Source organism: Sedimentitalea sp., from assembly GCF_039973035.1.
GTDB lineage: Bacteria > Pseudomonadota > Alphaproteobacteria > Rhodobacterales > Rhodobacteraceae > Sedimentitalea.
In genome coordinates this window covers 170,486-395,531 of sequence record NZ_JBDWLR010000020.1, presented here as the reverse complement: position 1 = coordinate 395,531, position 225,046 = coordinate 170,486, and the positions used below count along the sequence as shown (strand labels likewise).

Genomic DNA, 225,046 nt, shown 5'->3' with positions numbered 1-225,046 from the left:
CCGATATCGGGCTGTCCGGCGGCAAGGAAAAGCTGCTGATTGCGATTGATGGCGACCTGTATGAAGGTGAAGCCCAGCAAAAGAGCAAGCACCTCGCTGATGGCTATACTGGCGGTTATGTCGTATCAAACGACCCCGACTTTATCACCGACGTGATGAAGAAGTACGAGATGGTGGTGATGCCAGAGCATGAGGGCGCCTTTGTGATCAGCCTTGAAGGGACGCTCAAAGCCATCGAGGAAAGCCGCAAGTGCAACGAAGAAGTCGGCGCCTGATCTAGGCCCGCCAAACCGTTTGTCGGATTGAACAGCACCCACCGCGGCATCGCGGTGGGTGCACTTTTTTACAGACAGTCGAGCAACAGCGCCTTGGTGTTCTCGGGTGTCATCGTCACCGGATTGCCTCCCGTGCTGGGATCGTTAAGCGCCGATGCGACGAGCGCGTCGATGTCAGGATCACTAACCCCAAGTTCGGTCAGCGTTTCGGGGATGCCCAGACGCTCTGTCAGGCTCCCGACAAAGTCGTAGAACCCGTCAAATCCACCCTTGATGTCCAGATAGGCGGCCGCCATCGCCAACCGATCCTCGATCGCGGGGCGATTAAAGCGCAGCACCGGCTGCATGACCACGGCGTTGGTGGTGCCGTGGTGGGTGTTGAACACGGCGCCGATGGGATGCGACAGGGCGTGGATCGCGCCAAGTCCCTTCTGGAATGCGGTTGCACCCATCATGGCCGCACTCATCATCTCGGCTCGCGCCTCAAGATCGGTACCATCGGCGTAGGCGGCAGGCAGGTTTTCCTTGACCAGCCGCATCCCTTCCAGGGCGATGCCCTGGCTCATCGGATGGTAATGCGGCGAACAGAAGGCTTCGAGACAATGGGCAAAGGCGTCCATCCCGGTGCCTGCCGTGATCGCACGGGGCATGTCGACGGTCAGCTTCGGGTCGGCAATCACCACCGCAGGCAGGATCTTTGGGTGAAAGATGATCTTTTTCTCGTGCGTCACCGAATTGGTCAGTACCGATGCGCGCCCAACCTCAGACCCGGTGCCTGCTGTGGTTGGAACCGCGATGATCGGCGCGATGGCGTCTGCGTCGGCACGGCTCCACCAGTCGCCGACGTCTTCGAAATCCCACACAGGACGGTTCTGGCCAGCCATAAAGGCGACCAACTTGCCCAGATCAAGACCCGAGCCACCGCCAAACGCGACGACGCCGTCATGGCCACCGTCGCGATAGGCGGCGACACCCGCAGCTAGGTTGATTTCGTTCGGGTTGGGATCGACATCGTGAAACATCGCCCGACCCAGCCCCGCTGAGTCCAGAACATCCATCGCCTGCTGGGTGATGGGCAGGTTCGACAACCCTCTGTCGGTGACCAGCAGCGGGCGCTTGATCCCGTTTGCCTCGCAGGCCTCTGCCAGCTCACAAATTCGGCCGGCGCCAAATCGGATCGCGGTGGGGTATGACCAGTTCACATTGGCAGTCATTGCAGTTTCCTCAGATGATAGGATTTCGGGCGTGTCAGGTTATGATAGCCGATCACCGAAAGCCCGCCGCCACGTCCGGTGTCTTTGCAACCGGTCCAGCAGAGTGCGGGATCAAGATAATCAGCGCGGTTCATGAAAACGGTGCCAGTTTCAAGCTGTGCACCAATAGCCTCGGCGCGAGCTGTGTCGGCGGTCCAGACCGATGCGGTCAGCCCAAAATCGCTGTCATTCATCAGCGCGATGGCCTCGGCGTCGTCGGCAACGGGCATGATCCCGACTACGGGGCCAAAGCTCTCTTCGCGCATGACGCGCATGGAGTGGTCCACGTCGATCAGGATCTGTGGCATCAAATAGGCACCGGTATCGGCCGGGAACAACGCTGGATCGACCAGCGCCTTTGCCCCGGCATCAACGGCTTCTTGGGTCTGGGCGCGTACGAGATCGGCAAAGCGGGCCTGTGCCATCGGTCCGAGCGTGGTTTCCGGCTCCAGCGGATTGCCAAGACGATAGTCGCTGACAATCGCGACGGCCTTTTCCACAAACGCGTCAAACAGCGACTGATGCACATAAATGCGCTCGATCCCACAACAACATTGGCCGGAATTGAACATCGCGCCGTCAATTAGCGTGTCCACGGCGGTGTCCAGATCGGCATCTTCGGCGACATAGCCGGGGTCTTTGCCGCCCAGTTCCAGACCCAGCCCGGTGAAGGTGCCTGCCGCTGCCATTTCGATGGCGCGACCGCCGCCGACAGAGCCGGTGAAGTTCACAAAGTCAAAGGCGCGATCTGCGATCAGGGCAGAGGTTGTGTCGTGGTCCAGAAACACGTTCTGAAACACGTCCTCGGGGATACCGGCCGCGTGGAATGCCGCAGCCAGTCGCTCGCCCACCAGCGGCGTCTGACTGGCGTGTTTCAAAACCACGGCGTTGCCCGCGATCAACGCCGGCGCAACCGTGTTGATCGCCGTCATGTAGGGATAGTTCCACGGGGCGATGACCAAGACGACCCCATGGGCCTCGCGTACGATATAGCGCTTGAAGGCATCGCTGTCTTCGATCTCGATTGGCGCCAGCGCCTCTTCGGCGATCCGTGCCATATGGGTCGCGCGTTCCTCGAAGCCGCCGAATTCTCCGCCATAGCGTATCGGCCGGCCCATTTGATGTGCCAGTTCGGGCACAATCTCGTCATTCATTGCGCCGATATTTGCGACACCTTTCATGACCAAATCGATCCGTTCGGACAAGGGTCGCGCGGCCCATGTGTTTTGCGCGGCACGGGCGCGCGCGACCGCCGCCGTGGCCTCGGTCGCGGTCAGACAGGGACGAGATGCATAAACCGTGCCGTCGATGGGAGAGATGCATTGCACCGATGCGTTCATATTGGGGTCTCCAGAAAATTCAGGGAATCAGGCGGTGTCAGGCCCGTTCAAAGCCTCGGGCGATTTCGTAATCAGTTACCGCCTTGTCAAACTCTTCGGTCTCCCACTCAGCCGCGCGGGTGTAGTGGTCTATCACATCTTCGCCCATGGCAGAGCGTAACATCGCAGAACCGCTCAGCGTTGCCAGCGCATCGCGCAGCGTGCGGGGGATTTCACTGACGCGTTGCGCTTCGTAGACATCGCCGGTGGTGGGCGGTTGCAGGTCCAGTTTCTCTTCGATCCCGGCCAGCCCGGCGGCCAGTTGTGCCGCTTGCGCGAGATAGGGGTTCATGTCCGACCCCGGTATCCGGCATTCGACCCTGACACCCTTGGTATCAGCACCACACAGGCGGAATCCAGCGGTGCGGTTATCCACTGACCAGACCGTCTTGGTCGGGGCAAAGGTGCCTTTGGAAAAGCGTTTGTAGCTGTTGATATAGGGGGCCATGAACACGGTCATGTCGGGCGCGTATTTGATCAAACCCGCCATATAGTGCCGCATCAGGTCAGACATCCCGTGGTCGCCCGCCGGATCATGAAAGGCGTTGCTCCCATCTTTCCAGAGCGACTGATGGACATGTGCAGAACTGCCGACACGGTCCGGATGCCATTTGGGCAGGAAACTGGCGGCATGGCCCTGCTGGTCGGCGATCTCTTTGGTCGCGTGTTTGGCGATCGTGTGGAAATCTGCGGTGTCCAGCGCGGGACCGTATTTGATGTTCAGCTCTTCCTGGCCGGCCTCGGCCTCGCCCTTGGAGTTCTCGATGGGGATGCCAGCGGCGTAGAGGTGATTGCGCAGAGGGCGCATGACGTGTTCTTCGCGGCTGGTTTGCAGGATGCTGTAGTCTTCGTTGTAGCCGCTGATCGGCGTCAGATTGCGGTATCCGCCTTTGGCGATTTCGGCAAAGGACTGCTCGAATAGAAAGAACTCCAACTCGGTGGCCATGACTGGGGTCAGCCCCATCGCCTCGCAGCGCGCAATCTGGCGTTTCAGCACCGCGCGAGGAGAATGGCTGATCGGTTCGTGGTTGTGATGGTCCAACACATCGCAGAGCACCATGACGGTGCCGTCGAGCCACGGCATCGGGCGGATGGTGGTCAGATCCGGCTTCATGACATAGTCGCCATAGCCAGATTGCCAGCTTGTGCTGGCATAGCCATCGGGTGTTGCCATTTCCAGATCGGTGGCCAGAAGGTAGTTGCAGCAATGGGTTTCTTCCCAGGCACTGCTGACGAAATGTTGCGCGTGAAAGCGTTTGCCCATCAGGCGACCCTGCATGTCGACGATGCAGGCCAGTACGGTATCGATCGTACCGTCTTCCACTGCCGCCTTCAGCGCATCGAATTTCATCAGTCCCGGCATGATCTGCCCCTTGTTTTTATTGGTGGTCTTGGCGCGACTGCCCCGGACTTGGACCGGGGCAGTCGCCGTTCATGATGGCCGCGGACCCTAGCCGTAGCGATAGGGGCGCCCGGCCTTTTGCATGTCGGCGTTATACCGTTTGAAGATCTCGACAACCTTGGCCTTGGTTTCGGATTCGGCTGCGATTTCATCCCAGAAGGTCAGCGCCGCAGCTTCGACCGTGGCCCATTCCTCATCCGGAATCGACGTCAGTTCCATTTCCGTACCATTCACACGCAGGTCAGCCTCGCCTCCCCAGTACCACCACTGACGATAGTAATGCGATTGATCGCAGCAGACTTGGAACAGGGTTTGCAGATCTTCGGGCAACTCGTTCCAGCGTTCCATATTGGCAAAGAAATGCCCGATCCATGCGCCGGAAATGTTGTTTGTGAGGAAGTAGTTGGTCACTTTTGACCAGCCGACCGTATAATCCTCGGTGATACCGGACCATGCAACCCCGTCCAGTTCGCCGGTCTGCATCGCGACTTCGATATCCTCCCACGGCAGGGTCACCGGCACGACACCAAACTGCGCCAGGAACCGGCCTGCTGTTGGGAAGGTAAAGACGCGTTTGCCCTTCAAATCCTCAAGGCTGCGGATCGGGTCCTTAGTGGCGAAATGGCACGGATCCCATGATCCCGCGCTGATATGCTTGACGCCGACCTTGGAATATTCCTCGTCCCAGATTTCCTTGAGGCCGTATTGGTTGAACAGCACCGGCACATCCAAAGAGTAGCGCGAGCCAAATGGGAAATAGCCCCCAAAGACAGTCACTTCGGTGGGTGACGCCATCGAGTCGTCATCGGATTGGACCGCGTCGATGGTGCCACGCTGCAATGCCTGAAACAACTCACCTGTCGGCACCAGCTGGTCCGCCAGGTAAAGTTCGATCTGCATCCGGTCACCGGCGATCTTGTTGAACATGTCCACCGCCGGTTTGACAACATGGTCAGACAGGGGCGTGCCGGCATAGGTCTGCAATCGCCAGGTGATGGTGGACTGCGCCAACGCCGGCGTTGCCAGTGGTGCGGCGGCCGCGCCAAGCGCTGTGGCTTTCAGGAACTTGCGTCTGGTGGTCATTGGTCTCTCTCCTTGTTGGGTGTTGTTATTGTCGTCCCTCTCTTGGCCGGAGGGTTAACTTCCGTAAATCCAGTTCGGCAACCACAGGGCAATCTGCGGGAAGCATATAATCAGCGTCAGGGCGGCGATCATCACCAGCACAAATGGCAGGATCGATCCATATATATCCCGCAACGTGATCTCGGGTGGTGCCATCGCGCGCATCAGGAACAGGTTATAGCCAAAGGGCGGTGTCATATAGGCAATCTGTGTGGTGATTGTGTAAAGCACGCCGTACCAGATCAGATCAAAGCCAAGCGCCCCGACCAGCGGCACGTAAAGCGGCGCAACGATTACCAGCATCGCGGTGTCATCCAGAAACGTGCCCATCAGGATAAAGCTGAGCTGCATCAGGATGAGGATGACCCAGGGATTAAGGCCCAGTTTTTCAGTGAACAGGCTTTCTATCGCCTTGACCGCGCCCAGCCCGTCAAACACCGCGCCAAAGGCGAGGGCGGCGAGAATGATCCACATGAACATACAGGATATGCCGAGCGTGTTGCGGACTGAGTTCTCAAAGACTCCGCATGTCATGCGACCTTTGAGAACAGCCGCGCCAAAGGCCGTCATCGCGCCAATGGCCGAGCTTTCGACCAAGCTGGTCCAGCCGTTCACGAATGGGATCATCATCGCGAAAAAGATGCCAAACGGCAGCAGGCCGGCCTGCAACAGGCGCAGTTTTTCGCGCATCGGCATATCGCGCTCTTCCGGCGGCAGGGCCGGACCGAGTGATGGCGTGATCTTGCATCGGATCACGATGTACAGAATGAACATCGCCGCCATCATCAAACCCGGCACCACGCCAGCGAGCCAAAGCTGGCCCACCGGCTGGCGCGCGATCATCGCATAGAGAACCAGCACAACCGATGGAGGGACGAGGATACCCAGAGACGATCCGGCCTGAATAACCCCTGTAACCATGCGCTTGTCATAGTTGCGCCGCAATAGTTCCGGCAGCGCGATGGTCGCGCCGATCGCCATACCGGCAACCGACAGCCCGTTCATCGCCGAGATCAGAACCATCAAACCGATGGTGCCAACAGCCAGCCCGCCCGACAAGCCACCCATCCACACATGAAACATCTTGTAAAGATCGTCGGCGATGCGCGATTCACTGAGGACGTAGCCCATGAAGATGAACATCGGCAACGTCAGCAACGGATACCATTTCATCAGTTTCATGGCCGCCGAAAACCCGAGATCATAACCACCCCGGTCGCCCCAGAGCAGCAGGGCCGCCACCACAGCAACAAACCCGATGGCACCGAACACCCGCTGCCCGGTCAACAGCATCAACATCATCGTCGAAAACATCAGCGCGGCGATCAATTCATAGGACATCAGGTCTTTTCTCCCATGTCCTGCCCCGAGAGCCGCAGGATGTCCTTGAACAATTCGCTGATTGCCTGAAGCAGCATCAGCGCAATACCTGTGATCATGATCACCTTGATCGGCCACAGATACGGCCGCCAGGCCGTCGGGCTGCGTTCGCCACCGTATTTGAATGAATAGATCGTGCTGTCGATGCCACCCCACAGCAGGATGGCCAGATAAAAGATCAGGAATAGAACGGTGATCGCATCGGTCCCCGCCTTGCGCCGGTCGCTCCATTCTCCATAGAGCAAATCCATGCGCACGTTTGAGCCAAGCTGAAGCGAATAGGGCCCGCCGAGGATGTAATAGGCGACCATCGCGAACTGTGCCATTTCCAGCGTCCAGAGCGACGGGACGCTGAATGTCTTGGAGATCGAGGACCAGAGCAGGATCGCCACCATCACAAAGATGCCGTACATCACGATCCGGCCGAGCCGGTAGTTAATCGCATCAACGACGCGAACATAGCCCTTGAGCGCACCGATCATGTGGCCACCTTGAACGGCAGGTCCACATTCAAATCAGCACAGGCGGCGGCGATCCATCGGGTCAGCATTGCCGCCATCGCCGTTTGCGCGGCAGCATCGCGGATCAGGTCGTTGCGAATCTCCAGCATGACGTTGACCGCTCCGACAGGCAGCGCATGGGTGCGCAACGTATGAGTCACGCCGTCCTGTGGCCCGTAGGGATCATTCAGCCGCACGATTCGGTCTGTGTGATCGGCGGCGTTTGACATCATAGCGCGGGCCAGTCGGTCGTCGGTGTCGTGGAGTAGCCCGATTTCAACATCCCGCCGTTGGCCCCGATAGATTGGGGTAAAACTGTGTACCGTGATCATGACGGGCGGATTGGCAAACCGCGTGACCACGCCCTGCAATGCCTCGCGGAACGGGTCGTGTATGACGTGGGTCCGGTGGGCAAGCTCACCGTCGCTGAGGTTCTGATTGCCGGGTATCTCGTGGATTTCGCTGCGCTCCGGGACAGCGTCCGGCGCTTCGGGTGGGCGATTGCAATCAAACAGCAGGCGCGACAGTTCACCCGCGACCAGCGGCGCGTCCATTGCCTCGCACAATTCATGGGCAACAGCCAGCGCACCGGGATCCCATGCGATGTGGCTGTCCAAAAGGTCCGGGGGCAATCCCAGCGTGCCATACTGCGCAGGGATGGTTTTGGATGCGTGCTCGCAAACCACCACAACAGGCCCGCGACCGTCGCGATTGTGCACGGCGACTGCCGCGTTCTTCTGATCCGCGTCTGAATTTGGCATGTTCAAAACTGGTTCACTCACCCCTGTTGTGAAAAGTTTTCTTCACAGAATGCCGTTCTGTCAATCAAACTCTGAAATTATTTCTTCACGAGACGCAAGGCTGTTGGTATTGTAAGCAAAACGGAGGGCGAACCGCGTGTCGGACGCATCGGAAACTATCGCGGAACGGCTGCAGGCGGCGTTTGATTCGCTCACACGGGCGGAAAAGCAGTTGGCTGATTCTCTGTTACAAGGTTATCCGGTGTCTGGACTGTCTTCGATCACCCAAGTTGCGCAAAATGCCGAGGTATCGACGCCAACCGTGGTGCGGATGGTGCAGAAACTCGGCTTTTCCGGGTTCCCCGCGTTTCAGGCGGCGCTGCGGGACGAATTGGAAGCCAAGATCTCCGACCCCATCAGCAAGCGCAACATCTGGGCGGAAAAGGCCCCGGAGGCCCATATCCTGAACCGGTTCACCGACGCTGTGATCGGTAACATCCGCCAGACGCTGACACAGATCGACCCCGAAATGTTCGAGCGTTGCTGTCGGATGCTTGCCGATTCCGAACGGTCGGTTTACGTCGTCGGTGGAAGAATCACGCGGTCATTGGCAGAACACTTCTTCCTGCACATGCAGGTTTTGCGTGCGAACGTGACCCATATTCAGTCGATCTCGAACGCGTGGCCCCACTACCTGCTGGACGTCAAGGCGGGCGATGTCGTGGTGATCTTTGATGTGCGCCGCTATGAAAACTCGACCCTCAAACTCGCTGAAATGGCGCGCGAGCGGGGTGCGGTGATTGTGCTCTTTACCGATCAATGGCGCTCGCCGGTTCATGATCTGGCCGATTGTTCGTTCTGCGGGCGGATCGTGGTGCCCTCGGCCTGGGATTCGTCGGTGACGTTGCTCTTGATGCTGGAAACGGTGATCGCGGATGTGCAGGAACGCACGTGGACTACGACACGCGACCGGATGGAAGCGTTGGAAGAGATGTTTGACCGTACCCGCTTTTTTCGGAAGTTCACATAATGCGGCGAGTGCAGGTGCATATTGACAGGACCCGCGATTTACGTCCTTCTTTGACCAAAGGATCAAAAACGAAAACAGAGGCGGCGGGTTTGTCGCAAATCTGTTTCGCGGCACTGGCAGGAGTCGGGCCGTGGTTCACATAATCAAAACAGGGGAATGACATGAAACACAAATTGATGAGCGGCGCCGCGATTGCGGTCGCAGTGAGCGGCCTCGCTGGCGGCGCATTTGCAGACAACCTGCGTCTGCTGACCTGGGGTGGCTATGCACCCGATAACGTGATCGAGATGTTCGAGGCGGAAACCGGCCACACGGTCGAGGTGACCCTGTCAAACAACGAAGAAATGATCGCCAAGCTGCGTGCCACTGCCGGCGGCGGGTTCGATCTCGCGCAGCCGAGTCAGGACCGGATCGCCGGTCCGCAGGCCGAGTTTGGCATCTATAAACCAATGGACCTTAGCCGCATTGACGCGTCACAGTTCATCAGTTCGATGTTGGCAGCGACCAAGGCCAATACAACGGTCGATGACGCAGTCTATGCCGTGCCTCATGTTTGGGGCACCAGCGGTCTGGTGCTCGACACTGCCAAGGCCGGGATGGTCAAGGACTATACTGACCTGTGCAGCGATGATGTTGCAGGCAAGGTGTCATACCGCCTGAAACGCCCGACCCTGATCGGGTTTGCCTATGCTTTGGGAATGGACCCGTTTGCTGCATATGGTGATCCGGTGGCCTATGAGAACATCATGAACCAGGTCGAGACCGCATTGATCGAATGCAAGCCCAACGTCAAAACCTATTGGGGTGGTAGCGATGAACTGATTGGGCTTGTCCGTTCCGGCGAAGTCGTGGCGGCAATGGCATGGGATACCGGCGGATGGAAGCTGAACGCTGACAATCCTGATGTGACGTTTGTCGCCCCTGCGTCCGGCGCCTTGGGTTGGATCGACACATTCGTTCTGCCAGCCAAGGGCAAGGCCGATGATGCGGCCTATGACTGGATCAACTTCGTCATGCGACCGGAGGTTTCGGCGCTGATCACCGAGGATGTCGGCCAATTCACGGCCTCTCAGGGGGCGGATCAATTTGCGTCGGACACCTTGAAGGCACAGTTCCAGAACAGTTTCCCTCCCGAGGCGATCGACAACATCAAGTGGTATCCGCCGGTGCCTGCCGGCCTGGAAGTCATCGAAGGTGGCATTCTGGACAGAGTCAAGGCGGCCAACTAAAACACTGAAACATCTTGGCGGCATCCGCAGCATTGCGGGTGCCGCCGTTTATTTGAGACGAGTAAAAACAACATGACACCCGATCTGGAATGCCAGAGCCTGACCAAGAGCTTTGCCGAAACGACTGCCGTAAAGGGCGTATCGTTTTCTGTCGCCCCAGGGTCCTTCTTTTCCATCCTTGGCCCGTCGGGCTGTGGCAAGACGACGATCATGCGCATGATCGCAGGGTTCCTTGAACCCTCAGGTGGCGACATCCAGATCAAGGGTAAATCAGTGCTGAACGTGCCGCCAAACAAGCGGCCGGTGAACATGGTGTTTCAGCATCTGGCACTTTTCCCGATGATGAACATTGCTGAGAATATCGGATATGGGTTGCGCCGCGCCGGTCTGCCCAAGCCCGAGATTACCCGCAAAGTCGGCGAGGTTCTGGATCGGATCGGACTGCCGGGGATCGAGAATCGCAAGATCGACGAATTGTCAGGTGGCCAGAAACAGCGCGTGGCCATCGCGCGTTGTATGGTTCTGGAGCCCGATGTCTTGCTGCTGGACGAACCGCTTGGCGCGCTGGATCTCAAGTTGCGCGAGCGGATGAAGATTGAACTGAAATCGTTGCAGGCCGCATTTGACACCACATTTGTTTACATCACCCATGACCAGTCCGAAGCATTGGTCATGTCCGACCAGATCGCGGTGATGAACGAAGGGCAGTTTGAACAGGTCGGCACCGCGCGTGACTTGTACTATCGGCCCGAAACCGCATTTGTTGCGGGGTTTGTAGGCGACAGCAATCGCTGGACCGGTACGGTCGAACAAGCCGAAGGCAACCGTATCGCGCTGCGTACCAAGGATGGAATGCTGATCACCAGCGCCACGCAAGGAGCTCCGCTGGCGACTGGCAGTGCTGCCGAGATTTTTCTGCGCCCCGAAGCGGTGCGCGTTGCCCATGATGCCGCTGATCTCGCCCGTTTTGACAACCGCCTGAGCGGCGAGGTCAGCAGCCTGTTGTTTAACGGCGCGGCCAGTCGGATTCTGGTGCGCGGTGATACCGGACAAGAGATCGAAGTGACATTGCCCCAATCTGGGGAATTCGCCAATCTGACCAAGGGTGCACCGGTGCATATCGGCTGGACCGGCGAACAGACCGCCTGTTTCAGCGCAAAGTCCTGATCAATGGCACAAGGCACCAAACTGGGCTTTTACCTGCTCCTGACGCCGCTCTTGCTGTGGCTGAGTCTGCTCATCATCATCCCACATATCGACATGGCATTGCTGTCGCTGCGCGAGCGGGTCGGAGTCGGCGAATATGCCACGAGCATCGCCAACTACGGCACGTTCTTTGGCGAGCCCTTGTATCTGTGGACCTTCCTGCGCACTGCGATGATGTCGATTCTGGCGACGGTTGCGACGTTGATCATCTCCTTTCCGGTCTCCTATTTCATCGCCAAGATCGCCAAGGGTCGCGTGCAGTCGGTGTTGTTTCTCTTGTGCCTCGTGCCGTTCTGGGTCTCTGAATTGGTCCGTACATTCGGCTGGATGATCCTGCTGCGGGAAACCGGTTTGTTTTCATCTCTGTTGCAATGGATTGGGCTGGCGGATGGTCCGGTCGAGATGCTTTACAACGACGTCGCCATGATGGTCGGGCTGGTCTATACCTCAATGTTGTTCATGGTCGTTCCGCTGGTCACCACGCTCCAAAGTCTTGATGATGCGGTGATTGAGGCGGGTTATGACCTTGGCGGTTCCGGGGTCAGCGTCTTGCGCGAAATTGTCATTCCCCATGCCACCCCCGGTATCGTATCCGGCAGTATCGTGGTGTTCATGTTGTCGCTGGGCAACTATCTGACCCCGACGATGCTGGGTGGCAAGGACAGCCTTTGGTTTACCGAACTGATCTATTCCCAGTTCATCGTGCGCTTTAACTGGGAGCTTGGCGCGGCCTTTGGGTTTATGCTGCTGATCCTGTCGTCACTGATCGTCTGGGGCACGTTGCGCCTGACCGGTCAGACCCTCGAAAAGACGATGGGATAAGCTGATGATACCCTCAATTCCGCAATCCCGCGCCGTACGGCTGATCTACAACGCCTATATCGCGCTGTTCTTTATCTATCTCGCACTGCCGTTGGTGGTGGTGGCGGCTTTCGCCTTCAACGATAGCCAGTTCCCGTCACTTCCGTGGCAGGGATTTACCTGGAACTGGTTCTTTGGCGACGAACGCCCGATGATCGGCGTGTTTCACGACCGCAGCATTCTGCGATCCATCGGCACATCGACCATTGTCGGCGTCTGCGTGGCAGCGCTGTCGGTTGCTGTCGGTACTGCCAATGCGTTCCTGTTCAACCGGTATCAGTTCCGGGGCAGGGGCGTGCTCTATGTTTTGATGTTGCTGCCGCTGGTCATTCCGGGGATCGTTCTCGGGATTTCAATTCTGGTGTTTTCCTCGACAGTGGCAAACAGCCTGTGGGATCAGGTGGGATACGACGCTGAAATCCTGCGGCCCGGCCTAGTCCTGGTGGTGTTGGGGCAGTTTTCCTTTGTCACCACGATTTCCACTCTGGTGATTTCCGCGCGGTTGCAGAAGTTCGATCAAACGCTCGAAGAGGCGGCGCTGAACCTTGGCGCGGATCGGCTGACCGCGGTGCGCACAATCACGATCCCCTATCTGATGCCTGCGCTTATCGGCGCCGGGGTGGTCGCGTTCCTGATGAGCTTTGAGAACTTCAACACGACGCTGATGCTGGTCGGGTCCGACGCGCCGCTGACCATCACCATGTTTGACCGGCTCAAGGAAGGGTCGACACCGCTGCTGAATGCGGTGTCGCTATTGTTGATGTTCGGCTCATCCCTGTTGGCGCTGGTGATGATCGCGTTCCAAAGGCGTTAACCAAGCACTTCGGCCACGGCTTCGACGGTCGTGGCCACGATGGTATCCGCCTCTTCGCGCGTCAGGCAAAAGGGTGGGGCAAAACCGATGATGTCGCCTTGCGGCATCGCGCGGGCAATCACGTTGCGGCTGGCCATCGCAGCAGACACCGAAGGGCCGACCTTGCGTGCCGGATCAAAGAACGTGCGGCTGTCGCGGTCTTCGACCAGTTCGACGGCGCAAAGCATACCCTCGCCTCGAATCTCGCCCACATTCGGATGATCAGCCAGCGCGTCGCGCATCTGCTGGTTCAGATAAGCACCGGTATCACCGGCATTGGCGATCAGGTTGAGATCATCCAGCAGCTTGAGGTTGGCCACCCCGGCAGCCGCCCCGATGGGGTGTGCCGAATAGGTCCAGCCGTGGCCGATAGGACCGTTTTCATCGGTCCCCTGTTCCAGAACTTTCCACATCTTGTCGCCGACGATGGACCCGGACAGCGGTGCATAAGCAGACGTCAGGCCCTTTGCGATGGTGATCAGGTCGGGCTGAATGTCGTAATGGTCTGAGCCGAACATGCTGCCCAGTCGACCAAAGCCAGTCACAACCTCGTCCGCGACCAGCAGTATGTCGTGCTTGTCCAGAACCTTGCGCACCGCTGGCCAATAGCCTGCGGGCGGGGGGACGATGCCGCCCGTGCCCAGAACCGGTTCGCCGATAAAGGCGGCGATGGTGTCGGCCCCTTCCTCTTCGATCAATGCCTCAAGCTCGGCAACCAGATGTGCGGTGAATGCTGCCTCATCCATCGCGGCATCGGGGCGACGATAGTAATAGGGCGCATCGGTGTGGATCACCTGCGCCAGCGGCAGGTCGAATTTCTTGTGAAACAGCTCCAGCCCGGTCAGCGATCCGGTCATCAGGCCCGAGCCGTGATAGCCGCGCCAGCGGCTGATGATCTTCTTTTTCTCAGGCCGTCCGAGGATGTTGTTGTAATACCAGATCAGCTTAACGTTGGTTTCATTTGCATCTGATCCGGACAGGCCGAAATAGACTTTGCTCATCCCCTTGGGCGCGCGATCAAGGATCATCTTTGCCAACGTGATTGATGCTTCGGTGCCATGCCCAACGTAGGCATGGTAATATGCCAGTTCGCGCGCCTGCTCGGCAATGGCTTCGGCAATCTCGGGCCGCCCATAGCCGACGTTGACGCAGTAAAGCCCGGCAAAGGCATCAAGCAGGCGGTTACCCTCGCGGTCGGTGATGTGACACCCCTCGCCTCCGGTTACGACCCGCGTCGGTGTTTCGCCGCGTGCATGTTGGGCAAGATGGGTCGAGGGATGAAAGAAAGTCTCGCGGTCCCATTGTTCCAGCAGGTCGTTCTTGAGCATGATTTGTCCTTTTCGGGTATTGCGTCGGTCCGGATGGTATGTGGCAAGTGTTAGGGGCTGAAGCCTGCCGGTGCAATCCGGTCGGCAGAGCGAAGCGAAACAAGGTTCGCAATTCCACCGGATGTGTCGGTCGCAGGCTTGACGGGATGAATAATCACGCCGACGGTCATCGGCAGCCCACTGACGAGATTTAGGAAACCGCGCATGACGACGTTTGAGTCAAACTTTACCACTGGGGAATACCTGCGCCGCATCGACAAGACCCGCGCCAAGATGACAGTGCTTGGGCTTGACGCCATCGTGGTCAGCGATCCGTCCAACATGTCGTGGCTGTCGGGCTATGATGGTTGGTCGTTTTATGTCTATCAGTGCGTGATCCTGACACAAGAAGGCGAGCCGGTCTGGTGGGGTCGGGGCATGGACGCACTGGGCGCGCGCCGTACCGTGTTCATGGAGGATGATTGTATCCGTGGGTACGACGATACCTACGTGCAGAACCCGGAAAAGCATCCAATGGAAGATCTGTCGCGGTTGCTCAGCGAACTTGGGCTGGCCAAGGCGCGGATTGGTGTCGAGATGGACAACTACTATTATTCGGCTGCCGCGCATCGCACGCTTGAACGTTGCCTGCCCGAGGTCTCGTTTCAGGATGCCACTGGTCTGGTCAACTGGCAGCGGGCGGTGAAATCCGAGCGCGAGGTCGAATACATGCAGCGGGCGGCCCGGATCGTCGAGGCGATGCACGAGCACATCCTCGAAGTCGCCGAGCCGGGCATGCGCAAGAACGATCTCGTGGCCGAAATTTACGCGGCGGGTATTCGTGGGGCCGATGGATATTGGGGCGATTACCCGGCAATTGTACCGATGGCGCCCTCGGGCATGGATGCCACCGCTCCACATCTGACATGGGATGATCGTCCGATGGTGACGGGCGAGGCCACGTTTTTTGAGATCGCAGGCGCGCATCGCCGGTATCAATGCCCGCAATCGCGCACTCTGTTCTTTGGTGAGGTTCCTCAAAAATACCGTGATGCTGAGGCGGCGGTCCTTGATGCGATCGAGGCCGGGTTGGAGCAGGCCCGCCCCGGCAACCGTGCCGAGGATATTGCCAATGCCTTTAACGCGACGCTGAACAAGGCCGGGTTTACCAAGGACAGTCGCTGTGGCTATGCCATTGGCATCAGCTATCCGCCGGACTGGGGGGAACGCACGATTTCGTTCCGACGCGGCGACATGACCGTGCTTGAGCCGGGCATGACGTTCCATTTCATGCCGGCCTTGTGGCTTGAGGATGGTGGTCTTGAAATCACCGAACCCATTCTGATCACCGAGGATGGGTATGACTGTTTCTGCACCACCCGACGGGCCTTGTTCGTGAAATAACCACTTACCGCGCAGGCGGCTTGGGCGACGAAAGGCCCAGTGCGGTTTCCAACGCGCCGAGTGCGTCGCCAAGGGCTTCGCGGTCCTCGGGGCTGAGCCGGTCGAGAATGCGCGCCTCTCTGTCTCGCATTGGGCCGACAAGATCACAATAGGCACGATGACCGGCGGCCGTCAGTGTCAACATTTCAGAGCGTCGGTCGTTGGGATCAGGCTCGCGGGTCAGCCAGCGACGTTTCTCAAGCGCATGGACCGCCCGGCTGATCCGCGTCTTGTGCTGGGCGCTATGCGTGCCGACATCCTTGGCGGTGGCGGTGCCAAGATCGGCAAGCGCAACCAGCACTCGCCACTCCGGGCGATTGAGACCAAAATGGTCGCGATAGATCGGTCTGATTTCCTGACTGATCGCCTCGGACAGGCAGTTCAGCCGGTACGGCAGGAATTCGCTGAGTGTCAGCCCCATCGGGTGCCTTTCTTGTTGCGATTGAAACTGTTGCGAACATAACCATGCGGGTGCCAACTGCAAGTGCGGGCTGGTATCGTCGCAATCAGCGGCTCCACGCCGCGGCAAAGGCGGATTCTGGCTGTTTTGCAGGTATAACGCGCCTAATACCGGTTCACCCTGATGAAAGCAGGCGCTAGAAGGCGACATGTCCAGATCGTCGGAGCGAAATCATGTCTGCCCCTAAACCCGTTGTGTTATGTATCCTTGATGGTTGGGGGCTTTCGGATCAGACGGACGCCAACGCGCCGCATCTTGCGAATACGCCAACATTTGATGCAATCATGCAGGACGGACCGCATGCGACGCTGACGACACACGGGCCGGATGTGGGCCTGCCCAGCGGGCAGATGGGCAACTCTGAAGTTGGCCATACCAATATCGGGGCCGGTCGGGTGGTTGCGATGGATCTTGGGCAGATTGATCTGGCGATCGAAGACGGAAGTTTCTTCCGGAACGATGCGCTGCTGTCATTTATCGCGGCGTTGAAGGACAGTGGCGGCACCGCTCATCTGTTGGGGGTGGTGTCGGATGGTGGGGTGCACGGCCACATGAACCATATCATCGCAGCGGCCAAGGCGATTTCCGAGGCTGGCGTACCTGTCGCGCTGCACGCGATCACCGATGGGCGCGATGTGGCCCCCAAATCCACCGAAGGCTATCTGCGAACACTTACAGAAAAATTGCCCGGCGCGGTGCGGATTGTCACCGTTTCGGGGCGCTATTTCGCCATGGATCGCGACAATCGCTGGGAACGGGTCAGCCAATCCTATAACGCCATGGTTCGTGGGCAGGGTACTGCCGCTCGGACCGCAGAGGCAGCGGTTGCCGACGCCTACGGGCGCGGCGAAACCGATGAATTTGTCACCCCCACCGTGATTGATGGATATACCGGAATTCAGGATGGGGACGGTGTTTTCTGTCTCAATTTCCGCGCCGACCGCGCCCGCGAGATTCTGGCGGCAATCGGACAGCCTGATTTCGATGATTTCGATACTGGCGCGCGACCAAAACTGGCCGCTTTTCTGGGCATGGTCGGCTATTCCGACAGGCATTCCACCTATATGACAACCGCCTATCCGAAGGCAGAGATCGTGAACACGCTGGGGGCCTGGGTTGCGGCACAGGGCAAGCGGCAGTTTCGACTCGCAGAGACTGAAAAATATCCTCATGTCACCTTCTTTCTGAACGGTGGCAAAGAACAACCTGAAGAAGGCGAGGATCGGTTCATGCCTAAATCGCCAAAGGTCGCGACCTATGATCTGCAACCTGAAATGTCGGCAAGCGAAGTGACCGACAAGTTCGTCGAGGCGATCCACGCGGGATATGACCTGATTGTCACCAACTACGCCAATCCGGACATGGTCGGGCATACCGGTGATCTTGGCGCGGCGATCAAAGCCTGCGAAGCGGTTGATCAGGGGTTGTGCCGTGTGGTCGATGCCTTGCGCGAGGTAGGCGGAGCAATGATTGTGACGGCAGATCATGGCAATTGCGAAGTGATGGTTGATCCGGTCAGCGGTGGGCCGCATACGGCACATACGCTCAACCCGGTGCCGGTTGCGTTGGTCAACGGGCCTGACGGAGCTGTCTTGCGCGAAGGTGGGCGATTGTCCGATCTTGCGCCAACGCTTCTTGATCTGATGGCGTTGCCGCAGCCGCCGGAGATGACCGGCAAGAGCCTGCTCAGATGATCCTGCGCCTTGCTATCTGCGTGGGTCTGATCTGCGGCACTGCTGCGGCGGTGCAGACTGATCCGGCCACGGCAGCAATCGAACAACTGCAAGCAGCGAATGCGTCCCTGATCGCGGCAGAGACAGCGCAGGATCCGATAAACGCACTGACCAGAACAATCCATGCCTACGAGGCGGGGTTGGATGCCATCGGTGACGGGCTGCGGTCTGCGGCCACGCGTGAGGCGCAGTTGAACCAGACGCTGGTTCTGCGAGAGGCAGAAATCGCGCGGTTCCTGATGGCGCTGCAGGCGGCCCAAAACGCTCCGCCAGTAATTGCAGTGATGCATCCGGCAGGGCCGGTTGGCGCCGCGCGGGCGCAAATCATGATGGCCGAAATGAAACCCGCCTTGCAGGAGCAGGCGGCAGAATTGCGCACCGCCCTGGATGAATTGCAAAACCTGCAAGCCGCTCGGTCGCAGGCGACGGGCGTGTTACAGGACGCGTTGGCGGGTGCAGAGCAGGCGCGGTTGGCGTTGGGCGCTGCGGTTGAAACACGTACAGATCTGTCACAGCGGTTTCAGGAAGACCCGGTCAGAACGGCGATTCTGATTTCGTCTGTCGAAACATTGGACGGATTCACCAGTGAACTGTCCCAGATATCGGCACAGCCAATGCGACCGTCCACAGGTGATGTGAGCGGACGAAAAGGAGCGTTGGATTTGCCGGTGCAAGGCACTGTGCAGGATCAAACTGATGCTGGCATCACCGTGGCAACCCGCCCGAGAGCCTTGGTGACCTCCCCCAGTTCCGCAACGATCCGGTATCACGGTCCCTTGCTGGACATGGGAAACGTGGTGATACTGGAGCCTCAGCAAGACCTCTTGCTGGTTCTTGCAGGGATGGAAGACGTGTTCGGCCGCACCGGAGACGTGATCCCGGCGGGTACACCTGTGGGGTTTATGGGGGGAAATGCCCCGGAAATCGGCACAATTCTGTCACTAAGCGGTGATGGTACTGGTGCGCCGCAGTCAGAAACGCTCTATATGGAAATCAGAGAGAGCGGGCGGCCGGTGGATCCGGAGACGTGGTTCCGAACCGATAAGGATGGATAATCGAACATGAAGAAATTCGTGATGGCTGCCTTGGGCGGCACGCTTGCGGGGGTCGTGGCAACAACACAGATCGCTGGCCCGCTGGTGGCACAGGAAAGCGAACGAACTGCCAACGTGTATGAGCAGCTCGATCTGTTTGGGGATATCTTTGAGCGTATCCGCGCACAATATGTCGAAGACGTCGATGAGGCCGAACTGATCGAGGCCGCAATTGATGGCATGCTGACCTCGCTGGACCCGCATTCCAGTTATTTGTCGCCAGACGATGCGACACAGATGCGGGTGCAGACCCGTGGCGAATTTGGCGGGCTGGGCATTGAGGTTACGCAGGAAGAAGGCTTTGTCAAAGTCGTGTCGCCAATCGATGACACCCCTGCGGCTGAGGCCGGTATGGAAGCGGGCGATTTTATCACACACGTGGATGGTGAAAGCCTGCTGGGCCTGACGCTGGACAAGGCGGTCGATATGATGCGCGGGCCGGTTGGCTCGGAAATCGTGATCACCGTGGTACGTGAGGGCGAAACCGAACCGTTCGACGTGTCGATCATCCGGGATACCATCAAATTGACCGCCGTGCGCACTCGGAGCGAGGGCGAGAGCATCGTTCTGCGTGTCACGACATTCAACGATCAAACCACGCCAAACCTCGAAGCTGGTCTGAAAGAACAGATCGAGGCCGCTGGCGGTCTGGATAATATCAATGGTCTGGTTCTGGATCTGCGCAACAATCCGGGCGGGCTGCTGACTCAGGCAATCTCGGTATCCGATGCGTTTCTGGACGAAGGCGAGATTGTCAGCACCCGTGGCCGCAATGTCGCCGATGGCGAACGGTTCAATGCGACGGCAGGTGATCTGATCGAGGGCAAGCCGATGGTGGTCCTGATCAACAGCGGGTCTGCATCTGCCTCTGAGATTGTGGCCGGAGCTTTGCAGGATCATCGCCGGGCCATCGTTGTCGGTACCAAGAGCTTTGGCAAGGGATCGGTTCAGACCGTGATGCCGCTGCGCGGGGATGGGGCAATGCGCCTGACCACGGCGCGGTATTACACGCCATCGGGCCGGTCAATTCAGGCGCTTGGTGTATCACCGGATATCGTTGTGGCACAGCCGCGCCGCAAACCTGAAACCGAAGAAGACGAGGAGTCCAATGCTACGGCGCTCATCCGTTCCGAGGCCGATCTGCGTGGACGCTTGAACAATGACAGCCTGTCTGAAGATGAGATTCGTCAGATCGAGGAGGACCGCGAAAAGGCCGAGAAATCCGCTGAATTGCGCGAAGAGGATTACCAGTTGGCCTACGCTATCGACATCCTCAAGGGCCTGTCGGCACTGGGGCCGAACGACTAAAGCACCTCGGCTTGAACCTGAAACATCTAACGCGGCCTGAATTCACAGAGTTCAACGCGTTAGATGGTGGGCAATGTGCCAAGTCAACGGCGAAACCCAACAGGCCCTCGGGCGTTAGAAAAGACAAGGCCGCGCTGGAATTGCGCGGCCTTTCTTATTGAGACAGGTGTTGCCTTTAGGACCTGTCCAACACCAGATGTGGTTGGCCATCCGATGTCTTTTCCGCAGTAACCCCCCTGCGATCGACAATCGCAGTGATCTGCGAGCGCAGGTTGGTCATGCTTTCAAAGCGGATCACATCGACAGGCGCATCAAAGCGCAACGTCACGTGATAGCGCGCGCCGTCAGCCATTTCCCGCAAACCGATGATTTCGCCGGTAAAGCGCTGGCCCAGATAGGTCCCCCTGATCTTTTGACCCAATTGATAGGGGCTGGGCTGTGTATTGCCGACCGTTGCGTGCAGCGTGTTCCAGTCGCGATGACCCATCTGCCGGGCCAAAAGCTCCAACGATTGACTGTGGGAAACCGTGTGTCCGGTAGCAGTCAGTGCCTGACGCAGGGACCGCGCCTGTGATTTCAGATCATCCAGCGACATAATGGGCATGGACATATCTCACCTCGTTCCTTTCCTGATGCGGAAAACCGGTTGGGTGCTCGCATTGCCAACGTACCGCAAAAAGAAGAGCGGAGTGTCGATCGTCAGATGAGCTTCACCGTGGCATAGCCTGCGAGCGGCAGGGGCTCATCACCCTGAGCGGCAGATAGGGATGCGATCCTGCGACGTCAACCCCCGTGCGGTGCGCTGGTGTCTCGGCAGTGTCGGCGGAACGCGCGTTTCAGCATATCGAGTTCTGCGCGCAACAGATCGACCTCGGCCCGTAGGTTATCCGCCGCGGCATCACCGGCGATCAGCGTGAACTCTCCGAGTTTGGTGTCATTGCGCCCATCCAGAACCACAAAGGTCTGGATACCATCACTCAAAGCCCAGATCGGGACGGTGATTACAATATCCCATTGTCCTGGATTTGACCCTTCGGTCAGTTCAACCTCGTCTACAAGCTGATCGAGATGCCGGACCTGGATGTCCGGCTTGGCACTGCTCACAGGCCCGGACACGCGGCCTTCCCATCGGCCATGTGCCAGTCTGATCTTGGTCAGGGTCAGTTCACTCATCTCGGAACTTTCTCGTTATAGGGCGGCGCGGCGGTGGCGGGCAAAGGTCAGATCGCGCAGGATCACCTGATTCATGTCGGGCGCATCAAAGATCAGATCAAGCCAGATTTTCTCGATCCTCTTTTCATTGATACGAGTATCGGAAATATCAAAATCGACGCGAATGGTCTGATCCTGTTCGGGTAACTTGCGGATGATCTGCTCGGTGTTCGGTCCGTTCTGGATGTTCAGTCGGGCATAGATTTCCAGCTGTGTTTCGACCTCAAGGATGGTTTCGGCGCGAAGGATATGGTCGCGGCCCAAGCCCACGGCAGCATCGGATGGCAGATTGATCGCCAATGACAGGAACGAGCCATCAAATTTGAACACGTCCAACCGCAATCCAAACGGCGCAAGATCCTGCACACGCTTGTTGCGCAACTGGCGCAGGGTCACTTCGGATGCATTGCAGTCGTGAAACACCTGCACCTCTTCCCCCAGGGTGGACTCACTGGGAGCCGAACTCAGGCCGGGGCGGGGCAGCGGACCACACCACAGTTGCGGACGCCAGGCCCAATCGGTGCCATGTGGACGCGGAAAGGAAGATGACCCCAGCTTGGGCAGGGCAAGCCGCCCATCTGCCACGTGGATCAGGCGATCAAGTTCGGTAGACAGTTTGCGCGCCTCGTTGCGCTGCTGTCTCAATGCCGTCAGGTCGGTTTGCTCAGCTGCATCTGCGACACGGCGCCAACGGCGGCGAACCCGTGCGTGGAACAGGCGCCCCACCAGTTTGTTCATTCTTCTATCTGCCGCCAAGTTCCTCTCCTTGGCCACTATTTAACGAAATCGTTGCAATGGGATAAACCGGCAATCGTGCCGTGACAACAACTCAGGAGGTTTGCCCGGGCAGTGGTCCTGCCCGGGCAAGCTGTCAAAGGTCCATATAGATGTGTTTTTCGGCGTCGCCACCGGGATGCGTGACCGCCCCCTTGTAGGTCGCGCCGACAAGCTGGGCGTATTTCCAGAGCGCGCCGGAGGCATAGATCGTTTCGCGCGGGCCTTTCCACTCGGCCTTGCGTTCTTCGAACTGCTCATCGGTCAGATCGACACTGATCTCGCCGTTTGGCGCATCAATGGTGATGATGTCACCGGTCTTGATCAACGCGATGGGGCCGCCTTGGGCTGCCTCGGGGCCGACATGGCCGACACAGAACCCACGAGTCGCGCCTGAGAAACGACCATCGGTGATCAGCGCCACTTTCTTGCCCATGCCCTGACCGGACAGGGCGGCAGTGGTGGACAGCATTTCGCGCATGCCGGGGCCGCCGGCGGGGCCTTCGTTGCGGATCACGATGACTTCGCCTTCCTCATAGCCGCGTGCCTTGACCGCTTCAAACGCGTCTTCTTCGCATTCGAAAACACGGGCAGGGCCGACGAACCGCTGGTGGTTTGATGGGATGCCAGCAACTTTGACGATCGCGCCCTCGGGGGCGAGGTTGCCCTTGAGGCCGACAACGCCGCCGGTCTTGGTCAACGGGTTGTCGATAGGATAGATCACCTTGCCATCTGCTTCGCGACCAATCTGGTCCAGTTCTTCGCCGATCGAACGGCCTGTCGCGGTCATGCAGTCCTCGTGGATCAGCCCCGCTTTGCGGAGTTCCTTCATCACGACCGGGATACCGCCCGCGTCATAAAGATCCTTGGCGACATAGGTGCCGCCAGGCTTCAGATCGACGAAATAAGGTGTGTCACGGAAAATGTCGCAGACATCCTGCAGGAAGAAATCGATACCGGCCTCATGCGCGATGGCGGGCAGGTGCAGCCCGGCATTGGTCGACCCACCGGTGCAGGCCACGACGCGGGCGGCATTTTCCAGCGATTGCCGGGTCACCACATCACGCGCGCGGATGTTCTTTTCCAACAGGTTCATAACAGCCTGACCGGACGCTTCGGCAAATTGATCGCGGCTTTCGTACGGCGCGGGCATGCCCGAACTGTTCATCAGCGCCAGACCGATCGCTTCGGATACGCAGGCCATAGTATTCGCGGTAAACTGCCCGCCACAGGCACCTGCCGAGGGGCAGGCCACCCGTTCCAGCATATCAAGGGCGGCATCGGACATGCTGCCATTCTGGTGGCGGCCAACCGCCTCGAACATGTCCTGCACAGTAAGATCGCGGGTGCGGAAATCCTCGGGAATTTCGCTGACCTGTGGGGCTTTGCCCGGAAGGATCGAGCCGCCATAGATGAACACCGATGGCGTGTTCAGACGAACCATCGCCATCATCATGCCCGGCAAGGATTTGTCACATCCAGCGAGCCCAACCAGCGCGTCATAGCAATGCCCGCGCATGGTCAGTTCGACGGTATCGGCGATCGCCTCTCGGCTGGCCAACGAACTACGCATGCCTTCGTGGCCCATGGCGATGCCGTCAGTCACGGTGATGGTGGTGAATTCGCGCGGCGTGCCAGCAGCGGCCTTGACGCCCAGCTTGACCGCCTGAGCCTGACGGTTCAGCGAAATGTTACAGGGCGCGGCTTCGTTCCAGCAGGTTGCGACGCCAACCAGCGGCTGATGAATATCTTCTTCGCTGATGCCCATCGCATAGAGATAGGACCGGTGCGGCGCGCGCTCCGGGCCTTCGGTCACGTGACGGCTGGGCAGGTTGGTCTTGTCGAACTTACGCTTGAGCATGGCGGGCCTCCGGAAAACTAGCTGAGATCGGGAATAGCGGCGCTCTTGGCGAGGTACAAGAGTGAAGCTAGGCCGCAGCCTGTGCTATCGGGCGTTCGCGGATGGGCAGGTGCACAATCGCACTGAACGCGCCGACGGCGATGCCGATCCACCAGACCATCGTATAGTCGCCATAGATGTCGTACATGCGCCCGCCCAGCCAGACGCCGAGAAAGCTGCCGAGTTGGTGACTGAAGAAGATGATGCCGTAGAGGGTGCCCATATAGCGCAGCCCATAAATCTGCGCGACCAGCCCCGAAGTCAGCGGCACGGTGGCAAGCCAGAGCGAACCCATCCCGACCGAGAACAGGATGACCGACAGCGGCGTGATCGGCAGCAGGATGAAGAGCGCGGAAATTACTGTACGCCCCGTATAGATCGCCGCCAGAAGGTATTTCTTGGAATATCGGCTCCCGGCCCAGCCCGCGATGAGAGTGCCCGCAACATTTGCGGCCCCGATCAGCGAAATCGCGATGGCCCCAAGCGCCGAGGTGCTGCTGATGCCGATGCCGTGCAGCACGCCACCGGGTTGGATCGGGCCGCAAAGCTCCGTCACAAAGGCGGGGAAGTGGGCAGTGATAAAACCCAGCTGATAGCCACAGCTGAAAAATCCCATGAAGATCATGAGATACGTTGGATCACGAAACGCTTGGCCAAGGGCCTGCCCCATGCGCTGATCGGAGTCCATCCCGCCTGACCGGGCCGGTGCGCGCATGAAGGGCAGCGTAAGGATCATTGCAAGGATGGCGGCCGCAAAGACTACAAAAATCTGCTGCCACGCCATGAAACCAAGCATCCATTCAACAAGCGGCGGGCCAACGATCTGCCCTCCGCTGCCTGCGGCGGTCACGATGGCGAGCGACATGGAGCGGTTTTCATCGCTCGCCGCGCGTGCCACCACCGCGAGGATCACGCCAAATCCAGTTCCCGCAATGCCAAACCCGACGAGCCACGAATAAGCCTGGTGTTCGAGCGGTGTGACCGATTGCGCCGAGAGTAACAGCCCTACAGCATAGACCAACGCCCCGATGATAATGGATTTTCTGTCGCCGATCTTTTCCGCCAACGCGCCGAAAACCGGCTGACCGATCCCCCAGGCGAGGTTCTGAATCGCGATAGCCAGCGAAAATTCGGCCCGGAGCCAGCCGAATTCCTCGGCAATCGGAATCTGGAACACGCCGTATGATCCCCGGATCGCGAAACTGACCAGAATGATCGCACACCCCACGAGGAGGACGGAGGTAAACAAGGGCATTTTCTGACTCATGCGGTGCTCCTGCGGCGCAATGCGGAAACCTAACGAAAATCGTTGTAACTGCAATTCAGGATTTTTGAGGCGTCACATCACATTCACTGATGTGCTGTCGGGGGTCATCCTGCTTTTCAACGCCGCATCGGCGCGATATGCGTGGCGCATGACCCGTGTCTCCGACATCTACGCCGCGCGCATTGCGGATTGCAGCCTTCGGCCGGACCCGGTGCAAGAAGCCGTGATGCCTGAATTTGAACGCATCGCGACAGCACTCTCCAAACCGGTGAAACGCGGCCTGTTTCGCAAGGCGCCCGAGCCTATCAAGGGCTTGTACCTCTGGGGGGGTGTCGGGCGGGGCAAATCGATGCTGATGGACCTGTTCGTCGAGTCATTGGAAGACGTTCCGGCCCGCCGGGTTCATTTCCATGCGTTCATGCAAGAGATTCACGCGGCGATGCACAAGGCGCGCAAGTCAGGCGCGCGCGATGCGTTGGAACCTGCCGCGGCTGAGGTGATCAACTCGGTTCGGGTGCTGGCCTTTGATGAGATGCAGATCACCGACATCACGGATGCAATGATTGTTGGGCGCCTGTTTGAAAAGCTGTTCGAGGCTGGAATCGTGATTGTGACCACCTCCAACCGGGTGCCCGACGAACTTTACAAAGACGGATTGAACAGGCAACTGTTCCTGCCCTTCATTGAACTGATCAAGGCGCGGCTGGTGGTGCACGAGCTATCCAGCCCGACGGACTACCGGCAAGACCGTCTGGAAGGCACCCAGGTGTATTTCACGCCCATCGGCCCCGAGGCACGGGCAGATATCCAATCGGTCTGGGAAGATCTGGCGGGTGGACCGGCGGACCCGTTGACTTTGGTCGTCAACAAGCGCGAAGTCTTGATCCCGGCCTTTCGAAACGGGATCGCCCGGGCGAGCTTTTACGATCTCTGCGGCGCGGCTCTAGGCCCTGCGGACTATCTTGCATTGGCCGAGGCCACGCGGGTTCTGATTCTGGAAGACATCCCGCGCCTCTCAAGGCAGAACTTCAACGAAGCGAAACGGTTCGTCACTCTGATCGATGCGCTTTACGAGGCGCGGGTCAGGCTGATCGCCTCGGCGGCGGATCAGCCTGAAATGCTCTATGTCGAAGGTGAAGGCACGTTTGAGTTCGAGCGGACCGCCAGCCGCCTGCGCGAGATGCAGGCCGCGGATTGGGGCAGTTGAGCCCGCAGATTGGGGCGCTGCCCCCGCCGCCCGTAGGGCGTCTCCCCCGGAGTATTTAGACAAAGATGAAATGAGCAGAATTGGATTTCATCTTTGTCCAAGTATTCAAAAGCTCGGTTGGCCAAGCGCGGAGTGATCAGCCGTTTTCGCGTAAAACGGCTCCGGCCAAGTATAGCGACCCGCAAATCAGGATCCGTGCGCGCGGCGTATGTGCCGTGATGGCTTGCAACGCGTCGCGCACCGTGCCTGCCGTCGTGGTTGTCAGCCCGATGGAGTTTGCGGCGCGCGCCGTCTCATCGGCACTGAGTGTGTTCGCCTCTCCGGGAATGGACACTGCCGTCAAGGTTTCAGCGTGTTCTGCAAGAGGGCGCAGGTACCCGGTGACATCCTTGGTGTTCAGCATGCCGCAAATCAGATGTGTTGGCCGTTGCGGGAGGCGTGCGAGGACTTTTGCCAGTGCATGACCGGCAGCCGCGTTATGGCCACCGTCAAGATATAACTCAGCATCGGGAGCCGCGTCAAAAAGTGGCCCGGAGGTTAGCCGCTGCATCCGCGCCGGCCATTCGGCGCCCGTGACTGCGGCCTCGCAGGCACCTTCGCCGGGATCGAGATAGCGCAGCGCGGCAAGCGCCGTGCCTGCATTCACGATCTGGTGCTGTCCGATCAGATTGGGCATTGGCAGATCGCGCAGACCGGTTTCATCCTGGTAGACCAGCCGCCCGCGTTCTTCGGAGATGTGCCAATGTTGACCATGGGCGAGGAGCGGCGCGCCAAGCCGGGCGGCGACGTCTTCGATGATCGCCATTGCGGCGTCTTCTTGCGGGGCGACGACGCAGGGTACGCCAGGTTTTATGATCCCAGCCTTTTCAAAGGCGATTTCTTCCAACGTTTCGCCGAGGTACTGTTGATGGTCGATGGAAATCGGGGTGATCACCGTAACCTTTGGGGAGGCGCTCACATTGGTGGCATCCAATCGGCCGCCAAGCCCGACTTCGAGCAAAGTATAGTCTGCTTTTGCCCGAGAGAAGGCGAGCAGGGCGGCGCAGGTGGTGATTTCGAAATAGGTGATCTCGTCCGCGCCATTGGCCGCGTAGCATTCGTCCAGAACGGCGGTTAGATCCGTTTCGCTGATCAGGTTTCCTGTAACGCGGATGCGTTCGTGAAACCGCGCCAGATGTGGGCTGGTATAGGCATGGGCCGTGCGCCCGGCCCCTTCGATCCCGGCCCGGATCATGGCGAGTGTCGAGCCCTTGCCGTTGGTTCCGGCGATATGAACCACCGCGGGCAAGTTGCGCTCGGGATGATCCAGCGCCGCGAGCAACCGCCACATCCGATCCAATGTCAGGTCGATGATCTTTGGATGCAGAGCCATCATCCGTTCCAGGATGATGTCCGATGAGGCTGCGGTCATTTCTCGTCTGGCGTTTCGGCTGGGGCTTCGAACTTGGCTGTGTCCTGTTCTGGTTCCGAACTGACGGGTTCAGGCTCGGGTGCGGGCAGATCCCCGCGTACGGCGGGCGGTAAGCCCAGCAACATACGTACGAGGATAATCAACTCGTTACGCATGTCCGTGCGCGCGATGACCCTGTCGAGCATACCGTGATCCAGCAGGTATTCGGCGCGTTGAAAGCCGTCGGGCAGGCGTTCGCCGAGCGTCTGTTCGATCACGCGCGGGCCGGCAAAGCAGATCAACGCGTTGGGTTCGGCGATCTGGATATCACCCAGCATGGCATAGGATGCTGTCACGCCACCCGTGGTCGGATGGGCCAGCACCACGATATAGGGCAAGCCTGCCTCTTTCAGCATCTGTACGGCGACTGTCGTCCGGGGCATCTGCATGAGGCTAAGAATACCCTCCTGCATCCGGGCACCGCCTGCGGATGAAAACAGGATCAATGGCCGCTTGAGTTTTACTGCTTCTTGCGCAGCAGCGATGATTGCGTTGCCGACATACATGCCCATGGACCCACCCATAAAGCTGAAATCCTGCGCAACCGCCACGATGGGCGTGCGGCCGATTTCGCCGGTGGCCGCCAGCATTGCCTCGGCTTCGCCGGTGTCCCGTTGTGCGGCCTTCAGCCGATCAGGGTATTTCTTCTGGTCACGAAATTGCAGCGGATCGGCAATGGGTGTTTTAACCGCGATTTCCGCAAACACACCGCCGTCAAACAGCGCCTTGAACCGTTCACGGGGGCTGATCATCATGTGGTGGCCACAGCTTGTGCAGACGTTCAGATGTTCACGCAATTCGCGGTGAAACAGCATGGTTCCGCATTCATCGCATTTCTGCCACAGGTTCTCGGGCGTTTCGCGGCGCGAAAAGATCGAGTTGATCCTGGGACGGACGTAATTGGTAATCCAGTTCATTGCGATGCCTCTGTTGGCCAGTGTGGCGCTGAGATAAGCGCCCTTCCAGTGAAATGCAATTGGTCAGGGATCACAACCCACCGCGTTCAGCCCGGCGGAAAGGGATCGTTCAGCGGCTCGCCTCCCAGCGGTCAAGGATATATCGGCTGGTCATCAGGTCGAGATGTGCGCCCCCGCCATTCTTGAACAGCGTGATATCGTCGTCGGATTGTCGCGCAAAGGCCGAAAGATCATAATAATCGGCGATCAGGTCGTCGCGGGTGATCACGCCTTCGTCCAGTGGGATTTGGATTTCACCGATATGGCCGATTGTGGTGTCAAAACTATCCACGAATAGGCGCGCGCGCCGGAGTGCGGTATCGTCTGCCTCGCGCATGTCAGGGCGATAGGCCCCGATCATGTTCAGGTGTTGGCCTGGCTGCAGCCAGTCACCTTTGATGACGGGCGTCGAGGACATGGTTGCGGTGATGATGATGTCCGCAGTACGCACCGCCTGTTCCAAATCATCAGCGACCGTGACGCCGGGCTGTTCAAGTGCCAGTGCATCGGCCTTGGCGCGGGTACGGTTCCAGAGTGTGATCTGCGCATCCGGAAAGCCAGCTCTGAAGGCATCACAAAGCCCGCCGCCGACCGTGCCTGTTCCGACGATCAGGATGGATTTGCTGTCCGCGCGTGCGAGCCGTTTCGCCGCAAGCAGGCTGTCGCCCACGGTTTTCCACTTGGTCACAAGGTGAAAGTCGATCAGAGCCGAGATCGTCCCGTCCTTGTCAGAGTAGACGCTGACAGATCCGTTGACCATCGGCGTGCCGCGCTCTAGATTCTGCGGAAATATCGTTGCCGTTTTGACCAAGAGCCCCATGCCGTCGATCCAGGCGGAACGAGACAACAGTGTGTCGGGATCACGATACAGGAAAGTGTCGCCAATCTCGGCCTTGGGCAGATCGTGACCCTGCGCAAGCGCCTCGGTCAGGTCCAGCCAGTCAAGCTGTGCTTCGCCCTCGGCAAAGGGGATGAATGGAATGGTCATGCGGCCTCCGTTGGTGTGAGCAATCCGGCCGCGACCAGACGATCGGACCAGCCTTGCGGGCCTTCAAACAGGTGGGTTTGCCAGCCTCGGCTGTTTGCCATGTCTATGTTGTCGGCACGGTCATCAGTAAAGAGCAGCGCGCCCGGCGCGACCCCACTGTCTGTTTCAACGATCTCATAGATTTGCGGGTCCGGTTTGATCACCTTCAGGTGGCCCGAGATGTAACGCCGGTCAAATTCATGCAGAAACGGATAGTGCGTTGCCGCAAAATCAAAGCTCTCGATGCCAAAATTGGTCAGGGCAAAGACAGGCACGCCCTTGCTGCGCAGGGCGCGTAGCAGGCGGATGGAATGGGGGATTTCCGGCCGGGCCAGTTCGATCCAGCGGTCGTGCCACATGCGGATTTCGTGACCCCATTCCGGATACTCTTCGGCGGTGGCATAGATTGTCTCGGTAAAATGCTCACCCATGTCGACCCGGTCGTTCATGGCGTGCAGATCGACGGAACTGAACATCGCGCGACGGCGGTCGGTGCCGATTTCGCCGTCGTAGAACCGTTCGGGCTGCCATTCGATCAGCACATTGCCGATGTCGAAAACCACGGCTTCTGGTTGCATGTTCATGATCCCTGTTGTGATCGGGCAGCGGCTCTGATCTCGCGTTCCAGCGCGTCCAGAAAACGGGAGCGGTCGGCCTTTGTAAAGCCCTTGCCGCTGCCACCCGCGCCAAGCGGATTGGCGGCACGCAGATCGGCCATCAGGTCACGCATCGCCAGCTGCTGTCCGATATTGGCCTCGGTGAACGCCTCGCCGTTGTGGCGGATCACCCGCGCACCGGTTGCCACGCATTTGGCAGCCAGCGGAATATCACCTGTGACGACAACATCGCCCGTTTTGCACCGGTCCGCGATCCACATATCGGCGGCATCCGGACCCTCGGGCACGATCACCGTTTCCACCAGCGGGTTGGCCGAAGGGCGCAACCCGCCGTTTGACACGACGAACAGACGCAGGCCGTGGCGGGTGGCAACGCGCTCTGCCTCGGCCTTGACCGGGCAGGCATCGGCGTCGATGAAAACCGCGCTCAACGTTCTCAGGCCCAGAGTGCCTGCGCGTGAAAGGTGACGTGGTCTTCGATAAATGACGACACAAAGAAATAGCTGTGGTCATAACCGGGTTGCAGCCGGAAGGTCGCAGGCTGGTGGCGGGTGGCGATGGCATCGGCCAGGGTTTCGGGGCGCAACAGGTCGATGAACTGATCGCTGCTGCCAGTATCGATCAGAACAGGACCGTCAAATCCGGATTTGCGCATCATGATGCTGGCATCGTGGCGTTCCCAAAGGGCTTCGTCGTCGCCGAGGTAGGCGGCGAGTTGCTTGCGCCCCCAGTCCGCACCCGTCGGGTTGCAGATCGGCGAAAAGGCCGAGACCGAGCGGAACCGCCCCGGCAGATTCATCGCCAGCGTCAGCGCCCCGTGGCCACCCATGGAATGCCCGGTGATCGCCTGACGGTTGCCGTCGATGGCGAAATTCTCGGTCAGCAAGGCCGGGAGTTCGTCGGCGATATAGTCCCACATCCGGAAATACGGCGCCCAGGGTTCTTGCGTGGCATTGACATAGAAACCGGCGCCTTGGCCCAGATCATAATCCTCGTGGTCGGCGACCCCGTCGCCGCGTGGTGAGGTGTCGGGAAAGACAAGCGCAATGCCATGATCTGCGGCCCAGGCCTGTGCGCCCGCCTTGGTCATGGCGTTTTCATGGGTGCAGGTCAGCCCCGAGAGATACCAGAGCACTGGCACCGGACCGTCCTTGGCCTCTTCGGGCAAAAACAGACCAAAGGTCATATCGCAGCTACAGGCGGTGGATTTATGGCTGTAAACACCTTGCGTGCCGCCAAAACAGGCGTTTTCCGATACGGTTTGCATAGTGGCTCCCATTACATGTGTTGCGCATCAGCTAGCGGGCATGCCCTGCGCCGTCCAGTGCTCGCAGTAGGGCGCGTACGAATTTGTCAGGCGATTTCCGGTTAGCCGCCGGACATCCACGACATGATGGTGGGCAGGGTCAGGATGCTGATGGCGGTGGAAAACAGGATGGCGGCGGACACACGGTGCGGGGCAATGCCGTAATGCTGTGCGAGCATATAGACGTTTCCGGCAACGGGCATGGCAGCGGCGGAGACGACGATAATTGCCGAGTAGGTATCGAGCGGAAAGAGGATCAGTACGGCGATCCCGACAAAGATCGGATGCAAGATCAGTTTGCAGAATGTCAGCCACAGGGCAACCTCGACCCGTTCGGCGGATTTGCTGGCCAGCGACGCGCCGATGGCAAACAGCGCACCCGGCGTTGCCGCACCGCCCAGAATCGACAGAAAATCATTCATCGGCTCTGGGATGGGCAGTTCCAGGCCCGACCATGTCAGCCCCAGAACGATGGATACGATCATCGGGTTACGCACGAGGCCAAGCGCAATTGTCCGCAGGATCGACAGCGACAGGCGGCCATCGCGCCCACCGTTGATCAGGATGACGATCAGGCTGGAAAACACAATCAGATCGGTCGCGAGAATCAGCATCATCGGGCCGATGGAGGCCTCGCCGAACAGCATCACGAACATTGGTAGCCCGAGGAACCCGACATTGCCGATCACCGCGCATTGCGCCTCGATCGCGGCGGTGGGAACGTCCAGCTTGCGGGTCAGTCCGACGATCGTGGCGATGCAATAGACCACAGCAGTGCCACAGAGATAGCCAAGCACGAGCCGCGCGTTGAATATCTCGGCAAGTTGGAGGTTTGCCGCAAAGCGAAAGATCATCGCGGACAGCGCGAAATAGAATACGAACTTGGTCAGATAGGCGGTGGCTTCTTCGCTGAAAAACCGAATGCGACCAGCCCAGTAACCCAGACCGATGATCGCAAAAAAGGGCAGGGTTCTCAGAAAGATCTCGACCATGTGTCAGGCGTACCGCCAAGCATGGAGCACCGCAAGGGCCACTAGCCCGAGCCGATCAAAATCCCCGCGCCAAGCACCAGCGCACCGCCCAGAACGACCTGAAACGCGGCACGAAAGAATGGCGTCTGCATGTATTTGTTCTGTATCCAGGCAATGGCCCATAGTTCGACAAAGACTATGGCAAAGGCGATGATCGTCGCGGTCCAGAAGTCGGTGATCAGGTAGGGAAGGGCATGGCCCAACCCACCTATGGTGGTCATGACGCCGGATGCCAGTCCGCGTTTTATGGGCGAGCCGCGCCCGGAGATTTCACCGTCATCCGATGCTGCCTCGGTAAAGCCCATCGAGATGCCCGCACCGACCGAGGCGGCAACGCCGACGAGAAAGGTGGTCCAGGTATCCTGTGTTGCGAAGGCGGTCGCAAAGATTGGCGCAAGAGTGGAAACAGATCCGTCCATCAGCCCGGCCAGTCCCGGCTGCACCCAGGTCAGCACGAATTGCCGATGTGCGGTGGCATCCTCGCTCTGGCGGGTGTCGTCGTCGAGGTTCTCGTCGGCCAAATGTAATGCGGTTGCCTGATGTCCGGCCTCTGCAACGGCAAGATCGCCCAGCAGTTCGCGGGTGTCGGCATCCGTGGACCGCGCGGCGGCGGCGAGATAAAAGCGCTCGGCATCCCGCTCCATCATCTCGGCTTCTTCGCGAATGCGATCCAGACCAAGGTTTTCCATCAGCCAGACAGGTCGGCGTGCGTAGTACCCGGCGACATGTTCCCGGCGGATCAGGGGAATGGTATCGCCGAATCTGTGCCGGTGCAGGTCGATCAGACGGGCGCGATGCTGGTCTTCTTCTACTGCCATCCCCTCAAACATCCGTGCGCTCGCCGGGTAATCTGCGCGCAGGGTTTCGGCGTATCCGCGATAGATGCGGGCGTCATCCTCTTCCGATGAGATGGCAAGCGACAGAACCTCTTGTTCAGAGAGATCGCGAAAGCGTTTGCGGTGGGTGAAGAACGGCATTTGGCGCTCACTGATTAGAATCATTCTAAACATAGAAGTGACACCGAGAATGGCAACCGCCCTTGGGAAGGTGGTTGTCGAAACTGAACCGTTTGGTTTAAGTTAGAGAAACTGAATGTACCAAGCGGAGCCTTCATGACTCAGCCAGCAGCCATCGTGCGCACCGGTCGCAAATTCGAACAGGTGGTCAAGGGCGCACGCGACGTATTCCTGGCTGACGGCTTTGAAGGGGCGAGCGTCGATGATATCGCGCGGGCCGCGGGTGTCTCAAAGGCGACGCTGTACAGCTATTTCCCCGACAAGCGTCTGCTGTTCATGGAAGTCGCGACAAACGAATGCAATCTCATGGCGGGCAGGGCGCTGAATTTGATCAACGAAACCGCGCCGCCGCGCGAGGTCTTGACGATTGCCGCTGAACAATTGGTTCCGTTCTTTGTGTCCCCGTTCGCGCAACAGTGTTTTCGCATCTGCGTGGCCGAACGTGAGCGTTTTCCGGAACTGGGGCGCGCATTTTATGCAAATGGCCCGGAAATGGGACGTCAGCAGTTCAGCGCCTATTTCGTCAAGGCGGTCGCGCGGGGTGAACTGATCATTCCAGACGTCGACATGGCCGCCGAGCAGTTTTGCGAGCTGTGTCGGGTCAAACTGTGGGTGCGCGCGGTGTTCGGCATTCAGACCGAATTCAGCCAGTCGGAAATCGATGATGTGGTCAAGAGCGCGGTCGACACATTCCTGGCGCGATACGAGGCGTGACCGCAAGGACGTTGGCGGCCAGCCCTCCGGCATTGAGCGGAAAAGGTCTGACAATCGCATAATCCAAAAGGTTACAACCCTTGGAAGAGTACGTAAATTCAATAATTGACAAAAATAATAAGGTTAAGATAGGTGCGGTGCGAGTGATGCGAGCGAGCGGTCCGCCAGTCAGCATGAATGTGTGATTCCTACTGACTGATCGGAGCGGACCCTTGCCCACAATTCTCAATTTTGATGCATCCACCCTGCGAGGTGGATTTGACATGGAAACCTATCTTGCAGAGTTCTTTGAGCCCCTGACCGGGGACTCGATGGATTTCTATGGCGGGACACCGGACTCGGTTTATGGCTCAACCTACTATCTGAACGGCTCTCAGGTATTGGGGCGCTATACGGATGACACTGATACCAGCGGTGCACAGTCGGCCTCTGCCGTGATCCTTGAAGGGACCGGTATTGCCTATGACTACCTGCACCATGGGTCCTCCTTTGGGCACGGGATCACCGGCGAGGTTGATGCCTTGGTCTTTGGCGAATGGGCTGAGGGGATCACCAGTGGCGAACAAGGCACCGGCGAAGACGGCCGCGTTGCCGATTTCGATGCGGGCCTTCTCGTAGAAGGCTTCTCGCTTGATGTGGCGCCGGGTGGCGGGACGGATGTTGCCACGAACCCGGTCTACGCTCTCTACAAGGCGGTTCAAGAGGCGGACGCCGACGCGCTCTTTGACATCTGGTCGGGATATGCGGTCAACGTCACGGGCGGCTCTGGCGACGACAATTTGGTCGGGTTTGATCTCGCAGATGAGCTGTCTGGCGGTCGTGGCGACGACACTCTGACCGGCGGCGACGGCGATGATACCTTGGTTGGCGGGCATGGCGACGACATCATCTCGGGTGGTCTCGGCACGGATTTCCTGATTGGCGGTGCCGGTAACGACAAACTGACCGGTGGCGCTCAGCGGGATCTGCTGCGCGGCGGTGCAGGGGACGATGTGCTTCAGGGGGGAGAAGGGGCCGACCGCCTGTTTGGCGGTGCCGGGGCCGATGTATTCGAGATTGTCGCCAACAACACCCGCGACGTGATCAGGGATCTCGATGTCGCTGAAGATACGATAGATGTTACCTCGCTTGGTTTGTCGACCCTCGGCGACTTTGCGGCGGTCGAGACCAGCAACTGGACCGAACTTTCTGCGGGTGATGCAAAAATCCGCATGTTCGGTGTGGAGTTGTCCGACCTGTCCGACGACATCTTCTTGTTCTAAGCGCCAAAGAGGCATGGCGGGCGTGCGCTGGTTAACGGTGCAGGGCCCGTCATGCGATAGCAATGCGGTTTCCCATGACAATCACCCGAAATCTGCTCTGGCTGGGCGCTGTGCTGGCGATCCCCGCCAGTGCTCAGGAGGTCGAGCCCTATCTTCTGGACACGATCGACGTGACCGCGGACGTTCCCGAGGCCTTGGCCTGGGACGAAACCGAGATTACCGAAGACCAGCTTGAAACGCAGTTCCAGGGCAGCAACCTGCAAACCATTTTACGCAGTGCGCCGGGCGTCACGGTCCTTGGCGGAGCTGCCGGAGGCGCAGAAACAGCCGTCAATATTCGCGGGCTTCAGGATTATGGCCGGGTCGCGGTCACAGTCGACGGGATGCGCCAGAATTTTGCCCGCTCTGGTCACGACGCCAACGGCACTTTCGCTGTGGATACAGAGATGCTCCGCGAGATTGCCGTTTCCCGTGGACCGGGCGCCAAGGCAGGCGCGATAGGTGGCGCGCTTGAGATGCGAACGGTCGAGGCCGCAGACCTGCTGCCCGTTGATGGCGGGCGTGTCGGCGGCGAGTTTCGACTGCGCTATGGGACACTGTCAGAACAGCCGACCGTGCACGGCGCAATTGCCGGACAGATCAGCGATGCCGCCGATCTGACCCTTGCCGCGACGAGCGCCGAGGTGGGGGATTATACCTCGCCAGACGGGACTTATGTTTATGCCTGGCAGAAAACCCAAAGCGGTCTCGCAACATTGGGGTTCACCGATGAAAACGGCGGGCGGCTGACCTTCAGCGCAAGTCGGTTGGAGATGGATTATTATACCGGCCGCACCTCCGGGCTTCCGCGAGACAACGATCTTCGCACCGACAGCTATTCCCTGGGCTATCAGGCGGACGATGTGTTTGGCGGCTGGGCGATCAACGGCAAGCTCTATGGTATTACGACACAGGTGTCTCAACGGTTGTTGACCGAACAACTGGAACCGACCGGAGTGGACCGATCCTATGATACCGGCACAACCGGTATCCTGATCGAAGGTGCGCGTCTCTTTGCCATCGGGACGACGGATCACGACATCGGGATCACCTTCGAAGGATTTCGCGATACAGTCAAAACCGATGATCCGGCGAACGAGACCCTGACGCCATCGGGCAATCGCGAGATCTGGTCTCTGGCCGTCGAGGATCGCATTTCGATTGGTCGCGCGACTTTGACCTTGGGGTTGAGCGCAGACAGCTACAAACTCGATAGTCCGGACGCCAGAGTGACCGGCGAGGCGCTGTCGCCACGGATAGCGCTGGAACTGCCGGTCAGCCCGGATGTGACATTGCACGCCGGGATGTCGCTGGCGTCCCGCTTTCCATCGCTGAATGAAACGCTGGTCAACGGTGTTCACCCGGAACCTGCCGATTTTCCGATCAGACCAAACCCTGACTTGCTTCCCGAACGCATGCGGTCTTTTGAAGTTGGCATCGGGTACGCCCGACAGGACCTGTTCACTTCCGGTGACAGCCTGCAGGTTCGGGCCACCGGTTATTACAACAAGACTCAGGACTACATCGGTCTGGACCGCGTCGGAGGCTTGTTCAACGGCTATTACCAATACCGGAACATCGATCATGTACGCATTCGCGGTCTCGAACTTGAAGCGTCATACCAGGCGGGTGTGTTCTTTGGTGATCTTGCCGGGCAAATGCTGGATGGGATCGACCTCGCCGATGGGCTTGAGCTTACCCAGGTGCCACCGGATCGGTTGGTCCTGACCACGGGCTATCGCAGTCCGGACGGGCGTCGTGAACTGGGTGCGCGTCTGACGACTGTCGGGACCAAGGAGGGGGGCTCGCTTCCCACGTCCGCCTGGCAGACCGTTGATCTGTTCTATCAGCAGGCGCTTTCCGAGCGGACAACATTTGGTGTTACGCTCAACAACATCTTCAACGAAAACTACACCCCTCATCTCGAGACCCAGCCGTCGCCAGGGTTCAACGCACAGGCGTCTCTGATCGTCCGGTTCTGAGTTCAGGCGCCGCAGAAAGGATATTCCATGGCACTTTCCATCCAGCTGACCGCCAATGCAATCACGGGCGCCGGCGTCGACTTCAACGCCGATCTTGTCGACCATTTTGCAGGGTTCGAACCGTTTCAGACCCCAATTTTCCTGCCGGAAACCGGCGAAACAACCCAGATTCTGCACCTTGATACACCGTCATCCGGCAGTGAAGCGGGCACGCGGGTTGTCCTGCTTGAAGGGGATGATTTCTTGTACACCTTCTCCAACCATACCGTCAGCGGCACTATCGAAACCATCCGCATCGGTACATTGGGCGAGGCCTGGAACCCGGCGACACAAGACCTCGCGCTGGAAAACGGGCTGGTCACGGACATGGGGGACATGATCACCATATCCGGGCTGAACATCGGCAACCCCGTCGGAGTGGCAGGAGAGGTGCATGACATCGTGGCTGGCATGATGGGCGGTGGCCTGAATGGCACCGCCGCCGACCCCACGCCGATCTATGATCACATTTGGGCCGAGGGGCATGATGTCACCGGATCAAACGCAAAAGATCGCTACAAGGGTACTGAATTCGTCGACACAATTCAGGGTGGCGGAGGCAAGGACGTGCTGAACGGTAAGGGTGGTGCAGACACCATTTTCGGCGAAGACGGCGCAGACTGGCTGTATGGCGGAGGAGGCGGCGATACACTGGACGGTGGCAGGGGCGCGGACCGGATAGTCGGCGGTGCCGGAAAAGACACGCAAACGGGTGGCAACGGAGCGGACACATTTGTGTTCTCAAAGCTGTCACATGTGAAGAATGACAGGATTACCGATTTCAAGTCCGGGCAGGGCGACCAGATTGAACTGGAAGGCATTGACGCGCGCACGGATGCCGGGGGCAATCAGACGTTCACCTTTATCGGAAACGCCGCGTTTTCCGCGCAATCGGGCGAGCTTAGAGTGTGGACCAATGGCCAATCGACGTTCGTTGGCGGTGATACGGACGGGGACGGAGATCGCGATTTCCGTATAGAATTATACGGCGTCCACAATCTGACGGTTGATGACTTCATTCTCTAAAGCGAAACAAGTGAGTGCCGCGCGGATTGCATTGTCGCCCGCGCGGTCGCCCCTGTTTGGCGCGACCATCTAGGGGTAGGGCTGCTACTTGTGCTGTGATCCCTGCTTAGCCTGCAACAAAATGGATCCAGGCCCAGACCATCCCGATATATGTCAACTGGTGTAAAGCTTGGTCGATTCCTGCGGCGCGCCAAAAACCTGCGTCACTCGGGCCACATCCGCTGGCCTCGCCATGACGGGCCTTGCCCCAGTCGATATGAAAATGAACAACCCATTCGGCAGCACAGATCGCGACAATAAACACAATCGGCGCGCCGATCAGGAAAAATGCGATAGCCGAGCCGACAGCGTGAACGGCCGCGTGCTGCGCGCGACCAACATGCACATAGACTGCACGATCCGCCAGCATACGCGGGGTCTGCAGGAAGTAGTCGGCAAACATATGCTTTATCTGCAGCAAGCAGAAAAGCAATAAAATCGTACTGGTCACGTCGGACAAATCAGCCTCCTGTCCGTGCTCTCCAACTTCAGCTTAGGACTTTCGCGGTGGCGCTGCAATCATGCTGCGGCCAAAAACCGATGGCTAAATAATTTGCGCCGCAAGGGGTGTGGTTGCTAGGCTTTGAACACTACATCGGGTTGTCGCGGGCAGTTGATATTGGTCGCGTGTACGGAAACACATTTGGATTGCTCAAATAGAACCTACAATTTTTGGTTTCATCTGGAAGTATTCGAAACGCGATCAGCTTGTTCTGTTGGTGGTGACAAGCCTGTTGTTTCCGCTGCTTTACCTGACGCTGGAATTGCCCAAGCGGATCATCAATGACGCCATCGGTGCACAGAGTTCGGTGGTCGATGTATTTGGAATGCAGATTTCACAGGTAATGTTCCTGTGGCTGCTGTGCGGGGCATTTTTGCTGGCGGTCCTTTGCCACGGCCTGCTGAAGATGCGCATAAACACGATGAAGGGTATACTGTCTGAACGGATGCTGCGCCGGTTCCGGTTTCAGATGATCTCGCGCATCATGCGGTTCCCTCAACCCTATTTTGAACGCGTCAGTCAGGGCGAACTGGTTTCCATGGTAACGGCCGAGTCCGAGCCGATGGGCGGTCTTATGGGCGATGCGATCAGCCAGCCGGTTCTGCAAGCCGGACAGATGCTGACAATCCTTGGGTTTCTGTTCCTGCAAAGCTTTTGGTTCGGGCTTGCGGCGGTGGCGCTGATCCCGCTGCAGGCGTGGCTTATTCCGAAACTTCAGCGTGAAATCAATATGTTGAACAAGGATCGGATCAAGGAGGTTCGGGCTCTTGCAAGCATGATTGGCGAAAGCGCCGCCGGGGCTTCGACCCTGCGCAGCAATGGCGGCTGGCGTTATCGGATGGCCGAGATCACCGGGCAATTGGGCCGTCTGTTCGACATCCGGTTTTTGATCTACCAGAAGAAATTCTTCATGAAGTTTCTCAACAACTTCATCACCCAGCTCACGCCGTTCTTTTTCTTTTCGGTGGGTGGCTATCTCGTGCTGCAAGGGTCGGTGTCTTTGGGCGCATTGGTTGCCGCGCTTGCAGCATACAAGGATTTGTCGAGCCCGTGGAAAGAGTTGCTGGCCTACTATAACCAGACTCAGGACATGGCAGTCCGATGGGATGTCATCCTCGAGCGTTTCGCTCCGGACGGCATGGTGAGCGAGACATTGTTTGTCGACCCGCCCGAGAAAATCCCCCACCTGCGCGGCGACTTCGTGTTTGATCGCGTCACAGTGCATGATGTCGACGGCAACACCGTTCTCGAAGACATTTCCGCCACGTTTCCGGCCGGGTCTGTGGTGGGAATCACCGCATCAAGCGCCGAAGATCGCAGGGTCATGGCCGAGTTGATGATCCGCGAATTTGTTCCATCCTCCGGAAAAATCACCATTGGCGATAAAGATCTTTCGACGTTGCATCAGGCGGTGATTGCAACGCGGATTGGGTATGCGAACTCGCAGCCGGTTCTGTTTCGAGGCACGTTCGGGGAAAATGTGATGATGCCGGTCATGGCCGAACCGCATGGGCAAGACACAGACGAGGCACGGTTGCGCGAAGCGATCCGGGCTGGCAACAGTTCTGATCCGTTTGGTGTGGACTGGATGACCCCCTCGATTGCAGAGCTTGAAGACCTGCAGGGGCTGCGCGATTGGTGGCTGAAACTGATCGAAGGAACAGGATCTGAATCAGACCTGTTCCGGCGCGGTGTCGAACAACGTTTTGATGCGAAAGATCACCCCGAGCTGGCGAAACGCTTGATCGAACTGCGTCCAACCGTGCAGGCAGCAGTCCACGATGCCGATCTGGACAAATACGTGTTCCTGTTTGATCCCAAGCGCTATAACCCCGGATTGCCTGTGGGCGAAAACCTGTTGTACGCCACGCCGCGGGTACAGATCACACAGGAATTACTGGCAAAAGAGACCGATTTTCTGGCGCAGCTTAAGGCTCTGCGGCTCGATCAGGATCTGCTGACGCTCAGCCGGGATGTCCTTGACCTGCTACGGCGGACGTTCGGGCTTGATGGCACGGATCACCCGCTGTTTCGGAAACTGGGGCTGAACGTCAAGACTTATGAAACGGCAGTAGAACTGGTCGAACGTACGCGAAAAGGGGGGGCTGACAAACTGACCCCGGCGGAGCTTTCCATCCTTTTGACAGTGCCGTTTCAGATCACAGCGGAGCAGCTGGGGCCGGCATTTCCGGACGAGATCAAGGCCCGCATCCTTGAGCTGCGTCAAAGCCAGTCGCAGAACATGCTAAAGGTGCTTGGTGATCTATTCGCGCCTTTGGACAGCGAACAGTTCGTGCCGGGTCGTACGGTGATCGAGAACGCGCTGTTCGGCAAAATCTCGGAAACGGCCGGCGGCAAGGCGGACGAAGTTCACGATCTCATCACCAAGGTTCTGGCCGAAAACGGGGCCGAGCAATTGGTGGTCGAACTGATCTACGATCTGGATATCGGCCTGGGTGGCGTGAACCTGCCTGCCCTGCTTGCGGAGCCGCTCGCCTTCAGCCGGGCAGCGATCAAGCGTCCGGATATCCTGATCCTGAACAAGGCACTTGCCAGCTATGATATTGCGACCCAGGTCGGCGTGCACAAAAAGCTTCGTGATTTGTTGCCCGAGTCCACGCTGATCTATCTGAACGACAGTTTCGAACGCGAAGATGTGTTCGATCATCATTTCGAGCTGAAACAAGGCCGGATGGTGAGCGATGACATGGAGCTCGACAGCGAGGTCGAAAGCGCCGGGGGGGCCGATCTCGCCCGCAAGCTGCGGGCGCTGGAAGAAACGGATATGTTCGCAGGTCTCAATCGCAAACAACTCAGGCTTTTGGCATTTGGCGCGCGTTGGTACACCGCGACGAAGGGAGAGGTCGTGTTCAACAAAGGTGACGCGCCCAAGGATGGTGCCTATGTGTTGATCAACGGGACTGCAGACCTCTTTCAGCCCCGCTCGGATGATAAAGACGAGCTGATCGCAACCGTTGGACCGGGCGCGCTGGTTGGAGAGCTTGGGTTGATCCGCGACGAGCCACGCGCGCTGAGCATGGTGGCGACATCAGACCTCAAATGTCTGCGGGTCGGTGCCGAAGAGTTCCTTGCCGTCGTCGAAAACGATGCGGCCACGGCATTCAAACTGCTGCAGGTCGTTGCAGGCTATGTAAACAGTTGATCCTACGGATCAATCGTCAGAGCAGAACAGCGAATAGAGCAGCCCGATCACCTGCTCTGTGTTGTCGTCAGACAGCGAGTAATAGATCGTCTTGCCTTCCCGTCGCGTCACAACCAGCCCTTCGTCACGCAACCGTGCGAGCATCTGGCTGACCGCAGCCTGCCGGATGTTCAGCAGAGCTTCCAATTCACCGACCGACCGTTCGCCTTCGCCGAGATGGCACAAGATCATCAGCCGTCCTTCATGCGCGAGTGTCTTGAGATAAGTCGCCGCATCACGGGCGCGGGCTGCCATGTCCTGGGGGAAGCCCTTGGGAAATGAGTTTGCAGTTTGAAGTGTCACGTTAAACATATCCGAAAAATACAGGTTATGCGCAGCATACTGCCTCAAACTGCGGCCCGATGTCACCCCTCTGTGGCAGGTGCGCCGCCCTGGAATGCGTTGCCGTTGACGTAATCGCAGGGGTCTTCCTGCATCTGCAAATGCAAGTCGTCGCCCCGGTAGGGATGCGCGCGCGCCAAGTCCTCGTCAACGTCGATGCCCAGCCCGGGTGCCGTCGGTGGTGTCACAAAGCCGTCCTGCACCGTGATTGCATCCTTGATCAGGGCAGCATGAAATGGGGTCTCTATGGTTTCGGCCATCAGGATATTGGGGATCGATGCCGCCAGTTGGATGTTTGCGGCCCACTCGACGGGACCCGCATAGAGATGCGGTGCTATTTGGGCATTGTAGGCCTCGGCCATCGCCGCGACCTTTTTCATCTCCCATATCCCGCCTGCACGGCCAAGCGCGGGTTGCAGGATCGACGCCGCACCGGATTGCAGCACCGCACCGAACTCTGCCTTGGTGGTCAGCCGCTCGCCGGTGGCGACCGGGATGCGAACGCTGGACGCCACGCGGGCCATTTCAGAGACGTTGTCAGGCGGCACCGGTTCCTCGAACCAGAGCGGCGCGTATGGTTCCAGCGCCTGACCCAGCCGGATTGCGCCCGCCGTGGTGAATTGCCCGTGGGTACCAAAGAGCAGATCGGCCTTGTCGCCGACTGCCTCGCGGATGGCACGGCAAAAGGCGACCGACTGCGAAATGTCGTTCATCGCGGGCATGTGCCCACCGCGCATCGTATAGGGGCCAGCGGGGTCGAATTTCACCGCGGTATAGCCCTGCCTTACCATTTCAGCGGCGGTTTCGGCGGCCTGATCCGGTGAGGTCCAGAAGTCGTTCAGATTATGCTGCGGCAGCGGGTAGAGATAAGTATAGGCGCGGATGCGGTCATTCATCCGCCCGCCGATCAGGGCGTGAACCGGGCGGCCACGGTCCTTGCCCAGAATATCCCAGCAGGCGATCTCAAGACCGGAAAACGCACCCATCACCGTCAGGTCCGGACGTTGCGTAAAGCCAGACGAATAGGCGCGACGGAACATCAATTCGATGTTCTCGGGGTTTTCGTCGCGCATGTGCCGGTCAAAAACGTCGTTGATCACCGCGCGCATCGCCGTTGGTCCGACGGACGAGGCGTAACATTCGCCCCAGCCTGTGATGCCGGTATCGGTGGTCAGTTTGATCAGAATCCAGTATCGCCCGCCCCAACCCGGCGCGGGTGGCGCGGTCACGATGATATCAAGATCACGCAGTTTCATGTGCTGCTCCGTACTATCGGGATCAGTGGCTGGATCAGAACAGGATGACGTTGCGCTTGGCACTGCCGGTCTTGGTATCGGCAATTGCCTCGTTGATCTGATCAAGCGACCAACGGCCTGAAATCAGCTCGTCCAGCTTCAACCGGCCTTGTTGATAAAGATCCACCATCCAGGGAATATCGCGCTGGATGACCGTATCCCCCATCTTGGAACCGATCAGGCCCTGACCCTGATACGACATGCCCATCGGGCTGTATTCGGAATGCGAATCTGCATGAGGCATGCCGATCATGATCGCCTTGCCGCCCCAGCCCAGATATTTCGGCGCGTCGTTATAGGCACCGGCAGCACCAACCGTCACCATGACCGCATCCGCACCGCGCCCGCCCAACGCCTTGTAGGATTTGCGCCAGGGTTTCGGATCACTCGCCAACACACCATGTGTGGCGCCAAACTCCTTGGCGATGTCGAGCTTTTCTTCGGTCATATCCACGGCCACGATGCGCCGCGCCCCGGCAATCCGTGCGCCTTGAATCGCGTTGAGCCCAACGCCGCCTGCGCCGATCACGACGACGTCCTGCCCGGCGCGCAGGTTCGCTGCATTCACAGCGGCACCTACGCCGGTGATGACGCCACATGACAGCAGGCAAGCCGCCTCGCGCGACATGTCGGAAGGGATCTTCACGATCTGGCTGCGGTGAATCACAACCTTTTCGGCAAAGGCGCCACAGGCCATCGCCTGCAGCAAGGGTTCGCTGTCTGCTGTGGTGATCGGCCCTTGCACCCCGTCTGTCGGGTTCTCGCAGATTGTCGGCTTGCCACCCGCGCAGTTTGGGCAGGTGCCGCAGGCGCGGATCAGCGTCACAACCACGGTATCGCCGGTCTGGAACTCTGACACACCATCGCCGAGGGCGGTTATGACGCCGGCCGCCTCGTGCCCGTAGACCGCGGGCAGATGTCCGCCCCACGCGCCCTCAGCATAAGAAATGTCGGAATGGCAGATCGCGACCGCATCAAGCGTCACTTCGACCTCGCCGAAACCCGGATCGGCGAGCCGGATATCTTCGATCACCAATGGCGCGCCAAATTCACGGCACACTGCAGCCTTGATTGTCTGCATGAATATTCTCCCCGTTTCTTGAAAATCACCGTGGACCGGGCCTTTGGTCTCTGCAAGCGGGAATTCCCTATGACGGACCCGAAGTGGTCCGGCTGCGCAGAAAGATTACGAGAGCCAGCACCATGAGGACGAGTGACACGAGAAACGGTGCTCCGGCAAAGTGAATGGGGGCCTCTTCACGGGTAAAGGCCGCAAAGACCGAGGTCATCATCAAGGGCGATACTATCATCGACAATGCGGCGGCACTGGTCAGCACACCCTGCAATTCGCCCTGTGCATCATCCGGCACAGCCTGGGACATGATGCCCTGCAATGCGGGGGTAATTACTGCGCCGAGTGCGGCAATCGGGGTCAACAGGAGTGCGACGGTGCCGTGCGTGACCGCCGCGATCAACCCAAGGGCAAATGTGTCAAACACCAGCCCGTAGACAACGGTGCGCCATTCCCCGAGCCAGCGCAGGATGTAGCGGATCAGCCAACCCTGAACGATGGCCATCGTAATCCCGAACAGCGCCAGCGAAACCCCGATTGTCTGCGGTGTCCAACCAAACCGGGCCTGGGTAAAAAACGACCACACGGCAGGATAGACATAAAAAGCGACGGAATAGATGAAATAGACCGCCAGCAAGCGCCCGATACCGGGTAGCCGTGCGACGCTGACAAAGGCACCAAGCGGATTGGCGCGGGTCCAGTGAAACGGACGGCGGTTTGCCTCGGTCAGGGTCTCGCGCAGGATCAGCCAGCCGAACCCTGCGTTCAAGGCCGCGAGCAGGGCGGCGGCATAGAACGGGGCACGGGTGCCGTATTCGCCCAGCAGCCCGCCGACAAGCGGGCCGAGCACAAAGCCGACACCAAAGCCAGCTCCAATCAGGCCAAAGTTTGCGGCCTTTTCACCGGGTTTGGAAATGTCGGCCATATAGGCGCTTGCGGTGCCGTGGGTCGCGGCGGTGATCCCTCCGATAATGCGCCCGACAACCAACAACCACATCGTGCTGGCCACGGCCATCAGGATGTAGTCGAGCACCATGACGACCAGTGACAACAGCAGTACCGGCCTGCGGCCATAGCGATCAGAGAGGCTGCCCAACAATGGGCTGAAAAGGAACTGCATCACGGCAAATACCGTCGACAGCACCCCGCCCCACAGCGCGGCAGACGCGAGGGAGCCACCCTGCACCTCAAGGATGAGGGCGGGCATCACCGGCATGATCAACCCAATACCAATGGCATCGAGCATGACAGTGATGACAATGAACAAGACGGGCAGTCGCAACGGCTGGGTTCCTGAGCGGCGGATCAGACTGCCCTAAGACCTGCGTGTTGAAAAGTCACGTTTGGATGGCGACACTGCCGTCACGTCAGATGCGATGGCACAAGGCAATGTGACGTTCGCGGCTCCGAACGCTCAGAGGTCTCTTGAAATTTGATCCAGCAAAGCGGCCAGCGCGGCAGGGTCAGCGAAGAACGGAGAATGCGAGGTTGGCAACGCATGCACCCGGTCACGTGGCCAGTCGCGGGTCATTTCGACCTGATACTCCGGAGGGATCGTCTGATCGTTGGTGCAGCGGATATAGGCTTTTGGAACGCGTTCAAAGTTGCTGGTGATCGCCAGCGGAGTCGTCTGGGGCAGGATCGTCTGTGGGCCAAGATGCTTTAGCGCAAAAGCCACGGTTTCATCTGTGCAGTCATTGTAGAACAGGGCAGGGGCCTGTTCTGGGTCTATGGTGAGGGTCAGGCCGTCTGGCGCATGCACCACAGCGGATTGGGTCAGTTGTCGCGGCGCGCGCTTGCGTACATCGGCCATCGACAGCCCCGAGACTGGAACAATGGCGCAGAGAAAGACCAGCCCGCGCATCGCGTCCGGGTTAGCCTCGGCAGCGGCGCTGATCGGATAGCCACCCCAAGAATGCCCGACAACGATGGTGTCCGGATGACTGGCGGCAAGAACCGCATCGCGGCACGCGTCAAGCGTTTGCTCATTGACCGGCGTGGTGTCCTGCCCATGGCCGGGGAGGTCGATCGCTTTGGCAGAATGGCCAAGCGCGGCCAGTTCCGGGATCAGGTCCCGCCAGCACCACGCGCCATGACAAGACCCGTGGACGAGCAGAAAATTGACCTCGCGATCAGACATGGCCAATATCTGCAAGGAATTGTGTCAGCACCCCTGCGTATTCCACAGGGTTCTCGACACAGGGCAAATGCCCCGCGCCTTTCATCAGATGGAATTGCGAACCGGGGATCAGATTGACCGTTTCGCGCACCAAATCGGGAGGTGTTGCGCCGTCCTGATCCCCGGCGATCCCAAGCGTCGGCAGGCGTAAACCGCTGGTCGGCGTAAAGAAATCGGTGCCTGCAATAGCGGCGGAACATCCGGCATAGCCATCGCGTGGTTGGCGGACCAGCATGTTGCGCCAAAGGGCAAGCTCTGGTGTGGCGCGAAATGCCTTGCTGAACCATCGCTCCATGACCGCATCAGCGAGAGACTCAATGCCACCCGCCTTGACCGCATTGATCCGGTCGTTCCACATATCCGCCGTTCCGATCTTGGCGGCGGTGTTGGACAGCACCATGGCGCGCACGAGATCAAGACGCTTTACCGCAAGACCCTGCGCAATCATGCCGCCGATCGAAAGGCCGACAAAGGCACAGTCCCGTATTTCGAGCAGATCAAGCAGCTGTTCGGCGTCCCGCACGAGTGCTCCCATCGAATAGGGCGCGCCGGGGCCGGAAGACAGGCCATGACCTCGTTTGTCATAGCGAATAAACTTCAGGCCCTTGGGCAACAGCGGCAGGATCGGGTCCCACAGCCGCAGATCGGTGCCCAGTGAATTTGAAAAGACGACCGGGGCCCCGTCTGGGTCACCGTCGACACGATAGTGAAGCTGAACATCGCCCAGATCGGCAATCTGCATGAAACCGTTTCTCCCGAAAATTGTCGTGAACCTAACCTAGCTGCCAAATCTTGCCAACGCATCGCGGAACACGCCCGCGTCGACATTGCCGCCGGTTGCAACGGCGATCACCGCGTCGCCTTCGATCTGATCGCCATGAAACAAGGCGGCGGCCAGGGCCACGGCACCGCCGGGTTCAACCACGATCTTGAGCCGCGAAAAGGCAAGTGCCGAGGCGTGCAATGCCTTGTCATCCGTCACGACAAGGCCGGGTCCGCAAAGCCGTTTTAGGATCGGAAAGGTGATCTGCCCCGGCTCGGGCGTCAGGATGGCATCGCAGAGTGATCCTGACATGCTGTTGTTGCGCTCGATCCCGCCACTGGCCAGTGACCGTGTGACGTCGTCAAACCCTTCGGGCTCAACCGGGCGGGGCCGCAGGTCGGGGGCTCTGGCTTCCAGCGCCAGCGCGATACCCGAGGTCAACCCGCCGCCGCCGCAACACACCAGTACATCAGCCTGCGTTACGCCTTGTTCGGCGGCCTGTTCCGCGATCTCAAGGCCGGTGGTTCCCTGACCCGCGATCACCTGCGGTTCGTCAAATGGCTTAATCAGCGTCAGATTACGCTCGTTGGAGAGCCGGTCGCCGATGGCGTCGCGGTCTTCGCTTGCGCGGTCATACAGAACGACCTCGGCCCCCAGGGCGCGCGTATTGTCGATCTTAACCCGGGGCGCATCTGCGGGCATGATGATTACGGCAGGTACGCCATGAATTTTTGCGGCGAGGGCCACGCCCTGTGCATGGTTGCCACTAGAGAATGCAATAACACCGCGCGCACGGGTTTCCGGTGGTAGTGCTGATACAGCAGACCAACCGCCGCGAAATTTGAAACTGCCGGTGTGTTGCAGGCATTCCGGTTTCACCAGCACCCGTCGGCCCGCGATCTCGTCCAGAAACGGCGATGATAGCAGCGGTGTGCGCCGTGCGTGGCCGTGCAGCCGCTCGGCTGCGGCTTCGATCATTTCTAGATTGCTCATTGGGCGTCTTTCAGGATGCGATTGATCAGGTCTAGGCTTTCCGGTTCATTCAAGAGCGGCACATGGCCCCGGTTCGGAACCGTTGTCGCAATCAAGCCGGGATGCCGGGCCTGCATTTCAGCGAGCGTCTCAGGCGAAAGGATATCGGAATTGGCCCCCCGCAATACACCGACGGGCAGGGGCCGCAACGCATCGAACAAGGGCCAGAGGTCGGGCGGTGGGCCAGCTTCTGCCTGAGCCAGCAGCGCGTCCCGCAGGTGCAGATCATAGCGCAGGGTCAGCCCGGTCGGCGTCTCCTCGTACTGCGCCGCCGCGAGGGCGAGCCAGATGTCGGTTGTCAGATCAGGAAACTGCGGGCCCAATGCCGCCGCCATCGCCTCGGCCGCTTCCTTTAGCGACCGATGGGAGGGGGCGCGGCCAACATACTGCATGATCCGCTCAATGCCGCCCGGAGCGATGACCGGCCCGACATCGTTCAGGATCACACCCGCCAACCTGTCCGGGTGCATGGCTGCCAGGGCCATTGCAATCAAACCGCCGCGTGACGTGCCCAGAATCGTGACCTTTTCCAGCTCTAGATGGTCGAGCAGGGCAGTGACATCCTGCGCCTCTTGCGGGACAGAGTAGGTGTTGAAATCGCTCGCATAATCCGATTTCCCCCGCCCACGATAGTCCATCGCAACCATCCGGCAGGAGGCCATATGGGGTTTGAGAAAACCAAAGTCGCGGGTGTTGCGTGTCAGGCCCGGCAGGCACAACAGCGGTTGCCCTGTTCCGGTATCTTCAAAGTACAGGCGCAGCCCGTCAGCGGTCGTGAAATGCGTCATTGTTCATGCACCAGATCGGGTATGGGCGTGAGGTCGGTCAGAATATGGGCCGGCGTCCAGGGCAGCCGGTCCACCGGTTCGGCGGCGCGGTTCACCCAAGCGGTGTGAAATCCGTAGCCTGTTGCACAGCCCGCGTCCCAGCCATTTGACGAGACGAACAACACCTCGGATTTGCTGCAGTTGAACCGGTCCTCGACCAGCTTGTAGACCGATGCGGCGGGCTTGAAAATGCCAACAGATTCCACGGACAGCACATCATCCAATACGTCTCCGATCCCTGCCGATTGCACCGCACCATCCAGCATCGCAGGCGACCCGTTGGACAGGATCGCGGTTTGCAATCCGGCCTCTTTCAGCGCGCGCAGCATCGCGGGCACTTCGGGATAGGCCTGAAGCTCCCAATAAAGATCGAGCAGGCGCTGTCGCAGCGCCGGATCGCCATCCAGCCCCGAGGCTTCCAGCGCCCAGTCCAGACCGTTCTGCGTAACCTCCCAGAAATCGGAGTGGGCACCGGCCACGGCGCGCAGCCATGTGTATTGTAACTGCTTCAGCCGCCAGTGGTTGGCGACCTCTGCCCAACGTTCGGCCAGCTTGGGAAATTGATCCTCTTGCGCAGCGGTTCGCGCGGCGGCTGAGACGTCAAACAATGTGCCATAGGCATCAAAGACGCAGGTTGTGATGGTCATGGCGCGCTCCGTTTTGCGCGCAACGTTGCACAGTTGGGTACAGGTGGAAAGGGTGGCCACGGATGATTTTGAACCGGAATTCGGGTAGGGTGTCGTCATCTCAAATCTTGAAAGGGGAGGATCATGTCCGAATTCCGCGGTGCTATTTGGTGGAACGAGTTGATGACGCATGACATTGACCATGCGCAGGCCTGGTATCGCCGAGTCTGCGGGTGGCGGTTTCAGACCACTCCTGCTGCGGATGGCGGCGACTATCACGTGGCCTATCTCGGGGCGCAGCCGGTGGCGGGCATGCTGGATATGTCCGGGATGGAACGCCACGCCGAAACGCGTTCGCAATGGGTCGCATATGTGGCCGTGGACGATCTGGAAACCGCGTTGCATCAGACAGAAACTGGCGGTGGCCAGATCGCTCGCGAACCATTTGAAGTGCCGCATGTCGGGCGCATCGCAATCGTGCATGACAACGTCGGGGCGCTGCTGGGATTGATCGTTCCCGAAACCGCAGGTTGAGACGCGCGTGGAGATCGAAACGTCCGCCTATCAGGCCTTCAAACTCTGGCTGGCCAGCAATATTCCGTTGGATCGCAACACGTACCATTACCTCATCGGGGCGGGGTTGCTGGGGATCGCGCTGTTCAATGTGCGCAAGCATCCGAGAACGCGGCCGTTCGCATTGGCCGTGGTCATCGCGGGTGTTTTGGGGTTCGCGATGGAACTTGCGGACCTGCGCGATGATATGGCGTCACTGGGGCACTGGCGATGGGGGGCGAGCCTGCTGGATCTGGGTCGCACAATCGCCCTGCCGCTCGCCGGGTTTATCGTGGTGCGGTGGGTGCTGAAATGGCCTGCAAGGGCGCCGGAGCGGCCGGTGCAGAGATGATTTAGCCCCGTCACTTTACATCAGCCACGTCTCTTGTAGGGTCGCCCGCCGAAAGCACCCGCGCAGATACGCGGCCTTTGACACTCATTCCCTCAAACAGATTGGATCCCTATGACCCAGGTTAAAACCGGCGACACCGTACGTATTCATTACACAGGAACCCTGCTTGACGGCAGCACATTTGACAGCTCTGAAGGGCGCGAGCCATTGGAATTCGAAGTTGGATCGGGTCAGATTATCCCCGGTCTGGATTCGGCCATTCCGGGCATGGCGCAGGGCGACAAGAAGACCGTGAATGTCCCCTGTGTCGATGCCTATGGCCCGGTTCAACCCGGCATGAGGCAGTCTGTCGCCCGCGAGAACATTCCCGAAGAGATCCCGCTCGAAGTTGGTCTGCAGTTGCAGATGCAATCCCCTGAGGGGCAGGTTTTGCCGGTGACGGTGGTTCAGATCGGAGAGGCGGAAGTCGAGTTGGACGCTAACCATCCGCTTGCCGGGCAGGACCTGACATTCGATATCGAACTGGTCTCTATTGCCGACTGAATTGCAGCAGATTGCGGGGCTGACGGTTTGGCAAGCCAAGACCGGTGTTTTCGGTTAGGTTTGCCGAAAACCGCCGGTCGCCCGGCGCGCCATTTGGGAGGCAGAGCAGATGCTTGCAGACAGCTACGGAAATCCGATTTCAACGTCGTCACAATCAGCGCGCGATCATTATGATCGTGGGCTGAGGCTGTTTCTGGGTGGTGAATACGGCGCATTGCAGGCGTTTCAGGCGGCTGTAACCGAGGACCCGGATTTCGCACTCGGCCATGCGGCCTGTGCCCGCGCGGCGATGATGTCGGCACAGATGGCCGAGGCCAAGGCCGCGATTCAACGGGCGCAGGATTCGGCTCACGCTGTTGAGACGCGGGAACGGCAGCATATCGATTGTATCGGATTGCTGCTGTCCGGGCAGGCGCAAAAGGCCCGCACGGCCGTTTTGGCGCATGTGCAGACCTACCCGCGCGATGTGCTTGCCGCGCAGCTATGCGCCAATGTATTCGGCCTGATCGGGTTTTCGGGCGAGGTGGGTCGAGAGGCAGAGTTGCTGGCCTACACGTCATCGCTGTTGCCGCATTATGGCGAGGACTGGTGGATGATGTCGATGCATGCGTTGTCGCTGTGCGAGACAGGGCAGGTCGATGCATCCCGGACCCTGATGGAGAAGTCGCTGGCGCTGAACCCGCGCAACGCAAACGCCGCGCATTTCAAGGCGCACGCCCAATACGAGGCAGGAGAGACCGCAGCAGGCCGCGCCTATCTGACCGGTTGGCTGGCCGATTATGACGATCGCGCCGTATTACATGGCCACCTGCAATGGCATGTGGCGCTCTGGGCGCTGCATCAGGGGGATGCGGATGCGATGTGGCAGGCGGTTGATGCCGGTATCGCTCCGGGCGCGGCCAAGGGTCTACCGATCAACATTCTGACAGACACCGCCGCGATCCTCTATCGGGCGGAACTGGCGGGACTGTCTGTCGAACCTGATCGCTGGCGGAGCCTGAGCGATTATGCCGCGCAGATGTTCCCGAACACGGGTCAGAGCTTTGCCGATCTGCACGCGGCGCTTAGCCACGCGATGGCCGGGCAAGGGGATCGGCTGGCACATATTGCAGACACGGCGACCGGGTTTGCCGGTGATCTGGTAAAGCCGCTGGCGCGTGCCTGGGGATCGATTGCGCGGGAAAACTGGGCGGAGGCGTTGAATGAACTGATCGTCGTGCTGCCCACGACCGAACGTGTCGGCGGCAGCCGTGCGCAGCGCGATCTGTTGGAACTGACCTATGCCAATGTGCTGATGAAACTGGGGCAGACCGACGAGGCACGGCGCAGCCTTGCCCTGCGCCGCCCGGTTCTCGCGGATGCGCCGCCCTTGGCCGGCTTGGTCTGACGATCAGAGAAAATCAGGCTGCGGCATACCTAAAACGTGAAAACCGCCATCAACGCGGATGATTTCGCCGGTGGTGCAGGCCCCGGCGTCCGAGGCCAGATAGACTGCCGTGCCGCCAACGGCATCAAGCGTTGCATTGCTGCGAAGGGGGGCGTTTTGGTCGGTGTGCTTGTAGGTCTTGCGCGCGCCGCCGATAGCCGCCCCGGCCAGCGTTTTCATCGGGCCGGGTGAGATCGCGTTAACACGGATGCCCTCGGGACCGAGATCATTCGCCAGATACCGGGTCGCGGATTCCAGCGCGGCCTTGGCTACACCCATCACGTTGTAATTGGGTACAACCCGATTGCTGCCCTGATAGGTCAGGGTCATCAGTGTACCACCGTTTTCGATCATCATCGGATGCGCCCGTCGGGCGATATCGATTAAGGAATAGGCGCTGATATCGAGCGAGTTCTTGAAATTCGCACGGCTGGTATTGAGGAACCGGCCCGTCAATTCAGATTTGTCGGAAAACGCGATGGCGTGGACGACAAAGTCGATCGTCGTCCAGCGCGCTGCCAGTTGCTCGAACGCCGCGTCCAGCGAGGCGTCGTCGGTGACGTCAACATCTACCATAAAGTCAGAACCAACCGTCGCCGCCAAGGGCTCCAGCCGTTTGCCAAACGCCTCGCCCTGATAGGTGAATGCCAACTCGGCCCCGGCCTTATGCATGGCTCGCGCAATGCCCCATGCGATCGACCGGTCATTGGCAACCCCCATCACAAGGCCGCGTTTTCCTTTCAAGACATCTGACATGATCCGGTCCTTACTCTTTGAATTTCGACAGGATCATCGAACCGTTGGTGCCGCCAAAGCCAAAGCTGTTGGTCATGACACTGTCCAGTCCCGCGTCCGTTACGGTTTCCAGCGCGATTTCGGATGGATCCAGTGCGGGATCCAGCGTTTCGACATTGATCGAGGGGGCGATAAAGTCGTTATCCAGCATCAACAGGCTAAAGATCGCCTCCAGCGCGCCAGCGGCGCCCTGCGCATGGCCCGTCATCGACTTGGTCGAGCTGATCGGCGGGGTCGAGCCTTGCCCGAACACCCGGCGTACGGCTTCGACTTCGCCGACATCGCCGACCGGGGTGCTGGTGCCGTGGGCGTTGATATAGCCGACCTTTCGCCCTTCGGGCAGGGTCGACAGCGCAAGACGCATGGCGCGCTCGCCGCCTTCACCAGAGGGCGCGACCATATCATGCCCGTCGCTGGTCGCTGCATAGCCGGTGACCTCGGCATAAATTTTTGCGCCGCGTGCCTTGGCGTGTTCCAACTCTTCCAGCACAAGAATGCCGCCGCCACCGGAAATCACGAAACCGTCCCGGTCAGCATCAAACGCACGCGAGGCTGTCTGCGGAGCATCGTTGTATTTGGATGACATCGCGCCCATCGCGTCGAACAGGCAGGACAGCGTCCAGTCCAGTTCCTCGCCGCCACCGGCGAACATCACGTCCTGCTTGCCCATCATGATCTGTTCCGCCGCATTGCCGATACAATGCAGCGAGGTTGAACAGGCCGAGGTGATCGAATAGTTGATGCCCTTGATCTTGAACGCGGTCGCCAGATTGGCCGAAATCGTCGAAGACATGCATTTGGGTACGGCAAAGGGGCCGATCCGCTTGGTCGCGCCGTTCTTGAGAACAGTCTGGTGCGCGGTCAGCATGGCGCTGGTTGATGGCCCGCCGCTACCGGCAACGAGGCCGGTGCGTGGGTTGACGATATCGTCCTCTGCCAACCCGGAATCCGCGATTGCCTCGCTCATCGCGATATGGGCATAGGCAGCACCTGGTCCCATGAACCGCAGGGTCCGCTTGTCGACATGCTCTCTGGGGTCGATCTTCAGCGTACCGGCGACCTGACTGCGAAAGCCATGTTCAGCCATTTCCGGGCTCGCCTCGATCCCGGAGGTTCCGGCCCGAAGTGCGGCAAGAACTTCGGCTGCATTGTTTCCGATGGACGAGACAATGCCCAGCCCAGTGACTACGACGCGGCGCATCGGCGGTCTCCTATGTGGTGGCCCTTGAGGGGCGCGATCAGGTCTCGGCGGTTGCCAGACCCACCTTCATGTCCTTAACGGAATAAATCTCTTCGCCGTCGGCGACAACCCGTCCATCGGCCACACCCAGTTTGAGCTTGCGGTCGATGATGCGAGTCATGTCGACGTAATAGGTCAGCATCTTGCGATCCGGGCGGACCATCCCCTTGAGCTTGACCTCGCCCACACCCATGGCCATGCCACTGCCCAGCATGCCGCGCCAGCCGAGGTTGAAGCCTGTCAGCTGCCATAGCCCGTCCAGTCCAAGACAGCCGGGCATGATCGGGTTGCCGGGAAAATGGCATTTGAAGAACCAGAGTTCCGGTGTGATGTCAAACTCGGCGACCACGTGACCCTTGCCACGACTGCCGCCATCATCACTGACTTCGGTAATCCGGTCCATCATCATCATTGGAGGTTCCGGCAGTTGCGCATTGCCGGGGCCAAAAAGCTCGCCACGCGCGCATTTCAGTAATCCGTCCTTGTCAAAGCTGCTGGGATATTGGGCCATGCTGCTGCCTTTCCTCACAAATTCTGTGTCCCGTCTAACATCGCGTTTGCACCTCCTGCAAGGGGACTGCCTGGGTGTGAAACCTGTGACATCGCCGCACTTGCGAATGAATTTCAATTGAATTTTGTGTGCCCGGGCCCTTATATAGAGATCAGGTGAAGAAGCGGGACGTAATCATGACCCCAACTGCGATTGGAAATGCGGCCGGATGGCTGGGCGAGGCGGGATTGCGCCCGACCCGTCAGCGACTGGCGCTGGCCGAGTTGCTTGTCGGTGATGGCAAGCATCGCCATGTGACGGCAGAAAGCCTGTTTGAAGCGGCGCAGTCTACCGGCGCCGCCGTGTCGTTGGCAACGGTTTACAACACGCTCCGGGCGTTTTGCGAGGTCGGGTTGCTTCAGGAAGTGACCGTCGATGGCTCCAAGAGCTACTTTGACACCAATACGCACGACCACCCGCATTTTTATTGGGAAGATGAGGGACGTCTAAGTGATGCGCCTTCAGACCAGTTGGTGATCGCGCAGGTGCCGGATGCGCCCAAAGGTGCCGAGATTGCTTCGGTGGATGTCGTGATCCGCCTGCGCAAGACGCGCTGACAGCTTCATAATTCAGGTTTGTGCGGCGGGCCTTCTGAGTTGCCCGCCACGACGGCGTTGCGTCAACCGGCAATCATTTCCGATTGCCGTACAATGACTTCGGCCTGTTTGATCGAGGCGATATCAACAAGCCGACCCTTGTAGACCGTAGCCCCTTCGCCATTGGCCTTGGCCTGTTCCATCGCCGCAAGAATCTCGCGTGCCTCGGCGACGGCTTCGTCAGATGGAGTAAAGACTTCGTTCGCCAGCGCGATCTGCTTGGGATGAATGGCCCATTTTCCGACCATTCCCAGTGTTGCCGAGCGGCGCGCTTGCGCGCGGAAACCGTCATCATCCGAAAAATCGCCAAAGGGACCATCAACCGGCAGAATGCCGTGCGTCCGGCAGGCGGCAACAATCGCCGTATGCGCCCAGTGCCACGGGTCCGACCAGTGCTTCTGGCCATCGTGAATCATATAGTAGTTTTCCTGCGTACCGCCGATGCCGGTGGTCTGCATGCCCATCGACGCTGCGAAGTCGGCAGCACCAAGGCTCATCGCGACGAGGCGGGGCGACGCGGCGGCGATTTCCTCGACATGGGCGATACCGGCGGCGCTTTCGATGATCACCTCGAAATCGATCTTCTTGCTGCGGCCTTTGGCGGCTTCGATCGCGGTGACCAGCGCGTCAACGGCGTATAGATCGCCGGCGCAACCGACCTTGGGGATCATGATTTGGTCCAAACGTTCGCCTGCCTGTTCCAGCAGGTCGACCACGTCGCGGTACCACCACGGTGTGTCCAGCCCGTTGATGCGCACCGACAAGGTCTTGGTGCCCCAATCCACGTCCGAAATCGCAGCAATGACGTTGGCGCGCGCCTGTTCCTTGTCGGTGGGGGCGACTGAGTCTTCGAGATCGAGGTTGATCACATCTGCCGCGCTGCTGGCCATTTTCTCGAACAATGCGGTGCGAGAGCCGGGGCCGAACAACTGGCAACGGTTCGGTCGGGCCGGGGCAGCGGGTTGCAAACGAAAGCTCATGATCGGGCCTCTTGGATAAGGAAGTTGCGATTTTTCTGCTTCCGGAGGTATTAAATTACGCTGCGGCCCGCAAGAGATATTGTGCAGATGCAGAAAGACAGAAGAATCGCCCTGTCTTGCCGCCGTCTGAACAGTTTGTAGACGACGAAGAAACGTGATGTGATTGCAACAAGCCTGGTGATTAGTTGTGCATAATTTGGAATTGTTCGAAGAAACTACTGAAATTTTCACCTGCTGAGGAAATATCCGCATGCAATCCCGGCAGCGATCGTGAATCCTGCCGGAAACAGTGATTCACGCAATAGGATGCATACCATGATCGAAACCCCATACCTGCTTTTTCTCGGAGATGCTCCTGACCAACTGGCCGCCAAAGTGGCGCAGGGTATCAAGGACTGGCGCCCGGAAAACGCCGTGGGTCAAATCCGCCTTGAGGGATGTCAGGCGGATGTAGGCCTGACCGATATGACGTTGGAAGAAGCACGCGAAGCCGGCGCAAAAACGCTGGTGATCGGTGTCGCGAACCGGGGCGGTGTGATCAGCCCGGCCTGGAAAGAGGTGCTGATCGCGGCGCTGGAGATGGGATATGATCTGGCGTCGGGCCTGCATAATTTGCTGCGTGACGAAGGTGATCTGGTGGCAGCATCGCAAACCTTTGGCGGTACATTACATGATGTTCGTGTACCTTCGGTCGGCTATCCGATTGCCAATGGTGTAAAGCGGTCCGGCAAGCGTGTGCTGGCGGTAGGAACCGACTGTTCCGTGGGCAAGATGTATACGGCATTGGCGCTGGACGATGCGATGCGGCGTAAGGGCATGAAAAGCACCTTTCGTGCTACTGGACAGACCGGCATTCTGATCACCGGGCATGGCGTGCCGCTGGACGCAGTGATCGCGGATTTCATGGCAGGGTCCATCGAATATCTGACGCCAGACAATGACGAAGATCACTGGGACATCATCGAAGGGCAAGGCAGCCTGTTTCATGTTTCCTATTCCGGCGTGACCATGGCGCTGATCCACGGCGGACAACCCGATGCGCTGATCCTGAGCCACGAGCCAAGCCGCCCGCATATGCGTGGCCTGCCGGGGTATGCATTGCCGACACTCGAAGCGTTGCGCGACACGGTTCTGCCGCTCGCGCGCGTGGCGAACCCCGCATGTCAGGTCGTCGGGATCTCGGTCAACACGCAGAAAATGAGCGAAGACGAGGCGCTGAGCTATCTGGCCGAGGTTGAGGCGCGGATGGGTCTGCCCGCTGTTGATCCGTTCCGGCAAGGTGCAGATCGGCTGGTCGAAGCGCTTTCAGCCCTGTAGGCAGGATTGCGTGGCCGCCGGTGAAGCCTCCGGCGGGAGTATTTTTGCAAAGATGAAGGAGCGGGCGCGTGCAAATTGAAGTGAGGCGCGATGTTTTCCGTCTGGCGCAGGTGTTCACGATCAGCCGGGGCTCGCGCTCTGAGGCGCGGGTGCTAACCTGTGCGATAACTGATGGCGAGGCGACGGGGCGCGGAGAATGCGTGCCCTATGCGCGCTATGACGAGACGCTGGACAGTGTGCAGGCACAGATCGAAGGGCTGCCAGCCGATATTGATCGCGAAGGGTTGTACGATCTGTTGCCGGCGGGCGCTGCGCGGAATGCCGTAGATTGCGCGCTGTGGGATCTTGAGGCGAAGCAGTCGGGCAAGCGTGTTTGGGAATTGGCCGGGTTGGCCGCGCCGGGGCCTGAAATCACCGCCTATACGCTCTCGTTAGATACGCCTGAAGCCATGCGGGCGCAGGCGGCACAACATGCGCATCGTCCATTGCTCAAGATCAAGCTGGGCACAGCGGATGACATGCCGCGGCTGGAAGCGGTGCGCGCGGGGGCGCCGAACGCGCAGATTATCGTGGATGCGAACGAAGGCTGGTCGGCCGAGGTTTATGCCGATCTGGCCCCGCATCTTGTGAGGTTGGGTGTCGCGTTGGTGGAACAACCATTGCCTGCGGGACAGGACGAGGCGCTGTTGGGAATGGAGCGGCCGGTGCCGGTTTGTGCCGATGAAAGCTGTCATGATCGGAAAAGTCTGGAGGCGCTCAGGGGCAAATATGATGTGGTGAACATCAAGCTCGACAAGACCGGCGGCCTGACAGAAGCGCTGCGCCTGCGCGAAGAGGCGCTGGTGGCGGGATACGAGGTCATGGTCGGCTGCATGGTTGGATCGTCACTGGCGATGGCACCGGCGGTACTGGTTGCGCAGGGCGCGATGATCACGGACCTTGACGGCCCGCTTCTGTTGGCCGAAGACAGGCAGGAACCTTTGATTTATGATGGCGCCGGGGTGCATCCGCCACGCGCCGAGCTGTGGGGATAGACATGCGCACCGTATATGTAAACGGCGAATACCTGCCTGAAAACGAAGCAAAAATTTCGATCTTTGATCGCGGTTTCCTGATGGCGGATGGCGTTTACGAAGTGACCAGTGTGCTGGATGGCAAATTGATCGATTTTGCAGGTCATGCCACGCGGCTGGAACGCTCGCTGGGAGAGCTGGAAATGGCCAATCCTGTGAGTCAGGACGAGCTTCTGACAATTCACCGGGAACTGGTGGAGCGGAACGGGATCGATCAGGGTATGATCTATTTGCAGATCACCCGAGGCGCCCCTGCGGACCGGGACTTTGCCTTTCCGGACCCGGACGAAACGCCGTCATCCATCGTTCTGTTCACCCAGAACAAGCCCAACCTTGCTGACAATCCGGTTGCGAAAAAGGGCATCAAGGTCATTTCAATTGAAGATGTTCGTTGGGGGCGACGGGATATCAAGACCGTGCAGCTCCTCTATCCTAGCATGGGTAAGATGATGGCCAAAAAGGCCGGTGTGGATGATGCCTGGCTGGTAGAGGACGGCTTTGTGACCGAAGGCACCAGCAATAACGCTTATATCGTCAAGGACGGCAAGATCATCACCCGCGAGTGTTCGCATGACATCCTACATGGGATCACGCGGGCTGCGGTTCTGCGGTTTGCCGCAGAGGCGCAGATGCAGGTCGAGGAACGCAATTTCACTGTGGCCGAGGCGCAAGCCGCGGATGAGGCGTTTATCACCTCGGCGAGCACCTTTGTGATGCCGGTTGTCGAGATTGACGGGAGCGAACTTGGTGACGGAACACCGGGCCCGGTCGCAGTCCGGCTGCGGGAGATCTATCTGGAGGAAAGCCGCAAGGTTGCGGTTTAATTTGCGTTGTTCTTTTGGTGATCCCTCGGGTCTGATCTGAGCACGATTTCAGTGGCAGACAGCCCTCGCATTCGCGGCTAGGTTGCCATGGAACGCAACGCGCCGGAGCCATCCCCATGATCACAACCATCCTGACAATCCTGTTCCTGATCGTTGTTGCGCTGCTGGCGCTGTCGATCTTTCGCACACGCAGGATGGCGGCCGAGGCGGCGCGGCTGGTGCCGCAGGCCGGCGAGGTCGTGCCTGTGGCGGGTGGCCGCGTACATTATGTCGATCTTGGGCCGAAGGATGCACAAACGCTGGTCATGATCCACGGGCTAAGCGGGCAGTTGCAGCACTTTACTTATGCGCTGGCCGGATTGTTGGCGCAGCAATACCGGGTGATCGTGGTTGACCGACCCGGGTGTGGATATTCTACACGAGATTCGGACGCGCTGGCCGATCCCTCTGAACAAGGGCGGATGATCGGAGAGGCGCTCGACCGACTGGGCGTTGAACGCCCGGTACTGGTCGGGCATTCGCTGGGCGGCGCGGTGTCACTTGCGATGGCAATGGACCGGCCTGATCGGGTCGGGGGCTTGGCCTTACTGTGTCCGGCGACGCAGCACGAAGATGCCGTACCTGAAGTGTTCAAAGGGTTGCTGGTGAAATCGCCATTGGTGCGACGCCTTATCGGGGCGACCATTGCCGTGCCGATGGCGGCTGCAACCAAGGATCGCGTGCTGGGGATCGTTTTTCATCCCGAACCCCCGAGCCAGGATTTCATGATCGGCGCAGGTGGGGCGTTGGGTTTGCGACCCAAAGCATTTGTTGCCGCGTCATCGGATGCGGTGGCGTTGCGGGATTCCGGCAACGCGCAAAGCGCACGCTACGAGAAAGAGTTGCGTGTTCCCGGCGGCATCCTCTTTGGCGCGGCGGACGGGATTCTGTCTCCGGCAGTGCATGGGCATACGATGCAGGTGCATGGGCTCGAATATGAAACGCTGGAGGGACGAGGGCATATGATCCCGATGACCGCCCCTGCAGACTGTGCCGATTTTATTCGCCGGATGGCCGCGAAGGCGGCCTAGCTGATTGCGATCAGGTGATTGTCCCATGCAAGATCGGAGCGGCGGACAGGTTCTAGTCGGTCATCGGTCAGTGACCATGTACCTCCCAGCCCGTCAGTCACGGTAAAGCCCGCATCGATTCTGGGGGCGATACCGCATGCGTCTGCACGGCGCTGCACGGATCGGAGATTGCCTGACCGGTCATAGATTTGGACCCGCCCCCCGCGAGGCGAGGTGATGGCGATGTGGGTGCCGGAACCATCTATGGCGATGCTGCCTGCATAGCCTTGCATGGCGATGGATTCCACAAGATCGGCGTGAGCGAGGATCACCTGCTCGCCTCGTCTGTGCAGTCCGAGAAGCGGCACCGGGTCGGCGACGTCGCCCTGCCACTGCATTGCAAAGGCCAGCGTCCCGTCTGGCGCGGCGGCAAGGTGGCGGATGGAGTTCTGGTAAAGCTCTGGCGCCAGTTCGACCTGTTCGAGCATCGCGCCGCTGGTACTGAGGTAGCTGAGATTGGGCCGCATGGTGTCGAGGTTGAGTTTCGCTCGACCATGGGCTGGATGCGTGCGGATGCCACCATTGGCGACAGCCAGAACATCGCCGTCAAGCCGCAGGATATCGTGGGGGCCGATGCCGCCCGAAGAGAATTCACCGATGCGCCGATAGCCGTCTTTACGCGACCAGAGACCAATGCGGCCTGCGCCAGTGCCGATGTCGTTCTCTGTGGTGCAAAGAATGTCGCCGTCCGCGATGAACACGCCATGGCCATAAAAGTGATGACCATCAGGAGCGCTCAGGCGGTGGATGATCTGACCCTGTTTACAATCGATGATCAGCGCAAACTGGCCCGGCCTGCGGGCAAAGGCCACCGCTTCGGGGGCGTGGGGATGGGCGGCGGCGGCATGGCCTCGTCCGGGCAATGGAATTCGAAAGACCGGCGTTGCGGTGCGTGAAAGGCCAAAGAGGGCAAAGGAGCCATCAGGTTCACGGGCTGCGGCGAGATAGGCGGGGGCCCCTGCGTCGGCCCAGCCGAGCTTTGGCAGGGCGCTGGCCGCGAGCGCTGTGGTCAGAAAGCGGCGGCGGTTCTGCATCGCCTAATCTCCGTCGGCGGAATTGAAACCGGCGCTGACCCCAAGGGAAGCACCGATTTCCTGTTCAGCGGCATCGCGGATTGCGCGTACCCGTTGTTGCAAGGCCTCGACACGAATGCGGCCCTGTACGGTGGACACATCGGCAAAGATCGGGTCCGGGCGTTTGGCCGCTTCCATCGCTTCGGTAAATGCCGCGTCGGTCAGCGGCGTCGGGTCGTCTGACAGTGCGTTCGCGAATTCCTGCAGCGCCGCAAGAGAAAGTGTCACGTTTCGCAGGGAGCGGCTCGACCGGCGCGCCTCGGCCCGGTTGGGGCGGGGTCGATCAAAGGTACCCATCGGGCGGCCAAGCCGCTGATCGGCGTTGAACTCCAGCCCAGTCATCAGCGCGGTATAGAGGGTCTGTGCGGCTTCATCCGGGCTAAGATAGGTGCCGTTGTCCGGGTCGCCCGCAGTTCTTAGGAGGTTGGATTGGTCCTGTTGCCATTCCGTGTCGATAGCTGCACCCATGCGGGCGAGGTCAGTGGTCATGGCTTGGGCAAGCGCACAGGTGTAATCGTCCTCGCCATACTGTGCGAGATTGGGATCGTAGAACAGGCGTTCCAGCGCAAAGAGGCCACGCCCGGCAACCGAGACCTGCGCGAATTCCGCTGGGTCGTCGACCACAGGGTCTTGATCGGCGACGAGAGTCGCGACGGTTTTCTGCACCAGACCCCGGGTATCGGGCCAGAACGCGATGGCCAGTGCGCGGCCATTCTTCTCAATCGGACCAAAGGTCAGGTGGCTGATGCCGAGCCAGGCATCGAAGGCGGCATTCCAACGCGCGCGCAGCGCATCCGCGCGGCAATCGGCGCTGGCAGCCGTTGCCAGATCGGCAGTAGCCGTCGCAAAGGCGGCAGTGCCGGGTAGGATATGTGCATCTATCGCCTCGTCGGTTCCTGCGAGGGCAGGGGTGGCGAGCAGGGCAAAGGCAAAAGCAAGGCGCATCAGAGGCTTTCCAGATAGCGGATCAGCGCGTCGCGATCCGGTTTGGGCATATCAACAACGGTTTCACGGGCGGCCTGTGCCTCACCTCCATGCCAGAGGATCGCCTCGAGCAAGGAACGTGCGCGCCCGTCATGCAGCAAATAACTGTGGCCGCTGACCGTTTCGGTCATGCCGATGCCCCAAAGTGGCGCGGTCCGCCATTCGCGTCCGTTGGCGCGACCCTCGGGGCGGTTGTCGGCCAGTCCTTCGCCCATGTCGTGCAACAGCAGATCGGTATGAGGCCAGATCAGTTGAAAACTTTGCTCGGGTTGATCCGCCAGCCTGTGGGTCACGAATTTGGGGGTATGGCAGGCGGCGCATCCAGCGGCAAAAAACTGTTCCTTGCCGCGCAGCACCTCCGGGTCGCTTTCGTCCCGGCGGGCCGGGACCGCGAGATTGCGGGAATAGAAGGTGACGAGGTCGAGCCCTTCTGCGTCGATTTCGGTGATCCGGTCGTCACCATCCCCGTGTTGCCCGGCAAGGCAGTCAGATTGCGCCTGCGTGCAATCACCTGCTGGGGCCGCAAACAATGGGCTGGAAATGCCGATGTCGCCTGCAAAGGCGGCGGCGGATTGGTGCTTGACCGTCGGTGCGCCGGCTTTCCAGCCAAAACGACCGAGCATCGGCTGACCATATTCGTCGGACCAGACAATCTGCGCTTTGCCGGAAATACCGTCACCATTTGCATCGTCGGGGTCGGCGGAGGCAAGGATGTCGGACACCGGGATCGCTTCGAGCAATCCAAGGCCAAGCATATGCGGCGCGACACGCGGACTGAGCATGGCACCATCGGCCAGCGGGCCATAGCCAAGATCGGCAGCACGGTAGGTCGGCGCGCGCAGCGAGGCAACTTCGCCGTCCGACAGCGGCACCTCGATCTCTGCATAGGTCACGTCAAACCGGTACTCTGCCGGATGACCGGCAACGCCGAAATCCTGCATCTGCCCACCATAGATCGGATCGGGGCGGGTGCGGGGCGTTTCATCGCCGAGGTCTTGCAGATAGGTTTCGATCGCTGAAAGTTCGGCATCGGACGCGGCGGGCACCGAGATGCGCAGGAACATCGACACGGCCTCGTCCTCGGGGCCGTTGGGCGGGTGACCCCGCCCGTCCTTGAGGTGGCAGCGCTGGCAGGAGCGCGCGTTGTAAATCGGGCCGAGGCCGTCAGAGCCCAGCGTTGACGACGGCGACGACACCCAGAGTTTGCGAAACAGGCCGTTGCCGACCTTGAACTGAAGTTCACGTTCAAAACTGATATTGGCCGAGGGTTGCGAAAATGCGTTGCTGTCGTTGCGCGCCCTTACCGTGGCGGCCCCGGCTGGGCGGGCCTCGAACGGTTCAGCGGCTGAAAAATCGGTTGGCGCAGCGGTGACTTTGGCCACACGGGTAGTTTCCGCCTGAGTCCGAGGCAGGATATCAAGATGGGGTTCGGTCAGCTCTGGGCGCGGCGCAGCGGAAACCGCCGTGGAAGCCAGAGCAGCAACAAGCGCGGCGAGGGGCCACACAATTTGGCGGGTCTTGATCATCACGACTCTGTCTTGACCGGAGGCATGCGCCTCACCTGCATCAAAAAGGCATCGCGTTCCGATGCCTTTCTATTTTCGCTTAACGGTGTTGCGATCCGGGAGTCCCGGATCACCACAATCCAACTATTCTTCGGCTTCGTCCGCCGGCTTGGCGTTGAGCAACGCATAACCCTGCTGGCCCAGAGACTGATAGAGCCCCAACTGGGTTTCAAGGTAGCCGATATGGCCTTCTTCATCCCCAATCAGCTCTTCGAACAGCGCCTTGCTCACATAGTCAGACACGCTTTCGCAATGATCGCGGGCTTCGATATACAGCGTCCGTGCCTCATGTTCGGCGGCGAGATCGGCTTCGAGCGTTTCCTTGAGGTTTTCGCCAATCCGCAGCGAGTCGAGCTTTTGCAGATTGGGGTGGCCTTCGAGGAAAATGATCCGCTCGATCAGCTTGTCCGCGTGGTGCATCTCTTCGATGCTTTCCTCGCGGGACTTGTCGGCGATGCGGCCAAAACCCCAGTCTTCCTGCAGACGATAGTGCAGCCAGTATTGGCTGACCGCCGTCAGCTCGCTGCGCAGAGCCTTGTTAAGGTATTCAATTACCTTTTTGTCGCCTTTCATCGGGGATGTCCTTATGCCGGTGCGCGGCCAACCCGCGCAATTCCATTGGGACTCCGATTGTGTCACAGGACTTCATGGTGTCAAGGAACACTGGCAAACATCCCCCGCAATCCGCGCGCTTGCCGAGCGCGCGGTAAATCTTGCCAGGAGTGATGATGGTATCCGGGTCCGAAGCGCGCATCCAGTCGACAGCGCTGCGGATCTCGTGATCGGTAATCGAGTTGCAATGACAAATAATCATGTCGCTTACCCCCTAAAAATGAACTTATTTAAAAACGGCGTCAGGGTTATCCAGACTATCTGACCCTTCAAAACCAATTTTGTCAAGATTTAGGGTCGTGACGGCCCGCTCGATGGAACGGGTCTGCGCGACCAGAGCGTCCACGGCTGCCATGATGATCGCTTCGCCTTCGGTGTTGCCACGTTCCAGCATCATGTCATAGCTAAAGCCGTTCTCGGCGGCGGTGCGCAACAGGCCAAGTTCGGTCATCGTGTCGTCGAGACTTTCGCGCAACTCGGTGTCAACGGTGCTGTCGATGTCGGAAACCAGATCGGACAACGATGGGCCCGAGACAATGCCGCCATCGACGCGCTTGTATTCGCCGACATAGACATTGCGGATGCCCAGACCGTCGTAATAGTGGCTCATATGGGTGTTGTCGGAAAAGCAATCATGCTCTTCCTCGGGGTCGTTCAGCATCAGGCCAAGCTTCATCCGCTCACCGGCCTGTTCACCATAGCTGAGGCTGCCCATGCCTGTCAGGATCGCCTTGATCCCGGCGTCATGGTCTGCCGTCAGGGTGGTGCGGCCTTCGCCATCGGTGCCCCATTGCGCGGTCATCCATTCCAGATCGCTGATCAGCAGGGCGGTCGCCGCCTTGAGATAAGCTGCCCGGCGGTCGCAGTTGCCATGGGTACAGTCGTCGCCCGCAGCGTAATCGGTCCAAGGCCGGTCGCCTGCGCCCTCTTTGGTGCCGTTCAGATCCTGACCCCACAGCAGAAACTCGATGGCATGATAGCCGGTGGCGACGTTTGCCTCGACCTCGTCCGCCTCGTGCAGCGTGGATTCAAGCAGTTCGGGCGTAATGTCGGTGGCGTCAATCTCTTCGCCCGACAGGGTAAAGGTGGGGTTGGCGATGACATTCAGCCCGGCATAGGCATTTTCGTCGGTGGCGCCGCCATAGGATGGATCAACATAGTCGATCAGCCCTTCGTCCAGCGGCCAGGCATTCACCTTGCCTTCCCAATCATCGACGATGGCATTGCCAAAGCGAAAGGCTTCGGTTTGCTGATAAGGTACGCGTGCCGCAATCCACGCGGCGCGGGCGGCATCGAGTGTTTCGGCCGACGGATTGGCGATCAGGGCGTCAATCGCGCCCTGCAACGAACGGGCGGTTGCCAGGCTGTCTCCGTATGCTGCCTCGGCAATGTTGGCATAGGTGTCGAGCACTTCGGCCTTGGTCGCGGCAAAGGCAGGCAGGCTTGTCAGGGCTGTGGCAGCCAGGACTGGCAGGGTGAGACATTTCATTTGGAGTGCTCCGTTAGTGCAGATGTCGGGGTGGTTGTGTTGTCGGATCGGGTTTGTCAGTCGGCATGGTCCGCGCAATTTGCAACAGGACCGGGCCAAGGTTACTTGCCAGTTGCACAGCATGCCAAGCGGCACCGCCGGACATCAGCGTCGTGGCAAACAGCAAAGCATCGTCGCGATCCTGTGTCGCGGCAGCCGTGATCATCTGGGCAAAGGCGCTTTCATGGCCACCGAAACAGCGGCAGGTCAGCCCGTGACGCATTAGCGGGCAGCGACCACAGCGAAGCATCATCCGCAACAAGGTGTTGAAATCCTCATAGCGAAGATCGCCTTCTTCGGGGCCGAGTACCCGCCGGAAATCCGCGATCATCTGGGATTTCTCCGTGCCGCCATCGCACCACGCCCTGAGAAACAGGATGGCGATGCGCTCTACCGGCGGCAGTTCCTGCATCTGGCCGACCGGCGCTGCGCCGCGGGAGGGGACAAAATGCTGGCTCATTTGGTCAGGATCAACTTTCCGGCGCGGGTGATGCGAAGCGAGTAGACCTGACCATCCAGAACCAGCAAAGCCTGATCGCCGCCATTGGTCAGCGTGCGCACGTCGTAGCCCGGCGTTTCGGTCAGCGCGTTGATGTCGATCATCTTGGGTGTCGAGGCAGAACTGTTCATTGTGCTGCCTCCGCCCGGCGCTGAACCTGCTCGACAAGGGCGATGTCCGGGTCGACGGTTTCTGACGTGAGTTGCAGCAAATCCGGCCAGGATGCGGCGTCCAGATATTGGGTGCGTTGTCGCGTGGGGCGGTCGCCGGACGCGGGACGCAAAGGTGTCGGATATGTCATCAACATTCCTCTCATTGCACAGGGTCCGGGCTGCCTTGGTCAAAGCAAGGTGGCTGGGTTTCGAGATTATTTCTGACTAAAATGCTGGGAATTGTAAACCCGATTCTTTTGATCGGGTTAATGTGAAGGTCAAAAATGTGCTTTGTCGCGTGAAACTTGGGCATTTGATCCGGTGCCTGATCCTGTGTCGCATTCAATGACAGCTTGCAGGGGGGGATAAAGCCGACTAAAAGAATCAACATTATGTGCCGTCGGTCCCGTCGGCAATCCAGCCAAGGGTGCGTCAAACCGTTGCCCAAGCCAGACGTCTTCTGAAACCAGAAAAAATGACAGAGGTCCAAATGGCGCTGGATGGCATCCCCACTCCTGAAGAAATCCGCAGAGCGGAAACGGAGAATCCAAACACCCGTGAACGCGATCTGGCCGAGAGCCTCGGCATTTCCGAAGCGCAGCTTTTGGCCGCGCGGATCGGCAAGGGCGCAACACGTCTTGTGGCGCATCCGGATGGCATCATGGCCGCCGCTTGTGAGCTGAGCGAGGTGATGGCGCTGACCCGGAACCGGTCGGTGGTGCATGAGAAAATCGGCACCTATGCCAACTACCATTCGGGCGTGCATGCCTCGATGGTATTAAATGACGACATTGATTTGCGGATGTTTCCCAAACATTGGCAATATGCATTCGCGGTGGAGAAACCGACAGATGCCGGGTTGCGCCGCAGCCTTCAGGTCTTTGATGCGGCAGGCGACGCAGTTCACAAGATTTTCCTGCGCGAGAGATCAAACAGCGATGCCTGGGCCAATGCGGTGGATCGCCTGCGGCATGAGGAACAGTCCGAGACCTTGGCAGTGAGCGCGCGTGCGCCGGTCGAAGCGGCACGATCAAATCCTGACAAGCTGGACGTTTTGCGGCAGGAATGGGCCCGACTGACGGATACACATCAGTTTCTGACACTGACTGCTCGTTTGCGCATGAACCGGCTTGGCGCCTATCGCATTGCGGGTGCGCCGTTTGTACGTCAGCTCGAACCGGGCGCCGTGGTGGACATGTTGCAGGCCGTTCAGGCGGAAGGCATCGGAGTCATGGTGTTTGTCGGCAATCGGGGATGTATCCAGATTCATTCCGGGCCGATCCAGACGCTCAGGCCGATGGGCCCGTGGCAGAACATACTTGATTCCGGATTCAGCCTGCACCTGCGTCAGGATCACGTCGCCGAGGTCTGGGCGGTGGACAAGCCGACCAAGCGCGGCCCGGCGGTCTCGGTCGAGGCGTTTGATGCCGAAGGCGCGCTGATCTTTCAGGTATTCGGCGTCGGCAAGGAGGGCAAGGATGATCGGCCGGCCTGGCGTGATATCGTCGCCAAGTTGCCCGATCTGGCGACTGAGACCGTCTGATGCCACGATTCAAGATGACTTGTCTGTGGGCGGCGGTTGCGCTGTCCATGGTCTCCGGTTCGGCGCAGGCCGATCATGTAAACATCGTGTCCGCAGGCGGATCGATCACCGAGATCATCTATGCTCTGGGTGCGCAGGACCGATTGGTTGCGCGGGATACCACGTCGACCTTTCCGCAAGAGGCACAGGCGTTGCCCAATGTGGGCTATGTCCGTGCCCTGTCTCCCGAAGGGGTATTGGCGATGAAACCGGGGTTGATTCTGGCCGAAGAGGATGCCGGACCACCCGAAACGTTGGAGTTGTTGCGCGAAGCGAATGTGCCATTGGTTCTGATCCCGGATGTGCCAACATCCGAGGGGATCGCAACCAAGATACGTGCGGTCGGGGACGCGTTGGGCGTTGACGAGCCGGCAAACGAACTGGCGAAACAGGTCAGCGCGCAGATGAAGGTCGTCGCCGACCGCGCTGCGGAGGTTCCGGAGCACTCGCGTAAGCGGGTATTGTTCGTGCTCAGCCTGCAGGGCGGTCGTATTCTGGCGGCCGGGCATGACACCGAGGCGTCATCCGTGATCGAACTGGCGGGTGCGGTCAATGCAATGAACGGGTTCAGCGGCTACAAGCCGGTAAGCGAAGAGGCGATGATTGCCGCAGCGCCTGACATTATCCTGATGATGGACCGTCGCGGATCGGGAATGGCAGACGATGCGGCGGTCCTTTCCCTTCCGGCGCTTGCGGCGACGCCCGCCGGTCAGGAAATGGCGCTGATCCGAATGGATGGACAATACCTGCTGGGCTTTGGCCCGCGAACGGCCCAGGCCGTGACAGAACTGGCTGATCACATTTACGGCCCTGCCGGATCATGAGCGTGGCTGCGGTCGAGGCTGCTGATGCAGAGGTGGTCGTGGACCGCCGGGTCGGTGCTCGCCGCCTAAGCCTCTGGCTGATCCTGCTGCTGCTGGTGATGGCGACGGCGAGCCTCGCGATGGGGGCAGCGGGCACATCGCTGTGGTCAGCTCTGGCTGATCTGTTGCAGGGACGCGCGCTTGCGCCGATAGACAGCGCGATCCTTTGGAACATCCGGTTGCCGCGCACGGTGATGGCAATTCTGGTCGGAGCAGCGCTCGCTGTCTCGGGGGCCGTGTTGCAGGGGTTGTTTCGCAATCCGCTGGCCGATCCGGCGCTCGTCGGGGTAAGTTCCGGTGCAGCCCTTGGTGCGATCAGCGCGATTGTACTTGGGGCTTCGCTGCCCACGTCGATGGCGGCGATCGCTGGTCCGCATCTGGTGCCACTGGCAGCTTTTGCCGGAAGCTGGATCACGATCATGGTGCTTTACCGGATTTCGACAAGGGCTGGTCAAACCTCGGTTGCAACGATGCTGTTAGGCGGCATCGCGATTGGTGCGATGGCGGCAGCAGGATCGGGGCTGTTGATCTATATGGCGGATGATCAGCAATTGCGCGACTTGAACTTTTGGCAACTGGGATCGCTCGCCGGCTCCACATGGGCGCGGGTCTCTGTGGCCGCTCCGATCATACTGATCGCGCTGGCTGCCTCGCCCTTTCTGGCACGCGGACTGAATGCGCTCGCACTGGGCGAGGCTCCTGCAGCGCATCTGGGTGTCCCGGTGCAACGGTTGAAAACGCTGGCCGTGCTGGTGGTGGCCGCCGCGACCGGGGCGGCGGTGGCCGTGTCAGGCGGTATCGGTTTTGTCGGCATTGTGGTGCCGCATTTGTTGCGGTTGGGCTCTGGGCCAGATCACACGACGCTCTTGCCGAATGCCGCGTTGCTGGGTGCGAGCCTGCTGTTGGCCGCTGACATTGCGGGGCGGATCGTGATCGCGCCAGCAGAACTGCCCATCGGGATCGTGACCGCGATTATGGGGGCGCCGGTGTTCCTGTGCATCTTGATGCAGCGGCGGGGAGAGTTGGCTCTGTGACGTTTGAAGGGCGCGGCATATCAGTGACTTTGGGTCGGCATACGATCCTGTCGGATGTGGATTTCACCGCACGGGCGGGTGACGTGACAGCGATCGTTGGCCCGAATGGTTCGGGCAAAACCACATTGCTGAGGGCGCTTTGTGCCGAGGTGCCCTATACCGGACGCGTGCAGGTCAATGGCCGTGATCTGACGGCGCATCGCGGGGCGGAACTGGCCTCTATTCGGGCGGTGCTGCCGCAATCGGTGACGCTCGCCTTTCCGTTCACGGTCGCGGAGGTGGTGCATTTGGGGCAGGCCGCGCGCAGCGCACGGCCCCGTTCAGAATTGCCACGGCGGGCGCTCGCCGCCGTAGGGCTGGCCGGATATGGGGCGCGGCTTTATCAGGAATTGTCGGGAGGTGAACAACAACGGGTGCAGTTGGCCCGCGTTATGTTACAGGTGTGGGAGCCGGTGATCGACGGTGCTCCCCGGTGGCTGTTGCTGGACGAGCCGGTGGCAAGCCTCGATATCGGACATCAGTTGATGGTGATGCGGCTGACGCGCGACTATGCCGAGCGTGGGGGCGGAGTTGTTACCGTGATGCACGACCTGAACCTCACTGCGATGTTTGCCAACCACGTCGTTCTGATGCGACATGGTCGCGTTACAGCGGCGGGGCCTGTGTCCGAGATCTTCAACGATGCGACCTTGTCGGCGGCCTATGGCCCGGCCTTGCGGGTGAATAGCGCACCGCCTGATGGCAGTTTTTTTGTGCTGCCTCACAGCGCAGCCTAAGGGTGCGGCACAGAAGTATGTGGTATTGTCGTACTCGCCGGGTAGGGCGCACAACATCCGGAAATGTCTGCCCAAATGTCAGTTGGCTGTTTCGGATTTCGAGCCCCAAGCCATCATAGCCGATCGCTGCCAAATACTTGGGGCTGGATCAAAGCGTTGACGATAAGCCACCATAATGCATACATAAATGAATGCGTTATGGTGGGTATTTGGCCCTGGAAAGCCGACCTATCATGGCGCGTCTACTGGGGGGGAGGAATGCAGAATGTATGCGGTTGTCGTCACCTTCCGGATCAAGTCCGGACATATCAGTGCGTTCCTGCCAGAGATGATGCAAAACGCTGCAACCTCGCTTGCAACAGAACCCGGTTGCCATCGGTTTGATGTCTGCACTGACGAAGAGCGTTCGGAGGAGGTTTTTCTATACGAACTTTATGAGGACCGGGCTGCCTTCCAAACCCATCTGAACAGCCGCCATTTTGTGGATTTTGATACCAGAGTGCAGCCGATGGTCGCCGCCAAGGAAGTACGGACCTATGATCAGGTTCCGACATGAGCGACTGGGAAGTCTATTGCATCAAATACGCCGACCGGAATGCACGGACGCGCACCGACAGTTTCTTATTTGACGACAATCACGATGCGCCGCATCCGATGGATTATTTCATGTGGTTGCTGCGGCGTGATAACGAGGTCATCCTCGTGGACACCGGCTATGATGACACCGAGGCGCAGGCGCGCGCTCGACCCATACGGCTTGATCCCTGTGAGGCGCTCAGACCGTTCGGTGTTGCGCCTCAGGATATTACACGGATCATCGTCACGCATTTGCACTATGACCATGCGGGCGGATTACACCTGTTTCCGAATGCAACGCTGCACCTTCAGACGGCCGAGATGGCCTATGCGACCGGGCCTTGTATGTGTCACGAAACACTGAAGATGCCGTATACAGCCGGGCATGTCTGCGAGGCGATCATGCGGCTGTATGCGGGTAAGGTCGTGTTTCATGAAGGCGCGGCCGAGATTGCCGAAGGGGTTAGCGTGCATTGCCTTGGTGGGCACAGCCGTGGGCTACAATGCGTGCGGGTCCGAACCCAGGCCGGATGGCTGGTCTTGGCCTCGGACGCGTCTCATTTTTATGAGAATGTGTTTGCCCGCAAACCGTTTCCAATTGTCGTCGACCTGCAGAACATGCTGGACGGTTTTGACACCTTGCGTCGTCTGGCCTCGGCGCCCCAGTTGATCATTCCCGGCCACGACCCCTTGGTGCGAACATATTTTCCTCCAGCCATGGCATCACATATCCATCGGCTGGATGTCGGCCCTTGCAAGACCGTAGAAATGTAGCGCCACGCGGCGCTCGCGGCACCACGTGGCAGTCGTTTTCGTTATCAGGTTGCTGAGGTCAGCAGCAGCTGAACGGATAGGTGCGGCCTGTATCCTGATATGAGGTGATAGCCACGCCCTGCAGCTCGACCGGCGGCGCGGGGGGAATGCACAGCGTCAGCTTCATATGCGGCAGGCTAGCCCAGGGGTCGCGCTCTGCATCAGCTGAATTCGTTGCCTGAGACAAATCAAACGTGGCATCCGCCGGAGCATCTTCGATCGTCAGGTCAAGATCATCCATCAGGTGATAGCCGAATTTTTCGTTTATGGCCTTGCGCGGGTCCGCTTTGAGTTGGGCATGGAATTCGGCGTCTTCCCAGGCAAGGGCAATTGCGCGGGGCCAGATCACCTGCCAATGCATCGTCGATTCCAATGCTCCGGGTTTTGCATCGTGCCCAAGGGCGTTGTCTGAATCTTTCAGAAACCAAGTCATGTAATGTCACCTTCCCAGTTGTTGATCCTAAGGGTCATGTCGTGATGCCAAACTGATCGTTCGGCGTGCAGTCTTGTGTTCAAATCACCTCTGCCTTCAGGCTTTCAAGCTTGCTCAAGGCAAAGGCGGGCAGTTCAACTTTGTCTACCTCGATGAGCTCATCCAATCGGGCGCGCAGGGTTAAAGCGTTATCGGCATCGCCCAGCGAGAGGATGTCAATAATTGCCAGCGCATCAAGTATTAAGGCGCCGGATGCGCGCGCCCGTTCGGTGGCTTCCATCAGATGGGTGCGGGCGACACCGGGGTTGGTTTCCATACGGGCCTTGAGGCGCAGCAATTGCGGCAACCAATATCCCTCGCCGGTGTTTCGTGCCTGATCAAGGGCGACGTTCAATATCGCGCTGGCGGTTTCCATGTCATTGGCATCAATCGCATTTTCAGCGCCAAGGCTTCGATAGTAGGTCATGCCAAGCTGCGCGCCGATCATGTTGTGAACTTCGTAGATCTCCTGCGACGCGGCGACATCGCGATTTGCCCAGTTCGCGATCATCGCGATATAGGATGTTGGTGTGCTGACGCCCATCCTTGCGCAATAGTCGAGCGCCTCGGGCACATCATGTGCAACCTCTTCGCGCATGCCGTTTTGCTGTTTCAGCATGATCCGATACAGCAACGACATCCCAATGGTGTTGGTATGATTCAGGGACCGCGCGTGCGAAAGCGCTTCGTCGGCGGCGGCGGTCGCTTCAGAGTTGCGCCCGGTCATCCACAGAACTTGCGACAGTGTCAGTTGACAGTAGCAATGCGAATCCAGACCATACATGGCCCCGTGCATGCCATGCGCCTCGACTTCATAGAGGTCCATGCCGCGGCGCAATTCTGCTTCGGCATCGGCGAGGTTGCCTTCAATCCAACTGCATTGGCCCACTGTTGGAAGGCCCGCCACCAGTTGGCTGCCATCACCGACTCTCTCTGCCAGACCGACAAACCGTTCCGCCACGTCGCGCGCATGTTTCCGTTCTGAGCGTACATGGTGATACATGTTCAGCCCCCAGAGGTTCGGGAAGGCTTCGGGCAGGTCCCCATGCAACTCCAGTAGCTTTAGCGCCCGGCTGGTGCTCTCTTCCACATCAGGGGCGGAATATCCCTGAGATTGCATCAATGCAGGGGTCAGGATCGCCTGTATCTTGAGTTCGAGCCGACCGCGATCCCGATCGTCGGGCAGCCGCGCCACCCAGTCGAGACATTTTCTGCCATGCGCAACGGCATCTGCGTTTGCGGAGCGGACAAGGGCGCCCATTCCGGCGGCGAGCCCGTATTCGATCGCGCGACCGTGTTCGCCGGCCTGTCCCAGATGGTGGGCCAGAATCTCGGGTTGGCTGGCGATGTCTTCCAGACGGGTCGTTTCATAGGCCTGCGCGATCAGCCCGTGCATTTCACGTCGGCGGCTGCGCAGCAGACTGTCATAGGCCGCCTCTTGGATCAGTGCGTGTTTGAAAATCCAGGTTTTTTCGGATTTCCCTTCAACCGGAAAGACAAGCTCGGCCTGCTCCAGGACGGACACCCCGGCGACCACAATGTTGGGCGGTTGCTCGCAGACAAAGGACAGTAGATCGAGGCTGAATTCGCGACCGACCACGGCGCCGATCTGCGCCAGTTCCTTGGCCGTGGCGACACGGTCAAGGCGCGCCATCAGCGAATCCTGCAACGTGGTGGGAATCTCGGAGTGGATCGAGTTGCGTTTGACCCGGATCACACCGTTTTCTTCGCTAATGGCGTCGGACTCCATCAGGCTCTTGGTCAGTTCTTCAAGGAACAGCGGGTTGCCTTCGGCCTGTGCCAGAATATGGCTCGTCAACTCCTTGGACAGGGCCTTGCCGCCGGTCAGGCCTTGGGTGAGTTCAATCGCGGCATCGCCGCTGATTCCGCTGAGCTGCTGCACCTTGACCGTCTGATCTTGCGCAAGGGCCAGCCCGTCAGTTGTACGTGTGGTGGCAACATGCAGCACGGGCGCGCCTTTGAGACCCGCCAGCAATGGTTCCAGCACCTCGAGCGTCGTCGTATCAGCCCAGTGCAGGTCTTCGAACAAAATAAGAAGCGGGGCCGAGAGGGCCCGGCCTGCCAGCAGCCGCGCCAGACCTTTTGCCAGCGCTGCACGCTGGATCTGCGGCGACTCGGTCGGCGGCTCATAAAGTCCCTCTGCGGGCAGGCCCAGAGTTGACGCAAAATTTTCGATGTCCCCGGCCATGTCGTGGCGTTCGAGATAATCTGTGAGCTTGTCGAACCGGGTTTTGGCATCATCGCCGCGAATCCAGCCGAACAGGCGCTCTGCAAAGCTCTTGATAGGGCGCAAAGCCGAGTTCTTGAACTGCGGATGGCAGGAGAATTCGATCACCTCGTGCGGACTCTCGGAGATCCGCTCGACAAGCTCTGCAATCAGTCGGGATTTCCCAATTCCTGCCTCGGCGACCAGCAAACCGGACTCCAGATGCCCTTTGCGGCAGGCATTCCATTGCGCAACCAGCGCATCCAGTTCCTTTTCGCGTCCGCGCAAAGGAGACAGGCTGCGCCCTTCGCGTGTGGCCCGAAAGCGGCTCTCGATCTCGTGCTCGGCATCCACCGCAAAGCACTCGATCGGTTCATCAAATCCCTTGAGATCGTGTTTGCCAAGCGAGCTGCACTCAAACAGCCCTTTGAGCAGTTGATAGGTGCTGTTGGAAATCACCATCTGATCTGGGCTGGCCAGCGATTGCAGGCGCCCTGCGAGATTTGGTGTTTCGCCCACGACCTGCCGTTCCTGCGAGTCGCCGCTGCCGATCAGATCGCCAACAATGACCATGCCAGTGGCTGCTGCCACGCGGCACGACAGTTGTAAATTGGGCAATGGGGTCAGCCGATTAACCTCGCGGATCAGTTCCAATCCGCAGCGGGCAGCGTGTTCCGCAGAGTGTTCGGCAGCGCTCGGATATCCGAAATAGGCCAGAATACCGTCGCCCATGTATTTGGCGATGGTGCCGTTGTGCTTTTTGATGATGCCGGCGCAGCAGGTCTGATAGTCTCCGACGACAGTGCGCAGATCTTCGACATCATGAGAGGCCGACAGTGCGGTGGAGCCGACAAGATCAACGAACATGACAGTGAGCTGGCGGCGCTCGGGGCCGGCTACCGGCGCTGTACCTGATGGCGTGATCGTGCGGGCCGCCTTTAGAAACCGCTTGCGTTCACCCATGTTCAGGCTGAGTTCGCCGAGATCCTCGGCCGTCAACTCGGCGACGACGTCCATGTCAATCCCATTGGCGACGAAGTCGTCAAACCGATGGTCTAGCCTGACCGCAGCCAGAAATTCTTTTAGTTCCGTAGACATTGCATCCCTAGTCGTCGCGCCTGTGTCTCGACTTTGCCGCGCACAGATCTGTAGTTTACGTAAGATGTTAGCGGAATAAGATTTGCGTGTATACATACAGTTCTATCAAGGGTTGTCCGGAAAATGATCACTTCCACCGAGTATTTTGCGGTGTCCAGAGGCGTGCGGGTGATGGCTGCGCCAGGTGGCGGCGTGTTTCTGGTGTCAGAACGCGGCAGTCAGCATACAGCGTCCCCTCTTGTTGCGGCGGTCTTGTCCAACGCAACCGGAACGCGTGAGTCACAGCAGATCGTGTCTGCCCTGCCAGAGTTTCCTGCTGCGCAAGTGCTGTTCGCACTGGGGAGGCTGAAGGCGCAGGGTGTGATCGAAAGCCGCTCCGAGGCTTGGGCGGCGAGGGCCGATACCGGGGTGGTTTCCGGCGATATAGGGTCAGTCCGCGTTGTTTCTGATAGCAAAGCGGCGTTTTCGGTTATGCGCGCAACCCTGGATGCGGTCGATCAATCAAAGATTGAGCCGGTGGATTTGATCCTGTGTTCCGACTATCTTGGCCCGCTCCCTGCTCAAGCCGTAAGTCGGGAGAGGGCATGGATGCCAGTAAAGCTGGTCGGGGAACGCAGTTATTATGGCCCACACTTTGGTCACGGCGCCTGTCTGACGTGTCTGCAGCGGCGGATGCAGTTGAACAGGCCGATAGAAACCTATCTCGCGCAGTTTGGCGACACGAGCGCTGGCGAACCAGTTCCCGAGCAGTTGGACCTAGCCAAGAATGCGGCCGCGACTGCGGCGGCATTGGTTGACGATCTGAGGGCCGATGCAGCGCCTCTGATGGGTGTTGTTGAGTTCGGTCCGGCGGGGCGGATGATGCATGAGTTTTCTTGCACCTGTGACCATGCACACAGTTGTGATCTTGATCTGGGCGCCGAGACACCGGTCAGCCGCCGCCTTGGCGGCTATAGAAGCCGGGAGGTTGGCGATGTTCTAGAATCTCTGCGCCCTCTCGTGAGTGATTTGACCGGACTGATAAGCAGCGCCGGTCCGCTTGATACCCGTGATCCTGCGAACGCCGGATCGAAAGCGCGGCATGTCTGGGCCGCATCCTATCCGATCGTCCCACGTGCCAAGGCACCAGATCCTGATGCGTTCCACGGCGTGGCGCTGGGCAAGGGGCTGACTGATGCGCAGGCACAGGCAAGTGCGCTGTGCGAGGCTGTTGAACGGATGTCGGCGCAGTTTCCGGACGGGTTCGAAACACGCCGTGCGTCGTTCAAGGCGTTGGGGGATGAGGCCGTACATCCAAATTCCGTTTGGCAGTTCAGCGCAGAGCAGTTTCGCGACCGAGAACAATGGAATGCGCTGAGCCGCGATGATCGACGCCATGTCCCGGAGCCATTCATGCCGGATCGCGAATTGGATTGGGTGCCAGTCTGGTCGGTGACGCAGGGACGCCCCAAATGGATGCTGCGCGAATTGTGTTTTGCCAATGCGCCTGAACCCCGTTTCGGGCGATTTGATCCGAATGGCTGCGCCGCCGGATCGACACCTGCAGAAGCCACGGTTCAGGCGTTGCTGGAACTGGTGGAGCGCGACAGCACCGCGATCTGGTGGTACAACCGCATCCCTCGCCCGGCTCTTGATCCGCTGGCAGTCGCAGACCTACGGGTACGAGAGCTTGCGCAGGGCTTTGTCGATCAGGGCTGGGACTGCTGGCTGCTCGACCTGACCGGCGATCTTGCGATACCTTGCCTTGCGGCGGTCGCGCGGGCCAAGAGCGACGGACGGTGGTGCATCGGGTTTGGGTGCCATTTTGAGAGCGCAATCGCGATTGAGCGGGCGATGACAGAATTGGTGCAACTGTTCCGCGCGAATGGACGGGACGGGCCTCCCCCATGGAAGACCATGGCTGACGCGAATGAGTCATATCTGTTCCCACAGGGCGAGGCCGATCTGGTCGATGCCCCCACTCGCGGTGTTGCGATCATGGGGGGGCTGATCGACTGGGCCTCGGAGCAACTAGGGGACAGGGGTATTGAAATGCTGATCCTGAATCAAACCCGTCCGGACACGATGCTGCCGGTGGTCAAGGTCTTTGCCCCCGGTCTGCGGCATTTCTGGCCGCGCTTTGGGGCGGGGCGCCTGTATGATGTTCCGGTGCGGATGGGCTGGCGGAGTACGCCGTTGCGCGAGCAAGAATTGAACCCTACCCACCTGTTTCTGTAATGAATCTCGGCAACTGGATTGCGGCGAGCGCACTTTGCTGTTTCTTTGCCACCACGTTGAAAGCGAAAAGGGGCAGGCATCGTGCGCAATGGGTACTGGATTTTCGACGCGGATCGTCATGTACACGAGCCGCTGGACCTTTGGGAGGAATATCTGCCCTCCACCATGTCCGACTATATTCCCGCACTGGCCTATCAGGATCGCGGCGAACCTCTGTCGCAACGGATGACCGTGGATGGCCCATCTGGCCCGCTGCATTTGCCGCCTGACCTCATGGTGGCGGGCGAACCGGTCATGGATATTTCCAAAAGCGCCAAGATCGAAATAGCCGCCGCCGCAGTGGATCGCCCCGAAGATCTTGCTCTCGGTGCGACGGCTGCCGGGCATCTGGGGGCGATGGATAAGGACGGCATTGATGCGGCGTTGCTGTTGCCATCCTATGCCGGATACCTCGTCGCAATGCCCCATCGCGAGCCGCATGTCGCCGCAGCCTTTGCCGACGCTTACAACAGGTGGCTGGCCGATCTGTGCGCAGCGGATCCGCAACGTTTGCAAGGGGCCGCGCTCATTGCGCGCTATGACCCGGAGGCGATGATCGAACAGGCGCGGTTTGCGCTGGATCAGGGATGGACCTCTGTGGTCGTGCGTCCCAACCCGATAGCGGGGCGTCTGCTCGGCGACCCTGCCGATGCGCCATTCTGGACGTTCTGCGCGGAAAACGGGCTGCGCGTGGCGGTTCACGAGGCCGCACATGCGCGCACCGATACGGCCGGTGCCGACCGGTTTTCCTCGCGCTTCTCGCAACACGCCTGTTCGCACCCGATGGAGCAAATGATGGCGTTCCTGTCGCTGCTCGAGAGCGGAACGTTTGAGCGCAATCCGGACCTTAAGGTTGCCATTCTCGAAGCGGGCGCCGGCTGGATGGTGCATTGGCTGTGGCGGCTGGATGAACTGGAATACGCTCATCTTGCGGGCGAGGTTGCACGGACGATCAAGAAAAAACCGTCGGAGTATTTTAAGGCACAATGCATCATCGGGTTTGAGCCGGACGAGCCGCTGTTGAACGAAACCATCGCCTATCTTGGTGAAGAGCATCTGGTCTTTGGTAGCGATTTTCCACATCTCGACCACGGCGATGACATCGTCGCCGAAACTCTGGCGTTGGACCTGCCCGAAGCCCGGTTGCGCGGCGCAATCGGGACCAATGCGCGCAACTTCTTTGGGCTTTCGTGATTGGTATTCGCGCCTCAGGCGTTATCCGACTGAGGCGGCGGTATTCTCATCAAAGACGAGGTGAACCTTGACCGCGCGACTTCGGTCGGCTGCCATACGAAAGGCGTCTTCTGCCTGTTCCAGCGGATAGCGCGTCGTAACAATTGGCCTGACGTCGATGCGCCCGGTGACGATCGCATCGACCGCCTGCGCGAACTCTTCGTCAAAGCGATGCGTTCCCTGAAAGCGGATTTCCTTGGCAACCATCGCGTTCAGCGGCATCGGTGTGTCGCCGGCAACACCCACCTGCACCAATGTGCCACGCGGACGCAGCGCGGCGATGGCGGTCTTGATCGCAGGGGCGGCGGCGGAACATTCAAAGGCGATGTCAAAGTGGCCTTTGTCTTCATAGAACCGCTCGATCTCGGCAGGCGCGCTGACGACGTTGATCACCTGCGTCGCGCCCATTTCGGTTGCAACGGTGAGCGTTGCATCATGAAGATCGGTCACGACAATCTCGGATGCGCCCGCCTGCTTGGCGACGGCGACGCACAGAATGCCGATAGGTCCGGCACCTGTGACCAGCACACGTTTGTCTGCCATATCGCCCGCCATCGTGCCCGCGTGCAGGCAGACAGCCAAGGGTTCGGCACAGGCAACGGCCCCCAGATCGGCGGTTTGCGGGAGCTTGATGCACTGGTTGGCATCAATGACGATCCGGTCGCGGAACAGGCCCTGTTGGTGGGGCATGAACATGGCCGATCCACTGAAACGCATGTGGAGGCAGTGCATTCGCAGGCCCTTGGCACAATAGGTGCAATGCCCGCAAGGACGACTGGGATTGATCGCAACCGGGTCTCCTGCCGCCAGATGTGTCACGCCCGCACCTGTAGCAACTACCCGGCCCGACGCCTCGTGCCCAAGAATGAACGGTTCGCGCACGCGGATTGTTCCGATGCCACCGTCCGACAGGTAGTGCATGTCAGAGCCGCAGATGCCTCCGGCAGCAATCCCGACCAGAACTTCGCCAGCATCGGGCGCGGCGACCTCCTCGGTTTCAATGCGCAGATCATCTTGGCCATAAAGGCGGCATACTCGGGTTTTCATGGGCGTCTCTCAGGGGATCAGAACGGAAGGCAGCCAAGTGGCGAGTGGCGCAAAATACGACACCGCGAGCAGCACGAGGATGTTGGTCAGCAGGAACGGCAGGATCGCCTTGACGACCGGGGCCAGCGGCAGCCGCGCGATGTTGGCGCAGACAAACAGGCAGACGCCAACGGGTGGCGTGGTCAGGCCGATCATCAGGTTCAGCACCGCAAAGGTCGCAAAGTGGAGCGGATCGATGCCCACCGCCTCGGCCAAGGACAAGAGCGGGACGAACAGGATGATGAGCGCTGCAATCGTCTCCATGAACATGCCAACGAACAGCAAGAGCAGATTGATCAGCAGGATCACAAAGAACTTGTTGTCGGTGATGTTAAGGACACCGCTGGCAATCGCCTGAGGGATTCTTTCGGACACGAGGATCCAGCCAAAGACGTTCGCGAAACCGACGAGTGCGAGGATCCCAGCAGCGGACACTGCGCTGTCGATCACGATGCGGGGCACCGCCCGCAGCGGCAATTCACGATAAATAAAGGCGCCGACGAAAAAGGCATAGACTGACGCGACAACTGCGGTTTCGGTCGGCGTGGCCAGTCCGGAAAGCAGCCCGTAAATGATCAGGAAGGTCATCGCAATCGCCCAGATCGCGCCCCCGAACGAACGACCGACTTCGCCAAGCCCCTGCCATGGCTGATGAGGGTATCCCTTGCGAACTGAAATGACATAGGCGGTCACCATCATCGCGACGCCCATCAGGATGCCCGGAATCGCACCGGCTAGGAACATGCGGCCTACAGAGATGCCCGACAAAGCGCCAACGATGATCATCGGCACCGAAGGCGGAATGATCGGGCCAACGGTTGATGAGGCGGCTGTGACGGCGGCGGAAAAGTCGGCAGGATACCCCGCCTTTTTCATGCCAGGGATCAGCACACCGCCCAGCGACGCCGCATCTGCGACTGCGGTGCCGGTGATGCCGCCAAACAGCATTGACGCAGCAATGTTGGTCAGCCCCAGACCGCCCCGGATCCAGCCTACGATGGCATTTGCGAACCGGATAATCCGGTTGGTAATGCCGCCCTGATTCATCAGGTTTCCGGCAAGGATGAAGCCCGGGATCGACAGCAGGACAAAGACGTCCATCCCGGCATACATTTTCTGTGGCATCACCACCGGCGGCAGCCCCGCAACCAAAATGTAGCCAAGCGACGACAGCCCCAGCGTGATTGCGACAGGAATGCCAAGCACAAGCCCGGCAACAAAGACCGAAAACAGAATTGCCATATCCATCGGCCTAGTCCTCTTTCAGCGCTTCGGGTTTGCCGTCGTCGATGCCAAACAGCATCCCAAAGACCCGCACGGCGCCGAACAACGCCAGTCCGGCCAGCATCAACCAGACAGTGAAGTGAACAAAATCCATGCGGATGCCGAGGGCAGGGGCCGTCTGCATCTTGCCGATTGATACGTATTTCCAGGCGTGGGGCAGCAGATACAGGGCCAGCCCTGCCGTACAGAACGCCGCGAATAGGCGAAGGAAGCGAGGTAGCTGGCCGGGAAGAGTCTCGCTGATCACGTCGACATTGACCAGATCACCGGTGCGAAAGGCGAGCCCCGCGCCCAGTGCCACCATGAAGAGCAAGGCATAACGGGTCAGCTCCTCGGTCCAGACCGGTGAATACCCGGTGAGCCGTCCAACCACCTGTATCAGTACCGCTCCCATGAGGATCGCAAAGGCCAAGCCGGCGCCAATGCGCGCCAGCAAGATCACCACATGGATCAGTTTTTCAGCGTATCTCAACTGTGCCCCCTAGTCGTTTGCCGACACCGGACGAACCCGGTGCCGGTCATGTCATTGATTATTGCGAGAACAGGTTTTCGACGACTGGCTTGATCTCGTCATTGACGTTGGCCAGAACCGCGTCCTTGGCAGCGCTCTGAAAGGCGGCGGCGTCAACTTCGACGAATGTCATGCCTTTTTCTTCAAGAAAGGCGCGGTCATCAGCGAGGCTTTTCTCGAACAATTCGCGCTCATAGGCTTGCGCCCGTGCAGCGGCTTCCATGACGGCGGCCTTGTCTTCGTCAGACAGCTTGGCCCAGGTGGATTCAGCAATCGTCAGATAGATCCACGACCGCACGTGGTCGGTCAGGTTCACATAGCTCTGAACCTCGTAAAAGCTCGCCGACCGGATCAGCGCTAACGGGTTTTCCTGAGCTTCGATCGTGCCGTTCTGCAGCGAGGTAAAGACTTCGGAGAACGCCATCGGACCGGGGTTGGCACCAAGCGCCTTCCAGACATCCACAAAAAGCGGCACGTTTGGAACCCGCATCTTCAACCCGTCCAGATCCGCCGGGCTGGTGATCGGGCGGTTGCTGGTCAGATCGCGCGCACCGCGTGCGAAATAGGCGATGGGGCGGATCTGGACCTTTTCGATGATCTGCTGGGTGATTTCGTCTCCGACCGGGCCAGAGGCGAAGGCGTCCATATCGTCAATGGTCTTGAACGCGTAGGGAACCGCCAGCAACGCCGCCTTGGGCGCCCAGTTTTGCAGGCTTTCGCCGGTGATGGTCATGTCAACGGTGCCAAGCTGCATGCCGTTGATCAGGTCGATTTCCTTGCCGAGAGACTCGTTCGGAAATACTTCGACGACGATCCGACCATCGGTTAGCGCGGCCAGTTCCTCGCCGAACTTGACCGAGGCCATGTGCCATGAGTTGTCTTCGTTCGCCAGGTGCCCCAGCTTGAGCGTCATGTCCTGTGCAGACAATGGCCCCGCGACAACCGCCGCAACCGCCGCCGCAAGTGCGGAGAGTTTAAAGTGTGAAATCATGCGTTGTTTCCTCCTTGAATCGGTGCATTGACCGGCGGGGGCATGTCCCCGTCCGGCAGTTCGAAAAACTGTTGGTTGCCTTGGATGATCCGGGGCAGGTCGTTCAGGACCTCGCGCAGGTGCAGGCGGATAGCGGCGTTTGCTGCGATCACGTCGCCAGCGGCGACCTGCTCGACCACCGCGCGATGCTGCGTGATCAGGTTGTCCACACGAATCTCGCCCAGCGACAGATAGCGAACCCTGTCCATCTGCGACTTTAATCCCTCGATCTGCTTCCACGCGCCTGCTTTGCCGGCGGCATGTGCAAGTGTGCGGTGGAATTTTTCGTCCAGTTGCATGAAGGCCGTAGGATCATCGTTGCCAACGGCGGCCTGACTGTCGATCTGTTCGCGAAGGTCGGCGACAAGGCCGGCGTCAGGGGCGGTTGCCAAAATTTTGACGATATCGGCTTCTATCGCTTCGCGCAGAAACCGCGCGTCCAGAACGGCGAAGTAGCCGATCCGTGTGACGATGGTGCCGCGCTGCGGTCGAATTTCCACGAGTTCCTGATCGGCGAGCTTGATAAACGCTTCGCGGACCGGCTGGCGGCTGACACCATAGTCCCTTGCCAGTTCGGATTCCGAAATCTGATCGCCCGGCTTCAGGTCGTTCTGGATGATGCGTTCGCGCAGGATGCGCGTAATCTGCGGAGTGATCGACGTTGCGAGGTCAAGCGTCCAGTCCGAATTTTGCTCTTGTCTCACGATTCGATGTCCTCCCTGCGACAAGTTACCATACTTCCATACTAGTCAGCAATGGCGGTCGGTGATAGTGTTCAGGTATACTGAGTGGCGGAGGACTTCATGGAACAGACTTGGCGATGGTTCGGACCGCAGGACCGCGTGAGCATTGCCGATGTCGCCCAAGCAGGTGCGACCGGTATCGTGACGGCGCTTCACCACCTGCCGACAGGTGATATCTGGTCAGCCGAAGAAATAGCTAAGCGGCAGGCCGAGATTGGCATCATGCAAGATGGGCGTCCTTCCTGGCTTGTCTGGTCCGTTGTCGAAAGCCTTCCGGTCAGTGAAGATATTAAGAAGCAGCAGGGCGATTGGCGTGCACATATTGCGGCCTACAAGCAGAGCATGAGGAACCTTGCGGCAGCGGGGATCAAAGTGATCTGCTATAATTTCATGCCGGTTCTGGACTGGACCCGAACCGACCTCGGGTGGCGTTTGCCCAATGGCGCGACCTGCATGAGGTTTGATCTGATCGATTTCGCCGCGTTCGATCTGCACGTTCTGAAACGTCCCGGGGCGCTGGAAGACTATGACGATGCGCTGCAAGATGCCGCCGCCCGCCGCCACGCGGAACTGTCCGAGGAAGAAGTCGAACAGTTGACCGCAAATGTCGTTTTCGGCCTTCCCGGTGCTGCAGAAAAGTTCAGCCTTGAGGACGTGCGCGAACATCTCTCCGAATATTCGGAAATGAGCGAAGTGACGCTGCGACAGCACCTAATCGATTTTCTGTCCGAGGTCGCACCGCTCGCCGAAGAACTGGGGCTGCGGCTTTGCTGCCATCCCGACGATCCGCCATTTCCGCTATTGGGTTTGCCCCGGGTCATGTCGACCGAAGCGCAATACAAGATGGTGATGGACGCCATCGACAGCCCAGCCAGCGGCATCACGCTCTGCACGGGGTCACTTGGAGCCCGACCCGACAATGATCTGCCAGGCATGATGGAACGACTGGGGGACCGGGTACATTTTTTGCATTTGCGAAACGTAAAGCGAGAATCCGGAAACCTGCGTGGCTCGTTCTATGAGGCCGAACATCTTGGAGGCGATACGGATATGGTCGCCGTTGTCGAGGCGGCGCTGAAGGAAGAAGCGCGACGCAAAGCTGCGGGTCGTGCGGACTGCTCTATCCCCTTCCGTCCGGATCATGGTCAGGACATTCTGGATGATTTGGGCCGCCGGGCGCAGCCGGGATATCCCTCGATCGGGCGCCTAAAAGGGCTCGCGGAATTGCGCGGGATCATTGCTGCCTTGGAACCGCGGATTGCTGCCGGAGGCTGATCGAGGCGAGAAAGTGTTCAGGTCGGGCACCGCGCCACAAGTTGCTGAGACTACCGATTGGCGGAATATAGCGAGCCTAGAGGTCCTTGCGTGCCGTCATCGCCGCCATGATCGTGCCGTCATCCAGATAATCCAGCTCGCCACCGATCGGAACGCCCTGCGCCAGCGAGGTCAGGCGCACCTGTCCATCCAATTGATCGGCAATGTAGTGTGCCGTGGTCTGCCCGTCGATGGTTGCGTTCAGCGCAAGGATGACTTCGGTGATGCCTTCGCTAGCGACCCGATCAATCAGGCGCGGAATGCGCAGCTGTTCGGGTCCGATTGCATCCAGCGCTGACAAAGTTCCCCCCAGCACATGGTACCGACCCTTAAACACGCCCGAACGCTCCATTGCCCAGAGGTCGGCGACATCCTCGACGACGCACAATTCACCCGTCGCGCGTTTCTCGGCAGTACAGATATCGCAGATGTCGGTAGTGCCCACATTGCCACAATTCAGACACTCCCGTGCTGTCTCGGCCACGATCTGCAAGCTGTCTGCCAAAGGCGTCAGCAGCAAGGCCCGCTTGCGGATCAGGTGCAGAACTGCCCGCCTGGCCGAGCGCGGCCCGAGACCGGGCAGCTTTGCCATCAGCTCGATCAGGTTGTCGATGTCTTTGGTGCTGGACATAGGGCAGGCTCCGAGGCGGAAGGCGGATTATCCGGGGCGTGCAAACCCGCCGGTAGGTCCGACTTAGAACGGAAGCTTCATGTCCTTGGGCAGGCCCATGCCTTCGGTCAGCTTGCCCATCTCTTCCTGGGCCTTGTCACTCGCCTTTTGCTGCGCGTCCTTGATTGCGGCCAGGATCAGATCCTCGACAACTTCTTTGTCATCGCTGTTAAAGATCGACGGGTCGATATCCAGAGACTTCAGCTCGCCCTTGCAGGAACAGACTGCCTTGACCAGCCCGGCACCGGATTCGCCAGTGACCATCTGACTGTGCATGTCTTCCTGCAGCTGGGTCATCTTGGTCTGCATTTCCTGTGCGGCTTTCATCATCTTGGCCATGTCGCCAAGCCCGCCGAGTCCTTTGAGCATATGTAGTCTCCATGTATTTCGGTTTAGGGTTAGATACGGTCCGAGACGGCCCCCTACAAGGGGGAACCCGTGCGGAAGCGGGCGCGATAAGCACCCGGCGTCAAGCCCGTGACTGACCGGAACGCCCGACCAAAGGCCGGAATGTCACGATATCCGACCGCCCAGGCAATCTGAGCCACGCTCTTATTGCCTCTCTCCAGCGCGCCCCGGGCCTTTTCCACCCGCAAGGCCTGCAGGTAAGCCGCCGGTGAATGTCTGGTCGCCTTTTGGAACCGACGATTGAAGCTGCGCAAGGGCACCCCAGCCTGTGCGGCGAGATCCGAAACAGTCAGAATGTCCTGAAACTGTTGGTCTATATACCGTTGCGCGATCAGGATCGCAGCATCACCATGGTCGCGGCGCGGGCGGAAACTGGAATAATTGCGCTGTTCTCGCCCCGCCGGGTCGACCAGCAGATGCCGTGCCAGTTGCGACACCATTTCTCCGCCATACCAAAGTCCGGTCAGATGCAGTCCGAGATCGACCCAGGCCATCAACCCGCCTGCCGTGATCACATCGTGATCGTCAATCAGAATGTGCTCCGCCTGCACGTCGGTATCCGGAAACCGAGCGCGAAAGTCCTGTTCCAGCGCCCAATGCGTGGTGACGGGGCGCCCCGCCAACAATCCGGCATGGCCCAGCCAAAACGCTCCGGCACAGACCGAGCAGGCTATGGCCCCCTGTGCGTGTTGTTGGCGCAGCCAATCGGTCATTGGATGCGCGGGGTCGCCTCGGCTGCCGTCAAGAGATGCGGGAAAAATCACTGCGGTTGCCAGTGTTGTCGGCAGCGCCTCTGGCGTAGCGATCTGCACGTGCGGCGCCGTGATGGTCGGATCCAGTCGAGGGATCAAAGCAAACAGATCGACGAGCCCATAGAATGAGGCCTTCTGAACGCCGGGATAATCCGCAATTGCGATATTTGGCACGTTTAGCATATTTTTTGTCATACGTGCCAAGTGTTAGAAAGGTCAAGGTCACCGATATTGGAGTGGTAAACAACAAGAGGAACGGACCGATGCCGAACAACGCTCTTATTCTCGTGGATATTCAGAACGACTATTTTCCGGGTGGCGACTGGCCGGTCCATCGGATGGAAACGGTTGCCGAAAACGCTGCCCGTCTTCTCGGCGCGGCGCGCAAAGACGGGACGCTTGTGATCCATATCCGTCACGAATTTGCCAGCGACGCGGCCCCGTTCTTTCGTCCGGGCAGCGCGGGGGCAGACATTCATGCGCTTGTCGCACCTGTCGCGACCGAAGCCGTCCTGACCAAATCTCGCGCCAACAGTTTTCACGGCACAGACCTTTTGCGCATTTTACAAGAGGCGAAGATTGAGGCTCTGACCATTTGTGGTGCGATGAGCCAGATGTGCATCGACGCCACTGCACGTGCCGCTGCAGATCACGGTTTTGACGTGACCGTCGCCGAAGACGCTTGCGGCGCGAAAGAGGCGGAATTCAACGGCGTGACGCTCACCGCGGACCAGGTCCATGCCGCCTTTATGGTGCCGCTGGCCATGTCCTATGCAAAGGTAGTGACTACGGACAGCCTGCTGTCATGATGGAAGTTTCCAGCGCGCGACGCTAAGGGTTCAACCGTCGTCAAACGGGTCCCACTCGTCCTCGACCTCGGGCAGCGCTTCGGCGCTGGCTGCTGCCGCGATCTGTTCGGGCGTGCGGATCTCGGTAATCCGCGCCTTGGGGAAACGGGCAATGACGGCCTGAACCAGCGGGTGGGCCTCGGCCTTTTCCCGCAAGGCGTTCTCCGCTGCGTCTCGCACATCGGCGATCGTCGGCGCGCCACCCGTTGCACTGACGCTTATCGCCCAGCGATTTCCTGTCCAGCCTTGCAAGCGCGTCCCCAAACGCTGTGCAAGGTCTGGTGCGGCGTTTTCTGCGGGTGAAAATTCGATCCGCCCCGGTTGATAGCTGATCAACTTCAGGCCGGTTTCGATTTCGACCAGCAGTTTCACATCCCGGTGGGCGCGGATCAGTTCGATCACGTGTTCAAACGTTGGATAATGTGCCAGCGCACTGTCTGGCGCCACTGCCGGAGCTACTTGGGGGGTGCCGTTGCTGCCCACGCGGGCCGAGGAAATAGCAGAGGCACCGCCGCCCGCCGCAGGCGAACTTGTGCCTTGGGTAAGGCCACCATTGCCGCCGGGTGCAGGCGGCGAACTGTTCTGCAGCTTGCGGATCAATTCCTCGGGGCTGGGCAGGTCCGCCACATGGGTCAATCGTATGATCGCCATTTCCGCCGCCATCATCGCGTTGGGCGCTGCGGCAACCTCTTCCAGAGCCTTCAAGAGCATCTGCCACATCCGTGAGAGCACCCTCAGAGACAGATTTGCGGCCATTTCGCTGCCGCGCGCACGTTCGTCCGGCGATACGGTCGGGTCTTCTGCCGCATCCGGGGTAATCTTGACCACCGATACCCAGTGGGTGATCTCGGCCAGATCGCGCAGCACCGCCAACGGGTCGGCCCCTTCGGCATACTGCGTGCCGAGTTCCGTGAGCGCACCTGCGGCATCGCCCCTCAGGATCATATCGATCAGGTCCAGAACCCGGCCCCGATCTGCCAATCCGAGCATGGCGCGCACCTGTTCGGCGGTGGTCTCGCCGGCCCCGTGGCTGATGGCCTGATCCAGCAGCGACGTGGCATCCCGCGCTGACCCTTCTGCCGCGCGGGTGATCAAGGCCAGCGCATCGTCGTTGATCGCTGCGGCTTCGCTCGCGGCAATCCGTTTCAGCAGGGCGATCATGTCCTCGGGTTCGATCCGGCGCAGGTCGAACCGTTGACAACGGGACAGAACCGTCACCGGAACCTTGCGGATCTCGGTTGTGGCAAAGATGAACTTTACATGCGCGGGCGGTTCCTCAAGCGTCTTGAGCAGCGCGTTGAATGCGCTGGTCGACAGCATGTGAACTTCGTCGATGATATAGATCTTGTAGCGGGCCGAGGCCGCGCGATAACGCACGCTGTCGATGATTTCACGGATGTCGTTCACGCCGGTGCGGCTGGCGGCGTCCATTTCCATCACGTCCACATGGCGGCCTTCCATGATCGCCACGCAATGCTCGCACTTGCCGCAAGGTTCTGTCGTCGGCCCGCCATTTCGGTCCGGTCCGATGCAATTCATACCCTTGGCGATGATCCGGGCGGTTGTGGTTTTGCCGGTGCCGCGAATGCCGGTCATGATGAACGCCTGCGCGATCCGGTCGGTGGCAAAGGCGTTCTTCAGTGTCCGCACCATCGCTTTCTGCCCGACCAGATCGGTAAAGGTTTCGGGCCGGTACTTGCGGGCCAGCACCTGATAGGCGGGGGCGTCGGTTTCGGTCATGAACAGTCCTAAAGGATTCGGATTTCAGCGAAAGGTAGTCGGCGGCGTCGGTGACGTCCATGGCTGACAGGCCGGATGGGTCACAGGCTCCATAAAACTGCGCCGGTCGCCAGCGCCGAAATTGTCAGAACTATTGCCAGAATGGTGAAGTTTCGGACCGGTTGCGCCTCGGCATCGTTCTCGCTCAGCCGTTTCAGCGTTTTGTGTGCCTGTCGACGCGCTGACCAGAAGATCAGTATCGAGGCGAGCAGAAACAAGGAGGCGACGGCCTTGGCAACCCAAGTGGGTTCAAACGCACCAAAAACGGCTTTCAGACCGATGGCGACGCCGATTGCGCCCAGACCCGTTCCCATCCAGCTGGCAAACGTGCGTTCATTGGCGAGCACAGTTCGGTCTTCGGCCCATCTGGTGCGCCTCTTGGCTTGATCATCCGCATCGCTCATACCCTACAGTTGCCGAAAGGCAGTGGGTCGGCAAGGGCAAGTTTTGTACTGCTCCTGACCGGATGATAGGGTACAATCAGTGATGGGTTGAGTTGGGGAATTGCGATGCGTTTGCGCGGTGTCAGAAGCAGCAGAAATGTCGAGGATCGTCGCGGACGTGGGCGTGGCAAGGCGGTCGGGGGCATCGGCGGCGTTGGTCTGTTGATCGTTCTGGCGGTGGGCTATTTCGCCGGAATTGACGTGACGCCGCTCTTGACCCAGCAACCCGCCGCCAGCAGCCAACCCTATGCCGCCAGCCCGCAGGAAGAACAGGAGGCCGAGTTTGCCGCTCGTGTGCTTGCCACCACCGAAGAAGTCTGGACACAGGTTTTCCGGGATGAATTCGACGCGACGTATACGCCGCCCGTGATGGTGTTGTTCTCGGGTGTCACGCAAAGCCCTTGTGGCGGCGCATCGGGTGCCACCGGGCCGTTCTACTGTCCGGCAGATCAGAAGGCCTATCTGGACCTTTCGTTCTTTACCACGCTGTCACAACAACTGGGCGCGAGCGGTGATTTCGCCGCCGCCTATGTGATCGCACATGAGGTCGCCCATCATGTGCAGAATCAGGTCGGGATACTGGGCAAGGTCGATCAGGCGCGGCGGCAGGCCTCGCAGACCGAGGCCAACGCCCTGACTGTGCGGCTTGAACTACAGGCGGATTGTCTGTCCGGGGTCTGGGCTGCTGCGGTTGGCGGGTTGATGGAGCGTGGCGATCTGCAAGAGGCGCTGAACGCCGCCAACATGATTGGCGACGACCACCTGCAACGTCAGGCCGGGCGGGTCCCGCGACCGCACACCTTCACCCACGGTACTTCTGCGCAGCGCGAAAACTGGTTCCGGCGCGGCTTTGATCAGCGCCGCATCGCCGCCTGTGACACGTTTGGCACCAACAGCCTTTGACCGCTCGCCATGGCCTGACGGTTCGTCTAGACAGAGCCTATGTCACAGATTGAATCGCTCTTTGTCACCCGTCTTTACCGCGCTGCGTTGAACGAGTTCGGCGAGATTTCACCGGACGAACTTGAAACTTCCTGCCTGTCGATTGCCGGGGATGACGAGGCGGGACAGGACTGGTGTGAGGAGAACGGATATCCCGGTTATACATCCTATGCCTCGCTGTCCGATTTGCCTTGGCGGTTCCCGATCTTTGCCGATCTGGTTGCAGCACTTGATAAACACGTCGCGGCCTTTGCCGAGGATCTGGAGTTTGATCTGGATGATCGAACGCTGAAGCTCGAAGATATCTGGATCAACATTTTGCCCGAAGGCGGAATGCACGCCAGCCACATCCATCCGCATTCGGTGATCAGCGGCACCACTTATGTTGCCATGCCTGAGGGTGCGAGCGCCCTGAAGCTGGAAGATCCGCGCTCGGCCCGGATGATGGCGGCGCCCACCCGTATCAAGGGCGCGCGGCGCGAGCTACAGCCTTTCATCTATGTGAAGCCCGCAGTCGGCGATGTGCTGCTCTGGGAAAGCTGGTTGCGCCACGAGGTTCCGATGAACATGGCAGAGGACGAGCGCGTCAGCGTGAGCTTCAATTACGGTTGGGACTAGGTGCTATCATCTGCGGCGTGACGTGAGATCATTGTTTTGAGGCCGTCAATCGTTGCCTTAAAGTGTTTCGTCAGAGCATAGACGTGGGCAGTATCAATTGTGTGAGTTCGACGAAATAACGACATGGTCCCGACTGAATTCGCAGCTCTAACTCTGGAGAATGACGAGCAGATCGTTTTCGCCGCCGCCGCGCGGTCATTTCCAACGCTTTGGGAGATCATCGTCTTCGTGCTGTTTTCGCCAGCGCTAGCGGTGTTGCCGGCGCTGGCTGTCCATTATGCATTCCGCAGGTCCGTCTACGTGATAACCACCCGGCGGGTTCTGGCGATTGAGCCGGAGCGCGTGGCAGGCGAAATGCGTCTGCTCGACATCGTTGGCTTTCGCGGCACCCGAAAGGCGTTGATGATCCGGAGCGGCTCCGGTTGCCTGTGGCTTTCACGGCTGCAGGATGCCTGGCAGTTTGAGACCATCGTGAAACGGGTGATGAAACACAACGCGACCGCGCGGGCCGAAACGTAGTCAACCTTTGCCGCGATGTGGGAAACGGCCGCCCAACGTCGCAACCAGAGCGGCCATTCCGTTCATTTGGCGCCGACGCAATCCACCTCGACGCGGGCACCGACCGCGAGGCCATTGGCACCGAATGCTGCGCGAGCCGGGAAGCGGCCCTCGGCGAAATAGGTTTTGTAGACGTCGTTGAATGCGCCCCATTCTCCGATATCGGCCAGCATGACAGTACATTTGACAAGGTTCTCAAGACCTAGGCCATGCGCGTTGAGTGAGGTCTTTATGTTCTCCATGACCTGTTTGGTTTCTCCGGCGATGCCGCCTTCGGCCAAGGTCAGGGTGCCCGGCATGTTGCCGATCTGCCCGGACAGATAGACGGTTTCGCCGACGACAACAGCTTCGGAAAAGGGCAGGTTGGTCGGCAGGACTGAACCGGAGTTCAGGAATTCGGGTTCGGCATGCAGTTGTGTTGCCAGAGCGAGTACTGCGGAAGCTGCCAACAGGCGCTTGGTGGTCTTGGTCATGCTGCAATCCTTGTAAGAGTGGAGTAAACCCAGTAGCTGTAACCCGGCAAGCTGTGTCAACGGGTTCGTTTCAGTGGCTATCCCGAGCGGAATCGCGGTTGATTGCATTTGAATGATAACTTTCGCTTGCCCCCTAACAACTGACCCCCTATAGAGCGGCATCTTGCAGTCTCCTGCCATCGGCGGGGGATTCGCATTTTTGTCATTCATCCACCAGGTCAAGGGTGACCCTTCGCGGGGCCTTCTGGTGTTTTGAGAAAAGGAAGTAGGCGATGAACGCCAAGGAACTGCACGACAAGACACCGGATCAGCTCCGTGATGAGCTGGCCAGCTTGAAGAAAGAAAGCTTTAACCTGCGCTTTCAACAGGCCACCGGTCAGCTGGAAAATGCTGCCAAAATCCGCGCGGCACGCCGCAATGCTGCACGTGTGAAAACCGTGTTGAACCAAAAGGCCGCTGCTGCGGCCACAGACGCTGAATAAGGGAGCCTGACAGATGCCCAAGCGAATTCTCACAGGCACCGTGACCAGCGACGCCAACGCACAGACAGTAACCGTTTCCGTGGAACGTCGTTTCACGCACCCGGTTCTGAAAAAGACCATCCGTAAGTCCAAGAAATACCGGGCTCACGATGAGAAGAACACATTCAAGGTGGGCGACAGTGTCCGCATCATCGAATGTGCACCAAAATCGAAGACGAAACGCTGGGAGGTTCTGGAGGCGTAAGCCGACAGACCTGACAGTTTAACGAAACCCTGGGGCAGACCATCAGTCCCCAAAGGTCGGGAGAAACCACATGATCCAGATGCAGACCAATCTGGATGTAGCTGACAACAGCGGCGCTCGCCGTGTTCAGTGCATCAAGGTCCTGGGTGGTTCCAAGCGTAAATACGCATCCGTCGGCGACATCATTGTCGTCTCGGTCAAGGAAGCCATCCCACGCGGCCGCGTAAAGAAAGGCGACGTGCGCAAAGCCGTTGTCGTGCGCACCGCTAAAGAAGTCCGCCGCGAAGACGGCACAGCCATCCGGTTTGATCGGAATGCTGCTGTCATCCTCAACAACAGCAACGAACCCGTCGGTACCCGTATCTTTGGGCCGGTTGTTCGCGAGCTGCGCGGTAAGAACTTCATGAAAATCATCTCGCTCGCTCCGGAGGTGCTGTAACCATGGCTGCTAAACTCCGCAAAGGCGACAAGGTCGTCGTGCTTGCTGGCAAGGACAAGGGCAAGGAAGGCACCATTGCTTCCGTTGACCCCAAAGCCGGCAAAGCTGTCGTGGAAGGTGTCAACATCGCCATCCGCGCCACGCGTCAGAGCCAGACAAGCCAGGGCGGTCGCATCCCACAGGCGATGCCGATCCAACTGAGCAACATTGCTCTGATCGACGCAAACGGCAAACCCACCCGCGTGGGTTTCAAGGTCGAAGGCGACAAGAAAGTGCGCTTTGCCAAAACCACGGGGGACGCGATCGATGCTTGATACAGCTAACTATACCCCGCGTCTGAAGTCTGATTTCCGTGAGCGCATCAAAGCGACCATGAAAGAAGAGTTCGGCTATAAGAACGACATGCAGATCCCGCGTCTGGACAAGATCGTCCTGAACATCGGATGTGGTGCCGAAGCTGTTCGTGACAGCAAGAAAGCCAAGTCGGCGCAGCAAGATTTGACCGCGATCGCAGGCCAGAAGGCCCTGACGACCAAGGCCAAGAAATCCATCGCTGGTTTCCGGGTGCGCGAAGACATGCCCCTCGGTGCCAAGGTGACCCTGCGCGGCGACCGGATGTACGAATTCCTGGATCGTCTGATCACCATCGCAATGCCGCGCGTGCGCGACTTTCGCGGTGTGTCGGGCAAATCGTTCGATGGCCGTGGCAACTATGCCATGGGCCTGAAGGAACACATCGTGTTCCCCGAGATCGATTTCGACAAGGTCGACGAAAACTGGGGGATGGACATCATCATCGCCACCACAGCGAACACCGACGCTGAAGCCAAGGCGCTGTTGAAGCATTTCAACATGCCCTTCAATTCATAAGCGCGGGAAGGATTAGACATGGCTAAAAAAGCAATGATCGAACGCGAAAAGAAGCGGGAAGCGCTGGTGAAGAAATACGCTGCCAAGCGTGCCGCGCTGAAAGAGATCGCGAATGACGAAAGCAAGCCGATGGAAGAGCGCTTCAAGGCGCGCCTCAAGCTTGCGAAACTGCCGCGCAACAGCTCGGCAACACGCCTGCACAACCGGTGCCAACTGACCGGTCGTCCGCATGCGTATTATCGTAAACTGAAAATTTCGCGGATCGCGCTGCGGGATCTCGGCTCTGCCGGTCAGATCCCCGGCATGGTGAAATCGAGCTGGTAAGGGAGAGACTGATATGAACGATCCTATCGCAGACATGCTCACCCGGATCCGCAACTCGTCGCTGCGCGGCAAGTCCACTGTATCCACCCCGGCGTCCAAGCTGCGGGCATGGGTTCTGGACGTGCTGGCGGACGAAGGTTACATCCGCGGTTACGAGAAAACCACTGGTGCCGACGGCCACCCGGCCATCGAAATCAGCCTGAAGTATTACGAAGGCGAACCCGTCATTCGTGAACTGAAACGGGTCAGCAAACCCGGTCGCCGCGTCTATATGGGCGTCAAGGACATCCCGCAGGTTCGTCAGGGCCTGGGTGTGTCGATTGTCTCCACCCCCAAGGGTGTGATGTCGGATGCATCCGCACGCAACGCCAATGTTGGCGGCGAAGTGCTCTGCACCGTATTCTAAGGAGAGTCTGATGTCTCGTATTGGTAAGAAACCGGTCGAGCTGCCCAGCGGCGTTACTGCCTCTGTGTCGGGTCAGACCATCGAAGTCAAAGGCCCCAAGGGTACCCGCAGCTTCAACGCAACCGACGATGTTACCCTCGCGGTCGAGGACAACGTGGTCAAGATCACGCCGCGCGGCAGCTCCAAGCGGGCGCGCCAGCAGTGGGGCATGTCCCGCACCATGGTCGCCAACCTTGTCGCTGGTGTCACCACCGGCTTCAAGAAAGAGCTGGAGATCCAAGGTGTTGGTTATCGTGCATCCATGCAGGGTAACACGCTGAGACTGAACCTCGGTCTGTCCCATGACGTGGATTACGTTGCACCCGAAGGTGTCACCGTCACCGCGCCCAAGCAGACCGAAATCATTGTGGAAGGCATTGACGAACAACTGGTTGGTCAAGTTGCCGCGAACATCCGTTCCTGGCGCGAGCCCGAGCCCTATAAGGGCAAAGGTATCCGCTATAAGGGCGAGTTCATCTTCCGCAAAGAAGGCAAGAAGAAGTAAGGACCCAGGATATGGCAAACAGCAAAAGAACCCTGTTTCTGAAGCGCCGCCTGCGCGTTCGGAACAAACTGCGCAAGGTCAACGCCGGACGTCCGCGTCTGTCGGTGCACCGCAGCAACAAGAACATCAGCGTCCAGCTGATCGACGATGTGAATGGCGTCACCCTGGCGGCGGCGTCTTCGCTCGAAAAAGATCTGGGCGTTGTCGGCAAGAACAACATCGAAGCAGCCTCCAAAGTGGGTTCGGCGATTGCCGAGCGCGCCAAGAAGGCCGGTGTTGAAGAAGCCTATTTCGACCGTGGCGGTTTTCTGTTCCACGGCAAGGTCAAGGCATTGGCCGACGCTGCCCGCGAAGGTGGCTTGAAAATCTAAGACTTGCAGGCGGCTCCCAGGGGGCCGCCTCGATGATCCGGGGGTGTTGTAACGCTCACCAGGATTGAGACATTGGTGCCAAGCACCGCAGAACAGGAGGCCTGCATGGCCAGAGAACCAAATCAACGGGGCGGTCGCCGCAATCAGCGCGACGAGACTCCGGAATTCGCAGATCGCTTGGTTGCGATCAACCGCGTGTCCAAGACCGTCAAGGGTGGTAAGCGTTTCGGCTTTGCCGCGCTCGTCGTTGTTGGCGACCAAAAAGGCCGTGTCGGCTTTGGCAAAGGTAAGGCGAAAGAGGTCCCCGAGGCCATTCGCAAAGCCACCGAGCAAGCCAAGCGTCAGATGATCCGCGTTCAACTGCGCGAAGGCCGCACCCTGCACCACGACATGGAAGGCCGTCATGGCGCTGGTAAGGTCGTCATGCGGACAGCACCTGAAGGTACCGGTATCATTGCCGGTGGTCCGATGCGTGCCGTGTTCGAAATGCTGGGCGTCAAGGACGTTGTGTCCAAGTCGATCGGCAGCCAGAACCCATACAACATGATCCGTGCCACCATCGACGGACTGCGCAAAGAATCCAGCCCTCGTGCGGTTGCGCAGCGTCGTGGCAAGAAAGTGTCTGACATCCTGCCCAAGCGTGACGAAGCGCCTGTGGCCGAAGCAGCTGAAGCGTAAGGAGACGGGAACATGGCAAAAACCATCGTCGTCAAGCAGATCGGAAGCCCGATCCGCCGCCCTGCCAAACAGCGTGCAACGCTGGTTGGTCTGGGATTGAACAAGATGCACAAGACCCGCGAACTGGAAGACACCCCTTCCATTCGTGGCATGGTCAACAGCATCCCGCACATGGTCGAGATCATCGAAGAGCGCGACTGAGCGCATTTCGAACTTGATTGAGAGAACGCCTCGGAGTGATCCGGGGCGTTTTCTCTTGCCCATCCGTCAATCTGTGGACAGGGTTGTTAAGAGCCCAAAGTGGACACCTAAAATGCTCATCAATCAGTCATCTGGTTGTGCGTGATTATGAAAATTTCAGCTTATGTTGTATGGTCCCAAAATTCGTTTGGAGACCAGTATGCTGAAGCTGTCGCCGATATTTCTTTTGTTTCTCGTGGCGTTGAGGCCAGAACACGCCCATGCACAACCAGCCGAGTTAATGCTGGCGGCCCGCAACGGCGATACTGAAGAAGTAAGCAGGTTACTGGAAACTGGCGCGGAACCAGACCCGAATGGCATTGCCACACCGTTATATTTTGCGGCTCAGGGAGGGCACCTCGAAATCGCGGAACTGCTTCTCGAGAGTGGTGCGGACCCAAATGCCCTGTCCAATTGGGGCACTCCGTTGCAAATTGCAGCCCGTCGCGGGCACAGCGAGGTGGCAACGTCCCTTTTGCAAAATGGTGCTGATCCCAATGTAGTAGGTGGTGAATTCGAGTACACGCCTCTGCACGAAGCTGCTGAAAAAGGTGATGTCGAAATGGGAAAGTTGCTCATAAGCTATGGGGCCGATGTTAATATCCAAAACAAGCGGTTCGAGCCGCCAATCCATCTTGCAGTGTCAGATAAGAGGACTGCATTTGCAGATCTCATGCGGGCTTCTGGTGCTGCTGCGGCTGCAGTCGATCCCATATCCAACGCGTTGGCCACCGCAGACATCGAAAAGGGGCGGGTTCGCGCGGTGGAATGCACCAATTGCCATAAGCTGGAGAAAGGTGAGGATGCAATCGGCTCCTACGGGCCGCGGCTCTGGGGCATTGTCGGACGAGAGGTAGCGATTGCCAGTGCACGCGAAAAATTCCCCTACTCAGAACCAATGAAGGCACAGACAGGAACCTGGACCTATGAAAGGTTGAATGCATTTCTCGCTGATCCATACGGCACTATTCCCGGTCAGGGTATGTACGCGGGCTTAGTCCGGGACAGAACTGAACGCATTAACGTGATCGCTTTTCTCAGAACCTTGGCCGACGATCCGGTTTCCTTGCCGTAGCTCATTCTCGATGTTGCGGCAAAATCCGCATTGTCCGCCAAGCGGACCAACTTCGGTTCTCAAATGGCCCTTCTGATCGGGACGGATGTCGACCGCGTCAGTCGGTCGGGCCGACCATGCCGACGATGTCATAGGTCTTGCGTAGGATCGGCGCGGTGATCTCGCGGGCGCGGGTTGCGCCACGTGTCAGGATACGGTCGATTTCTGCCGGATCGGCCATCAGGCGCGCCATTTCGGTCGAGATCGGCGCCATCCGGTCGACGGCAAGATCAGCGAGGGCAGGTTTGAACCGGCCAAATTGCTGTCCGGCATATTCCGCGATCACCTGCTCTGCCGTCATGTCAGCGAGTGCGGCGTAGATATTCACAAGGTTACGAGCCTCGGGCCGGTCGGCAAGACCCTCGACTGTGTCAGGCAGGGGCTCTGGGTCGGTCTTGGCTTTGCGGAATTTCTTTGCAATGGCGTCGGCATCGTCGGTGAGGGTAATCCGGCTCATGTCAGATGGATCGGATTTGCTCATCTTCTTGGTGCCGTCCCGAAGGCTCATCACGCGGGTCGCAGTGCCTTCGATCACGGGTTCGGTGATCGGAAAGAAATCGACGCCGTAATCATGATTGAACTTGGCAGCGATATCGCGGGTCAGTTCCAGATGCTGTTTCTGATCCTCGCCGACCGGCACATGGGTGGCGTGATAAACCAGAATGTCGGCGGCCATCAGCGACGGATAGGCATAGAGCCCGAGGCTCGCCTTTTCCGCGTTCTTGCCGGCCTTGTCCTTGAACTGCGTCATGCGGTTCATCCAGCCGATCCGTGCAACACAGTTGAAGACCCATGCCAGTTGCGCGTGTTCGGGTACCTGACTCTGGTTGATCAGAATGGATTTCTCCGGATCAATCCCCGATGCGATGAACCCGGCACAAAGCTCGCGGGTACTGCGCCGCAGATCCTCGGGGTTCTGCCAGACGGTGATCGCGTGCATGTCGACCATGCAATAGATTGTCTCCATCCCATCGTCCTGCATCCCGGAAAAGCGTTTCAACGCGCCGAGGTAATTTCCAAGGTGCAGATCGCCTGATGGCTGGATGCCCGAGAAAACGCGGGGTTGAAAGCTGGTTTCGGACATCACACGTAACTCCCGTCTGGCAAATTCTATCGGCCTCGCTTACCCATGAGGCGGGGTATCGTCAACAGGCACTGAAAACAGGCGGCAAGGAGTTCGGGTAGATGAATGAGCAGGGCAACGTTCCCGCAGTGAATCCAATGCCGCCCGTGGTGGTGGCGATGTTCTTTTTTATCATGGGGATCGAGTTGGTGTTCCAGCTTGGGGCGCGTGGGATCATCGGCGGCCCCACAGCGGTTGGCTGGCGGCTGGACGCGATGCAAAGCTATGCGTTTTCAAGCGCGGTTTTTGACTGGATGGTGGTCAACCATCGCTGGCCGCTGGAACACATGATCCGGTTTGTGAGCTATCCGTTCGTTCATGCATCCTTTACCCATGCGCTGTTTGTCGGGGTATTCCTGCTGGCAATGGGCAAGATGGTTGCCGAGGTCTTTGGCAGCGTCGCGTTCCTGTTGATTTTCGTGCTGTCCGGGATCGGTGGAGCGTTGGCATATGCCTTGGTCCTGAACGACCCCGCGCCGCTGATCGGTGGGTTTCCACCGGTTTATGGGCTGATCGGGGCCTTTACCTATATGCTGTGGATGTCCTTGTCGCGTGTGGGGGCCAACCAGACGCGGGCTTTTACGCTGATTAGCTTTCTGATGGGGATTCAGTTGGTGTTCGGTTTGCTGTTCGGTGGCAGTCCGGACTGGGTTGCTGATCTCGCCGGGTTTGCGACCGGGTTTGGCCTGTCGATCGTTCTCGCGCCGGGCGGAATGGCGCGCCTGCGCCGTCTTGTTCAACGCAAATAGCGTTCAGAGCCTTCGCAGGGGTCAGCCACGCCGGAGCGAACTTCGGAATTCCGCGAGGCGGAAAGCTCCGATAAGGTGGCCAACACCGAAATAGGTGAGGATGCCGACGCCGATCACTCCTGCCAGTGCAAGATACCGCCAGCCCGCCATGTGCAGGGCAGATGACAGGATCATGCTGCACAGCGCAAGCATCAGCCCCATCACCACGGAGGCGGCACAGATGCGCCAGATGCGGCGGCGAAACCGATCATCAAAGCGGGCGACGTCACCCATCGAGCGAGTGCCGAGCGCCAGTTGCAGCACCATCGCCCATGCCGCAACCGTGGTGCCGATCGCGGCACCGATATAGCCCAACAGATAGGCCATCGAGACGGCGACCAGAACGTTCACGATCATCGACACCACCGCATAGCGAAAGGGTGTTCGCGTATCCTCGCGGGCAAAGTAAAGCGGTTGCAGCACCTTTTGCAGAACGAACGCCGGCAGGCCCAGCCCATACACTGCGACAGCCAACGCGGTGGCCGTCGCATCCGCCGTATCAAAGGCACCGCGCTGGAACAGGACAGAGATCAGCGGGTAGGGGATCACTACCAGGGCGACCGCCGAGGGAATTGTCAGCGCCAGCGAAACCTCTCCGGCGCGGCTGAGAGCGGCGCGAGCGCCATCGTCATCTTTTGCGGCGAGGCGGCGCGAGAGGTCGGGCAACAAGACAACCCCCACCGCGATGCCGACAACCCCAAGTGGCAGTTGATAGAGTCGGTCTGCATAGCTGAGCCAGGCAATTGCGCCATCGTAAAAGCTGGCCACCTGACGGCCGACCAGCAGATTGATCTGAACCACGCCACCAGCCAGCATCGCTGGCAAGGCAATGATCGCAAGCCGTTTGAGATCCGGTGTCAGGCGTGGGCGTTGCAACCGAATGCGAAACCCCGCGCGACCCGCCGCGACCCAGAGCAGGGCCAGTTGCGCGACACCTGCGACCACGACACCCCAGACCAGAAACATTCCGTGGTGCATTCCGGGGCGCATGCTGGCCTCTGCGGAGGAATGAGCGTCTAGAATGCCGGACTCCGCCAGTAAGAGCGCGGATATCAGGATGATGTTTAGAAGGACTGGAGCCGCCGCAGCGGCGGCAAAGCGCCCGGTGGCATTCAGTACGCCGGACAGCAGCGCCGCGAGCGAGATGAACAGGATATAGGGAAAGGCGATGCGCCCGAACAGGACGGCCAGGTCGAACCGTTCATCCCCTGCAAAACCGCTCGCCATCGCGAGGACCAGCCAGGGCATGAAGACCTGCGCCAGAACGGTGAATACGATCAGGAGCGAACCAAGCGCCGCAAAGGCATCATTGGCGAATGTCTCGGCATCCTTTCCGGCTTCCAGTTTTTTCGAGAAGAGAGGGATGAACGCAGTATTGAATGCGCCTTCGGCAAAAAAGCGGCGAAACATGTTGGGCAAGCTGAAAGCGACAAGAAACGCTTCGGCAACGGGTCCCGTGCCCAACCAGCCCGCGATAAGGATATCGCGCACAAACCCCAGAACCCGGCTGAGCAGGGTCCAGACTCCGACTGTCAGAAAGCCTGACATCAGGCGAATGGGTTTCACGGACGGGTCCTTTCAGACAGGCAGAAGGCAGGCGCGGGGTCGACCGCGCGTCGCGGGTGTGGGCATGCCGGTGATACCCAAGCCGACGGGGCAATGCCACATCTCAGGTATCTGCCCTGTCTGAGCCATCCGTAATCGCCTTGCGCAACTTGGCCTCAAGCGAGCGTTGCTTGGATTCGGAGTAATACTTTAGCCCGAACATGTCCTTGATGTAGAACGAGTCGACGGCCTGTTCGCCATAGGTGGCAATGACTGCGTTGGCGATGTAAATATTTGCGTTGGCCAGTGTCCGCGTCAGATCATAAAGCAGGCCGGGGCGATCACGGGTGTCGACTTCGATGATCGTGTAGATCTCAGAGCCTTCATTATCAAAGCTGATATGGGTCGGGACATTGAACGCCTTGAGACGCTTTTTGATCTTGTCGCGGCTTTTGAACGCCTCGCTGGTGACGAATTCGCCCCTGAGTGTCCTGTGGATCATCTTGGTCAGCCGAGGCAAGCGCGCGGTTTCATAGGGGTGCCCGTCGCTGTCCTGTATCCAGAACGCGTCGGTTACATATCCATCCTTGGTCGTATAGCTGCGCGCATCCACGACGTTGGCACCCACCAGCGCGAGCGCCCCGGCGAGGCGGGCGAAAATGCCTGGATGATCCGCCATTACAAAACAGGCGCGTGTCGCGTCGCGATCGGGGTCGGGGTACACGTGGATCATGATCTCGCTGGGATCACCGGATTCCTCAAGCGCGCGCAGCATGCGTGCAAAATCCACATGTGCAGTGACATGCAGACCTTGCCAATAAGGCGGATAGTGGCGTTTGGTTTCAGCCGCGAGTGCGGATTTGGTCCACTCGGGCAGGGCTTCTCGCAGCGCCTTCTTGGCGCTGGCCCCGCGGTTTTCGCGATTCAGGTCTTCCATGCCGGTTTCGAGGGCACGTCGGGTCTGGCGATAGAGCGCCCGGATCAGCGCGGCTTTCCAGTTGTTCCAGACATCGGGGCCAACGCCGCGAATATCACAGACCGTCAGCACCGTCAGCAGGTCGAGCCGTTTGACGGTCTGTACCGCCTTGGCAAAATCGCGCACGGTTCGCGGATCGGCGATGTCGCGTTTTTGTGCCATGTCTGACATCAGCAGATGATAGCGCACAAGCCATTCAACCGTCTCGCTGTCAGCCTTGCTCAACCCTAGTCGGGGCGCAACCTTGCGGGCGATCTGGGCGCCGAGAATGGAATGGTCTTCGGGTCTGCCCTTGCCGATGTCATGCAGCAGCAGCGCGACATAGAGAACCTTGCGGTTCACGCCCTCCTTGAGAATGCTCGAGGCAACCGGCAGGGACTCGATCAGTTCGCCGCGCTCGATCTGTGTCAGATTGGCGATGCACTGTATGATGTGTTCGTCAACAGTATAGCTGTGATACATGTTGAACTGCATCATCGCGACGATGGGTTCAAATTCGGGAACGAAGGCCGACAGAACCCCCAGCTCGTTCATGCGTCGCAGGGCCCGTTCCGGGTTGCCATGTTTCAGCATCAGGTCAAGAAAGATGCGCCGCGCCTCGCGGCTGTTGCGCATGTCGTCGTCGATCATCTTGAGGTTCGACGCAACAAGGCGCATGGCGTCCGGATGTATCAGCATTCCGGTGCGCAGGCCCTCTTCGAACAGGCGCAACAAATTCAGTTTGTCGGCCAGAAATTCCTCGGGATCGACAACAGCGAGGCGGTTGTTGATGACCTCGTAACCCGGTTTGATCTTGGGACGGCGGCGAAAGATGCGCTCGAGCAGGGGTTCGGGCTTGGCATGAATCGCTTCGAGTTTGGTCAGGAATATTCGCGTCAGGTCGCCGACTGCGGTGGCGTGACGAAAATATTGCTGCATAAAGATTTCGACGCCGCGTCGCCCGGCCAGATCCTTGTAGCCCATTGCCTCGGCAACGGCGACCTGCATGTCAAAGGTCAGCTTTTCTGTGGCGCGGCCCGACAACAGATGCAAGTGCGACCGGACGGCCCAGAGAAAGTCTTCGGCCTTTACAAAGGTGGCAAATTCTTCTTCCTGAAATACACCAAGCGGTACGAGTTCGGCAGCGTGCTGAACCCCGTGAATGTATTTTGCGATCCAGAATAGGGATTGTAGATCGCGCAGGCCGCCCTTGCCTTCCTTGACGTTGGGTTCGACAACGTATCGCTCGCCCTGTTTCAGGTGCCGCGCATCACGTTCGGACAATTTGGCCTCGATGAAATCCTGCCCATTGCCTGCAAACAGGTCACTTGCGAGCCGGTCGTTCATCTTTTCGGCGAGCGGTGCATGTCCTGCGATAAAGCGATGCTCCAGCAGTGCGGTACGGATGGTGAAGTCTTCCAGACCCAGACGGATGCAATCCTTGATCGTCCGGCTGGCGTGACCAACCTTGAGCCGAATATCCCACAGGATATAGAGCATGGATTCAATCACGCTCTCAGCCCAAGGGGTAATTTTGTAAGGCGTCAGGAATAGCAGATCGACATCCGAGAACGGTGCCATTTCACCGCGTCCATACCCGCCTACCGCAATCACTGCGATGCGTTCGCCAGCGGTCGGATTGGGGCGTGGATGCAGAAAGGTCCGGGCGACCATCAGGGCGCTCATGACCAGACCATCCGTGAGGTAGGTATAGGATCGCGTCAGCGGGCGTGCCGCAAACGGATTTTCGGCAAAGGCCTCGGCAATCGCGGCGCGTCCACGTTCCTGCGCTTCGCGAAGAATGCGCACGGTTTCCGAGCGCAAGGCAGAATTGTCCGCCGCGTCCTGCGCGGCAGACACAATCTGTTCATGCACCGAAACGGCATCGAAAACAGCGATTTCATCGCAAATCAGAGGGCCGGATGCGACCGGATGATATCTGTCCTGCGACGTCGGATCAGAATCCGGCGCCGGAGAAGCTTGTTGGTGCAGGGTCAATCACAACCACCTGTTTGTTCTGAATTGTCGCCACCGCGAGCCCACGTTCGTTGGTTCCGTCTGGTCGCAGGCGAAAGATACCGCCGACGCCCTGAAAACCAGCGCCTTGGGTCAGCGCGCCGCCGGTAAGGGCGTTTGACTTGCCAGCGCCGACCAATGCACCGATGGCTGCGATGCCGTCATAGGCCAACCCACCGATCGGATGAGGGCTTCCACCATAGGCGGCGGCATAGCGAGAGTTGAATTGCTGGACCTTGCCCGGATCTGGCAACGCAAACCACCCACCCTGCACACCGGGCAGGGCCAGCGTTTGCGACGGGATATCCCAACGTGTCAGGCCAACATATTGGGTGGTTGCTGGGCCAACTCCGGCTTCAGGCAGCAGTTGCGTGAACAGGGGCAGCGCACCAGCGGTCGTGGCGGCGAGAAAGATCGAATCGGCCCCTGTACTGTCGACTATCGCCTTGACCTGCGGCACGGTGGCGATAACGGACTGCTGTGACAGTTCATAAGGGACAGTACCGGCAAGACGTGCGCCGCTGCCTCTGATGGCCTGCTGAATGGCGTCGCGACCAAGCTGTCCGGCCAGATCAGTGCCGTGAACGACGACAAAATTGCCCTTGCCCCGACTTGCGGAATAACGGGCAAGGCGGTTGGCGGTATTGAAGAATGTCGGCCCGAGAATAAAGACGTTACCGCCCGCGATGGTCGGGTTGTTGGAGAACGACAGGACGTTGATGTTCTGTCCGCGTACAGCCAGCCCGACCGCGTTGGTCGATTCTGCATAGACCGGGCCAAGGATGATGCGTGCACCGTCGTTCACCGCTTGTGTGGCCTGTGCGGCGGCGGTGGCCGCATTGCCTCCGGTGTCATAGACGCGCAGGTCGATCTGAACACCGTTCAGGTCGGCCATCGCCAGCCTTGCCGAATTTTCCAGACTGCGCGACAGGACCGCATCGCCCGATTGCGCCGAACTGCGTGGCAGCAAGAGAGCAACAGGAACGGGTTTGTCGGTATTGATGGTCGGCCCACCTCCGGGTACTGAGTCACAGGCGGTCAGTACCGCCAAAGACAGCAGGGCCAGACAAAACAACACCACCTTGCGGGGCACGGCGAAAACGGCAAACATGGTTCGGCAACTCCCTCATGCGGCGGCTTGGTACAGCCGCTCTGTAGGTACCGGATAATAGACGTCAGCGGGAGAGGGTCCAGCGTTGAATCATCAAAAGGTCCGATTGGCCCCTGGGCTGTATTTTGTCGCAACACCTATCGGGACGGCGCGCGACATCACGTTGCGGGCGCTGGATGTGCTGGCCTCGGCCGATGTCATCGCCGCCGAAGACACCCGCAGCCTGCGCCGATTGATGGAGATTCATGGGGTGCCGCTCGAGGGTCGCCGGATTTTTTCGTACCACGATCACAGTGGCGACGAGGCCCGCAAACGCCTGCTCGGCGCGTTGGAGGAGGGGCGTTCAGTTGCCTATGCGTCAGAGGCGGGAATGCCACTGATCTCGGATCCCGGTTATGATCTCAGCCGAGGTGCAGGCGAGGCCGGGTATCTCGTTACCGCGGCGCCAGGTGCATCGGCGGTGCTCACAGCGTTGACGCTTGCAGGATTGCCGACCGATGCGTTCTTTTTTGCCGGTTTTCTTCCAAATGCGAGCGGTGCGCGCCGTGCACGCCTTGAGGAATTGCGCTCGGTTCCCGGTACGCTGGTCTTTTACGAATCGCCGAAACGCGTTGCGGCGAGCCTTGCGGATATGGCTGCGATTCTGGGCGCAGATCGCTCGGCCGCGCTGTGCCGCGAGTTGACCAAGAAATTCGAAGAGGTGCGCAGGGGAAATCTCGGAGAACTCGCAGAAGCGCTTCGGCTGGAGAAGGTCAAAGGCGAGATCGTGCTGGTTGTCGACAGAGCCCGTTCAGAAGCCGTTAACGAGTCTGACGTAGAAGAGGATTTGAGAACGGCGTTGAAGGAGCACTCGGTCAAGGATGCAGCCGATCTTGTCTCGCGAACTCACGACATCCCGCGAAGGCGAGTGTATCAGATGGCGCTGAAACTGACCAAATCCTGAGACGAGGTGTGATGCAGGCAGAAATCAGAGGTCAGGTCGCGCATCATGCGGGGGAAGCCGCCGAACGGCAGATCGCGCAGTACTATGAGCGGCTTGGCTATGAAGTACTGTCGCGGCGATGGCGCGGGGCCGGTGGCGAGATCGATCTAATCGTGCGCAATGCTGAAACGGTGGTCTTCGTTGAGGTCAAGAAGGCGCGGAATTTCGCCATTGCTGCCGAACGGATCAGCCCGCGTCAGATCAGACGGATTTCCGACTCGGCGGAGGAATTTCTGGCCGGTGAACCTTGCGGTTTGCTCACCGATATGAGGTTTGATGCCGCGCTGCTTGACGAATTCGGCGCGTTCAAGATTCTGGAAAACGCCTTTGGCTGTGACTGATCGGCATTGAACCTCTGGGCGGCCTGCGCCATGTATCAGGCGCACGACAGAGGAACGCGCCATGAAAATTGCCTTTCAGATGGACCCGATCGGGAACGTCGACATCAATGCCGACAGCAGTTTCCGTCTGGCCGAAGAGGCACAGGTGCGCGGGCATGAGCTCTTCTATTACAGCCCTGATCATCTGGCCTATCAAAAGGGTCGCATCACCGCGCGTGGACAGGACATGACGGTGCAGCGCGTTGCAGATCAGCCCGCCATTCTGGGCGAGCTTCGCGAGGTTGATCTGGCCGATTTCGATGTGGTCTGGCTGCGCCAGGACCCGCCGTTTGACATGCATTACATTACGTCGACGCATCTGCTCGACCGGCTCAAGGGACAGGCGGTTGTGGTGAATGATCCGTTCTGGGTGCGGAACTACCCAGAGAAACTTTTGGTTCTGGATTTTCCCGACCTAACACCGCCAACGACGATCGCCCGCGATCTTGACACGATCAAGGCGTTCAAGGCGGAACACCAGGACATCATTCTGAAACCTCTCTACGGAAACGGAGGGGCAGGGGTGTTCCGGCTTGACGAACAGGACCGCAACCTGACCTCGCTCTATGAGCTCTTTACGGGGTTTTCACGCGAACCGTTGATCGTTCAGAAATTCCTGCCCGACGTGCGCAATGGCGACAAGCGGATCATTCTAGTGGATGGTGTTCCTGTCGGGGCGATCAACCGTGTCCCCGCCGAAGGCGAAACACGCTCGAACATGCATGTGGGGGGACGACCGGAACAGATTGGCCTGACCGCGCGAGACAAAGAGATTTGCGACGCCATCGGACCCTTGCTGCGCGAAAAGGGACAGATTTTTGTCGGAATCGACGTGATTGGCGATTACCTCACTGAAATCAACGTGACGTCCCCAACCGGCATCCAGGAACTGGAGCGTTTTGACGGGGTTAATATTGCCGAAAAGATCTGGCAGGCGATCGAAGCTAAGCTCGCCTGACAATCAGGCCGCAGCCGTTGTCACCCGAAAGCTGAGCGCCTCGGCAATGTGAGGTCGACAGACCTTGTCGCTGTGATCAAGATCGGCAATCGTTCGGGCGACGCGCAGGACACGGTGATACCCCCGCGCCGACAGGCCGAACCGTTCTGCAACGCGGCTCAAAAGAGCGCGACCTTCTGCATCGGGCGTCGCTATCTCTTCCAGTTGCGTCCCTTCGGCGTCTGCATTCTGGCGGGTTCCCGACGCATCGCCAAATCGCTCGGCTTGAACCTGACGTGCCACTGCGACCCGGCTGGCTACCTCCGCAGAGCTGTCGCCTGACGCGGGCAGATCAAGATCGGTGAACGCTACCGGCGGTACTTCCAGCCGAAGATCGAACCGGTCCATCAGTGGTCCAGAAATGCGCCCCATGTAATCCTCGCCACAGGCCGGAACGCGGGCGCAGGCGCGTGACGGGTCGGTGAGATATCCGCATTTGCAAGGGTTTGCCGCAGCCACCAGCATGAATTTGCAAGGATATTTCACGTGCGCATTGGCCCGCGCGATCATCACCTCTCCGGTTTCAAGGGGTTGTCGCAAGGTTTCCAGGACTGCTCGTGTGAATTCTGGAAACTCATCCATGAACAGAACGCCGTTGTGAGCGAGGCTGATTTCTCCCGGCTTTGCGTTGCGTCCGCCACCTACGATGGCGGCCATCGAAGCGGTGTGATGCGGTTCGCGAAACGGTCGGGCGCGGTTGATTCCACCTTCGTCCAGCAGCCCGCACAGTGACTGGATCATTGATGTATCGAGCGCTTCGGCAGCCGAAAGCGGAGGCAAGATTCCCGGTATGCGTGCGGCCAGCATTGATTTTCCGGATCCGGGAGAGCCGACAAGCATGACATGATGCCGCCCCGCAGCGGCAATCTCCAGCGCACGTTTCGCACGTTCCTGACCTTTCACATCGCGCAGGTCACGGTCGGTTGGGGGCGTAGAAATCTCGCCCGGTTCAGCTGGTGAGATCGGTGACTGCCCGGTGAAATGGCGAACGACATCGCCCAGGCTGGCAGCGCCGATCACCTGGGTGGCGCCGACCCAGGCAGCCTCTGCGCCCGAAGCTTGTGGACACAGCAGTCCGCGGTCGTCCTGTGCGGCGGCCATCGCAGCTGGCAACGCCCCGAGGACAGGAACAAGCGAGCCATCCAGCGACAATTCTCCAAGCGCAACTATTCCTTCGATGGCGTCTGACGGCACAATCTCTAGCGCCGCCAAGAGAGAGAGGGCGATGGGCAGATCAAAGTGGCTGCCCTCCTTTGGCAAATCTGCAGGCGAAAGATTGATGGTGATGCGTTTGGAGGGCAAGGCGATGGCCATTGAGCCGAGCGCCGTGCGAACGCGATCCCGTGCTTCGGAAACGGCCTTGTCCGGGAGGCCGACAATCGAAAATGCAGGCAAGCCGGGACTCACCGCGCATTGAACCTCGACCAGTCGGGCATCAACCCCCTGAAAAGCAACAGTATAGGCGCGCGAAACCATCAAACCCTCGATCCTTGCAACGGTGTGTTAACCGCTATCGGATACGTGGTTTAAGAATTGTTAATTTTGGACGATTGCAGTCACCTGTATCCGTCTTGCACGGCACACACCGGCACCGTGGCGCACGGGGCAATCTGAAGGTTTCACGAGGTGAGAGGCTGGACATCGACCCAAGCGGGACTCGTTGTGGCTGCTTCCTTCCGGATCTGACCAGGTTGGCGAGGCGCTCGCCCGCGCCAACCTCTCGACGTTGCATATAGGCACGTGGCAACAGATTCGCAACCGGGCTTGAGTCGCGTCAGATAGCAATGTCCAGCTGAAGGAAACCCTCGGGTGTGATCGGACGAATATCTACGACCCGGTCATCCAGTTCTGTCAAATGCTGCCGCGCGCCGGGCCCTGTCAGCGCCGTAACACGAGTGTCGGACATGGGGGTAAACCGCCACGGCGCGGGCGCCTCCTGCAGCGGGTCAGTGGGGAGTTGGCCGCTCAAATACTTTGCAATTACATCGCGCAGCGTCGTCGTCGCAATCTTGATCATCGGCAGGTCTGAAAGGAGCAAAAACGGGCTGCCGGCGCTGGCGCGATAACTGTTCATGACCACAACAAAGCGTGCATCTGGCTTAACCGGCGTACCGGCATAGGTGACACCGACAACGCGCCGGCTGTTTCGACCGTGGGTATCACCGCTGGCGTGGATGCTGGCCGGGGCTGACAGATCAATCTGATAGCTCAGGCCGTGCAGCACGTCGAAATCGTGGCCCGGCACAGAATCATCGACCAACATCTGCCCGAATTCCCCCGGCGCGATCTGATTGAACATGCGCGCAGAGATTTCCAGCCACTCCAGCAGCTGCGCGCCGGTGACGATTGCGGCGCGAAGCTCATTGGGAAAAACGTGCAAATCCGCGATGTGGCGATAAGACAGCGGGCCAGCGGGAATGTCGGTGAAATAGTTGGGCCCGGCCCGGCCTCCGAATTTTCCCGGTGCGGTTGCAGAGATCAAAGGCAAGCCCTCGGCCTCGGTTCCTGCAAGTTGTGGGCGCACCGCAGCCGCCTGCGCCGCCGCGACCAATGCGAGCGCACGATCTGGTGCAAAAAACGTAAAATAGCTGTGCAGGGGAACCGGGCTGGTGCCCACGGGTTGCATCATCAACACACGGGTCTGCGCATGGTCGTCAGCCAAGAGTTCCACCAACGCGGGGTCTTCAGGAACGACCGATGTCGTCACGCCTTTGTCCGTACGCATGGCAATCGGGCGCAGATCACATTGAAAACCGGTACGCTGCCATTTGTGATTTGCATCTGCGGTCAAGTCCATGTCGATCACACCGAGATGCGAGCCGGAATTTCCGGCCATGACCACAGGTTTGCCGTGAACGGACCCGTTCTTGGCGTCGACATCTTGGATGCCGCAGTGATCCGGACCCGGCAGACGCAGATGCGTGTGTCCCGATATCACTGCATCGATTCCGTCGAGTTCGGCAAGCGGGCGGGCGGCATTTTCAAGTTCGGCGTGATCCGGCGCGTTGCTGAGCCCGGTATGGGCCAATGCGATGACCAGATCGCAACCCGCGGCCTGCAGGTCGGGCAACCAGCGTCGGGCGGTATCGACAATTCCGCTGGTTTGCATCTGTCCGCTGAGGTGGTGCGCATCCCATTGTACCGTCTGTGGAGGCAGAAAGGACAGAACCCCGATTCGGATCGGCCATTCATCTTCGCCACAGCGCAATAGCCGGTCCAGGATGGCAAAGGGTTCAAACCCAATAAACTGTTTTCGTCGTATCCGCTGCATATTTGAGCAGAGCACCGGGCAGGAAGACTGCTGCAAAGCTTGGTTCAACGGTTTCAGGCCAAAGTTGAAATCATGATTGCCAAGCCCGATCGCATCATAGCGAAGGTAGCCGAATGCCCGCATAAGGGGGTGTGACTGATCGGCGTCATGCGCTGCGATATCGCTCATCGGGGCGCCCTGAAACGCATCCCCGTTGTCAAACAACAGGGCCAGCCTGTCGTCGGCTGCCGCTTCGGCGCGCGCGGTCTGAATGAGTGTCGCAGTGCGCGTCAAACCGACAAACGGATCTGGCCGATCGGCGTAGTAGTCATGGCTCATCAGGTTCATATGAAGATCGGTGGTCGCCAAGAGACGCAAACGCGCCTTGGTGCCGGTGGGCACGCGGCGCTGATCTGTCACAATCTTGTACCCATCTGGGCAGGGGAAACGGTCTTCATGGGTGCGTCTGGGCCCGAATTGCCGGGCTCAATTCCCGGTAAGTCTATGAAAGCATGTATCCCTCGCGTCGAGAAACCAGTTCTTGTGGTTGACTTTGTGGCATCACGGACGCCATCTGGCGTCAATCGAGGCTGGGCTTTGCAATTGAATTCCGGTGGCAATTTCTGCGATGCAGTAACAACGAACGACGCGGCGGGTTTGGAGCGACAAGATGAAACTGGCGGAACAGGTGACATTCGGTGGCTCCGGCCTTGACCGGGCCGCGCATATCCGGAGCGACGAAGCGGCGCTTAACTCGGCACTGAATCATCGCAACGCGGTGGCGATCGTGATGTGGCGTGGCAAACCACTGGTGCGGGGCGCTGAACTCGATCAATTGGCAAGGATTCCTCTGGACCATCCGGTGCTTCAGGCTGGTTATGCGGATGCTATCCCGATGCCGGTTTTTCTGGGATGCGACGAAACGGGTGCGCCGCATTTTGCCTGCGATGTATCAGCGTGGGAACCCAAGGATCAGGATCTTGCGGCGCTTGGACTGTTCCTTGATCCGACTGAACAGGTTCACCCTGACCTTCCCAAGGATCACGTGTTTGCAGAGTTGCGCCGTCTGATGACGCGCCTTGAACGCCGTGATGCAGAGTTGGCGGCGACTTCCAAGGCGATCATCGGCTGGCATGACAGTCACCGGTTCTGTGCAAAATGCGGCGCGCCAAGCGAGGTGACCGATGCCGGATGGCAGCGGGTTTGCCCGACGTGCAAGGCGCATCATTTCCCAAGGACGGACCCGGTGGTAATCATGCTGATCACGCACGGTAATTCGGTGCTGATGGGGCGGTCTCCGGGTTGGCCCGAAGGCATGTATTCCTTGCTGGCCGGGTTTGTTGAGCCGGGAGAGACGCTTGAGGCAGCGGTACGTCGCGAGGTTTTCGAGGAGGCAGGGATCGAGGTGGGCGAGGTGAGTTACCTGGCCAGCCAACCATGGCCGTTTCCGGCATCCCTGATGTTTGGCTGTGCCGGGGTGGCCTTGGGCCGCGATATCACGATTGATCCGGTCGAGATCGAGGATGCCATCTGGGTCACGCGCGACGACATGATGACCGCCTTTGCGGGTGAGCATCCGGTGCTCAAACCAGCGCGCCGAGGGGCGATCGCCCATTTCCTTCTGCAGAACTGGCTTGCAGACACACTGGATTAGACCGACACTTTGTCGGCACAGGAACTTACGGACGATATATGCAGTTTTCGAGTAAAGAAGACATTGACGCCCCCGCCGACGAAGTATTTGCCATGTTGAGCGAATTCGAGAGCTTTGAGCGATCGGCCATTCGACGTGGCATCGAGGTGGAGCGGCTGCAGGACAGCAATGCTCCGGTCGTCGGTATGGCGTGGCGCGCGCTCTTCACTTTGCGCGGCAAGTCGCGCGATGCGCAGATTACGCTAGAAACGTATGATCCGCCTCACGCGCTGCGCTTTGCGACGGCATCGCAAGGGCTGGATGGGTTTCTGAAGTTGGAACTCGTCCCTTTGTCACCGCGCCGTACCCGAATGGCGGTTGTGCTGAATCTCAAACCGCGCACGTTGTCCGGGCGTCTTCTGATCCAGTCGTTGAAGTTGGCCAAAGCCAACCTGACAAAGCGGTTCAAACTGAAGGTCGCAGGCTACGCCAAAGGCCTTGAAGACCGGCATCGCAGGCTTGCCTAGGAACAAGCGGGATCAACTTTAGCGATTCTTGCCCTAGCGGGTCGTCGTCGCTGCGGCTAAAAGAGCGGCACGATGCAGCGCACCGGATTGAACAGATCAAAACTCTTTGTCGTCCTTGCGCTAATCTGCGCATTGGCGGGTTCGGGCTTTGCACATCGCTTCGCCGCGCCGCTAACTGACCCCTCCCTTGCAACGTACGTGCAGGCAGGTGGATCGATCGCCGATCTTTGCGGGGACGTTGGCGGCCAATCGCATGACGTCATCAACAACTGCGAGGCGTGTCGGCTGACCAATTCGGCGGTACTCGCCGAGCATGACGCCGTGGCTATCGCTGTTTTTGGCAAGCGCACCACACTGGATGTTCCGCAGCATCAGAGTTATCCAGAGATCGCGCGGCTCGACCTGTCGCGCCCGGTTCGGGGTCCCCCGGTCAGTTGATGCAGTGGCGTCTCGTCCATTGATACAGTGTATGGAAAGCTTCCTTTAAAATCAGCGGGATGCTGATGAAAAGGCCGGGTTTTCATTTCTGATGACACTGCCCCCGCGCAAAACTTGCACCAATTTTCAGATCCAACATCGGCATCTCGCAGAGCGAGCGTGCCATTACCGGAGACTCCAAATGGTTTCTATCGATCCCACCCAGACGCTGCAGGCCGAAGATGCCGCACCGTCGCCCAATAAACTCTATCTCGCAGCCTGGCGCTGGCATTTCTATGCCGGCCTCTACGTCATTCCCTTTCTCGTTACGTTGGCCCTGACAGGTCTGATCATGTTGTGGGTCAGTACCCTGTCCGGGCGGGACGGCGAATGGATTTCCGTCGTGCCCACAGGAGAGGCGCTCGCCGCGTCTACGCTCGCGCAGAGCGCGACCGAATCGGTCACCGGCGGAACGCTGGTGCAATACATCGCGCCGCGCGCGCCAGATCTTGCCGCGATCTTTCGCGTCGATGCCGGTGATGATGCCATCATGGTTGCGATCAATCCCTATACCGCCGAGGTGCTCGCAGAGATGCCCCGCCGTGCTGGGCTTTATGATCTGGCAAATGAAATTCACGGAACCTTGCTTTTGGGTGTGACGGGGGATCGAATGATCGAGATCGCGGCATCGCTCGCCATGGTCCTCGTTGCCACCGGGCTTTACCTCTGGTGGCCACGCGGCACGCAAGGGCTGCGGGTGTTTGTGCCGAACTTGGCGGCGCGTGGTCGTCTGCTGTGGAAAAGCTTGCACTCGACCATTGGCGCGTGGGTTTCAGTCATTCTGGTGTTCTTCCTGATTTCGGGCCTTTCCTGGGCGGGGATCTGGGGCGAAAAGTTCGTTCAGGCGTGGAATACCTTTCCTGCTGAAAAATGGGGCGCGCCGCTGTCGGATGTCACCCATGCCAGCATGAACCACGGTGCCGTCAAAGAAGTACCCTGGGCGCTTGAGCAGACCGCGATGCCCGCGTCTGGTTCCGAGGCCGGGGCAGACGGGCTTGCCGCCAACACCCCAGTCACGCTGGATAGTGTAACGGCATTCGCACACCAGATCGGGTTCGAAAATCGGTTTCAGCTGAACCTGCCCGCCGGAGAAGAAGGTGTCTGGACCGTCTCGCGCGATTCGATGAGCAATGACAGCACGCGTCCAACCGATGACCGCACCGTTCATATCGATCAGTACACGGGCAAGATTCTCGCCGATGTACGATTTGCGGATTATTCGGTTTACGGCAAAGGCATGGCTGTCGGCATTGCACTGCACGAAGGTGATCTTGGCTTGTGGAATGTCGCCCTGAACACGATCTTCTGTCTGTCGGTGATCTTTGTGGCCGTCAGCGGAGCGGTGATGTGGTGGATGCGCCGACCATCCGGCGCCGGGCGCCTTGCTGCGCCTCCGATGCCGCGCGACGTGCCGCTCTGGCAGGGGGCTGTTCTGGTCGGGCTGGCAATATCGCTGGCCTTCCCAATGGCGGGGCTGACGCTGCTTGCGGTTCTGGCGCTGGACGTGCTGATTCTGTCGCGGATTCCGGCATTGCGCCGGGTTCTGTCCTGAATTGGGTCTGCGCCGGTCATCCAGACCGGCGCAGAAACCTAATTTCGCCCAGGATCGGCTGGATAAACGCCCAAGATTTCGACGTTGGCAGTGAAATAGTCGAGTTCATCCAGCGCGAGTGCGACGTTGGCATCGTCAGGATGCCCCTCGATATCCGCATAGAACTGCGTGGCGGTGAACGAACCATCAACCATATAGCTTTCCAGCTTGGTCATGTTGACGCCGTTGGTCGCAAACCCGCCCATCGCCTTGTAAAGCGCCGCAGGGATATTGCGCACCTGAAAAACAAACGTCGTGATCATACCGTCGGCCCCGCGCCGCGAGGTATCGGACTCTGGCGACATAATCAGGAAACGCGTGGTGTTGTTGGAATTGTCTTCGATATGCTCGGCCAAAAGATCGAGACCGTAGATTTCGCCGGCCAGTGGGCTTGCAAGCGCCGCCAGTGACTGATCCCCGGCTTGCGAAACATGGCGGGCAGAGCCGGCAGTGTCCGCACCGGTGACACGGTGAATGCCGTGCTTTTGCAAAAAGGTCTTGCACTGGCCAAGCAAGACCGTGTGGCTCATCGCATGCTCAATATCGCTGATCTGGCTACCCGGCAGCCCCAGCAGATTGATGTGAACCCGAACAAATGCCTCTTCGATGATATGCAACCCGGATTTCGGCAACAGCGAGTGAATATCCGCCACCCGACCATAGGTCGAGTTTTCGACCGGGAGCATCGCAAGGTCCGCTTTGCCCGCCTTGACGGCTTCGATGGTGTCTTCGAATGTGCGGCAGGGCAGGGCTTCCATGTCCGGGCGTGCGTTGCGGCAAGCCTCGTGGCTGTAGGCGCCGGGCTCTCCCTGGAATGCAATTCGGTTGGTCATCGGTGGTTTTCCGTGCAACATGTTCAAATCGGGCGTTTCGTCGCGGTGTCTATACCTTGCCCCAGCCAAGGGAAAGCCTTAGACAACGGCAAAACGGATCAAATGGACACGCGACCAAATGGATACGATGACCTACACCAAAGCAGCGGGCGGGTTCCTCTGTGCTTTTCTGGTTCTCTTGCTCGGCAAATGGGCTGCGGCAGGTTTGTATCACGTAGGCGGGCATGGTGAAGCAGAAGCTGCGTATGTGATCGAAGTGGAAGACGGAGCCGCGCCTGACGAAGCGGACGAAGTCAGCTTTAATGACCTGATGGCATCTGCGGACCCCGATAAAGGCTCCAAGGTGTTTAAGAAATGCTCCGCCTGCCACAAGCTTGAGGCCGGCGCGAACAGCACAGGCCCCTATCTCTATGGTGTCGTGGGACGAGCTGTCGCCTCGGCTTCCGGTTTTGGCTATTCCGACGCAATGGCTGGTGTTGCCGGCGACTGGACGCCTGAGCATTTGAACGACTTCCTGACCAAGCCGAGCGCTGAAGTTCCAGGTACCACGATGAGCTTTGCCGGGCTGAAGAAGGCGCAGGATCGTGTGAATCTGATCGCTTATCTGAATAGCAACTCGGATTCGCCCTATGTGATCGAGGCCGCCGCTGAAGCATCGGAAGAGGTTGCCACTGAGGAAACAGCCGCGGAAGAAGCGGCTGGTGAAGAGGACGGCAACGAAGCCGAAGCAGCGGAAGATGGCGCAGCGGCAGAAGAAGCGAATGCTGATGCCGAGGCCGCGACTGACGAAGCTGAGACCTCCGACTAAATCGCACGGATGTCGGCCACAGGTCGGCAATGTCGGGATGATCGAGGCTACCTCATAGTTGACGGAATTTGAGAGGGCCGCTGCCATGCGCAGCGGCCCTTACATTTGGGACACCCGTGTCTGAGTTTCGGACACCTCAGATGGAGCCCGGTTTTTGCGGAGATTGCAGGCCAATTGTCAGTTTCTCACATTTTCGCAACTTGTATCTTGGCACTCGGGTCCATTAGCTTACATCGGCAAGAGACAGGGCGCTCAGACGTGCCGTTTCACAGAGGAAGAGCAAGATGAACCACGACTCCGCCGTGACCACGACCCGTGCCATATCGTTGCAAAGACAGGTCGGGATTGTCGGTTTGGCGCTTTTGATGCTGCTGGGGTTCACGACGCTTGCACTTGCCGATGAAAAGATCATCAAGCAGCACGGGTTCTCTGAATTTGGTGACCTGAAATACCCCGAGGGGTTCGCGCATTTTGACTATGTCAATCCCGACGCGTCCAAGGGCGGCGAGTTGTCTTATGCCTCGCAAGGTACGTTTGACAGCTTTAACCCCTTTAATCGGCAAGGCCGCGCAGGCGCGCGTTCGGCAGATCAGTACGAGTCGCTGCTGATTCCGTCGTATGACGAGCCAGCGTCTTATTACGGGCTTGTTGCTGAAAGCCTTGAATACCCGGAAAGCCAGGACTGGGTGATTTTCAACATGCGTCCCGAGGCGCGGTTTTCCGATGGTACGCCGGTGACGGCCGAGGATGTGGTGTTTTCCCACAACCTGTTGCTGGATCAGGGGCTGCAATCCTATGCCGAGGCGGTGCGCGAACGCATCCCCAAGGCCGAAGTGCTGGGGCCGCACCGTGTCAAATTCTACTTTGCCGAGGGTTTTCCGCGCCGTGCGATGATCACACAGGTTGGCGGAACGCCGATCTTTTCCAAGGCATGGTTCGAAGCAGATCCCGAAAACCGTCGGCTGGATAAGCCTCGGATGGAGCCGGGGATCGGCTCGGCCCCATACGTCCTTGAAAGCTATGACATCAATCGGCGCATCGTCTACAAACGTAACCCCGATTATTGGGGTGACGACATCAACGTGAACGTCGGACGCAACAACTATGACACGATCCGGATCGAGTATTTCAGTGACTCGATTGCCGCGATGGAGGCCTTCAAGGCGGGCGAGTTTACCTTCCGCCAAGAGAACAACTCCAAGAGCTGGGCAACCTCCTATGACTTCCCCGCCATCGACAAGGGCTATGTCGTGAAAGAAGAATTGGCGGATGGCGAGGTGCCATCGGCGACTGGTTTCGTGATGAATATGGATCGGCCGCAGTTTCAGGACCCGCGCGTACGCGCCGCAGTCCAACTTGCCTTCAACTTTGAATGGACCAACGAAAGCCTGCAATACGGGCTGTTTCAGCAACGCAATTCGTTCTGGGAAGGCACCCATCTTGAGGCCAAGGGCATACCCGAGGGCCGCGAATTGGAGATTCTGGAATCGCTTGGCGACGATCTGGACCCGGAGGTGCTGACCTCGGAACCGGTCAGCGCCCATAGCAGCAAACCAGAACGCCCCAATGATCGTCGCAACCTGCGCACCGCGATGAAATTGCTCGACGAGGCCGGCTGGATGGTCGGGGATGACGGGGTGCGTCGGAATGCTGAGGGACAAACCCTGCAGATCGAATTCCTATCGGACGATCCGGTGCTCGACCGCATCATCATGCCGTTTGTCGAGAACCTGAAGGCGATGGGTATTGCCGCGGGTTACAATCGGATCGACAACGCACAGTTCACCCTGCGTCGGCGCGAGAGGGATTTTGACATGATATCCGGCGGCTATCGGACGTCGCTGCAGCCATCTACGGGGCTGTATCAGCAATACGGAACCGAGGCTGCAGAGTTTTCCGTGTTCAATCCGTCGGGCATCCACGGCCCGGACATCGAGGTTCTGATCGACAACATCGTTTCCGCAACCGAGGCCGATGAATTGACCGCCAATGTGCGGGCGCTGGACCGGGTGTTGCGCTCCAAACGCTTCATGGTGCCCACATGGTATCTGGGCAAACACTGGGTCGCCTATTGGGACAAATATGAATACCCTGAGAACCTGCCACCCTATGCGCTCGGTATCGAGGACCTGTGGTGGATCAATGCCGACAAGGCTGCCGAACTGAAATCCTCTGGCGCGCTGAGGTAATCCGACCCTATGGGAGCCTATATCGCCCGACGCCTGTTGCTGATCATTCCGACGCTTCTGGGCATCCTGATCATCAATTTCGTGCTGGTACAATTCGTGCCCGGCGGGCCGGTGGAACAGATTATCGCTCAGATGGAGGGCGGTGGAGATGTGTTTGAAAACATCGCCGGCGGTGGTTCTGATGTCGAGATTCAGACCACCGGCGCCAATGATCGCTATGTCGGTGGGCGAGGGCTACCACCGGAGTTCATCGAGGAACTGGAGCGGCAATACGGCTTGGACAAGCCGCCGCTGGAGCGGTTCTTCAAGATGCTCTGGGATTACGCCCGCTTCGATTTCGGCGAGAGCTATTTCCGCTCCACAAGCGTGATCGACCTGATCCTCGAAAAGATGCCGGTCTCAATTACGCTAGGCCTTTGGTCGACGCTGATCGCCTATGCGATTTCGATCCCGTTGGGCATCCGCAAAGCCGTCAAGGACGGGTCGTCGTTTGATACCTGGACCAGTGGCATCATCATCATGGCCTATGCGATTCCCGGATTTCTGTTCGCGATCCTGCTCTTGGTGCTGTTTGCAGGCGGCTCGTACTGGCAAGTGTTCCCACTGCGTGGGCTGACGTCCGACAACTGGGATCAACTCAGTCTGCTTGGCAAGATCGGCGACTATTTCTGGCATATCACGTTGCCGGTGCTGGCCTCGACGATTTCGGCCTTTGCGACGCTGACGCTGTTGACCAAGAACAGCTTTCTTGACGAGATCAAGAAACACTATGTCATGACTGCGCGGGCCAAGGGTTTGAGCGAGCGCAAGGTGCTTTATGGTCATGTGTTCCGCAACGCCATGCTGATCGTGATCGCGGGCTTTCCGGCGGTGTTCATCGGGGTGTTCTTTGGCGGCTCGGTCATCATCGAAACGATCTTTTCGCTGGATGGGTTGGGTCGGCTTGGGTACGAGGCCGCCGTAGCGCGGGACTATCCGGTGGTCTTTGGCACGCTCTACATGTTTGGCCTGATCGGGTTGCTGACGGGGATCCTGTCGGATTTGATGTATGTGCTGGTCGATCCACGTATCGATTTCGAACGGCGGGAGGGATAAATGGCTCTGTCTCCGCTCAACCAGCGCCGCTGGCGAAATTTCCGCCGTAATGGCCGTGCGTACTGGTCTCTGATCATCTTCAGCATCCTGTTCGGCCTGTCGCTGTTTGCCGAGTTCATCGCCAACGACAAACCGATCCTCGTGAACTATCGAGGCGACTATTTCACCCCGATCTTCAACTTCTATCCCGAGACCGCGTTCGGGGGGGATTTCCAGACCGAGGCGATTTATCGTGATCCCGAGGTGGAATGCCTGATCCGCTCCGGCGGCTCAGCGCTATGTTTCGAAGACCCCGAGGCCACGATGGAAGAGGCCCGCACCGGCATGATCGAAGGCGAGCCGATCGAGCAGGGCTGGGCGCTGTGGCCACCAATCCGCTATTCGTTCAACACCACGGTGGATCGGCCCGGCGCAGCCCCCTTGCCGCCCAATGGTCAGAACCTGCTGGGCACCGACGATACCAAGCGTGATGTGCTGGCCCGGGTGATTTATGGCTTTCGACTGTCAATCCTGTTCACCCTGATCGTGACCACGGTGTCCAGCCTGATCGGCATCGCCGCAGGTGCGGTGCAGGGGTATGTCGGGGGATGGCTTGATCTGATCTTTCAGCGGGTGATCGAGATCTGGTCAGGCACCCCGCAGCTCTACGTCATCATCATCATGTTCGCGATTTTGGGCCGCAGTTTCTGGCTGCTGGTGTTCCTTATGATTGCCTTTGGCTGGATGTCGCTCGTCGGCGTGGTGCGGGCCGAGTTCCTGCGCGCGCGGAACCTTGAATATGTTCGCGCGGCCAAGGCACTCGGAGTCGGGAACCTGACCATTATGTTCCGCCACATGCTGCCCAATGCAATGGTGGCGACGCTGACCATGCTGCCGTTTATCGTGACCGGAACCATCGCGGCGCTGGCCTCGCTCGATTTCCTCGGGTTCGGTTTGCCGTCGTCTGCCCCGTCACTGGGGGAGCTGACCCTACAGGCCAAGCAGAACCTGCAAGCGCCTTGGCTGGCGTTCACCGCATTCTTCACCTTTGCCATCATGCTGTCGCTGCTGGTCTTCATTTTCGAAGGCGTCCGAGACGCGTTTGACCCGAGAAAGACGTTCTCATGAGCCTTTTGACGGTCGAAAATCTAAGCGTGTCCTTTTCGCAGGATGGTCAGAGCACCGCAGCAGTGCGCGGCGTTTCGTTTAGCGTGGATCGCGGTGAAACGGTTGCCCTAGTCGGTGAATCCGGGTCGGGCAAGTCGGTTACGGCGCTGTCGACCGTGTCGTTGCTGGGCGACAGCGCGCGCGTTGAAGGCAGTGTGACCTATGACGGTCAGCAGATGATCGGTGCGCCGGAAAAGCTGTTGCGCAAGGTGCGTGGCAACGACATCAGTTTCATCTTTCAGGAACCGATGACTTCGCTCAATCCGCTGCACACGATCGAACGGCAACTGTCGGAATCGCTCGCGCTGCACCAGAGTTTGGTAGGGCAGGAGGCGCGTGATCGGATCCTCGACCTGCTGGTCAAGGTTGGTATCCGCGATCCCGAGACCCGGCTGGGCGCCTATCCGCATCAGCTGTCCGGCGGACAGCGTCAGCGTGTCATGATCGCCATGGCCTTGGCCAACAAGCCGGATGTCCTGATCGCGGACGAGCCGACCACCGCGTTGGATGTCACCATACAAGCACAGATTCTCGAACTCCTCGCCGATCTCAAGGCGCAGGAGAACATGGGGCTGCTGTTCATCACGCATGATCTGGCCATCGTGCGGCGGGTGGCAGACCGGGTCTGCGTAATGAAAGGTGGCGAGATCGTCGAGACCGGCCCAACGGCCGAGATATTCGCCAATCCACGGCACCCTTACACACAAAAGTTGTTGGCGGCGGAACCATCAGGCCAACCCGACCCGGTTGCCCCGGATGCCGAGCCGGTGGCCAGCACCGACCATCTCAAGGTCTGGTTCCCGATCCAGAAGGGATTCATGAAAAAGACCGTAGGTTACGTAAAGGCGGTGAATGATGCTTCGCTTTCGGTGCGTGCAGGCGAAACCGTGGGCATCGTGGGCGAATCCGGTTCGGGCAAGACGACGCTGGCGCTGGCCATGATGCGGCTGATCATGTCTCAGGGTGCAATCACCTTTCGCGGGCAGGATGTGCGAAAATGGTCGACACGGGAGTTGCGCCGCCTGCGGGCCGAGATGCAGATCGTGTTTCAAGACCCGTTCGGGTCCCTGTCGCCCCGGATGACCTGTCAGCAGATCATTTCCGAAGGGCTGAACATCCACAAGGTGGACCCGACGCGCGACAAGCGCGAACTGGTCGCCGAGGCGATGGTCGAAACCGGGTTGGACCCGGCCACCATGGATCGATATCCGCACGAATTTTCGGGCGGACAGCGCCAAAGGATCGCGATTGCGCGGGCGATGGTGCTGCGGCCAAGGTTGCTGGTTCTGGATGAACCCACAAGCGCGCTGGACATGACGGTGCAGGTCCAGATCGTGGATCTGCTGCGTGACCTTCAGCGCAAATACGGGCTGGCCTATCTGTTCATCTCTCATGACCTCAAGGTCGTGCGTGCGATGAGCCACAAGGTGATCGTGATGAAACAGGGCGATGTTGTGGAATATGGCACGGCAGAGGATCTGTTTGAGCGACCCCAGACCGAGTATACGCGCGCGCTGATCAAGGCGGCTGGATAGGCATCCAATTGCCTGCGTTGTAACGGACGCCCTAGGTTTCGTGACAATCGTTGCGGTGAAATTCGGTGTGCTGCGTGTTAGACTGCTGCCATGTCGCCCGATCCGGAACACTGGAATGCCGCCGCGCTGGAACACCTGACCGGTCCGATGCGTGGCAAACTCTCGTGGATCACCGCGCGGGCGGTGGATGTCTGTTTGCGGCCTGACAAGCGATTGGTTTTTACCGAAACCCATCCGGACCAGGGCAACCCGGATGCGATAGCAAGATTCAGGCGCGTTGGCAGCACCTATGAGATCGAGGTCGTCGGAACACAGCCGGTTTGGTTGAACGGCAAGCCGGTGCAATCGGCTGCGTTGGGGTACGGTGATGTGATCGAGTTTGGCGAAACCGGGCCTCTGTCACGATTTCGGCTGTATGACGACAGCCACGGGCCGGGTCTGACGGTTAGCGAAATACTTGATGATGTACTGTGCTATGTTCGAACCAGCCGACGCCCGCTGCTTAGCAGATTGGGTTTTGCCGCAGCAGATTTGGTGCGACGGCTGGCGCGAGACACGTCTATTTTCTTTAGAGCGCTTGTTGTCCTGAGCTTGGGGTTGCTGGCCTATACACTCTATCAACAACATCGCGCAGATCAGCTCATACAAGCCCGGCTGGAAACCGGGACGGTTCAGATCGACGCCGTGGCCACAGCTTTGGCGGATGAGCGGCGCGAGAGTATTCGCCCCGCAGATCTCGCCGCATTGCAGAGCGAGTTGGGCGAGCGGCTGACAACGAATGCCGAACGATTGCGCACGCTAGAAGCTCGGAGTGGGGCAAGTCGGCGGGTGATTTCAACGGCGTCGCCTTCGGTGGCGTTTCTGCAGGGCGGTTACAGTCTACGTCACAAGAAGACCGGCGAGTCGCTGCGCCATGTGGTTGGCCAGAATGGATTGCCTGTGCATTTGCCCAATGGCCAGCCGTTCCTGTCTTTGTCAGGCACCGGCGACATTGCCGAGGTGCCGTTCAACGGAACCGGCTTCGTACTGGCCGGACGCGATCTGTTGATTTCCAATCGACATGTGGCCGAGCCGTGGGGAGTAGTCGTGCGTGCAGGCGGCGAAGAGATCGAGCCCGTGTTGACCCGGTTCATCGCGTATTTTCCGGGGCAGCCAACTCCGGTGACGCTGACGGTACTGGCGGTGAGTGACAGCATGGACCTTGCCGCCTTGGCGATGGATAGGGGCGCAGAAGTGCCCGGTCTTGAAATCTCCCAGGAGGCGCCGGCACCGGGCGACGAGGTGATCGTGATGGGATACCCTACCGGATTGAAGTCGATGTTGGCCCAAACCGGGTCAACCTTTGTGCAAGAACTGAAAGAGGCGGGAGAAACCGGGTTCTGGGCGGTCGCGGGGCAGTTGGCCGCCGCCAATCTGATCGCGCCGCTTGCCAGCCGCGGGATCGTCGGCCAGGCAACCGACGTGACCGTCGTTTATGATGCGGAAACCACACATGGAGGCAGCGGTGGCCCGGTGCTGAACGCGAACGGCGAGGTGGTTGCGGTTAACACGGCTATTATCCCCGAGTTCGGAGGGTCGAATCTGGGCGTGCTGGCGGCGCATGTCAGCAACCTGATCGAGGCGTTGGCGACCGCGCCTGTGCAGTAACCTCAGATCGCGGAACTGTGGCCCGCCTTGCTGAGGTCGTAGGCGTCAAAGCTGCGCGCCACCATACGGGTCAGTGCGCGGGCGTCTTGCGGTATGAAAAGGGCATTGTCCTCGATGGTCAGGATACCCGGAAATTCCTGCTGTGCCTTGTCAAACATCTGGTTGAGGTCGTTTTGACCAATGCCAAAGCGGTGGATGATTTCGGAGCCATCAACACGGAAATCACACATCAGGCTCTCGATCATCCGGGCGCGCATGGCGTCCTGACCGCCAAACTGGTGGCCGCGCGAGGTCGAGAACGATCCGGCGCGAATCTTGCCCGTATGGGCCGAGGTCGCAGGCGCATTCTGGGCAAACCCCTGTGGAAAGCGCGAGATTGAAGAGGCACCGATCCCGATCAGAACGTCAGATGTATCATCGGTATAGCCTTGGAAATTCCGCCGGAGTCGGCCCATTTGTTGCGCGCTGGTCAGCCCGTCCTGTTTGGTGGCAAAGTGATCGATACCAATTTCGGCGTAGTGATCCCATAGAAACAGCTTTCGAGCGGTCTCAAACAGCGCCAACCGTTCTTGCGGGGTGGGTAGGGCTTCCGACGGGATCAATTGTTGGCGTTTGGCCATCCATGGCACATGCGCATACCCATAAAGCGCGACCCGGTCGGGATTGAGAGACAGCAGCTTTTGCACGCTTTCGGTCATCCGGGCCTGCGTCTGATGCGGCAGGCCGAACAGGATATCGGCATTCAGGCTAGCGACACCCCGGTCCCGGATGATGTCGACCGCCTCGCGGGTGATGTCATATCCCTGAATGCGCCCGATCGTCTTCTGGATTGCGTCGTCGAAATCCTGCACGCCGATCGAGGCCCGGTTCATTCCTGCGGCCGCGAGCGCGTCCAGACGTGGCGCGTCAAGCTCATTGGGATCGATCTCGACCGAAAATTCAGCGTCTGGTCCAAAGGGCGCGACATCAGCAATCGCCCCGGCCAGTTCCGCAATCATCGCTGGGCTGAGCAACGTTGGCGTACCGCCGCCCCAATGCAGCCGTGACAGTGTCACGCCCTGAGGAAGGTGCCGCTTTAGCAGCAAGAGTTCGGATTTCAGCGTTTCAAGATAGGCACGCACGGGTGCCTCGCTTTGCGTACCCTGCGTGCGGCAGGCGCAGAACCAGCACAGGCGTCGGCAGAATGGCACATGCACGTAAAGCGAGATCGAACCATCCTCGGGAATCTGCGAGATCCACGTGGCATATGTGTCTGGGCCTACATCATTGCTGAATTGAGGCGCTGTCGGGTAGCTCGTATAGCGGGGGACCTTGGCGTCAAAGAGTCCCAGCTTGGCCAATTGTGATTTGGGTATCATGAGTATACGCTAAATCGGGTTTATGGTCTTGATCCTTGACCCAGATCAACTGGACCGCAAAGCACACATCAAGAGACATGACATGAACGTGCCAAGACACAAGATCGCGCCGCATTGCGCTGAATGCCCGATACGTCACAAGGCTGTCTGTGCGAGATGCGAGACGGACGAACTCGCACGGCTGGAAGAAATTAAGTATTATCGAAGCTTTGAAGCGGGGCAGACGATCATCTGGTCGGGGGACAAGATGGATTTCGTCGGTTCGGTCGTATCCGGCGTCGCGACTCTGACCCAGACAATGGAAGACGGTCGCACGCAGATGGTGGGGCTATTGCTGCCCTCGGATTTTGTTGGCCGACCGGGACGTGATGGGGCGCCTTATGACGTGGTGGCGACGACCGATATTGTCATGTGCTGTTTTCGCAAATCTCCGTTCGAAAAGATGATGAACGAGACGCCGCATATCGCGCATCGGTTGCTGGAAATGACCCTTGATGAACTGGATGCGGCGCGGGAATGGATGTTGGTTCTGGGGCGCAAGACCGCGCGGGAAAAGATCGCCAGCTTGCTTTGCATTATCGGCCGCAGAGATGCATCGCTGACGCCGGATGGACCGAACGGTACGATGGTCTTCGACCTGCCCCTCACGCGAGAGGCGATGGCGGATTATCTGGGTCTGACACTGGAAACAGTGAGCCGCCAGATGTCGGCGCTGCGGAAGGACGGAGTGATCCAGCTGGAAGGCAAGCGCCATGTCATCGTGCCGGATCTTGGCCAACTGATGGAAGTCGCTGGCGATGACAGCGACGGCGGCTTCTACGGCTGATCTGTTCCGCCGGAACGAAGCCAATCCCCGACACGGCTGACCGGGCTGGACTTGTGCGCTGGTCGCAAGCTCCACATGCGCAAGGATGCGTTCAGGCGCACTGGCATGTCAAAGGGCGCAACCAGTTTTCCGCTGGCCAGATATGGTCCGATCAACGCCCGGTGTCCCATCAGGATGCCGGCACCGTTGATGGTTTCCTCCACGGCGAGGGAATAGAGTGAGAATACCGGTCCTTTGGGGGTGAAACTCGCATCGGGCAGCGCTTCGGCGATCCATGTCTGCCAGTCGTCGGGCCAGCCGGTGTCTGTCAGGCAGGGCAGGTCCGCCATGTCCCTTGGGTGCTTCAATCGTTTGGCAATGGCGGGTGCACATACCGGGAGCAACGCATCGTCTGTAACCGACTCTCCTTTGGCGGCGTCGTAGAACAGGCACAGATCATAGGGGACGCGCTTCAGGTTCGGAGGGTGTTCCAATGCGCTTATCGAGATCTGGATTTCAGGTGCCGCAGCGCGCAGGGCTGGTAGGCGCGGAGACAGCCAGAACTGTGCGATTGCGGGCAGTGCGGCAATATGGACAACGCCGGGGGCGGCATCGGCGCGCAGGTTCTGAACCGCATCGCCAAGCCGGTCAAAGGCATCGGCAAAATTAGGTAACGCCCGTTGGCCAAGCGGTGTGAGTGTTACGCCGCGCGTCGTGCGCGCAAATAAGGTCGCGCCCAGTTCGGCCTCGATGGTTTTGATGTGGGCCGAAATCGCGCCGGGGCTGACATGCAGTTCTTCGGCGGCGGCCGCAAAACCTCCGAGACGGGCGGAGGCCTCGAACGCACGCAGCGCGGTCAGTGGCAAGGATTTTGGACGCGGTGGGGCAACGGACATGGATAAGACTCAATTTTTCTAACCCTATTTTTTCAGAATAGTGGTTTGCGCGCAACTCGCCGTGATGTTTTGACTGTGTTCAGCAAACAAAGGAACACCGCATGACCAACCTTGCGCACCGCCCCTGGGTTCCGGCCCATTGTGAAACCCGCGTGCAGGACATTGCGCGCAGCCTGACCGGCACATCCGCCACCGATATCGCGGCGCGGATCGAGGCGTTGGCCGCGCAGAACCGGCACATCCATGAGGTCGAGTGCTTTAACCTGAACCCTGCCACTAACGTGATGAACCCGCGCGCCGAAGCAATCCTTGCCGCCGGTCTCGGCAGCCGACCTTCGTTGGGATATCCGGGTGACAAGTACGAGATGGGGCTGGAGGCGATCGAAGAGATCGAAGTGATCGCGGCAGAGATGGCCGCGCAGGTGTTTGACGCGGCCTATGCCGAAATCCGGGTGGCGTCAGGTGCGCAATCCAACCTTTATGCCTTTATGGCGCTGACTTCGCCGGGCGATGCAATCATCGCGCCACCCGCGTCGGTGGGCGGACATGTCACCCACCATGCGGGCGGATGTGCTGGCCTATACGGGCTCGCCACCCACCCTGCGCCTGTTGATGCGGATGGGTACACGGTTGATCTGGATGCCTTGCGCGAAATGGCGTTGCGTGTGCGGCCCAAGTTGATCACCATCGGTGGCAGCCTCAATCTATTGCCCCATCCTGTTCGCGAAATCCGTGCGATTGCGGATGAGGTCGGGGCCAAGGTTCTGTTCGACGCCGCACATCAATGCGGCATCATTGCGGGCGGCGTCTGGTCCAACCCGTTGAAGGACGGCGCACATCTGATGACGATGAGCACTTACAAAAGCCTTGGTGGTCCGGCTGGCGGGTTGATTGTGACCGATGACGCAGACATCGCACAGCGGCTCGATGAAATCGCCTTTCCGGGCATGACAGCCAACTTTGATGCGGCGAAGTCTGCGGCGCTTGCCCTGACCATGTTGGACTGGATCGAATTCGGGGCCGATTATGCGCAGGCCATGATCGAATTGGCGCAGGCGCTGGCGGCAGAGTTGGCAGCGCTTGGCTTGCCGGTTTTCGAAACGGCCAAGGGCGCAACAGGTTCACACCAGTTTGCGCTTGAGGCTGCGCGATTTGGCGGTGGCCAAGCCGCATCAAAGACCCTGCGCAAGGCCGGGTTCCTGGCCTGCGGCATCGGGTTGCCAATTGCGGAAGTTGCAGGTGACATGAACGGATTGCGCATCGGCACACCGGAACTGGTCCGGCGGGGTGTTACGCCAGCGGATGCACCGCGTCTTGCTGCCTTGATCGCGGAAGGGTTGCTTGGAAACGATCCTCAATCTGTGGCGACCCGCACCCGCGAAATGCGCGCAGAGTTTCAGGGGATGCACTACATTCATTCCTGATGGCTGTACGGGTTGCGGGCAGCGACGCTTGGTGCGAACCTGCCTGCTATCAATAACGTGAGGATACGGACATGGAATTTGGCAGCGTTCTGGCAATGCTTTTGATCGGGGCCATTGCGGGGTGGCTCGCTGGAAAGGTGATGAAGGGCCGGGGTTTTGGCGTGTTCGGGAACATCATCGTCGGTGTTGTCGGTGCATTTGTGGCGGGTCTGATTTTTCCGGCTCTCGGATTTTCAGTCGGGGGTGGCGTCTTTGCCTCGATCTTTCACGCCACAATCGGTGCGGTTATCCTGCTGTTCATCATCGGCCTGATGCGCAAGGCTTGAACAGTAACAGCGCCCCAGCTGCATTGTGGGGCGCTGCAAACTATTGGGCTTCATGAAACCGGTCGACCCGGTTGCGGTTCAATGCGCCATGAAGACCGGGATTTTTGCCTGTTCCAACATGTTGCGGGTGGCACCGCCCAGAATCGCTTCACGAAACCGGGAATGGCCGTAGGCACCCATCACCATCAGATCGGCCGAGGTATCAACTGCGTGACGGTTCAGGGCATCGGACACCCGGTTCGTTGATTTGCTTAGAACGTCGATTTCACAGGTCACACCATGACGTGCCAGCATCTGTGCCAACAACCCACCGGGATCCGAGCGTTCCGGACCATGTGTCGGCGGGTCAATCACCACGATGCGGACAAGGTCAGCAGCGCGAAGGAATGGCAGCGCGCGTCGGATCGCACGCATCGCCTCTACACTTTGGTTCCAGGCAACCAAGATGTTCTTGGGCGTGGTGAGGGGTTCACCCTCGTCCGGTACAACCAACACCGGGGCGTGGCCTTCGAACAACGCCGCCTCGACAATCGGCTCTGCTGCTGCCCCGCGGTTTTTGCCGTAAGGGCGCGACAGCACAACGAGGTCGGAAAAGCGTGCCCGATGTGCCACATGACGCCCGAGATCTGCGATTTGCGCAACCCCGTCATCGGCAGACCACATGACCCCGGATTTTCCAAGAACGGCATTGGCATGGGCCAGGATTTCAGCGGCCTCGGCATTGGCCCGGGTCAGAGTTTCCTGCAATAACATGGCGTTGGCACCGGCATAATAGTAACCGGTCTGAGTGCAGTCCACGCCCAGACACAGCGCCTCGGCGTGGGCGTCCTGCGCCCCTGCGAGTGCGATGATCTGGCGAAGCGCCGGATCGGCGTCTTCCAGGCCAGTCAGGACGGTGAGCAGAGATTTGAAAGCCATTTGGACCTCGTAGATTTTGATGTCACCGGCTGGATTTGGTGCCGGGATAGTGTAGCGTGGAAGCTGTCATAGAACCCCACGGGTTGTATTGATGTAGATCAATGCGGTCCCTTGCGCCGTTTTGCATCAAACACCCAGACTAACATATGTCCGCGTGGCAAGCGAATCGTGCGGGCAAGACCAAAGGGACGAAACATGTCGAATTATGTCAAGCTTGTCGTGCTTGGTCTGATCACGCTGGTGGCGATGATCGGGATCAACTACGCGCGAGATACGGCTTACATGGTCCACGCCATCATCGTGATGCTCGTGGCCGGTGGGCTTTTTCTTTATACTGTGCGTCGCACGGACGAACCTGAACCCGCTCCTGCGCCACAGACAGAGTATTTCGACTCGGTCATCCGCGCCGGCGTGATCGCCACGGCCTTTTGGGGGGTGGTTGGTTTCCTTGTCGGGACATTCATCGCCTTTCAGCTGGCCTTTCCGCAGCTCAACTTTGACTGGGCGCAGGGATATGCCAACTTTGGTCGGTTGCGTCCGTTGCACACTTCGGCAGTTATCTTTGCCTTCGGCGGCAACGCCTTGATCGCAACGTCTTTTTTTGTGGTTCAACGCACCAGCGCAGCGCGGCTCTGGGGCGGTAATCTCGCATGGTTCGTGTTCTGGGGCTATCAGCTGTTCATCGTTCTGGCCGCAACCGGCTATCTGTTTGGCGCAACCCAATCCAGAGAGTATGCGGAGCCGGAATGGCATGTCGACCTGTGGCTGACCATCGTCTGGGTGGCTTATCTGGCGATTTTCCTCGGCACGCTGGTCAAACGCAAAGAGCCGCATATCTACGTGGCCAACTGGTTCTATCTGGCGTTCATCGTGACCGTGGCCATGTTGCACATCATCAACAACATGGCGGTTCCGGTCTCGATCTGGGGCAGCCGCTCGATCTCGCTCTTTTCCGGGGTTCAGGATGCCATGACGCAGTGGTGGTACGGCCACAACGCTGTGGGGTTCTTCCTGACGGCCGGCTTCCTCGGGATGATGTACTATTTCATCCCGAAACAGGCAGAGCGTCCGGTCTATTCCTACAAACTGTCGATCATCCACTTCTGGTCGTTGATCTTCCTCTATATCTGGGCCGGTCCGCACCACCTGCATTATACCGCGCTGCCGGATTGGGCGGGGACCCTGGGCATGGTGTTCTCGATCGTGCTGTGGATGCCCAGCTGGGGCGGCATGATCAACGGGCTGATGACCCTGTCTGGCGCCTGGGACAAGCTACGCACCGATCCGGTAATCCGGATGATGGTGATCTCGGTCGGGTTCTATGGCATGTCGACGTTCGAGGGGCCGATGATGTCGATCCGCGCGGTCAACTCGCTGTCGCACTACACCGACTGGACCATTGGACACGTGCATTCCGGTGCATTGGGCTGGAACGGGATGATTACCTTTGGTGCCCTGTACTATCTGGTTCCGGTGCTGTGGAAGCGTGAACGCCTCTATTCGCTCAGCCTCGTGTCCTGGCATTTCTGGCTCGCGACCATCGGTATCGTTCTGTATGCGGCATCCATGTGGGTGACCGGCATTATGGAAGGTCTGATGTGGCGCGAAGTGGATGCAAACGGTTTCCTCGTGAACTCGTTCGCCGACACGGTTGCAGCCAAGTTCCCGATGTATGTGGTGCGCGGTCTGGGTGGGGTCATGTTCCTCGCCGGTGCGGTCATCATGTGTTATAACCTGTGGATGACTGTACGCGCAGCCCCGGCAAAAGATGCCGTCGGCGCAACAGCCATTCCGGCCGAATAAGGAGACCGGATCATGGGTATTCTCGACAAGCATAAGGTCCTTGAAACCAACGCATCCCTGTTGCTGATCTTCAGCTTTCTGGTGGTGACCATTGGCGGTCTCGTTCAAATCGTTCCGCTGTTCTATCTGGAAAACACGATCGAGGAAGTGGAAGGCATGCGGCCATACTCGCCGCTCGAACTGACCGGTCGCGAGATCTATATCCGTGAAGGGTGTTACGTCTGCCACAGCCAGATGATCCGCGCGATGCGCGACGAGGTAGAGCGGTACGGCCACTACAGCCTTGCGGCCGAGTCGATGTATGACCACCCGTTCCAGTGGGGGTCCAAGCGGACCGGGCCGGATTTGGCCCGGGTTGGTGGGCGCTATTCGGATGAATGGCACGTTGATCACCTGCGCGATCCGCAGGCGGTGGTGCCAGAATCGGTGATGCCGAAATACGGGTTCCTCGAAAATAAGCTGATCGAGCCGAAATATATCGAAGATCTGCTAAAAGCGCAGGTTGCCGTCGGCGTGCCTTATACCGAGGACATGATCGACAACGCAGCGTCTGATTTCAGGGCGCAGGCCGATCCGGACAGGGACTATGACGCCATGCTGGAACGGTATCCCGGGGCGCAGGTCCGCAACTTTGACGGTCAGCCGGGGATTTCAGAGGTCGATGCGCTGATCGCCTATTTGCAAATGCTTGGTACGCTTGTCGATTTCTCGACATTCACGCCAGACGCAAGCCGCTAGGGGGATACGATGGAAGTCTATTCGTTCCTGCGTCAATTCGCAGACAGCTGGATGCTCTTGTTGATGTTCGTCTTTTTCATCGGGATCGTCCTGTGGGTGTTCCGGCCGGGCAGCAAGAAAACCTATGAGGATACGGCCAACATACCGTTTCGAAACGAGTCCAAACCTGCCGCATCCAAGGAGGCGAGGAAATGAGCAAGAAACCGGTAAAATATGACGACGATCCGAACACCACTGGCCACAGCTGGGATGGGATCGAAGAGTTTGATAACCCGATGCCGCGCTGGTGGTTGTGGACTCTCTATCTCTGCATCATCTGGGCGATTGGTTATTCGATTGCCTATCCGGCCTGGCCCATGATCCATAGCGCGACGGCCGGTGTTCTCGGTTGGTCTTCGCGCGGCGAGGTAACCGAACAGATCGCTGCGGTCGAAGAGGGCAACGCATCGATCAACACCCAACTGGTAGAGGTGGCGCTTACCTCGATTGCCGACAACGCCGAACTCGACACCTACGCGGTTTCCGCCGGGGGCGCCGTGTTCCGTACCTGGTGTGCGCAGTGCCACGGGTCTGGCGCGGCGGGGGCCAAGGGCTATCCCAATCTGCTGGATGATGACTGGCTGTGGGGAGGTGATATCGAAGCGATCTACACAACGATCGCGCACGGTATTCGCAATGAAGACGATGACGACGCACGGTATTCGGAAATGCCAGCCTTTGGTCGCGATGAAATTCTCGGGCCGGAGCAGGTCGACGAAGTCGTGAACTATGTGATGTCATTGTCGGGCACCCCGCAGGATGCGTCCAAGGTTGCGGCGGGCGCGCAGGTCTTTGCAGACAATTGTGTCGCATGCCACGGCGAAGACGGAACCGGTGATCGTGAACAGGGCGCCCCGAACCTTACGGATGCCATCTGGCTGTACGGCGGCGACTATGAGGCGCTGACCCAAACGGTAACATACAGCCGCTTTGGCGTGATGCCCCCCTGGAGCAACCGTTTGAGCGAGGCGCAAATTCGCGCCGTTGCTACCTATGTCCACCAGTTGGGCGGCGGAGAATAGCAACCAGAGAGACACTCCCGAGCGGCCTTGGCCGCCCGGGAGCGTGGTGCCGGCCTTTCGATCTGTTCGCGCGTTTCCTGAAAGGCCGGTACCCTTATGACGGGTGAAGTGATTCCTCTCAATCGGGATTCTACGAAACTGCACTGGCATTGGGCCGGTGTTTTCGCCGGTACGACCACGATCCGGGCCGAATCTTCTTGCCATGTGGCTGCGAACCTTTATCCGGGTGCGTGGATAAAAGATAAAAAGCAGGCGCATGAGCAGTACCGAGTACAGTCAACCGCAAGGTCAATCCGACAAGAGTCCGCGCGAGTGGGTTCAAGCTCTGTCGAAATACCGCGAACCGCAACTGTGGCGGAGCCTGTTTGAACTTGCCGTGACCTTTGTGCCGTTTGTTCTGCTTTGGGCGTTGGCCTGGTGGTCCCTGTCGGTCAGCTATTGGCTGACACTTGCGATTTCCATATTGAACGCTGGCTTTTTGGTGCGTCTGTTTGCGATTCAGCATGATTGCGGTCACGGGGCGTTCTTTAGCAATCGCATGGCCAGCGATTGGGTTGGCCGCGTTCTGGGCGTCCTGACGTTAACACCCTATTATGTTTGGCGCCGAACCCACTCGATGCACCATTCTGCGGCCGGAAACCTGTCGCGGCGCGGTATCGGCGATGTGCATACTCTGACCGTTACGGAATACCGGGCGTTGTCGCCCCTTTGGCGGTTCCATTACCGGGTGTATCGGCACCCGTTCACGCTTTTCGGTTTGGGGCCGAGCTATATCTTTTTTCTGCAAAACCGTTTGCCAATCGGGTTGATGGGGGCCGGATGGCGGTACTGGGCAAGTGCGATGGGCACCAACCTGGCGATTGCCGCGATCATTGCCGTGATTATCTATTTCGGCGGGTTGGAGCCGGTGTTGTTGGTGTTCTTTCCGACCACCTTGATCGCCGCGTCGATCGGGGTTTGGTTGTTCTATATCCAGCACCAGTTTGAAGACACCAACTGGAATCAGGAAGAAGACTGGCAGTTGCACCATTCGGCGCTGCATGGCAGTTCGTTTTATGATCTCCCTGCGGTACTGCGCTGGTTCACTGCAAACATCGGCGTGCATCATGTGCATCACCTCTATAGCCGCATTCCGTTTTATCGTTTGACAGAGGTGCTGCGCGACCACACGATTCTGACCAGCATGAACCGCATGACGCTGGCCGAAAGCTTTGCCTGCAGCCGGTTGCATCTCTGGGACGAACAGGATCGCCGCCTGTTGTCGTTCAGGCAAGCCAGAGATCGGTATGACACGCCATAGCGCGGCTAGCTAAGTTCTGTTTCCGAACACCGCGCGCCGACGCTTGGGGCGCATAGGTAGCTTCGCCTTGCTTCTGGCAATGCCTGCGGTAACAGCAGTGCACCGCGATAGGCTTGACCAACAACCTGTATGTAACCCAACCGCAACTACAGCGTCACGTCAGCATGATGGTCACTTCCCCAACTCATTCCACGAGATCGTAGTGTTTGATGGTTCTGGATTCGACCAATTCCGCTTCTGCCGGGTCGACATGGGCGCTTTGATAGTCATCGCCCACAAAGGCCTTGAGAGACGCGAGATCCTGCCAGATCATGACAAAGCTGAATTCTCTGGGGCTGTCTGATCGGGGGGCACCCGGCAAAACCTGCACAATTCCCTTTGTTCTTTTCATCAGCGGTATCGCGGTTTCGTGGAAGAACTTACCGAATTCCTCCTCTTTTCCGGGCCGGGTTGTGACCTGAAATATTCGCATGAGCATTGTCCCAACTCCTTGTGAGCTTGGGTTCCTGCCTGTCTGAATGCCTCGGATGCCAACTCATACCATATTGGAGGGCAAATGTCGTGACCGCCCGTTTCGCCCAGATCACGCAGGTCATGACTGCGCGTCTGGGCGGGCGTAAATATCGCCCGCCCGTTTCGCCTGTCAAAGTTTGTCGAGATCGACGCAGCGGCTGCGGCGCAACCACCAATGGCCTTCAGGAAGCCACCGGCGTTTGGCGCGAGGGGTTGCGGGAACATCATAGACTTTCGTGGTTCCGGTGCGTGTGGCGGTCATAAAGCTGCGGGCGTAGATGTTGAGCATGTCAGTCTCCTGCGTTGGAGGGTTGCGATGTCCTGATCCTTGACGATGCGTGTGAAATTTGCGACTCAGTAATAAATCCATAATGTAAGTCGGGATTACATATGAACTGGCTCGATATGCCCCCGCTTGCGACGTTGCGCGCTTTTGCTGCCTTTGCGCAGACCGGAAGCGTGACCAAAGCAGGTGAGGCGCTTAACGTCAGTCATGCAGCGATTAGCCAACATTTGCGGGGATTGGAAGCGCATCTTGATACGCCGCTCCTGGACCGGTCGGGGCGGGCGCTGCAGTTGACCGAACAGGGACAGCGGTTGGCAGATGCAGTTACATTGGGGTTCGGCGCCATCGGCACGGCGGTGCAGGAATTGTCCGCAGAGGATGCCGTGCGCCCGCTACATATTTCGACAACGCCGACTTTTGCTGCGCAATGGTTGATGCCGCGGCTGCACGGGTTTCGCACCGCGCATCCGGAAATTGATCTGATGCTTGATCCGAGTTCGGCCGTCGTGGCGTTGGCACCGGGTGGCATAGATGTGGCACTGCGTCATGGAAAGGGCGAATGGCCCGGGCTGATTTCAGAGCCGCTGTTGGAGTCGCTCCTTGTTGTGGTTGCCGCACCGTCACTGTTGCGAGGCAAGGTGATCACGGACCCACGTGATCTAGCGGATTTTCCCTGGCTCGAAGAATTGGGCACCAGCGAGTCGAGCCAATGGTTGCGCGCCAAGGGAGTCAACCGGGGCATCGTCGGTGGCCGCGTGCAAATGCCGGGAAACCTGTTGCTGGACGCCGTGCGGGACGGGCAGGGCGTATCGGTGGTGGTGCGCGATTTTGTGGAACCGGATCTTAAGGCGGGACGATTGGTGGAACTGTTCTCCGAGGCACCATCCGCCTATCACATCGTGACGCGCCCCGGAATTTTGCGACCGCATGCCAAGGCGTTTGTGAAGTGGTTGAGACGGCAAAAAAGTTGAATTTCCGTTGCAGCCCGTCATGTCATATGGCGCAATTCGCGTCCTCAAAGGCAAGGCAGGGTGACACACTGCCGCGATGTAAACTCCGCCGAAAACTGAGTATACAGAAAATATGAATGTCTGATGCGCTTTTGACCCATGTCAAAGCTTGAACGCCTGGCATCTGTGACAAGGCCACAGAATGAGGCCCAGAATCGGAGCAAGTCCGTGAGCAAATCCGAACCAGCACCCAGCCTATACGCCGCGCGGGAACCGATATTTCCCAAGCGTGTGTCCGGGCAGTTCCGCAATCTAAAGTGGATCATCCTGGCGGTGACCCTCGGGATTTATTACGTCACGCCATGGATCCGCTGGGATCGGGGGCCAAGCCTGCCGGATCAGGCGGTGCTTCTGGACCTCGCGAATCGACGGTTCTATTTCTTCTGGATCGAAATCTGGCCACATGAATTCTATTTTGTCGCCGGATTGCTGATCATGGCCGGGCTGGGACTTTTCCTATTCACCTCGGCACTGGGCCGGGTCTGGTGCGGCTATGCCTGTCCGCAGACGGTCTGGACTGATCTGTTCATACTGGTAGAGCGTTGGATCGAAGGCGACCGCAACGCCCGCCTCAGGCTGCATCGTCAGAAAAAGCTGGATTTCCGCAAGTTCCGGCTGCGTATGACCAAATGGATCGTCTGGATGCTGATCGGGCTGGCGACCGGCGGGGCGTGGGTGTTTTACTTTGCCGATGCGCCGACGCTGTTGCGCGATCTGGTTACGCTGAACGCGCATCCGGCTGCCTATACCACCGTGGCCATCCTGACCGCGACGACCTTCGTTTTCGGCGGTTTCGCGCGTGAACAGATCTGTATTTATGCCTGTCCCTGGCCCCGAATTCAGGCGGCGATGATGGACGAAGACACGCTGGTGGTTGGCTATCGTGATTGGCGCGGTGAGCCGCGCAAACATTCCGAAGAGGTCAAGGCCGGCGAGCCACAGGGTGATTGTATCGACTGCATGGCTTGTGTGAATGTCTGCCCTGTCGGCATCGACATCCGCGATGGGCAGCAACTGGAGTGCATTACCTGCGCACTGTGTATCGACGCCTGCGATGACATCATGGCAAAGATCGGCAAGCCGCGTGGTTTGATCGATTACATGGCGTTGTCTGACGAAGCGCAGGAACGCGGTGGGGCCGCGCCCAAGAACATCTGGAAACATATCCTGCGGCCGCGCACCATCATGTACACGGCTCTCTGGTCACTGGTTGGATTGGGGCTGCTGTTTGCGTTGTTCATCCGGCAGGATATCGAAATGACCGTCGCGCCGATCCGTAACCCGACCTATGTTACAATGTCGGATGGATCGATCCGCAACACCTATGATGTGCGTTTGCGAAACAAGAACGGTGAGGACCGGCAGTTCCGCCTGTCCGTGGTCGGTGACCCGACATTGCGCGTTCAACTCGAGGGCACACCTTATGACTCGGTTCTGGTTCCGGCTGACACGGCGTTCCTGCAACGTGTATACGTGGTCTCACCATCGGCATCGGGCCCGTCAAATGCCCAGCATACGGATATCCGGTTCTGGGTCGAGGATCTGAGCAATGGGGATCGCGCCTATCGCGACAGCACGTTCAATGGCAGGGGGAACTGACCAATGGCACAGCGGGAGTTTACCGGAAAGCATGTCGCCGCGCTGTTCGTCGGGGCGTTTGGGGTGATCATCGGCGTGAACCTTGCGCTGGCTTGGAATGCAGTGCGGACGTTTCCGGGGCTTGAGGTCAGCAATTCCTATGTTGCCAGCCAGCAGTTCAACACCCGACTGGCGGCGCAGCAAGCGTTGGGCTGGTCGGTTTATGCCGATGCACGTGACGGGCAGGTGTTTCTGTCCATCACCGACAAAAATGGCGCGCCGGTCGAGGCTGCAAAGCTGTCAGCCGTTGTCGGGCGCGCGACACAAATCAAGGACGACATCGCGCCAGCCTTCGAATTTGATGGAACATCCTATGTTGCGCCAATTGAACTGGCGGATGGCAACTGGAATATTCGGATGGTGGCGCGGGCTGCAGACGGAACAGAGTTCACCCAACGTGTGATCCTGCACGTTCAGGGGTAAACCGCGATGACAGCCCAGATGCGTCCTCCCTCTGCTGCAGCCTGTCCCGGATGCCTAGTGGCCCCGGCCGAGGACGTGCGCGAGGTGCCAAAGGATGCCCGCATCGCGTTGTCGCTGCCGACCATTCACTGTCAGGCCTGTATTTCGGCGGTCGAGCGCGGGCTGAACGCCCATCCCGGCGTAAAGGACGCACGCGTCAACCTGACCTTGAAGCGTGCGATGATCGAAGCGGACGACGGGCTGAGTGCCGCCGATCTGATCCCGGTTCTAGCGAAACTTGGTTATGAAGCGCATGAGCTGGACCCCGGCGCATTAAGCGCGACGAAATCGGACAAGGCGGGGCGTGAGCTGTTGATCCGTCTGGCGGTCGCCGGTTTTGCATCGATGAATGTGATGCTGTTATCGGTTTCGGTCTGGTCCGGTGCATCGGACGCGACGCGGGACATGTTTCACTGGATTTCCGCGATTATCACCTTGCCCGCGATCGCCTATGCGGCGCAGCCGTTTTTTCGCAACGCGTGGGAGGCGCTGTCGGTTCGGCGGCTGAACATGGATGTGCCGATTGTTCTGGCGATTGTGCTGGCGTTGGCAACGTCACTTTGGGAAACCACGTTGTCCGGCGAACATGCCTATTTTGACGCGGCCCTGGCACTGACGTTTTTTCTGCTGGCCGGTCGATATCTGGACTACCGGACCCGTGCGATTGCGCGATCGGCGGCGCAAGAACTCGCCGCACTGGAAGTGCCGCGCGCGATGCGAGTGATTGAAGGGGTGGAACAGGAAGTCGCTGTATCGGAATTGGCTGTTGGCGATCTGGTGCTGGTGCGCCCCGGCGGGCGGATGCCGGTGGACGGGTCTGTGGTCGACGGATGCTCCGAACTGGACCGGTCGCTGCTGACCGGAGAGACATTGCCGGTCTTCGCGGAGCCGGGGCTGGCGGTCAGCGCGGGTGAGGTGAACCTGACCGGGCCGTTGACCATCCGCGCCAGTGCCGTTGGCGAAGATACGTCGCTGCACCGCATGGCTGATCTGGTGGCAATCGCGGAATCCGGTCGGTCCCGTTATACATCGTTGGCGGATGCGGCAGCCAAGCTTTATGCACCCGGGGTGCATATTCTTGCAGGTCTCAGTTTCATCGGCTGGTATCTCTGGTCAGGCGATATGCGGGTGGCATTGAATATCGCGGCCGCGGTTCTGATCATCACTTGCCCTTGCGCCTTGGGCTTGGCAGTGCCGGCAGTGACGACGGCGGCATCGGGGCGGTTGTTCAAGAAAGGAATGCTGATCAAGCACGCGACTGCGCTGGAACGGTTGGCGCAGGTCGACACGGTGGTGTTTGACAAGACCGGCACATTGACGGCGGGCACGCCGGAACTGACGAATCTTGGCGATTTTTCTCGCCGCGACCTCGAGATTGCTTTGGCGTTGGCAAACGCGTCGGCGCACCCGCTTTCAGTTTCACTGACTCGTGCTGGTCAAGAGGCCGGAATCAAACCTGCGGACGTTCAGGATGTGTCTGAGGTGCCAGGATACGGGATCGAAGGCCTCTGGCACGGGCAACCCGTGCGGCTGGGGCGTGCGGGCTGGGTCGGCGCGGACCAGGGGGAACAGACAGCGGTTTGGTTGTCGGTGGGCGCGTCGGCACCGCAGGCGTTCCTGTTCACCGATGCATTGCGCCCCGGGGCGGAGGAAGCCGTGCGGGCGCTTCGGGATGCGGGCAAGGATGTCTTGCTGATTTCCGGTGATGCAACAGGACCCGTCAGGCGGTTGGCCGAGCGGTTGCATATCGAAACGTGGGAGGCCGAGGCCTTGCCCGAAGACAAGGCTGCTCGGATATCGGCGCTTGGCAAGGCCGGGCGAAAGGTTCTGATGGTTGGTGACGGACTGAACGACACCGCAGCGCTGGCAGCCGCAGATGTGTCGATTTCGCCCGCCAGCGCATTAGATGCCGCGCGGGTGGCCTCGGACATCGTGCTGCTAGGGCAGGATCTCGCACCCATTGCTGAGGCCTGTGATGTCGCGGAGAAAGCGACAAAGCGCATTCGCGAGAATTTCCGCATTGCGACTGTGTATAATTTGATCGCGGTGCCATTGGCGGTGGCGGGATTGGCGACACCGCTGATCGCGGCGTTGGCGATGTCGACCAGTTCGATTACCGTATCGCTAAATGCGCTGCGGCTGAGGTGAACCGATGACGATTCTGACTTATCTGATCCCGATTTCCCTGACGCTGGGTGCCATTGGCCTTGTCGCCTTTGTCTATACGGTGCGTTCGAACCAGTATGACGACCCCGAGGGAGACAGCCGCCGAATCCTTTCCGACGAATGGGACGATCACCCGAAACCCTGAGCCGGGGAACGCCCGAGCGGGGCATCGAGCCCCGCCCGCGCGTGTTGCCACGGACATGCTGCCACGCGGTTCTTTGGGGTGAGGTCGGTTTTGCGCGGATTTGCGTCGGATGGACTTGGCGCGACGCGCGGTGGACATGCATAAACCGATCAGAACAAGACTTGATCCGTGGAGAGGTCCGATGAAGACGCATGTCAAAGCTTTGGTCGTGGGCGGCGGAGCCGTCGGAACTTCGATCGCCTATCATCTTGCAAAGGCTGGTTGGGACGATGTCATGCTGCTGGAGCGGGATGAGCTGACATCGGGATCGACTTGGCACGCCGCCGGGTTGTTGCCGCTGTTCAACATGTCGTTCGCGACCACGCATATTCACCAGTACTCGGTCGAATTCTACAAGACGCTTGAGGCCGAGACCGGGTTGAATGCCGGGTTTGCCGTGGTCGGCAACCTGCGAATGGCGCAGACGCAAGAACGTATGGACGAATACATGCTCTATGCCAGCACGGCAGAGACCTGTGGGGTGCCTTACGAGTTTCTGACACCTGATCAGATCAAGGAGCGTTGGCCTCTGATCCGCACCGGGGACCTGAAGGGCGCGCTGTATCACAACACGGACGGTTACATTAACCCCGCCGACGTGACCATGGCGATGGCCAAGGGGGCGCGGCAGCGCGGCGTGCTAATTGAACGCAAGTGGCAGGCCGATGCGTTCCACTGGACCGGTGAAGCGTGGGAAGTGACAGCGACCAAGATGGTCGAAAAGGGCGGTAATCTGGTGCCGAGTAACGAGCAGGTCGTGATCACTGCGGAACATGTCGTGACGGCTTCGGGTAACCACGCGCAGCGCACGGCAAAGATGCTGGGCATCAAGATGCCTGCGATCCCGGTGGAGCATCAGTTCATCGTGATGGAGCAGGACCCGGCGTTGGTGGAGTTCCGCAAGGACCATCCGGAACATCCCGTTATTCGGGACGCGGATGCGCAAAGCTATGTCCGTGAAGAGCGGGGTGGCTGGATCCTGGGCGTCTACGAAAAGAACGCTCCTGCACGGTTTGAATACGGCGTGCCCGACAGTTTCCGTGCCGATCTGTTCCAACTCGATCTGGAGCGGATCGAAGAGCAGTATTTGGCGATGATCCACCGGATCCCGTCCTGCGAGGACAGCGGACTGAAGGACGATTTCAACGGGCCGATCTGTTATACGCCGGATGGCAACCCGTTGGTGGGGCCTGCGCCGGGAATGCAGAACATGTGGCTGGCCGAAGGCTTTAGTTTTGGCATCACGGCTGCAGGCGGCACCGGATATTACCTTGCGCAGATGATGGTTGAGGGCGAGGCTGAGATCGACATGGCCAGTCTTGATCCCAAGCGTTACGGCGACTGGATGACCACCGAGTTTGCCGCGTGCAAGAACGAAGAATGCTACGACCACGTTTACATCTTGCACCACCCTGATGAAGAACGCCCGGCCTGTCGTCCGTTGCGCACCGCGCCCGCCTATGACCGGCAAAAAGCGCTGGGTGCGCAGTTTGGGTTCGTGAACGGGTGGGAGCGACCCAATTACTACGCGCCCGAGGGGTTCAACGACCATGACAGCCGCAGTTTCCGGCGCGGGGGCTGGTGGCAGTATGCGGTGGAGGAGGCCAAGGCGATCCGTGAGGGTGTCGGGCTGGTCGATGCAACTGCGTTTACCAAGCATGTGGTCAAAGGGCCGGGCGCTACCGCGTTTCTGGACTGGTTCACCTGTAACAAACTGCCCGCAGTGGGGCGGATCAACCTGACCTATGCGCTGACCGATCACGGCACCACCCGCACTGAATATACCATCGTGCGGTTGGGGCAGGACGAATATTATCTGGTCTCTGCTGGCGCGTGGACGGCCTATGACGCGGATTTCCTGCGCAAGGCGGCGGCTGAAAAGGCGGCCGACTTTGGCTATATCGAGATTCAGGATGTGACAACCCAGTGGGGGGTGTTCGCGATAGCGGGCCCAAAATCGCGCGATGTATTGAACGAGATCGTCAAGGATGCCGATCCGGCGTCCGTCCTGTCAAACAAGCGATTCCCGTGGCTGACCATGCGCAACATCGAGTTGGGCATGTGCCCGGTACGGGCCGTCCGTGTCGCCTATACCGGCGAATTGGGATGGGAATTGCATCACCCGATCGAAATGCAGAACTATCTGTGGGATCAGCTGATGTCGGCTGGCGAGAAACACGGATTAAAGCTGGTCGGCGCGCGTGCGCAGAACTGGCTGCGGCAAGAGAAATCCTATCGCGCCTTCGGCACCGAACTCGGTCGTGATGCGACACCGCTCGAGGCCGATCTGCCGCGATTTGTGGACCTGAACAAGGACTTTAATGGCAAGGCCGCCATGCAAGCCAAGGGCATTCGCAGCAAATGCGTGACCCTTTTGATTGATGGGCCCGAGGATGCTGACCCCTGGGGCCGTGAAGCGCTGTATCACGGTGACACCCGCGTCGGGCGGCTGACCTCTGGGGGCTATTCGGTTGCCTTTGAAAAGAGCATTGGCATGGGGTATGTCTCGCCCGAAGTGGCGACGCCGGGTACCCGTCTGAAGGTCAGGATGCTGGATCAGCTTTGGGATGCGGAAATCGTGGAGGACAGCCCATATGACCCCAAGAACGAGGCTATCCGCAAAGACGGCTGAGCCGCGCCGGATATCGCTGGTTTGGCTGGTCCTGATCGCTGTGCTTGCATTGGGCGCGACGGTGTTGCATCGGCATAACCCGCTGTCGCAGCGTGCGCAGGATTATGCTGCGGCCGTCTCTGCGGCAAGCGCGGCCACCTATGTCACCCTGCGCACGTTGAACGCCGCCCTGTCCACTGCGCAGGAAATCGAAGTGGGCGCTTCGCTGGGCGTATCTGGCACGATGCAACCGGGCAAAATGCTGGAACCGGTTGACGATACGATCGAACGTATTGCGGATGTGGTCTTTGTGCTGATGCTGGTGACCGGCGTTCTGGCCGTCGCGATGGGGCCAGTCGGCGCGGTTGGGGCGGCGATGATCGCGGGTGCTTCGGCCTTGTGGATCATTGACCGGCTGGTGGGCGCGCGCGACGTAATATCACTGCTGTCGCGGCGGCTGGTCTGGTATGGTGGCTTTTTCTTGCTGGCGCTGCCCGGTGCCTTTGTGCTGACCGATTTGCTGGCGGATTTGTTGACCGGCGATGTGATGGCGCAGCAGCAAGTGATCATCGCCGAGATCACTGACACGGTCGAGGTTGATCCCGCTTTGGCGCGCGATCAGGGATGGTGGGATCGCCTGACCGAAGGCATGTCCGAAGTGGATCGATATCGGGATTTGGCCACCAATATTTGGGAGCGCGCGGATGACTTGATCGCCAGCTACCTGACGCTGTTGTCGATCTATATCTTTCAGATCTTCGTGCTGCCCGCGCTGCTGGTCGGGGCGTTCTTTGTCTCGGTGCGTTTCTTTGCGAACCGCCCCTAAATCGCGGGCTTTTGCAGCACAATCGCCAGGTTGTTGGCTGGCATCTCGCTGATTTCGAGCGGCGTTAGTCCCGCCGCCTGCGCCCAGTCGAGCACGTCAAAGTCATCCTTGTAGCCGATGTCCGGGTCCGTCGTGCGCAGGCTGGCATTAAAGCGCTCGTCGCCTTCGCTCGTCAGCTCTCCGGCCCGCATGAAAGGTCCGTAAACCACAAATCGACCGTTCGGGGCGAGGGCCAAGGCGGCTTCGTCGATCAGAATTTGTGCTTCGGCTGTGCTGATCAGATGCAGCAGGTTGATCAGCACGATCAGCGATTGCCCTTGATGTGCGGCCCCCCATCCCGGTGCGGCGGCATCAAGGTCACGCGCGGGCAACAGATTGGGCAGCCCTGCTTCGGTGACGTATGAATCAATGCTGGCGCGTCGGGTGGGGTCAGGCTCGGTCGGTTGCCATGTCAGGTCGGGCAGGCAGGCCGCGAAGGCGATGACATGCTGTCCGGTGCCGCTGGCAATTTCCAGCGCGGATCCGGTCTCCGGGGCAACCTTTGCCAGCAGATCGCAAAGGGGCTGGCGGTTGCGTTCGGCCGACGGGGCGTTCAGCCGCCCGTCGTTGGTGGGGGTGGCAATGCTTGCGGTCTCGGGCACAGGGCGGATCATCAACGCAACCTTTCCGGGGACAGTAGCGCGACAATATCGGCGCCAAGCTCGCTGGGTGTTCCGGCCACCAGATCGGCGAGCAGTTGCGAGGCGGCGGGGGCGGTCTGAAATCCATAGCCACCCTGACCGGCGCACCATATGAAATCACGTTGCGCGGGGTCAGGGCCAAGGACCAGCACCCGATCGGGAGCAAAACTGCGCAGCCCGGCCCAATTGGTTTCAACCCGCGTCACCGGTTCGGTGACCATTTCTTCATAGCGGGCCAGACCCTCGGCAAGTACCATGTCGTCGGCAAAGGCATCATGCGGGTGGGTGGCATCCTGATCGGCAGGAGAGACCAGCAGTTTGCCCGCGTCGGGCTTGGCATACCAGCTTTCATTGACGCCCATCAGCATTGGCCAGCCGGTCACGTCATGCCCGCCCGGAGCAGGCAGCCGCGCCATCGAACGTCGGTAGGGGGTGATCCCGATGGGGGTAACGCCTGCCATAATGGCAATTTCGTCAGCCCAGGCTCCAGCGGCGTTGACCAGGTTGTGCGCCGTGTGGGTGCCGCCTGTGGTCCCGACTTGCCAGCCGGTATCTGCGCGGTTGATAGAGGTGACCTTTGCACGGGTCAGAACCGTGCCGCCGTTGCCGCGAATGACACGGGCAAAATCTTGCAGCATGCGATCTGTATCAATGTCACGTGCCGAGTCGTGATGCGCAGCAAAGGCGACGGTGTCGGGATTGACGATGGGCACCATCGACCGGGACTGTTCCAGAGACACGGGCGCAAGGCTGAGATCATCGACATCCTCGCGAAACGCGGCCTCTTGCGCCGCACTTGCAACCAGCAACAGTCCCCTTGGTGTCAGGTAACCTCCGTTGGCGTTGTGATGATAGTCACCGCTTGCAACGCTGAGCGCGACAATGGCTGGTTTGCCGTAGTTCGCTTCGTACAGCGCGGCAGACCGTCCCGACGCGTGATAGCCAATCCCATCCTCGGCTTCGAGCACGGTTACGGTGCCTTGCGCAGAGAGGCGAGCGCCTGCGCTCAGCCCGGCGATGCCTCCGCCGATGACGATAAAATCGCTCATATAGAACTCCTGTAACCGGCAATTGGTTTGCGGCTGAACCCGGTCAGCCCGTTTGTTTCATGCCATGTCAGCGCAGGATCGAAAAGAGCGGTTAATGGTCTTTTCCGATCAAGCACGTCGTTAGGAGTCACCGTTCCAATCAGACCCCTTTGCGCGGCAAGGGGCGAGGGCAATTGATAACGTTATGGGCCATTTGGACATCCACCAGCGAGCCGTAGGTTGTGCAACGCCGATTGGGAAAAGACGTAACCAGAGCTGGCGTCAATTTGGGACCCGAGACGAATGTACCGGAACCGAAGGATCAGCGTACTTCGGATTCTTATAGCTCAACCGTTGTGGCGCAAATATTCTTGCCGCATAGTGAAACCTTCCCAAGTGCAAAGGCGAGCATGTCCAGTGGCTGTCCCTGAAATCAATCCCATGGCCCCCGCCTATCTGCCGCCATACATTGCGGCTGCGGACGGGAGCGACTTCTTGTTCAACTTTATGGCAATTTTCACTCTCGGGGTGATCTTGCTGATCGGCGTTCTGTATCTGACACTGCATGCAATGCCGGAACGAATGGCGCATGAGAGCAATCATTCGCAACTTCAGGTCGTCGGTATCCTCGCACTTCTGGCACTATTCACACACAATAACCTGTTCTGGGTGGTGGCGATCTTGGTCGCGGCGTTTCGAATGCCCGACTTCATGACGCCGCTCAATTCCATCGCTTCATCGCTTGCGGTGGCGACACGGGGTGGAAGGGTTGATGCGCAGTTTGCACCCAATCCCGAGCCGACCGGCGACGAGGCTTCGGCTGATGCTCCCAAGCGTGATGGCGAGGTCTGAACAATGCTGGAAACGCTGTTTTGTGCAATGTTCACAATCTTGCCCGACTACCTTTTCCGCCGCTATGGCCAAGGCAAGCGGATCGGGCATGAGATCACATTCTTTTCGGTTTGGTATGAATTGCGGTGGGGGCTCACCACCTGTTTCATCGCGACGACCACATTGATCACCCTGCTGTTTTACTATCACCCGTCGACCAATGCCGTGACATCCTATTTCCGCACCGTGACTATTCTGCCGGAAACCGGTGGGCGGGTTGCCGAAGTTTATGTTGTCAGCCACGAAGAGGTTCAAGCGGGCGACCCGCTGTTCAAGCTCGATTCATCAAGTCAGGAAGCGGCGGTGGCGACCGCGCAAAGCCGGGTAGATGAGGTCAACGCGGCGCTGGACGTTTCTGGATCAGATATTGCAGCGGCCAAGGCGACGCTTGAGCAAGCTCAGGCAGCCTATGATCTTGTCGAGTCCGACTACCTGCGCAACAAGAAATTGCTTGATGAGGGATCACCAGCCGCGAACCCGTCCGAGGTTGACCGCCAGTTCAACCGGTTAAAGGAACGCGAAGGGCAGGTACATGCGGCAGAAGCCAACCTTGAGTCGGTGCAACAGAATGTCGAGGTCCTGTTGCCAGCCCAACGGGCCAGCGCCATCGCCAGCCTTGAGCAGGCGCAGACGGAATTGGAAAAGACGTTGGTGGTTGCGGGTATCTCGGGGCGCGTTGAACAGTTTGCGCTTCAGGTCGGAGACTACCTGAACCCGATCCTGCGTCCCGCCGGGATATTGGTGCCGACGGAATCCGGGCATCTGATGTTCCAGGCAGGGTTCAACCAGCTTGCGGCCCAAGTGGTGAAACCAGGCATGATTGCCGAGATTGGATGCCTGTCCAAGCCATTTACGGTGGTGCCTATGGTCATCGTTTCAGTGCAGGACGTGATCGCGTCCGGGCAATTCCGCCCCAGTGACCAACTGCGCGACCCGCAGGACAACGTACGCCCCGGCAGCATTTCAGCTGTCCTCGAGCCACTTTATGCCGGTGGGATCGACCGATTGCCGCCCGGCAGCAATTGCATCGCCAACGCCTACACGAGCAACCACGAGCGGATCGAACACGAAGAGATGGGCACCGCCAAGAAAATCGGATTGCATGTGATCGACACGATCGGGGTGGTCCACGCCGCTGGCTTGCGGATGCGGATGCTGTTGCTGCCAGTGACGACGCTTGTGTTCTCCGGTCACTGAGCCGGACCACAGATCGGCGGGTGCCTACTTGGCGATCCCGACTGCCGATGTTGGGCGAGCGATCTAAACCCAAATTTGGGATCGCCATCTAAAAGTCAACCAATGGGTTGAATATGGAAATTGACGGGAATGACGGTACTTGCAGGCTGCGGCGGTTTGGCTTTCTCGATCCGATGGTAAGGTTATTCTTTTAATATCAGCATGTTATTTCGTGTTGCCGCGCGACAATCTCGCAATTGACTCTGCACCTTCCGCGCCTTAGCACCTAGGCAGACAAACGCGAGGGATATCCCGGTGATCGACGAGGACCAAAGGCAGCGTCTGGCGCAGCTTGAGGCCAAGATCGAAGCGGCCAAGAAGGTCGAGCCGGGGAAATCCCACAACGATGAACACTACTCACAGGCACATCTCGCCTGGCGGATGGTGATAGAATTAGTGGTCGGTCTTGGGATCGGCTTTGGGATGGGGTACGGGCTGGACAGCCTGTTCGGGACGCTCCCGATCTTCCTGATCCTGTTTACATTGCTGGGTCTCGCCGCTGGCATCAAGACGATGCTGCGCAGCGCACGCGAGATTCAGGATACAAAAATGGCCGAAGAGGCCGCGAAGGACGAGAGGGACTGAACCTTGGCAAGCGAATCGTTGGGTGTAGAACACGTCTCTGAGGAAAGCGGGCTGGTCTTCCACCCGATGGATCAGTTCATCGTCAAGCCGTTGTTCGGCAATGGCGATGTGTCCTGGTACACCCCGACCAACGTCACTTTGTGGCTGGGCCTCACGGTTCTGGCGATTATCGCCCTGCTGGTGCTGAGCACAAGCAAGCGCGCGATTGTGCCGTCGCGCAGCCAGTCCATCGCCGAACTGGCCTATGGCTTTATCTACAAGATGGTCGAGGACGTGACCGGCAAGGATGGGATCAAGTATTTCCCGTACATCATGACTCTGTTCATGTTCATCGTCTGCGCCAACTTCCTCGGGCTGATCCCGATGTCGTTTACCACCACCAGCCACCTTGCGGTGACCGTGGTTATGGCGATGGCCGTGTTCCTGACGGTTACCATTCTGGGCTTCTACCTGCACGGCGTGAGCTTTCTCAAGCTGTTCTGGATCAGTGCCGCGCCGCTGCCGCTGCGCCCGATCCTTGCCCTGATCGAGGTCATCTCGTACTTCGTTCGCCCGGTCAGCCACTCTATTCGTCTCATGGGTAACATGATGGCCGGTCACGCGGTGATGAAGGTTTTCGCGGGCTTTGCTGCGGTCGCCGCCATCGCGCCGGTTTCAGTACTGGCGATCACCGCAATCTACGCTCTCGAAGTGCTGGTGTCTTTCATCCAGGCCTACGTTTTCGCAATCCTGACTTGTGTGTATCTCAAGGACGCATTGCACCCGCATCACTAACGCTATGTGGCGGGACGTTCCCGCCACCTGAGAAATCAACCTAATTCCATCGTAAGGAGAAATATCATGGAAGGTGACGTCGTACAAATGGGCGCATATATCGGCGCAGGTCTGGCTTGTACTGGTATGGGCGGAGCCGCCGTCGGTGTGGGCCACGTGGTCGGGAACTTCCTCTCCGGTGCCCTGCGCAACCCGTCCGCCGCTGGCGGTCAGACAGCGACCATGTTCATCGGTATCGCGTTCTCGGAAGCTCTGGGGATCTTCTCGTTCCTCGTCGCGCTTCTGCTGATGTTTGCCGTCTAAACCCTTCGGAACCCGATTCCTTACGGCTGGGCGGTGCACATGTTGCGCCGCCTAGTGTAAGCTAAGTTCCCAAGGAGAACGACATGGCAACCGAAACCACAGCAGTCGAACACGTCAGCCCGGTTAGCCTCGAAGAGGCCGGAACATGCGTGGATGCGCATGGCGGTGCCATTGGCATGCCGCAGCTGTGCTTTGACTGGTTCCCCAATCAGATGTTCTGGTTGGTCGTCACGCTGGTCGTGATCTTTCTCGTGCTGTCGCGCGTGGCCTTGCCACGCATCGCCGCAATCCTTGCGGAGCGTCAAGGCACGATCACCAATGATCTGGCGGCTGCCGAAGACCTGAAAGCCAAGGCTGTCGAGGCAGAAGAGGCTTACAACAAGGCGCTGGCGGATGCCCGCACCGAGGCACAGGCCATCGTCACCAAGGCCCGGGCCGAAATTCAGGCCGATCTGGATGTCGCTATTGAAAAGGCGGATGCCGAGATTGCGGCCAAGTCAGCCGAGTCTGAAAAGGCCATCTCGGAAATTCGTGCCGGTGCGTTGGAAAGCGTCAAGGCCGTTGCCACGGACACCGCGGCTGAGATCGTCTCGGCTCTGGGTGGCAAGGCGGATGCCGATGCGGTTCGGGCCGCAGTCGCAAGCCGTGTGAAAGGATAAGAGATATGCGTAACATCATCGCCCTTGTCCTGACATTTGGCGCAGCCAGCCCCGCGCTGGCCGCTGGCGGCCCGTTCTTTTCGCTCCACAACACGAACTTTGTGGTTCTGCTGGCGTTCCTTCTGTTCATCGGCGTGCTGGTCTACCTGAAGGTACCCGGCAAGTTGGGTGGAATGCTGGATGGCCGTGCCGAAGGCATCAAGTCCGAGCTCGACGAAGCCCGTGCCCTGCGTGAAGAAGCGCAGACTATCTTGGCGTCTTACGAGCGCAAGCACAAAGAAGTTCAGGAGCAGGCAGATCGCATTGTTTCGACAGCCCGCGAAGAAGCCGCTCAAGCTGCTGAGAAAGCCAAAGAAGACCTGAAACTTTCGATCGTGCGTCGTTTGGCTGCTGCCGAAGACCAGATCGCGTCGGCTGAAGCGTCGGCCGTGAAAGAAGTGCGCGACCAGGCGGTTCTTATCGCCATTGCCGCGTCGCGTGAAGTGATAGGCAAGCAGATGACCGCAGCGGATGGCAACAAGCTGATCGACAGCGCCATCGCTGAGGTGGACGCGAAACTGCACTAAGTGTGTTCGCCACTGATTATGACAAAGAGCCCCAAACGGCTTCGCCGTTTGGGGCTCTTCTTTATTGAAGACGACGACGACCGGCTCGGGTTTGTCATTGCTAACCTGCCTCGCTAGGTTACGCGGGAACCTTTGATTCCGCTCATTCCGTCGAAAGCCACAACACAATGAAACTTGCCCCTGTTTGTGTATTTGCCTATCGGCGGCCCGAGCATACGAAACGTACGCTCGATGCATTGGCATCATCGCCGCTGGCGCCACAAACCAATTTGACGGTCTTTGTGGACGGTCCGCGAGATTCTGACGACGGCGAGGAAGTCGCACAAGTTGTGTCCTTGGCGCAGCAGCAGGGTGGTTTCGCTGGGGTTGATGTTCGGGCGCGTGAGGAAAATGCCGGGTTGGCTCGCTCCATTCAGGAAGGTGTCAGCCAGATGATGTCTGACCACGGGCGTGCCATTGTGGTTGAAGATGATATCGTCACGTCACCGTCTTTTCTGAACTACATGAATCTTGCGCTCGACCGTTATGCGGATTCGCCAGAGGTTTGGCACATTTCGGGTTATAACGAGCCGATTGCAGGCAACCGCGATCGACCGGGCACGGCATTGTGGCGTTTCATGAGCTGTTGGGGCTGGGCGAGCTGGGCGGATCGATGGTCCCATTTCGAGCGCGATCCGGATGAATTGCTTGCGAGTTTCTCGCCCGAAGATATCGAGCGGTTCAATCTGGACGGAGCGCATGACTTTTGGAGTCAGGTGCTGGCCAATGCGCGGGGCGATATGCGAACCTGGGCGGTGTTCTGGTATGCCACCATCTTCCGCAACGGTGGCCTTTGTCTGGCACCCTACCATTCCTACGCAGAAAATATCGGATTTGACGGCTCGGGCACGCATTGTGGCCCCGATGGTGCCTACTTGCAGGCCTCGCTCAATCAGGACATGGCGCCATCATTTCCTGATCAACTGATCGAAGACAGCGCCGCACTTGCGCAGTTAAAGGCCCACTACAGCTATCGACCCACAAAGCTGGAAAAACTGGGCCGAAAATGGCGCAAACTTATCAAGAGGGTTGGTGGTTCATGATAATGTCGATCCTCAAGAGAATGAAAGAGCGGCGCGCGCGCAAGAAGTACCGCAGGCATCCCCTGCAGGATACGCCAGCCGCATTAGGGCTTGACCTTGTTACGCTTGGTTCGGCATACGGTGGATGGACCTTTCATGATGATGGCAACCTCAACGGGACGACCATCATAAGTGCTGGTCTGGGCGAAGACGCGTCTTTCGACGTTGAGTTTGCCGCAAAGTATGACGCGCGCGTCATTCTGGTGGACCCAACGCAGCGGGCAATCGAACACTTTGAGGGGATGTCTGGCCAAATCGGACAGGCGCGTGCCCGTCAGTATGTGGACGGTGGGACCCAACCGTTTGACGCCTATGATCTTGGCGATGTGGCTGCCGAGCAATTGGTGCTTGAGCCATTGGCGCTGTGGACGGAAAAGACTTCGCTACGGTTCTTCAAGCCAGAGAACCCAGATCACGTCTCGCACTCCATCGTCAATTTTCAGAACGACTATCGAGATGACAGCGACTTTGTCGAAGTTGACGCCTGCACCCTTGCTGAGTTGCTAGAGAAATACGAAATTGGCCCAGACGTTCTACCGCTTTTGAAGCTTGATATTGAAGGGGCCGAGATCGAAGTTTTGCAAAACATTATGGCTGGCGGCATTCGACCCAAACAGATCTGCGTCGAGTACGACGAGCTGGGCCTCCCCAATGAAACAGCTTTCAAGAGGGTCGATCAAGCCCATGCCTCTCTGACAAATGCGGGTTATCGTTGTGTTTATAGCAATGGGACGACCGACTATTTGTATCTGTTGGAGTAGCCCGACCACCTTGGCTGCGCTGACAAAGGAGTCGTCAACCATATGGGAGTGTCGGTGTTGGGCGGGGTGACACTTTGAAGTTCATTGCAAATCAAGTCAGCACAAGCAGCAGCGCCGGCGGTGCAGCAATTGCTGCGCGAAGGATACATGATGCCTGCCGCAGCATCGGGGTGTCGTCGAGGATGACAATTTCGGATGGCGCAGACCCCGATGCCGACATCAGTCGCTTTGTCCCCAAGAGAAACCTGACACGGCAGATTCAACGTGAGTGGGCCCGATTTTTGCAGCGCAAGACGGGCGCCTCGCTTGAGGGCTGGACATCTTTAGCTTTGGCAAACTCGGGATTGGCGGATCATCTCAACGATATGCCCCGTCACGTCGTCAACCTGCATTGGATTAATTCAGATTTCATCTCGATCGGGGAAATCGGGAGAATTGTTCATCCGGTCGTCTGGACCCTGCATGACATGTGGCCGTTTTGCGGGGCAGAGCACTATAGCGAGGCCGATGCCTGGAAATCCGGATATGCCGAGCAGAACGGCGGGTTTGACCTGAATCGATGGGTCTGGCGTCGGAAACGAAAGCACTGGAAAAGAAAATTCCACATCGTGGTACCCAGCCGATGGATGGGAAATTGCGTGTCAGACAGTGACCTGATGGGCGATTGGCCGGTTCATGTCATACCCAACGCGATCGACTCCGATCTTTGGGCGCCGATGGATCGGGCAGAGGCCCGCGTATTGTTGAAACTGCCACCAGACGTCCCCTTGGTGTTGTTCGGCGCGATGGGCGGAAGCAGTGACCCCAGAAAAGGCTTTGAGCATCTGCGCGCAGCGCTGTTACAACTTCACGCTGAGGGGCACGATCTTCGCTTGCTGATCTTTGGGGGCGATGCGAACGAGGGCGAATTGCCTTTCCCGGTGCATTCGATGGGGGCGGTCTCTGACCCGGCTATGCTGCGGGCGATGTATGCGGCGGCGGATGTGTTCGCGCTGCCGTCCCGCCAGGATAACCTCCCCAACACCGGAGTGGAGGCGCTGTCGTGTGGCACGCCGATTGTAGGTTTCAAGACCGGCGGTCTACCCGATCTGGTGCCTTCGCCTGACATTGGTTATCTGGCGAAACCTTTTGATCCTGGCGATCTGGCGCGGGGGATCGCGAAGGTTCTTGGCCGGCAATCATCGGATGCCGGGGCGCAGCGATCCTTGATGTCGGAGGCCGCGCGCAACCACGCCGTCGCGACCTATGCGCAGCAGGTTGTGGCGAAGAAATATGGCGCTCTTTATCACGAGATCCTGCAAGACGCTTAAAGCGTTAGTTTGCATTGCTTTCATGATCGAGGCGTTGCCGAGCAATCGCCTCATTGGCTTCGCTGCGGTTCTGATCCCGAAGCGACTGTTCCACAAAATTCAGGTGGGCGACGACTGCAGTACGGGCGGCGTCGGGGTTGCGATCTTGGATTGCAACGTTGATGGCGCGGTGCTGGTCCAGCAGGGCATCACGGCTGGTGCGTTGTTCAAAGATGATCTGACGATTGTAGAACACGCCGCTGCGCAGTAGGTCGAACATTGAACGCATCATATGCAGCATGACGACGTTGTGGCTGGCGTCGATTATGGCTTTGTGGAACTGCGCATCCAACTCCGCGTCGTCCTCGGCGTTGCGCCGCGTCGAGGTGGCCATTCGGTCAAAGGTTTTTTGGATAACGGCAAGATCGCTGTCTGTTCCAAGGCGTGCAGCCCGTTCCGCGGCAAGCGCTTCGATATCACGGCGAAAAGACAGGTAGTCGAACACCGCCTCGTCATGTCGCGCAAACAAGTCTGTCAGCGCCGGAGAAAAGGCCGAGCCCAGCACTTCGGCCACAAAGACGCCCGCGCTGGCACGAGTACAGAGCAACCCCTTGGTCTGCAGTTCCGCCACAGCGTCGCGAAGACTCGGGCGGGAAACGCCCAGCCGATCAGAGAGTTCCCGCTCCGAGGGCAAGCGCTCACCGGGCCGCAAAATCCCACGCAGAATCAATTGCTCGATCTGGCGAACGACCGAGGTCGACAGCTTTTCGGTCTCGATTTTCTGAAACGGCATCTGATCGCCCTGTTGATTGGTAAAATAATATGACCAGCGGGCGTTGGGTTTCAACCGGGTTATGAGGCGATCAGGGTGAAGGCGCGAAGAAGACGCGACCTGACCTGCCTGCACGTTGGCACATCGTAAGGGTTCATTTACCTTCATCGACGCACTGTACGGCTATGGTTTGGCTGATGTTGCTCTCGCTGATCTGGCTTGGTGCCTGTAGCACCCCGGGGCCGTATTTTCGCGATATACCCGCGACGCGCGTTACCGTTGCAGGCAGCGTGTTTGACGTGCGTGTTCGCGGGGATATCGCCGAGGCGCTTCGGATCAATCCACAATATGCGCCGCGGCTTGGACCGTTGCCCATGCGCGCGCGTTTCGCGATGGCGCAGATCAGCGGGTGCGATGTCGTCCGGGTGCTCGGCGATCAAGCGCAGATGACAGGTGAACTTTCGTGCGGTGGGCGGGCGCCGGACTGGTTCGGGCTGCCGGAGCGGGCCTCATACAGCTGTGTTCAGCTTTCGTCTTGGTTGGATGATGAACCCGGTGGGCCATACTACGACTATGATTGCGATCCGTACTGAACTCGACGGTCACCTATGGCGCGTTCCAATATATTGTGGATAAACCCGCCGATTTCACCAGATAAAGCGCAAACGCGTTGACTCCGTGGGGGGCAAGGCGTCACATTTGTGACTCAGACAGGAATCAGGACAGGCCCGACCGTGCGCTTTACCAAACTCAGACTGACCGGCTTCAAGAGCTTTGTTGATCCGACCGATCTGATCATTGCAGATGGTCTGACGGGCGTGGTGGGTCCAAATGGTTGTGGCAAGTCAAACCTGCTTGAGGCGTTGCGTTGGGTGATGGGGGAAAACCGGCCCACTGCGATGCGGGGCGGTGGCATGGAGGACGTGATCTTTGCCGGGGCTGCAACCCGGCCCGCGCGTAATTTTGCCGAGGTCTGCCTGCATATCGACAATTCGGATCGGCTGGCACCGGCCGGGTTCAATGACGCCGATACGGTGGATATTATCCGCAGGATCACACGAGATGTGGGCAGCGCCTACAAAGCGAACACCAAGGATGTGCGCGCCCGCGACGTTCAGATGTTGTTCGCGGATGCCTCTACCGGTGCGCATTCCCCGGCGTTGGTGCGGCAGGGGCAAATCGCGGAACTCATCAACGCCAAGCCCAAGGCGCGGCGGCGCATTCTCGAAGAGGCGGCGGGGATTTCGGGCCTCTATCAGCGGCGACACGAGGCAGAGCTGAAGCTTAAGGGGGCGGAAAGCAATCTCTTGCGCGTGGATGACGTGATCGAGCAATTGGCGACCCATCTGGCGCAATTGGCTCGTCAGGCCCGGCAGGCAGCGCGGTATCGTCAGATCGGTGAACAGCTGCGTCAGGCCGAGGGTATGTTGCTATATAGCCGCTGGAGAGAGGCAGATGAGGCGCGTGGGGCCGCAGAAGAGGTCTTGCGCGGACGCACCACCGAGGCGGCACAGGCTGAAGCCGGGGCGCGTCAGGCCAGTAGACTGCGGGCAAAGCTGGAAGAGGCGTTGCCGCCCCTGCGCGAGGAAGAGGCGATCGCGGCGGCGGTCTTGCAACGGTTGCAGGTCCAGCGCGATACGCTCACCGATCAAGAGAACCGCGCCAAGCAGACGATTAGCACGTTGACGGGCCGGATCGAGCAACTGACGCGCGATATCGAGCGCGAGACTGGGTTGAACCGGGACGCGGATGACACGATCGAACGGCTCGACTGGGAGTTGCGCGAACTGACCAAGGCCGGTGAAGGGCACGAAGATCGCCTTGTCGAAGCTGCGGAATTGGCGCAGGAGGCCGCGTCTGTCTTGCAGGCGCGCGAAACCGATCTGGCGCAACAGACCGAAGATGTTGCACGGCTTGCCGCACGCTATCAGTCGGCACAACGTCTGTTGGAGGACAGCCGCAAGACCCAAGCGAAATCCGAGGCCGAAGCCGAAAAGGCACGCGAGGCGATGGCGGCATCGCGTGCGGCGCTGAACACGGCCGGACAGGAGTTGGAGACGGCGACCGCTGCCGAAGAAGCGGCGGTTGAGGCAGCCGCCATGGCCGAGGATGTGCTGAACCAGACTGAAGCAGACCGCGCCGAGGCGCATGAGCGCGAGGCTGATGCGCGGGCAGAGCGGTCTGAAGCTACCGGCGAACTGAACGCCTTGCAGGCCGAGGTCACCGCGCTGAGCAAGCTGTTGGAGCGGGACACCGCCGAGGGCGGTCAGGTTCTCGACCGTCTGCAGGTTGAGCAGGGGTTTGAAAAGGCGCTTGGCGCTGCGCTTGCCGATGAACTGCGAGCACCGGAGGTCGAAGGTGATGGCCCGTCGGGCTGGACGGTTTTGCCGGGGTATTCCGAGACACAGGCGCTGCCTGGCGGGATAACGCCACTCTCCAACCACGTTTCCGTGCCCGATGTCTTGCAGCGCCGGATGGGGCAGATTGGTCTGGTCGCAGCAGATGACGGTCCGCGTCTGCAAGGAGATTTGAAACCCGGACAACGTCTGGTGTCGCTGGATGGTGACCTATGGCGTTGGGATGGTTTTAGGGCTTGGGCCGAGGACGCGCCGAGTGCCGCAGCGCTGCGGTTGCAGCAACTCAACCGATTGGAAGAACTGAAGCAGAGTTTGGTTCAGGCCACGGCACGAGCAGAAGGTGCGGCGCAGGCGCATGAAGCACTGACCAGAACTCTCAGCGATCTGGCCGCCGCAGATCAGAATGCCCGGGTCGCGCGCCGTGATGCCGACCGGGCGGTGACCGATGCCGGTCGCGCGCTGAGCCGGGCCGAAGCTGATCGCAATCTGGCTGAAGGGCGGCTTGAATCGCTGGGTCTTGCGGTGACACGGCACGAAGAAGAGGCCATGGCCGCGCGCACCCAGCTGCGCGAGGCGGAACGGGCCTTGGACGATCTGGGGGATCTGGATGCTGCGCGGATGGCGGCGGACGATATCAAGATGACCGTCGAGGCCAGCCGGATCACGATGATGTCGCGTCGCTCTGCCCATGATGAATTGCGCCGCGAAGGTGACGCGCGCACGCGCCGCAGCCAGGAAGTGACAAAGGAGTTGAGCGGCTGGCGTCATCGCCTTGAGACCGCAGAAAAGCGGATATCGGAACTGGCCGCACGCAAGGACGTGTCAGAGCAGGAACTGGAAGAAGCCAGCGCTGTGCCTGAGGAAATCGCTGCCAGGCGCGACGAGCTTTCCATCGAGATCACCAAGGCCGAGGTCCGGCGGGCTGACGCGGCGGATGCCCTGTCGACAGGCGAAGGCGCACAACGGGATGCGGTGCAGGCCGAACGCGAAGCCGAGCGCGCAGCCTCTGAAGCGCGCGAGGCGCGGGCCCGTGCCGAAGCGCGAATGGAAGCCGCCCGCGAGAGCGTAAGCCATGCCGCCGAGCGGATTGCTGATGATCAACAGCTGACGCCGAGCCAGCTTCTCAACCAATTGGATGTGAACCCGGACGAGATGCCCGATGCCGAAACGCTTGAGGCAGAAGTCAGCCGTCACAAGCGGCAGCGCGATGCATTGGGGGCCGTAAACCTGCGGGCTGAAGAAGACGCCAAGGAGGTGCAGGAAGAGCACGATACCCTGCAGAGCGAAAAGGCGGATCTGGAAGAAGCCATCAGGACGCTGCGCAGCGGTATTGCCAGCCTCAACCGCGAAGGTCGCGAGCGGCTGTTGACGGCGTTTGAGCAGGTAAACAGCAATTTCTCGCTGCTGTTCAAGCACCTGTTCGGTGGTGGCGAGGCCAATCTGGTGATGGTCGAAAGTGACGATCCGCTAGAGGCGGGGCTTGAGATCATGTGCCAGCCGCCGGGCAAAAAGCTCAGCACCCTGTCACTGCTCTCTGGTGGCGAGCAGACGCTTACGGCGATGGCGCTGATCTTTGCGGTGTTTCTTGCCAATCCGGCACCGATCTGTGTTCTGGACGAAGTTGACGCGCCGCTGGACGATGCCAACGTGACGCGATTCTGCGATCTTTTGGACGAGATGTGCCGCCAGACCGACACAAGGTTCCTGATCATCACGCACCACGCTGTGACGATGAGCCGAATGGATCGTTTGTTTGGGGTCACAATGGCCGAGCAAGGCGTGTCGCAGCTGGTATCCGTTGATCTGAAAAAGGCGGAATCCATGGTGGCCTGAGTCATCCGCAAACGCGAAAAGGGGCCCCGCCGGGCCCCTCGTGCAGCGTGGATTTGCCGTCTTTAGCTTTCGTACTCCGGCAATTGCTCCAGTTCCTCGCGGGTTGCCGACACTGTTGTACGGATCTCGCCGGTTTCTTCTGCTTTCTGCAGGCTTACGGTGTCAAAACCCATCCCTACAGGCTTTTCACCGATGCCGAGAAAGCCGCCCACGTCCACGACGAGCGTTTCGATCTGCCCATCATTGTTCAGAACGATTTCGGAGACTTCGCCGATCCATTCGTTCTTGCTGTCATAAACACGGGCACCGTCCAGTTCTTCGGCGGTAACTTTGTTGGCGTCAACGATCGTGTAGCCATCCAGAGGTGCCATCGCGGGCGGTGTGACCATGCCCGGAGTGTCTGTCGCGGTGACTTCCGCGTTGGTTTCGCGGGTCGCATCGCCAGCGGAGTCGATAGCGCTTTCTGTTTTGTCAGCGACCGTATCGGCAGCGTTCTCGGTTGCGTTGACCGCATCTTCGGTGGTGTTTTCGATTGCTTCGGCGGCATCGTTCGCCGTGTTCTCAATCGCATCACCGGTCTGTTCAAGTGCGGTTTCATCCTTTTTCACGGGGTCCGCTGCATAGGCGGGTCCGACAAGTGCCAAGGAAAGAGCTGTGGTTGCAAGCAACTGTTTCATCTCGATTTCTCCTTCGGTTTGGATGTGCCGGACATTGTGTTCCGACATCATCTTCATATGTCAGGACAACGGTCACCCCGCCGCTTCGGTTCCACAATTTGTCAAAAAAGATTCTGATCAGAGGCGCCGCGCCTGATCTGTGCACCGCAATTGCTAGAGGCTGGAGAGCAGTGCGGCGGTGGGCCAGGCGTCGGCTGGCAGACCTAGTCGCGCCTGCTCTGCTTGAACGGCGCGTCGGGTGCGGGCGCCCAGTATGCCATCGATTTTTCCGACGTCATGGCCACGGCCTTGCAGCTTTGTTTGCAGCTCTTTCATCTGCGCACCGGTCAGACCCGGATCGGGATTTCCGGCGTCGTAAATGGTCGCCCCCTCAAGCCGCGTCGCGAAATAGGCGGCTGTCAGGACATAGACAAAACTCTGGTTCCACTCAAAGTAAACGTTGAAATTCGGGTAGGCGATGAATGCCGGTCCTTTGTGGCCCTGTGGCAGGATGATCGACGCCTCAAGATCACCCGCCGCCAGTTCACCCTGTCGCGCGCTGACGCCAAGCGCAGCCCAGTCGGCAACGGTCTTGGTGTGGTCGGTGCCTGTTTGTGACAGGTCGAGCGAGTTGGGAATTACGACCTCTTGCAACCACGGCTCGTCAGCACGCCACCCCAGTGAGGCCAACATGCGCCCGCCCGACAGCAGCGCATCGGGGGCCGAGGTTTTGAGTGTCACATGTCCGTCGCCATCGCCATCAATCCCGTTTTCCAGAATGTCGCTGGGCAGCATCTGGACCATGCCGATTTCACCCGCCCAGGCCCCGGTGGTGCAGGTCGGGCTGAAATCATCCCGCTCGTAGAGTTCCAGTGCCGCAAAAACCTGTGGACGAAACAGATCGGGGCGACGGCAATCATGCGACAGGGTCAGCAATGCATTCAACGTGTTGAAATCGCCTTGCACGGCTCCGTAGTCGGTTTCGAAGGCCCAGAATGCGAGCAGGACGCCGCGCGAGACGCCGTATTCTGTTTCGATCCTGTCGAAGACGGACTTGTATTTGCGGGCGTTGCTGCGCCCTCGGTCGATCCGGTTCTGCGAAATAAGGCGGCGTGAAAAGTCGATGAATGGCTTTTGAAAAACACCCTGGGCGCGATCGGCGCGCAGCACGGCTTGATCCTGACGCGCGGACGCAAAGAAGGCATCGACAATTGTGGGGGCATACCCCGCCTCAACTGCTTCGGCCTTGAGGGCAGCGACAAACGTGGAGAACGACCCGCCACAATTTGCATAAAGCGGACCTGCAGAAAGCAGGAAGATCAGGAGAAACGTAGGAATGCGCATGAACAAGCCCGGGTAAAGTTGAAGGTCTCGTCAACCTATCGGCAGTGCAATCAGCGTTGCAATCGCAATGACAAGGCCAAGCATCAGCGCCCAGACCCGCCAGAGCATTTTTACGGCACTGTCGATGTCACTCGCTCCGATGTCTTTGCGTGCGTCACCATTAACCCATGCGAGTTGTCGAAGTTGACCATCATAGCTGCGTGGACCGGCGAGGGCGAGGTCAAGGGCGCGGGCCATCGCGGCCTCTGGCCAACCGGCATTGGGCGAACGATGCGCGCGAGCGTCCTGCGCGATTGCAGGCCATCGGTGCAATTGACCTGCGAGGAACGCGATCATCAGACCGGTCAGGCGGGCAGGGATCAAGTTCAATACATCATCGAGCCGTGCCGCAGCCCATCCAAAGGCAAGATACTTATCGTTGCGATAGCCGATCATGCTGTCCGCAGTGTTCACCGCCTTATAAACAAGAATACCCGGAAGCCCTCCGATCAGAAACCAGAAGGCGGGCGCGACGACCCCATCGCTGAGATTTTCGGCGGCGCTCTCGATTGCCGAGCGTGCGATTTGCGGCTCGGTCATATCGCGGCAATCACGACTGACGATCATGGCGACGGTCTCGCGTGCATCGGGCAGAGACCGGCGCAGCGCCTTGGCAACCGCCGCGACATGCTGAACCAGCGATTTCTGGGCCAGCAAGATCGCGGCGCAAAGGGTTTCGACAACTGGCCCGCCGAAGGCAAGCAGATGCCCCACGGCAGCGGCCCCAGCAACCAGGATCAGTACCGCAAGCGCACCCTTGATCCGCCGGACTGTGCCGGTGTTCATGGCTTCGTCCAGCCAGCCAACGGCCCGACCCGCAAGCACAGCGGGGTGCGGCAGGCGTGACCACAGCCAGCGGGGCTCGCCTAGCAGGGCGTCAAGAATGAGGGCCAAGGCGAGAAGCAGGGCGTTGGTCACACGGCGTCCTGCAGACGTTGCCATCCATCGGCAAGAGGTAGGCCAAGGCGCAGAAACGTCTTGGAATAGGGAAAAGTCCGTGACCAGATATGTCGTTTAGCCAGTTTGTCCTGCCAAGCCGCCGCGTCATCGACTGTGTAGAGGCGGAACAGATCCGTGCCGCCGGCGATTTCCGCGCCGCGGGCGGTCATGATCTGATCAAGCCGGTTTGCGTCCGTTCGCAGGCGGGCTCTGGTCTGAACGGCCCAATCCACATCGCGCAAGGCCTTTGCGCCGGTACAAAGAGCGGGACCTGAAACCGGCCACGGACCAAGCATGTCGGATAGTCGATTGATGGTTTCGGGTGCTGCAATGGCAAAGCCCAACCTCAATCCGGCCAGACCCCAGAATTTGCCAAAACTCTTCAGCAAGATACAGCCGGGGCGCGTGGTCAAACCCACAAGGCTCGATGCTGGCGTCACATCACAAAAGCTCTCGTCGATCACGGTCAGTTCGGCGTTCGCATCGTTTGACTGCCACATGCGACCATCGGGATTGTTCGGATTGACCAGTACCCGCGCCTCCGCCGGCCCATCTACCTGAACCGTCCAGCCGTTTGCAACAAATGCGGCGGCGTGTTCGTTGTAGGTGGGGGTGGTGATCTGAACGCGTGCGGCCGGTGCCAAGGCAGGTATTCGGGCAATCAGCGCCGAAGCACCGGGTGCAGCCAGAATGGCGGCCTCATCGGGGACAGACCAGAATGTTCGTGCTGCGTCGACAAGTGCGTGTCGCGCCGCTTCGTCCGGGAGAGCCGCCCACACCTGCGCGCCGAAATCCGGAAGTGGATAGGGTTCGGGGTTGATACCGGTCGACAGGTCGATCCATGCGTCTCGATTGCCACCATAGTGTTGAACGGCAGCGTCGATTCGCCCGCCGTGGTCACGGTGGGCAGTATTCGTGTGCGTGGGTGTGCAGAGCATCTAGGGAAACTTCACGTTTTCGGCATGATTTGCGGTTGTTCAAGCGGATTTTCGCCGGAATCGCAAGGATGTTGTCGAAGGGTGAACCACCTCCGTGCACCGTTAAGGTTTTGTTAAGAGAATGGGAAGATCAGTTTAAGCAGGGGTAAGAGGCACGCGTGGAAGGTAGAACTGACAACAGTGCCAGGGTGATTGTATGAAAGTGCTTATTGTAGAAAGCAGGCCAGAATTAGGTCTATTGTGGCGTCGCCATCTTGAAAGACAAGGTGCTGATGTAAGTCTCGTTCACAGTCAGGAGGCAGCGATCATGTCGCTGTCTGCCAATGATTACGAGATCATCGTGCTTGATCTGGTGCTCGACAATGGCAGCGCTCTGGCGGTGGCGGATTTTGCGAGCTATCGGCGTCCGGACACGCAGGTGATCTTTGTCACCAATACAAGCTTTTTCTCGGACGGATCGATCTTTGCGCATTCACCCAACGCCTGCGCCTATGTCCAGAGCGAGACGCCGCCAGAGGATCTGGCGGCGATGGTCGAGCATTACGCCGCGCCACGTTGATCGCGCCCATGTGTTTCTGACCAGTCGATGATCGGATTGATCGGTATGATCCGGTTCGGATTGATGGTTTCGTGGCTATAGTGATAGTGGCGGACGATATGGTCCATGTTGACCGTCTCGGCGACACCGGGCCATTGATAAAGCTCGCGGGTATAGGCCCATAGGTTGGGATAATCGATCAGCCGCGCACGATTGCATTTGAAATGCAGATGATAGACGGAATCAAATCGCAGCAAGGTAGTAAGCAGTCGCCAGTCGGCCTCGGTGATCCGATCGCCCATCAGATAGCGGTGCGTTGAAAGACGATCTTCGAGCCAGTCGAGACTCTCAAAGAGTGGCGCTACTGCTGCGTCGTAGGCCGATTGACTGGTGGCAAAACCGGCCTTGTAGACGCCGTTGTTGACCGTGTCATAAATCCGCGCATTCACATCCTCTATCTCACTGCGCAGGTCTTGGGGCCAGTAATCGTCGGTGTTCCCGGTCAGACCGTCAAAGGCGGAATTGAACATGCGGATGATCTCGGCGCTTTCGTTGGATACGATGGTTTGCTTCTCTCGGTCCCAAAGGACCGGCACCGTCACCCTGCCGGTATAGGTGGGATCAGAGCGGGTGTAGATCTGATGCAGGAAGTCGGAGCCAAAGAGATCGTCGCCGGTTGCGCCATGTTCATCCTTTTCAAAGGTCCAGCCGGTGCCGAGCATGTCCGGATGCACAACCGAAACCGAGATGTGGTCACTCAATTGCTTGATCTGCCGAAAAATCAGCGCCCGATGCGCCCAGGGACAGGCATAGCTGACATAGAGATGATAGCGCCCGGTAACGGCGGCAAACCCACCACGCCCTGACGGCCCGGGCTGACCATCCGGTGTGACCCAATTGCGCATCAATGAACTGGCGCGATCAAAGCTGCCGTCTGATTTGACGGTGTTGATCCGTGCGTCCTGCCAGATGCCGTCTACCAACTGTCCCATGATCTGTCCTCCTTGGTTACCTGACAGACCTAGTGCCGCGACGCTCAGCGGCCAACAGGCGGTTACGCGCAGTGGCTCTGCAGGGCTGCACATCGGACGGATGCTGCGGAGCCATTTCGCAACACCCTCGGTTGGGAAGCTTTAGGTCGTTCAAAAAAGGACTTGAATTAATTCCGTGACAGGGCAGGGTCGGTTTGCAGCCTGGGGAGGTCAAGAACGTGTCGACTTTTGTTTCTGATGATGTTCGTTTGCAGTTGAGTGCGGCCCGTCTTGCGGGGCTGAAAAAGGTAAGCCGCATGCGGGTGCAGGTTGGCGACCACTATTACCCTGTTCTAAGGCAGTGGCGCGACGGGTTCTCGGTCGAAGAGGCAACCGCGCCGTTGCTGCGCGGGCTTGTTGATCTATATGATGGCGGTCGGCACGTGTGTCAGTGCCTGATCATCGCATCTGAATCCGAAGCCGGTGAACGGCGATATGAATTCAAGCGCAACACGACCGCCGCCGACAAGGCGCCACTGGATCACTATCGTGAACCGGACGCCCCGATCGGCTTGCTGCCCCGCGACTGATTATTGCAGATCAGAGAACGCCTCGCGCAGACGAGTGCAGGCGTCCTCGACACGAGATCGCTGTGTCGCCAGATTGAAGCGCTGGAATTGCGATCCTCCGGTGCCGAAACCTGCTCCGGGTGAGGTGGCGATCCGGGCGTCCTGACGCAGGCGTTTTTCAATTTCCGCGTCATTCATTCCGGTCCCGGAAAAATCGATCCAGGCAAGATAGGTCGCCTGAAGCGGCATCGACCAAAGCCCCGGAATCGATGCGATGGTGTCGTCAAACAGCCGCCGGTTTTCATCCAGGTGCCACATTTGGGCATCGACCCAATCGGCGCCTTCGGGGGAATAGGCTGCCTCAATCATCTTCAATCCCAAGGCGCTCGGGCTATAGTCCAGCGTGTTGAGCCGTTTGCGCATCGCGGCACGCAGGTCCGTGTCGGGGATGATCATGTTGCCGGTCCGCTGACCCGCTATGTTGAATGTCTTGGATGCGGCCGTCAGGTACACCGTGTTGGCACGGGTGCCGGGGCTGGCGACATCCATCGGTATGAATGTGTTACCTGCATAGACCAGATCGTGATGGATCTCGTCACACACCACAATCAGACCGTTGCGTTCGGCGAAATCTGCTACCGCGCGCAATTCGTCGCCGGTCCAGATGCGTCCCGACGGATTTTGCGGAGAGCACCAGATCAGCAGCTTTTCGTTCCCTTTCAGCCGGCTCTGAGCGTCGTCGAGGTCAAGCACATAGGTATCGCCGTCGCGGGCCAGCGGGCACTCGACGACCTCGCGACCGGTCTTTCTGATTTTGGCGGCGAACTCGTGATACACCGGCGGAAAGATAACCGCGCCGTCACCCGGCTCGCTCCAGACGTCAAGGCACAGGGCGATCGCATTGCCCAGACCCTGAGTCGTGAAAATCCAATCGGTTTCGATTGCCCAGTCATGACGGTTCTTCATCCACCACTGGACGGCGGCCAGATACTCTGGATATTCCCAGCAATAGCCAAAGATACCAAGGTCAGCTGCCTGACGAACGGCCTCGATCACACAGGGCGCGGTGGGATAGTCGGAATCGGCGGTCCACATGGCCAGACCATCACCGGCCGAGACGCCAAATAGCGTCTCCATCTTGTCCCACTTGCTGCTATGGGTCCCGCGGCGGTCGATCGGGGCGTTGAAAGTCATGCGGCTCTCCTGTTTTTTCGCGCAAGCTACCGCGTTTCAGAGTGGGTGCAAGGGGCGTTGCGATGTGCCGGGCAATCACCTAAATGAAACGGCATGAAAAGGCCCATACTTATCCATCCCGACCCGCGCCTGAAAAAGGTCTGTTCCCCGGTTGAGGACATCACCGGCGAGCTGAGCAAGCTGGCAGACGACATGCTGGAAACCATGTATGACGCGCCGGGCATCGGCCTTGCCGCGCCGCAGGTCGGCGTGTTGCATCGACTGATCGTGCTGGATTGCGTCAAGGAAGAGGGCGCGGCCCCATGCCCCACTGTGATGTTCAACCCTGAAATCGTTGCGTCATCTGAAGAGACGGGCGTTTACGAAGAGGGCTGTCTGTCAATTCCGGACCAATATGCCGAAGTGACCCGACCCGCCGAGGTCGAAGTCGCGTGGATTGACCAAGAGGGGAATCCGCAGAAGCAGAGTTTTGACAAGCTCTGGGCGACCTGTGTGCAGCACGAGATCGACCATCTGAACGGCAAGCTGTTCATCGATTATCTGAAACCGCTCAAGCGGCAGATGATCACACGCAAGATGCAAAAGCTGAAACGCGAACGGGCGCGCGACTGATATGGGCATTCTGCCGATCCTGCGCTGGCCCGATACACGGCTGGAAACGGTGTGCGACCCGGTGGAACCGGACGAGGATATCGGCAGGCTGATCATCGACATGTTCGAAACGATGTATGACGCGCCCGGTCGTGGGTTGGCGGCCCCGCAGCTCGGCGTGATGAAACGCCTGTTTGTCATTGACGTCACCTGGAAAGAGGCGCAGCCCAGTCCGGTGGTTTTTGTGAATCCCAAAATTGTCGAAGCGTCGGAAAGTCGTTCCGATGCAGAGGAGGCCTGTCTGTCCATCCCCGGTGTTACCACGATCATCACCCGGCCCGACTGGGTCATCATGGAATGGACGGATGCGCGGGGAGAGGCGCAGAGGCAGCGGTTGGATGGAGCGTGTGCGCGCTGTGCACAGCATGAGCTGGATCATTTGAACGGAATTGTGACCTTTGACCGTCTGGATGCACCTGCACGCCACGCGGCTGAGGCCCAATATGCGGTGCAGCCATGACCGCGCGACGCTGTATTCCCTGGCCGGACAAGCGACTGCGCGCTGTGGCGTCCGAGGTCGATGAGGTCACCGACGAGATTCGTGCAATCTGGGACGACATGATCGACACGATGGAGGCGATGCCCGGCGTTGGTCTCGCGGCACCACAGATCGGTTTGATGTTGCGTCTGGCGGTTGTGGATGGCTCGTCTGAGCGGGGCAAGGCAGTGCGGCTTGCGAACCCGGAGATCCTGCATGCCTCGGTCGAATTGCGCGAGCATGAGGAAGCCAGCCCAAATCTGCCGGGCATGTCCGCCAAGATCAAACGCCCACGCGCCCTCACGGTGCGCTATCTGGATGAAACCGGGGTGATCACCCGGCGCGATTTTGTGGGGATCGAGGCGACCAGTGTGCAGCATCAGATCGACCACCTAAATGGGCGTCTGTATTTTGACCGTCTGTCCAAAGTGAAGCGCGACATGCTCTTGCGCAAGGCCAAGAAACTCGCGGGTTAATCACCGCCTGACGGAGACTGACATGCGCATCATCTTTATGGGAACGCCCGATTTTTCGGTGCCAGTGCTGGAGGCGCTGGTTGCGGCCGGTCATGAAATCGCGGCCGTCTATTGCCAACCACCGCGCCCTGCCGGTCGGGGCAAGAAAGAGCGCCCTAGCCCGGTGCAGGCCCGTGCCGAGGCGATGGGCCTTGCTGTGCGCCATCCGGTTTCCTTGCGCGACGACGCTGCGCTGGCTGAGTTTCGTGCGCTGAATGCGGATATTGCTGTCGTCGTTGCCTATGGTCTCATCCTGCCGCAGGCGATCCTTGATGCGCCAACACGCGGGTGCCTCAATATCCATGCCAGCCTGCTGCCGCGTTGGCGCGGTGCGGCCCCGATCCATCGTGCCATCATGGCCGGAGATCCGATCACCGGTGTTTGCATCATGCAAATGGAGGCCGGATTAGATACAGGGCCGGTTTTGATGCGAGCCGAAACCGAAGTCGGTGCTGAGGAAACCACGGTTGAGTTGCATGATCGGCTCTCTGAAATGGGCGCCGGGTTGATCGTGCAGGCGCTGGAACAGTTGGATGCCCTGACGCCAGATCCGCAACCGGACATCGGCGTCACCTATGCCCAAAAGATCGACAAGGCCGAGGCGCGGATTGATTGGGCACGATCCGCAGTCGATATTGATCGCCAGATTCGCGGTCTTTCGACCTTTCCCGGCGCGTGGACAGAGATTGCTGGTCAACGGGTCAAGCTGTTAGCGTCGCTGCTTGCATCTGGGGCGGGGAACCCCGGCGAGGTTCTGGACGACACTCTGACAATTGCCTGCGGAGACGGCGCGATTTCGCTCTTGCGCTTGCAGCGGGCAGGCAAAGGCGCGCAGGATGCAGAGACATTCCTGCGGGGATGCCCGGTGCCCAAAGGCACGCAATTGTAGGAGAGGCGCAGTGTTTCCGACCCTGATAGGAACCGTGGTGATTGCCGGGATCGTTGGCTATGTCTCGGAAAAGACCGGATTTACCCGCAACGGATATTTGCAATCCATCATCATCTGCGTCGGCGGGGCGTTCCTGTTTTATTTCATCCGGCTGATGTTCGGAATTGGCTTCGGGTCGCCCGGTCTGAACGCCGTCGCCTCGTCAATCGGAGCGTTGATCATCGTCCCGACTCACTGGCGTCGCGGGGGGCGGTGACATGGGGATCATCGTGCTTATGGTTGTCGGGGCAGCCGCCGGGTTCATCGCAACGCGCCTGATGCGCGTTGAGGCGGACATACCCACCACCATGTTCATCGGGGTCGCGGGGGCCTTGATCGGCGGGCTGATCCTGCGGACTTTGACCACCATCATGGGCGGCATGGCCGGGTTCGTCGGCGCGGTGTTAGGGGCAATGTTGCTGATCTGGCTGTGGCAGCGTTATCGGCGCTAAACCTTTGGCGGGCGACTCTTGTAGACGGGCAGGCTCCAGCCAAAGATCAGGGATCCTGCGCGCAGCACACCGCATGTCGCGGCCGCGATCAGCAATGCAGGGCGCAGCGATACTCCCAAATTGAGGGCAAGCAAAGCAGCCCCTGATCCTGCAAGCGCTGCGGTCGCGTAAAGTTCACCCTGTTTCAGGACCAACGGAATTTCACCCACCACGACATCGCGCATCAACCCGCCCAGACAGCCCGTTGCGACCCCCATCAGCACAACGATCACGCCGGGCTGACCAAAGGACACGGCAACGCCAGTCCCTGCCGCGACCGCGATAGAGAGCGCGAAGCAATCGAGCCACAAAAGCCAGCGATACCGGCTTTCAACAAGGTGGGCCGTAAAGAAAACAAAGATCGCAGCGGCCACGCAGATCAGCACGTAAACAGGCTGGCCGATCCAGAACACAGGATCGCGCCCAAGTAGCACATCGCGCACCGTACCGCCGCCAACCGCCGTCAGACAGGCGATAAAGGCAAAGCCAACGAGATCAAGCTGCGCCCGGCTCGCGACCAACGCGCCGGTCAGGGCAAAGACCAGAACCGAGCTGAAATCCAGCAGGGCCAGAAAGTTCACCTGCCTGCCGCCTTGCCTTTGAAAGGCGCCATGCCGGCGCGGGCCAGCTCGTCGGCGCGTTCGTTTTCGGGGTGTCCGGCATGGCCTTTGACCCATTCCCACGTCACCTTGTGCCGCGCCTGTGCTGCGTCCAACTGCTGCCACAGATCGGCATTCTTGACCGGCTTTTTCGCCGCCGTCTTCCAGCCGTTCTTTTTCCATCCGTGAATCCAGCTGGTGACACCGTTTTTTACATATTGGCTGTCGGTCACGATGGTGATGGGGCTGGCACGATCCAGCGCCTCCAGCGCATTGATTGCCGCCAAAAGTTCCATCCGGTTGTTGGTGGTGTCCGCCTCGCCGCCGCAAAGTTCGCGTTCCTTGATCACGCGGTCGCCGTCCATGGCGCGCAGCAGGGTGCCCCATCCTCCGGGGCCGGGATTTCCAGAGCAGGCTCCGTCGGTATAGGCAACGAGATCAGGCATGGGCGGTTATGGCGATCCATTCATCAAGGGTTCCGGCGAGCCCCTTGTCCTTGCCGGTGAGGTGGGATGCAACCGTGAAACCAGCCTCGTGCAGCAATCGTTCCAGTTCTTCGCGTCTGTAATAGGTATAGAACCGGCCAAGCCCGTCGGTTGCCTCGCCGCTGCCAAGTTTCATCCCCAGATGCAGACGCGCACCGGGTTTGGCCGCGCGGTGAAGGGCGGCAAGATGCACGGGGAATTTAGCGCGCGAGGCGTGGAGCAGTGAAAAACTCGCCCATATCCCATCATAGATCGCCTGACCTTTAATTTCGTCAAACGTTGCCTGCCTGGCCGCGACCCCGGGATGTTGTTCAGCCATGCGGATCATTTCCATGGAGCCGTCAGTTGCGGTGACGTGCAGGCCTGCGTCCGCCATGCGTGCGGCTGCGCGGCCCGGACCACATCCGAGGTCGAGCACGGCACCGCCCTTGGGCATTGCCGCAACGAAATCGGCGAAGGCGGGATCATCCCAATCAGCAATTGCCTTCTGATAGGCCTCGGCCTGCTCATCGTAGACTTTCAGGGTCTCGCGTTCGTTCATAGCAACACTCCAACCAGCAGACAGAGGATCGTCGAGCCGTTGAAGAACTCGGCATTGGGGCCGGCAATAACCAGTGGTGTTACGGCAACTCCGGTCATGGTGTTCTCTTGTCAGGCACGCAGAACGCGGGGGACCTTGAACTCGACGGTTTCAACGGCGGTTTCCACCTTCTGGATCGTGACGTCGTGGCGGTCTTGCACGGCTGCGATTACTTCATCAATCAGAACTTCTGGCGCGGATGCTCCGGCGGTGACGCCGATACTGGTCGCCCCTTCCATAGCACGCCAATTAATGTCTGCGGCGCGTTGGACCAGTTGGGAATAGGGGCAGCCAGCCTTGATCCCCACCTCCACCAGACGCCTGGAGTTAGACGAATTCGGTGCCCCCACCACGAGCATCGCGTCGATCTTTGGCGCCATCGCCTTGACCGCATCCTGCCGGTTGGTGGTGGCATAGCAGATGTCTTCCTTGTGGGGGCCGACGATATTCGGGAAGCGTTCTGTCAGGGCTTCGACGATATCGGCGGTATCATCGACACTGAGGGTGGTCTGGGTGACAAAGGCAATGCGATCGGGATCACGCACACTGACCGTCGCGACATCAGCGACGGTTTCCACCAAGAGCACCGCGCCCTCAGGCAGCTGGCCCATGGTGCCAACGGTTTCCGGGTGACCCTTGTGACCGATCATGATCATCTGCAACCCGTTTTCCGCATGGCGTTGTGCCTCGATATGAACCTTGCTGACCAAAGGGCAGGTGGCATCGACATAGATCATCTCGCGCTTTACCGCCGCAGCCGGGACCGATTTCGGCACACCATGTGCGGAAAAGATCACCGGGCGGTCATCCGGGCATTCATCCAGTTCTTCGACAAATACGGCCCCTTTGGCTCGGAGCCCGTCGACGACGAATTTGTTGTGCACGATCTCGTGACGCACGTAGACTGGCGCGCCCCATTTCTGCAGCGCCATTTCGACGATCTTGATCGCCCGATCCACGCCGGCGCAAAACCCGCGCGGGGCTGCCAGATAAAGGGTAATAGGGGTTTTGGGCATCTGCGGTCTCCTTGCGCAGAGACCTAGGGCTTTGCGCCTCGATGGTCCAGAGTCGCTGCACCAAACGATCATCGCTAGCGGATTTGGCCGCCTGCGCGTCGCAATGACGGGGGCAGCGAACGCGCCGCCCCTGTCTGTTTCAAGTGCCGTGCCCTCTTAGTGGCTGCCGGCCACTGCCGTCGCAACGGTCCGGGCCTCGGTGGGCATTTCGCGAGGCGGGCGGCCGATCACTTCCTTGAGCTCTTCCAGCTCGATGAAATTGTCCGCCTGCCGCCGCAATTCATCCGAGATCATCGGAGGCTGGCTGCGAATTGTCGAAACAACCGAAACCCGCACGCCTTGGCGTTGGAGGCTGGCCACGAGGGGGCGGAAATCGCCGTCGCCGGAAAAAAGAACGATATGATCGACACGTGGCGCAAGTTCCATTGCGTCAACGGTCAGTTCGATATCCATGTTTCCTTTGACCTTCCGACGACCCATGCTGTCGGTGTATTCCTTGGCGGGTTTGGTCACCATGGTGAACCCGTTGTAGTGGAGCCAGTCCACCAGAGGTCTGATCGGCGAGTACTCGTCGTTCTCAAGCAAAGCGGTGTAGTAGAACGCCCGCAGCATCTTGCCGCGGCGCATGAACTCCTGTCGCAATAGCTTGTAGTCGATGTCGAACCCAAGCGACTTGGCCGCTGCGTATAGATTCGAACCGTCAATGAACAGCGCGAGCCGTTCGTCCTTATAAAACATAAAATGGTCCTTCCGGTAATACGTCCCGCCGTCGTCCGTGAGTGAGTGGTTTTAAATTTTGACGGGTCGGTAAGCTTAAAATAAGAAGTTCGGCATGTATCGCAAGTCTAGAGCTATTCTGAAAACGCGTCAAAAATGTACGAAAACCGGTCAAATATCGTAATTGGACTAGGCGGAAACCTGCTCTTTCAGGGTTCCCCTACGGCAGCGACCTTACGGAAGGCCGTGGGCATGCTCGCAAGCCGTGATGTGGTGATTCGCGGTGTCAGCCGGTTTTATGCGACACCGTGTTTTCCCGCAGGCGCAGGCCCTGACTACGTCAATGCGGCAGTTGCGGCCTCGACATCACTGTCGCCAAGGCAGATGTTGGAGCGGCTGCACGAGGTTGAGGCGGCGTTTCTGCGCGAGCGGGTGCAACGCTGGGGCATGCGGACGCTTGATGCGGATCTGCTCGCTTTTGATCAATTGGTCCTGCCGGACCTCGCGCGGTATTCACAATGGCGCGATCTGCCTGCGGCGGAGCAAATCAGGGCGACTCCGGACGAATTGATCCTGCCGCATCCACGACTGCAGGACCGGGCCTTTGCGCTAATTCCAATGGCGGACGTTGCCCCGGACTGGGTGCATCCGGTCCTGCAGAAGTCGGTGCGGTCGCTTTGCGCGGCGTTGCCTGAAGAGGAGCGCGCGGCGGTGCGTCCGATCTAGGTCGTTGCGCCGCAGCATTCAGGCTTGTCAATCGGCACGATCCCTACTAAACCTCCCCTTTCTGAACGAAACTTGCTGTTGGAGAGTCGCCTATGGCCCGCGTTACGGTCGAAGATTGTGTTGACAAGGTCCCGAACCGGTTCGAATTGGTCATGCTCGCTGCACACCGCGCGCGTGAGATTTCTGCGGGTGGTGCGATTACCGTTGATCGCGACAATGACAAGAACCCTGTCGTTTCCCTGCGTGAAATCGCCGAGGAAACCCAGCGTGCCGACGATCTGCGTGAGCGCCTGATCGAAAGTAACCAGACCCAGATCGAAGTTGACGAGCCCGAGGACGACTCGATGGCTCTGTTGATGGGGGCGGAGGCCGACAAGCCCGCCGAGGATGACATGTCTGAAGAGATGTTGCTGCGCCAACTGATGGAGGCCCAGGGCCAGGGCTGACGAGAGCACGACACTCAAAGGTGCGGACCAGATGATTGCAGTTGAAGACTTGATTGCGCTGGTCCGCAACTACAACCCAAAGACCAACGCCGACCGCATCGCTGACGCCTATGACTATGGCAACCAGATGCATGATGGTCAGTTTCGCCAGTCCGGCGAACCCTATTTTTCCCATCCCATTGCTGTCGCCGCGATTCTGACCGAACAGCGGCTGGATGATGCCACGATCATCACAGCGCTTTTGCATGACACGATCGAAGATACCAAGGCATCCTTCAAGGAGGTTGAGGAGCGGTTTGGGCGCGAGGTCGCCGAGCTGGTCGATGGGGTGACCAAGCTGACAAACCTGCAGCTGTCCAGCCATGAAACCAAGCAGGCCGAGAATTTCCGCAAGCTTTTCATGGCGATGTCCAAGGATCTGCGGGTCATTCTGGTCAAGCTTGCCGACCGTCTGCACAACATGCGCACGATCAAATCCATGCGCCAGGAAAAGCAGGTCCAGAAAGCCCGCGAAACCATGGACATCTATGCGCCGCTTGCCGGTCGCATGGGGATGCAATGGATGCGCGAAGAGCTTGAAGATCTCAGTTTTCGCGTTCTCAATCCCGAGGGACGCCAGTCGATCATCCGTCGGTTCATCACCTTGCAGCGCGAGACCGGCGACGTCATTCACCGGATCACCGGCGACATGCGGAGCGAGCTTGGCAAGGCAGGGATCGAGGCCGAGGTTTTTGGTCGGGCCAAGAAGCCTTATTCAATCTGGCGAAAGATGCAGGAGAAAGAACAGGGTTTCTCGCGGCTGTCCGACATCTACGGCTTCCGTATCATCACGGCGAGCGAAGAGGATTGCTATCGCACGCTCGGCGCGATCCATCAGCGTTGGCGCGCGGTGCCGGGACGTTTCAAGGACTACATCAGCCAGCCGAAATCCAACGGTTATCGGTCGATCCATACCACGGTGTCGGGCCGCGATGGCAAGCGCGTCGAGGTACAGATCCGGACCCGCCAGATGCACGACGTTGCTGAAACCGGGGTGGCTGCGCATTGGTCCTATCGCGATGGGGTGCGTTCTGAAAATCCGTTTGCGGTGGACCCGGCCAAGTGGATCTCCAGCCTGACCGAACAGTTTGACGCCGAGGAAGATCACGAGGATTTCCTCGAAGCGGTCAAGCTCGAGATGTATTCGGATCAGGTGTTCTGTTTTACGCCCAAGGGCGACGTGGTGAAGCTCCCCCGTGGCGCGACGCCGATTGATTATGCCTATGCGATCCACACGCGCATCGGTGGAGGCTGCGTCGGTGCCAAGGTCGACGGGTTGCGGGTGCCGCTCTGGACTCGGCTCAAGAACGGGCAGTCGGTCGAGATCATCACCGCCGAGGGCCAGACACCACAGGCGACGTGGCTCGACATTGCCACTACCGGCAAGGCGCGCACCGCGATTCGCCGGGCATTGCGCGAAGTTGACCGTGAGCGGTTTGTCAAACTCGGCAAGGAACTTGCCCGCGCTGCATTTGAGCATGTCGGACGCAAGGCAACCGACAAGGCGCTGGCGACCGCAGCCAAGCATTTGCGGCTCAAGGATCGCAAGGAATTGCTGGCGCGCTTGGGCAGTGCCGAATTGACCGCGCATGAGGTCGTACAGGCCGTTTATCCCGATCTGGCGCGCGATGAGGGCGATCAGATCCCGTTACGACGCGCGGTGATCGGTCTCAGCCCCGGACAGTCATTCGAGCGTGCTCCATGCTGTCAGCCTTTGCCGGGTGAGCGCATTGTCGGCATTACGTTTCGCGGCAAAGGCGTTGTGGTGCATGCAATCGATTGCGATCGCCTCAGCGAATACGAGGAACAACCCGAACGGTGGGTCGATCTGCACTGGCACAGCGGAACCCATCCGGCGGTCTATGGGGCGACTCTTGATCTGACCATCGGCAATGACGCCGGGGTACTTGGGCGCATTTGCACATTGATCGGAGAAAAAAAGGCAAATATCAGCAATCTGGAGTTCGTTGACAGAAAACCGGACTTTTATCGACTTATTGTCAACGTAGAATTGCGGGATGTAGAGCAACTACTGTCGCTGATGTTGGCGCTTGAGGCGGAGAGCGATGTTGCTGCTGTCGAGCGGTTTCGAGAAAAGGCCAAGGTTCACGCCGCGGTCAGCTAAGCAGGACCGGGACCGAAGGGGAAACCACCTTGGTATTTAGACGCCGTGACCGACGCTCAGTGCTGCGCGCGATTGCGGATTTCCTATATCCCAAAGGCGGTTGGACCCGCGCCTTTCACTATGTCAAACATCGCGTCAGGCGTCTGCCTGATACGCCCGAGCGCATCGCGCGTGGAATTTGGGCCGGTGTCTTCACTACGTTCACACCATTTTACACGATGCATTTTCTGGTGGCGTTTCTGATCGCAAGGGTGGTCCACGGCAATATCCTTGCCGCATTGATGGCGACATTCTTTGGCAATCCGCTGACCTATGTGCCGATCGGATTCGTCTCGCTCAAGACCGGGCATTTCATTCTGGGCACAAAATTCGAAGAGGGTGCCGCAAGGTCATTTGGCGGCAAATTCATCGACGCCGCGCATGATCTGATGCGCAACTTCGTCGCCATCTTTTCTGACCAGCAGCCCGACTGGCGGGGACTCAGCGTATTTTACCACGAGATTTTCCTGCCCTATCTTGTCGGTGGCATTATTCCGGGCATGATCGTGGCGACAATTTGCTATGTTTTGAGCGTCCCGGTTATTCGCGCCTACCAAAAGCGGCGCAAGAAGCAGATCAAGAAAAAATTTGATGCGATCCGCAAGATGGCCGAGGCCAAGGCAGAAGCAGAATCGCGCCCTAAGTGATGCTTCAATTTCATTGGAAAGATAGAGCGAAAGGCGATTCATGTTTCGTTTGAAATGCTCTAGGCTACCGCTGGACTGAGAAGCGAGAGCCAGAAGATGACACAGCAGCAGTTGCGCCTTGGCGTGAATATCGACCACGTCGCCACCGTCAGAAACGCCCGTGGTGGCACCTATCCCGACCCGTTGCGCGCCGCGCGCCTTGCCGAAGAAGCGGGTGCCGATGGTATCACGGCGCATCTGCGCGAAGACCGCCGACATATCAGCGACGCGGATATCGACGGGCTAATGGACGTGCTCAGCATCCCGCTGAATTTTGAAATGGCTGCGACCGAAGAAATGCAGGCGATCGCCTTGCGCCACAAACCGCATGCTGTCTGCATCGTGCCGGAAAAGCGCGAGGAACGTACCACCGAAGGCGGGCTGGAAGTTGCGCGCGAGGAAAACAGGTTGGCACATTTCATTGCCCCGCTACGCGATGTTGGCTGTCGCGTGTCGATCTTTATCGCCGCCGACAAACGCCAGATCGAGGCGGCTCACCGGATCGGGGCAGAGGTGATCGAGCTTCACACCGGTGCCTATTGCGATGCGTTTTCCGAAGGTCGGATGGAGGATCACCAAAAGGAGCTCAACGCCCTGCGGGAAATGTCTGCATATGCCGACTCGCTGGGGCTTGAGGTTCACGCCGGTCACGGGCTGACCTATGAAACTGTTACGCCAGTCGCCGCATTTCCTGAGGTGCGCGAGTTGAATATCGGACACTTCCTGATCGGTGAGTCGATCTTTCTCGGTCTCCAGCCAGCGATTTCCGAGATGCGCCGGCTGATGGATGCGGCGAGACATGGTTGAAGACACACAATTCCTGCTCCCGATCGGAGTGGTTGTGGTGGGCTGGATTCTGGCCGGTGGCAGCCCAGGACCGGCCACGCTCACGATTTCCGGGACCGCGATGTCGCGGGGACGATTGGCAGGATTGCAGGTTGCGTTGGGCGTGCTAGTTGGTTCGGCGTCCTGGGGTGTGGCCGCTGCGTTGGGCTTTTCGGCGGTCATGCTGGCCAATGCATGGCTGTTTGAGATCGTCCGCTATGCAGGCGCGGCCTACCTGTTGTTTCTCGCGGCAAAGTCGCTGATGTCGGCATGGCGCGGCGGGTGTGCGACGCTGGTCAAGACATCAAGCCGATCACTCTTTGCCAAAGGTCTGCTGCTTCATCTGACCAACCCCAAGGCGATACTGTCTTGGGGGTCTGTCTATGCCATTGTCTTAGCACCGGGCGCGCCATGGTACGTGGTCTGGCAGTTGTTCACGATGTTGTTTGCAGCATCTGCCTTGGTATTTCTGGGCTATGCCCTCCTGTTTTCCGTATCGCCGGTTGCGCGATTCTACACACGGTCGCGGCGCTGGTTCGAATTGGCGTTTGGCCTGTTTTTTGGCGCTGCCAGCCTCAAGCTCCTGAGTGTACGGCTGGCATGATACTCGGCATTGGCACCGACCTCGCCAATATCGAGCGTATCCAAGGTACGCTTGACCGGTTTGGCGATCGGTTCCGCAACCGGGTGTTCACCGAGATCGAACAGCAAAAAGCCGAGCGTCGCCGTGATACTGCCGGAACCTACGCCAAACGGTGGGCCGCGAAAGAGGCTTGTTCAAAGGCGTTGGGAACCGGGCTGCGCATGGGGATTGCGTGGAAGGACATGGCTGTCAGCAACCTGCGCACCGGGCAGCCTGTGATGGAGGTTACAGGCTGGGCGGCTGAACGGCTGGCAAAGATGACGCCAGCAGGGCATGAGGCAATCATCCACGTTACTCTGACTGACGATCATCCGTGGGCGCAGGCCTTTGTCGTGATCGAGGCGCGGCCACTCGCCAGCACTGACTCTGCGCCTTGACACTGCTCATGCCGCCCCGCATGTAGCGCCAAACCCAGCAATTCCGGAGATCCGCATGGCCGAGAAAGCCAAAAAGGGAAACGCGATTATCGAGACGGTCAAGACCATCGTCTATGCCCTGCTTATTGCAGGCGTATTTCGCACGCTGTTCTTTCAGCCGTTCTGGATCCCGTCAGGTTCGATGAAAGAGACGCTGCTGATCGGCGATTTCCTTTTTGTGAACAAGATGGCCTATGGTTACTCCTATGCCTCCTGTCCCAGCGTGATCATGCCGGGCATCGGTATCAACATTGACGCCGAAGATGTCTGTGGCGTGTTCCCGCAGAACAATGGCCGCCTGTTCGGTTCCGAACCTGAGCGCGGCGATGTGGTCGTGTTCCGTCACCCGGTTTCGGGTCGCGACTTTATCAAGCGTCTGGTCGGGCTGCCTGGTGACAAGATCCAGGTCAATGGCGGTGTATTGTCGATCAATGATCAGCCGGTGCAATTGACAGAGGACGGTGTATTCACCGAAACCTACGCACCACAAGGTCCGCAGGGCAGCCGCCCGCGGTGTTCCAACGGGCCGGTCGGTCCGGAGGCGGTTTGTGAAAAGCAGCGCCTGATCGAAACCTTCCCGGATGGGAATTCCCACGATATTCTGGAAATCGGCAATCAGGGTCTGGATAACACCGGCGTCTATCTCGTGCCGGAAGGACATTATTTCTTTATGGGTGACAACCGTGACAACTCCATGGACAGCCGTGTGCCGCAAAGCGCGGGCGGTGTCGGGTTTGTACCGTATGAAAATCTGATCGGTCGCGCAGATCGTATCATGTTCAGTTCGGCGGGGCGTTCGATGCTGTACTTCTGGACCTGGCGTAGCGATCGGTTCTTCAAGGCGGTGCAGTGAAGCTGGGGGCCGACCTTCAGGCGTTTCAACGCCGGATCGGCCATGACTTTGCGCGGCCCGAACTGTTGGTGCGCGCGCTGACCCATGGGTCGGTGTCCTCTCCGACTCGGGCCGACAACCAGCGGCTCGAGTTTCTGGGGGACCGGGTTCTGGGTCTGGTGATGGCGTCAGCCTTGCTCGAGAAAGACAAGGAGGCCAGCGAAGGTCAGCTGGCTCCGCGATTTAACGCGCTGGTACGCAAAGAAACCTGTGCGGACGTGGCCCGAGAGATTGACGTTGGCGCGGTGCTCAAGCTGGGGCGTTCGGAAATGCTTTCGGGTGGGCGACGCAAACAGGCGTTGCTCGGGGATGCGATGGAGGCGGTGATCGCCGCCGTCTATCGCGATGGCGGTCTGGAGGCGGCAAGCGACATGATCCTGCGTCTCTGGGGCGACCGCATCGCTCGTGTCGATGCGGATGCGCGGGATGCCAAGACGGCCTTGCAAGAATGGGCGCAGGCGCGTGGACAAAAGCCGCCCGCCTATGTTGAACTCGACCGCAGTGGCCCGGATCACGCCCCGGTCTTTACCATCGCTGCCCGGCTTGAGAACGGTGCCGAGGCCCACGCCAGCGCCGGATCAAAGCGGCAGGCAGAACAAGGCGCGGCGACCGCGCTGTTGCAGAAACTGGAGAACCAGACATGACACGCGCCGGATTTGTCGCGCTGATCGGAGAGCCCAACGCCGGTAAATCGACGCTATTGAACCGCATGGTCGGGGCAAAGGTTTCGATTGTCACCCACAAGGTACAGACCACTCGCGCGCGCATTCGTGGTGTGGCGATGGAAGGGGACAGCCAGATCGTGTTCGTTGACACACCGGGCCTGTTCCAACCGCGCCGCCGGCTTGACCGCGCGATGGTCGCAGCAGCTTGGGGCGGGGCGGCAGACGCGGATGTGGTGGTTTTGCTGATTGAAGCGCATCGCGGCGTCACCGAAGGTGTTGAGCGCATCCTTGAAGGGCTGGCCGATATCGGCAAAGGCCGCAAGGTTGCCTTGGCGATCAACAAGATTGACCGGGTCCAATCCGAAGTGTTGCTTGCGCTGACCAAGGATATGAATGACCGCTACGCCTTTGCCGATACCTTCATGATTTCTGCGGAAAAGGGGCATGGGGTTCAGGTCTTGCGCGAATGGTTGGCCGGTGAGGTGCCGGAGGGGCCTTGGCTGTATCCTGAAGATCAGATCGCAGATCTGCCCATGCGCATGATCGCCGCCGAGATGACCCGCGAAAAGCTGACCCTGCGGCTGCATCAGGAATTGCCCTATCAGATGACCGTGGAAACCGAGAGCTGGGAAGAGCGCAAGGATGGCTCGGCCCGGGTTGAGCAGATCATCTATGTTGTCCGCGATGGGCACAAAGGCATCGTGTTGGGCCACAAGGGCGAAACCATCAAAGCTGTGTCCAAGGCCGCGCGTGAAGAACTCACCGAGTTTCTGGGCCGCAAGGTGCATCTGTTCCTGCAGGTCAAGGTGCGGCCAAACTGGCTGGAAGAAGCTGAACGCTACTCCGAAATGGGCCTTGATTTCAAAGATGGCGCCTGATGGCCCGTCTGACGGCCCAATTCTGGATTCAAGCCTATATGGCGCGTCTTCGGGGGCTGGATATTCCTGCTTTTGTTGTCGCGCACGGGGATGACACCGCCGGGGCGGTTCTGATCAAGCTGAATACGTTGGATGGGCAGGCGACGGCGTTTCAGCGCAGTTTCGACCTCATGACCGGTGATCGGAAATGGATCACGCTGGTGCAAGGGACCGAGGCCGAGGTGGATGTAGCGATTTCCCGTCAGCGTGGGTTTGACCCGGACCTTTGGGTGGTCGAAATCGAAGACCGCGCCGGTCGCAGTCTGCTGGACGAGCCGGGATTGGCTGACTAGCTTCCATTCGCCGGGGTGTAGTACGCTCGCAGTGCTCTCTTGAAATCGCCAGACATGCATGAGCTAGTGCGGTATGGAATGGCGCGATCACGGCATCCTTTTGACCATGCGGCGCCACGGCGAATCTGCGGCGATCATTGATGTCTTTACCGAGGCGCACGGTCGCCACGCGGGTGTTGTGCGCGGCGGCGCCAGTCGAAAGATCGCACCTATCCTGCAACCCGGCGCTCAGCTTGATCTGCTTTGGCGCGCGCGGCTCGAAGATCACATCGGCAGCTATCAGGTCGAACCGCTTCGCAGCCGTGCGGCGGCTGCCATGTCGGGGCGGATGGCACTTGCCGGTTTGAATGCGGTCACGGCATTGTTGTCGTTCTGCCTCCCCGAACGTGAGGAACATGGCGCGCTCTACAAGCGCAGCGAACAATTGTTGGACCTGCTAGGTCAGAACGATGTCTGGCCTTTGGCCTATCTGCGATGGGAACTTGCGTTGCTTGATGATCTTGGTTTTGGTCTTGATCTGTCGTGCTGCGCGGCGACCGGTGCGACCGACGGGCTGATCTATGTCTCACCCAAATCTGGCCGCGCAGTGTCACGCGATGGGGCGGGACAATGGGCTGACCGGATGCTGCCCCTGCCACCGGTCATGCAGGGCAAGGGAGACGCCTCTGAGGATGAAATCGTAGAGGCGCTTGGGACCACCGGCTATTTCCTGAAGGAGCGGCTTGCACCGGCTCTGGGAAACAAACCGTTGCCCGAGGCCCGTGCGCGACTTGTCGACGTTCTCAGGGCGGTTGCTGCCTGAGCTGAATAGTTGCCCACTACAGCGCGGCGGCGTCCAGAAACGCGTCAGTCGCGCGCGATGAAAACCAGTTCCTGTCCCGAATTGTTTCGAAGGACAAGCGTCGGCCCGCTCACCTCGGACTGGGTCATGCCAGCCAAGACCTCAAAATACCGCTCTTCCGTTGCCAGATCGGGGCAAGCCGTCTTGGTCCGCGCAATTTGACCTGTTTCGAACCAAGGGTAGGGGGCTGGCATGTCGGCGGTGTACGCATTGCAGGGGCCGTGTCCGGAAATCTGGCCTTTGCCGGGAAATGTGAGGGTGGTCCGTGTGTCAATGCGCTGACCATCGAGCTCTGCAAGTGTCCAAACACGGTTCGCGCCGCCATAGGCAGCCACCGTTTCGTCGCGGGCGCAGTTGGACAGGCAAAGAGCTACGACGACAAAATAGGCAGGATGCATACGGGTATGGCCTCATAAGGGTGCTGCCACACCTTAGCTGATCCGTATCGGTCAGTCAGCTTATCCGCGCTGTTCGAGGACCGCGAGGACCCTGAGATGTTCCGGAGTGATTATTAAGGCGAACCAGAGGCCGGCAGGTTTCGAACCGCCGGGGCGATGGATTCTATGGCCTGTATGAGATGTTCCGAGATGCCCACAAGCCCCTCGCGTTCGCAGTAGGTGTTCAGGTCGATCAACGCGTCCACGATCCAGCCCAAATCCTGTGAGTTTTCCATTCCTCTGTGGTCTCCAATCAACATAACATAAATTGAATACAACATCGCAGGAGGGCTCACATCACAACCCACGTATAGGTTGTGGTATCGATGGGGTAGGTCCTTATCCGTTGGGATAGGTTTCTGCGAAATTATTCATCAATTCCGTCGGAATTCACTGATTGTTGATGGCGATGCTGCGCCTAACTGCCCAATATTTGAGCAGGTATGGCGGTGGTGAGCGGCAGATGGGTTGGCATCGCCGCTCAGCTATCGTGGCGGGCGAAGGGAACGTCAGTTCAGAAGGCGACGGGCAATCACTTGTGCCTGGATTTCTGCGGCACCTTCGAAAATGTTCAGGATGCGGGCATCACACAGCACGCGCGAAATCTTGTATTCCAGCGCAAAGCCGTTGCCGCCATGAATCTGCAAGCCGTTGTCGGCTGCGGCCCAGGCAACTCGTGCGCCCAGCAGCTTTGCCATTCCGGCCTCAAGATCGCAGCGATGCCCGTTGTCCTTTTCCCAGGCGGAAAAATAGGTCAACTGACGGGCGATCATGATCTCGACCGCCATCATCGCCAGCTTGCCGGACACGCGGGGAAAGTTGATCAGAGACTTGCCGAACTGCTTGCGCTCTTGTGCGTATTGCATGCCGATGTCCAGTGCACATTGCGCCACGCCGATGGCGCGCGCGGCGGTCTGGATGCGGGCGGATTCAAAGGTTTCCATCAGTTGTTTGAAACCCTTGCCCTCTTCGCCTCCCAGAAGGTTTTCGCCTTTGACCTCGAACCCATCAAACGCCAGTTCATATTCCTTCATGCCGCGATAACCCAGCACCTCGATCTCGCCACCTGTCATGCCGGGCGTCGGAAACGGGTCGGTGTCGGTGCCCGGTGTCTTTTCCGCAAGGAACATTGACAGGCCCCGGTGATCGCTGCTGTCGGGATTGGTTCGTGCCAACAATGTCATGACATGGGTCCGCGCGGCGTGGGTGATCCACGTCTTGTTGCCGGTAACTGTGTAATTCCCATCCGCGCCTTTGACCGCGCGGGTGCGCAGGCTGCCCAGATCAGAGCCGGTGTTCGGTTCTGTAAAGACAGCGGTTGGCAGAATCTCGGCGCTGGCGATCTTGGGCAACCACTTGGCCTTTTGCTCGTCCGTGCCGCCCGCGATGATCAGCTCGGCCGCGATTTCGCTGCGGGTGCCAAGGCTGCCCACACCGATATATCCGCGCGACAACTCTTCGGAGACTACGCACATCGACGCCTTGGACAGGCCAAAGCCGCCATGCTCTTCGGGGATGGTCAGCCCGAACACCCCCATCTCGGCGAGTTCCTCGATGATCTCGATCGGGATCAGTTCATCCTTGAGGTGCCAGTCGTGCGCATTGGGTTCGACCTTGTCCACGGCATAGCGGCGGAATTGCTCGCGGATCATTTCCAGTTCGTCGTCCAGGCCCGAGGCACCGAACATGACATTGGCGGATTGCTCCTGCATCAATTCCACAAGCCGCGTGCGCACCGCTTGCGTGTTGCCGCTGGCCATCAGGCTTTGCACCTCGGGGCAGTGGAAACCCGACAGGGCATCCCAGCTTAAACCAAGTTCCTGCAGACGCAGGATTTCACCCTGGTTCATCGGGATGCCGCCTGCGATCTGATGCAGGTACTCGCCAAAGGCGATCTGGTGAATCAATTGCTCAATCTCGCCAAACTTTCCGTCCGCCTGCAAGCGGTCGGCCCAGGCCTGCATCTGTTGCAACGCCTGTGAATAGGTCGCGAGCCACGCCAGCCCGTGCGCCGCCGTCTGGTTGGCCTCAATCAACGCGCCGGACACGCGATCTCCCTCGACAACGCGTGCGCGCACGCTGTCGCGCGCCTTGTCCAGATAGCTCTGAACCGCGGGCAGCGCGGCGGCGGTGAGTTTCAGCAGATCGGGCAGAATGACCGCCCCGTTCTCTTGATATGTCATCGTCTGATCCTGTCCGTCGTGGGCCATGAGTCACTCTTTCTTTTCGTTCCGCCCGGTCCTAATCATTTCGCAGTTGCAGCGCAACAAAAATACGCTGGTGTCGCGCCTTAAGTACGAAAGTTGCGTGCTATTTTGGCGGTGCAGCATGCAACCGGGGTGATATTAACAGGCATGGAATCACTTTTCGCCCTTTTGAGCCCCAGTGCCTTTCTCCTTGCCTTTGCAATTACTGCGGTTGCGGGACTTGTCAAAGGAATGGTTGGATTTGCCTTGCCGATGATCATCGTTTCGGGGCTGGGAATGTTTCTCGCGCCGGAACTTGTGCTGGCTGGGCTGATTCTGCCGACGGTCACCGCAAACTGCATTCAGGCGCTGCGGCATGGCCCGCGTGAGGCGCTTGCCTCGGTCCGCCGCTTTGGGGTGTTCCTGATCGTCGGTTTCGTTTTCCTTGTTGGCAGTGCGCAACTCTTGCGCAGCGTGTCAGACGCGACGTTCTTCCTGATGATTGGCATACCGGTCTCGTTCTTCTCGCTCGTGCAGCTTGCGGGCCTTGGATTCACTCTACGTGAACCCAACAAATGGATTGAGGCGCTGATCGGCGCCATCGCGGGATTTATCGGTGGGCTATCTGGCATCTGGGGGCCGCCGACGGTGGCGTATCTGACGGCGCTGAACACACCCAAGGCGGAACAGATGCGTGTACAGGGGGTGATCTATGGGCTGGGCGCTTTGGCCCTTCTGGGTGCCCATGTCAGTTCAGGCGTATTGCGGGCGGCGACCTTGCCGTTGTCAGTCGCACTTGTCGTGCCGGCCATGCTGGGCATGTGGGTGGGCGGGCGACTGCAGGATCGGATCGACCAACGCACGTTCCGCAGGGTGACGTTGGTGGTGTTGCTGATCGCTGGGCTGAACCTGGTACGGCGTGGGCTGATGGGGTAGCCCGCAGGCTCAAAAACACGAAGCCATGGTCGCTGGTTTGGGAGACGACTTGGTGTCCGACTATCGTGTTGGTGTGCTTTGGCCGGTGATGCTTCGACACCTCTTGAAAGTGCAATCCAAGTGTTACTAATGCAATCTGCGAGGACGACCTCTCCAATCGGACAATATTCTGGGACGACCCGGAGCCATTATTGAGGTTGCTATGCGCTCCCCACTTGATCGTCTTCGCCACGCTTTGATTTTTGAAATTCTTGCACTTGCACTGATCGTCCCTCTCGGGGCAGTAGCATTTGGCATCCCAATGCATGACTTTGGTGCCGTCGGGCTCGTTAGCGCTACGCTCGCAACGCTATGGAATATTGTCTACAATTATGCGTTCGATGTCGTGCTGAAGCACCTTACCGATACCACAAAAAAGACGGGAGTTATTCGGGTTCTGCACGCTGTTCTTTTCGAGATTGGATTATTGGCCGTCTTGATGCCGTTCATCGCCTGGTACCTTGGAATTTCGCTCTGGCAGGCACTCGTGATGGATGTGACCTTGGCACTGTTCTACATCATCTACGCTCTTGGCTTTAACTGGGCCTATGACAGGGTCTTCCCGCTGCCGGAATGGAGTCGACCGTTGGCATCCGAATGAGCGCTTTACCCCCAGCGGACCAATACTGATAGAGGGCATCCAAAAAATCGCCCCGAAACTCGAGGCGATTTGGGTCTCCCAAAACAGGTTTTAGCCGATTGCGGCGGCTTTCACGTCTTCGTCGATGTAGGGCAGGTATTGCTCGAAATTATTCGAGAACATCTCGACCAGTTTGGCCGCCTGTTGGTCATACCCTGCAGGGTCGTTCCATGTGCGGCGGGGGTCCAGCAAAACCTCGGGTACGCCAGGCACATCAACGGGAACGTCAAAGCCAAAGTTCGGATCCTTGCGGAATTCCACCGTGCTTAGCGAGCCGTCCAACGCCGCGGTCAGCAATGCGCGGGTTGCCTTGATCGGCATCCGGCTTCCGACCCCATAGGCGCCGCCGGTCCAGCCGGTGTTGACCAGCCAGCAGGTCGCGCCATGTTGGGCGATCTTGTCGCGCAGCAGGTTGCCATAGACTTCGGGGCGGCGGGGCATGAACGGCGCGCCAAAGCAGGTTGAGAACGTCGGCTGTGCCTCAGTGATCCCGCGCTCGGTTCCGGCCATCTTGGAGGTGAACCCGGAAAGGAAGTGATACATCGCCTGAGCAGGGGTCAGCCGCGCAATCGGCGGCAGAACACCAAAGGCGTCACAGGTCAGCATGATGATGTTCTTGGGGTGACCGGCAATCGCCGTGGGCGATGCGTTCGAGATGTAATCCAGAGGATAGGCGCAGCGCATGTTGGCCGTCAGGCTGTCATCCTTGAAATCCAGTTCCCGCGTCTCTTGGTCATAGACCATGTTTTCGATGACGGTTCCGAACTTGGATGTCGTCGCATAGATCTCGGGTTCTGCTTCGGGGCTCAGGTTGATGGTCTTGGCATAGCAGCCACCTTCAAAGTTGAAGATGCCGCGATCGGACCAGCCATGTTCGTCGTCGCCCAGCAAAACCCGGTCAGGATCGGCAGAGAGCGTGGTCTTGCCGGTGCCGGAGAGGCCGAAAAAGATCGCCGAATCCACGGGATTTCCAACAGCATGGTTGGCCGAGCAGTGCATGGGCATGACGCCCTTTTCCGGCAGCAAGTAGTTCAACAGGGAGAACACAGACTTCTTGTTTTCGCCAGCATATTCGGTGCTGCCGACCAGGATCAGCTTGCGGTCGAAATTCATCGCGATCACGGTTTCGCTGCGACAGCCATGACGCTCGGGATCAGCCTTGAAGCTGGGGCAGTTGATGACAGTGTAATTTGCAACAAAGCTGTCAAGGTCTTCGCGGTCAGGGCGGCGGAACATGTGGCGGTTGAACAGGCCATGCCAGGCCAGTTCGGTTACCAAGCGGACGTTCTCGCGATAGATCGGATCGGCACCGGCATAGAGATCTTGAACAAAGTACTCGCGGCCCTTCATGTGCTCGACCATATCGTCATAAAGACGGTCGAACGCTTCGGGCTCCATCGGTGCGTTGTTGTCCCACCAGATCGTATCCTTGGTGGTGTCGGACATGACGACATGTTTGTCTTTTGGTGAGCGACCGGTGAATTTTCCGGTTTCGACCATGAATGATCCGCCCTGTCCCAATGCGCCTTCGCCGAGACGCAATGCGTTTTCGATGAGCGCAGGTTCCAGAAGATTGTAGTGTACGTTCTCAACCCCCGCGATGCCTTGATCTTCCAGGCGAAATTTTGGGTTTACCCGTCCAGATGTCATTAGGTCGTATCTCCTGTTTCGGCGCCGGCATCGGACATGTCCGCTCAACCGGCGGCATCGTCAGGGCACCATGTGCGCTGCCTTTAACACGCGGTCCGACGCGGTGAACAGGCCGGTTTCCGGAGTTAGCGCCACCAACGCGACGTTTAGCGCAACCATACCATGGATCGCCGGGCCACTGATCAGAAAAGTGCGACAATTCAGTCATTACCACCATCTTTCTGCACGGTTTGGTTGTTCTGAGTGTGCCGATTCTCGGTTTGGGATTGATTCGGTTTCCCAAAGTCACGAAGAGTTGGCACAATCGTTTTTGAGTGGGTCAATAAGAGGGGCAATTCTTATGTCAAAGATCGCATTGGTGGATGACGACAGGAATATCTTGACGTCGGTTTCGATGACGCTCGAAGCAGAAGGGTTTGACGTGGAAACCTACAATGATGGTCTGGCCGCGCTTGAGGCGTTTAACAAGAAGATGCCCGATCTTGCGGTTCTGGACATTAAAATGCCCCGCATGGACGGGATGGAGCTGTTGCAGCGCATTCGGCAGAAAACCCAGATGCCAGTGATTTTTCTGACCTCCAAGGACGACGAGATCGACGAGGTTCTTGGGCTGCGTATGGGCGCGGATGACTATGTGAAAAAGCCGTTTTCGCAGCGGCTTCTGGTCGAGCGGATCCGGTCGCTGTTGCGGCGCCAGGAAGCCGTGGATCGCGATGCCGATGGCAGCGGCCCCGAGGCCAAGGTGATCGAACGCGGCGACCTCAGCATGGACCCGCTGCGCCATTCGGTCAGCTGGAAGGGTAAGGATGTGTCGCTGACGGTGACAGAATTCCTGCTGCTTCAGGCGTTGGCCCAGCGACCCGGCTTTGTCAAAAGCCGTGATCAACTCATGGATGTGGCATATGATGACCAAGTCTATGTTGATGATCGCACCATCGACAGCCACATCAAACGTCTGCGCAAGAAAATGCGCACGGCGGACAGCGAGTTTTCAGCGATCGAAACGCTCTACGGGATCGGCTATCGTTACAACGAAGAATAAGCTCCTTTCATGAGCCGTGTTGAAAGGACGCTCGTGCGCAATACAGACTCCTCCAACAAGAGACGCCGCAGCGGTGATGTGGTGCTGGGCGATGACTGGGTGTCGCCTGACGGCGTAGACGAAGACGGGCTGCGCGCCCGTCGCGCCGGGCGTGGGTTCCTGTCTTTGAGAACCTCTCCGCTGACCCGTAAGATCGTGATGTTCAATCTGATCGCGTTGAACATTCTTGTCGCTGGCATCCTGTATCTCAACGGGACCCGCGACAATCTGGTGCTGCAACGTGCCAGCGCACTGGTCGGTGATGCGGAATTGGTTGCCAACGTGTTCGAGGCCCAGTTGCCGGAAACCGGGCCGGTGTCGCTGGCGGCCGAGCGCGAGCGGGTAGCCACGATTTTGAGTGGCCTCAACCTGCGCAACGGGATCGAAGTTTACGTGTTTGACGATGAGCAGATGCTTGTAGGGCAGACCGAAGGCACCAACCAGAGCGCGGCACTCACGGCGCTTGCTCCCAAGGAAACCGGGCGGACCTATATCAGTGACGGTCTTACTGCGCTGTGGGCACTGGTCTCCGGGCCGTTTGCGTCCGAAAAGCAAGAGGTCGGCGGGACGGTCGAGGCACAGCTTCGCGGCATGATCCCGGGGGCCGAGGATGGTCAAACCAGAGTTGATTCCGGGCAGGACCCTTTGGGCGCGACCGTGATTTCCGCGGTCACCCCCATTATGCGGGGCGACAGTGCGGTTGGCACCGTCGGGATGGCCAGCCCATCCGGTGAAATCGATGCACTGGTTCGGGGGGAGCGAGAACGTGTGCTGCAAATGTTCGTCGTTGCGACCCTTGTCTCTGTGGGGCTGAGCCTCGTTCTGGCCTCTACGATCGCCAACCCGCTTGCCGATCTGGCCGAGGCCGCAGAACTGGGGCGCGACCGCAACGCCCGCAACAGCCAGCTGGGGCGGATCCGCATTCCCGATCTGACTGGTCGACCCGACGAAATCGGGCGTCTGTCACGTGCGTTACGGGGCATGGTTGGCGCGCTTTACAATCGGATCGAGGGCAACGAACAATTTGCTGCTGACGTGGCGCATGAGATCAAGAATCCGCTGGCCAGCCTGCAATCCGCTGTCGGCACTCTTCGCATGGTCAAGCGTGACGATCAGCGGGAAAAGCTGATGGGTGTCATCGAACATGATGTCCGCCGTCTTGACCGGTTGGTCAGCGACATCTCCAACGCCTCGCGCCTTGACGCGGAACTGGTCAAGGAAGACGAAGAAACCTTTGACCTCGTCAAGATGATCGAGAACCTGAACCAGTTTCTCGGCGAGGACGCAAAAGGCAAGAATATCGACTATATCGCCGATCTGCCGAATGAACCGGTCGTCATTCAGGGACTTGAGGCGCGGCTGGCGCAGGTCTTCGTCAACCTTATCACCAACGCGATTTCTTTTTGCGAAGATGGCGATGCGATCCGGGTCTGGGCCCGCATGCGCGAGAACCGTGTGCTGGTTGTGGTCGAAGATACCGGCCCTGGGATTCCGGACGATTCCCTTTCCAAGGTATTCAAGCGCTTCTATTCCCAACGACCCGAAGAGCATTTTGGCAATAACTCGGGTCTAGGGCTGGCGATCTCAAAGCAGATCGTCGAAGCGCATGGCGGCGTGATCTGGGCCGAAAATATCCGCCCGACCGAGGCGGATATCACCTCTGCTCCTCTTGGCGCACGGTTTGTCGTGGGCCTCCCGGTCTGATGCGGTGAGCACCGGCCAAAATTTGCCCGGCAACGACTCTGTTATCGTTCATGCGAGCTGTGTCGCGGTTGCGGGCCAAGGCTGTCTGATTATTGGTGCGTCGGGCAGCGGAAAATCGTCTTTGGCCTTGTCCCTGATGGGGTATGGGGCCAGTTTGGTATCAGATGATCGCGTCACGCTTGTGCGGTCTGGGCCGGGTGTCCGGGCCTCTGCTCCGCAGACGATCAAGGGGCTGATCGAGGCGCGGGGTATCGGAATATTGAACTGCGAACCGGCGGACCCGGTCGTGATCGGGGTTGTGGTGGATATGGACAAGGCAGAGACCGCACGATTGCCAGAAGCTCGGGCGACGGAACTGCTCGGAGTACCCGTAACACTGTTGCGCAGGGTCGATGGACCGCAATTCGCGCCCGCCTTAATGCGATTTCTAAAATCCGGACGAAAGAACCCATGACCGACCAAACCACAGGCATTTCGACACCCGTCGTTCTGGTGACCGGCCCTTCCGGGGCAGGCCGATCAACCTCGATCAACGTGCTTGAAGACCTCGGGTTTGAATCCATCGATAATCTGCCCCTGCACCTTCTTCCCCGGCTGCTAGACGGTCCCGGCCCGGATCGGCCGCTGGCGCTTGGCGTGGATACCCGCAACCGCGATTTTTCCACCGCGGCCCTCCTTGAACTGATTGACCTTTTGGGTGGGCAGGCAGAGGGACGGCTGACCGTTCTCTATCTGGATTGCGATCGGGATGTGTTGTTGCGACGGTTCTCAGAAACCCGACGCCGCCACCCGCTTGCACCTGCGGAAAGCCCTGAGATCGGGGTTGAACGCGATCTCGATCTGATGGCTCCGATCCGTGAAATGGCAGATATCCTGATCGACACGTCCGAGCTGAATGTGCATCAGCTTCGTGCAGAAATCGAGCGCTGGTTCGCGGTGGCAGGCAGCAATCGACTGGCGGTTTCTGTACAGTCTTTCTCTTACAAGCGCGGCTTGCCGCGAGGGATCGACATGGTGTTTGATTGTCGGTTTTTGTCGAACCCGTACTGGAACAAGGACCTGCGCGCACTTGATGGCCGAGACCCGGAGGTCGGGGCGCATATCCGCAAAGACGCCCGCTTTGCACCGTTCTTTGACCGGGTGCTTGACCTGACCCGATTGTTGCTGCCAGCCTACGAGGAAGAGGGCAAGTCGCACCTGTCGATCGCGTTTGGATGTACCGGGGGGCAACACCGATCGGTTTTCCTTACGGAAACCTTGGCCAAGGCTCTTGCGGATGACGGACAGCAGGTGTCAATTAGGCACCGCGAGCTTTAAGGCCGCAACAGCGACGAGGGGCCGATTTGATCGGAATTGTGATCGTGGGGCATGGTGGGCTTGCAAGAGAGTTTCTTGCGGCGATCGAGCACATCGTCGGCAAGCCAGCCGGAGTTTGTGCCATCGGGATCGATGCCGTTCACGATAGGGACTCGGTCGAGCAGGAAATATGCGACGCGGCCAATGCGGTTGATACAGGTGACGGCGTTGTCGTGGTCGTTGACCTGCATGGCGGTTCCCCCTGCAATCTGGCGCTCAAGGCCGTGCGACCGGCAAACCGCCGGATCATTTTCGGCATCAATCTGCCACTTCTTGTCCAGTTGGCGAAACATCGCGACGAGCCAGTTGCGGATGCCGTGCGCATCGCTATCGACGCCGGCAAGAAATACATTTTCGCCAAGAACATAAGCATCGAGTGAAAGCCAGTTACCATAATGACCGAACGCAAACTCAAGATCGTCAACGAAAAAGGGCTGCATGCCCGCGCATCGGCAAAGCTGGTAGAAGTGGTCGAAGGCTTTGACGCGCGTGCAGAAGTCTCTTGCGACGGTATGTCGGCGTCTGGCGACAGCATTATGGGTCTTTTGATGTTGGCAGCGTCCAAGGGAACGACTATTGACGTTCAGACCAGCGGACCCGATGCTGAGGCACTCGCGGATGCGTTGGAAACACTGGTTGCAGACAAGTTTGGCGAGGGGTTCTGACGCCGCCCGACGGAAATGAAACGGGAAAAGCGATTTGGCGGACTCCACACATGAAACGCGCAATACCGCGCTCCCCGAGGCAGACCCGCCCAAGGGCGAGGTATATGATCGCCGTACGCTGACTTATGCCAATTCCTTTGACGATCCCTGGACCTCTTTTGCGATCCGCGCGATCGAGTGGTTCACTGGCAAGATCACGATTCTGCGTATGGTCAGCGCGTTTGAGAAATCCAATGACAAGTATCGCGGTCAGAAATTCTGGCGTGGCGCACTGAATGTCATGGGGATCGATTTGACGACCCCGAAAGACCAGCTTGCGAATATCCCCAAGGAAGGCCCGGTTGTTGTGGTCGCGAACCATCCGCACGGGATGGTCGATGGTATGATCTTTGCCGATCTGATCGGTCGCGTACGGCAGGACTATCGCATTCTTACGCGCACCGTGCTGACGGGGCTGGACGAGGCTGCGACTTCGTTCATGATCCCGGTGCCATTCCCGCACGATCCGGGTGCGCAGAAAAAGATGGTCGAAATGCGCGCCGCCGCGATGGATCACCTCAAGAATGGTGGGGTCGTGGCGCTGTTTCCTTCTGGTGTGGTGATGTCGGCAGACAGTTGGTGGGGTGACCCGGTCGAACGCGAATGGAACGTGTTCACCGCCAAGATGATCCGCCGTTCGGGCGCCAAGGTCGTGCCGCTGTTCTTTCCAGGCCGCAATTCGCGCGCCTACCAGATCGCCTGTCAGGTCTCTCCGATCCTGCGGCAGGGTCTGTTGCTGCATGAAATCGTCCGCTCCTGCAACAAACCGCAGGCACCGGTTGTGGGCGAGCCGATCAGCGACAAGGATATGGAACTGCTTGAAACCGATCCGCGCGGGTTCATGGCATGGCTGCGGCAACATACGCTGGATCTCGGCAAATCCTGATCCTCGTCGGGTAAGGATTGCGCGCACCCATCGAGCCGAAAATTCCGCGCATCTCATTGACGATATGCGATTTTGCGCCCAATCATCCGTTCGATGATTGGGGAGAACAGCATGACCTTACCGGAAACGATGTTTGGCATCGCCCTGACGGGCCACGGCGGACCTGAAAAAATGGAGTGGCGGGACGACCTGCCAACCCCTGTCCCGGCGAATGGTGACGTCGTCATCCAAGTTGCTGCCGCGGGGGTCAACAATACCGATATCAACACCCGTATCGGCTGGTATTCCAAGGGTGACGCCGAGGCCGATGACGCCAGCTGGTCAGGTACGGCACTGCGTTTTCCGTTTATCCAAGGGGCCGATGTCTGTGGGCACATTGTTGCGGTTGGCAACGGTGTTGACGCGTCCCGTATTGGCGAGCGTGTTCTGATCGAGCCCTGCCTGCGCGAGGCCGATGGGGAGCCGCTCAAAACGCCGTGGTACTTTGGGTCGGAATGCGATGGCGGCTTTGCGCAGTTTACCCGCGTGGCGTCGCGCTATGCGCATACCATCCAAAGTGATCTGACCGATGTGGAGTTGGCGTCCGTTCCCTGTTCCTACTCAACAGCGGAAAATATGCTCACCCGTGCGCGGCTCGCAAAGGGCGAAACAGTTCTGGTGACAGGTGCTTCGGGTGGTGTTGGATCAGCCACGGTACAGTTGGCACTTGCGCGTGGTGCGCGTGTCATTGCTGTCACCAGCGCGTCAAAGGCGCAAATCCTGACCGATCTCGGCGCGCAAAGAACGCTGGACCGCAGTAATGATTTTGTTGCCGAACTTGGCGAAAACAGCGTGGATGTCGTTGTCGATCTGGTGGCTGGCGCCAAGTGGCCCTCGCTGTTGAACGTCCTGCGACCCGGTGGCCGGTATGCCGTGTCCGGCGCAATCGGCGGGCCGATTGTGGAGCTGGATGTGCGTACACTTTACCTTAAGGATCTCAGCTTTTTCGGCTGTACCGTGCTTGAGCCGGAGGTTTTTGCAAATCTCATTCAAAGGATCGAGCGACAGGAAATCAAACCTCTCGTTGCCACAACCTTCCCCCTCAGTGAAATCGCGGCGGCGCAAGAGGAATTCACCCAAAAAGGGCATGTCGGAAAAATCGTTCTGACCGTGCCGTAGAAGACGCTAGCGGGTCGGAACCGGTTCATCGCCGCGATAGTCGTAGAAGCCGCGATGTGTCTTGCGGCCCAGCCACCCGGCCTCGACGTATTTGGTCAAAAGCGGGCAGGGGCGGTACTTGGTGTCCGCCAGCCCGTCATGCAGCACGTTCATGATCGCAAGGCAGGTGTCCAACCCGATGAAATCCGCCAATTCCAGCGGCCCCATGGGATGGTTCGCACCCAGCTTCATTGATTCGTCGATGGATTTCACGTTCCCGACGCCTTCGTACAGGGTATAAACAGCCTCGTTGATCATCGGCATCAGGATGCGGTTGACGATAAAGCCCGGAAAATCCTCGGCGCTGGCGGCGGTTTTGCCCAACCGGTCGACGACTTCGCGGCAGGCCTTATAGGTTGGTTCATCCGTGGCTATGCCCCGGATAAGTTCCACCAGTTGCATGATCGGGACCGGGTTCATGAAATGGAACCCCATGAACCGCTCGGGCCGATCTGTGCGGCTGGCCAGCCGGGTGATCGAAATCGAGGATGTGTTTGAGGTCAGGATAGTTTCCGGCTTCAGATGCGGTTGCAAATCCTCAAAGATCGCCTGTTTGACGCTCTCGCGTTCGGTCGCGGCCTCGATCACCAGATCGGTGTTGCCAATGTCCGGCAGGGCCAACGTGGTTCCGATGCGCTTCATCGCGGTCTGCATCTCTGCTTCGGAAATCTTGCCGCGCCCGACCTGCCGGCCCATGTTGCCGTCGATCCCGGAAATGGCAGCATCGAGAGCATCTTGGCTGACATCGTTCAGCAACACGTCATATCCGGCCAATGCCATCACATGAGCAATTCCGTTGCCCATCTGTCCTGCCCCGATCACGCCGATTGACTTGATTGTCATATGTCTGCCTTCCGCCTAGTATCGCCCGACCATATCGGTCACGGACGGTCAGGGACAAGGGGCTGTGATCATATCAGTTTGCGTTAAATTCGAAGGTTAGCCGAATCGCAACTTCTTCACACGAGTACTGGAATCGGGTGAACTGAAATTTGGTGGGAACTATGAGCTTTGAGGTATCAGGCGCGCGTGCGCTTGCCGACATCCCCTGTCGTTATGGAACGTCAAGATTGCTGGTCCGGGGGCCGCGCAAATCGCTGCGAGATCCCTATATCGCTTTTTTGGGCAGCAGCGACACATATGGCAGCTTTGTCATGAATCCCTTTGTTGCATTGACTGAATCCGAACTCGGCATGACCTGCGTCAATCTCGGCTGTGCAAATGCCGGGGTTGATGCACTGCTGAACGATCCGGACGTGATCGAGATCGCGGCGTCTGCCAGGCTTGCGGTGGTACAGGTCAGCGGAGCGCAGAACATGTCAAACGCGCTCTACCGTGTCCATCCGCGTCGCAATGACAGGTTCCTATCGGCCTCTCCGACACTGCGCGCGATCTATCCCGAGGTGGATTTCATGGAATTCCATTTCAACAAGCACATGCTGACCACTTTGCACGGTCTTTCGGCCGATCGCTTTCGGGCTATTCGACAAGAACTCCAAAAGACATGGCTTGCTCGGATGCGGTTGTTATTGGATCGCATTGGACCCCAAACAAGGCTCTTGTGGCTGCGTCATGACCTGCCGGGTGCCGGGATACCGCCGCTGGGCTTGGGGAGTGATCCGCTGATGGTCACTGGTTCGATGCTTGATGAGCTGACCGAGATATCCGGGGGCGTGATCGAAGTATCCGTTTCGCCCGCAGGTCAGTCCGGTGATCTGGATGGAATGTTCTTCGGACCTCTGCAGGCGCCGATCGCAGAGTTGTCCCTTGGCCCGCGAACGCACGAAGCGATTGCCTGTCAGGTGGTGTCGGAACTTCGGACCGTGCTGTAACAAATTGCCCGCCAAAATTGGCGGGCCATGATTGTCGTTTTGAATGCGAGCGCGATCAGGCGATCTTGACGATCTGCTTTCCTACGTTTTTGCCTTGCAACAGGCCCATGAACGCTTCCGGAGCATTCTCGAGCCCCTCGGCGATATCTTCGAGAAAGGCGATCTCTCCGGTGGCGACCTTGGGCCCGACTTCCCCGAGGAATGTCGGATACCGGTCCCAGTGGTTGGAGATGATAAAGCCGTTGACGGACAGGAACTTGACCAGGATCGTCCGCCAGATTGCAGGCCCGGTGAGGCCCTGCTCAGAGGCACCAGCCCCGAGACCGCCAGCGTTGTACCAGGCGATCATGCCGCAAATCGGAATACGCCCGTGGTTGTTCATCAAGGGCAGCACCGCTTCCAGCACTTTGCCGCCGACATTCTCGAAATAGATGTCGATGCCGTCCGGGCATTCCTCTGCGAGCGCGTTGCGCATATCCGACGCAGTATCATAGGCGCGGTGATCGAGGCAGGCGTCAAACCCGAACGTGTCGGTGGCCAGCTTGCATTTGTCAGCCCCGCCAGCAATGCCCACCGTGCGCAAGCCCATCGATTTTGCGACCTGACCGACCATCGAGCCGACCGGGCCGGTCGCAGCGGCCACGACAAGGGTTTCGCCTGCCTTGGGGCGACCGTACTCGGTAAGTCCGTGCCAGCCGGTAAAGCCGGGCATACCCAGCACACCGAGGGCTGCCGTGATCGGGCCCTGCGACGGATCAAGTTTGCGCAGCATCTTGGCCGATTGCACCGCATGCGTCGCCCAACCCAGCATGCCAAATGCAAAGTCGCCGGGTTTGAACGCGGGACTGTTTGAGGCGATAACTTCACCCACGCCCCCGGCCTCCATGGTGCCGCCGATAGAGACCGGCGCGGCATAGGACTTTGCGTCATCCATGCGACCACGCATGTAGGGATCAAGCGAGATGTAGTGAACCTTGATCAGGACCTCATCATCGCCAGCAACCGGCATGGGCGCGGCTTCGTAGCTGAAATTCTCGGCCGTCGGTGCGCCCGTCGGGCGGCTGGCAAGCGCGATATGGTGCATCTGATCGGTCATGAAAGACTTCCTTCTATCAGTCTGGGCGCACGGTGCCGATGCGCACCTGATTTGACAAGAGGGCGGTCGCAGCGTCACACCCGGCAGAGATCGCTTGGCAAGCCCTCTCGCGGGGCGTATACGCGCGGCCTGACCCGGACAGGAGCGGCGTGATATGGTAGGCAGTGCAAATCTCAATGTGATGATCAAGGCCGCGCGCAAGGCGGGCCGGTCACTGGTCAAGGATTTCCGCGAAGTCGAGAACCTGCAGGTGTCGATGAAAGGCGCCGGAGACTTTGTCTCCAAGGCCGATCTCGCATCCGAAGCGATCATCAAGGAAGAGCTGCTGGGCGCGCGCCCAACCTATGGCTGGCTGGCCGAGGAAGGTGGCGCAATTGACGGCAAGGACCCGACGCGCCGCTGGATCGTGGATCCGCTCGATGGTACGACGAACTTTTTGCACGGGTTGCCGCATTGGGCAGTATCGATCGCGTTGGAGCACAAGGGTGACATTGTGGCCGGTGTAATCTTTGACGCCGCCAAGGACGAGATGTTCATCGCGGAAAAAGGTGCCGGTGCCTGGATGAACGACACGCGGTTGCGGGTGTCGGGGCGTCACCGGATGATAGAAAGCATATTTTCAACCGGGCTGCCCTTTGGCGGACGCGGCGACCTGCCGGAAACCCTGCAGGATCTGGCGCGGGTGTTGCCGGGCTGTGCCGGGGTTCGGCGTTGGGGGGCTGCGGCGCTTGATATGGCCTATGTTGCGGCAGGGCGATACGATGGTTTTTGGGAACGCAGGCTGAACGCCTGGGACGTCGCGGCCGGTGTTGTCATCGTCCGTGAAGCTGGCGGGCTGGTGCAGCCACTAGATCCGCGCCGCGACATCCTCGCAGACGGCGCGGTTATCTGCGCCAACGAGGCGATTTTTGACAGTTTTGCAAAGGTCGTCCGCGGATAACGCAGCCGACAGACCTGTTCTGATAATGACGAAGGTGTGGATTGGGTCGTGGCCAAACCTGCGGCGTCATTTCCTGCGAATCTTTGGAATGCTGCTTTCGCTGAGGCGATAGTGGGATTCCGGGTGGGGTGGCTTGCCATGGGTTCGTTGCCAAAAGCGCGGCCCCCCGAGGCGTAGCCAGAGTGGCATAGCCAGAACCAAGCCTATGACAAACCCCCCGGCATGTGCCCAATAAGCTACGCCTCCGGCCTCCGGATCGGCCCCGAGCCCGCCAAAGAACTGGAACGCAAACCAGACGGCGAGAACGATCCACGCGGGGATCGCGAAGATGCGGAAAAAGATAATAATGATCAGCAGTACGTCGACACGCGCGCGCGGAAAGAGCAGCAAATAGCCTCCCATCACCCCGGCAATCGCACCTGATGCACCGACTGTGAGGACGGCGGAATAGGGTGCTGCCAGCACATGCGCCAACCCGGCACCAAGGCCGCAGGCGAGGTAGAAGGCGAGGAATTTGACATGCCCCATCTCGTCTTCGAGGTTGTCGCCAAAAATCCAGAGGAACAGCATGTTGCCGATCAGGTGCATCCAGCCCGCGTGTAGGAACATCGAACTGAAGAGTGTATGATAGTTCATCCCGTTGCTGATGCGCGCTGGGACCATCGCCCATTCTCCGAACAGGCCATAAAGCGCATACTTATCGTTCAGAATGCCTGCATAGCTGAAAAAGATCAGGATGTTGGCCGCCATAAGCCCGTAAACAACATAGGGCGTGCGCCCTGATGGATTGTGATCGCGGATCGGAAACATGCCGGGACGCTGGTCTTAAAGCGAGCCGGGGTCAAGTGGCCAAGCCGTGAGGGGGCGAAAGTATAGCGGTAGGTATCAAATGCGCTAGACAAATTTGGCGTTGATCAATCCACCCACTGACCGTTCCCGCGCATTGCGCAATAGGATCAGGCGGAAAGGTAACGGGAGAATTCCCAATGTCGTTTCACTCTCTGGCGGTGCCGCTGAGATTTACGAGAATGCAATGATGCCTCTCTGGACCGGACATTGCGTATTGCACTGGGCCACTGCCAACAGCCAGCGCTCTTTCAGAGCCTTCCAGACTACGAAAGAGAAGGCCTCGTCGACGTCGCCGACGTCCTTTGCGAATACATCGTCGGAGACCCGATCAACTAACATGATGCGGTTATCGTAGTGAGAGCGACAAAAATAGATTGAGTTTCTTTGGCCTGTGGAGCGGCATTCCGGATCAAAGCAAAGGTTCAAACCTGCCGATCACCTGATGCGACCGGCAGGTTTGTTTGCTCAGGCGTTTCCGCCGAGAAGTGCTGCGTTGCCGCCCGCCGCGGTGGTGTCGACGCAGACGTGCCGTTCGCCCATCACCCGCGCGATGTCGGGTTTGCCGGGGATCAGCGGAATGATCGCACCATCGCGACGCGCCAGTGCTTGCTCAATGGCGCGTGCAGTATCTGCATCACCCCACCAGAGCACACCACCAAGACCGATCATACTGGTCAACGTGTCGGGATCGATGCGACCGTCGCAGCGGACCGCAATGCCGCCAAGGTCTAGCACGGCCTGCATTTGCGCATCTGCGGCCTCGGCACCAGGACCCATGCACAACAACGGCTCGCGCGGCAGCATGCTGAGCCGGTTGGACTCGCCTGTGGGGCCGGGCAGGATTCGGGCGGGTGGCTGTGTTTGGCCGCCGGTGGGGGCGGGCAGTTCGCCAGCGGCCTTGTCCCAATCTGAGGCGGTCTCTTGCCGGTCCGGCGCGCAGAAACGCGGCATATAGTTCGGGCCACCTGCCTTGGGGCCGGTGCCTGACAGGCCTTCGCCGCCAAAGGGTTGACTGCCGACAATTGCGCCGATCTGGTTGCGGTTGACATAAATGTTGCCCGCATGGATCGCCTCGGTCACGTGCTGCACCCGATCGTCGATGCGGGTGTGCAGGCCAAAGGTGAGGCCATAGCCAGTGGCGTTGATGTCGGCAATCACCTTGTCCAGATCACCCGAGCGGAACCGGACGACATGCAGAACCGGGCCAAAAATCTCGCGTTCCAGATCGCTGATGCCGTCGATCGAGATCATGGTCGGTGCTACGAATGTGCCGCCTGCAGGCGCGCGCAGTTCCTTGATCACGCGGCCTTCATTCCGGGCAGCGTCGATATGGGCGCTGATCCCCTGAAAGGCGAGATCGTCGATGACAGGCCCCGAGTCGGTGGAGAGCAACCAGGGATCGCCCAGCGACAACGCATCCATCGCCCCCTTGAGCATCGTCAGCAGATCATCCGCAACGTCTTCCTGCACATAGAGGCAGCGCAGGGCAGAGCAGCGCTGGCCAGCCGACTGAAAGGCGCTTTCGACAATCGACTGAACCGCCTGTTCGGGCAAGGCCGTGCTGTCGACGATCATGGCGTTCAGGCCGCCGGTTTCCGCAATGAGCGGCGCGCCGGGAGCAAGGTTATCGGCCATCGCGGAGCGGATTTTCATTGCGGTGGCGGTCGAGCCGGTGAAGGCAACGCCGTCAACACGCGGATCCGAGGTGAGCGCCGCGCCGACCATGCCGCTGCCCGGCAGCAGTTGCAATGCCGACGCCGGAACGCCGGCATTGTGCAGCAGCGTAACCGCCAGATAACCGATCAGCGGCGTCTGTTCGGCCGGTTTCGCGAGCACGGCATTGCCTGTGGCCAGCGCCGCAGCGATTTGGCCGGTAAAGATGGCGAGTGGAAAGTTCCACGGGCTGATGCAGGTAAAGGTGCCTGCCGGTTCAGACGCGGGGATGTTCTCCGCGTAATAGCGCAGGAAATCAACCGCTTCGCGCAGTTCGGCAACGCCGTCGAGCAGGGATTTCCCGGCCTCGCGGGTAAGCAGCGCAAAGATCTCGCCGAAATTGGCCTCGTAAAGATCGGCAGCGGCGTTGAGGATCGCGGCGCGGTCTGAAGCCGGGACGGCCCAAGGCTGTGCTGCGGCCAGTGCGGTTTCGACATCTGCGGCGCTGGTCGGGGCGACGGTGCCGGTCTGGGTACCATTCGCCGGATTGATTACAGGCTGCGGAGCTTCGGGGGCCGCGGTGCCTGCCAACAACGGACCGGATGTCCAGTTGTGGTTTTTGAAATGGTCGCGGGCCTCGTCGATCATAGCCAGCGTCGGTGCGTGGGTCAGGTCAAAACCGCGCGAGTTCGGGCGTTCCGGCTGATAGAGATCGACCCCGGTTGGCAATGGTGGCGTTGCGGCATCGATCTGCGCGAACGGATCCGCCGCGACGGTCTCGGGCGGCACGTTTTCGTCCACGATTTGGTTCACGAACGAGCTGTTGGCCCCGTTTTCCAGCAGGCGACGGACAAGATAGGCCAAAAGATCGCGGTGCGCGCCAACCGGTGCATAGATGCGGCAGCGGGTGGTGTTCTGGGTTTTGACGATCTGGTGCAGGGTTTCGCCCATGCCATGCAGGCGCTGGAATTCATAAGCTTTGGCGTCGGTCGCCATGTGCAGAATCGAAGCAACGGTATGCGCGTTGTGAGTGGCGAACTGCGGGTAGATCCGGTCGGTCATGTTCAGCAGTTTACGGGCGTTCGCGATGTAAGAGACATCGGTGATCGGCTTGCGGGTAAAGACCGGGAACCCGGACATGCCGTCCACCTGTGCGAGCTTTACCTCGGTATCCCAATAGGCGCCTTTTACCAGACGCACCATGATGCGGCGGTCGTGGCGGTTTGCCATTTCATACAGGGCGTCGATGACGCTGCCGGCGCGTGGGCCATAGGCCTGCACAACCACGCCAAAACCGTCCCACCCGGCAAGCGCGGGTTCGCTGAGCACAAGGTCGATGACGTCAAGCGACAGGGCAAGCCGGTCGGCTTCTTCGGCGTCCACGTTGAGCCCCATGCCCGCAGATTTCGCAAGCAGGGCCAGAGAGCGCAGGCGCGGCACCAGATCGGACATCACGCGCGCCTCTTGCGCCACCTCATAGCGGGGGTGCAGTGCCGACAGCTTGACCGAAATGCCCGGATTTTCACGGATATCATCGGAGTTACAGGCGGTGGCAATGGCCGAGATCGCGCGCGAATAGCTGAGGTGATAGCGGGCGGCGTCGGCCTCGGTGCGGGCGGCTTCGCCCAGCATGTCATAGCTGTAGGTATAGCCCTTGGCTTCCATCTCGGCGGCGCGTTTCATCGCCGCGTTGATGTTCTCGCCCAATACGAACTGGCGGCCCATCTCTTTCATGGCGCGGGTGGTGGCGGTGCGGATCACCGGTTCGCCGAGGCGTTTGACAGCACTGCGCAGGGCGCGCACGGGGCTGGGCGCGTCGTCATCCAGCACCTTACCGGTCAGCATCAGCGCCCAAGTGGAGGCGTTGACCAGTGAGGAAGACGAGTGACCGAGGTGCTTGCCCCAGTCGCTTGGCGCAATCTTGTCCTCGATCAGCGCATCAATGGTATCGGCATCGGGCACCCGCAGCAGCGCCTCGGCCAGACACATCAGGGCGATGCCTTCGTCGGTGGACAGGCCGTATTCGGCGAGAAATACTTCCATCAACCCGGGCGCAGTACTGGCGCGGATGTTGCGGACGAGATCGGCACCAGAGGCGCAGATCGCGCTACGGTCAGCCTCGGTCAGCCCGGCGCTCTCGACGAGACGGGCGACGACAGCGGATTCATCCGCGAATTTTTCGGCATCAATACGGTGACGAAGTGTAGATGTTGCGTTCATGTCTGGCCTCCGGGTTATTCGGTCAATATAGTTAGGAATATGCAGGCGGTTGTCCTGATTTTGGGGAATTGTCGGGCCAAAGGTCCGAAAATTTGGTGATTGGCGATGCAAACTGACTGGCCAGAGCTTGATGGATATGATCGCAAGATTCTTGAAGTGCTCTCCGAGGATGGTCGCATCAGCATTGCAGACCTTGCCCGCCGAATCGGTCTGAGCAAATCACCGACACAGACGCGTTTGCGGCGGTTGGAACATGACGGGGTGATCACGGGGTACAGGGCCTTGATTGATCCGATCCGTTTGGGTCTGGATCATGTCGCCTTTGTCGAAGTTCGGTTGCACGACACACGCGAAGCAGCGCTGGCGGCGTTCAATGCAGCGGTGGCCAAAATCGGCGAGATCGAGCAGGTGCACCTGATTGCCGGGAAATTCGACTATCTGATGAAGATCAGAACCCGTTCGATGACGGAATACCGGATCGTTCTGGCCGAGAAGATCTCGACCCTGCCGCATGTGGCAGGCACCTCGACCTATGTGGCGATGCAAGCAGTCAAGGAAGACGCGGCACTGGGACCGCTCGGAAATGTGACTTGACCCGGGTGGGGCAGGTGGCAGCATGGCGGCATGCGTTTTGTCTTGCCAATTCTTGTCGGTCTCGCTGCCCATAGCGCGCACGCCGATGGCTGTCCGGCGGCACCGGACCACGCTGACACGCTTGCGGAACTGGTCTCGCAAATTCAGGCTGCGGAAACAGAGGTCGAAGCGCGGCTGATATCGAACCGGATGTGGGAATATTGGGCGGATGCGCCGGACGAACCGGCACAAGAGTTGTTGGATCGTGGGATGGAACGTCGAGCGGCCTATGATTTTCTTGCGGCCTACGAGGCGTTGGATCGACTGGTGGCCTATTGCCCGGACTATGCCGAAGGATACAACCAACGGGCGTTTGTCAGCTATCTGCGGCAGGATTTTCCAGCCGCTTTAGACGATCTTGACCGCGCTCTGGCGTTGTCGCCAGATCACATCGCCGCGCTGTCAGGCCGCGCTTTGACGCTGCTGGGATTGCAGCGTCTTGCAGAGGCGAGGCTGGACATGGCACGCGCGCTGTCACTCAATCCATGGCTGCCCGAACGGGGTCTGGCCGCACCCGGCGGCCCGCTGGCGCCTACGGGCAAAGATATCTGACTGCAATTTGCCATTTTGCTTGATAGGATCGTTGAGGTGCCCGACATGTTGCAGTAACAACTGCGCGAGTGCGGGCGTGATGGAATGGTAGACATACCAGACTTAAAATCTGTTGGGCCTTGTGCCCGTGTGGGTTCGACTCCCACCGCCCGCACCAGTTGACCGCTAACCAATTACCGTGGCGAAGGATTGGGCAGCGATGGCGGACTCTGCACCATGTGCCTTCACGAAGCTGTGGGAGCAGTTCGCCTCGCCTTCGCAATCTGGTACTTTGAATTTGGGTCCGGTGATTCCGGTTAAGGCCCATTTGATCAGCCTTGGGAAATGACCGGGCATTCGTCTGCCGCGGAGGACAGTTCAGCATGACACGAGCCTTGATGACGCGCCGTAGTGTCCTTGCGACTTCGGCAGCCTTGTTGGTGGCGGGCGGTTCCGGAGTTGCTGTGCCCGCAAGGGCGCAAAGCCTCGCGCCGACGCGATCCATGCGCGGTGGGGCCAACAATTACATACCGGGTGCTCCGATCGTCGAACGCATTGGAAACGGGGGATTCTGGATGACCGGAACGGTGCGCCGCGCGGGCGATGGCGCTCCGTTGGCGGGGCAGCGCATACAGGTCTGGGCGCATACGACCGAGGGTCATGAGCGTGACCCGCACAGTCACGGCGCCACGCTGACGGACGCCAAGGGGATTTTCCGCCTTGAGATGCCACAGATCGTTCCTGCGTTTGGTCAGCCGCATGGCCATCTTGCCTATGACGGGGATGACTTCGAGACGGTTTTCCTGCGCCCGATCTTGCCACGCACAAATGATACGACGCTGAGCGCCGATTTCGTCCTTCTGCCTGTTTGAGACGGATGGAGATCGTCAAAGTGGCTCTGATCTGGATCGCGCTTGCGATCTCCATAGCGGTTCCGCTTGGTGTCGCGACGCAGAGTCCGCTGCTGGCATGGCGTCAACCGGTCTATATCATAGCGGGTTTTGCGGGGGTGACGGCGCTTGCATTGTTGCTGCTACAGCCGCTTTTGATTGGGGGATACCTGCCCGGTCTGCCCGAGCGACGCGGCCGATCTGTGCATCGCATAGTTGGAGTGTGCCTCGTCGGTGCCGTGGTCGTTCACGTCGCAGGTCTCTGGATAACCAGCCCACCCGATGTCATCGACGCGTTGTTGTTCGTCTCACCCACGCCGTTCTCTGATTGGGGTGTCATCGCGATGTGGGCGGTCTTTGCCGCCGCGCTCCTCGCTATGCTGCGCAAGCGGCTGCGCCCAAACGTCTGGCGCATCGGCCATACGGTCTGTGTGGTGCTGGCGGTGGTGATGAGCGTGGCCCATGCGATGTTGGTAGAAGGCACAATGGGCATGGTTTCCAAAATCATGCTCTGCATTCTGGTCATTGGCGCGGCGGCGAAAGTGATAATTGAGCGGCGAGCTTGGCAATTCCTCATGCGTCGTCGCAGATGATGCCGGGATCGGTGGGGGCAGGACCGCGCTCCACCTCTGGAAATGACCAGGCCAACGGCGTTTACGGTCTTGTGATGCAACCGCATTTCGCGATTACAGTCAGATCTACAAATGCCTGTAAGCTGCGAATTTTATGGATTTCTCTCACAATCTGCGAATGATGGTCTTTGCGGCAAATTCAAACGCGGTTTACCCGAGGAGATCCGATGCGTCAGCCTGCCTTCCTTTGTCTGATGACCGGTCTGGTCGCGCTGTTTCTGATTTGTCTGCCCCGGCTTTCTGCAGCGCAGGAGTCATGCGCACCTCCGAATATCAGAACGGACGTGCGGCCCGACCCTGCGGGCGTCGCGACGGATGTATCCGTGGGTGCGCTCGTCGTCGATCTCAGGGGGATCGATGATGTTGATCAAACCATAACGCTTGATATTGCACTGCGCATGCGCTGGACCGATCCGCGGCTGGCCGATTGGGCAGGGTGCAGGCTAAAGCTGACGGACGTCTGGTACCCTATGTTATTGCTGCGCAATTCAGGGCGCATTTTCATGCGATGGCCGCAAACCGTCAGCATCGAAGAAGGCGGGCAGGTCACCTACTTGCAACGTGGCGCGGGGACGTTTTCAAGTTACCATTCGCTGGAAAGCTTTCCATTTGATACGCAGAACATCGCCTTGCGGTTCTTTCCGCTGGACTGGAGTAAACCCAAGGTGAACGTGGTTGCCGATCCAGATTATTCGGGGATCGCGTCGGTCGTGAACATATCCGACTGGCAGGTTCTGAGTGTAAGCAATGTCGTGGGCGAGCAGACGCTCCAGACGACGGGCAAGACACATGCCACGTTGGATCTTGTTCTCTCCCTCAAGCGCTACAGCAGCTTTTACGTTTTGAAAATCATGCTGCCGATTGCGCTGATCGTCAGCATGTCGTGGATGGTGTTCTGGATTGACGCCAAGGAATTCGGCACCCAGTTGGGGCTGTCTGCGACCGCCGTTCTGACCATGATCGCGTTTATATTTGCAACGACAAACATGTTGCCGCGCCTGGGGTATTTCACGCTTCTGGATCGATATATTGCGGTGGCCACGATATTTGTTTTCGCTGCACTGCTGCAATGTCTGGCCACCGGCTATTTCGCGACGCGTGGGCGCGCGCAGGTCGCAGACCGCATTGATGTGGTGTCGCGGGCGGTTTTTCCATCGGCGTTTGCAGGTCTGTGTACATATTTGTTCTGGCCGATGATTTGAGCGCTCTTGAACGTGGATGCAAAAAAGAGCTGTCGCCAAATTGGGCTGCTGCCCTTGCAGCCCCCCGATGGCGATACTAAGACTCTGCTAACGCATCGCCGGGTATGGTCCCGGTCCATCCAGAACAGCAGGCAGGCACAGATGTTTGATCCCACAGAAACCTATATGAATACCCTCGTACCGATGGTCGTGGAGCAGACGAGCCGCGGTGAGCGCGCCTATGATATCTTTTCGCGCCTGCTGAAGGAGCGGATCATTTTCATCAACGGCCCGATCCACGACGGGATGAGCCATCTGGTCGTGGCGCAGTTGCTGCATCTTGAAGCTGAAAACCCGTCCAAGGAAATCAGCCTGTACATCAACTCGCCGGGCGGTGTCGTGACGTCGGGCCTGTCGATCTATGACACAATGCAGTACATCAAACCCAAGGTCAGCACGCTATGCATCGGGCAGGCCGCGTCGATGGGGTCGGTCCTGTTGGCCGGTGGTGAGGCGGGCATGCGGTTCAGCCTTCCAAACAGCCGGATCATGGTGCACCAGCCCAGCGGTGGCTATCAGGGTCAGGCCAGCGATATCATGATTCATGCGGCCGAGACGCAAAAGCTCAAGGATCGGTTGTATGACATCTATGTCAAGCACACCGGCCAGACCAAGAAGGCCGTTGAAAAGGCGCTTGATCGCGATAACTTCATGTCTCCGGAAGAGGCAAAAGACTGGGGCCATATCGACGAGATCGTGGCCAGCCGCGACAAGGGCGAAGACAAGGGCGCCTGAGTTTCAGGCATCGGGGCAGCGCCGCACAAAGCGGTACGCCAAGGGCACGATTTGCGATTGTGATGCCCTTGGCCCTGCCCTAAGCTGCCGCGAGGTGGGTGAATCTGTCCTGTCAAAGACGGGATGGCGTGGAAATCGAAGCCAGAAAGGTTAATCATGGCAACGAACTCGAGCGGCGACAGCAAAAATACACTTTATTGCAGCTTTTGCGGCAAGAGCCAGCACGAGGTGCGCAAGCTGATTGCGGGCCCAACCGTCTTTATCTGTGATGAATGCGTTGAATTGTGCATGGACATCATCCGCGAGGAAACCAAGGCCTCGGGGCTGAAGGCGACCGACGGGGTGCCTACTCCCAAGGACATCTGCGAAGTTCTTGACGACTATGTGATCGGTCAGGCCATGGCCAAACGCGTTCTGTCGGTGGCTGTACACAATCACTACAAGCGTCTGAACCACGCGCAGAAGGCTGGCAGCGATATCGAGCTGGCCAAATCCAATATCCTGCTGATCGGCCCCACGGGCTGCGGCAAGACATTGCTGGCGCAGACTTTGGCGCGGATTCTGGATGTGCCATTCACGATGGCGGATGCAACGACGCTGACCGAGGCGGGCTATGTGGGCGAGGATGTCGAGAACATCATTCTCAAGCTCTTGCAGTCCAGCGAATACAACGTCGAACGCGCGCAACGCGGCATCGTCTATATCGACGAGGTCGACAAGATCACCCGCAAGTCCGAAAACCCGTCGATCACTCGCGATGTGTCGGGCGAGGGCGTACAGCAGGCCTTGCTCAAACTGATGGAAGGCACCGTCGCCAGTGTGCCGCCACAAGGCGGGCGCAAGCATCCGCAGCAGGAATTCCTGCAGGTGGACACGACCAATATCCTGTTCATCTGTGGTGGCGCCTTTGCGGGACTGGACAAGATCATTGCCCAGCGTGGCAAGGGCAGCGCGATGGGCTTTGGTGCGGATGTCCGCGATGATGACGAACGCGGCGTGGGCGAGATTTTCACCGATCTCGAACCCGAAGACCTGCTGAAGTTCGGTTTGATCCCGGAATTCGTCGGCCGTTTGCCGGTTCTCGCCACACTCGAGGATCTGGATCAGGACGCGCTGGTGACCATTCTGACAAAGCCCAAGAATGCGCTGGTCAAGCAATACCAGCGTCTCTTCGAGCTTGAGGATACCGAACTGCAGTTTACCGACGACGCTCTGGCCGCGATCGCGAAACGTGCAATCGAACGCAAGACTGGTGCGCGGGGTCTGCGCTCGATCCTCGAAGATATCCTGCTGGATACCATGTTTGAATTGCCGGGACTGGACAGCGTGACCAAGGTCGTCGTCAACGAAGAATCCGCGCGATCCGAGGCGGCGCCGCTGATGATCCATGCGGATGCGGAAAAGGAACCCGCAGCAACCGCAGGCTAAGCCCATGAGCATTCGGCGTATCCCATCCGGTGGAGAGTTTGAAAACCGGATCGGGTACTGTCGGGCGGTCGTGGCAGGTGGCTTCGTTCACGTGGCCGGAACGGTGGGACAAGGCGACGGCGTTGTGGATCAATGCCGAGCCGCCCTCGAAATCATCGGCAACGCATTGAACGAGGCTGGCGCATCCTTTGCAGATGTGGTGCGGGTCACCTATATGCTGCCGGAGCGTACAGAGTTTGCACCCTGTTGGCCGATTCTGTCAGAGACGTTCGGAAAAAACCCGCCTGCCGCGACCATGATTGAATGTGGCCTAATCGACCCGAAGTATCGGATCGAGATCGAAGTCACAGCACTCGTGCCTGAGACTCCAAACACCTGACCGCCTACGCTTCTCTTGCCAGATTGCTTCTGACCCCGCTAACGTGATCCACGGCCCGCGACAAACTGCGGGCGGATTTCTGGGGGGGAAACAATCATGACCATCATCAAGAGCAGCTTTCCGGATGTCGAGATCCGGGATGTGACGATCACCCAACGGGTGTTTGAGGGGCTTGGTGATGATCCGGATCGCGTGATCCTAATTGACGGGCCTACCGGGCGCAAGATGACGGTTAAGCAGTTCGTCGGTGGGATCAAGTCGTTGGCGGGTGGGTTGAACCAGAAAGGTCTGGGCAAGGGTGCCTGTATCGCGTTGATGGCCCCGAATCTGCCGGAATATTGTGTTGTATTTCATGGCGTTGCCTGGGCAGGAGGCACGATCACCACGATCAACCCCACCTATACGGCGCATGAGGTGCATCACCAGTTGATCAGCGCCGATGCCAGGATATTGATCACCATTGCGCCCTTTCTCGATACTGCGCGTGAGGCGATCAAAAATACGGGTGTCGGCGAGATCTACGTGATAGGCGACGCCGCTGGCGCGGCGTCGTTGATGGACCTGATGGGACCGCCACAGGAGGATCAGACGCCGGTCGATCTGGATGAACATGTGATGGCCTTGCCCTATTCATCGGGCACAACCGGGTTGCCCAAAGGCGTGATGCTGACCCATCGAAGCATGGTGGTCAATATCGATCAGACCCTGCAGGCCTCGGAGCTCAAGGGGGCTGAAATCGCGGTGGCCTTCCTGCCGTTCTTTCACATCTACGGGATGCAGGTTTTGATCAACATGCATCTGGCGGTTGGGGCGGCATTGGTGACGATGCCACGGTTCGATCTGGAGCAATACTTGGCGCTGTGCGAAAAATACAGGACGCCGCGCATGTGGATCGTTCCCCCGATTGCCATCGCCCTCGCCAAACATCCGATTGTAGACAACTACGACCTCTCGGCGGTCGTTCAGGTGAGTTCCGGCGCTGCGCCCTTGGGCGGTGATGTGGCCGCGTTGGTCAGCAAACGGTTGAATTGCATGGCGACCCAGGGCTACGGGATGACCGAACTCAGCCCGGTCAGCCATCTGGCACCGCCAGCACTAGCGCGGGCAGGGGCGTCAGGTATGACCGCCCCAAACACAGAATGTCGGATCGTCAGCACCGAAAACGGCGAGGACATGGCGCGGGGTGAGACCGGCGAATTGTGGGTGCGCGGGCCGCAGGTGATGAAAGGCTATCTGAACAATCCTGACGCCACTGCCGAGGCCCTAGACAGCGATGGATGGCTGCATACCGGCGATATCGGGCATTTCGATCAGGACGGGTATCTGTTTATCACAGACCGGGTGAAGGAGTTGATCAAGTACAAGGGCTTTCAGGTGGCTCCGGCCGAACTGGAAGCAGAGCTACTGACTCACCACGAGATCGTCGACGTTGCCGTGATCGGCGTGACCGATGATGAGGCGGGCGAAGTGCCGATGGCGTTCGTGGTGCCCGCGCCGAACGCGGAGGTCACGCTTGAGACTATTCAGGGCTATCTAGAGGGGCGCCTGTCGCATTACAAACAGGTCCGCCGGATGGAGATTGTCGACGAGATTCCAAAAACCGCAGCGGGCAAAATATTGCGCCGCGTGCTCAAGGACCGGCTTGCGGGCTGATCCGATTGCGAATGCAGCCATGTATGACCTGCATGGCAGACATTATTGTGGCGGCATGGCTTTATTGACAAGATGCGTGTAAGAGGCATCTTTGCTGGCGCAGAACCATACCGAGGGTCTCCTCAATGGGCTTTTGCCGCCTGAATTCTTAAGATCCGAGCGCCATAGACGAACTGCAAGCGTTTCAACGTATCGTCGAAACGCTTTGACGACCCGATACAAACAGGAACATTCGATGCCCCGCAAAGCTATTCTGGCTGCTTTCGCCGACCGACTTGTCATGCCCGATCTCAGATGGATGCCGGATGAACGGTTGACGCCGTCGCGGTTGCGCATCGAATTGCTGTCTGGATTGACCGTGGCACTGGCCCTTGTCCCAGAGGCGGTGGCCTTTGCCTTTGTCGCCGGGGTGCATCCGCTGGTCGGGCTTTACGCAGCGTTTCTGGTCGGGTTGATTACCGCGCTGATCGGCGGTCGTCCGGGGATGATTTCGGGCGCGACCGGGGCGTTGGCGGTTGTCATGGTGGCCCTCGTGGCACAGCACGGGGTCGAGTACCTGTTTGCCACTGTGGTCCTGATGGGCTTGCTGCAGGTGTTTGCCGGAATCATGCAATGGGGCAAGTTTATCCGCCTCGTGCCGCACCCGGTGATGCTGGGCTTTGTCAACGGTCTGGCGATCGTGATCTTTCTTGCACAGATGGGTCAATTCAAGGTGCCGGGCAGCATGGAAAACACCGGACACGGCGTTTCAGGCGGCGAATGGCTGAGTGGTATGCCGCTTTATCTCATGCTTGGGCTCGTGGCGCTGACCATGGCAATCATCTGGATCATGCCGCGCATCACACGGGTAATCCCTGCACCGCTTGCCGGTATCGGTGTCGTCGCAGGGCTGGTGATTGCGATGGGTCTGGATGTGCCTCGTGTTGGCGATCTCGCGTCTATTCAGGGTGGCTTGCCGTCATTTCATATCCCGATGGTGCCTCTGACGCTCGAAACTTTTGAAATCATCCTGCCTTATGCGATCATTCTCGCCGCCATTGGCCTGATTGAAAGCTTGCTGACACTGAACCTTGTGGGCGAAATGACCGGTAAGCGTGGCGGCGCGTCGCAAGAATGTATTGCGCAGGGTGTAGCCAACACCGTCACCGGCTTTTTTGGTGGCATGGGGGGCTGTGCGATGATCGGGCAGTCGATGATCAACGTGAAATCCGGTGGGCGCACCCGCGTCGCCGGAATCGCAGCCGCGGTCTTCCTGTTAATCTTTATTCTGTTCGCCGCCCCGGTGATCGAACTGATCCCGTTGGCCGCATTGGTCGGCGTGATGTTCATGGTGGTGATCGGGACGTTCGCCTGGAACAGCCTGACCATCCTGCGCAAGGTGCCTTTGATGGACGCCTTCGTGATCCTGCTGGTGACCGTTGTAACGGTGATGGAAGACCTTGCGGTTGCCGTGGTCGTCGGTGTCATCGTCAGCGCGTTGGCCTATGCTTGGAACAACGCGCGTCGCATTCATGCGGTGACACGGGATTCTGTCACCGAAAAAGGGGCCAAGGTTTACGAGATCAAGGGGCCGCTGTTCTTTGGGTCTTCGGAAGGTTTTGTCGAGCTGTTTACCATCGAAGACGACCCTGAAAACGTGATCATTGATTTTGCCGACAGCCGGGTGGTCGATCAATCCGCGCTTCAGGCGATCGAGGCCATTGCCGCGAAATACGCGGCTGCAGGCAAAGAGATCAAGCTGCGCCATCTCAGCCGGGATTGCCACAGGTTGCTGACCAAGGCGGGGCACCTGATCGTGGACAGCGACGATGATCCCGACTACGAACTGGCGGTCGATTATTCCGTGCGCACTGGGATTCTGGGCGGGCACTGACACGCCCAAAGAAATACATGTCTTTTAGGTGCCGCCCCATAACAGTGGGGCGACACTTTGCTTTTGCCGCTATGCTCCGGGCATCGCCATCTTGCGGCTTATCTGACCTGATGGTTCGTGAAGCTCGTCCGAGACAAATGCGAAACCGACATGTTCATAGAATGGGCGGCCGATTTCGTTGTCGCGAAACACATCGACGGTCAACGGGCCTTTGAGTTGTGCGGCATAGGTCACGAGCGCTTTGCCATAGCCCAGCCCATGACGCGCTGGATCAAGAAACAGGCCGCCGATGTCATTGCCAAGCAGGGCGATGAAACCGATGACGTGGCCATTCTCTTCCAGCACGTAGGTTTCCGCCTTGGGAACATAGATGTGTCGAATGGCCTGTTCCAGTTCGGCAACAAAGTCATCAGAGAGGAAGGGATGCGCCACCGCATTGGCATTTCGCCAAGCCACCATGACGGGTTCAATATCATCCTTGCGATAGGCGCGGATCGAAATGTTGGGAGTCTTCATTGGGTGATCCTTGTTAGCGTTGATTGAGTTGCGCGCGCACGACGGCCCCGCCCAACCGCGACAAGCGGTAAGGTTGGCCTTTTGTCGAAAGTACGAACCGGCGTTTTCTCAACCGACGGAAAACTTCATACGTGCAGTCGGTCAGAATATGACCCTGACGTGTAAAGCAGGTGATGTCTCTTATCTTGCCATTATCGCTGCGCTCATAGTGGATGGATCCACCAAGGGCGAGTTCATGCAAAACACGCTGTTCGTGCTTTGATATGTTCAAAGGAGTGTCTCGATTTCATGAGAGTACAGTCACAGGGCCGCTCAGCGTTGCGCGTGAGGGTCCTTGTTGTGTCCGTCATTCCTGATGTTTCGTGAAAGATCAGGAACGGGCGATTGCCCGGGTCTCTAACATAAAATCTCCATTGCCCGAGACACTCTGTTCTCGGGATGCGCTTCACATAGGCGTCTGTGCCGCAATTCTCAAGTCTTCAGGATGCTACTTTGCACAAACTGTCATCCAGCGATCACATGTGAGATCGGCGTAGCATCTGCTGTGTTGATCGAGGTCACAGTCTGTGCAGATCAGTCATCCGGTCGTACCAGTTCGAAAAGCTCGGTCACATGGCTGTAGTCGCGGTACCCCAGCCGCGCGAGGGGCTGGAACGTGGTGATATCAAACCGCCCATCGCGAATACAGTCGTCCCGCATGTGGATGCCAACAACTTCGCCCAACACCAGCCGATTGGATTCACCAGGCAGTTCGACGATCTGGGTGAGCTTGCATTCAAGTGATGCCGGTGCGCCCTGCACCCGTGCGCAGGGGATGGTTTCGCATTCGACTGCTGTCAGGCCCGCGGCGCTGAACTCGTCGACCTCTTTTTCGGCGCCTTTTGAGGTGATGTTCATCGCATCGCGCGCGGTGTATTCGACGATATTGACGCAGAACACCCCGGTTTCCGCGATATTTGCGACGCTGTCCTTGGTGCCGTTCTGATCTGGTTTGCTGCCCGTAGACGAAAACATCACCTGCGGTGGCACATAGGCAATCGCATTGAAGAACGAATAGGGCGCGAGGTTGTTGGTCCCGTCTGCGGCGCGACTCGAAATCCAGCCAATAGGGCGGGGCGTGACGATGGCATTGAACGGGTTATGGGGCAGGCCGTGACCGTCTTGGGGGCGATAGAACATGGGGTTACTCCGACTGTTTGCCCCAGACCTAGCGGCGTGTTAGGGCGAATTCCACCACATACCGCCGTTGGGATGATCGCGTGATAGAGCTTAGACCGGAAACCGGGGAGGATTGGTGGGAAGTCGAGGCGCTCTATGATCTCTGCTTTGCACCGGGGCGCGAGGCGCTGTCCTCCTACCGATTGCGCGATGACATTCCGCCAGTTTCCGGACTGTCGCTGGTGGCCCGTGACGAGGCGAGAATACTCGCCGGTGCGATCCGATTCTGGCCTGTGCGGGTTGGCAACGTGGCCGCACTTTTGCTGGGCCCTGTTGCGGTCCACCCGACCCACCAAGGCGAAGGGCTGGGGGGGGTATTGATCCGCGACGGGCTTGCCGCCGCCAAAACCAGTGGTTGGGAACGCGTGCTGTTGGTGGGCGATCGCCCGTATTATTCGCGGTTTGGATTTGAGCCGCTGACCGGCGTGGTGATGCCGCCCCCCACAAACCCCGAACGGGTGTTAGGGCAGGCGATCCGCGCAGGCGCGTGGGACGGGGTTCAGGGCGACGTCACGCGGTGGACAGACGCCTGACATTGAAAATCGCTGCCAGAATGCCAATCTTGTGATCACGCGCTACAGGAGCCGTGATGACAGATATTGAGATCGTCGAAGCCGTGGACGTCGAGGCAGAACTGGATCGGCTGGCCGCGCAATACCGGGCCGCCAGCGGTATCGGGGTGCGGGCGCTTAACCTGCTTGGCGGCAAGGCCGAATCCCTCTTGGAGCGCTTACCCGCGCCAGTCCGCGACAATCTGGGCGATGCGACCCAACGGGCGTTGACCCTTGCAATGCAGGCGGCGCAGTCAACCCGCAGCGCGGTGCCGGACCAGAAGCCGTGGGTTAATACCGCTGTGACAACCGCCATGGGGGCCGCTGGCGGGTTCGGCGGTTTGCCAACCGCTTTGATGGAGCTCCCTGCAACCACAACGGTCTTGCTGCGCGCGATTCAGGGAGTGGCAGCCGAGCATGGTTTTGATCCTTCTGCCGAGAACGTGCAGTTTGACTGTATCCGGGTATTTGCTGCCGCAGGGCCGCTGGCCTCGGATGATGGGGCCGATCTGGGGTTTGTTTCTCTGCGCCTCACGTTGAGTGGTGGTGCGATGCATAAGCTGATCGCGACGGTCGCGCCGAAACTCGCTACCGTGCTCGGGCAAAAGCTGGCCACGCAGACTGTACCGGTGCTGGGTGCAGTTGCAGGCGCGACAACCAACTATGTCTATACCAGCTATTATCAGCAGATTGCGCATGTGCATTTCGGATTGCGACGGTTGGCGATCGACGGAGACATCGCCGAGAATGAACTGGTCACCAAACTTAGCCAGCGCATGCAAGGTCGTCTTTCCTGACCGATGTCCGATCCTTCCTAGGTTTCAACGCTACGTTCAGACTACTCAGCCGCCGACTTGCCACTTGTTAAGCGCCGGAAAATTTCGCGCAGGTCGTGGCATATCTGCTGCTTTGTCCGGAATCAGAGCAACTGAATTGAGTTGCCTTGTTGCCCCTCTGGTTGTGAATGCGATAACGCAGGTCAACGTGTCGCATAGGGACGGAGACTGGGGTTGCCTGAACCAAGCGAATCCGACGGCACACGCCAGTGAACCAGTTGGGTATTTTCTCCGGGATGTCCAATGGCGGCCCGATTGCCAGTATGGGCCGCAGGTATCAGTGCCCCAAAATCGCAAGGACTGATCCGACGAGGGACATATGGGAGAATACGAAAAGGCAGAGCTGATCGCGATATGCCGTGAAAAGCTGCTGCTGAATGGTCTGGCTGTGCATGTCGAACAGGATTTTGACAGGGTGCCCCAGATCATCGAAACGATTGGCAAACCTTACCTGACGCCGAAGATGTCGCCATTCTTCAATGATTTTACCGGCGAAAACTGTTTTTGGCTTCGGCTTGAAAAGGACGGAGAGATTGTTGCCGTTGCAGGCGCGCGGCTGGATGACCTGGGTGAAGGCAGCATTACGGAATACTGGCGACGCACCATGCGCCGGCAATATGGCAATGGCGAGATCGAGATGGTGACACGGGTTGCGCCGCCGCTCGAGCAGGATCTCAAGGGGCGGTTGTGCTACTTTGGCGATCTCCATTTTTCGCGCGCGGCGGGTCGATCACTCAAGACGGTGCGCCGCTTTGTCTTGATCGGACATATGATCTCGGCGCTAAAGTGGAATCCGGACTGGACCTATGCGTTCCTGCGCGAAGACGATGTGCGCCGTGGTGGGAGCTATCACTATGGATTCAACCGCTATATACCGGATGCCCAATTCTGGGTCGATCCTCCGGCGCCGCGGGAAAACACCGAGTATTGCGTGATGACCAACCGTCGTGATCTGGCCTATATGGCCGAGTCCTTCATACGGTCACCGGAGCGGCTTTGAGTAGCTGATGATCACATCGCCGTCGGTTTCCGAAATGACCGGCAACAGCAACCGGATATAGTCGAGACGAATTTGCTCGGCATGGCCGGGTGCCAGCACGTTCAGCGCCTCTTCGGTCAGAACAGGTTGGCCCTCGGCGGCTGTGCGATAGTCGCGCAAAAGGCGCTTTTGCAGATCGCTGTCGCGGACCTCATCCAACGCAAATTGCAGGGATTTCTTGTCGGCAACGCCGAGTGTTCGTGCAGAGAGGCTGCTGCTTCCCATCCGCAACACCTCTATCCTGCTCGACCGGCCACTGGGCGCCTTGTATAAATCAAACCACTCGACAATCTTGTCAAAGCCGCTCAGTTGCCTGCCATATTTGAACCAGCGCAACATCATGTCATCGACCGTGGGTTCCTGACCACGCATCGTTGCGGCTTCGCGGAGGCTTCCGGCGATCTGATCAAAGAATTTCAGCGCCTGATCCGTGATCGGACCATCAGTTCCCAGATCGGTAACGTCAAACGGTTGCGATGTGCTGCCAGCCAGATAGGCGAGGGATACTTCGAGCTCGCGGGCCAGCTTGACGGAAATGTCCCAGCTTGGCGACGCCTTGGTACTGAGCATGGTTGATATGTAATTTGGGCTCATATCCAACGCACGGGATAGTCGCGCGCGGTTGCCGCCATATTTCTTGGATGCGTCGATGGCGCTGGCAATGCGGTCGTGAAAAACACTCATGGCAGCTCTTATTTTATCCGTACAAAATATAGGCCGATCGTATAATATACCGACTTTGCCGCAACCCGAGAATGCAGATTACGTAACGTTAAGAAAGACCGCGTCGTGCGGTCTAAATTCGCGATCGGATCGCTGATCTGGCGATCTTACGGGCCTTTTGTTGCTCGCGCAGAAAGACAAAGAGACCGGAGCTGACAATCATCGCCATGCCAGCCCAGACCGCGAGGTCAGGCAGCTCGGCCCAGAAAAACCAGCCCCAGAACACCGCCATCGGCATCAGAACGTATTCAAAGGGGGCCACCGTTGCGACATCCGCCAACCGATAGGCCTGCGCCAGACAATAACCGATGACCGCCGAGTTTAGCCCAAGCCCGATCAGAACGCCCCAGTCCCCGGACGCGGGCCAGACCCAGGCCCGCAACAGAAATATAATGCTGGCATTGTCGCTGCCCTCTGCAAAGCGCCCGTCGCCAGCGACCATCCAGAACCCCAGCGACACCAGAATGAAAATCACCTGAATATATACAGACAGGGCCGATGCTTTGCTGGTTGCGCCAAGCTTGCGTGTCATCAGTTGCAACAGTGCATAGGTCAGCGCGGCAAAGACCGGGAGCAGCAGGACGAGACGGTCCGTTTCAGGACCAGTGCTGCTTGCCCAGGGGCGCTGCATGATCAGCACCCCGGCGAATCCGACCAGAACGGCACCGATACGCAATGGACCGACCTTTTCGCCGAGGATCGGGATGGACAGCACGGTGATGAACAGCGGCGCGGCAAAGAACAGCGCGGTCGCATCCGCCAGCGGGATCACTGCCAGCGCCACGAAAAAGCTCATGTTGGACAGAACCACCATGACGCCGCGCAAGAGATGGAGACCGGGTTGCCGCGTTTTGAGGATGGTCCATCCCCCCTCCATCTGCACCAATGCTAGGCTGAACACCAATCCGATGGCCGACCGGGTGAACACCAACTGATGCAGGGGATACCCACCTGACAACTGTTTGATCAGCATGTCATTGATCGAGATGGCAGCCATTCCGGCAATAATGAATGCAATCCCGGCGGCGGGCCGGTTGTGGATCAATTCTGGCATGTAGCGACTCCCGGCGGCGACAGAAAATACCGTGGCCGCAGAGCGAATTGCTATCACAGCGGGGTGTTTTGTCCATCCCAACCCCCTGCACAGGCGCGCAATGGGCTGTGCATTCGGGCTCTGGTCGCGGCCCGTTTACGGGGATACTGTCGCGCAGTTCAAAACGCATGGCAGTGGAGAGATCATGTCAGTCATACTGTCCATCAAGAACCTGCAAAAGACATATGATGGTGGGTTTCAGGCCCTCAAAGGGGTCAGTCTCGATATTGAGCAGGGCGAGATTCTGGCGTTGCTTGGCCCAAACGGCGCGGGCAAGACCACGCTGATCTCCACAGTTTGCGGGATCACCACGCCAACCGGCGGAAACGTTACCGTTGGTGGCTATGACATCATAACCGAATTCCGGGGCGCACGCTCGCTGATCGGGCTGGTGCCGCAAGAAGTGAACCTCCAACCATTCGAGACGGTCATGAATTCGGTGCGGTTCTCTCGCGGGCTATTCGGCAAGCCGCGCGATGACGCATATCTTGAAAAAATCCTGCGCACGCTGAGCCTGTGGGACAAGAAGGACAACCAGATCACCACCCTGTCCGGCGGTATGAAGCGCCGGGTGTTGATCGCCAAGGCGCTCAGCCACGAGCCGCGCGTGTTGTTTCTGGACGAACCCACAGCCGGTGTGGATGTAGAGCTGCGCAAGGATATGTGGGACACCGTCGCCCAGCTCAAGGCGGATGGGGTCACAATCATCCTGACCACCCATTACATCGAAGAGGCCGAGGCAATCGCCGACCGGATCGGCATAATCACGCGCGGCGAATTGGTGCTGGTCGAGGAAAAGGCTGCGCTGATGGCGCGGATGGGTCGGAAGCAGATCGAGGTACAGTTGACCAAATCGCTGCAATCGATCCCTGCAGAGCTGGAAAGTTATGCATTGGAGCTGTGCAACGATGGGGAGGGTCTGATTTACACCTATGACGTTCACGGCCCGCGCACCGGAATTACCGGATTGCTGAACAGTATCGCGGCCGCCGGGTTGACCCTGCGCGATGTTCAGACCCGGCAAAGCAGCCTTGAGGATATCTTTGTCGATCTGGTGAAGGGAGAGCCATCATGAACATGTCCGCTGTCGGAGCGATCTACCGTTTTGAAATGATGCGCTTCTTTCGCACTTTGATGCAAAGCTTCCTGTCGCCGGTCTTGTCTACGTCACTCTATTTCGTGGTGTTCGGCGCGGCCATCGGCAGTCGCATCCAAGAGGTCGAAGGCGTCAGCTATGGGGCGTTCATCGTGCCCGGTTTGGTGATGCTGTCCGTAATCACGCAGGGCATATCCAATGCGGCCTTTGGCATCTATTTTCCCAAGTTCACTGGCACCATCTATGAATTGCTGTCCGCGCCGGTCAACTTTTTCGAAATCGTGATGGGCTTTGTCGGGGCGGCCGCGACCAAGGCGCTGTTCATCGGTGTGGTGATCCTGTTGACCGCGTCGCTGTTTGTCGACCTGACCATTCAGCACCCGATCGCGATGGTGTTGTTCCTGCTATTGACCT

General features: G+C 59.0%; 234 protein-coding genes, 1 tRNA gene, 1 other RNA gene and 1 pseudogene (2 of these 237 cut by a window edge). 139 read left to right on the top strand and 98 right to left on the bottom strand.

Annotated features, from left to right (window positions below; all coding sequences use genetic code 11):
- A protein-coding gene (locus ABJO75_RS04775) for a hypothetical protein (protein ID WP_348131795.1) crosses the window boundary here: on the top strand, positions 1-275 show its 3' portion. The gene continues 256 nt to the left of window position 1, outside the view; the window shows 275 of its 531 coding nt (coding positions 257-531); the start codon falls outside the window, past its left edge; its stop codon occupies positions 273-275.
- 68 nt (positions 276-343) lie between these two features.
- On the opposite strand, the gene ABJO75_RS04770 is transcribed toward ABJO75_RS04775, so the two are convergent.
- From ABJO75_RS04770 to ABJO75_RS04740, 7 genes are all read right to left on the bottom strand, one after another.
- Positions 344-1,489, bottom strand: a complete 1,146-nt coding sequence (locus tag ABJO75_RS04770) for an iron-containing alcohol dehydrogenase (RefSeq protein ID WP_348131792.1) — start codon at positions 1,487-1,489, stop codon at positions 344-346.
- On the bottom strand, positions 1,486-2,868 hold the full coding sequence (locus ABJO75_RS04765; RefSeq protein ID WP_348131789.1) for an aldehyde dehydrogenase family protein: 1,383 nt from the start codon (positions 2,866-2,868) through the stop codon (positions 1,486-1,488). Before ABJO75_RS04765 ends, ABJO75_RS04770 begins: the two co-directional genes overlap by 4 nt.
- 37 nt (positions 2,869-2,905) lie before the next feature.
- On the bottom strand, positions 2,906-4,270 hold the full coding sequence (locus tag ABJO75_RS04760; protein WP_348131786.1) for a glutamine synthetase family protein: 1,365 nt from the start codon (positions 4,268-4,270) through the stop codon (positions 2,906-2,908).
- A gap of 87 nt (positions 4,271-4,357) precedes the next feature.
- On the bottom strand, positions 4,358-5,392 hold the full coding sequence (locus ABJO75_RS04755; RefSeq protein ID WP_348131783.1) for a TRAP transporter substrate-binding protein: 1,035 nt from the start codon (positions 5,390-5,392) through the stop codon (positions 4,358-4,360).
- Between the two features lie 54 nt (positions 5,393-5,446).
- Positions 5,447-6,772, bottom strand: coding sequence for a TRAP transporter large permease subunit (locus ABJO75_RS04750; RefSeq protein WP_348131780.1), 1,326 nt, complete (start codon positions 6,770-6,772; stop codon positions 5,447-5,449).
- Positions 6,772-7,293 (bottom strand): TRAP transporter small permease subunit, encoded by a 522-nt coding sequence (locus ABJO75_RS04745; RefSeq protein WP_348131777.1) that lies wholly within the window; start codon positions 7,291-7,293, stop codon positions 6,772-6,774. The genes ABJO75_RS04750 and ABJO75_RS04745 overlap by 1 nt, the downstream gene beginning before the upstream one ends.
- Positions 7,290-8,072, bottom strand: a complete 783-nt coding sequence (locus ABJO75_RS04740) for an N-formylglutamate amidohydrolase (protein ID WP_348131774.1) — start codon at positions 8,070-8,072, stop codon at positions 7,290-7,292. Before ABJO75_RS04740 ends, ABJO75_RS04745 begins: the two co-directional genes overlap by 4 nt.
- A gap of 136 nt (positions 8,073-8,208) precedes the next feature.
- Between ABJO75_RS04740 and ABJO75_RS04735 the strand changes: the two genes are divergently transcribed.
- From ABJO75_RS04735 to ABJO75_RS04715, 5 genes are all read left to right on the top strand, one after another.
- The gene (locus ABJO75_RS04735; RefSeq protein WP_348131772.1) at positions 8,209-9,081 is read left to right on the top strand and encodes a MurR/RpiR family transcriptional regulator; all 873 of its coding nucleotides are present in this window, start codon (positions 8,209-8,211) and stop codon (positions 9,079-9,081) included.
- A 176-nt stretch (positions 9,082-9,257) separates the two neighbouring features.
- Positions 9,258-10,310 carry an extracellular solute-binding protein gene (locus ABJO75_RS04730; protein WP_348131936.1) on the top strand — a complete coding sequence of 351 codons (1,053 nt, stop codon included), beginning with the start codon at positions 9,258-9,260 and terminating at the stop codon, positions 10,308-10,310.
- 72 nt (positions 10,311-10,382) lie between these two features.
- A complete protein-coding gene (locus ABJO75_RS04725) occupies positions 10,383-11,477 on the top strand; it encodes an ABC transporter ATP-binding protein (RefSeq protein WP_348131769.1) in 1,095 nt (364 codons plus the stop codon).
- Between the two features lie 3 nt (positions 11,478-11,480).
- On the top strand, positions 11,481-12,338 hold the full coding sequence (locus tag ABJO75_RS04720) for an ABC transporter permease (protein WP_348131767.1): 858 nt from the start codon (positions 11,481-11,483) through the stop codon (positions 12,336-12,338).
- 4 nt (positions 12,339-12,342) lie between these two features.
- Positions 12,343-13,191, top strand: coding sequence for an ABC transporter permease (locus tag ABJO75_RS04715; RefSeq protein ID WP_348131764.1), 849 nt, complete (start codon positions 12,343-12,345; stop codon positions 13,189-13,191).
- Here ABJO75_RS04715 and ABJO75_RS04710 read toward each other — a convergent pair.
- A complete protein-coding gene (locus tag ABJO75_RS04710; RefSeq protein WP_348131761.1) occupies positions 13,188-14,558 on the bottom strand; it encodes an aspartate aminotransferase family protein in 1,371 nt (456 codons plus the stop codon). The genes ABJO75_RS04715 and ABJO75_RS04710 overlap by 4 nt on opposite strands.
- A gap of 204 nt (positions 14,559-14,762) precedes the next feature.
- Here ABJO75_RS04710 and doeA point away from each other — a divergent pair, with 204 nt between their 5' ends.
- Positions 14,763-15,941, top strand: a complete 1,179-nt coding sequence (gene doeA, locus ABJO75_RS04705; RefSeq protein WP_348131758.1) for an ectoine hydrolase DoeA — start codon at positions 14,763-14,765, stop codon at positions 15,939-15,941.
- A 4-nt stretch (positions 15,942-15,945) separates the two neighbouring features.
- Here doeA and ABJO75_RS04700 read toward each other — a convergent pair whose 3' ends face one another.
- Positions 15,946-16,401 (bottom strand): MarR family winged helix-turn-helix transcriptional regulator, encoded by a 456-nt coding sequence (locus ABJO75_RS04700; RefSeq protein ID WP_348131755.1) that lies wholly within the window; start codon positions 16,399-16,401, stop codon positions 15,946-15,948.
- Positions 16,402-16,613: 212 nt separating this feature from the next.
- On the opposite strand from ABJO75_RS04700, the gene gpmI reads away from it, so the two are divergent.
- Genes gpmI through ABJO75_RS04685 form a run of 3 tightly spaced genes read left to right on the top strand, consistent with a single transcriptional unit; the run spans position 16,614 to position 20,575 of the window.
- Entirely contained in the window at positions 16,614-18,134 is a 1,521-nt protein-coding gene (gene gpmI, locus ABJO75_RS04695; RefSeq protein WP_348131752.1) for a 2,3-bisphosphoglycerate-independent phosphoglycerate mutase, read from the top strand.
- On the top strand, positions 18,131-19,228 hold the full coding sequence (locus tag ABJO75_RS04690; protein WP_348131749.1) for a peptidoglycan DD-metalloendopeptidase family protein: 1,098 nt from the start codon (positions 18,131-18,133) through the stop codon (positions 19,226-19,228). Before gpmI ends, ABJO75_RS04690 begins: the two co-directional genes overlap by 4 nt.
- 6 nt (positions 19,229-19,234) lie before the next feature.
- A complete protein-coding gene (locus ABJO75_RS04685; RefSeq protein ID WP_348131746.1) occupies positions 19,235-20,575 on the top strand; it encodes a S41 family peptidase in 1,341 nt (446 codons plus the stop codon).
- Between the two features lie 175 nt (positions 20,576-20,750).
- On the opposite strand, the gene ABJO75_RS04680 is transcribed toward ABJO75_RS04685, so the two are convergent.
- The 5 genes from ABJO75_RS04680 to ABJO75_RS04660 all read right to left on the bottom strand — a co-directional run bounded on the left by ABJO75_RS04680 (position 20,751) and on the right by ABJO75_RS04660 (position 25,728).
- Positions 20,751-21,185, bottom strand: coding sequence for a glyoxalase superfamily protein (locus tag ABJO75_RS04680; RefSeq protein WP_348131743.1), 435 nt, complete (start codon positions 21,183-21,185; stop codon positions 20,751-20,753).
- A gap of 173 nt (positions 21,186-21,358) precedes the next feature.
- Positions 21,359-21,748 (bottom strand): hypothetical protein, encoded by a 390-nt coding sequence (locus ABJO75_RS04675; protein WP_348131740.1) that lies wholly within the window; start codon positions 21,746-21,748, stop codon positions 21,359-21,361.
- Positions 21,749-21,763: 15 nt separating this feature from the next.
- Positions 21,764-22,525 carry a DUF6478 family protein gene (locus tag ABJO75_RS04670; protein WP_348131737.1) on the bottom strand — a complete coding sequence of 254 codons (762 nt, stop codon included), beginning with the start codon at positions 22,523-22,525 and terminating at the stop codon, positions 21,764-21,766.
- Between the two features lie 133 nt (positions 22,526-22,658).
- The gene (ilvD, locus tag ABJO75_RS04665) at positions 22,659-24,422 is read right to left on the bottom strand and encodes a dihydroxy-acid dehydratase (protein ID WP_348131734.1); all 1,764 of its coding nucleotides are present in this window, start codon (positions 24,420-24,422) and stop codon (positions 22,659-22,661) included.
- Between the two features lie 67 nt (positions 24,423-24,489).
- Positions 24,490-25,728, bottom strand: coding sequence for an MFS transporter (locus ABJO75_RS04660; protein WP_348131731.1), 1,239 nt, complete (start codon positions 25,726-25,728; stop codon positions 24,490-24,492).
- A 148-nt stretch (positions 25,729-25,876) separates the two neighbouring features.
- Here ABJO75_RS04660 and zapE point away from each other — a divergent pair, with 148 nt between their 5' ends.
- Entirely contained in the window at positions 25,877-26,935 is a 1,059-nt protein-coding gene (gene zapE, locus ABJO75_RS04655; RefSeq protein ID WP_348131728.1) for a cell division protein ZapE, read from the top strand.
- A 136-nt stretch (positions 26,936-27,071) separates the two neighbouring features.
- Here zapE and ABJO75_RS04650 read toward each other — a convergent pair whose 3' ends face one another.
- The 8 genes from ABJO75_RS04650 to mbfA all read right to left on the bottom strand — a co-directional run bounded on the left by ABJO75_RS04650 (position 27,072) and on the right by mbfA (position 34,299).
- A complete protein-coding gene (locus tag ABJO75_RS04650; RefSeq protein ID WP_348131725.1) occupies positions 27,072-28,346 on the bottom strand; it encodes a folylpolyglutamate synthase/dihydrofolate synthase family protein in 1,275 nt (424 codons plus the stop codon).
- Positions 28,343-29,302, bottom strand: a complete 960-nt coding sequence (accD, locus tag ABJO75_RS04645; RefSeq protein ID WP_348131722.1) for an acetyl-CoA carboxylase, carboxyltransferase subunit beta — start codon at positions 29,300-29,302, stop codon at positions 28,343-28,345. The genes ABJO75_RS04650 and accD overlap by 4 nt, the downstream gene beginning before the upstream one ends.
- Before the next feature lie 109 nt (positions 29,303-29,411).
- A complete protein-coding gene (locus tag ABJO75_RS04640) occupies positions 29,412-30,329 on the bottom strand; it encodes an NAD(P)-binding domain-containing protein (RefSeq protein ID WP_348131719.1) in 918 nt (305 codons plus the stop codon).
- Positions 30,326-30,946, bottom strand: a complete 621-nt coding sequence (locus ABJO75_RS04635; protein WP_348131717.1) for an HAD family phosphatase — start codon at positions 30,944-30,946, stop codon at positions 30,326-30,328. The genes ABJO75_RS04640 and ABJO75_RS04635 overlap by 4 nt, the downstream gene beginning before the upstream one ends.
- A 2-nt stretch (positions 30,947-30,948) precedes the next feature.
- Positions 30,949-31,416 (bottom strand): YaiI/YqxD family protein, encoded by a 468-nt coding sequence (locus ABJO75_RS04630; RefSeq protein WP_348131714.1) that lies wholly within the window; start codon positions 31,414-31,416, stop codon positions 30,949-30,951.
- 5 nt (positions 31,417-31,421) lie between these two features.
- Positions 31,422-32,252: an S-formylglutathione hydrolase gene (gene fghA, locus ABJO75_RS04625; RefSeq protein WP_348131711.1), complete on the bottom strand. Its 831-nt coding sequence runs from the start codon at positions 32,250-32,252 to the stop codon at positions 31,422-31,424.
- Between the two features lie 101 nt (positions 32,253-32,353).
- Positions 32,354-33,283 carry an AEC family transporter gene (locus ABJO75_RS04620; protein WP_348131708.1) on the bottom strand — a complete coding sequence of 310 codons (930 nt, stop codon included), beginning with the start codon at positions 33,281-33,283 and terminating at the stop codon, positions 32,354-32,356.
- Positions 33,284-33,324: 41 nt separating this feature from the next.
- Positions 33,325-34,299, bottom strand: a complete 975-nt coding sequence (gene mbfA / locus ABJO75_RS04615) for an iron exporter MbfA (RefSeq protein WP_348131705.1) — start codon at positions 34,297-34,299, stop codon at positions 33,325-33,327.
- A 135-nt stretch (positions 34,300-34,434) separates the two neighbouring features.
- Between mbfA and ABJO75_RS04610 the strand changes: the two genes are divergently transcribed.
- The 4 genes from ABJO75_RS04610 (at position 34,435) to ABJO75_RS04595 (ending at position 39,400) form a co-directional block, all read left to right on the top strand.
- Positions 34,435-35,052: a TetR/AcrR family transcriptional regulator gene (locus tag ABJO75_RS04610; protein WP_348131702.1), complete on the top strand. Its 618-nt coding sequence runs from the start codon at positions 34,435-34,437 to the stop codon at positions 35,050-35,052.
- A 212-nt stretch (positions 35,053-35,264) separates the two neighbouring features.
- A complete protein-coding gene (locus ABJO75_RS04605) occupies positions 35,265-36,314 on the top strand; it encodes a hypothetical protein (RefSeq protein ID WP_348131700.1) in 1,050 nt (349 codons plus the stop codon).
- Positions 36,315-36,388: 74 nt separating this feature from the next.
- Positions 36,389-38,335, top strand: coding sequence for a TonB-dependent receptor (locus tag ABJO75_RS04600; protein ID WP_348131697.1), 1,947 nt, complete (start codon positions 36,389-36,391; stop codon positions 38,333-38,335).
- A gap of 27 nt (positions 38,336-38,362) precedes the next feature.
- Positions 38,363-39,400, top strand: coding sequence for a calcium-binding protein (locus tag ABJO75_RS04595; protein WP_348131695.1), 1,038 nt, complete (start codon positions 38,363-38,365; stop codon positions 39,398-39,400).
- A 106-nt stretch (positions 39,401-39,506) separates the two neighbouring features.
- Here ABJO75_RS04595 and ABJO75_RS04590 read toward each other — a convergent pair whose 3' ends face one another.
- The gene (locus ABJO75_RS04590; RefSeq protein WP_348131933.1) at positions 39,507-39,890 is read right to left on the bottom strand and encodes a DUF3307 domain-containing protein; all 384 of its coding nucleotides are present in this window, start codon (positions 39,888-39,890) and stop codon (positions 39,507-39,509) included.
- Positions 39,891-40,107: 217 nt separating this feature from the next.
- Here ABJO75_RS04590 and ABJO75_RS04585 point away from each other — a divergent pair, with 217 nt between their 5' ends.
- A complete protein-coding gene (locus tag ABJO75_RS04585) occupies positions 40,108-43,104 on the top strand; it encodes an ABC transporter transmembrane domain-containing protein (protein WP_348131930.1) in 2,997 nt (998 codons plus the stop codon).
- A 9-nt stretch (positions 43,105-43,113) separates the two neighbouring features.
- Here ABJO75_RS04585 and ABJO75_RS04580 read toward each other — a convergent pair whose 3' ends face one another.
- From ABJO75_RS04580 to ABJO75_RS04540, 9 genes are all read right to left on the bottom strand, one after another.
- A complete protein-coding gene (locus tag ABJO75_RS04580; protein ID WP_348131927.1) occupies positions 43,114-43,398 on the bottom strand; it encodes a metalloregulator ArsR/SmtB family transcription factor in 285 nt (94 codons plus the stop codon).
- A gap of 110 nt (positions 43,399-43,508) precedes the next feature.
- Positions 43,509-44,741, bottom strand: a complete 1,233-nt coding sequence (locus ABJO75_RS04575; protein ID WP_348131693.1) for a mandelate racemase/muconate lactonizing enzyme family protein — start codon at positions 44,739-44,741, stop codon at positions 43,509-43,511.
- Positions 44,742-44,775: 34 nt separating this feature from the next.
- A complete protein-coding gene (locus ABJO75_RS04570) occupies positions 44,776-45,861 on the bottom strand; it encodes a Zn-dependent alcohol dehydrogenase (protein WP_348131690.1) in 1,086 nt (361 codons plus the stop codon).
- 67 nt (positions 45,862-45,928) lie between these two features.
- A complete protein-coding gene (locus ABJO75_RS04565; protein ID WP_348131688.1) occupies positions 45,929-47,134 on the bottom strand; it encodes a TCR/Tet family MFS transporter in 1,206 nt (401 codons plus the stop codon).
- Positions 47,135-47,266: 132 nt separating this feature from the next.
- On the bottom strand, positions 47,267-47,992 hold the full coding sequence (locus ABJO75_RS04560) for an alpha/beta fold hydrolase (RefSeq protein ID WP_348131685.1): 726 nt from the start codon (positions 47,990-47,992) through the stop codon (positions 47,267-47,269).
- Positions 47,985-48,773: a 3-oxoadipate enol-lactonase gene (gene pcaD / locus ABJO75_RS04555; RefSeq protein ID WP_348131682.1), complete on the bottom strand. Its 789-nt coding sequence runs from the start codon at positions 48,771-48,773 to the stop codon at positions 47,985-47,987. The genes ABJO75_RS04560 and pcaD overlap by 8 nt, the downstream gene beginning before the upstream one ends.
- Positions 48,774-48,809: 36 nt before the next feature.
- Complete coding sequence (locus ABJO75_RS04550; protein WP_348131679.1) at positions 48,810-49,787, bottom strand: threonine/serine dehydratase; 978 nt, start codon at positions 49,785-49,787, stop codon at positions 48,810-48,812.
- Positions 49,784-50,614 (bottom strand): alpha/beta hydrolase, encoded by an 831-nt coding sequence (locus ABJO75_RS04545; RefSeq protein ID WP_348131676.1) that lies wholly within the window; start codon positions 50,612-50,614, stop codon positions 49,784-49,786. The genes ABJO75_RS04550 and ABJO75_RS04545 overlap by 4 nt, the downstream gene beginning before the upstream one ends.
- Complete coding sequence (locus ABJO75_RS04540; RefSeq protein ID WP_348131674.1) at positions 50,611-51,300, bottom strand: haloacid dehalogenase type II; 690 nt, start codon at positions 51,298-51,300, stop codon at positions 50,611-50,613. The genes ABJO75_RS04545 and ABJO75_RS04540 overlap by 4 nt, the downstream gene beginning before the upstream one ends.
- A 123-nt stretch (positions 51,301-51,423) precedes the next feature.
- Between ABJO75_RS04540 and ABJO75_RS04535 the strand changes: the two genes are divergently transcribed.
- From ABJO75_RS04535 to ABJO75_RS04520, 4 genes are all read left to right on the top strand, one after another.
- Positions 51,424-51,813: a VOC family protein gene (locus ABJO75_RS04535; RefSeq protein ID WP_348131671.1), complete on the top strand. Its 390-nt coding sequence runs from the start codon at positions 51,424-51,426 to the stop codon at positions 51,811-51,813.
- Positions 51,814-51,820: 7 nt separating this feature from the next.
- Positions 51,821-52,183, top strand: a complete 363-nt coding sequence (locus ABJO75_RS04530; protein ID WP_348131668.1) for a hypothetical protein — start codon at positions 51,821-51,823, stop codon at positions 52,181-52,183.
- A gap of 111 nt (positions 52,184-52,294) precedes the next feature.
- Positions 52,295-52,726 carry a peptidylprolyl isomerase gene (locus tag ABJO75_RS04525; RefSeq protein ID WP_348131666.1) on the top strand — a complete coding sequence of 144 codons (432 nt, stop codon included), beginning with the start codon at positions 52,295-52,297 and terminating at the stop codon, positions 52,724-52,726.
- Positions 52,727-52,835: 109 nt separating this feature from the next.
- The gene (locus ABJO75_RS04520) at positions 52,836-54,113 is read left to right on the top strand and encodes a tetratricopeptide repeat protein (protein ID WP_348131663.1); all 1,278 of its coding nucleotides are present in this window, start codon (positions 52,836-52,838) and stop codon (positions 54,111-54,113) included.
- A 3-nt stretch (positions 54,114-54,116) separates the two neighbouring features.
- Here the strand turns inward: ABJO75_RS04520 and ABJO75_RS04515 are convergent, their stop codons facing one another.
- From ABJO75_RS04515 to fabA, 3 genes are read right to left on the bottom strand one after another with little or no spacing between them, the layout of a single operon-like run.
- Positions 54,117-54,908, bottom strand: coding sequence for an enoyl-ACP reductase (locus ABJO75_RS04515; RefSeq protein WP_348131661.1), 792 nt, complete (start codon positions 54,906-54,908; stop codon positions 54,117-54,119).
- Positions 54,909-54,918: 10 nt separating this feature from the next.
- Positions 54,919-56,148: a beta-ketoacyl-ACP synthase I gene (gene fabB, locus ABJO75_RS04510; protein ID WP_348131658.1), complete on the bottom strand. Its 1,230-nt coding sequence runs from the start codon at positions 56,146-56,148 to the stop codon at positions 54,919-54,921.
- A 37-nt stretch (positions 56,149-56,185) separates the two neighbouring features.
- Positions 56,186-56,698: a bifunctional 3-hydroxydecanoyl-ACP dehydratase/trans-2-decenoyl-ACP isomerase gene (gene fabA, locus ABJO75_RS04505; RefSeq protein ID WP_348131655.1), complete on the bottom strand. Its 513-nt coding sequence runs from the start codon at positions 56,696-56,698 to the stop codon at positions 56,186-56,188.
- A gap of 176 nt (positions 56,699-56,874) precedes the next feature.
- Here fabA and irrA point away from each other — a divergent pair, with 176 nt between their 5' ends.
- On the top strand, positions 56,875-57,294 hold the full coding sequence (irrA, locus tag ABJO75_RS04500; RefSeq protein ID WP_348131652.1) for an iron response transcriptional regulator IrrA: 420 nt from the start codon (positions 56,875-56,877) through the stop codon (positions 57,292-57,294).
- 62 nt (positions 57,295-57,356) lie between these two features.
- On the opposite strand, the gene ABJO75_RS04495 is transcribed toward irrA, so the two are convergent.
- Complete coding sequence (locus ABJO75_RS04495) at positions 57,357-58,313, bottom strand: L-malyl-CoA/beta-methylmalyl-CoA lyase (protein ID WP_348131649.1); 957 nt, start codon at positions 58,311-58,313, stop codon at positions 57,357-57,359.
- 315 nt (positions 58,314-58,628) lie between these two features.
- Here ABJO75_RS04495 and dgcN point away from each other — a divergent pair, with 315 nt between their 5' ends.
- The 4 genes from dgcN (at position 58,629) to ABJO75_RS04475 (ending at position 62,597) form a co-directional block, all read left to right on the top strand.
- Complete coding sequence (gene dgcN, locus ABJO75_RS04490) at positions 58,629-59,630, top strand: N-acetyltransferase DgcN (protein ID WP_348131647.1); 1,002 nt, start codon at positions 58,629-58,631, stop codon at positions 59,628-59,630.
- A gap of 68 nt (positions 59,631-59,698) precedes the next feature.
- Positions 59,699-60,664 carry an N-acetyl-D-Glu racemase DgcA gene (gene dgcA / locus ABJO75_RS04485; protein WP_348131644.1) on the top strand — a complete coding sequence of 322 codons (966 nt, stop codon included), beginning with the start codon at positions 59,699-59,701 and terminating at the stop codon, positions 60,662-60,664.
- A 2-nt stretch (positions 60,665-60,666) separates the two neighbouring features.
- A complete protein-coding gene (locus ABJO75_RS04480; protein ID WP_348131641.1) occupies positions 60,667-61,527 on the top strand; it encodes a D-amino-acid transaminase in 861 nt (286 codons plus the stop codon).
- A 116-nt stretch (positions 61,528-61,643) separates the two neighbouring features.
- A complete protein-coding gene (locus tag ABJO75_RS04475; RefSeq protein ID WP_348131638.1) occupies positions 61,644-62,597 on the top strand; it encodes an alpha/beta fold hydrolase in 954 nt (317 codons plus the stop codon).
- Here ABJO75_RS04475 and ABJO75_RS04470 read toward each other — a convergent pair.
- The 9 genes from ABJO75_RS04470 to ABJO75_RS04430 form a co-directional block, all read right to left on the bottom strand.
- Complete coding sequence (locus tag ABJO75_RS04470) at positions 62,594-63,670, bottom strand: DUF1513 domain-containing protein (RefSeq protein WP_348131636.1); 1,077 nt, start codon at positions 63,668-63,670, stop codon at positions 62,594-62,596. The genes ABJO75_RS04475 and ABJO75_RS04470 overlap by 4 nt on opposite strands.
- Before the next feature lie 3 nt (positions 63,671-63,673).
- Entirely contained in the window at positions 63,674-64,654 is a 981-nt protein-coding gene (locus tag ABJO75_RS04465) for an imelysin family protein (protein WP_348131634.1), read from the bottom strand.
- A complete protein-coding gene (locus tag ABJO75_RS04460; protein WP_348131631.1) occupies positions 64,654-66,219 on the bottom strand; it encodes a di-heme oxidoredictase family protein in 1,566 nt (521 codons plus the stop codon). Before ABJO75_RS04460 ends, ABJO75_RS04465 begins: the two co-directional genes overlap by 1 nt.
- A 123-nt stretch (positions 66,220-66,342) precedes the next feature.
- Entirely contained in the window at positions 66,343-66,831 is a 489-nt protein-coding gene (gene bfr / locus ABJO75_RS04455; protein ID WP_348131628.1) for a bacterioferritin, read from the bottom strand.
- Entirely contained in the window at positions 66,806-67,072 is a 267-nt protein-coding gene (locus tag ABJO75_RS04450; RefSeq protein ID WP_348131626.1) for a (2Fe-2S)-binding protein, read from the bottom strand. Before ABJO75_RS04450 ends, bfr begins: the two co-directional genes overlap by 26 nt.
- Positions 67,073-67,096: 24 nt before the next feature.
- Positions 67,097-68,359 carry an imelysin family protein gene (locus ABJO75_RS04445; RefSeq protein WP_348131623.1) on the bottom strand — a complete coding sequence of 421 codons (1,263 nt, stop codon included), beginning with the start codon at positions 68,357-68,359 and terminating at the stop codon, positions 67,097-67,099.
- A 13-nt stretch (positions 68,360-68,372) separates the two neighbouring features.
- On the bottom strand, positions 68,373-68,858 hold the full coding sequence (locus ABJO75_RS04440; RefSeq protein WP_348131620.1) for a hypothetical protein: 486 nt from the start codon (positions 68,856-68,858) through the stop codon (positions 68,373-68,375).
- Complete coding sequence (locus ABJO75_RS04435; protein ID WP_348131924.1) at positions 68,855-69,001, bottom strand: hemin uptake protein HemP; 147 nt, start codon at positions 68,999-69,001, stop codon at positions 68,855-68,857. Before ABJO75_RS04435 ends, ABJO75_RS04440 begins: the two co-directional genes overlap by 4 nt.
- A gap of 23 nt (positions 69,002-69,024) precedes the next feature.
- Positions 69,025-69,198, bottom strand: a complete 174-nt coding sequence (locus ABJO75_RS04430; RefSeq protein ID WP_348131617.1) for a hypothetical protein — start codon at positions 69,196-69,198, stop codon at positions 69,025-69,027.
- Between the two features lie 326 nt (positions 69,199-69,524).
- Between ABJO75_RS04430 and ABJO75_RS04425 the strand changes: the two genes are divergently transcribed.
- The 6 genes from ABJO75_RS04425 to ABJO75_RS04400 all read left to right on the top strand — a co-directional run bounded on the left by ABJO75_RS04425 (position 69,525) and on the right by ABJO75_RS04400 (position 74,654).
- The gene (locus tag ABJO75_RS04425) at positions 69,525-70,592 is read left to right on the top strand and encodes a ChuX/HutX family heme-like substrate-binding protein (RefSeq protein WP_348131615.1); all 1,068 of its coding nucleotides are present in this window, start codon (positions 69,525-69,527) and stop codon (positions 70,590-70,592) included.
- On the top strand, positions 70,592-71,455 hold the full coding sequence (locus ABJO75_RS04420; protein ID WP_348131612.1) for an ABC transporter substrate-binding protein: 864 nt from the start codon (positions 70,592-70,594) through the stop codon (positions 71,453-71,455). Before ABJO75_RS04425 ends, ABJO75_RS04420 begins: the two co-directional genes overlap by 1 nt.
- A complete protein-coding gene (locus tag ABJO75_RS04415; RefSeq protein WP_348131609.1) occupies positions 71,452-72,528 on the top strand; it encodes an iron ABC transporter permease in 1,077 nt (358 codons plus the stop codon). The genes ABJO75_RS04420 and ABJO75_RS04415 overlap by 4 nt, the downstream gene beginning before the upstream one ends.
- The gene (locus ABJO75_RS04410) at positions 72,525-73,304 is read left to right on the top strand and encodes a heme ABC transporter ATP-binding protein (protein ID WP_348131606.1); all 780 of its coding nucleotides are present in this window, start codon (positions 72,525-72,527) and stop codon (positions 73,302-73,304) included. Before ABJO75_RS04415 ends, ABJO75_RS04410 begins: the two co-directional genes overlap by 4 nt.
- A gap of 265 nt (positions 73,305-73,569) precedes the next feature.
- Entirely contained in the window at positions 73,570-73,860 is a 291-nt protein-coding gene (locus tag ABJO75_RS04405) for a putative quinol monooxygenase (RefSeq protein WP_348131605.1), read from the top strand.
- The gene (locus tag ABJO75_RS04400; protein WP_348131602.1) at positions 73,857-74,654 is read left to right on the top strand and encodes an N-acyl homoserine lactonase family protein; all 798 of its coding nucleotides are present in this window, start codon (positions 73,857-73,859) and stop codon (positions 74,652-74,654) included. The genes ABJO75_RS04405 and ABJO75_RS04400 overlap by 4 nt, the downstream gene beginning before the upstream one ends.
- 58 nt (positions 74,655-74,712) lie before the next feature.
- On the opposite strand, the gene ABJO75_RS04395 is transcribed toward ABJO75_RS04400, so the two are convergent.
- Together ABJO75_RS04395 and ABJO75_RS04390 are read right to left on the bottom strand one after the other, a co-directional pair.
- On the bottom strand, positions 74,713-75,126 hold the full coding sequence (locus tag ABJO75_RS04395) for a BMA_0021/BMA_0022 family TOMM bacteriocin (protein ID WP_348131599.1): 414 nt from the start codon (positions 75,124-75,126) through the stop codon (positions 74,713-74,715).
- 79 nt (positions 75,127-75,205) lie between these two features.
- Positions 75,206-78,490, bottom strand: coding sequence for an adenylate/guanylate cyclase domain-containing protein (locus tag ABJO75_RS04390; protein WP_348131596.1), 3,285 nt, complete (start codon positions 78,488-78,490; stop codon positions 75,206-75,208).
- A 123-nt stretch (positions 78,491-78,613) separates the two neighbouring features.
- On the opposite strand from ABJO75_RS04390, the gene ABJO75_RS04385 reads away from it, so the two are divergent.
- Both ABJO75_RS04385 and ABJO75_RS04380 read left to right on the top strand, forming a co-directional pair.
- Positions 78,614-80,707 carry a YcaO-like family protein gene (locus tag ABJO75_RS04385; RefSeq protein ID WP_348131594.1) on the top strand — a complete coding sequence of 698 codons (2,094 nt, stop codon included), beginning with the start codon at positions 78,614-78,616 and terminating at the stop codon, positions 80,705-80,707.
- A gap of 81 nt (positions 80,708-80,788) precedes the next feature.
- Entirely contained in the window at positions 80,789-81,940 is a 1,152-nt protein-coding gene (locus tag ABJO75_RS04380; RefSeq protein WP_348131591.1) for an amidohydrolase family protein, read from the top strand.
- Between the two features lie 21 nt (positions 81,941-81,961).
- Here the strand turns inward: ABJO75_RS04380 and ABJO75_RS04375 are convergent, their stop codons facing one another.
- The 5 genes from ABJO75_RS04375 to ABJO75_RS04355 are packed head-to-tail and all read right to left on the bottom strand — an operon-like array spanning position 81,962 to position 86,594.
- Complete coding sequence (locus tag ABJO75_RS04375; protein ID WP_348131588.1) at positions 81,962-83,026, bottom strand: L-idonate 5-dehydrogenase; 1,065 nt, start codon at positions 83,024-83,026, stop codon at positions 81,962-81,964.
- Between the two features lie 9 nt (positions 83,027-83,035).
- A complete protein-coding gene (locus tag ABJO75_RS04370) occupies positions 83,036-84,313 on the bottom strand; it encodes a TRAP transporter large permease (RefSeq protein ID WP_348131585.1) in 1,278 nt (425 codons plus the stop codon).
- 4 nt (positions 84,314-84,317) lie between these two features.
- On the bottom strand, positions 84,318-84,821 hold the full coding sequence (locus tag ABJO75_RS04365; protein WP_348131582.1) for a TRAP transporter small permease: 504 nt from the start codon (positions 84,819-84,821) through the stop codon (positions 84,318-84,320).
- A gap of 58 nt (positions 84,822-84,879) precedes the next feature.
- Complete coding sequence (locus ABJO75_RS04360; protein ID WP_348131579.1) at positions 84,880-85,851, bottom strand: TRAP transporter substrate-binding protein; 972 nt, start codon at positions 85,849-85,851, stop codon at positions 84,880-84,882.
- On the bottom strand, positions 85,848-86,594 hold the full coding sequence (locus tag ABJO75_RS04355) for a GntR family transcriptional regulator (RefSeq protein WP_348131576.1): 747 nt from the start codon (positions 86,592-86,594) through the stop codon (positions 85,848-85,850). Before ABJO75_RS04355 ends, ABJO75_RS04360 begins: the two co-directional genes overlap by 4 nt.
- Before the next feature lie 99 nt (positions 86,595-86,693).
- Here ABJO75_RS04355 and uxuA point away from each other — a divergent pair, with 99 nt between their 5' ends.
- The gene (gene uxuA, locus ABJO75_RS04350; protein ID WP_348131574.1) at positions 86,694-87,908 is read left to right on the top strand and encodes a mannonate dehydratase; all 1,215 of its coding nucleotides are present in this window, start codon (positions 86,694-86,696) and stop codon (positions 87,906-87,908) included.
- Between the two features lie 76 nt (positions 87,909-87,984).
- Here uxuA and recR read toward each other — a convergent pair whose 3' ends face one another.
- The 3 genes from recR to ABJO75_RS04335 all read right to left on the bottom strand — a co-directional run bounded on the left by recR (position 87,985) and on the right by ABJO75_RS04335 (position 89,960).
- Positions 87,985-88,578, bottom strand: coding sequence for a recombination mediator RecR (gene recR / locus ABJO75_RS04345; protein ID WP_348131571.1), 594 nt, complete (start codon positions 88,576-88,578; stop codon positions 87,985-87,987).
- Between the two features lie 63 nt (positions 88,579-88,641).
- Positions 88,642-88,986, bottom strand: coding sequence for a YbaB/EbfC family nucleoid-associated protein (locus tag ABJO75_RS04340; RefSeq protein WP_348131568.1), 345 nt, complete (start codon positions 88,984-88,986; stop codon positions 88,642-88,644).
- 53 nt (positions 88,987-89,039) lie between these two features.
- Positions 89,040-89,960, bottom strand: a complete 921-nt coding sequence (locus ABJO75_RS04335; RefSeq protein WP_348131565.1) for a helix-turn-helix domain-containing protein — start codon at positions 89,958-89,960, stop codon at positions 89,040-89,042.
- An 80-nt stretch (positions 89,961-90,040) separates the two neighbouring features.
- Here ABJO75_RS04335 and ABJO75_RS04330 point away from each other — a divergent pair, with 80 nt between their 5' ends.
- Entirely contained in the window at positions 90,041-90,586 is a 546-nt protein-coding gene (locus ABJO75_RS04330; RefSeq protein ID WP_348131562.1) for a cysteine hydrolase family protein, read from the top strand.
- Between the two features lie 30 nt (positions 90,587-90,616).
- On the opposite strand, the gene ABJO75_RS04325 is transcribed toward ABJO75_RS04330, so the two are convergent.
- Together ABJO75_RS04325 and ABJO75_RS04320 are read right to left on the bottom strand one after the other, a co-directional pair.
- Positions 90,617-92,365: a DNA polymerase III subunit gamma/tau gene (locus tag ABJO75_RS04325; RefSeq protein ID WP_348131559.1), complete on the bottom strand. Its 1,749-nt coding sequence runs from the start codon at positions 92,363-92,365 to the stop codon at positions 90,617-90,619.
- A gap of 80 nt (positions 92,366-92,445) precedes the next feature.
- Complete coding sequence (locus ABJO75_RS04320; protein WP_348131557.1) at positions 92,446-92,808, bottom strand: DUF202 domain-containing protein; 363 nt, start codon at positions 92,806-92,808, stop codon at positions 92,446-92,448.
- A gap of 105 nt (positions 92,809-92,913) precedes the next feature.
- On the opposite strand from ABJO75_RS04320, the gene ABJO75_RS04315 reads away from it, so the two are divergent.
- The 3 genes from ABJO75_RS04315 to ABJO75_RS04305 all read left to right on the top strand — a co-directional run bounded on the left by ABJO75_RS04315 (position 92,914) and on the right by ABJO75_RS04305 (position 94,926).
- A complete protein-coding gene (locus tag ABJO75_RS04315; protein ID WP_348131554.1) occupies positions 92,914-93,750 on the top strand; it encodes a neutral zinc metallopeptidase in 837 nt (278 codons plus the stop codon).
- 39 nt (positions 93,751-93,789) lie between these two features.
- A complete protein-coding gene (locus ABJO75_RS04310) occupies positions 93,790-94,407 on the top strand; it encodes a 2OG-Fe(II) oxygenase family protein (RefSeq protein ID WP_348131551.1) in 618 nt (205 codons plus the stop codon).
- A gap of 123 nt (positions 94,408-94,530) precedes the next feature.
- A complete protein-coding gene (locus ABJO75_RS04305; RefSeq protein WP_348131548.1) occupies positions 94,531-94,926 on the top strand; it encodes a hypothetical protein in 396 nt (131 codons plus the stop codon).
- 62 nt (positions 94,927-94,988) lie between these two features.
- Here ABJO75_RS04305 and ABJO75_RS04300 read toward each other — a convergent pair whose 3' ends face one another.
- Complete coding sequence (locus tag ABJO75_RS04300) at positions 94,989-95,438, bottom strand: RidA family protein (RefSeq protein ID WP_348131546.1); 450 nt, start codon at positions 95,436-95,438, stop codon at positions 94,989-94,991.
- A gap of 272 nt (positions 95,439-95,710) precedes the next feature.
- On the opposite strand from ABJO75_RS04300, the gene rpmC reads away from it, so the two are divergent.
- The 12 genes from rpmC (at position 95,711) to ABJO75_RS04240 (ending at position 101,111) form a co-directional block, all read left to right on the top strand.
- Positions 95,711-95,920: a 50S ribosomal protein L29 gene (rpmC, locus tag ABJO75_RS04295; RefSeq protein ID WP_348131543.1), complete on the top strand. Its 210-nt coding sequence runs from the start codon at positions 95,711-95,713 to the stop codon at positions 95,918-95,920.
- 13 nt (positions 95,921-95,933) lie between these two features.
- Positions 95,934-96,164, top strand: a complete 231-nt coding sequence (gene rpsQ, locus ABJO75_RS04290) for a 30S ribosomal protein S17 (RefSeq protein WP_249706690.1) — start codon at positions 95,934-95,936, stop codon at positions 96,162-96,164.
- Positions 96,165-96,234: 70 nt separating this feature from the next.
- Complete coding sequence (rplN, locus tag ABJO75_RS04285) at positions 96,235-96,603, top strand: 50S ribosomal protein L14 (RefSeq protein ID WP_348131539.1); 369 nt, start codon at positions 96,235-96,237, stop codon at positions 96,601-96,603.
- Between the two features lie 2 nt (positions 96,604-96,605).
- A complete protein-coding gene (gene rplX, locus ABJO75_RS04280; protein WP_348131536.1) occupies positions 96,606-96,917 on the top strand; it encodes a 50S ribosomal protein L24 in 312 nt (103 codons plus the stop codon).
- Entirely contained in the window at positions 96,910-97,473 is a 564-nt protein-coding gene (gene rplE, locus ABJO75_RS04275; RefSeq protein WP_348131533.1) for a 50S ribosomal protein L5, read from the top strand. Before rplX ends, rplE begins: the two co-directional genes overlap by 8 nt.
- 18 nt (positions 97,474-97,491) lie before the next feature.
- A complete protein-coding gene (rpsN, locus tag ABJO75_RS04270; RefSeq protein ID WP_199024039.1) occupies positions 97,492-97,797 on the top strand; it encodes a 30S ribosomal protein S14 in 306 nt (101 codons plus the stop codon).
- Positions 97,798-97,810: 13 nt separating this feature from the next.
- On the top strand, positions 97,811-98,203 hold the full coding sequence (gene rpsH, locus ABJO75_RS04265; protein ID WP_348131529.1) for a 30S ribosomal protein S8: 393 nt from the start codon (positions 97,811-97,813) through the stop codon (positions 98,201-98,203).
- Between the two features lie 10 nt (positions 98,204-98,213).
- The gene (gene rplF / locus ABJO75_RS04260) at positions 98,214-98,747 is read left to right on the top strand and encodes a 50S ribosomal protein L6 (protein ID WP_348131526.1); all 534 of its coding nucleotides are present in this window, start codon (positions 98,214-98,216) and stop codon (positions 98,745-98,747) included.
- 11 nt (positions 98,748-98,758) lie between these two features.
- A complete protein-coding gene (gene rplR / locus ABJO75_RS04255; RefSeq protein ID WP_316773315.1) occupies positions 98,759-99,118 on the top strand; it encodes a 50S ribosomal protein L18 in 360 nt (119 codons plus the stop codon).
- A gap of 105 nt (positions 99,119-99,223) precedes the next feature.
- Complete coding sequence (rpsE, locus tag ABJO75_RS04250) at positions 99,224-99,796, top strand: 30S ribosomal protein S5 (RefSeq protein WP_316773313.1); 573 nt, start codon at positions 99,224-99,226, stop codon at positions 99,794-99,796.
- Positions 99,797-99,808: 12 nt separating this feature from the next.
- Positions 99,809-99,997 (top strand): 50S ribosomal protein L30, encoded by a 189-nt coding sequence (gene rpmD / locus ABJO75_RS04245; RefSeq protein ID WP_348131521.1) that lies wholly within the window; start codon positions 99,809-99,811, stop codon positions 99,995-99,997.
- Positions 99,998-100,196: 199 nt separating this feature from the next.
- Entirely contained in the window at positions 100,197-101,111 is a 915-nt protein-coding gene (locus tag ABJO75_RS04240; protein ID WP_348131518.1) for an ankyrin repeat domain-containing protein, read from the top strand.
- Positions 101,112-101,208: 97 nt separating this feature from the next.
- Here ABJO75_RS04240 and trpS read toward each other — a convergent pair whose 3' ends face one another.
- The gene (trpS, locus tag ABJO75_RS04235; protein ID WP_348131515.1) at positions 101,209-102,234 is read right to left on the bottom strand and encodes a tryptophan--tRNA ligase; all 1,026 of its coding nucleotides are present in this window, start codon (positions 102,232-102,234) and stop codon (positions 101,209-101,211) included.
- 101 nt (positions 102,235-102,335) lie between these two features.
- On the opposite strand from trpS, the gene ABJO75_RS04230 reads away from it, so the two are divergent.
- A complete protein-coding gene (locus ABJO75_RS04230) occupies positions 102,336-103,022 on the top strand; it encodes a rhomboid family intramembrane serine protease (protein WP_348131512.1) in 687 nt (228 codons plus the stop codon).
- 21 nt (positions 103,023-103,043) lie between these two features.
- Here ABJO75_RS04230 and murJ read toward each other — a convergent pair whose 3' ends face one another.
- The 3 genes from murJ to ABJO75_RS04215 form a co-directional block, all read right to left on the bottom strand.
- Positions 103,044-104,627, bottom strand: a complete 1,584-nt coding sequence (murJ, locus tag ABJO75_RS04225) for a murein biosynthesis integral membrane protein MurJ (protein WP_348131509.1) — start codon at positions 104,625-104,627, stop codon at positions 103,044-103,046.
- A gap of 103 nt (positions 104,628-104,730) precedes the next feature.
- Positions 104,731-107,559, bottom strand: coding sequence for a [protein-PII] uridylyltransferase (locus ABJO75_RS04220; RefSeq protein ID WP_348131506.1), 2,829 nt, complete (start codon positions 107,557-107,559; stop codon positions 104,731-104,733).
- Positions 107,519-108,688, bottom strand: coding sequence for a penicillin-binding protein activator (locus ABJO75_RS04215; RefSeq protein ID WP_348131503.1), 1,170 nt, complete (start codon positions 108,686-108,688; stop codon positions 107,519-107,521). Before ABJO75_RS04215 ends, ABJO75_RS04220 begins: the two co-directional genes overlap by 41 nt.
- An 85-nt stretch (positions 108,689-108,773) precedes the next feature.
- On the opposite strand from ABJO75_RS04215, the gene rsmI reads away from it, so the two are divergent.
- The 3 genes from rsmI (at position 108,774) to gshB (ending at position 111,008) form a co-directional block, all read left to right on the top strand.
- Positions 108,774-109,631 carry a 16S rRNA (cytidine(1402)-2'-O)-methyltransferase gene (rsmI, locus tag ABJO75_RS04210; RefSeq protein ID WP_348131500.1) on the top strand — a complete coding sequence of 286 codons (858 nt, stop codon included), beginning with the start codon at positions 108,774-108,776 and terminating at the stop codon, positions 109,629-109,631.
- Between the two features lie 11 nt (positions 109,632-109,642).
- A complete protein-coding gene (locus tag ABJO75_RS04205) occupies positions 109,643-110,011 on the top strand; it encodes a YraN family protein (protein WP_348131498.1) in 369 nt (122 codons plus the stop codon).
- 61 nt (positions 110,012-110,072) lie between these two features.
- A complete protein-coding gene (gene gshB / locus ABJO75_RS04200; RefSeq protein WP_348131495.1) occupies positions 110,073-111,008 on the top strand; it encodes a glutathione synthase in 936 nt (311 codons plus the stop codon).
- Positions 111,009-111,011: 3 nt separating this feature from the next.
- Here gshB and ABJO75_RS04195 read toward each other — a convergent pair whose 3' ends face one another.
- The 3 genes from ABJO75_RS04195 to ABJO75_RS04185 all read right to left on the bottom strand — a co-directional run bounded on the left by ABJO75_RS04195 (position 111,012) and on the right by ABJO75_RS04185 (position 114,717).
- Positions 111,012-112,523, bottom strand: a complete 1,512-nt coding sequence (locus ABJO75_RS04195; protein ID WP_348131921.1) for a YifB family Mg chelatase-like AAA ATPase — start codon at positions 112,521-112,523, stop codon at positions 111,012-111,014.
- Positions 112,524-112,671: 148 nt separating this feature from the next.
- Positions 112,672-112,770: signal recognition particle sRNA small type (gene ffs, locus ABJO75_RS04190), an RNA gene on the bottom strand.
- Positions 112,771-112,821: 51 nt separating this feature from the next.
- The gene (locus tag ABJO75_RS04185) at positions 112,822-114,717 is read right to left on the bottom strand and encodes a bifunctional 2',3'-cyclic-nucleotide 2'-phosphodiesterase/3'-nucleotidase (protein WP_348131492.1); all 1,896 of its coding nucleotides are present in this window, start codon (positions 114,715-114,717) and stop codon (positions 112,822-112,824) included.
- Positions 114,718-114,967: 250 nt separating this feature from the next.
- Here ABJO75_RS04185 and nudC point away from each other — a divergent pair, with 250 nt between their 5' ends.
- The 4 genes from nudC to ABJO75_RS04165 all read left to right on the top strand — a co-directional run bounded on the left by nudC (position 114,968) and on the right by ABJO75_RS04165 (position 118,486).
- A complete protein-coding gene (gene nudC / locus ABJO75_RS04180) occupies positions 114,968-115,951 on the top strand; it encodes an NAD(+) diphosphatase (RefSeq protein ID WP_348131489.1) in 984 nt (327 codons plus the stop codon).
- A gap of 38 nt (positions 115,952-115,989) precedes the next feature.
- Positions 115,990-116,457 carry an SRPBCC family protein gene (locus ABJO75_RS04175; RefSeq protein WP_348131486.1) on the top strand — a complete coding sequence of 156 codons (468 nt, stop codon included), beginning with the start codon at positions 115,990-115,992 and terminating at the stop codon, positions 116,455-116,457.
- A gap of 72 nt (positions 116,458-116,529) precedes the next feature.
- Positions 116,530-116,895: a polyketide synthase gene (locus ABJO75_RS04170; protein WP_348131484.1), complete on the top strand. Its 366-nt coding sequence runs from the start codon at positions 116,530-116,532 to the stop codon at positions 116,893-116,895.
- Positions 116,896-117,076: 181 nt separating this feature from the next.
- On the top strand, positions 117,077-118,486 hold the full coding sequence (locus ABJO75_RS04165; RefSeq protein ID WP_348131482.1) for a PepSY domain-containing protein: 1,410 nt from the start codon (positions 117,077-117,079) through the stop codon (positions 118,484-118,486).
- Between the two features lie 38 nt (positions 118,487-118,524).
- On the opposite strand, the gene ABJO75_RS04160 is transcribed toward ABJO75_RS04165, so the two are convergent.
- Entirely contained in the window at positions 118,525-119,358 is an 834-nt protein-coding gene (locus tag ABJO75_RS04160; protein ID WP_348131479.1) for a prephenate dehydratase, read from the bottom strand.
- 118 nt (positions 119,359-119,476) lie between these two features.
- Here ABJO75_RS04160 and ABJO75_RS04155 point away from each other — a divergent pair.
- From ABJO75_RS04155 to ABJO75_RS04130, 6 genes and pseudogenes are all read left to right on the top strand, one after another.
- A pseudogene (locus ABJO75_RS04155) lies at positions 119,477-119,980 on the top strand (cytochrome c family protein); the annotation flags it as partial.
- Between the two features lie 470 nt (positions 119,981-120,450).
- The gene (locus tag ABJO75_RS04150) at positions 120,451-122,355 is read left to right on the top strand and encodes an extracellular solute-binding protein (protein ID WP_348131476.1); all 1,905 of its coding nucleotides are present in this window, start codon (positions 120,451-120,453) and stop codon (positions 122,353-122,355) included.
- 9 nt (positions 122,356-122,364) lie between these two features.
- The gene (locus ABJO75_RS04145; protein ID WP_348131473.1) at positions 122,365-123,450 is read left to right on the top strand and encodes a microcin C ABC transporter permease YejB; all 1,086 of its coding nucleotides are present in this window, start codon (positions 122,365-122,367) and stop codon (positions 123,448-123,450) included.
- On the top strand, positions 123,451-124,557 hold the full coding sequence (locus ABJO75_RS04140) for an ABC transporter permease (RefSeq protein ID WP_348131470.1): 1,107 nt from the start codon (positions 123,451-123,453) through the stop codon (positions 124,555-124,557).
- Positions 124,554-126,131, top strand: a complete 1,578-nt coding sequence (locus ABJO75_RS04135; protein WP_348131467.1) for an ABC transporter ATP-binding protein — start codon at positions 124,554-124,556, stop codon at positions 126,129-126,131. The genes ABJO75_RS04140 and ABJO75_RS04135 overlap by 4 nt, the downstream gene beginning before the upstream one ends.
- A gap of 90 nt (positions 126,132-126,221) precedes the next feature.
- A complete protein-coding gene (locus ABJO75_RS04130; RefSeq protein WP_348131464.1) occupies positions 126,222-127,778 on the top strand; it encodes a trypsin-like peptidase domain-containing protein in 1,557 nt (518 codons plus the stop codon).
- Positions 127,779-127,780: 2 nt separating this feature from the next.
- Here ABJO75_RS04130 and hemN read toward each other — a convergent pair whose 3' ends face one another.
- Positions 127,781-129,136 carry an oxygen-independent coproporphyrinogen III oxidase gene (hemN, locus tag ABJO75_RS04125; protein WP_348131462.1) on the bottom strand — a complete coding sequence of 452 codons (1,356 nt, stop codon included), beginning with the start codon at positions 129,134-129,136 and terminating at the stop codon, positions 127,781-127,783.
- 82 nt (positions 129,137-129,218) lie between these two features.
- Between hemN and ABJO75_RS04120 the strand changes: the two genes are divergently transcribed.
- The gene (locus tag ABJO75_RS04120; RefSeq protein ID WP_348131460.1) at positions 129,219-129,962 is read left to right on the top strand and encodes a Crp/Fnr family transcriptional regulator; all 744 of its coding nucleotides are present in this window, start codon (positions 129,219-129,221) and stop codon (positions 129,960-129,962) included.
- On the opposite strand, the gene ABJO75_RS04115 is transcribed toward ABJO75_RS04120, so the two are convergent.
- Positions 129,953-130,837 (bottom strand): LysR family transcriptional regulator, encoded by an 885-nt coding sequence (locus tag ABJO75_RS04115; protein ID WP_348131457.1) that lies wholly within the window; start codon positions 130,835-130,837, stop codon positions 129,953-129,955. The genes ABJO75_RS04120 and ABJO75_RS04115 overlap by 10 nt on opposite strands.
- A 101-nt stretch (positions 130,838-130,938) precedes the next feature.
- On the opposite strand from ABJO75_RS04115, the gene ABJO75_RS04110 reads away from it, so the two are divergent.
- Together ABJO75_RS04110 and ABJO75_RS04105 are read left to right on the top strand one after the other, a co-directional pair.
- Positions 130,939-132,261: an aminotransferase class I/II-fold pyridoxal phosphate-dependent enzyme gene (locus ABJO75_RS04110; protein ID WP_348131454.1), complete on the top strand. Its 1,323-nt coding sequence runs from the start codon at positions 130,939-130,941 to the stop codon at positions 132,259-132,261.
- Between the two features lie 71 nt (positions 132,262-132,332).
- Positions 132,333-132,587 carry a GlsB/YeaQ/YmgE family stress response membrane protein gene (locus ABJO75_RS04105; RefSeq protein ID WP_348131452.1) on the top strand — a complete coding sequence of 85 codons (255 nt, stop codon included), beginning with the start codon at positions 132,333-132,335 and terminating at the stop codon, positions 132,585-132,587.
- Between the two features lie 78 nt (positions 132,588-132,665).
- On the opposite strand, the gene ABJO75_RS04100 is transcribed toward ABJO75_RS04105, so the two are convergent.
- Positions 132,666-133,505, bottom strand: a complete 840-nt coding sequence (locus ABJO75_RS04100; RefSeq protein ID WP_348131449.1) for a universal stress protein — start codon at positions 133,503-133,505, stop codon at positions 132,666-132,668.
- Between the two features lie 195 nt (positions 133,506-133,700).
- On the opposite strand from ABJO75_RS04100, the gene ccoN reads away from it, so the two are divergent.
- The 5 genes from ccoN to ABJO75_RS04075 all read left to right on the top strand — a co-directional run bounded on the left by ccoN (position 133,701) and on the right by ABJO75_RS04075 (position 138,407).
- On the top strand, positions 133,701-135,308 hold the full coding sequence (gene ccoN, locus ABJO75_RS04095; protein ID WP_348131446.1) for a cytochrome-c oxidase, cbb3-type subunit I: 1,608 nt from the start codon (positions 133,701-133,703) through the stop codon (positions 135,306-135,308).
- A gap of 12 nt (positions 135,309-135,320) precedes the next feature.
- The gene (gene ccoO / locus ABJO75_RS04090; RefSeq protein WP_348131443.1) at positions 135,321-136,046 is read left to right on the top strand and encodes a cytochrome-c oxidase, cbb3-type subunit II; all 726 of its coding nucleotides are present in this window, start codon (positions 135,321-135,323) and stop codon (positions 136,044-136,046) included.
- Positions 136,047-136,055: 9 nt separating this feature from the next.
- Positions 136,056-136,241 carry a cbb3-type cytochrome c oxidase subunit 3 gene (locus ABJO75_RS04085; protein ID WP_348131440.1) on the top strand — a complete coding sequence of 62 codons (186 nt, stop codon included), beginning with the start codon at positions 136,056-136,058 and terminating at the stop codon, positions 136,239-136,241.
- Entirely contained in the window at positions 136,238-137,107 is an 870-nt protein-coding gene (ccoP, locus tag ABJO75_RS04080) for a cytochrome-c oxidase, cbb3-type subunit III (RefSeq protein WP_348131437.1), read from the top strand. Before ABJO75_RS04085 ends, ccoP begins: the two co-directional genes overlap by 4 nt.
- Positions 137,108-137,363: 256 nt before the next feature.
- Positions 137,364-138,407 carry a fatty acid desaturase gene (locus tag ABJO75_RS04075; RefSeq protein WP_348131434.1) on the top strand — a complete coding sequence of 348 codons (1,044 nt, stop codon included), beginning with the start codon at positions 137,364-137,366 and terminating at the stop codon, positions 138,405-138,407.
- A gap of 184 nt (positions 138,408-138,591) precedes the next feature.
- Here ABJO75_RS04075 and ABJO75_RS04070 read toward each other — a convergent pair whose 3' ends face one another.
- A complete protein-coding gene (locus ABJO75_RS04070) occupies positions 138,592-138,885 on the bottom strand; it encodes an antibiotic biosynthesis monooxygenase (protein WP_348131432.1) in 294 nt (97 codons plus the stop codon).
- Between the two features lie 165 nt (positions 138,886-139,050).
- On the bottom strand, positions 139,051-139,209 hold the full coding sequence (locus ABJO75_RS04065) for a hypothetical protein (RefSeq protein WP_348131429.1): 159 nt from the start codon (positions 139,207-139,209) through the stop codon (positions 139,051-139,053).
- Between the two features lie 101 nt (positions 139,210-139,310).
- On the opposite strand from ABJO75_RS04065, the gene ABJO75_RS04060 reads away from it, so the two are divergent.
- The 7 genes from ABJO75_RS04060 (at position 139,311) to ABJO75_RS04030 (ending at position 148,103) form a co-directional block, all read left to right on the top strand.
- Positions 139,311-140,177, top strand: coding sequence for a LysR family transcriptional regulator (locus tag ABJO75_RS04060; protein WP_348131426.1), 867 nt, complete (start codon positions 139,311-139,313; stop codon positions 140,175-140,177).
- Between the two features lie 207 nt (positions 140,178-140,384).
- On the top strand, positions 140,385-141,815 hold the full coding sequence (ccoG, locus tag ABJO75_RS04055) for a cytochrome c oxidase accessory protein CcoG (RefSeq protein ID WP_348131425.1): 1,431 nt from the start codon (positions 140,385-140,387) through the stop codon (positions 141,813-141,815).
- A 3-nt stretch (positions 141,816-141,818) separates the two neighbouring features.
- Complete coding sequence (locus tag ABJO75_RS04050) at positions 141,819-142,277, top strand: FixH family protein (protein ID WP_348131422.1); 459 nt, start codon at positions 141,819-141,821, stop codon at positions 142,275-142,277.
- Between the two features lie 6 nt (positions 142,278-142,283).
- Positions 142,284-144,464, top strand: coding sequence for a heavy metal translocating P-type ATPase (locus tag ABJO75_RS04045; RefSeq protein ID WP_348131420.1), 2,181 nt, complete (start codon positions 142,284-142,286; stop codon positions 144,462-144,464).
- Between the two features lie 4 nt (positions 144,465-144,468).
- Positions 144,469-144,627: a cbb3-type cytochrome oxidase assembly protein CcoS gene (gene ccoS / locus ABJO75_RS04040; RefSeq protein WP_348131417.1), complete on the top strand. Its 159-nt coding sequence runs from the start codon at positions 144,469-144,471 to the stop codon at positions 144,625-144,627.
- Between the two features lie 181 nt (positions 144,628-144,808).
- Positions 144,809-147,298, top strand: a complete 2,490-nt coding sequence (locus tag ABJO75_RS04035) for an FAD-dependent oxidoreductase (protein ID WP_348131414.1) — start codon at positions 144,809-144,811, stop codon at positions 147,296-147,298.
- The gene (locus ABJO75_RS04030) at positions 147,261-148,103 is read left to right on the top strand and encodes a hypothetical protein (RefSeq protein WP_348131411.1); all 843 of its coding nucleotides are present in this window, start codon (positions 147,261-147,263) and stop codon (positions 148,101-148,103) included. The genes ABJO75_RS04035 and ABJO75_RS04030 overlap by 38 nt, the downstream gene beginning before the upstream one ends.
- On the opposite strand, the gene ABJO75_RS04025 is transcribed toward ABJO75_RS04030, so the two are convergent.
- Both ABJO75_RS04025 and ABJO75_RS04020 read right to left on the bottom strand, forming a co-directional pair.
- The gene (locus tag ABJO75_RS04025; protein WP_348131408.1) at positions 148,100-148,756 is read right to left on the bottom strand and encodes a DUF938 domain-containing protein; all 657 of its coding nucleotides are present in this window, start codon (positions 148,754-148,756) and stop codon (positions 148,100-148,102) included. The genes ABJO75_RS04030 and ABJO75_RS04025 overlap by 4 nt on opposite strands.
- Positions 148,756-149,832: an FAD-dependent oxidoreductase gene (locus tag ABJO75_RS04020; protein ID WP_348131405.1), complete on the bottom strand. Its 1,077-nt coding sequence runs from the start codon at positions 149,830-149,832 to the stop codon at positions 148,756-148,758. The genes ABJO75_RS04025 and ABJO75_RS04020 overlap by 1 nt, the downstream gene beginning before the upstream one ends.
- Before the next feature lie 420 nt (positions 149,833-150,252).
- On the opposite strand from ABJO75_RS04020, the gene ABJO75_RS04015 reads away from it, so the two are divergent.
- The 10 genes from ABJO75_RS04015 to ABJO75_RS03970 all read left to right on the top strand — a co-directional run bounded on the left by ABJO75_RS04015 (position 150,253) and on the right by ABJO75_RS03970 (position 158,017).
- On the top strand, positions 150,253-150,663 hold the full coding sequence (locus ABJO75_RS04015; RefSeq protein WP_348131919.1) for a hypothetical protein: 411 nt from the start codon (positions 150,253-150,255) through the stop codon (positions 150,661-150,663).
- A 3-nt stretch (positions 150,664-150,666) separates the two neighbouring features.
- The gene (locus ABJO75_RS04010; protein ID WP_348131403.1) at positions 150,667-151,899 is read left to right on the top strand and encodes a biotin/lipoyl-binding protein; all 1,233 of its coding nucleotides are present in this window, start codon (positions 150,667-150,669) and stop codon (positions 151,897-151,899) included.
- A 294-nt stretch (positions 151,900-152,193) separates the two neighbouring features.
- Positions 152,194-152,523: an AtpZ/AtpI family protein gene (locus ABJO75_RS04005; protein WP_348131400.1), complete on the top strand. Its 330-nt coding sequence runs from the start codon at positions 152,194-152,196 to the stop codon at positions 152,521-152,523.
- 66 nt (positions 152,524-152,589) lie between these two features.
- Positions 152,590-153,297, top strand: coding sequence for a F0F1 ATP synthase subunit A (locus ABJO75_RS04000; RefSeq protein ID WP_348131916.1), 708 nt, complete (start codon positions 152,590-152,592; stop codon positions 153,295-153,297).
- A 66-nt stretch (positions 153,298-153,363) separates the two neighbouring features.
- Complete coding sequence (locus ABJO75_RS03995; protein WP_085799500.1) at positions 153,364-153,600, top strand: F0F1 ATP synthase subunit C; 237 nt, start codon at positions 153,364-153,366, stop codon at positions 153,598-153,600.
- A gap of 83 nt (positions 153,601-153,683) precedes the next feature.
- Entirely contained in the window at positions 153,684-154,259 is a 576-nt protein-coding gene (locus tag ABJO75_RS03990) for a F0F1 ATP synthase subunit B' (RefSeq protein WP_348131397.1), read from the top strand.
- Positions 154,260-154,264: 5 nt separating this feature from the next.
- Positions 154,265-154,825: a F0F1 ATP synthase subunit B gene (locus tag ABJO75_RS03985; protein WP_348131394.1), complete on the top strand. Its 561-nt coding sequence runs from the start codon at positions 154,265-154,267 to the stop codon at positions 154,823-154,825.
- Positions 154,826-154,992: 167 nt separating this feature from the next.
- The gene (locus ABJO75_RS03980; protein WP_348131391.1) at positions 154,993-155,907 is read left to right on the top strand and encodes a hypothetical protein; all 915 of its coding nucleotides are present in this window, start codon (positions 154,993-154,995) and stop codon (positions 155,905-155,907) included.
- On the top strand, positions 155,904-156,707 hold the full coding sequence (locus ABJO75_RS03975) for an FkbM family methyltransferase (protein WP_348131389.1): 804 nt from the start codon (positions 155,904-155,906) through the stop codon (positions 156,705-156,707). Before ABJO75_RS03980 ends, ABJO75_RS03975 begins: the two co-directional genes overlap by 4 nt.
- Positions 156,708-156,889: 182 nt before the next feature.
- Entirely contained in the window at positions 156,890-158,017 is a 1,128-nt protein-coding gene (locus tag ABJO75_RS03970) for a glycosyltransferase (protein ID WP_348131386.1), read from the top strand.
- Between the two features lie 4 nt (positions 158,018-158,021).
- On the opposite strand, the gene ABJO75_RS03965 is transcribed toward ABJO75_RS03970, so the two are convergent.
- On the bottom strand, positions 158,022-158,789 hold the full coding sequence (locus tag ABJO75_RS03965) for an FCD domain-containing protein (protein ID WP_348131383.1): 768 nt from the start codon (positions 158,787-158,789) through the stop codon (positions 158,022-158,024).
- 176 nt (positions 158,790-158,965) lie between these two features.
- Between ABJO75_RS03965 and ABJO75_RS03960 the strand changes: the two genes are divergently transcribed.
- Together ABJO75_RS03960 and smc are read left to right on the top strand one after the other, a co-directional pair.
- Positions 158,966-159,361: a hypothetical protein gene (locus tag ABJO75_RS03960; protein WP_348131380.1), complete on the top strand. Its 396-nt coding sequence runs from the start codon at positions 158,966-158,968 to the stop codon at positions 159,359-159,361.
- Positions 159,362-159,502: 141 nt separating this feature from the next.
- Positions 159,503-162,958: a chromosome segregation protein SMC gene (gene smc, locus ABJO75_RS03955; protein WP_348131914.1), complete on the top strand. Its 3,456-nt coding sequence runs from the start codon at positions 159,503-159,505 to the stop codon at positions 162,956-162,958.
- Positions 162,959-163,020: 62 nt separating this feature from the next.
- On the opposite strand, the gene ABJO75_RS03950 is transcribed toward smc, so the two are convergent.
- The 4 genes from ABJO75_RS03950 to ABJO75_RS03935 form a co-directional block, all read right to left on the bottom strand.
- Complete coding sequence (locus tag ABJO75_RS03950) at positions 163,021-163,635, bottom strand: PRC-barrel domain-containing protein (protein ID WP_348131377.1); 615 nt, start codon at positions 163,633-163,635, stop codon at positions 163,021-163,023.
- A 153-nt stretch (positions 163,636-163,788) separates the two neighbouring features.
- On the bottom strand, positions 163,789-164,958 hold the full coding sequence (locus ABJO75_RS03945; RefSeq protein WP_348131374.1) for a lytic murein transglycosylase: 1,170 nt from the start codon (positions 164,956-164,958) through the stop codon (positions 163,789-163,791).
- A gap of 30 nt (positions 164,959-164,988) precedes the next feature.
- Positions 164,989-165,915, bottom strand: coding sequence for an adenosylcobinamide-phosphate synthase CbiB (gene cbiB, locus ABJO75_RS03940; RefSeq protein ID WP_348131371.1), 927 nt, complete (start codon positions 165,913-165,915; stop codon positions 164,989-164,991).
- The gene (locus ABJO75_RS03935; protein WP_348131369.1) at positions 165,912-166,874 is read right to left on the bottom strand and encodes a threonine-phosphate decarboxylase; all 963 of its coding nucleotides are present in this window, start codon (positions 166,872-166,874) and stop codon (positions 165,912-165,914) included. The genes cbiB and ABJO75_RS03935 overlap by 4 nt, the downstream gene beginning before the upstream one ends.
- 196 nt (positions 166,875-167,070) lie before the next feature.
- Here ABJO75_RS03935 and ABJO75_RS03930 point away from each other — a divergent pair, with 196 nt between their 5' ends.
- A complete protein-coding gene (locus ABJO75_RS03930; protein WP_348131366.1) occupies positions 167,071-167,433 on the top strand; it encodes a response regulator in 363 nt (120 codons plus the stop codon).
- Here ABJO75_RS03930 and ABJO75_RS03925 read toward each other — a convergent pair.
- On the bottom strand, positions 167,415-168,404 hold the full coding sequence (locus ABJO75_RS03925) for a glutathione S-transferase family protein (protein ID WP_348131363.1): 990 nt from the start codon (positions 168,402-168,404) through the stop codon (positions 167,415-167,417). The genes ABJO75_RS03930 and ABJO75_RS03925 overlap by 19 nt on opposite strands.
- A gap of 218 nt (positions 168,405-168,622) precedes the next feature.
- Between ABJO75_RS03925 and ABJO75_RS03920 the strand changes: the two genes are divergently transcribed.
- Positions 168,623-168,973, top strand: a complete 351-nt coding sequence (locus ABJO75_RS03920; protein ID WP_348131360.1) for a hypothetical protein — start codon at positions 168,623-168,625, stop codon at positions 168,971-168,973.
- Here ABJO75_RS03920 and ABJO75_RS03915 read toward each other — a convergent pair whose 3' ends face one another.
- Entirely contained in the window at positions 168,974-170,146 is a 1,173-nt protein-coding gene (locus ABJO75_RS03915) for a PatB family C-S lyase (protein WP_348131357.1), read from the bottom strand.
- Positions 170,147-170,239: 93 nt separating this feature from the next.
- Between ABJO75_RS03915 and def (ABJO75_RS03910) the strand changes: the two genes are divergently transcribed.
- The 6 genes from def (ABJO75_RS03910) to ABJO75_RS03885 are packed head-to-tail and all read left to right on the top strand — an operon-like array spanning position 170,240 to position 173,170.
- On the top strand, positions 170,240-170,758 hold the full coding sequence (gene def / locus ABJO75_RS03910; protein WP_348131354.1) for a peptide deformylase: 519 nt from the start codon (positions 170,240-170,242) through the stop codon (positions 170,756-170,758).
- Position 170,759: 1 nt separating this feature from the next.
- Positions 170,760-171,257 carry a peptide deformylase gene (def, locus tag ABJO75_RS03905; protein WP_348131351.1) on the top strand — a complete coding sequence of 166 codons (498 nt, stop codon included), beginning with the start codon at positions 170,760-170,762 and terminating at the stop codon, positions 171,255-171,257.
- Positions 171,254-171,751 (top strand): peptide deformylase, encoded by a 498-nt coding sequence (gene def, locus ABJO75_RS03900; protein ID WP_348131348.1) that lies wholly within the window; start codon positions 171,254-171,256, stop codon positions 171,749-171,751. Before def (ABJO75_RS03905) ends, def (ABJO75_RS03900) begins: the two co-directional genes overlap by 4 nt.
- A 22-nt stretch (positions 171,752-171,773) precedes the next feature.
- Entirely contained in the window at positions 171,774-172,679 is a 906-nt protein-coding gene (gene fmt, locus ABJO75_RS03895; RefSeq protein WP_348131345.1) for a methionyl-tRNA formyltransferase, read from the top strand.
- A gap of 10 nt (positions 172,680-172,689) precedes the next feature.
- Positions 172,690-172,935 carry a hypothetical protein gene (locus ABJO75_RS03890; protein ID WP_348131342.1) on the top strand — a complete coding sequence of 82 codons (246 nt, stop codon included), beginning with the start codon at positions 172,690-172,692 and terminating at the stop codon, positions 172,933-172,935.
- Between the two features lies 1 nt (position 172,936).
- Positions 172,937-173,170: a GlsB/YeaQ/YmgE family stress response membrane protein gene (locus ABJO75_RS03885; RefSeq protein ID WP_348131339.1), complete on the top strand. Its 234-nt coding sequence runs from the start codon at positions 172,937-172,939 to the stop codon at positions 173,168-173,170.
- On the opposite strand, the gene ABJO75_RS03880 is transcribed toward ABJO75_RS03885, so the two are convergent.
- The 5 genes from ABJO75_RS03880 to ABJO75_RS03860 form a co-directional block, all read right to left on the bottom strand.
- Entirely contained in the window at positions 173,167-173,790 is a 624-nt protein-coding gene (locus ABJO75_RS03880) for a trimeric intracellular cation channel family protein (protein ID WP_348131336.1), read from the bottom strand. The two genes, ABJO75_RS03885 and ABJO75_RS03880, sit on opposite strands and share 4 nt — an antisense overlap.
- Positions 173,787-174,254: a ribonuclease HI gene (gene rnhA, locus ABJO75_RS03875; RefSeq protein WP_348131333.1), complete on the bottom strand. Its 468-nt coding sequence runs from the start codon at positions 174,252-174,254 to the stop codon at positions 173,787-173,789. The genes ABJO75_RS03880 and rnhA overlap by 4 nt, the downstream gene beginning before the upstream one ends.
- Positions 174,247-174,834 (bottom strand): class I SAM-dependent methyltransferase, encoded by a 588-nt coding sequence (locus tag ABJO75_RS03870; RefSeq protein ID WP_348131331.1) that lies wholly within the window; start codon positions 174,832-174,834, stop codon positions 174,247-174,249. The genes rnhA and ABJO75_RS03870 overlap by 8 nt, the downstream gene beginning before the upstream one ends.
- Positions 174,835-174,944: 110 nt before the next feature.
- A complete protein-coding gene (gene ispH / locus ABJO75_RS03865) occupies positions 174,945-175,889 on the bottom strand; it encodes a 4-hydroxy-3-methylbut-2-enyl diphosphate reductase (RefSeq protein ID WP_348131328.1) in 945 nt (314 codons plus the stop codon).
- Between the two features lie 156 nt (positions 175,890-176,045).
- Positions 176,046-176,627, bottom strand: a complete 582-nt coding sequence (locus tag ABJO75_RS03860; RefSeq protein WP_348131326.1) for an NYN domain-containing protein — start codon at positions 176,625-176,627, stop codon at positions 176,046-176,048.
- Positions 176,628-176,762: 135 nt separating this feature from the next.
- Here ABJO75_RS03860 and folK point away from each other — a divergent pair, with 135 nt between their 5' ends.
- From folK to recO, 12 genes are all read left to right on the top strand, one after another.
- The gene (gene folK, locus ABJO75_RS03855) at positions 176,763-177,332 is read left to right on the top strand and encodes a 2-amino-4-hydroxy-6-hydroxymethyldihydropteridine diphosphokinase (protein WP_348131323.1); all 570 of its coding nucleotides are present in this window, start codon (positions 176,763-176,765) and stop codon (positions 177,330-177,332) included.
- Positions 177,333-177,424: 92 nt separating this feature from the next.
- Complete coding sequence (gene rpoZ, locus ABJO75_RS03850; protein WP_316773174.1) at positions 177,425-177,778, top strand: DNA-directed RNA polymerase subunit omega; 354 nt, start codon at positions 177,425-177,427, stop codon at positions 177,776-177,778.
- Positions 177,779-177,809: 31 nt separating this feature from the next.
- A complete protein-coding gene (locus tag ABJO75_RS03845; protein WP_348131321.1) occupies positions 177,810-179,942 on the top strand; it encodes a bifunctional (p)ppGpp synthetase/guanosine-3',5'-bis(diphosphate) 3'-pyrophosphohydrolase in 2,133 nt (710 codons plus the stop codon).
- 29 nt (positions 179,943-179,971) lie between these two features.
- Positions 179,972-180,628 carry a DUF2062 domain-containing protein gene (locus tag ABJO75_RS03840; RefSeq protein ID WP_348131318.1) on the top strand — a complete coding sequence of 219 codons (657 nt, stop codon included), beginning with the start codon at positions 179,972-179,974 and terminating at the stop codon, positions 180,626-180,628.
- Between the two features lie 96 nt (positions 180,629-180,724).
- Positions 180,725-181,474: a pyridoxine 5'-phosphate synthase gene (locus tag ABJO75_RS03835; RefSeq protein ID WP_348131315.1), complete on the top strand. Its 750-nt coding sequence runs from the start codon at positions 180,725-180,727 to the stop codon at positions 181,472-181,474.
- Positions 181,467-182,096, top strand: a complete 630-nt coding sequence (locus tag ABJO75_RS03830; RefSeq protein ID WP_348131312.1) for a LysE family transporter — start codon at positions 181,467-181,469, stop codon at positions 182,094-182,096. Before ABJO75_RS03835 ends, ABJO75_RS03830 begins: the two co-directional genes overlap by 8 nt.
- Positions 182,093-182,512, top strand: a complete 420-nt coding sequence (gene acpS, locus ABJO75_RS03825; protein WP_348131309.1) for a holo-ACP synthase — start codon at positions 182,093-182,095, stop codon at positions 182,510-182,512. The genes ABJO75_RS03830 and acpS overlap by 4 nt, the downstream gene beginning before the upstream one ends.
- A gap of 55 nt (positions 182,513-182,567) precedes the next feature.
- The gene (lepB, locus tag ABJO75_RS03820) at positions 182,568-183,404 is read left to right on the top strand and encodes a signal peptidase I (RefSeq protein WP_348131306.1); all 837 of its coding nucleotides are present in this window, start codon (positions 182,568-182,570) and stop codon (positions 183,402-183,404) included.
- A complete protein-coding gene (gene rnc / locus ABJO75_RS03815) occupies positions 183,401-184,087 on the top strand; it encodes a ribonuclease III (protein ID WP_348131303.1) in 687 nt (228 codons plus the stop codon). The genes lepB and rnc overlap by 4 nt, the downstream gene beginning before the upstream one ends.
- On the top strand, positions 184,084-184,986 hold the full coding sequence (gene era, locus ABJO75_RS03810) for a GTPase Era (protein ID WP_348131300.1): 903 nt from the start codon (positions 184,084-184,086) through the stop codon (positions 184,984-184,986). The genes rnc and era overlap by 4 nt, the downstream gene beginning before the upstream one ends.
- Positions 184,986-185,318, top strand: coding sequence for a DUF1491 family protein (locus ABJO75_RS03805; protein ID WP_348131298.1), 333 nt, complete (start codon positions 184,986-184,988; stop codon positions 185,316-185,318). The genes era and ABJO75_RS03805 overlap by 1 nt, the downstream gene beginning before the upstream one ends.
- Before the next feature lie 73 nt (positions 185,319-185,391).
- Positions 185,392-186,120, top strand: a complete 729-nt coding sequence (gene recO, locus ABJO75_RS03800) for a DNA repair protein RecO (protein ID WP_348131295.1) — start codon at positions 185,392-185,394, stop codon at positions 186,118-186,120.
- Between the two features lie 44 nt (positions 186,121-186,164).
- On the opposite strand, the gene ABJO75_RS03795 is transcribed toward recO, so the two are convergent.
- From ABJO75_RS03795 to ABJO75_RS03785, 3 genes are all read right to left on the bottom strand, one after another.
- Positions 186,165-186,557, bottom strand: a complete 393-nt coding sequence (locus tag ABJO75_RS03795; protein ID WP_348131292.1) for an META domain-containing protein — start codon at positions 186,555-186,557, stop codon at positions 186,165-186,167.
- A gap of 113 nt (positions 186,558-186,670) precedes the next feature.
- Positions 186,671-186,832: a hypothetical protein gene (locus ABJO75_RS03790; RefSeq protein ID WP_348131289.1), complete on the bottom strand. Its 162-nt coding sequence runs from the start codon at positions 186,830-186,832 to the stop codon at positions 186,671-186,673.
- A gap of 273 nt (positions 186,833-187,105) precedes the next feature.
- Positions 187,106-188,806, bottom strand: coding sequence for an acyl-CoA dehydrogenase family protein (locus tag ABJO75_RS03785; RefSeq protein ID WP_348131287.1), 1,701 nt, complete (start codon positions 188,804-188,806; stop codon positions 187,106-187,108).
- A gap of 144 nt (positions 188,807-188,950) precedes the next feature.
- Here ABJO75_RS03785 and ABJO75_RS03780 point away from each other — a divergent pair, with 144 nt between their 5' ends.
- Together ABJO75_RS03780 and ABJO75_RS03775 are read left to right on the top strand one after the other, a co-directional pair.
- Positions 188,951-189,718 (top strand): sulfite exporter TauE/SafE family protein, encoded by a 768-nt coding sequence (locus ABJO75_RS03780; protein WP_348131284.1) that lies wholly within the window; start codon positions 188,951-188,953, stop codon positions 189,716-189,718.
- A 202-nt stretch (positions 189,719-189,920) separates the two neighbouring features.
- The gene (locus tag ABJO75_RS03775; RefSeq protein WP_348131281.1) at positions 189,921-190,358 is read left to right on the top strand and encodes a PACE efflux transporter; all 438 of its coding nucleotides are present in this window, start codon (positions 189,921-189,923) and stop codon (positions 190,356-190,358) included.
- A 90-nt stretch (positions 190,359-190,448) separates the two neighbouring features.
- Here the strand turns inward: ABJO75_RS03775 and ABJO75_RS03770 are convergent, their stop codons facing one another.
- On the bottom strand, positions 190,449-192,047 hold the full coding sequence (locus ABJO75_RS03770) for a phosphoenolpyruvate carboxykinase (protein WP_348131280.1): 1,599 nt from the start codon (positions 192,045-192,047) through the stop codon (positions 190,449-190,451).
- Positions 192,048-192,387: 340 nt separating this feature from the next.
- On the opposite strand from ABJO75_RS03770, the gene ABJO75_RS03765 reads away from it, so the two are divergent.
- The 8 genes from ABJO75_RS03765 to ABJO75_RS03730 all read left to right on the top strand — a co-directional run bounded on the left by ABJO75_RS03765 (position 192,388) and on the right by ABJO75_RS03730 (position 198,936).
- Entirely contained in the window at positions 192,388-193,089 is a 702-nt protein-coding gene (locus ABJO75_RS03765) for a response regulator transcription factor (RefSeq protein WP_348131277.1), read from the top strand.
- Positions 193,090-193,098: 9 nt separating this feature from the next.
- Complete coding sequence (locus ABJO75_RS03760; RefSeq protein WP_348131274.1) at positions 193,099-194,832, top strand: sensor histidine kinase; 1,734 nt, start codon at positions 193,099-193,101, stop codon at positions 194,830-194,832.
- 4 nt (positions 194,833-194,836) lie between these two features.
- Positions 194,837-195,286 (top strand): HPr kinase/phosphatase C-terminal domain-containing protein, encoded by a 450-nt coding sequence (locus ABJO75_RS03755; RefSeq protein ID WP_348131271.1) that lies wholly within the window; start codon positions 194,837-194,839, stop codon positions 195,284-195,286.
- On the top strand, positions 195,283-196,149 hold the full coding sequence (gene rapZ, locus ABJO75_RS03750; RefSeq protein ID WP_348131268.1) for an RNase adapter RapZ: 867 nt from the start codon (positions 195,283-195,285) through the stop codon (positions 196,147-196,149). The genes ABJO75_RS03755 and rapZ overlap by 4 nt, the downstream gene beginning before the upstream one ends.
- Positions 196,150-196,175: 26 nt before the next feature.
- Positions 196,176-196,568: a PTS fructose transporter subunit IIA gene (locus tag ABJO75_RS03745; RefSeq protein ID WP_348131265.1), complete on the top strand. Its 393-nt coding sequence runs from the start codon at positions 196,176-196,178 to the stop codon at positions 196,566-196,568.
- Between the two features lie 15 nt (positions 196,569-196,583).
- Complete coding sequence (locus ABJO75_RS03740) at positions 196,584-196,853, top strand: HPr family phosphocarrier protein (protein ID WP_348131262.1); 270 nt, start codon at positions 196,584-196,586, stop codon at positions 196,851-196,853.
- A 34-nt stretch (positions 196,854-196,887) separates the two neighbouring features.
- The gene (locus ABJO75_RS03735) at positions 196,888-197,778 is read left to right on the top strand and encodes a lysophospholipid acyltransferase family protein (protein ID WP_348131259.1); all 891 of its coding nucleotides are present in this window, start codon (positions 196,888-196,890) and stop codon (positions 197,776-197,778) included.
- A gap of 111 nt (positions 197,779-197,889) precedes the next feature.
- Complete coding sequence (locus tag ABJO75_RS03730; protein WP_348131256.1) at positions 197,890-198,936, top strand: alcohol dehydrogenase family protein; 1,047 nt, start codon at positions 197,890-197,892, stop codon at positions 198,934-198,936.
- Between the two features lie 6 nt (positions 198,937-198,942).
- Here the strand turns inward: ABJO75_RS03730 and ABJO75_RS03725 are convergent, their stop codons facing one another.
- Positions 198,943-199,818, bottom strand: a complete 876-nt coding sequence (locus ABJO75_RS03725; RefSeq protein WP_348131254.1) for a 3-hydroxybutyryl-CoA dehydrogenase — start codon at positions 199,816-199,818, stop codon at positions 198,943-198,945.
- A 161-nt stretch (positions 199,819-199,979) separates the two neighbouring features.
- On the opposite strand from ABJO75_RS03725, the gene ABJO75_RS03720 reads away from it, so the two are divergent.
- Positions 199,980-200,807, top strand: coding sequence for a DUF6473 family protein (locus tag ABJO75_RS03720; RefSeq protein WP_348131251.1), 828 nt, complete (start codon positions 199,980-199,982; stop codon positions 200,805-200,807).
- Positions 200,808-200,862: 55 nt separating this feature from the next.
- On the opposite strand, the gene ABJO75_RS03715 is transcribed toward ABJO75_RS03720, so the two are convergent.
- Positions 200,863-201,903: an NADP-dependent oxidoreductase gene (locus ABJO75_RS03715; RefSeq protein WP_348131248.1), complete on the bottom strand. Its 1,041-nt coding sequence runs from the start codon at positions 201,901-201,903 to the stop codon at positions 200,863-200,865.
- Between the two features lie 154 nt (positions 201,904-202,057).
- Between ABJO75_RS03715 and ABJO75_RS03710 the strand changes: the two genes are divergently transcribed.
- A complete protein-coding gene (locus ABJO75_RS03710; protein ID WP_348131246.1) occupies positions 202,058-202,843 on the top strand; it encodes an inositol monophosphatase family protein in 786 nt (261 codons plus the stop codon).
- Between the two features lie 66 nt (positions 202,844-202,909).
- Here the strand turns inward: ABJO75_RS03710 and ABJO75_RS03705 are convergent, their stop codons facing one another.
- A complete protein-coding gene (locus ABJO75_RS03705) occupies positions 202,910-203,653 on the bottom strand; it encodes a rhomboid family intramembrane serine protease (RefSeq protein WP_348131243.1) in 744 nt (247 codons plus the stop codon).
- 504 nt (positions 203,654-204,157) lie between these two features.
- Positions 204,158-207,565, bottom strand: coding sequence for a bifunctional proline dehydrogenase/L-glutamate gamma-semialdehyde dehydrogenase PutA (gene putA, locus ABJO75_RS03700; protein ID WP_348131240.1), 3,408 nt, complete (start codon positions 207,563-207,565; stop codon positions 204,158-204,160).
- 105 nt (positions 207,566-207,670) lie between these two features.
- On the opposite strand from putA, the gene ABJO75_RS03695 reads away from it, so the two are divergent.
- The 11 genes from ABJO75_RS03695 to ABJO75_RS03645 all read left to right on the top strand — a co-directional run bounded on the left by ABJO75_RS03695 (position 207,671) and on the right by ABJO75_RS03645 (position 217,560).
- A complete protein-coding gene (locus tag ABJO75_RS03695; protein ID WP_348131238.1) occupies positions 207,671-208,159 on the top strand; it encodes an Lrp/AsnC family transcriptional regulator in 489 nt (162 codons plus the stop codon).
- A gap of 30 nt (positions 208,160-208,189) precedes the next feature.
- Positions 208,190-208,750 carry a hypothetical protein gene (locus tag ABJO75_RS03690; RefSeq protein WP_348131235.1) on the top strand — a complete coding sequence of 187 codons (561 nt, stop codon included), beginning with the start codon at positions 208,190-208,192 and terminating at the stop codon, positions 208,748-208,750.
- Between the two features lie 70 nt (positions 208,751-208,820).
- A tRNA-Leu gene (locus ABJO75_RS03685) sits at positions 208,821-208,907 on the top strand.
- Positions 208,908-209,112: 205 nt separating this feature from the next.
- Positions 209,113-209,601, top strand: a complete 489-nt coding sequence (locus ABJO75_RS03680; protein WP_348131233.1) for a twin-arginine translocation pathway signal — start codon at positions 209,113-209,115, stop codon at positions 209,599-209,601.
- A 20-nt stretch (positions 209,602-209,621) separates the two neighbouring features.
- Positions 209,622-210,212, top strand: coding sequence for a ferric reductase-like transmembrane domain-containing protein (locus ABJO75_RS03675; RefSeq protein ID WP_348131230.1), 591 nt, complete (start codon positions 209,622-209,624; stop codon positions 210,210-210,212).
- Positions 210,213-210,418: 206 nt separating this feature from the next.
- Positions 210,419-211,453 carry a hypothetical protein gene (locus ABJO75_RS03670; RefSeq protein ID WP_348131227.1) on the top strand — a complete coding sequence of 345 codons (1,035 nt, stop codon included), beginning with the start codon at positions 210,419-210,421 and terminating at the stop codon, positions 211,451-211,453.
- Positions 211,454-211,594: 141 nt separating this feature from the next.
- Positions 211,595-212,227, top strand: coding sequence for an ATP-dependent Clp protease proteolytic subunit (locus tag ABJO75_RS03665; protein WP_348131224.1), 633 nt, complete (start codon positions 211,595-211,597; stop codon positions 212,225-212,227).
- A gap of 156 nt (positions 212,228-212,383) precedes the next feature.
- The gene (gene clpX, locus ABJO75_RS03660; RefSeq protein WP_348131221.1) at positions 212,384-213,655 is read left to right on the top strand and encodes an ATP-dependent Clp protease ATP-binding subunit ClpX; all 1,272 of its coding nucleotides are present in this window, start codon (positions 212,384-212,386) and stop codon (positions 213,653-213,655) included.
- 4 nt (positions 213,656-213,659) lie between these two features.
- A complete protein-coding gene (locus ABJO75_RS03655; RefSeq protein ID WP_348131218.1) occupies positions 213,660-214,034 on the top strand; it encodes a RidA family protein in 375 nt (124 codons plus the stop codon).
- A 96-nt stretch (positions 214,035-214,130) separates the two neighbouring features.
- Positions 214,131-215,687, top strand: a complete 1,557-nt coding sequence (locus ABJO75_RS03650; protein ID WP_348131215.1) for an AMP-binding protein — start codon at positions 214,131-214,133, stop codon at positions 215,685-215,687.
- Positions 215,688-215,922: 235 nt separating this feature from the next.
- Positions 215,923-217,560, top strand: a complete 1,638-nt coding sequence (locus ABJO75_RS03645; RefSeq protein WP_348131212.1) for a SulP family inorganic anion transporter — start codon at positions 215,923-215,925, stop codon at positions 217,558-217,560.
- Positions 217,561-217,629: 69 nt separating this feature from the next.
- Here ABJO75_RS03645 and ABJO75_RS03640 read toward each other — a convergent pair whose 3' ends face one another.
- The 3 genes from ABJO75_RS03640 to ABJO75_RS03630 all read right to left on the bottom strand — a co-directional run bounded on the left by ABJO75_RS03640 (position 217,630) and on the right by ABJO75_RS03630 (position 219,255).
- Complete coding sequence (locus ABJO75_RS03640; protein WP_348131209.1) at positions 217,630-218,076, bottom strand: GNAT family N-acetyltransferase; 447 nt, start codon at positions 218,074-218,076, stop codon at positions 217,630-217,632.
- 13 nt (positions 218,077-218,089) lie between these two features.
- A complete protein-coding gene (locus tag ABJO75_RS03635; RefSeq protein ID WP_348131206.1) occupies positions 218,090-218,347 on the bottom strand; it encodes a YjhX family toxin in 258 nt (85 codons plus the stop codon).
- A gap of 302 nt (positions 218,348-218,649) precedes the next feature.
- Entirely contained in the window at positions 218,650-219,255 is a 606-nt protein-coding gene (locus ABJO75_RS03630; protein ID WP_348131203.1) for a flavin reductase family protein, read from the bottom strand.
- Positions 219,256-219,335: 80 nt separating this feature from the next.
- On the opposite strand from ABJO75_RS03630, the gene ABJO75_RS03625 reads away from it, so the two are divergent.
- The 3 genes from ABJO75_RS03625 (at position 219,336) to ABJO75_RS03615 (ending at position 221,681) form a co-directional block, all read left to right on the top strand.
- On the top strand, positions 219,336-219,827 hold the full coding sequence (locus ABJO75_RS03625) for an N-acetyltransferase (protein WP_348131200.1): 492 nt from the start codon (positions 219,336-219,338) through the stop codon (positions 219,825-219,827).
- Between the two features lie 56 nt (positions 219,828-219,883).
- Positions 219,884-220,642: an EcsC family protein gene (locus ABJO75_RS03620; RefSeq protein WP_348131197.1), complete on the top strand. Its 759-nt coding sequence runs from the start codon at positions 219,884-219,886 to the stop codon at positions 220,640-220,642.
- 358 nt (positions 220,643-221,000) lie between these two features.
- Positions 221,001-221,681 carry a hypothetical protein gene (locus ABJO75_RS03615; RefSeq protein ID WP_348131194.1) on the top strand — a complete coding sequence of 227 codons (681 nt, stop codon included), beginning with the start codon at positions 221,001-221,003 and terminating at the stop codon, positions 221,679-221,681.
- Here ABJO75_RS03615 and ABJO75_RS03610 read toward each other — a convergent pair.
- Together ABJO75_RS03610 and ABJO75_RS03605 are read right to left on the bottom strand one after the other, a co-directional pair.
- Positions 221,664-222,404: a helix-turn-helix transcriptional regulator gene (locus tag ABJO75_RS03610; RefSeq protein WP_348131192.1), complete on the bottom strand. Its 741-nt coding sequence runs from the start codon at positions 222,402-222,404 to the stop codon at positions 221,664-221,666. The genes ABJO75_RS03615 and ABJO75_RS03610 overlap by 18 nt on opposite strands.
- A 112-nt stretch (positions 222,405-222,516) precedes the next feature.
- Positions 222,517-223,497, bottom strand: a complete 981-nt coding sequence (locus ABJO75_RS03605; protein WP_348131189.1) for a DMT family transporter — start codon at positions 223,495-223,497, stop codon at positions 222,517-222,519.
- A gap of 184 nt (positions 223,498-223,681) precedes the next feature.
- On the opposite strand from ABJO75_RS03605, the gene ABJO75_RS03600 reads away from it, so the two are divergent.
- Both ABJO75_RS03600 and ABJO75_RS03595 read left to right on the top strand, forming a co-directional pair.
- Entirely contained in the window at positions 223,682-224,611 is a 930-nt protein-coding gene (locus tag ABJO75_RS03600) for an ABC transporter ATP-binding protein (protein WP_348131187.1), read from the top strand.
- Positions 224,608-225,046, top strand: partial view of an ABC transporter permease gene (locus ABJO75_RS03595; protein WP_348131184.1) — the 5' portion only. 323 nt of this gene lie beyond the right edge of the window; only the first 439 of its 762 coding nucleotides appear in the window; the start codon lies at positions 224,608-224,610; its stop codon lies beyond the right edge, outside the window. Before ABJO75_RS03600 ends, ABJO75_RS03595 begins: the two co-directional genes overlap by 4 nt.

Bases quoted from the DNA above. Each gene is read 5' to 3' on its own strand.
- ccoP (WP_348131437.1), top strand. From the start codon at position 136,238: ATGAGCAAGAAACCGGTAAAATATGACGACGATCCGAACACCACTGGC.
- ABJO75_RS04740 (WP_348131774.1), bottom strand. From the start codon at position 8,072: ATGCCAAATTCAGACGCGGATCAGAAGAACGCGGCAGTCGCCGTGCAC.
- ABJO75_RS04160 (WP_348131479.1), bottom strand. From the start codon at position 119,358: ATGACCAACCGAATTGCATTCCAGGGAGAGCCCGGCGCCTACAGCCAC.
- clpX (WP_348131221.1), top strand. From the start codon at position 212,384: ATGGCAACGAACTCGAGCGGCGACAGCAAAAATACACTTTATTGCAGC.
- ABJO75_RS03645 (WP_348131212.1), top strand. From the start codon at position 215,923: ATGCCCCGCAAAGCTATTCTGGCTGCTTTCGCCGACCGACTTGTCATG.
- ABJO75_RS03925 (WP_348131363.1), bottom strand. From the start codon at position 168,404: ATGGGACAGTTGGTAGACGGCATCTGGCAGGACGCACGGATCAACACC.
- folK (WP_348131323.1), top strand. From the start codon at position 176,763: ATGTACGAAAACCGGTCAAATATCGTAATTGGACTAGGCGGAAACCTG.
- acpS (WP_348131309.1), top strand. From the start codon at position 182,093: ATGATACTCGGCATTGGCACCGACCTCGCCAATATCGAGCGTATCCAA.
- ABJO75_RS03730 (WP_348131256.1), top strand. From the start codon at position 197,890: ATGACCTTACCGGAAACGATGTTTGGCATCGCCCTGACGGGCCACGGC.
- ABJO75_RS04065 (WP_348131429.1), bottom strand. From the start codon at position 139,209: ATGCTCAACATCTACGCCCGCAGCTTTATGACCGCCACACGCACCGGA.
- ABJO75_RS04450 (WP_348131626.1), bottom strand. From the start codon at position 67,072: ATGATTATTTGTCATTGCAACTCGATTACCGATCACGAGATCCGCAGC.
- rplE (WP_348131533.1), top strand. From the start codon at position 96,910: ATGCTTGATACAGCTAACTATACCCCGCGTCTGAAGTCTGATTTCCGT.
- rapZ (WP_348131268.1), top strand. From the start codon at position 195,283: ATGACCGACCAAACCACAGGCATTTCGACACCCGTCGTTCTGGTGACC.
- ABJO75_RS03870 (WP_348131331.1), bottom strand. From the start codon at position 174,834: ATGAACGAACGCGAGACCCTGAAAGTCTACGATGAGCAGGCCGAGGCC.
- gpmI (WP_348131752.1), top strand. From the start codon at position 16,614: ATGTCTGCCCCTAAACCCGTTGTGTTATGTATCCTTGATGGTTGGGGG.
- ABJO75_RS04100 (WP_348131449.1), bottom strand. From the start codon at position 133,505: ATGGCTTTCAAATCTCTGCTCACCGTCCTGACTGGCCTGGAAGACGCC.
- rpsQ (WP_249706690.1), top strand. From the start codon at position 95,934: ATGCCCAAGCGAATTCTCACAGGCACCGTGACCAGCGACGCCAACGCA.
- ABJO75_RS03790 (WP_348131289.1), bottom strand. From the start codon at position 186,832: ATGGAAAACTCACAGGATTTGGGCTGGATCGTGGACGCGTTGATCGAC.
- ABJO75_RS03725 (WP_348131254.1), bottom strand. From the start codon at position 199,818: ATGACAATCAAGTCAATCGGCGTGATCGGGGCAGGACAGATGGGCAAC.
- ABJO75_RS04635 (WP_348131717.1), bottom strand. From the start codon at position 30,946: ATGCAACCAGAAGCCGTGGTTTTCGACATCGGCAATGTGCTGATCGAA.
- ABJO75_RS04230 (WP_348131512.1), top strand. From the start codon at position 102,336: ATGAATGAGCAGGGCAACGTTCCCGCAGTGAATCCAATGCCGCCCGTG.
- uxuA (WP_348131574.1), top strand. From the start codon at position 86,694: ATGGAACAGACTTGGCGATGGTTCGGACCGCAGGACCGCGTGAGCATT.
- ABJO75_RS04010 (WP_348131403.1), top strand. From the start codon at position 150,667: ATGCTGGAAACGCTGTTTTGTGCAATGTTCACAATCTTGCCCGACTAC.
- ABJO75_RS03720 (WP_348131251.1), top strand. From the start codon at position 199,980: ATGAGCTTTGAGGTATCAGGCGCGCGTGCGCTTGCCGACATCCCCTGT.
- ABJO75_RS04110 (WP_348131454.1), top strand. From the start codon at position 130,939: ATGACCAACCTTGCGCACCGCCCCTGGGTTCCGGCCCATTGTGAAACC.
- def (WP_348131348.1), top strand. From the start codon at position 171,254: ATGACCGCGCGACGCTGTATTCCCTGGCCGGACAAGCGACTGCGCGCT.
- ABJO75_RS04175 (WP_348131486.1), top strand. From the start codon at position 115,990: ATGCAGTTTTCGAGTAAAGAAGACATTGACGCCCCCGCCGACGAAGTA.
- ABJO75_RS04215 (WP_348131503.1), bottom strand. From the start codon at position 108,688: ATGTTTGCCGTTTTCGCCGTGCCCCGCAAGGTGGTGTTGTTTTGTCTG.
- ABJO75_RS03860 (WP_348131326.1), bottom strand. From the start codon at position 176,627: ATGTTTTATAAGGACGAACGGCTCGCGCTGTTCATTGACGGTTCGAAT.
- ABJO75_RS03830 (WP_348131312.1), top strand. From the start codon at position 181,467: ATGGTTGAAGACACACAATTCCTGCTCCCGATCGGAGTGGTTGTGGTG.
- ABJO75_RS03690 (WP_348131235.1), top strand. From the start codon at position 208,190: ATGCGTTTTGTCTTGCCAATTCTTGTCGGTCTCGCTGCCCATAGCGCG.
- lepB (WP_348131306.1), top strand. From the start codon at position 182,568: ATGGCCGAGAAAGCCAAAAAGGGAAACGCGATTATCGAGACGGTCAAG.
- ABJO75_RS04310 (WP_348131551.1), top strand. From the start codon at position 93,790: ATGTCACAGATTGAATCGCTCTTTGTCACCCGTCTTTACCGCGCTGCG.
- rpsN (WP_199024039.1), top strand. From the start codon at position 97,492: ATGGCTAAAAAAGCAATGATCGAACGCGAAAAGAAGCGGGAAGCGCTG.
- ABJO75_RS04120 (WP_348131460.1), top strand. From the start codon at position 129,219: ATGAACGTGCCAAGACACAAGATCGCGCCGCATTGCGCTGAATGCCCG.
- ABJO75_RS04560 (WP_348131685.1), bottom strand. From the start codon at position 47,992: ATGTCTGATCGCGAGGTCAATTTTCTGCTCGTCCACGGGTCTTGTCAT.
- irrA (WP_348131652.1), top strand. From the start codon at position 56,875: ATGACCCCAACTGCGATTGGAAATGCGGCCGGATGGCTGGGCGAGGCG.
- ABJO75_RS04595 (WP_348131695.1), top strand. From the start codon at position 38,363: ATGGCACTTTCCATCCAGCTGACCGCCAATGCAATCACGGGCGCCGGC.
- ABJO75_RS04415 (WP_348131609.1), top strand. From the start codon at position 71,452: ATGAGCGTGGCTGCGGTCGAGGCTGCTGATGCAGAGGTGGTCGTGGAC.
- ABJO75_RS04575 (WP_348131693.1), bottom strand. From the start codon at position 44,741: ATGAAACTGCGTGATCTTGATATCATCGTGACCGCGCCACCCGCGCCG.
- ccoS (WP_348131417.1), top strand. From the start codon at position 144,469: ATGACGATTCTGACTTATCTGATCCCGATTTCCCTGACGCTGGGTGCC.
- ABJO75_RS04145 (WP_348131473.1), top strand. From the start codon at position 122,365: ATGGGAGCCTATATCGCCCGACGCCTGTTGCTGATCATTCCGACGCTT.
- ABJO75_RS03760 (WP_348131274.1), top strand. From the start codon at position 193,099: ATGAGCCGTGTTGAAAGGACGCTCGTGCGCAATACAGACTCCTCCAAC.
- ABJO75_RS04480 (WP_348131641.1), top strand. From the start codon at position 60,667: ATGCGCACCGTATATGTAAACGGCGAATACCTGCCTGAAAACGAAGCA.
- ABJO75_RS04730 (WP_348131936.1), top strand. From the start codon at position 9,258: ATGAGCGGCGCCGCGATTGCGGTCGCAGTGAGCGGCCTCGCTGGCGGC.
- ABJO75_RS04770 (WP_348131792.1), bottom strand. From the start codon at position 1,489: ATGACTGCCAATGTGAACTGGTCATACCCCACCGCGATCCGATTTGGC.
- ABJO75_RS04660 (WP_348131731.1), bottom strand. From the start codon at position 25,728: ATGAGTCAGAAAATGCCCTTGTTTACCTCCGTCCTCCTCGTGGGGTGT.
- ABJO75_RS04300 (WP_348131546.1), bottom strand. From the start codon at position 95,438: ATGACCAAGACCACCAAGCGCCTGTTGGCAGCTTCCGCAGTACTCGCT.
- rpmC (WP_348131543.1), top strand. From the start codon at position 95,711: ATGAACGCCAAGGAACTGCACGACAAGACACCGGATCAGCTCCGTGAT.
- ABJO75_RS04470 (WP_348131636.1), bottom strand. From the start codon at position 63,670: ATGCAGAACCGCCGCCGCTTTCTGACCACAGCGCTCGCGGCCAGCGCC.
- ABJO75_RS04390 (WP_348131596.1), bottom strand. From the start codon at position 78,490: ATGTCTACGGAACTAAAAGAATTTCTGGCTGCGGTCAGGCTAGACCAT.
- pcaD (WP_348131682.1), bottom strand. From the start codon at position 48,773: ATGCAGATTGCCGATCTGGGCGATGTTCAGCTTCACTATCGTGTCGAC.
- ABJO75_RS04525 (WP_348131666.1), top strand. From the start codon at position 52,295: ATGACCCAGGTTAAAACCGGCGACACCGTACGTATTCATTACACAGGA.
- ABJO75_RS04600 (WP_348131697.1), top strand. From the start codon at position 36,389: ATGACAATCACCCGAAATCTGCTCTGGCTGGGCGCTGTGCTGGCGATC.
- ABJO75_RS04075 (WP_348131434.1), top strand. From the start codon at position 137,364: ATGAGCAGTACCGAGTACAGTCAACCGCAAGGTCAATCCGACAAGAGT.
- ABJO75_RS04050 (WP_348131422.1), top strand. From the start codon at position 141,819: ATGGCACAGCGGGAGTTTACCGGAAAGCATGTCGCCGCGCTGTTCGTC.
- ABJO75_RS04680 (WP_348131743.1), bottom strand. From the start codon at position 21,185: ATGTCCATGCCCATTATGTCGCTGGATGATCTGAAATCACAGGCGCGG.
- zapE (WP_348131728.1), top strand. From the start codon at position 25,877: ATGACCCGTGTCTCCGACATCTACGCCGCGCGCATTGCGGATTGCAGC.
- ABJO75_RS04540 (WP_348131674.1), bottom strand. From the start codon at position 51,300: ATGACCATCACAACCTGCGTCTTTGATGCCTATGGCACATTGTTTGAC.
- fmt (WP_348131345.1), top strand. From the start codon at position 171,774: ATGCGCATCATCTTTATGGGAACGCCCGATTTTTCGGTGCCAGTGCTG.
- ABJO75_RS04335 (WP_348131565.1), bottom strand. From the start codon at position 89,960: ATGCTAAACGTGCCAAATATCGCAATTGCGGATTATCCCGGCGTTCAG.
- hemN (WP_348131462.1), bottom strand. From the start codon at position 129,136: ATGATACCCAAATCACAATTGGCCAAGCTGGGACTCTTTGACGCCAAG.
- rpmD (WP_348131521.1), top strand. From the start codon at position 99,809: ATGGCAAAAACCATCGTCGTCAAGCAGATCGGAAGCCCGATCCGCCGC.
- ABJO75_RS04205 (WP_348131498.1), top strand. From the start codon at position 109,643: ATGCAGGCAGAAATCAGAGGTCAGGTCGCGCATCATGCGGGGGAAGCC.
- ABJO75_RS04520 (WP_348131663.1), top strand. From the start codon at position 52,836: ATGCTTGCAGACAGCTACGGAAATCCGATTTCAACGTCGTCACAATCA.
- ABJO75_RS04400 (WP_348131602.1), top strand. From the start codon at position 73,857: ATGAGCGACTGGGAAGTCTATTGCATCAAATACGCCGACCGGAATGCA.
- ABJO75_RS04460 (WP_348131631.1), bottom strand. From the start codon at position 66,219: ATGATCAAGACCCGCCAAATTGTGTGGCCCCTCGCCGCGCTTGTTGCT.
- ABJO75_RS03715 (WP_348131248.1), bottom strand. From the start codon at position 201,903: ATGACCGATCAGATGCACCATATCGCGCTTGCCAGCCGCCCGACGGGC.
- ABJO75_RS04580 (WP_348131927.1), bottom strand. From the start codon at position 43,398: ATGGCAGCCCGCGCCCGTGATGCGGCGACTTATCTCAAGACACTCGCG.
- rpoZ (WP_316773174.1), top strand. From the start codon at position 177,425: ATGGCCCGCGTTACGGTCGAAGATTGTGTTGACAAGGTCCCGAACCGG.
- rplX (WP_348131536.1), top strand. From the start codon at position 96,606: ATGGCTGCTAAACTCCGCAAAGGCGACAAGGTCGTCGTGCTTGCTGGC.
- ABJO75_RS04170 (WP_348131484.1), top strand. From the start codon at position 116,530: ATGCAGCGCACCGGATTGAACAGATCAAAACTCTTTGTCGTCCTTGCG.
- ABJO75_RS03935 (WP_348131369.1), bottom strand. From the start codon at position 166,874: ATGCTCTGCACACCCACGCACACGAATACTGCCCACCGTGACCACGGC.
- ABJO75_RS04025 (WP_348131408.1), bottom strand. From the start codon at position 148,756: ATGATCCGCCCTGTGCCCGAGACCGCAAGCATTGCCACCCCCACCAAC.
- ABJO75_RS04430 (WP_348131617.1), bottom strand. From the start codon at position 69,198: ATGACATATCCGACACCTTTGCGTCCCGCGTCCGGCGACCGCCCCACG.
- mbfA (WP_348131705.1), bottom strand. From the start codon at position 34,299: ATGCCGTTCTTCACCCACCGCAAACGCTTTCGCGATCTCTCTGAACAA.
- ABJO75_RS04060 (WP_348131426.1), top strand. From the start codon at position 139,311: ATGAACTGGCTCGATATGCCCCCGCTTGCGACGTTGCGCGCTTTTGCT.
- ccoN (WP_348131446.1), top strand. From the start codon at position 133,701: ATGTCGAATTATGTCAAGCTTGTCGTGCTTGGTCTGATCACGCTGGTG.
- fabA (WP_348131655.1), bottom strand. From the start codon at position 56,698: ATGGCCCAATATCCCAGCAGCTTTGACAAGGACGGATTACTGAAATGC.
- ABJO75_RS04165 (WP_348131482.1), top strand. From the start codon at position 117,077: ATGGTTTCTATCGATCCCACCCAGACGCTGCAGGCCGAAGATGCCGCA.
- ABJO75_RS04435 (WP_348131924.1), bottom strand. From the start codon at position 69,001: ATGATCGACATCAACGCGCTGACCGAAACGCCGGGCTACGACGTGCGC.
- bfr (WP_348131628.1), bottom strand. From the start codon at position 66,831: ATGAAAGGCGACAAAAAGGTAATTGAATACCTTAACAAGGCTCTGCGC.
- ABJO75_RS03795 (WP_348131292.1), bottom strand. From the start codon at position 186,557: ATGCATCCTGCCTATTTTGTCGTCGTAGCTCTTTGCCTGTCCAACTGC.
- ABJO75_RS03995 (WP_085799500.1), top strand. From the start codon at position 153,364: ATGGAAGGTGACGTCGTACAAATGGGCGCATATATCGGCGCAGGTCTG.
- dgcN (WP_348131647.1), top strand. From the start codon at position 58,629: ATGATCGAAACCCCATACCTGCTTTTTCTCGGAGATGCTCCTGACCAA.
- ABJO75_RS04015 (WP_348131919.1), top strand. From the start codon at position 150,253: ATGGCCCCCGCCTATCTGCCGCCATACATTGCGGCTGCGGACGGGAGC.
- ABJO75_RS03785 (WP_348131287.1), bottom strand. From the start codon at position 188,806: ATGGCCCACGACGGACAGGATCAGACGATGACATATCAAGAGAACGGG.
- ABJO75_RS04670 (WP_348131737.1), bottom strand. From the start codon at position 22,525: ATGAACAAACTGGTGGGGCGCCTGTTCCACGCACGGGTTCGCCGCCGT.
- ABJO75_RS03980 (WP_348131391.1), top strand. From the start codon at position 154,993: ATGAAACTTGCCCCTGTTTGTGTATTTGCCTATCGGCGGCCCGAGCAT.
- ABJO75_RS04445 (WP_348131623.1), bottom strand. From the start codon at position 68,359: ATGAAATGTCTCACCCTGCCAGTCCTGGCTGCCACAGCCCTGACAAGC.
- ABJO75_RS04325 (WP_348131559.1), bottom strand. From the start codon at position 92,365: ATGACCGAAACCGACGCCCCCGCCTATCAGGTGCTGGCCCGCAAGTAC.
- ABJO75_RS04140 (WP_348131470.1), top strand. From the start codon at position 123,451: ATGGCTCTGTCTCCGCTCAACCAGCGCCGCTGGCGAAATTTCCGCCGT.
- ABJO75_RS04405 (WP_348131605.1), top strand. From the start codon at position 73,570: ATGTATGCGGTTGTCGTCACCTTCCGGATCAAGTCCGGACATATCAGT.
- rplR (WP_316773315.1), top strand. From the start codon at position 98,759: ATGGCAAACAGCAAAAGAACCCTGTTTCTGAAGCGCCGCCTGCGCGTT.
- ABJO75_RS04685 (WP_348131746.1), top strand. From the start codon at position 19,235: ATGAAGAAATTCGTGATGGCTGCCTTGGGCGGCACGCTTGCGGGGGTC.
- putA (WP_348131240.1), bottom strand. From the start codon at position 207,565: ATGAACGCAACATCTACACTTCGTCACCGTATTGATGCCGAAAAATTC.
- ABJO75_RS04545 (WP_348131676.1), bottom strand. From the start codon at position 50,614: ATGACGCATTTCACGACCGCTGACGGGCTGCGCCTGTACTTTGAAGAT.
- ABJO75_RS04130 (WP_348131464.1), top strand. From the start codon at position 126,222: ATGTCGCCCGATCCGGAACACTGGAATGCCGCCGCGCTGGAACACCTG.
- ABJO75_RS04755 (WP_348131783.1), bottom strand. From the start codon at position 5,392: ATGACCACCAGACGCAAGTTCCTGAAAGCCACAGCGCTTGGCGCGGCC.
- ABJO75_RS04765 (WP_348131789.1), bottom strand. From the start codon at position 2,868: ATGAACGCATCGGTGCAATGCATCTCTCCCATCGACGGCACGGTTTAT.
- ABJO75_RS04305 (WP_348131548.1), top strand. From the start codon at position 94,531: ATGGTCCCGACTGAATTCGCAGCTCTAACTCTGGAGAATGACGAGCAG.
- ABJO75_RS03945 (WP_348131374.1), bottom strand. From the start codon at position 164,958: ATGCGCATTCCTACGTTTCTCCTGATCTTCCTGCTTTCTGCAGGTCCG.
- ABJO75_RS04360 (WP_348131579.1), bottom strand. From the start codon at position 85,851: ATGATTTCACACTTTAAACTCTCCGCACTTGCGGCGGCGGTTGCGGCG.
- accD (WP_348131722.1), bottom strand. From the start codon at position 29,302: ATGAACTGGATTACCAATTACGTCCGTCCCAGGATCAACTCGATCTTT.
- rplN (WP_348131539.1), top strand. From the start codon at position 96,235: ATGATCCAGATGCAGACCAATCTGGATGTAGCTGACAACAGCGGCGCT.
- ispH (WP_348131328.1), bottom strand. From the start codon at position 175,889: ATGCCCAAAACCCCTATTACCCTTTATCTGGCAGCCCCGCGCGGGTTT.
- ABJO75_RS03630 (WP_348131203.1), bottom strand. From the start codon at position 219,255: ATGTTCTATCGCCCCCAAGACGGTCACGGCCTGCCCCATAACCCGTTC.
- ABJO75_RS04550 (WP_348131679.1), bottom strand. From the start codon at position 49,787: ATGAGCAATCTAGAAATGATCGAAGCCGCAGCCGAGCGGCTGCACGGC.
- ABJO75_RS03605 (WP_348131189.1), bottom strand. From the start codon at position 223,497: ATGCCAGAATTGATCCACAACCGGCCCGCCGCCGGGATTGCATTCATT.
- ABJO75_RS04150 (WP_348131476.1), top strand. From the start codon at position 120,451: ATGAACCACGACTCCGCCGTGACCACGACCCGTGCCATATCGTTGCAA.
- ABJO75_RS04340 (WP_348131568.1), bottom strand. From the start codon at position 88,986: ATGCTCAAAGGACTCGGCGGGCTTGGCGACATGGCCAAGATGATGAAA.
- ABJO75_RS04085 (WP_348131440.1), top strand. From the start codon at position 136,056: ATGGAAGTCTATTCGTTCCTGCGTCAATTCGCAGACAGCTGGATGCTC.
- nudC (WP_348131489.1), top strand. From the start codon at position 114,968: ATGAAACTGGCGGAACAGGTGACATTCGGTGGCTCCGGCCTTGACCGG.
- ccoO (WP_348131443.1), top strand. From the start codon at position 135,321: ATGGGTATTCTCGACAAGCATAAGGTCCTTGAAACCAACGCATCCCTG.
- ABJO75_RS03805 (WP_348131298.1), top strand. From the start codon at position 184,986: ATGGCCCGTCTGACGGCCCAATTCTGGATTCAAGCCTATATGGCGCGT.
- ABJO75_RS04475 (WP_348131638.1), top strand. From the start codon at position 61,644: ATGATCACAACCATCCTGACAATCCTGTTCCTGATCGTTGTTGCGCTG.
- ABJO75_RS04440 (WP_348131620.1), bottom strand. From the start codon at position 68,858: ATGAGCCAGCATTTTGTCCCCTCCCGCGGCGCAGCGCCGGTCGGCCAG.
- ABJO75_RS04710 (WP_348131761.1), bottom strand. From the start codon at position 14,558: ATGCTCAAGAACGACCTGCTGGAACAATGGGACCGCGAGACTTTCTTT.
- ABJO75_RS03885 (WP_348131339.1), top strand. From the start codon at position 172,937: ATGGGGATCATCGTGCTTATGGTTGTCGGGGCAGCCGCCGGGTTCATC.
- ABJO75_RS03780 (WP_348131284.1), top strand. From the start codon at position 188,951: ATGGAATCACTTTTCGCCCTTTTGAGCCCCAGTGCCTTTCTCCTTGCC.
- ABJO75_RS04515 (WP_348131661.1), bottom strand. From the start codon at position 54,908: ATGTCAGATGTCTTGAAAGGAAAACGCGGCCTTGTGATGGGGGTTGCC.
- ABJO75_RS03695 (WP_348131238.1), top strand. From the start codon at position 207,671: ATGCAAACTGACTGGCCAGAGCTTGATGGATATGATCGCAAGATTCTT.
- rpsH (WP_348131529.1), top strand. From the start codon at position 97,811: ATGAACGATCCTATCGCAGACATGCTCACCCGGATCCGCAACTCGTCG.
- ABJO75_RS03670 (WP_348131227.1), top strand. From the start codon at position 210,419: ATGCGTCAGCCTGCCTTCCTTTGTCTGATGACCGGTCTGGTCGCGCTG.
- ABJO75_RS04760 (WP_348131786.1), bottom strand. From the start codon at position 4,270: ATGCCGGGACTGATGAAATTCGATGCGCTGAAGGCGGCAGTGGAAGAC.
- ABJO75_RS03960 (WP_348131380.1), top strand. From the start codon at position 158,966: ATGTTGCTCTCGCTGATCTGGCTTGGTGCCTGTAGCACCCCGGGGCCG.
- ABJO75_RS04070 (WP_348131432.1), bottom strand. From the start codon at position 138,885: ATGCTCATGCGAATATTTCAGGTCACAACCCGGCCCGGAAAAGAGGAG.
- ABJO75_RS04745 (WP_348131777.1), bottom strand. From the start codon at position 7,293: ATGATCGGTGCGCTCAAGGGCTATGTTCGCGTCGTTGATGCGATTAAC.
- ABJO75_RS04000 (WP_348131916.1), top strand. From the start codon at position 152,590: ATGGATCAGTTCATCGTCAAGCCGTTGTTCGGCAATGGCGATGTGTCC.
- ABJO75_RS04750 (WP_348131780.1), bottom strand. From the start codon at position 6,772: ATGTCCTATGAATTGATCGCCGCGCTGATGTTTTCGACGATGATGTTG.
- ABJO75_RS03770 (WP_348131280.1), bottom strand. From the start codon at position 192,047: ATGACATCTGGACGGGTAAACCCAAAATTTCGCCTGGAAGATCAAGGC.
- ABJO75_RS04620 (WP_348131708.1), bottom strand. From the start codon at position 33,283: ATGGTCGAGATCTTTCTGAGAACCCTGCCCTTTTTTGCGATCATCGGT.
- ABJO75_RS04650 (WP_348131725.1), bottom strand. From the start codon at position 28,346: ATGACCGCAGCCTCATCGGACATCATCCTGGAACGGATGATGGCTCTG.
- recO (WP_348131295.1), top strand. From the start codon at position 185,392: ATGGAATGGCGCGATCACGGCATCCTTTTGACCATGCGGCGCCACGGC.
- ABJO75_RS03965 (WP_348131383.1), bottom strand. From the start codon at position 158,789: ATGCCGTTTCAGAAAATCGAGACCGAAAAGCTGTCGACCTCGGTCGTT.
- ABJO75_RS04720 (WP_348131767.1), top strand. From the start codon at position 11,481: ATGGCACAAGGCACCAAACTGGGCTTTTACCTGCTCCTGACGCCGCTC.
- def (WP_348131354.1), top strand. From the start codon at position 170,240: ATGAAAAGGCCCATACTTATCCATCCCGACCCGCGCCTGAAAAAGGTC.
- ABJO75_RS04135 (WP_348131467.1), top strand. From the start codon at position 124,554: ATGAGCCTTTTGACGGTCGAAAATCTAAGCGTGTCCTTTTCGCAGGAT.
- ABJO75_RS03615 (WP_348131194.1), top strand. From the start codon at position 221,001: ATGGGAGAATACGAAAAGGCAGAGCTGATCGCGATATGCCGTGAAAAG.
- ABJO75_RS03710 (WP_348131246.1), top strand. From the start codon at position 202,058: ATGGTAGGCAGTGCAAATCTCAATGTGATGATCAAGGCCGCGCGCAAG.
- ABJO75_RS03930 (WP_348131366.1), top strand. From the start codon at position 167,071: ATGAAAGTGCTTATTGTAGAAAGCAGGCCAGAATTAGGTCTATTGTGG.
- ABJO75_RS03610 (WP_348131192.1), bottom strand. From the start codon at position 222,404: ATGAGTGTTTTTCACGACCGCATTGCCAGCGCCATCGACGCATCCAAG.
- ABJO75_RS04690 (WP_348131749.1), top strand. From the start codon at position 18,131: ATGATCCTGCGCCTTGCTATCTGCGTGGGTCTGATCTGCGGCACTGCT.
- ABJO75_RS03835 (WP_348131315.1), top strand. From the start codon at position 180,725: ATGACACAGCAGCAGTTGCGCCTTGGCGTGAATATCGACCACGTCGCC.
- ABJO75_RS03650 (WP_348131215.1), top strand. From the start codon at position 214,131: ATGACCATCATCAAGAGCAGCTTTCCGGATGTCGAGATCCGGGATGTG.
- ABJO75_RS04675 (WP_348131740.1), bottom strand. From the start codon at position 21,748: ATGAGTGAACTGACCCTGACCAAGATCAGACTGGCACATGGCCGATGG.
- ABJO75_RS04385 (WP_348131594.1), top strand. From the start codon at position 78,614: ATGATCACTTCCACCGAGTATTTTGCGGTGTCCAGAGGCGTGCGGGTG.
- ABJO75_RS04700 (WP_348131755.1), bottom strand. From the start codon at position 16,401: ATGGGGCTGACACTCAGCGAATTCCTGCCGTACCGGCTGAACTGCCTG.
- ABJO75_RS03680 (WP_348131233.1), top strand. From the start codon at position 209,113: ATGACACGAGCCTTGATGACGCGCCGTAGTGTCCTTGCGACTTCGGCA.
- rplF (WP_348131526.1), top strand. From the start codon at position 98,214: ATGTCTCGTATTGGTAAGAAACCGGTCGAGCTGCCCAGCGGCGTTACT.
- ABJO75_RS03970 (WP_348131386.1), top strand. From the start codon at position 156,890: ATGACAATTTCGGATGGCGCAGACCCCGATGCCGACATCAGTCGCTTT.
- ABJO75_RS04240 (WP_348131518.1), top strand. From the start codon at position 100,197: ATGCTGAAGCTGTCGCCGATATTTCTTTTGTTTCTCGTGGCGTTGAGG.
- ABJO75_RS04465 (WP_348131634.1), bottom strand. From the start codon at position 64,654: ATGCGCCTTGCTTTTGCCTTTGCCCTGCTCGCCACCCCTGCCCTCGCA.
- ABJO75_RS04425 (WP_348131615.1), top strand. From the start codon at position 69,525: ATGACAGAGGTCCAAATGGCGCTGGATGGCATCCCCACTCCTGAAGAA.
- ABJO75_RS04610 (WP_348131702.1), top strand. From the start codon at position 34,435: ATGACTCAGCCAGCAGCCATCGTGCGCACCGGTCGCAAATTCGAACAG.
- ABJO75_RS04320 (WP_348131557.1), bottom strand. From the start codon at position 92,808: ATGAGCGATGCGGATGATCAAGCCAAGAGGCGCACCAGATGGGCCGAA.
- gshB (WP_348131495.1), top strand. From the start codon at position 110,073: ATGAAAATTGCCTTTCAGATGGACCCGATCGGGAACGTCGACATCAAT.
- ABJO75_RS04370 (WP_348131585.1), bottom strand. From the start codon at position 84,313: ATGGATATGGCAATTCTGTTTTCGGTCTTTGTTGCCGGGCTTGTGCTT.
- doeA (WP_348131758.1), top strand. From the start codon at position 14,763: ATGACGACGTTTGAGTCAAACTTTACCACTGGGGAATACCTGCGCCGC.
- ABJO75_RS04640 (WP_348131719.1), bottom strand. From the start codon at position 30,329: ATGACCATTCCATTCATCCCCTTTGCCGAGGGCGAAGCACAGCTTGAC.
- ABJO75_RS04725 (WP_348131769.1), top strand. From the start codon at position 10,383: ATGACACCCGATCTGGAATGCCAGAGCCTGACCAAGAGCTTTGCCGAA.
- ABJO75_RS04035 (WP_348131414.1), top strand. From the start codon at position 144,809: ATGAAGACGCATGTCAAAGCTTTGGTCGTGGGCGGCGGAGCCGTCGGA.
- ABJO75_RS04715 (WP_348131764.1), top strand. From the start codon at position 12,343: ATGATACCCTCAATTCCGCAATCCCGCGCCGTACGGCTGATCTACAAC.
- rnhA (WP_348131333.1), bottom strand. From the start codon at position 174,254: ATGCCTGATCTCGTTGCCTATACCGACGGAGCCTGCTCTGGAAATCCC.
- ABJO75_RS04020 (WP_348131405.1), bottom strand. From the start codon at position 149,832: ATGAGCGATTTTATCGTCATCGGCGGAGGCATCGCCGGGCTGAGCGCA.
- era (WP_348131300.1), top strand. From the start codon at position 184,084: ATGACACGCGCCGGATTTGTCGCGCTGATCGGAGAGCCCAACGCCGGT.
- ABJO75_RS03990 (WP_348131397.1), top strand. From the start codon at position 153,684: ATGGCAACCGAAACCACAGCAGTCGAACACGTCAGCCCGGTTAGCCTC.
- ABJO75_RS04315 (WP_348131554.1), top strand. From the start codon at position 92,914: ATGCGTTTGCGCGGTGTCAGAAGCAGCAGAAATGTCGAGGATCGTCGC.
- ABJO75_RS04045 (WP_348131420.1), top strand. From the start codon at position 142,284: ATGACAGCCCAGATGCGTCCTCCCTCTGCTGCAGCCTGTCCCGGATGC.
- ABJO75_RS04495 (WP_348131649.1), bottom strand. From the start codon at position 58,313: ATGAGCTTTCGTTTGCAACCCGCTGCCCCGGCCCGACCGAACCGTTGC.
- ABJO75_RS04570 (WP_348131690.1), bottom strand. From the start codon at position 45,861: ATGCAGACAATCAAGGCTGCAGTGTGCCGTGAATTTGGCGCGCCATTG.
- ABJO75_RS03845 (WP_348131321.1), top strand. From the start codon at position 177,810: ATGATTGCAGTTGAAGACTTGATTGCGCTGGTCCGCAACTACAACCCA.
- ABJO75_RS03775 (WP_348131281.1), top strand. From the start codon at position 189,921: ATGCGCTCCCCACTTGATCGTCTTCGCCACGCTTTGATTTTTGAAATT.
- ABJO75_RS03740 (WP_348131262.1), top strand. From the start codon at position 196,584: ATGACCGAACGCAAACTCAAGATCGTCAACGAAAAAGGGCTGCATGCC.
- ABJO75_RS04330 (WP_348131562.1), top strand. From the start codon at position 90,041: ATGCCGAACAACGCTCTTATTCTCGTGGATATTCAGAACGACTATTTT.
- def (WP_348131351.1), top strand. From the start codon at position 170,760: ATGGGCATTCTGCCGATCCTGCGCTGGCCCGATACACGGCTGGAAACG.
- trpS (WP_348131515.1), bottom strand. From the start codon at position 102,234: ATGTCCGAAACCAGCTTTCAACCCCGCGTTTTCTCGGGCATCCAGCCA.
- ilvD (WP_348131734.1), bottom strand. From the start codon at position 24,422: ATGCTCAAGCGTAAGTTCGACAAGACCAACCTGCCCAGCCGTCACGTG.
- ABJO75_RS04535 (WP_348131671.1), top strand. From the start codon at position 51,424: ATGTCCGAATTCCGCGGTGCTATTTGGTGGAACGAGTTGATGACGCAT.
- ABJO75_RS04395 (WP_348131599.1), bottom strand. From the start codon at position 75,126: ATGACTTGGTTTCTGAAAGATTCAGACAACGCCCTTGGGCACGATGCA.
- fabB (WP_348131658.1), bottom strand. From the start codon at position 56,148: ATGCGCCGCGTCGTAGTCACTGGGCTGGGCATTGTCTCGTCCATCGGA.
- ABJO75_RS03705 (WP_348131243.1), bottom strand. From the start codon at position 203,653: ATGTTTCCGATCCGCGATCACAATCCATCAGGGCGCACGCCCTATGTT.
- ABJO75_RS03950 (WP_348131377.1), bottom strand. From the start codon at position 163,635: ATGAAACAGTTGCTTGCAACCACAGCTCTTTCCTTGGCACTTGTCGGA.
- ABJO75_RS03915 (WP_348131357.1), bottom strand. From the start codon at position 170,146: ATGACTTTCAACGCCCCGATCGACCGCCGCGGGACCCATAGCAGCAAG.
- rpsE (WP_316773313.1), top strand. From the start codon at position 99,224: ATGGCCAGAGAACCAAATCAACGGGGCGGTCGCCGCAATCAGCGCGAC.
- ABJO75_RS04115 (WP_348131457.1), bottom strand. From the start codon at position 130,837: ATGTCCGTTGCCCCACCGCGTCCAAAATCCTTGCCACTGACCGCGCTG.
- ABJO75_RS04375 (WP_348131588.1), bottom strand. From the start codon at position 83,026: ATGAAAACCCGAGTATGCCGCCTTTATGGCCAAGATGATCTGCGCATT.
- ABJO75_RS03655 (WP_348131218.1), top strand. From the start codon at position 213,660: ATGAGCATTCGGCGTATCCCATCCGGTGGAGAGTTTGAAAACCGGATC.
- recR (WP_348131571.1), bottom strand. From the start codon at position 88,578: ATGTCCAGCACCAAAGACATCGACAACCTGATCGAGCTGATGGCAAAG.
- ABJO75_RS04420 (WP_348131612.1), top strand. From the start codon at position 70,592: ATGCCACGATTCAAGATGACTTGTCTGTGGGCGGCGGTTGCGCTGTCC.
- ABJO75_RS04030 (WP_348131411.1), top strand. From the start codon at position 147,261: ATGACCCCAAGAACGAGGCTATCCGCAAAGACGGCTGAGCCGCGCCGG.
- ABJO75_RS03985 (WP_348131394.1), top strand. From the start codon at position 154,265: ATGCGTAACATCATCGCCCTTGTCCTGACATTTGGCGCAGCCAGCCCC.
- ABJO75_RS03620 (WP_348131197.1), top strand. From the start codon at position 219,884: ATGACAGATATTGAGATCGTCGAAGCCGTGGACGTCGAGGCAGAACTG.
- ABJO75_RS03765 (WP_348131277.1), top strand. From the start codon at position 192,388: ATGTCAAAGATCGCATTGGTGGATGACGACAGGAATATCTTGACGTCG.
- ABJO75_RS03665 (WP_348131224.1), top strand. From the start codon at position 211,595: ATGTTTGATCCCACAGAAACCTATATGAATACCCTCGTACCGATGGTC.
- ABJO75_RS03600 (WP_348131187.1), top strand. From the start codon at position 223,682: ATGTCAGTCATACTGTCCATCAAGAACCTGCAAAAGACATATGATGGT.
- ABJO75_RS03640 (WP_348131209.1), bottom strand. From the start codon at position 218,076: ATGAAGACTCCCAACATTTCGATCCGCGCCTATCGCAAGGATGATATT.
- ABJO75_RS04195 (WP_348131921.1), bottom strand. From the start codon at position 112,523: ATGGTTTCGCGCGCCTATACTGTTGCTTTTCAGGGGGTTGATGCCCGA.
- ABJO75_RS04105 (WP_348131452.1), top strand. From the start codon at position 132,333: ATGGAATTTGGCAGCGTTCTGGCAATGCTTTTGATCGGGGCCATTGCG.
- fghA (WP_348131711.1), bottom strand. From the start codon at position 32,252: ATGCAAACCGTATCGGAAAACGCCTGTTTTGGCGGCACGCAAGGTGTT.
- ABJO75_RS03975 (WP_348131389.1), top strand. From the start codon at position 155,904: ATGATAATGTCGATCCTCAAGAGAATGAAAGAGCGGCGCGCGCGCAAG.